This window comes from Acinetobacter higginsii, assembly GCF_000369525.1.
GTDB lineage: Bacteria > Pseudomonadota > Gammaproteobacteria > Pseudomonadales > Moraxellaceae > Acinetobacter > Acinetobacter higginsii.
Genome location: NZ_KB850072.1, coordinates 115,343 through 346,028, shown reverse-complemented (window position 1 = coordinate 346,028; position 230,686 = coordinate 115,343). Strand labels below are relative to the sequence as shown.

Sequence of the window (230,686 nt, the reverse complement as noted above, 5' to 3'; positions counted from 1 at the left end):
AAGGTGTGCAATTCCACCCTGAGTCTATTTTGAGTGAACACGGCCATCAAATTTTCAAAAACTTCTTGGATATTTATGCTTAATCTCAAGATTTAACAATACTAAGCATCTAAACAGCCTATTTTTATAAGTAGGCTGTTTTTATTTTGAACATATAAAAACAATATATAACTCATACATACTGCACAAATTTTCAGCATTAAAATTAATCTGAAAACTTACACTTAAAAACAAGTCATTCTTTTTCAATAATTAATCCACTTTTCACACGTTATAAAAAGTAAGTTCAATCCTCAATTTCTGTTTTGTCTGATTGCATTTTACTTTTTTAGATTAACTATAGTCATAGGAATGATTAAGTTTCAGGGCGGCTGGATGATAGAATCTAAGTCATTGTTCTTAGCATTCCCCCTGAATGATCTATCAGGATAACCTATTGTGAATACCTTGGTTTTATTGAATATTATTGTTTTCGTCCTGCTCATGGCAGGATTGTTTTTTAGCTACCGTAAAGATTGGAGTCTCTCCAAAAAAGTTCTGATCGGTATGATCGTAGGTATCTTTTTTGGTTTAGCCCTTAAAGCGGTCTATGGTGATAACCCTGTTATTGAACATTCAATTGCATGGATTAACCTTGTTGGTAATGGTTATGTACAACTATTACAAATGGTGATCATGCCACTGATTTTCATTTCAATTTTAAGTGCAGTGGTGAAACTACATCAAACCACGTCTCTTGGAAAAATCAGTGTACTCGTGATTGGTATCTTGTTAGTGACCACGGCTATTGCAGCACTTGTCGGTGCTGGAATCACCAATTTATTCGGCTTAACGGCTGAAGGACTGGTACAAGGCACCAAAGAAGCAGCACGTCTGGCAACCATCCAAAGTCAATACATTGGGCAAGTGACAGATTTAGATGTTCCAAAGCTCTTGCTTTCACTATTCCCTCAAAACCCATTTGCTGATTTAACCGGTGTTCGTCCAACAGCGATCATCAGTGTGGTGATTTTCTCTGCATTTTTAGGTGTGGCAGCACTTAAACTGATGGATAAAGACACCGTCAATGGCGAAAGAATCAGACACGGGATTGAAGCGCTGCAAGCCTTGGTGATTAGTCTTGTCCGCTTAGTGATGCAATTTACGCCTTATGGTGTATTAGCATTGATGACTAAAATGGTGGCAACAGCAAATGTAGCCGACATCGTTAAATTAGGTGAGTTCCTCGTTGCATCTTATCTTGGACTTGCAATCATGTTCCTCGTACATGCGCTGATTTTGCTGTTTGTACGTGTCAATCCAATCGACTTTTTCAAGAAAGTTTTTCCTGTTTTAACTTTTGCATTTACCAGTCGTTCAAGTGCCGCGAGTATTCCACTCAATATTGAAGCACAAACCAAACAATTGGGTGTGCCTGAAGGTATCGCCAGCTTCTCGGCTTCCTTTGGTGCAACCATTGGTCAAAATGGTTGTGCTGGTTTATACCCTGCGATGCTGGCGGTTATGGTTGCGCCAACAGTGGGTATCAATCCACTTGATCCGTTATGGATTGCCCAATTGGTTGTGGTGGTGACTCTCAGTTCGATTGGTGTAGCTGGCGTTGGTGGCGGTGCAACCTTCGCTGCTTTAATCGTCCTCCCAGCCATGGGCTTACCGATTACTTTAGTTGCGCTATTGATTTCAATTGAGCCATTGATTGATATGGGCCGTACTGCTTTAAACGTCAACGGTTCGATGACTGCAGGCACAGCGACCAGTCAATTACTCGGTGTCAGAAATCCACAGCCCGATAATGATGCTTAAAACACACTGAAAATAAAAAAGCCAACGCATCATCGTTGGCTTTTTTATAACTGAATAAATTACAACTTCAACTGTTGCACGAGCGAACCATCTTGTTTCGCCACTAAGGATTCACACAGTTGAATCCGTTCCTTGGTTTGATTTAAACCACGCTCGACTCCGACCAACTCTTTTGTTCTCGGTGCAAAGAAGGCATTCAACTGCGTCGCTTCTTGTTGTGTACAAGCTGCACCACTAAACAATGCAGGGAAGCGTCCAGCAGAAGACTTACCTAAACGATCAAACACAGCATCGTGATTGGCCTTAAACCATGACCAAAGTCCGCCTTGTTCACCGCTATAGCTATTGATTGAGTTAATCACGGTACGTACTTCACCAACTTTCACACGTGGGTCTAAAACTAACTGACGTGCCTGCTGACGTGTTTCCACCTGATTTGCTGAGCCTAAGGCAGTAAGCATCGCCAAACGTTGGGTCGGTTGCGTGATGTGTTGTAACTCCCCCGCTAAACGATCAAAGGTAGGCTGCCCTTTTTCTTGTACTCGTACAGCTAAAATCGTTGGTAAAAGCTCGGGGGGTAATGTTGCAAAATTCAATTGCTTTTGAGCGAATAGAGCGTCGGATTGTTTTAACAATTGCTCACGCACTTCTGGCACCTGAATTTCCAATGCAAGAAATTGGGCTAACTCACTACGCCACAAACTATCCTCAGCAGACTCACCTGCTTTGCTCGCATAACCCAATTGATTTAATTTGGGTAGATATAAATTCGTGAGCACTTTTCTAAAATGCTCACGTTCTGCCTCAGTCTTCAGCACATGGCGCTGGATTGTACTGAGCTGCTGAAACAATGCCGTACTAATCTGTCGGCTATTCGAGTTCGCAAACTTCTTCGCCACATCCACCACCGCCAACAGGTTAATATCACCATGGTTAAATGCCGCTGAAACAGCATAGGCATAGGCCAATTGTTCAGTATTAGAGAGTTTTTCTGTAGCGGCAGTCAGACGAGCAAGTTCTGGTTCAGGCAAACTAAATTGGTAATAGCCTGCTGCATCTGCATTTGGAATATACCAACTGTTAATACGTGCACCTTTGAGTTCAATTTTAGCTTCCGCTTGATCGATTAACTCACATTGAACTTTACTTGCTGCATTGGGAACTTCATAACGTACGCATAACGGTACCCCCCAAAGACTGTTGGCATCGCCTTTAGAACCAACAGGTAAGTAACGCGTTTGCTTCACATTTAAAAAGACTTTATTGCCTTGTTGCTGCAATGAGGTACTCAGCAAAGGTACGCCCGGTTGATCAATAAAACTTTTCACCGCTTTGCTAAAACGCTCAGCTTGACCAGACTGTTCTGCAAGGGAACTAATTAAATCATTGGCTGTGGCATTACCATATTGATGCTTGTGAATATAATTACGCACCCCTTGTTTGAATTTGTCTTCGCCTAGATAGCTCTCAAACATATTTAAAACAGCTGCACCTTTTTGGTAGGTAATGCCATCAAAAGCCGTTTGAATATCGGCATTGCTTAAAATTGGCTGACGGATACGGCGTACACTGACCAAGCTATCACTTTTCATCGCCCCTGCAGTATCAACGACACGTTCAAGATCAGCGTTAAATTCAGGATGTAATTGTTGGGTAATCTTACTTTGCATCCACGTGGCAAAAGATTCATTCAACCACAGGTCATCCCACCACGGCATGGTCACCACATCCCCAAACCATTGATGTGCCAATTCATGCGCATTGACATTAAAAGAGCTTTGTACAAATGACACGGGAGAGTCTTTATCCAGTAGCATTAGATAGTCTCTAAATGTAATCAGTCCGGGATTTTCCATCGCACCCGCCGCAAAGTCAGGTGCAGCAAGCAAATCTAGCTTGTCGAATGGATATCCGAATGCAAAATAATCTTCTAATGTTTTTAAAATTGCGGGAGTTTCAGACAAGGCATGCTGCATTTTTTCAGCCTTAGCATCGGGTGCAAGACCTCGTAATTTGATCGCCTGTTTACGCCACTCAGTCGCACCAATATCAGGACCTTGTTGTACTTGCCAAGGACCAACCGCCAATGCCAGTAGATAGGTTGGTAGTGGTTTGGTCGGGGCAAAGCTTAAAGTTTTCCAACCCGATTTTTCGGTCTGTTCAGAGACTTGATTTGTATTGGCAAAACCTGAATATTTACTTGGTATGGTTAATCGAATATTAAAGGGTGTTTTAAAACGTGGCTCATCAAATGATGGAAAGGATTGACGTGCACTGATCGCCTCCATTTGAGTCATGACATAAGGTTTACCCTCAAACTCAATTTTATAAATACCGTCCAGTTGCTGATCATAATCGGCATTGAAATCCAATACTAAGCTGTACTGACCTGCTGGTAATGTCTGGGCAAATTTAATCAGACTGACACCATCAACTTCTGAAGCTTGCTCATATTTGGCCGTGGTTTTCTGTCCAGCTGCGGATAGGATGTTGGCCTCTTTTACCGATAAAGATTTGCCATGAATCCAAACATGATCGGTTGCTTGGGTCAGTTTTAAATGAATGGTGGTTTTACCGGTATAACTTTTTTGTGCAGGATCAATTTTAAAATCTAAATCATAAGATTCGGGTATGGCCCATTCAGGCAATTTGCCGATTGGAATTTGTTCATTGCTATTTGATGCAAAAATCTGGGTTGCAGATAATGAAAGTAATGTTGTAAGTAGCAATTGTTTTTTAAATGAAGGTTTGACCAACATAGGAGATCTGTCCTCTGTAGTTTTTAAAATAAAAAGACGCAGCAAATGGTGTACCACTTCGCTGCGTCCACACATCATTGTTAGAATTTATAATTAAACTCCAACCAACCCTGACGGCCGATTGGTGAATATGATCCTACTGGATAATATGGCCATCCGCCTGTGTCATCGTGTTTCACTTTGTCAAATAGGTTATTCACAATGATTGATGCAGAGGCCTTGGGTGAAATTTGATAAGTTCCACTCCAATTGACCAAATAAGTCGGGCTTAAGTAAGCTGTTTGATTACCGTTTGGAATCTTGCCGTAGCGATTGACTAATACGGTTGATGCCCAATCACCGAGACTCCAACGGAGACTGGTATTAAAGCGGTCTCGCCAATCTGGAATGGTTAAGTCTTTTAAATAGTTATCTTTCTCGCCATCTTTTGATTGTTGATATTCACGTTCAAGCACACGGCTATAATTCACCGTCCACAGGAAGTTACCTAAATTTTCTGTTTTCCAACGCCATTTGCTGGTGAAATCAATCCCACGAGTATGATCTGAGGCAGCATTGATCGGAACAATATTGATATTGTTGATCACATTTGGATCAACCACTGCATTTGTAGGATTGCGCTCTACTCGTGCCAACGCATCAACACATTGTGCCGAATTGATATCTTGTGCACCCAAACGACAATCAGCTTCTAAACGTAAAATCTTATCTTCACTTAAATTGGTTACCAGATTATCAATTTTGATATCCCAATAATCGACGGAAATATCAAACTTATTGCTTGGAGACCAAACAAAACCTGCACCATAAGATTTGCCTTCTTCTGGCTTTAAATCTTTGTTGCCCGTTAGTGTGTAGTTCGCACCAGGCGAATAATCTTTAAAGCTACATTTATCTAATGCTTGTCCCGTTTGGCTACAACGTAAATAATCGGTGGTACTTGGGAAATACCCTCTTTGTTTATTCAAAAACAGATAGTTCATATCTGGTGCACGAAAACTGGTTGCGTAGTTGCCTCGCACCAATAAGGTTGGATGTGGTCTAAATTCTAAGCCTGAACCAAATGTGAATTTATCAATACTACTATCTGACAAAGCATAACGGTCATAGCGTCCAGACAAGGTGAGGTTGAGCGGTTTAGCTAAAGGTAAGAATAATTCCGTACCTAATGCCTGACGGGTACGTGCCCCACCATATTCACCACTGGAAGTGGCATTATAGAAGTCCCCATTTTCCACCGCCTTATCGGGTTTGATTTTAAAACCTTGGCGTCCAATTTCTGCCACAGCAGCAAGCTTGGCCGTTCCTGCAGGCAATTCAAACACATCACCATTTGCACTCAGGGTTAAACTCTGTGCCCAAGACTTGTCGTTTTCCTCAGTTGTGCCTGAAATGCTTCTAAACTCACTAGCGGTCAGTGGCCGACTGATACGATCTAAATGCGGGGAATAAATTGGAATACCATCTTGATCTGTCCCCAATTGCCGACCTAAGAAATATTCATCAACATTCGAACGTACCAGCCCTTGTTTACGTAATTGACTGGTATAAATCGAGCCATTATAGGCTGCTTCATAACGCCAGCTACTGTCTCCAATATCGCCACGGATACCAAAGTTCAAATTGGAGGAGAGTTCTTTCCATTTTTTATTGGCTTGCTCGACACCACCGAGTTCTTCTGGTGCAAAACGTCGTGTCCAGATTTCATAATTTCCTGTGTCTTGATTGAGGAAATAGCCACTACTTGCGCCTAAAGAAGTCCATGTCGGGCCACGAGTATTGTTTTCAATTTGATTGGCACCAATCAAAACATCCGCGAATAATTGAGTTTTCTCATTCAGCTCATAATCTAAACCGAGATAACCATTTTGGCTGCGATTCTTGGTTTGAACCGTCCAATAGGTCGGTCTGGCTAAACCACTGGCACAATTATCGGTCCCCGCTTTTCCAATATTTTTTACTGAGCCTTTAAATAGATCATCAAATGCCTCACAGCCATTAATTGAAAGATATTGGCCTGTCTTGGCATTTTTACGTCCAACGATCGTGTCTGGCTTTTCCCCTCGAAGCGTTCGGCTCGACATGAAATCTCGGTCAGCCGCCCAAATTGGTTCGCGCCCACTCAGTTCAACACCATAAACCAGATTGAGCTTGTCCAATGTTTTACTGCCACTCAATTGTAGACGTAAATTTTCACCACCTTCTTTAGTGCCACCTGCCTTGATATTGAATTGTGTCCCATCAGTTTTCTTTTTCAGGATGATATTGACTACACCCGCAATCGCATCTGAACCATAAATCGCGGAAGCTCCACCATTTAAGATTTCAATGCGGTCAATAATCGCAGTCGGAATATTGGCTAAATTGACAAAATTCACAGCGCCGTCATAAGGCACTGGATAATCTGCAACTCGGTGTCCATTAATTAAGGTTAAGGTATGGTTCGGCCCTAAACCGCGCAAACTAATCGCATTGGCTGCGGGAGTAAAAGTATTGCCATAATCCGCGCCTTGTACAAAACCTGTGTTTTGCGTCAGGTTATTCAAGGCATCAAAGGCATTACTAAAACCGTGTTTCTCGATATCGGCTGCGGTAATCACGGTCACACTGGTTGGGCCATCTTTCTGGGCTTTGGATATACGTGAACCTGTCACCGCAACATGCACCACTTTATCCGATGTTGTCGTTGTTTGTGGCTGTTCTACATTTGTCTCCGCATGGCTCTCTAATGGATGAAGACATGCAATAAAGACAAAAACAAAACAACCTTTGTTTTTAACAGCCCCAAGATATTTCAAGTAATTTAGATACATATTTATGAATGAGTAAAATGAAGACCGCCCTAATATATCTACTTTTATTTAGTTGATTTATACACATTTTTTATAGGGATATGTGTGAATAAGATATACCAAATGGTTGATTATTTATCATAAAAACTAAAATAACTCCCCCATAAAATAAAACCTTTTTCATTCAATCACTCCCAGTCACAAATTTACCAATGCGCCTAAACGGGTTAAATTTTAAAAACTCTCTAGCCACAACCCAAATCTTGAGTTATTTTCTGCTAACATAGCCCTTTAGCGGGTGGGACACACACCACATAAAGCTGAGCTATCCTTCATCATCAACCACTTTCATCCAAATTTTTTAATCATTAAATGCTGTAACTCATGACTATGAATATCCAACAGGCACTCAATAACATTACCAAGAACATCCATCTGACCCAGCCACAAATGGAAGATGTCATGCGCAGTATCATGCAAGGTGAAGCCACTGATGCTCAAATCGGTGCGCTAATGATGGGCTTGCGCATGAAGGGTGAAAGTATTGATGAAATTACAGCCGCTGCACGTATTATGCGTGAATTCGCGATTAAAATTGATGTCAGTGATATTCCTCATCTGGTAGATATCGTGGGTACAGGTGGTGATGGTCAAAACTTATTTAATGTTTCAACCGCTTCAAGTTTTGTGATCGCTGCTGCGGGAGCAACTATTGCGAAACATGGTAACCGCGGTGTATCAAGTAAATCAGGTTCTTCTGACGTGCTGGAACAGATTGGCATTCAACTTGATTTAGACATGCAGCAAACAGAACGTTGTATCCGTGAAATGGGCGTAGGTTTCCTGTTTGCGCCAAATCACCATAAAGCCATGAAATATGCGGTAGCGCCACGTCGTGAATTGGGCATTCGTAGTATCTTTAATTTACTTGGTCCACTCACCAACCCTGCTGGCGTAAATCGTTTTGTAATTGGCGTATTCTCAGATGAACTTTGCCGTCCCATTGCTGAAGTATTAAAACAGCTTGGTGCCGAGCATGTACTGGTGGTGCATTCTAAAGATGGTTTAGACGAGATCAGTCTAGCTGCGCCAACCGCTGTGGCTGAGCTTAAAGATGGCGAAGTTACAGAATGGACGTTGAACCCCGAAGACGTTGGTATCGCCTCTCAAACACTCACCGGTTTAGTCGTCAATAGTTCAGAAGAAAGCTTAAAGCTAATCAAAGATGCTTTGAGTCGTGACAAATCAGACGTAGGCGAAAAAGCAGCAAATATGATTGCACTCAATGCAGGTGCAGGCATTTACGTCGCAGGTATTACCAAAACCTATAAACAAGCCGTTGAGCTGGCTCAAGATATTCTTTACGGCGGACAAGCCTTAGAAAAAATGAGTATCTTGGCTGAATTTACCAAAACATTGAAACAATATCAGGCAGACTAAGGACTTCTCATGATCGATATTCAAAATACCATTTTAGGTAAAATTGTTGACCGCAAACATGAGGAGCTTGCAGCACGTTTAAAACAACGTAGCTTGCATGATGTTGAGCAGTGGGCAAATGAAGCAACGCCTGTGCGAGGTTTTGCCAATGCTTTACAGCATAAACGCCCTGCTGTAATTGCAGAAATTAAAAAAGCATCACCTTCTAAAGGTGTGATCCGTGCAGACTTTAATCCTGCGGAAATTGCACAACAATATGAACAAGCAGGTGCAGCCTGTTTATCGGTATTGACCGATGTGGATTTCTTCCAAGGTGCAGACGAAAATATTGCGATTGCACGTCAGCATTGTGCCCTACCTGCTTTGCGTAAAGATTTCTTGATTGATCCTTATAATGTGGTTGAAGCACGTGCGCTACATGCTGATTGTATTTTATTGATCGTGGCATGTTTATCAGATCAACAACTGGAAGAAATGTCGAAAACAGCATTTGAACAACAGTTGGATGTATTGGTTGAGGTGCATGATGAATATGAATTGGAACGTGCGCTAAAACTTTCTGAGCAATGTATTTTGGGTGTGAACAACCGTAATCTTAAAACCTTTGATGTGGATTTAAATACCTCATTGCGTTTAAAGAAATTATTGCCTGCTTCCCGTATCTTAGTTACTGAAAGTGGTATTGCCATGCCTACTGATGTAGAGATGATGCAAGCCAATGACATTCATACTTTCCTTGTGGGTGAAAGCTTTATGAAACAGCCTCGCCCTGATCAAGCATTTCATGCATTGTTTGGGCAACCTGAGCAGATCTAAGCAAATCAGGTTCAAGGTAAAATTCTACCTTGAACCTTTAAAAAAGTTGCTAGAACTAAATATAGACTCTAAATAAAGAATAAAAATTAGAGTTCAAAATACTAAAAGATAAAAATCGATGAAACAATATGAGTAATTTTTTATTAATCTTGGGGCTGATCTTTTTAGTTAGCTTTCCTATTTATAGTCATCTATTTTTCTACGAAAAAATTCAGAGTTTTAAAGATCCAAGAGTCGCCTATTTCTTTACTTTAATTCCTGGGCTTATTCTTATTGGCATTGCCATGTATTTGTCCCCCGCAAAGACCTACATTAAAACTGAAGAGTGTGGCATCGTAAAACAATATAAAATGTTCCCCAAGAAACGAAGTCAAATCGAGCGCCTGACGATTGTCATGGACCAATCTGGCTATATTCGTTATTTTGACTTTGATCATACTCTGCCGCGTGTTCAAGTAAATGAGCATATATGCTTTGAACTTTATGATCGCTTTAAGAATAGGGGTTTAAACCAATCACGCATTATCAAAATCATTACTCTTCCTTAAGTAATAAACGCCATTAAACATTTAGTTTTTTAATACAAAGATCACAGTAGAAGTAAAAACTAAATTAATTTCTCACCTACACATTCAATTCTGTCTAATGATTTAAATTGCATTCCTTTTCCCTATGAATGCAATTCAGTTCAAATCATCACGGTTTCGGACTATAATTTTATATCTCTCGTATCTTGCCTATTTTTCTAAACTTATGAGTAAACACGATTCATCGCTTTCTAAAGACCAGTTTAACTTACTGAAAGCCTTTAAAAAGCAAATCTCTAATCCTCAAGCGAGTGCTATTGCAAAACAAGCAGAGTCACAAAAAGCTCCAGCCGTTGCAGAAGAGTTGGAAGATACTGAGCTTTTTAAAAAAGCCCTGCTTGGGGTAAAACCAATCGACAATCAAAATATTGCCGATACTCGCGTTGCACGCAGTAAAAAAGTCGATGCTCAAACCTTGGCAAAACGTGCTGCGGCAGAAGGTGGCGCAGAGCAAGAGCTTACAGAAATTTCCGATACCCAAGCAATCTTAAATCCTGTTGCCAGCCAAGCAACTTTAAGCTATCGCATTGCGACTTTACAGCACAAAGTATTTGAAGACTTAAAAGCAGGCAAAATTCGCTGGTTCGAGGCGGTTGACCTACATGGCTGTACCGTTGAGCAAGCACGTGCTGCGGTCTTACAAGTACTTCAAATGGCAAAAGATGAAAATCAAAATGTCGTTAAAATTGTGCACGGTAAAGGGCCCGAAGCAATTTTAAAAACCTATGTCAATGGTTGGCTCAGACAGCATCGTGATGTGCTTGCTTTCGTTAGTGCGCCAGAAAATCAAGGCGGTACAGGAGCGGTTTTAGTCCTGCTCAAACGTGCCGAAAAGAACCCTAAGTACAAACAGTAATCGGCATTTTTATCAAAATTAAGATTTCCAATCGTTTTCTGATACAATTGCCGTTTTTGTTCAACCCACCTAAGTGAACATTGTTATGTCTATGCAGCAATCGTACGCAAATATCTTAACTGCCGTTGGTGAAGACCTAAATCGCCCGGGCTTAAAAGATACGCCAATGCGTGCGGCTAAAGCTTTCTCTTTTTTAACTTCTGGCTATAGCAAAACGCTTGAAGAAGTTACAAATAGCGCGCTCTTCCCTTCCGATAACCATGAAATGGTATTGGTCAAAAATATTGAATTTTATTCACTTTGTGAACATCATCTACTGCCATTCTATGGTCGTGTGCACATTGCATATTTACCTGAAGGTCAAGTTTTAGGTTTATCAAAATTTGCGCGTATTACAGAAATGTTTGCACGTCGTCTACAAGTTCAAGAAAACTTGACGCAGCAAATTGCAGAAGCAGTTGCAGAAGTGACTCAAGCACGTGGTGTTGCAGTTGTAATTGACTCTGCGCATATGTGTATGATGATGCGTGGTGTAGGTAAACAAGAATCAACCACACGTACGGTTTCTTTTGTTGGTGATTTTAAAACCGACAAAGATGTACGTCGTGAATTCTTAAGTGCTGTTCCTGAAAACTATTAAGCTTTCTGAATAATGATTCTAGCCATTGATGTTCATTATAAAGAAAATTCAGCTTTCATTGCAGGTGTAATTTTTCCCGTATGGGAAAGTACAACTCCAAAACAGATTTATACAAAACACATTCATCCAATTGCTGAATATGAATCAGGTAATTTTTATAAACGAGAATTACCTTGTATTCTTGCGTTACTACATGACATTCATGATCCAATTGATTACATTATAATTGATGGATATGTCACCTTGGGTCATGAAGGTAATGCTGGTTTAGGCAGTCATCTCTGGCAAAACTTGATCCCCAAAATCCCAGTGATTGGTGTGGCGAAGAATTATTTCAAAGATACGCCTAAAGCATGTGAAATTATACGTGGTAAAAGTCTTAAACCGTTATATATCACAAGCATTGGCATCGATTTAGAACAAGCGAAACAATATATTATGAGGATGTCAGGACAACATCGTATTCCCAACTTGCTCAAATTAGTCGATCAAGAAAGTAGAGCGTTTTTCTAATGCCATCTGTTCAGTTAGCAGGTTTCGGCGATTTAATCGCAAATGAAGCAAGTATTGATTATCCTCGTCCCGATCGTTTGGTTCAAGGTAATCCCGAACGTTTAACCTATAGTTTATATGAACATCCACATATGGACTGTGGCATCTGGCAATGTGAAGTCGGTGCTTGGAATATTCAATTTTCTGAAAACAAACAAGAGTTTTTTCAGATCATTGAAGGAATTGTGCGTATTCACGATGCAAAAACCAATTCTTTTATTGAAGTGACTGCTGGAAATGCAGGGATTATTCCACCCGCATTTGTCGGTACATTTGAAGTGATTGAAGCAGTTAAAAAATACTATGTGATTGTTGAGATTTGAACTTATCTTTTCTAAAAAACTGAATGTGGTTCACTATTAAAATATTGAGCAATTCTTGTTTTAAATTCACAGGCCACTTTTTCAGGCAAATAAATTTTACGCACCTGTTGCTCTGAATAAAAAGAGGGTATCAAGCTGAGTGTAATATGCCTTTCAAAGTCTTTCCATCCTAGCAAACTCTTTAACCTAGTTAATGTCAAAGCTGGCTGTATTTTATAATTCGTATATAAATTCATCATAATCTCAGTAATATCATCATTTTCTCTTATTTCATCGATAATTACCTCAAAACAACGTAATTGTATTCTTAGCCATTCAGCATACCATGCCATAAAGCTATCAGCTCTTTTTATAAAAAATGAATTTTCTTCAAACTCATATATCATTCCTTTATGCATTCCATTCGTAATAATACAATATTCACTAATATAGCTTCCCCAGCCAATGCGCATAAAGCTCCTCACATTAGCATCAAGCCATTCACCATATTCTGGTGTTAAATCCATAGAATACAACTCAAAATCATCTAAAGTCGTGATACCTGTATCAGGTCCACAACACCCCATACCCAACTGCAATAAGAAACTCCTAAACTGAGTTGGAATTTGAATATTTAGTTGCTCTTCTAATTGAAACAACTTTTCTTCATCAACTGAATTAATAATATATTGGTTCAGACTAGCACCATCTACAACAAAACATTGGTCAAACTGTTTAAGTTTTTTTATTTTTTGAGCCACTTCAGACCACATTTTTATTTTCCTATAAAACAATCAACTTTAAAAAAAGTGTACATAACCCACACCGATTTTATTCCAGTCTTTATGATCCTGCTGTTCAAAATCCCAGTTTAAACGTAAAGCATGATTTGTATTCAAACTATATTGAAGTTGCATACCGACTCTTAAATTCCACTGACTCCGATCTTGCCAATACGGTAACTCAATCTGTACCACGCTGTTAATATTGTCTGTCCACAGATTCATACATCCTACCGTTGGCCCTACTCCAACACGCCAGCCTTTATCTAAATTTTTGCCACCTTGAATATGACTTTGCAATTGGGCATAACACAAATTTCGACGATCATAATCTGCCACGCTATAGCCAACTTGCATATTTAGATTCATCACACCATGTTGCTGATCCTCACTAAACTGCCCTTTCTCAACTGACTCCTGTTTCCAACCTAAATTAAAACCCCAAGTGAGTGGTGATTTAAATGGTTGAATCGGGTTATAGGAATTTACCGACAGTAGATCTAAATGTTCTAACTTAAGCTTGTCGTCGCGGTATTGCAGACTGCCATCTAAAAACAAAAGTTGTGTGCCTGCACGATAGCCACCTTGTGGATCAATTAAATCGTGATAAGCCTGACGATGCCCAAGTTCAATAAACTTCTGTCCTTGTACTTCACCCACATTTACCGACAAGTTACGGGCATGGTGCCCTTCTACAGGCTGCTTTTTCGGACGTATCGGTTCTTGACGTTGTTTATCAATCTCGATTTGACTACGCTGAGCAAGTAACTGACGTAATTGAGGTTGGGCAAAATCCGCATCTACCTTATGGCTAATATATTGTAGATATAAATCGTCATAAGCCATTTCTAAAATCTTGGCCTGATCTTGTGGCTGATATGCTTTTAAAATGGGTTGAGTCTGATCTGTCTCGGTAAAAGCAACCTGATGAGCGACTTTGGCTAAAGCTGTGCCATGCTGCTTGGCTTGAGCAAGTAATTGGGTTTCCAAAGCTGGTCGATACACGACTTCTTTTACTAAATTTTGTTGATCGACAGCCTTCAAGGTTTCAATTGGAATGGCAGCATAGTTAAACTGCTGTTTTAAGTTTAAATTTGGACGTACTAAATCAATTAAGCCAAGTAAACGGTAGGCACAGTTATCGCTAACAAAATAATAAGGGAAACTCACATGCTGCATTTCCCAAATATGCTCAACTAGAAACCGAGTTTCCTCTGGGGTTAAATTCAGCTCATACTCCCACAGGTCACGACTTTCAAAATCACCGTATTCTTTTACTTTACGATAATACGGCATTAAAGAATATTCACCTGGATATTGCCCTGTTAAACCTTTCCATGCATAAGACCAGTTATCATCACCTTTCACTGTGGCAGCATAGTTCACTGCATAGGACACTAGATTGAGTTGCTTCTGATCCTTTGGATCTAAACGCAATAGCGTATGTCCAAACATCGAACTTGGATTACCCATAAAATCTGTTGCATAAATCAAAGTCGCTTTATACGGTTTGATTTGATTGATCCAGTCCTCAAATTCCGTACAATTTACTTTTGGCAGCTGTTGATCACTAAGGTTGAGCTGTTGCATCAACCAGCGGCTACGCGCGGGAAATTTACAACGGATGGATTGGTTATCTGGAGCTTCTACAAATAAGGCTTTAATGTCAGCTTGTAATTCATTCTTTAAATTTGTTTTACCATCTTTTGCGTAAAAATAACCCGCATAAGTAACTTCACTATTTTGTTTTTGGTCGGCATACATCAAGCGCTGCCATGTGATGTGCTGATCTAATTGTTTTTGTTTCGCGATGTCCAAATAAGTTTGAAAATCTGATTCAACCATCGCGTGGGCAAAGTGACACATCAAAGACGCAAGTACAAAAGTAGCTAATTTCATTCAATCGCAATTTTTAAGAATAATGATCGTAGGTATAAGAAAACCCTGTCATCAAGACAGGGTTTTAACATGTAGCAAATTAAACGTATGCTTTAAGCACTGCATCTTTTGCCATCACACTTTGTAAAGCGTCTAGCACTTGAAGCGAGTTTGCATTTTTACTTGAATAAATTTCAGCAAAATTTGCTTTAGACACAGCAAAGAAACGTGCTTTGTCATTGGCTTTAATTTGCATTAATTCAGCAAGTACATTTAAGCTTTCGCCTTGGCCAACGGCCATATCACGCGCTAAAGATTCAGCATTTTCATTGGTAAAAGTCACCACTTGAGCTGTGACAGTACCACCTTGACGGCATCCTAAAGTACCAAAAGTAATACCTAATAATTGGTTGGTAAAAATACCATTGGTTGTCGCAGCAAGAATTTTAGGTGCAACACCTTTTTTACCTGCCCAAATTTGTGTACCAGCACCACAACCGACATCATTATCAGCCATTGCAACTGTTGAACCAGCGGTCAATAGAGCAGCTAATGCAATTTTTTTTAACATAGGAACGATCTCCAGTATCAATTATTCTTCAGTATTTGTTATCACTATTGTGTTGTGTAATTCTTCCTACACAAAAGTTAAAATAGCGAGCTTAGCGCGCTTTAGCAAATAAATTTTGAAATATATCTGAAATATTCATAACAAAAGGAAATTAGATGCTCATTTTAAACGATTTTCGAATGGCCTAATTTAACCGCCAAGCCCCATTTTTATCTCGCGTCCCCAAGATTTTTAATACCAACACTAAGCTCAGCAATAATAATAAATACCATGAACCTAATTTACCCCACCCCACCATATGCCATGCATCGACTTGACTTGGGTACAACCAAATTTTATAGAAGGTACTGATGTTCTCTGCAATCCAGATCAAGAAGGCAAGCAACAATAAAATCGGCAACATCGGCACCCTAAAACGATGCTGTTGCAATTGAAAATAAAGTTTTGTTTTCCAGAAAATCAAAATACTCCAAATAAATAATGCAACACGAATATCAGGAATAAAAAACTTGGTCATAAAGTTGAGATAAGACAACACTGCCAAACACAGCATATTGCCAAAATTCGGCAAATTCTCGAATGAAACGTTATAGAGCCGCAATGAGCGAGCAAAAAAACTCCCCACTGCTGAATACATAAACCCCGCAAACAATGGCACAGTAAGTAATTTCAATACCGCTGGTTGTGGGTACTGCCATGAGGCAATCGCTGGATGGGTCAAAAATATTTCCATTCCCATCGCCATGATATGGAATAAAGCAATGACTTTTGCTTCTGCCCATGACTCGAGCTTTAAATAGATCAGACAGACTTGAATGATCAAGGCATAAAACAGCAAATAGTCATAACGAAAGAAGCCCCAATATTCATGACTTCCCATCGGTGCGGTGACTGCAAATGCAATCAAAAGCAACAATCCAAATAAGGCAGCCGAAGCTGCCTTAAAGATAAAGTTGAGCGGTAATACAATCAACGGCACAAAACTGATCCTAGCGTGTTTATCTTGAAATGCTTAAAAATATCAACCTAAATATTTAGCACTGTATTCATGTACAGTATCTACAAAAATCTTAGGTTGTGCTGGATCGACCCATTGGGTAATACCATGACCTAAGTTTGCGATATAGCCTGTTTTTTCACCATTGGCATAAGCATCATCAATCATGGCTTTCACTGATTTTTCAATTGAAGCGGCTGAACCATAAAGCACAGCTGGATCTAAATTACCTTGTAATGCAGCTCGTCCTGCAACCACATCACGTGCAGTATAAAGCGGTGTGGTCCAATCTAAACCAAACGCATCAGCCCCTGTGGTGAGCATCGTTTCCAACCACTGACCACCACCTTTGGTAAACACAATAATCGGAATACGTTGACCATCTTTTTCACGTTGAAGACCTGCAATAATTTTGGTCATGTAGTTCAATGAAAATTCAACATATTCTCTATGCGCGAGCGCACCGCCCCAGCTATCAAAAATCTGAATCGCTTGTGCACCTGCATCAATTTGCGCATTCAAATAATCAATCACTGAATCAGCTAAATGATCTAGCAAAGCATGTAACACTTCTGGCTGTGCGTACATCATATTTTTAATGAAGCGAAACTCTTTACTTGATCCACCTTCAACCATATAAGTTGCTAAAGTCCACGGACTGCCAGAGAAACCAATCAAAGGAACTTGGCCATTTAAAGCAGAACGAATGGTCGAAACAGCATTCATGACATAAGCCAGATCAGATTTGGCATTGAGTTTTGGCAAGTTTGCCACATCTTGTTCAGTACGTACTGTTTTATGAAACTTCGGCCCTTCACCTGTTTCAAAATACAGACCTAAACCTAGAGCATCAGGTACCGTTAAAATATCTGAAAATAAAATTGCAGCATCCAGTTCATAACGGCGTAATGGCTGCAAGGTCACTTCACAAGCAAAGTCAGTATTTTTACATAGAGATAAGAAATCCCCTGCCTGCGCACGAGTTTCACGATATTCTGGTAAATAACGTCCTGCTTGACGCATCATCCATACAGGTGTGGTGTCTACAGGTTCACGTAATAAAGCTCGTAAAAAACGATCATTTTTCAACGTTGTCATTACCCATCTCTAAATTGTTTCATATAGCGCGCATCATAACAAAGTTAGCTTGGAATTTATAATTTCAATCGTACTCAAATTTATGAGCTGAAATAAATTTCGCTTTTACACAAAACTGCTACTGCAAGCTGCATTATTTTCTGTAATACTTGCAATATCTTATATCTCAATATGAATAATTCTTAAGGTTGAATTACATGTTTGTTCGCTCATTACTCGCTATGAGTTTAAGTTGTATTCTTGCTAATGTTGCTTTTGCTGCGCCAACAACTGAGCAACCATTAAATCCAAAACAAATTACAGGTTCGGTCCAAGATCCGATTGATCCCTTAGCCATTGACCGTTCGGCATCAAGTGTTGTTGCTGATCCTGCGTCAAGTGTTGCAGCTCCAGCGGTATCTGAACCTCAAGTCAATACGGGTGCGGCATCAGTCGTATCGCAAAAATTAGAAAATACACCGGATACCACCACGGCAACAACCGCTGCTCCAGCTGCTAAAATTTCATGGACTTTAGACAGCATGAATAATGCTGAATATCCTGAAGCTTTGCCAAAAGGACAACTTCCTGCCTACGCACGCGCACATGTCATGTTGAACAATGCACATGCATCACCAGGTGCGATTGATGGTTCAAACGGTAAAAATACACTAAAAGCGATTGCATCATTCCAGCAAATGAATGGTTTAACACCAACAGGTCAGTTAACCAAGGAAACTTGGGATGCATTGGTTGCTAAGCAGACTAAGCCAGCTTATGTTGAGTACACCATTACCGACGCAGACTTAAAAGGTCCATATGCTGACTCAATCCCTTCTGATTATGCACTACAAGCAAAAATGAAAGGTTTGTATTACACCCGCGTAACAGAGATGTTAGGTGAAAAATTCCATATGGATGAGAATTTCTTAAAGAAACTGAATCCAACTGCAACATTTAAAAAAGCGGGTGAAAAAATTATTGTGGCCAATGTCCGCAATGACTTACCTGAAGATATTCATTTGATCGTTGCACACAAAGGCGCAAGACAGCTTTATTTGTTCAATAGCCGTAATCAAATGATTGCATCATTTCCTGCAACAATTGGCAGTACTGATACGCCTTCTCCAGCAGGTACCTATAAAGTAGTCGGTGTTGCCAAAAACCCTTGGTATAGTTATTCACCATCTAACTTTGTGCAAGGTAAAAACCTTAAACCACTTTCTCTACCACCTGGTCCAAATGCACCAGTCGGTAATATTTGGATTGGTTTAAGCAAAAAATCATTTGGTATTCATGGTACACCAAACCCATCTTTAATCTCTAAGACTGCATCACACGGCTGTATCCGTTTAACCAACTGGGATGCCAATGACTTAGGTGCTAAAGTACGTTCAGGTGTTACTGTAAAATTCTTAGAATAATCTAGGCATTTTCTACAAAAACCGAATATCAGTGCTTGATATTCGGTTTTTTATTTCAAAATACTTTCTTCTATATTCGGTAAGGGCTGATAATAAATCTGATTGCGCCCAAGTTGTTTTGCTCGATACAAAGCTTTATCTGCTGTATGAATCAACATCTCTTGACTAATTTTCGGATTGCCGTTAAATACCGTAATCCCCAAACTAATAGTTACATGATTAGATACCAATGATTTATCATGTGGAATCATTAAGCGGTCAATGGCACGATAGATATTGGTCGCAACTGCATAAGCACCTTGTGCAGAGGTCTCAGGCAACAGTACAACAAACTCCTCCCCTCCATAACGAGCAATAAAATCCATATGTCGAATCGAGCTTTTAATGGTTTTCGCAATAGCTGAGATCACCTGATCCCCCATTTGATGCCCATAAAAATCATTGTAGTTTTTAAAATAATCAATATCGATAAATAAGACCGAAAGCGATTTGCGCTCTTTACAGGCTAAATCATAGTAATAGGTACACATCTCTTCAAAGGTACGTCGATTTGACACATCGGTCAGTTCGTCATGCTGACTCAGATGTAATAACTCAGATGCTTGTATCCGTAAAATCTGCTCATCAATTTCTGAAATTTTGGACTTTATAAATATTTTTCTTTCTTTTGAAGTCAACATCACACTAATCGAAAAACCCAGCAGTAAGCTTCCTATTAGTGTGCGCCCAATCATGAGAAAATCACTAGGGTTATCAAACCAATATAAAAGAAACAAAATCGAAATTGCGGCAAAGGTACCAATCCATAACATATGTAGTGGTCGAATGCCACTCAGGATAAAACCCAACATATACAGAAATGCAATGAGGACCATGGCCTGATTTTGCAGTACCAGATTTGAAACACTCATCATCAAAAATGAGGTGAATACAATGGTCAGGAACACTATCAGGCAAGCGGCAGGGTAAAATAAAGGATTGAGTTTTTTAAAGCGTGAAAAAGCCCAGAATAAGAACAGTGCAATCCCCACAACAATTAAGCTGAGAATACTGTAGATAAAATCGAGGGCAAAATATGTACTGCCACGAATCACGAGAAAATTAGATGGCAGGATCAACAGCACAAATATAGTATAGGTAATCACCCCCTGACCAAAGAACTGAATCGCATTGAGACGTGTTCTGTCTACATTAAATTTCCAGAATTCATTTTCTAATTTTTGCGGTAAAGTTTGATGGGTATTCTTAGATTTAGAATGTTGGGCAACAAGCTGCTCGAGGTCTTCTTTCGACCTCCGCAATTGATCAAGATCATAGCCGTTGTCCATCCCAGATACTCTTTTTATGCTGCACTATTTTTGTGCCGCATAAAAAATAACATAAATTATCATTTTGTCATGCGCTTTGCTTAACCACTTATCCGTAATTCTAGTTACCATTTTCACACTTTATGCATTATTATTTGTATTATTTTTAAGTTTGAAGTAGACCTTGAATACTCTTACACTTTTGCAACCTGATGATTGGCACGCACACCTGCGTGATGGTTTAGCTTTAAAACGTACTGTTCCTGATTTAGCCAAACAATTTGCCCGCGCAATTTGTATGCCCAATCTTGTCCCACCCGTTAAAACGGTAGAAGAAGCTTTAGCTTATCGCGAGCGTATTCTTGCCCATGTGCCTGAAGGCTTAAATTTTGATCCGCGCATGGTACTTTATTTTACCGATTACACTTCTCCTGACGAAGTGCGTAAAATTAAAGAGTCTGAATTCGTCAATGCGATCAAACTTTATCCTGCGGGTGCGACCACCAACTCGGATAATGGTGTTAGTGATATTCGCAAAGTGTATGCCGTGATTGAACAACTGGAAGAACATCAGGTTCCATTGTTACTGCATGGGGAAGTGACGCATAATCACGTCGATATTTTTGATCGTGAAAAAAGATTTTTAGATGAAGTGCTATCGCCTTTACTCAAACAGTTCCCAAAATTAAAAGTCGTGTTAGAACACATTACAACAAGTGATGCGGCGAATTTTGTACTCGAACAAGATCGTAATGTTGCAGCAACCATTACTCCGCAACATCTATTATTTAACCGTAACGACATGTTGGTTGGCGGCGTAAAACCGCATTTCTATTGCTTACCGATTTTAAAGCGTCAAACCCATCAAACAACATTGTTGGAAGTCGCAACCAGTGGTAATCCGAAATTTTTCTTAGGTACTGACAGTGCACCCCATTCACAAGATGCCAAAGAAAATGCCTGTGGATGTGCGGGTTGTTATAGCGCACCAAATGCCATTGAGCTGTATGCACAAGCCTTTGATCAAGTCGGAAAGCTAGAACGCTTAGAAGGCTTCGCAAGCTTATTCGGTGCTGACTTCTATGGTTTGCCACGTAATACCTCAACCATTACCTTAGTCAAAGAAGATATTACTATCGCAGAATCTTTAGACTATCTCGATGACCAAAAAATTATCCCACTTCATGCAGGCAAAACCTTGCATTGGAGAAAAGTGTGACCCAAGAAGAAAATAAAGCCCCTGTCATCGGACAGCGTTTTCGTGGATTCTTACCTGTTGTTGTCGATGTGGAAACAGCAGGTTTTAATTCGCAAACCGATGCCCTACTCGAAATTGCGTGTATTCCGATCATCTATGATGAACACGGGCAATTTATACCTGGCCCTTCATTCCAAGCACATATCAACCCTTTTGAAGGCGCGAATCTTGACCGCCGTTCATTAGATTTTATTGGTATTGATCCTTTCAATCCAATGCGTGTTGCAATGGCTGAAGATGAGCGCACTGCCTTGCGTCGTATTTTCAAATCATTGACTGAAGTTCGTAAAGCTCAGCATTGTACTCATGCTGTATTGGTTGGTCACAATGCACACTTTGATTTAGGTTTCTTACAAGCAGCAATTGCACGTACCGGAACAAAAAATCAAAATCCATTTCACAGTTTTTCGGTATTTGATACCGTGACACTCAGTGCGGTCATGTTTGGCCAAACCGTGTTGGCACGTGCTTGTATTCAGGCGGGAATCGAGTTTGATGGTAAAGAAGCACACTCTGCTTTATACGATACTCAGAAGACTGCTGAACTGTTTTGCTATATTTTGAACAAACTGTCTCCACACCTTCTTGACAGTTTGGTGACAGAACCCTAATATACACCCACCTCAAGAAGTCCCTATCGTCTAGAGGCCTAGGACATCGCCCTTTCACGGCGGTAACCGGGGTTCGAATCCCCGTAGGGACGCCAAATTTGAAAAAGCCACTGCATCTTAAGACAGTGGCTTTTTTATTTGCTTAGAATAATAAAAAGGGCTCCGAAGAGCCCTAAAATATATTATGCAGACTTACGTGAATTGACCCGACCTTTTACAACCGCTTTGATATTCCCTTTCGCATAATTTAAGAATACCAACAATGGTGATAATTTTGGATTCGGCTTTTTACCTTGTCCAATGGCTTTAAACTGCGCTGCATACCAAATGATTTCCATAATTGCCATTTTATCGACAAATGGAATTCCTGTTTTAATTTGATTGACTGCATAACGGACATCATGCCCTGCAATTAAACGATCTGTTAAATCAACTTCAACCGCCAATGGACGTGCAATACCAATAAAATCACATGCACCACTTTCCAGTGCAGCATTCATTCCTTCTACAGTACGGAAACCACCTGTTACCATCAATTTACAGGCAACATGTTGGCGAATTTTTTCTGCAAATTCCAAGAAATAAGCTTCACGCGCAATGGTACTGGCTTTACGTTTTTCTGCCTTAGCACCTGCCATTGCAGGGGCTTCATAGGTTCCCCCAGAAATTTCAATAATATCGATTCCCGCAGCATCAATCGCTTTGAAAACGGTAATGACATCTTCTTCTGTGATCCCACCACGTTGGAAATCTGCTGAGTTCAGTTTGACCGAAATGATAAAGTTTTCAGAAGTTGCATCGCGTACCGCCTGATAAGCATCAATCAAGAAACGCATACGATTCTCAATCGAACCACCCCATTGATCCGTGCGCTTATTGGTCAAAGGTGATAGAAACTGGCTAATCAGATAACCGTGTGCGCCATGCAACTGTACACCTTCAAAACCTGCCTTCTCACATACTGCTGCAGCTGTCGCAAAACGCTGGATAATATCTAAAATTTCTTCATGTTTAAGCTCGCGTGGCGTACCGAACATTGCTGCAAGCATTGGGCTAAAAGGCACAGCTGAAGGTGCAACCGTTTCCTTATTTAGACCTTTTGGACATTGGCGACCAGGATGTGACAACTGAATCAATTGCACCATGCCATGTTTTTTCCCCACAGCAGCCCATTGCTTGAGTTTTTCCAGATCACGCTCGGTTTCAATTGCAACCACACCCGGTTCATTTTTAGCGCCTACATTCACCATTACGTTTCCCGTAATGGCACAGCCCAAACTACCTTTTGCCCACGCTTCGTATAAACCAATCAATAGATCATTGGGTTGTCCTGCATCATTCGCGAGTGCTTCGCTCATTGCCCCTTTGATAATACGGTTTTTAAATGTGGTGTTGCGAATCTGGATACTGTCTGCAATCTGACTCATGGTCATCCTCTGCTACAATTAGAGTATTTGCTCTAATTTAATCTGATTATTGTTACTGTCAAGCATTCTTCCGATGAACTGACAATAGCATATGTCAATTTAATTACAATGCTAATATTCGCTAGCAGAAATAAGCTGACGGGTATATTCAGTCTGAGGCTGGCTAAATAAAAGTGCTGTGGCTTGATATTCCAAGGCTTTGCCTTGATGCATCACTAGGACTTTTTGGCACAGTGCTTTAATGACTTGTAAGTCATGACTGATAAAGATATAGCTGATGTGCTCTTGCTGCTGCAAACGACGTAACAATTGAATGATGGCCAACTGCGTAGTCCGATCCAAGGCGGAGGTTGGTTCATCCAGAATCAGTAGCTTTGGTTTTAGCACCAATGCTCTTGCAAGTGCCACACGTTGCCGCTGCCCACCAGAAAGCTGATGCGGATACTTATCTTTGTCCGTTAAAGATAATTCGACTTTTGCCAAAACAGCGTCAACTTCAGTTTGGCACTGTTGCTTTGAAATGGGTTGAAGATGAAGCCCTTCGGCAATGATCTGTTCAACTGACATACGAGGATTCAGGCTACTAAATGGATCCTGAAACACAATCTGAAAATCACGTCGAAGTGGTCGAAGCTGTTTTTGAGTCAACAGGTTTAAATCTTGTGCCTGAAAATGAATAGAACCTTCGCTACTGATCAGCCTTGCAATTGCAAAAGCCAAAGATGATTTACCTGAACCACTCTCTCCAACGATGCCTAAAGCCTCTCCCTGAGACAGACTCAACTGGATGGATTCTGCTGCAACTTTATAAGCTTTAATCCAATGAAATAATCCCTGCTGAATCGGATATTTTACTGTGACGTTATTTAATTCAAGCAAGGTTTGCGTCGGCTGTATCGCCAAAGCTTGTCCAAAATTATGATTGAGCAAATGCTGTGTATAGCTCGTTTCAGGATAGGTAAATATCTTCTGAACTTCACCCTGCTCTTCAACTTGTCCTTGATTCAGTACCACAACCTGATCTGCATAATGCTTAACTAAATTAAGGTCATGGCTAATCAAAATAATCGCCATCTTTCGTTGCTGCTGTACGCGTTTTAACAACGTTAAAATCTGTGCTTGTAATACCACATCTAAAGCCGTGGTTGGTTCATCCGCAATTAAAATCTCAGGCTCTAAAGCCAAAGCCATTGCCAACATGACTCGTTGCCTCTGCCCACCAGACAACTCATGTGGATAGCACTTCAGTATATGTGCTGCATCGTGGATCTCGACATCCTGCAACAACGCCACACACCGTTTTCGAATCTCAGTCTTGGCAATACCGAGTCGCATTAGACTCTCGCCTAGCATCTGCTCTACTTTGTGCAAAGGATTTAAAGCGGTCATCGGCTCCTGAAAAATCATAGCTATGCGTTTGCCACGTATCTGCTGTAACTGACTCTTGCTCAAAGCCAGCACATTTTCTCCATCGAGTTCCACTTTGCCTTGTACTGTAAAATGTTCAGGCAACACACCCAGCACAGCCAACAAACTAATGGTTTTACCAGAGCCACTCTCTCCAACAATCGCAACCGTCTGCTCTGGATATAAATCAAAGCTCAAATTTTCAAGCAAGCTTTGTCCTGTTTCACTACGAATACTCAGTTGTTGAACCGTTAATAACGGGGATTGATCAAGCGGTTTATCGTCTTGGGTCAAATGCATCACGTGCAGCCTCCCCGATATAAATCAATAACGAAAGTACAATCGCCAATGTAAAAAAGCCAGACAGCACCAACCACGGCGCATCTAGATTATTTTTACCCTGTAATAATAATTCACCCAATGATGCAGCATCAGGCGGTAGACCATAACCTAAAAAATCCAATGCAGTTAAGGCAATAATATTGGCGGTCAACATAAACGGAATCTGTGACAAACTTGAACTCATTGCATTCGGTAAAATGTGCTTAAAGATAATTTTATGATCCGTTACGCCCAACGCTTGCGCTGCACGGACATAATCAAAATTTCGCGCACGCAAGAACTCTGCACGTACGAGCCCAACCAACTGAGTCCAACCAAATAGCAACATGATCAAAAATAGCCAATAAATGCTGGGACTAAACATACTGACCAAGATCATGACAATGAACAACATTGGTAGACCACCCCAGACCTCCAAAATCCGCTGCCCAACTAAATCAACCCAGCCGCCATAGTAGCCCTGTATTGCGCCAACCATGATGCCAATCACCGCAGAACATAGGGTTAAAGCAAACCCAAATAAAAGAGAAACACGCAGGCCATACAAAATTCGGGCAAATACATCACGGCCTTGGTCATCAGTTCCAAGCCAATTTTGCGAACTTGGCGCTGAAGGCACAGGTACTGCCAATGATAAATTTGGTGTTTGATAAGCAAAAGTAACCAGTGGAGAAATCATCCAGCCATGTTTTTGAATCAATTGTTTTACGGCTGGGTCTTGATAATCTGTAGCAGTTTCAAAGGTGCCGCCAAAGGTCGTTTCTGGATAATCTTTCAAAATCGGGAAATAAAAAGACTGCTGATAGCGAACCAACAATGGTTTATCATTGGCAATCAATTCAGCAAATAAGGACAATACAAAGATCGTTAAAAATAAAATCAGACAGCGAAATCCCAATTTATTTTGCCTAAATCGATCAAAACGTGCACGCATCAAAGGGGACATTATTTTCCACCTCTTGATTCAAAATCAATGCGTGGGTCAATCACTTGATAGAGTACATCACCGATTAAACGCAATATCATCCCGAATAAGGTAAATAAAAATAAAGTACCAAAAATCAGAGGATAATCACGCTGAGTAATCGCTTCAAAACCTAATAGACCAATTCCATCTAAATTAAAAATGATTTCGATAAATAAATTACCGACAAAGAAAATGCCGACCAAAGCTTCTGGTAAAGCGGCCACAACCACTAAAATTGCATTGCGAAACACATGCCCATAAAGAATCTGATTGTCATTCAGTCCTTTTGACCTTGCAGTCAGTACATAGGGCTTTTGCAGTTCTTCAACAAATGAATACTTCGTCAGATAAGTTAACGCCGCAAAACTACCGAGCACCATACTCAAGATGGGCAAATACATATGCCACAAATAATCTTGTACTTTTGCCCAGAGGCTCAATTGGGCAAAGCTCTCTGAAACCAGACCTTGTAATGGAAACCATTGCAAATAACTGCCACCCGCAAAGAAAACAATCAACACAATAGCAAATACAAAGGATGGAATGGCATAACTTACGGCTAATAATAAGGAAGTAGATTGATCAAACAGCAAGCCATTATTTTTGGCCTTTTTGATACCTAGCGGGATTGCGATCAGATAGATCAGAAAGGTGCTCCACAAGCCCAAAGACAGCGTAACAGGCAGCTTTTCGTATAACAGTTGGGTCACAGGTTTATCTTTAAAAAAACTGTTCCCAAAATCTAGGCTTAAATAGCCTTTCAACATCAGCCAAAAGCGTTCAGTAGCAGGACGATCAAAACCATACTGGGCTTTGATTATTTCAATCATTTCAGGGCTTAAACCACGCGCACCCTCGTATTGTGCCAAGGTGGTCAAACCTGAGGGCGCATTATTGCCTACCCCTAAGCCTTGCGCATTTTGGATTTGCTGAATCGCTTGTTCGACTGGTCCGCCTGGGGCAATTTGCACAATACAAAAATTAATCAATAAAATGAAAAATAATGTCGGGATCATCAATAACATTCTTTTTAGAATATAGTGAACCATTGAAGTCGAACCCTTATTAATTTATTTACTAAGTTTTTATGAAATCTAACATGAGATAAAATACACGGAAACGTCATCCACAACCTGCGTGTTTTAAACAAGATAATGTTTTGCGAAAGAATAAAAGAGGCCCAATAACTAAACAGGTTTTGTGGATGACAATGCCTTTGGTTACTTTGGGCGAAACAAAAGTAACTCCAGCTGAAAGCTTATCTTGAAATTAAGATGAGAACTCGGTAAGACTCCGTTATATTAATCTAACGACTTCATCAAACGCTAGTCCAAACCATTCTAATTAATGCTTTTGTATAGACTGCTCCTGTTTCTTAGCCTTATTTGCATCGACCCACCAATACTCCCATCCTACAGAAAGTTTTGGTTTAACCGAAGGCTGCTGATAGATATCCCAGTAGGAAAACCAACGCTCAGGCTTTCCATAAGTCAAAATTTGGTAATATCCTGCACGCAATAAACGATCAAGCACACGCGTATACAACACCACCTCATCGCGTGTTTTTGCCGCCACAATTTTCGCGATCATCTGATCAATCGCAGGATTCTTAATCCCTGAATAATTATAATTACCCGCCTCATCTGCTGCTGCACTCCCCCAGAATTGGGCCTGTTCTTTTCCTGGAGTTAAAGTCTGTGGCAGTTTCAGCACCATCATATCAAAATCTTGATGACGAATCCGTTCCATATATTGCGGTACATCCACCTGCCGTAGTTGAACCTGAATACCTAAACGCTTCAAATTGCGCACAAAAGGCATTAATTCACGCTGTGGATTTTCTTGTTGCATCAATAATTCAATTCGAATGGCTTTACCTGTTCGATCATATAACTGCCCATTGCGAATTTGATAACCAGCATCTTTTAAGATCTGTTGTGCAGTCAATAAATTCTGCCGATTGAAACCACTGCCATCGGAAACAGGATAGCGCCAATCAGCCAAAATACCTTGTCGCATCACTGGATTGAATTGGGCCAAATATGGCTTTAATAGGTTTAGTTCAGCAGCACTCGGGCGACCAGTTGCAGCCAAATCAGTATTATCAAAGTAACTTTGTAAACGCTGATTTTGATTAAAGAACAGTGCCTTATTTTGCCACTCAAAATCATAAGCGTAGGTTAATGCCTGACGTAGATAAATATCATTGAGTGGCGCACGGCGGATATTAAACACCAAACTTTGGATATCTAGAGGAGTACCTAACTGCGTTTTATACTTTTTGACTAAACCTGATTTCACTGCTGGAAACTGATAGGCTGTGACCCAATTACGGATATTTTTTTCTTCGTATAAATTAAATTGTCGAGATTTAAACCCTTCAAAACTCACATCTAAATTTCGATAATACACATATTTCAGTCGATCAAAATTATAGCGGCCTTTGTTTACTGGCAAATCTTTGCCCCAATAGTTTGGACTGCGCTTATAGGTAATACTACGCCCTGCATCAATACGATCTACCACATAAGGGCCTGAACCGATAATCGGTTGAAGGGTGACACGACCAAAGTTCTTATTTTTCCAATCCAATTTTGAGTAGATCGGCAGGCTCGCCACAATCAGTGGCATTTCCACATTGTTCTTAGACTTAAAAATAAATTTGATTTGATGTTTAGATAATATTTCAGTTTTAGCCAAATCTGACAAATACATTTGAAAGCCCAGATTGGCTTTGGTCTGATAAGTATCGAAGGTAAATTTCACATCTTCAGCAGTTACAGGCTGACCATTATTAAATCGTGCTTGTGGATTCAAGTGAAAGGTCACCGATTGCAGCTGATCAGGATCATAACTGACCTTTTCTGCAAGCAGCGGATACATCACACGCGGCTCGTCCAGCGAACGATCCATCAAACTATCAAACAGATAATTAACGCCTTCGGTTGAACTGCCCTTGCCATTCATGCTGTTTAAATTATCAAATGTCCCTAAACTCGATTGGCTCAGCGTACCACCCTTCGGTGCATTCGGATTAGCATAAGGCATCACCTTCAACTGTGCATATTTAGGCTGTACATGCATCGCCAAATACGGCGTGGTTTGCATTGCCGCAAATGGAGACTGAGCAAAAAGGCTTAGTCCAGCATATAGACTAAGCCTTTTGATTAAACGTAAATGAATCATTTACAATTACAGATTAGGCACTTTAATCACGTCACCAATACGTAACTGGGTACTTGGCGTTAAATCATTCATTTCTGCCAGCGCACCTGTATCTAAACCATAACGACTTGCTAAACCAATCAGCGTATCACCACGTTTTACTTTGTATTCACTCACTGTTTTAGGGACTGAAATACTTTGACCACGTTGCAGGCTTGCATTGGCTTTTAGATCATTTAACTCAGCCAGTTCACGACCAGACATCCCAAAACGATTAGCAATACTGTTCAAAGACTCACCTGCTTTGACACTATATCTTTCAGTATTACGGCTTGGTGCTGATGTTTTTGGTGTTGTTTTACTATTCTCTACCTTTGCGGTTTCAGCTTTCGGTAAATCACCTGTCAATTTTAGCTTTTGCCCAATACGAACATTACTGCCGCGTGTTAAACCATTTAAACCAGCAACATAATCGAGCTGTAAATTATGACGACTCGCGATATTGCCTAAAGTATCACCAGATTTAACCGTATAAATATCAGGTGTAGTTTCTTCTCTCGATTTGGTCGTATTGCTCGCAGTGGTTTTTGTAGGCACATCACCCGTCAGTTTCAAACGTTGACCAACACGTACACCCGACGTTCTTTCCAAGCCATTCAGATCGGCAACATAGCTCAGTTGAAGATTGTACTTGGCTGCAATCGCATTCAAACTATCACCCGACTGCACCACATACTGATCAGGTACAGTTGAACCCGCAGGAATCTTGATGCTTTGACCCAAACGCACGCCGCTATTTGACTTCAAATTATTTAGCTCAGCCAACTCACTCAAGCTAATTTTCGACTTGGTTGCAATACTTGATAAAGTGTCGCCACGCTGTACGGTATAGTTTTCAGTTTTATAGTTAGTCGATGCACTTACATTTTCGTATTTTACGTTCGTCTTCGTTGGCTCAGGTGTTTCCTGAGTCTGAGAAACTTCGTGTAACGGCACATTAATTTTTTGTCCAACGAACAAGCTACTGCTCGCAGTTAAACCAGAGGTCAAATCAGCCAATTCCTGATTCGATAATGCATAACGATCCGCAATCAGCTTTAAATATTCGCCACGCTTCACCGTATATGATTTGGTTGCAACTTTTTGAGTCGTTGTTGCCTTACTGTCAGTCACACGTGCTGCCTGTTGCGTTGTACGGGCATTATTTTTTGGCTCAATCAATGTTAATTTTTGCCCAACGAACAAACCATCAGTCACAGACAAATTATTATAATCCGCCAACTGTTTTAGAGTTAAATCAAAGCGTGAAGCCAAGTTAGTTAAGCTATCACCCGACTGCACTACATAGCTCTCTGGCTTTTCAGCAGCTTTAGGTGCTTCTGGTTTGGCATCATATAAATATAAGCTTGCACCAACAAATAAGGTACCGTTTGGATCAATCTGGTTCCACTTGGCAACATCACGCCAGTTCACGCCATTTTTTTGCGCAATCACAGCTAAGGTATCGCCAGGCTGTACCACATAGGTGCTGCGCTTGCCTTTTGGTGCAACGACAACAACATCCGTATCGGTTTTAATGTATGGCTTGCCTTGGTTGCGTTTGGCGTCTTCACTGTTTGCAGTGGCAGTATCTTCAACCAAGTTTTTTGGATAAGAGAAGCCTCGGCTCACCTCTTGACCTTTTTCATCAGCAACCGATTGACTGGTTTGAATCGCAGTTAATTTAATTTTGCCATCGAATGGATCAACAATTTCTGTGCCTTTTGGTGCAATTGCCTTAATTTCTGCAACAACTTGATCTTTCTCAGCTTGAGTCGCTTGTGGCTCTAAGACTTGTGCAACCGTTTCTTTTTTGCCTTCTTCTTTTATTGCGGCACTAATTTGCTCACGTTCTTTTAAAGAAATTGGTGGTTCAGTCACCACAGGCTTCACATTTGCGGCAGGCGTGATTGCGACAGGAATACGTGGTGCGCTTGGAACATCAGCCCCTGCAGCAAATGAAGCCAACGCATCCGAACCTCTAGGCGTATTAACTTTACTGGTACTGATTGAGGAAGTTGTTGGACGTGTTGTATTACTTGCCGTTAAATTGGGTGGCGTTGCTGTCGATGCAGTAATACTTTGCCCACTATTGGTCGTTGTACGAATCGTCGTTGAGCTGCTCAGTGGATTGGTATTCATTGGCGGTGGGTTTTTATTGCTAGCCCAGAATCCACCAGAACTTGCCTTACCAGAACGTAATTTCGCATCGATTGAGGGACTTAAATCTGCTGGAATTAAAATCCGCATTGGACTCATTGGGTCAACCATTTCGCCACGATAAGCTGGATTCAGTGCATAGAGTTCAGCTCGACTTAAGCCCGTAATCGATGCAATCTGATTGAGTTCCATTGGACCAGCCAGACTTACTTCACGGAAGTGAGGACGGTTTGCAATTGGTGGTAAGCTCACACCATATGCACCTGGGTTTTTAATAATTTGAGCAACAGCCAAAAACCGTGGAACATAGTTCATGGTTTCTTGTGGAAGCTTCAATGACCAATAATCGGTTGGTAAACCTGCAGCGCGGTTACGGTTAATCGCCTGTTGAATACGACCCGGTCCCGCATTATATGCAGCTAATGCCAGTTCCCACGAACCAAACTGATTGTATAAGCTACCAAAGAATTCATACGCAGCACGTGTCGATTCGACTACATCACGACGTCCATCATAGAGGCTGGTCTGTTGCAAACCATAAATACGCCCTGTACTTGGGATGAACTGCCATAGACCTGCTGCTGCTGCACTACTGGTTGCTGCTGGGTCATACGAACTTTCGATAATCGGCAGTAATGCCAATTCTGTCGGCATACCACGACGTTCAGCTTCTTTTACGGTGTGATATAAATAGCGGCTGGCACGCGCACTTAAACGATCTAAATATGGTTGACGAGAAATAAACCAGCTACGTTGTGCTTCAATTCGTGAATCCCAATGGTTCAAGTCCATCTTGAATCCAACCGTCATTCGTTTCCACACATCACCATGTTTCAGTACCAATAAACGGTCGCCTTCCACAGCACGCATGTCGGTTGCAGACAATAAGTCTTCAAGTGAATCTAAACTGCTTGCATCTAAATAACCTGAGCCAGCTTGCTTTGAAGACGAGCTTTTACTTGATTGAGGTGTTGAAGAACAACCTGTGGTGATTCCCAACGCAACGAGAGCAGAAGTGAGTACAGTAATTTTGAATAATGATGTTGCAGATGCTTGCGACACCAATGTGCTCGATTTATACATAAAAACTTCCAGTCAACTCACGCTAGTTTATTTCTTAATTAGGGGCTATTGATGTTTCAACCATGCATACGTTATAGGCTAAACCATTCAAACAAGGCATGGGACAAAGACAATCATCGCTCTTTGTCAAGTTTCACAACGAAGTTTGGAAAAGTTTTAGCCATGACTTGAGCAAGTACAAAGCACTGCTTTGGTCACAGCACAAGGCAAAACTCTTCTGTCATCTGTGAAACGTCAACAGACTTAGCCATTGTAGTAAAGCATGTCACTTAGACAAGGCAATAATTTAACGTGATTTGCATGGAAATGTTACAAGAAATTAAAAAAGATGAGTTTTGTAACGTTCAGAAGCCAAATTTAGCTTTACAATAGCTGTTATTGTTATGGGGATGCTAAAATTCCCTGCTTATTTTAGCTCAAGTAAAAGTCTTATTCTTTTGTTCTATGTTTAAGTAACACTTGAATATTGGCTAACTTTTTGTGCGATTAAAATATTCAACTTCTTATTCTGCTTATTGTTCAGGTTCAAATATGTCACAAACAATCACACTTTACGTTGATGGCGCATGCAAGGGTAACCCAGGTCTTGGGGGTTGGGGCGCGTATGTCATTACCGAACAAGGTGAACACAAGCTGTTTGGTGGCGAACCTGAAACAACCAATAACCGTATGGAGCTTCAAGCTGCGATCGAAGGCGTTTCTTTTTGCCCGACCGATGCCCGTTTAATTATTTGGACAGACTCCAATTATGTCAAACAAGGCATTACTGAATGGATTCATGGCTGGAAAAAGAAAAACTGGAAAGATGTTAAAAATCCTGATTTATGGCAGAAACTGGATGCGGTCTGTGCCAACCGAGAGATCGAATGGAACTGGATTAAAGGCCATGCTGGACATGCAGGTAATGAAATGGCAGACCAATTGGCAAATTTAGGTGCAGAACAAACCGCTCAACAACTAAAATCGCCAACACAGGCTAACGCTGATACAAAAAAGCCTGAATCCGATTGGCTCTTAAATGACCCTTTCGGATTAGATATTGATATGGATAGCGATGAAATGATCGAAGAATCAGAACTTGAAGAAGTCTTGGATAATATGGGTGACAATACAGCATCAGATGAAGTGGTCGTCGAAGCCGCTCCATTAAATCAGCATCCAAATATTGTCATTACAGAAGCCAAAGTTCATCTACAGGGCCCTCGCCAGCTCATTCTTGATACGGAAACCACAGGTTTTTACTATCAAGATGGCGACCGTATTATTGAAGTCGGTGCAATTGAAATGATCAACCGTAAACTCACGGGTAGTTCAATTCATATCTATATCAATCCAGAAAAACCCGTCGGTGACTCTGAAAATGTGCATGGTATCAGCGATGACTTTTTAAAAGACAAACCGAAATATGCTGAAATTTCCGATACGCTTTTTGCCTTCTTAAAAGGCGCCGAAATTATCGCGCATAACGCGACCTTCGATATGAACTTCTTAGATATGGAGTTCAAACGTGCTGGCTTACCTTTATTGTCTGAGGTTTGTGAGGTTACCGATACCTTGGCACTGGCCAAGAATAAGCACCCTGGTCAAAAGAACTCATTGGATGCTTTGGTACGCCGTTATGAAATTCCAGCACGAGATCGTACTTTCCACGGTGCCTTACTCGATGCTGAAATCTTAGCCGATGTTTATCTTGCCATGACGGGTGGGCAAGTCTCATTTGATATGGACGCCCTTTCTCAAACAGAACAAAATCAAAATAAATCCACCCGCCTACGTGTCCAAGTTGACTTACCTGTGATTCAACCGTCTGAACATGAATTAAATGAACATGAGACCTGGGTCAAACAATTTGAACAAAAACATGGAGAGCCTTGCCTTTTCGCAAAATAAATTTTCCAGTCAATGTAATTTTTTGTATTTCAAGCCTCTAAAGTTAAGTTATATTAACCTTTAAAGATTTAGGCCTCCTAAAAAAGGAGGTCCATGGATATAACAACTTAGGAAAGGTGTAGGTCATATGTCTTACCAAACCTCGATTCATTTCGACCCAACGGCATTATTAATAATAAAAAATGAAATCGACAATTCGATTAAATTGGTAGAAACAGCAGTCAATACCCTTGCCGAAGAACAAGCACTACCTTTCGGGATTGATGATGCGCTGAACCAGTTTGAACAATGTACGCAAGTTCTCGCGTTAATTGATATGCCACATTTATCACAAATTACTCAATACTCTGCCGAGCTGATGCGCAAAATTATGGCGCAACCACAGCAAATCCAAACCAATGATGTTATTGCGCTCAGTGAAGGTACTACCATGCTGAAGCGTTATATCGAATTCATTTGTTTACGTGAAGTAAAAGTTCCTCAATTCCTACTCGATACACTGAACCGTTTAGAAAAAGCCCTAGGTAAACCACTGACCAAAGAAGGTCAAACGGTACAACCATTGCTTGAGTTCATTACCCCGAGTTTTAATTTGCCTCAGGCACCAAGCTTGGAACAATCACAATATATTCATCAACTTTATAAATTGTGTTTAAACAAGCTCATTAAGCAATCTGAAACCCCCCTTGATCTACAAGGGATCAAATTGGTCGGCGTTTATCTTGCAGGTTTAGCGGCGGGTCAACCAAGCCAACAATACTGGCAGTTGGTCAATGTAGGGTTAAGCCATATTGATGAGCTTTCAATTACCGAAGCACGCTTACGTACGTTGATTCAAATTGAAACCAATATCGGTAAATTCCTCGCTCAATCGGCCAGCTTTAAAAACAGCATTGCTGATCTTGCAGACATCCTATGTATTTGTATTAGCCAAGAAGATGATGTGTCACAGCATATTCGAGATCAACTCAATATTGGTGATGAGTTACTTAGCGATACGCAGCTACAAGTACTAAGCCGTCATTTATACGGCCCTGACTATGAAACGGTACACACCATCAGTCAGTTAATGACAGATGAGATGGCTCAAATCCGTAATGAGATTGAATACAACCATCAAAATATGTCAGCTGAAAAAACCCAAGAACTGCAACAAAAACTACATCAGCTTTCGAATGTTTTCAAAGTACTGAATCTTAATGAAGCAGCACGAGAGTTAACTCAGCAAGCGGAAAAATTAAGCCAACCAAATACATTAACTGATGCAACTTCGGTACAACAGTTAATGAACAGTATTTTGGCTTCAATGAATTCGATTGGGATTTTGGAACGTAATTACACGTCTAGTCGTTTACAGTTACGTGTTAATAACATGCAAATCTCGCTTGATCGTTTAGATGAAGCACATAAAGCGTTATTGACTGAAACCAAAACCTTGATTGATACTTTAACGCAAACCTTAAGTCTCTATGTACAAGATCCTACAGCACATAGCTTAGAAGCGTTACCCGTGTATCTGAAGGAACTTTCAGGCGCTGCTCTGTTCTTAGGTAGTTCAGCTCAACAAACTGCTTTATTAGGTGCAGCGCACTTTGCCCAATATCGTTTAGCGCAAAATCAACCTCTCGATGCCGAACAAATTAATTGCGTCTTAAACGTTGTCGCAGGTCTAGATTTACTGGTTGAGAACTTAAAGAACAAGCAACCTGTATTGCAATCTATGTTTGATGTGGCATTATCAAACAGTCAGCAATTACAAACCATAGCCGCATAATGACTCAACTATCACTTGCTTATATTTTTCAACACCAAAAACTGTTAGTCGACCAAAATCTACAACTGCCCCAAGTTGAGAAATTAGCAAGTGACCTCCCCATCCATCATAATGATCACGTCATCGCACGTGATCTGCTTGAAAATGAATCTATTCCTGAAGGCTATCAATTAGTTCCGATTCGGGAACTGATTCAGTCTTGGTCAAGTAGTGATTTCCTGCAAGCCAGTCGAGCAGTTCAATTACTTGAATGGCGACGTAACCATAAATTCTGTAGCCACTGTGGTCATGCGACTGAAATTCACCCTAAAGAATATGCCATGGTTTGCCCAAGTTGTGCTTACCATCAATATCCTCGCGTACAGCCTTGTATCATTACCATTATCACCAAAGGTAACGATGAGATTTTGCTTGCCAAATCAGCGCATAACAAAAGTAATATGCATGGCTTAATTGCTGGTTTTGTTGAAGTGGGTGAAACTTTAGAAGAAGCCGTGCAACGTGAAGCATTTGAAGAAGTTGGACTCAAACTTAAAAATATTCGTTATATGTCGAGCCAGCCTTGGCCATTTCCTAGTAATTTAATGATTGCCTTCCATGCTGAATATGATTCAGGTGATATCCAATTGCAGCTCGAGGAAATCAGTGAAGCAGCGTTTTTTAAATTTGATCAACTTCCAGAAATTCCGTTTAAAGGCAGTATTGCCCATAGCATGATCATGCAAATCATCGACAATAAAAAAGCATCTTAAACGATGCTTTTTTATTGATTAGGGGTCTAAGGCTTCATCCAAAAAGTGCAGGATCGTCCGTTTGGTTTTGAAATAATGGCTCATCAAACTGGCCAGTGTCGCCACAATGGTAATATGCCCTGTCTTTGGAATCACGGCGATATGACTATGATTGCCTTTTTCTCTGAGTGCTTTATCTAGATCAAAACTATTTTCCTTGCCCACCAACTGATCTTGTTCAGCCATCAACAAATAATGCTTAATTTGATTCGGCTCAATAAAGTAATACGGCATCACTTGTTGATACGATACTTTCTGATCAAAAGCATGTTCAGCTAAAGGATCACCCTTGTAGTCAAAGTGATATGGCCCAGCCATCCCCACAATTGCTCTAATATTTTCTTTGTATTTAAAATTTTGTGAATAGGCAGAATACACCACAGACATGACATTAAACGCACCCGCAGAATGTCCCATTAAAATGATGTTATCTGTCGAAATATTTAGCTTGCTCTGATTCTGATTTAAATAATGAATGGCTTGAGCAATATCATCAATAAAGGTCGGGAAGATATGTTCTGGTGCAAGATGGTAGTTAATCACTGCAACATCATAACCTTCACGGGCAAAAGTTTCCCCAATAAACAGATACTCACGTTTGTTACCATGCTGCCAAGAGCCACCATGTACAAATACGATAAGTGGCCTTTGCTTTTTAGGATTTTTAGTTCGATACAGATCCAAACGCTGTCTTGCTTTCAATCCATAGGCAAGATGCTCTTCTTTTTCAAAGGTATCTTTGGGTGTCAGGTAATTGATCGAATAACTGGCAAAATCATAAAGGCGAAACTCCTGATAGAGGTTTTTCGCCTTTATTACATTTTCTTGTACTTGTTGAATAAGTTGCTTCATAAATTAAGGATTAGTTGGAGTAATGGTCGCAGGTTCCGCCTGATCAGGATCAATTGCAACAGGTGTCTCAACTAAAGGCTGTGTAGTCACAGTGCCCACCATTGGTGCTGCTGCTGTTGAACTAGCAACAGTGCCTGAAGGTTGATCCGTGTTGTCGATGAGTGTCACAATTTTAGTCACATTTCCAACTTTTTGTAAGACGTCATCTAAATCTCTTGATTCAGCAGTATTTAAACGTCCCATCACGTACAACACACCATTTTCAGTATGCACTAATACTTTGCTGTCAGATACTACAGGGGCTTTCATCAACAAACCGCGGGTATTTGCAGTCACCGTTGCATCTTGCATGATGGTGTTATAACCGACCTTGTCACCTACCGTAATATAGTTATGTACGGCTTTTACATCTGACATCGAACGTAAGTTATCTTCTGCCAATTGTTTTAAATATGGATCAGGGACTTGTCCAGTCAATAAAACATTGCTGTGGAAACTTTCAATGTTGATACGAGACTGTTTAAAGCGGTGATCTAATTTGTACAAATTAATATTTGCAGTACGCTTGATCGAAGAATCAATAAAAATCTGCCCAAGACTGCGTTCACCACTGTTCGTTCCAACGGGTGAACTTCCTGTGCCACCAGAAATAAAACTAGCACATCCCGATAAACTTGCAGCGCAAAGCAACGTAATCGATAAACGTTTTAACACTTGGCAAGACTCCCTATCTACAAACAAATTTGTTCAATTTTCAATATTTAGCTTTAAATTAGACTTCTTAATTAATCTAAAGTAAATGCGTGTTCAATCCATTGCTGATCATACTGCAATTTTGAAAAATCTGGTTGTACTGTTTTTGCAATTTTCTGTGGAAAATCAAAACAAATCACATCAAAACGACAATCAAAGTCCTCATAATGTGGAGATTTCTGTAAAAACAATTGAGCTGTCTTAATAATTTTACGTTGCTGGGCGAGTGAAACCACCTCATAGGCTTTCGCATAACTTGCTTTCGATCTGGCTTTGACTTCGACAAAAACGAGTTCCTTTTCCCGTTCAACGATTAAGTCAATTTCCCCATAACGTGAATGATAATTCCGCGCTACACATAGATATTGTTGGGACTGTAAAAGAGCAAGTGCTTTCTGTTCAGCCCATTGCCCTAAATCATGTACTGATTGTGACATACCTGCCCGATCTTATTTTAATGCTTGAATACCCTTTTTCTGCTGTTGATAGCAATAAGGTTGGCGATAAACTTTCCCGTCTTTCACATCAATTGCCCCAGTTCGACCTTCAAAGGAAAAGTGTCGATCTGGACTATTTAAAAATTGCTGACTAATACTCCATGCATCACCACCAAAGGCCAATAAGCGTTGAAATGCCATATTTTCTGGTTGTTCTTTATATGCAGCGACTAGGTCTGCCCATTGTCCGTTATATAAAGCTGGTGTATCACAAAAACTGAGTCCCATCGGAATGCTCTTGTCTTGCTCAATACTCAACGCAGTAGCATAAATATTTTTTTCAGGTAAAGGACCTAGTTGCTCTAACCACTGTTGATCGCCCAACAATAACAGCCCTTCTTTACGCGCAAGTTTTTTAGGACGTTCATTGACCACATGAATATCTGAGCCAAATTCAGACATGAGTGCCATCATAAATAGTTCTGTTGCAGATTCAGTTCCAGCTTGACGTAATACCAATAGATTTTTAATTTTGTCTTTCTTCAATAATTGAGTTAATGCAACAGCATCATGCTGTTTTGCCAAACTAAATTGCCATACATTGGTGGTCTGGTTATTCACATCATTTAATGCAATTACAGGAATTGCTGGATTCAGTTGCATCACAGTTTCAATTTCAGGCCGTGCCAATGGCCCAACAATCAGTCGAGTCTTACTGTTGACCCTTTTCTTAAAAATCGTATCGATGTTATTTTTCGCTGAATCTACAAAAATGATTTTTTCTTTGCTGCCAGATGCTGTATAAGCGCTCAAGAAACCACGTTTGATGCTTTGACCAGCTCGCGCCATCGTACCAGATTCGGGTAGAATCACCAGTACGTCCGCATAAACTGGACTCACACATGCCGCCAAACATAGTAGCAGCCAATATTTTTTGTAATACATTAGGGAGTTACCTTTTATGAGTGCTCAATTATTTGTTGTAGCAACCCCGATTGGGCACTTAGATGACATGACCTTTCGTGCAATTGATATTTTAAAATCTGTATCGGTAGTTGCCGCAGAAGACACTCGTCAATCTGCTCAATTATTCAAACATTATAATATCTCAACTCCACTCACAGCGTGTCATGATCACAACGAAAGTAACAAAATTGATCAACTTCTCCAAAGAATGTTAAAAGGAGAAAATGTTGCATTAATCAGTGATGCTGGTACTCCACTGATTAGCGACCCAGGTTTTAAGCTGGTTCGTGCCGCTCAAGAACATGGCATTCGTGTCATTCCAGTACCGGGTGCTTGTGCAGCAATTGCGGCATTAAGTGCAGTGGGTTTACCGAGTGACCGCTTTAGCTTTGAGGGTTTTTTACCATCGAAAGCATCGCAACGAATCAGCCAGCTTGAAAAGCTCAAGGATGAAACCCAGACCTTGATTTTCTACGAAGCACCTCATCGTATTTTGGACAGCATCAAAAATATGGTGCAAGTCTTTGGTGAAGAGCGACCTGTTGGTTTTGCCCGCGAAATTACCAAAACTTTTGAAACCATCAAGAAGATGACTTTAAAAGAATTGGTTACTTTTATCGAAAATGATCACAACCAAGAAAAGGGTGAAATTGTGGTTGTGGTCGGTGGAGCATCTGCGGAAAAAGATATGGAGCAGGATAAACTGGATGCGTTGTTGAAACGTTTATTACAGGATTTATCGGTAAAAGCGGCGTCACAATTGGCTGCTGATTTGACGGGTATAAAAAAGAAAGTGGCGTACCAACGTGCTTTGGAACTCACCCAACAAGATCAATAAAACCTAAGAGGGAGATTTTTTAAATCTCCCCTTATCATCTCAATATGAAATAACAACAATGTGTTTTAGGCCTTAGTCATGATATTAACCTGATCTCGTTTTCTTTCCATTCTCGCCTGCTTAATCACTGCCAAACCAGAAGAAACACCTAAATACGCAATAATAAAGGCTACAAATAAATCAGGGAACATGGTTCCTGTGCCGAATACACCAACAGCTGCGATGATAATGGCGATATTAGCAATCGCATCATTCCGACTACATAACCATACCGAGCGCATATTTGCATCGCCATCACGGAATGCATAGAGCATCAATGCAGAGATAACATTGACAACCAATGCCAGTACACCAATCGCCCCCATAAGCATTGGTTCAGGTGTTACACCTAGCCACCATGACCAGAATACTTTAACAATCACAAAAATACCAAAGGCAGCCATGGTGATTCCTTTGACTAAGGCTGCGGTCGCTCGCCAGTACAAGGTCATGGACAATACAGCTAAAGAAATGGCATAGTTTGCTGCATCACCCGCAAAGTCCAAGGCATCCGCCCAGAGCGACACAGAACGTGCATGTGATCCTCCGATAATTTCGACAAAGAACATCAATGCATTTAAAACTAAAGCAATCCATAAAGCCTTTCTAAACTTTGGACTAATTTTTTGTGTTGGCGAACACGTTGTGTTGCATCCACATCCTGCCATGACTTTTCTCACTGAATATTTTATAGTGATTTAAAACCCTAGAGTAACTCCAGAGTCAAGCATGATCAGTTTTAGCATTGGACAATTAGCAAAAAAGTCAGGTGTATCTGTAGATACGATTCGCTATTACGAAAAAATTGGGTTGCTGGACAAAGCCCAACGAACGGCGGGAAATTACCGTCATTATTCGGAACAAATGCTTTCAGAATTGTTATTTTTAAAACACTGCCGAGAACTGGGCATCACCATACAAGATATTCAAAAGCTTAAGGGTCTAGCCGAAGATCCAAATCAAACCTGCATGGAGGTCGATCATCTGATTGATCAATATCTTGCCGAGGTTTCACAGAAGATTAAGAATCTGGAACATCTCAAACAAGATCTAAGCCATTTAAAACAACAATGTTCACAACATCGTACCATTGAACAATGTGGCATTTTAAAAGAGTTACACCAACCACTTGAGTGTGAACATGAGTCACACCAACATAAAAAAGCACCACAACCGTGATGCTTTTTTATATCAATTCAGACTTAATCTTGATGCTCACCTGGCGGAACTTCAGTAATACGCCCACCACGTGCAAGAAACGCAGCCACTTCATCTTCTAAAGCTTGGCGTTGTTTCTGCTTCGCAGTCACGGTTAAAGTTTCCGCTTCAGCAAGATCAGCGTCATTGGCGCTCGATTCTTCACTCTCTGCACCACTTTCTGCCGCTTTCGCCTCTTCGTCGTCTACAGCAGAATCTTCTGTGTTTTCGTCGTAATCATTCATTTCCGTCATCTTCATCTCCCCACAATGACTCAACTCTCATCATCGCTATTTGGCCATCAGAACTAGGTGGAATTTAGCAAGCTCTTCAGATTTAGCAAAGCACAATATTTGTTAAAACGTACTTTTTATGACCAAATTCACTCTGATTTATAAATGATTGTTTAAAAAATATCTACTATTTTTTAACATGCATATTGTGTGTCTTTCAATGTCCCTAATCCATTGGCTTGTTGCATAAAACGATCCTTAAACCAATCGAACTGTTCAACCTGTTTCAAACCAAAATTTCTTGCCCAAACAAAGGGAAATAATTCTGAACTTTCAATCCATCCAATCGCAGACATACTATGCATCATGGCGTCGTTTTGACCCTTACGTTGGTGTTCATAACGCAATAAAGTCTGTTCGTTGGCCCACACACCACGTTTTAAATCGTGTAGTAACACATCACACAACACAGCGGCATCTAAACAACCAATATTCACACCCTGTCCAGCCAAAGGATGGATCACGTGCGCGGCATCACCAATCAGTGCTAAGCCTGATTTGATGTAGCGTTGCGCTGCACGTGCTTTTAATGGGAATTGTGCTCTAGAACGCACCTCAACCACCTCACCCAACATATGTAGGCTTTCTTGCGTCAATAGTTGCATAAATGCTTGATCGCTGAGTGCTGAATACTCATCAGCATAATCATCTGGTAAAGTCCAAACAATTGATTGCCAATAACCGTTTTCTTGAGGATCAAGACTTGCCATCGGTAAATAAGCCAATGGTCCTGTCGGTAGGAAAATCTGTCGAGCCACATATTGATTCGGGCGCGTGGTTTTAATCGCACAGCTGATCGCAGCCTGCTTATAATCCAGTACATCTAAATCAATATACGCCTGCTCACGTACAAAAGAATTCGCACCATCTGCACCAATCAGCAACTTGGTTTTTAATGTCGTGCCATCTGCCAATTGAATTGACCAGCCTTGCGGAATCTGTTCGATCCGAATGACTTTGACTTGGGTACGATAGTCTTTGAGCTGTTGCAGCATTTTTTGTTGAATCGCAACATTCAAAACACTTGGCTCAACCATTGAACCTAATGCCTGATCTGATTGAGGTTGCTGCTCCGAAGCATGACCAAAATTAATTTCACCATAGCCATTTTTATTCCAGACCTGCATGCCTGAATAGGGCATTTGGCGTGCTAAATCATCCCAGACATCCACTGTTTTGAGTAAATGAATGGTGGCTTGACTGAGTGCCAATACCCTTGGATTCATGACTGACAAAGTTTTATCCTGATCAAGTACAGGTGCAGCATCTAGCACCGTCGCCTGTACCCCACCTTGCGCGAGTAATAAAGCTGTTAAACCGCCAACTAAACCACCACCGACAATAACGACATCTAAGATTTCACTCATGCTTTTAGCCCCATTGCATAATTGGCAACCAAAGGCTTAACACCTGGAATCACATCAAAAGCAATCAATCCTGTATTGCGTAATAATTTGAGGATTGGATTCTGATTACTAAAACCACGCACCACCGAATCACAGAACTTGATTACACGTTGCTGATCTTTCAAACGTGATTGTTCATAGGCCAATAAATTTTCAGGCGCGCCAATATCATCTGATTTTGCTAACTGCTCCATCAGGAACCGAACCAGCACATCTGCATCACGCAAGCACAGGTTAAAACCTTGCCCTGCCACTGGGTGAATGGTATGTGCTGCATTCCCCATCAACACCACACGTCCAACCGCCTGCTTATCTGCTAACACTTGCGACAATGGATAGCTAAAACGTTTGCCTGTTTTTTCAAATTTCCCTGCTCGATCCCCATAGGTTTCCTGTAGAGCATCAAGGAAATGTTGATCATTTTCTTCACCTAACCATTCTGCTTCAGTACCTTTTTTCACAGGCCAAACTACTGAACGGCGGTATTCGCCTGGTAAAGGTAGAAGTGCCAATGGTCCCAACGCACTAAAACGTTCAAAGCCAACCTGCTGGTGCGGCTTAGAAGTCTGTACAGTGGTCACAATCGCGACTTGGTCATAATCATGTTCATCTACACCCACGCCAATGGCTTGGCGGCAGAAAGAATCGCGACCATCAGCAGCAATGACTAACTTGGACTTTAAGGAATGGATATATTCGCCATTACGCATGGCTTCGATTTGTACCTGATCTGCATCTTGCGTCAGTGAAGTTACTTGCACACCATCAATCAACTCAATCAACGGCTGTTGACGCACTTGGGTGAGTAATACTCGACCTAACCAAGCATTTTCAATCACTTGCCCAAAGCTTTCTACTTTTTCTTGCTCTGCAACGAGACGAGCCTTACCAAAACTGCCTTGCTCAGTAATATGCACTTGCAGAATTGGGGTAGCATGTTGTTGTAAGGCTTCCCACAAACCTAACTTTTGGTAAATCTGTACGCTGCGGCGTGATAATGCGGTATTACGCGCATCAAAACTGGAATGATAAGGCGCAACATTTTCATCATCAAAATTCGGATATTTCACAGCTTCTAATAACTTTACTGCGATATTAGATTTTGCCAACATTAAAGCAAGGCTGAGTCCAACCATACCTCCACCGACAATGATGACTTGTTGCTGCATAATATTATTCCTTATCAGTTTTTCATGACTTGATGTTTCGGGACTATCTTACTCTAACTCAAATCAGGATTGGAATTTGTACTTTGTTTGGTCTATGTTTTTAAAATATATTCAAAAGTTGTCTTGGTCATCAAACGAAATAAAAAAGGCCTATCGATCGATAAGCCTTTTCTCAATCTCAACTTAATGGCTTGCCATCAAGCTTTCAATCTCTTCAACAGTTTTCACTACATTCTTGGTCAAAACCAATGGACCATTTTCCGTAACGACAATATCATCTTCGATACGAATCCCGATACCCCGCCATTTTGCATCGACGGTTTCATCATCAGGTGCAACATATAAGCCGGGTTCAACAGTGACCACCATACCTGCTTCATAAACGCGCCAGTCTTCGCCAGTCTTGTATGCACCAACATCATGTACATCCATACCCAACCAATGACCTGTACCATGCATAAAGAACTGACGGAATGCTTCGCTTTCAATCAATTCATCAACATCGCCACTCATCAAACCAAGATCAACCAAACCTTGAGTTAAGATTTTCACTGCAACTTGATGTGGGTATTTATAATGATTGCCAATACGTGTCGCATCAATTGCAGCAAGCTGCGCTTCTAAAACAATATTATATAACGCCTTCTGTTCAGGACTAAACTTACCGTTGACAGGGAATGTACGCGTAATATCTGACGCATAGAATTCATATTCACACGCTGCATCAATAAGTACTAAATCACCATCTTTGAGTGGCTTGTTGTTTTCAACATAATGCAAAATACAGGCATTTTCACCGCCACCAACAATACTGTTATATGACGGTACGCAACCGTTTTTCCCAAAAATATAATTGAGTTCTGCTTCCAGTGCATACTCCATCATCGCAGGTTTAACAGTTTGCATAGCACGAGTATGTGCTTCGGCACTAATATTCGATGCGATCTGCATCAACTCAATTTCTTGGGCTGATTTTTTCAAACGCATTTCATCAACAATACGATCAAGCTGAATCAACTCAGCAGGTGCAGCACTACCTCGCCGCTGTTCTGCATCTGCCTTTTGAATCCACTGACTAACACGTGCATCAAACTCAGCTTGCTGACCAATACGATAGTAAAGACGCTGTTTATTTAGAATTTTTTCGATGATTTCTTCATCTAATAAGTCAATCGCATAAGCTTCATCTGCATCATAAATTTCAATCGCACCATCAATACCAGCACGATAGCCATGCCAGATTTCCATTTCACGATCACGTTCACGGCAGAACAAACTGTAGCTATACTCTTCACCTTCGGCAAAGGTTTCAATAACCGCAACCGCCTCGGGCTCGGCAAATCCAGTGAGATAATAAAAACTACTGTCGGCACGATATTTATAATCAGCATCGCGATTACGATACATTTCTGCTCGTGTCGCAATAATTGCAATGCTATTGCTGCCTATTTTTTTAGCGAGAATATCACGACGTTGTTTAAAATCGGCTTGACTTAATTTCATATAGTCCTTCTGATGAAGATGAATGATTGTAAGTATCTTTATTTATAAGGTGTTAAGGCACCGCCCGAGTTAACTCGGACGATGTGGGGTAAACATTTCTACTACTGTTTGTGGATCAGCTGGATTGTCTTGATTTCTGCTTTTGGCATGAAAGTTTTGCAATAAAGAACTTTCGGCTACAGGAATCTTGGTGCGACCAATCGATAAGCTCACAGGAATCAAGCGTACAAACTCATACAGTTCCTGATAGCTTTCTTCACCTTCTTCATCATTATCCGAGTCTTCGAACTCAACAGCTGCAACATCTTGTAAATGTTCAATCAGCTCTTGTTCCTCAGCACGGATATGACCAGAAGCCAAACCAAAACCCAGTACCACCCCTGCACACCAATCTGCCAAGGCTTGAACACGATCAGCTAGCAAATGGTTGTCATCTGGGAGCATCGGTAAATAATCTAATTCATCATCCGATAAAGCATGTGCCACATCTTCTGCTTCATCGGTTAAACTTTGCAGTGCTTCTGGCTGTAAAGCAGGCACATTCAGGGTGTTTAAGATTTGTGACCATTCATCTTCAGTCGGCGCTTGTGTCACACAAACTATACCAGTTAGTAAACCGTGTAACTCACTTGGGCTTGAAATTTCTTCAATCCCATCAAAATGAGCATTCCATTCTGTCCAACCTGAAATATCGTCTTGCATTCGTTTATCCAACCTCTATACTGCTGTATATATTACCTTTGATTGCAACTCTGTGCGACCTTCGTTATGTTAGAACAATTACAGCGTCTACAAGCGCATATTGGTGTTTTAAAAACACGCTTACATCACTTAGAGCGAGAAAATACTTCGCTCACCGAAGCTAAGCAATTAGCTGAAACGGACCAACATGCACAAATTGTGCAGAAAAATAGCATCATCACGCAAAAGCAGGAAGAAGTTGATAACTTAACTGAACAACTGACTCAGTTACAAGATCAATTTAAACAACTGAATCAAGATGCAACAACTTTAGCGGAACGTTATAGCCGTTTAGAGAAAAGCACCACTGATTTGAAAAATCGCTTTCAAGAAATCTTGGCTGAGCGTAATGACCTACGTGTCAATAAAGAAAAATTACAAGCACAACAACGCCATAGTCAGCAAGAGATTCAAGATTTACAACAAGATCGTGATCGCTTATTACAAAAAAATGAGCTAGCAAAATCTAAAGTCGAGGCTATTATTCAGCGCCTTTCAATTTTAGGCACAGCACAGGATCAGCATGCACAAGAAATTCAGCAGCTTGCTCACCCTAATGCTGAAACCCAAGAGGAGATCTGATCATGAGTGAACCAATCGTTGTCGAACTTCGCTTAATTGAACAGACTTTCCGTCTTAATACGACAGAAGAAAAACGTGAAGAGTTAGAGCGTGCCGCAGAGCTACTTAATCAAAAATTCCATGACATGCGTCGTAGTGCCCCACGAGTTGAACATAATAAGCTTGTGATTATGGTTGCGTTACAGATGGCACAAGAAGTGTTTAGCTTAAATAAATCTTTGCAACAGTACGCTCATTGCGAACGGCTTTTAGAAACTATTCTAGAAGATGTTGAACAAAATATCTGAATGAAAAAAGCCTGAAATGCAAATTTCAGGCTTTTTTATTAAACAAGCTTTCACACAAAAATAATTTTTCCTTTTTATCTTACTCCCATTGTAATTTTTATCACTTCTCTATCTTTTGACCTCAATCAAAGTATTAACATAGAGTCAATTCATATGTTTATTTTTTAAATGTTATTCAGGAAAAAATGAATAATCCTGCTCTTTTCTTGCATAAATGACCTAAACATAAGCTTACACATTGTTAAGCTATACTTACAAATAATATTAGTGGAGTCCTTGCAACATCGTCAGAGTTCACTATAATGCAATCCATCTCTGGAGTACTCGCCAGCCGGTCTGATTCCCCTGAGCCGTGATATCCTTCTTAATTGGAAAGCGTTTCTGAATATTTAGCGTGTATGCCTACCCTGAGTAGGAAACCCAGACAATATACAGCGCTCTCCACCTTGAACCTTAGTGTTCAAGGGTAAAGACATGCAGCGGTACTTCTGGAGATTATTTTTTAATTAAAAAATCGATTTATTTATTATATTTTTCAATTCAGTCACTTCTATTTAACATCTTAACTGTAAACTTAAACTTACAAATCTCTCTATTTTCTCCCCTTGCGACAGCCCCTAATTTCACTATAATTAAAAACATCTCTGAGGTGTACGCCAGCCGGTCTGATTCCCCTGAGCCGTGATATCCTTCTTAATCGGAAAGCGTTTCTGAATATTTAGCGTGTATGCCTACCCTGAGTAGGAAACCCAGATAATATACAGCGCTCTCCACCTTGAACCTTAGTGTTCAAGGGTAAAGACATGCAGCGGCATTTTGGAGACCCATATTTGATTTCAAATAACGATTTATCCTGTTTTTAGATTTTATAATCTTATTAAACTTAATTTTCTAATTGTTAGTAAAACATACAAATCACAATATTTAACTCTTGTGGTCGTTGTTGATTTAACTATAATAGGAAACATCTCTAGGGTGTTCGCCAGTACGTCTATTCCCCTGCCGATACTTAAATTTATGGATGTGTTCTGTGTATTTTGAGTGTATGCCTGCCTCGAGTAGGAAACCCATTAAGTATGCGTCACCTCCACCTTGAACTCATCGGGTTCAGGGTAACGACCATGCAGCGGCACCTCTGGAGTATCTTTTTTAAATATAATTAAAATAATAATTTAACTTCTAATTATATCTTTAATAAAGCATTTATCTCGAATGAACCTTATGCTTTTAACAGTCCCCATTAATTATTTTTATAATAATTCATCACTATCGATTAAATATTGATTTAAAAATGCTGTGAAAGAATCTGCAATTTTTACTTTTTCTACCCCTCCCACTTGATATACAACACCATCCAAACCAAGCTGATCGAGTTGTACCACATACCCCCAACACCAGACTAGATAGTCCGAAAATACAAAACAGTTCGGATATAAATACTTATCTTTATCATAGTAGCTTGAAATACTTTCGAATAATTGAAAGTCAGCCAGCGACAAAAATGTAAAATAGTTATCATCCATATCTCGGTTAGCTATACCATTAAACTCTAAGAAGTAAGTTCTTAAAATTGGCGATAATTTGACTTGATACTTGTATTCAAAAGCCAAAATTTCCTGCCATGTTGCCGGTGTATTCAAGCTTACATTCTGTTTTTGTAATTTACTTTTAATCTTATTAATCACATCCATGATTTACTCTAATAGATATCAATCTAAATAAAGTAAATCATTTCTGCAGACTCAATGATCAATTCTTTGGATATGACTTATCACTCATCTTTCAAAGCACATTCATAATTGCTTGGGTCTTGTGAACAACGTACCTGTTTCAACAACTTCATCATATCTTTGTCGTAAAAACCTTCTTTGGTCATTTGAATCCTCGCTTCACGCATCAATCGAACATAACCAGGTTTGTCGCTTTCATTCAATTTCAACCAAAATTTATCAGGAATTTTTGCTTCAATCTTGTCGACAAATTCAAATGCAGGATTTAACTGCTTAGAAATGACTTCACGTGCAATCGATCCCATACCTGCTGGAAACTTATTACGGTGCATAATCAGCGTCCCTGTCACTTGAATCACAGGAAATTTAATAATCCCACCGACGGCCTTGCCTGATTTATCAGTCATGCCTTTTTGCAATTCAAGTGGCTCAAATAAAATGGCTGGACCTGCCATAATATCGACTTCTTTATTATTAAATTTCCCACCCACAGTTACCAAATCAACAGAGACAGGTTGAGCACCAACGTTCTGTACCAATTTCTTTTGGGTCTCATCAAATTGGAACACGGCAACTTTCTTACCTGCGGCTTTTGCCAAGGTATTAATATTACGATCTGTGACCATGATATAGGCTGCACCTAACGGTACAATTCCAACCACTTCATAATCATTATTTGTCATCTTTTCATCAAATTTTGGATTAGCCAAAACCTGAATCACTGAACTGAGCTGCTTATAGGTTTGTAATGCACCTATCGCATCGACACTGCCCACAAACTTATTAAACTGTTTTGCACGTAAATTACTAATTCCAGCCCCATCACAACGTTTACTACGGAAATCTTCAGTTAATACAGCTTCATTGGTATAGACCTTGAGATTGACCACAGTCGATGCCTGTTTTTTCAATTTTGGGTAATCAAAGTCTAATTTGAATTGTAAATGCGAAGGACGTGTCACGTTCATGTTTACACCAAACTGTTTGGCTACACGGACGATACTTGGAATTTCTGTGATGTAACTGGTTGCTTGCTCAAATGCTTCACTATGCTCACCATTTGGAGAAAACACGCATAAAGTGACTTGTTTAGGAATCTGTTGCCAAGTTTTGGGATCGTTTAATAATTGCTTAACTTTATTTTGTGAATGCGGAGAAAGCGTTAAATCTAGTTTCCCTTCGGGCGCAGCATAACTTGGACTTATCACCCCAAATGATGATGCCAAGATACATGACACAGCGAAAGGCCTCAAAAATGTCGTGAATTTATTATTTTGCATCACCTGTTCCATCCTTAGCTATTTCCCAATAGTTTTATTCAAATTAAGGATAAAGCATAGAAATAGAATTGACTGCTTTTCTTTGGATGGTGTCAATTGAGTCAAAATACAAAAAAATATTGACTATACGAGAATAAACATCCAAATCACAGAATTGCACTATAAAAATAAACCATTGAATAATAAAATTTTATGACCAATTTTTCGACTCAGATGCGATTCTTCTCAGCTTAAATAAACGACCAAACGACATTTTCATCTTGTCGCTTTAATAGAAAATTGGTCTGATAATCATCTTCGACCACAATGTGTTGATTCGAGATCATCTTTACTTTTAGTAATGTGTCATTTTCATAAACTAAATCATTTTTGCCTTCTTTGGTGAGGACAAGTATCTGATCGAGTACAATAAGTTCTTTAGAATCCAACATTGTTTTTCCCTCTATAAAACTGCTTTAAAAAATTTGAATATTTTTATCAAGCCAAGAAGTGAAACCACTCTCGTTACTTACCCCACAAATATTCAATCTAATTATTTAGATACATGAAACTGACATCTGAAAATGTTATTTCATGCGGCGTATATTAGATCACTTTTTAAACAAAATTAAAGCAAATTGTCAGACAGTTCACAAAAATTATTATTTATGCAGAATAAAACCAGAAAATTAAAAACCGCATAAAATCAATAAATTAAAACAAAAAGGAAGATTAAAAAAATAGACAAATATTAATGCCACTTATAGCAAAGTACTGAACACCGTTCAAATTAAGGAGAGTTTTTTACCATCAGGTATTACACGGGAATAAAAAAGGCCACCCTTAAGCAGCCATTTCTTATTGAATAAATTTACCAGCTTATATTTACACGTCGATTTGGAGCTAAGCAGCCTACAAGTTGACTATTTGCCCTATGTCCAGCACATTGCTGGTATAGATCCGTTTGGCTATTAGCTTGAATTTGAATGCGATTCGCATCAACCCCTTCATTGACCAACAGCTTAGCAACGGTATTGGCACGTTGTGCTGATAATTGATGGTTATAGGCAAATTTACCTAAAGGATCTGCAAAGCCAGCAACAATTACAGGGCTATTCGCTGGCGCTTGTTTGATCCGTTGTGCAATTGCTGCCACTGAACTAGGTCCCTGTTCAATTGCATTGGCATTTGAACGATCAAATGCAAAAAATACACTTGATGAACGTAGACTATTTAAATTGGTATCTGCTGGAACTTGATTATTCGCTCCCCAAGCCATTAAACCTTCACAGGCCTCGCCTTTCCACGATAAGCGTTCTGATAATGCTTGCTTGTCAAAGTCTACACGCAACTGACAACGTAAATAATCTTGGCTATTCGGCTGACGAACATCTAATACGTAGTTCCAAGTTTTAACAAAGAACAGACCCTCACTAAATTGAGGATTTCCCAATACATGTCGGATTTGGTCTTTGGTTAAACCTGTTCCTAAACGAGCAACATTATCGTATTCATAACGCTGCACTTGTTTGAGATAGCTCTTTTCAACTGCTGGAAATTTGATTTCCTCTTGTTGAACAACAACTTCATCATCTGCTGCAAATGTCACCATTGCGAAAGAAGATGTGATCCCGATAACCAATGCTTTTATCATATTTTTCATATTTTAACTCTCTTTATCTATTGGAGATGAGGAGAGCCTAAGGGCTCTCCTACATAACGAGTCCCTTAGTCAATTACGCCACTGATACCGATACGTACGCTTGGATCACCTTGTGATGCAGCAGCTACACCACCCGTGATTGACCAACGACCATTATCTGCAGTCTTACGTAAGGTTACGCCGACTGCATTTTCACCACCATGATAAGAAGCACCTGCTGAGTAAGTATATTTGCCAGCGATATATGGTGCAGCTTCCAATGCCATTGCCGCGGCAATACCAGCATTGGCTTTTTTCTCTACGTCATCAATACGTTGATTGGTTGAGTAGAATGCTTGCTCAAGACGATTACTTACATTGTCAATTTTACTATTCAATGCTTGATCGGCTTTGTTTAAAGCATCAACTGCTCCGCCAACATTGTTGTAATCTTTGCCCCCAACATTGTAGGTTGGGTTGGTGAAACTATTGGTAATGTTGTCATAACCAGCTCCGCCGCCTAAGAATTCAACAACTTTTTTGTTTGTTGCATTCAACTGAGAGCCATTCACCGCATCTTTGGATGTCGCACTAATTGCACCATCTTTAACGCCAGTTACAACACGATCACCATCTTTACCAGCCACATTGACACTTGTACCACCAGTGTCTTTACCAACCGTAATTTCACCATTGGCAGTCTGCTGTTGAACCAGACCAGACTTACCGTTGTTAATGTTACTAATGTTGTTATTAATGTTCTGAATATCAGTTGAGTTTTGATCAACTTGCTTCTGAACATTCCACAACTGACCACCATTCACAGCATCTTTAGAACCCTGAGCAACAGTACCATCTTTCACATTGGTAATCGTGGTGCCATTGGCTCCACCACCCAATGTAACCTTGTCTTTGTTGGCATCGTCGTATTTCACTGCATTATTAGCAAGCTCATTCACAGTGTTATTCACATTGCTGATTGCGCTATCCAATTGACCTTTGTTTACTGCATCAGTTGCTTTCGTACCTGCTGCAACATTGATAACTTGCTTATTGCCTGCATCAATGCCTTTAGTCGTCACACTTGGACCACCATCAATGATTAATCCAGTGTTGTTTAACACAACCGTATTATTACCAATTGTGATACCAGCATTATTCAGAACAGTATCACCTGCTTTCACAGAATCAACAGTTAAGTCTTTTGCTGTTGCAACTTCATAGTTATCAGAGCCATCTGCATTTTTGCTCTTATTCACAACAATATTCTGACCATTGGTTACAGTCGTTTTCGATGTTGTTCCTACAGAGCCAATCGCTTTGTCAAGTGCCGTTAATGCATCGCCAACATTGGTTTGATTACCTTGGGCTACATTATAAGTCGGTCCTGTAATTGTACCGTCATTATTAACTTTAGCACCGCCACCCAAACTATCTACAAGCGCAGTTTGAGTCTTGACAACTTGGTTACCCACAGCTTTCAACTGAGCAACATTCACGGCATCGGCATCGTCACTACCTGCTGCAACACCCGTGATTTGACGATAAATACCACTCGCCGCATCACCCACTGCAACTGCACCAGTAGTTGAAGTTGTTTTATCAATTGCTGTCTTATCTGCACTTGTGATAGCAGATAATGCATAACCCGCAACACCCGCACCCGTTGTCGCTGCTGAACCATTACCCAACACAACTGATCCAGCTACTGTTTTGGTTACATTGTTACCAAGGACAAAAGTATCATTTGTAAGCACTTGATTATTGTTACCCACAGAATAACTGTTCGCACCATCAACAATTGTTGGATCACCGATTGCACCAGAGTGATCACCTTTCACTTTGTTACCAGTACCAATGCTGATTGATTGTAATCCAGATGCCTCGGCACCTTGACCAATTGCAATTGACTCTTTTCCTCCAGCCTTACTGTTATGACCTAAAGCAACTGCACTGTCTGCACCAGTTGAAACAATTGCATTTACACCAATCGCAGTAGAGTTGATACCACCTGCACTTGAGTCATTGGTTGCTCCTAAATCGCCTTTAGAAGTATCCGCATTGGTATGGAAGAATTTAATACCATCGGTATTCATCTTCTGTACCGTTTGACCAATCGTCAGGCGATCCGTCGTTTCTTGACCTTGCTTACCCAAGTCTTTCTTTGCATCGTCTAACTTGTTGTTGGTGTCCGTGATTTGGTTACCCAAGTCTTTCTTCGCATCATCCAACTTAGTATTGGTATCAGTAATCTTGCCATCTAAACCATCTTTAACTTTGGTTAACTGGTCAACATTGACTGCATCTTTACCATTCACACCATCTGCAACATTGCTAATGACCTTATTACCTGCATTGATGCCATCTTTAGTGATGCTTGGACCATCTTTAATGATCACACCCTTGTCGTTTAATACCGTGTCGCCAGTGGTGATGCTGTCGAACTTCGCATCTTTCAACAATTCAACTTTGATACCATCTGCTGTAGTACGGGTAATCACGTTTTCACCGCTGGTTTTGTCTTCTGCAGTCGCTGCATCAGCACCACCAACGATATTTAACTTCTCACCCAACTTACGATGTACATCTGCACCTGCATTACCTGCAAAGTTTAGACCTTTATTGGTCAGATCATTAACACCTGTAGTGACTTTGTCATCTACCGACTTGATTGCATCATTGATGTTGTCTTTACCAGTTCCGCCAATATTATTGGTGCTGATGCTACCGTCTTTATTAACAGTCGTGTTACCGCCAATGCTGTTCTTAATGCTGTCAGAAATATTCTGAATCTGACCACCGTTCACTGCATCTTTTGAACCTTTGGCAATTGAACCATCTGCAACATTGCTGATAACTTTATCACCCGCATTGATGCCATCTTTAGTGATGCTCGGACCATCTTTAATGGTTACACCCTTGTCGTTTAATACCGTGTCGCCAGTGGTGATGCTGTCAAATTTCGCATCTTTCAACAATTCAACTTTGATGCCATCTGCTGTGGTACGGGTAATCACGTTTTCACCGCTGGTCTTGTCTTCTGCTGTTGCAGCATCAGCACCACCAACGATATTTAACTTCTCACCCAACTTACGATGTACATCCGCACCAGCATTACCGGCAAAGTTCAGACCTTTGTTTTCCAACTCAGTCTTAGTGTTGTCAATTTTGGTGTTAAATTCAGTTTTGGTGTTATTGATCGTGTTGTTGAGCTCAGTCTTAGTATCTGTGATCTGATTGCTGAGGCACCATCACCCGTTGCTTGTGCAACAGCACCAAATGCAGAAGCACCTTTGCCCGCAGCATTTGACATCACACCAAAAGCAGATGAAGCATCACCTGTCGCCTTAGAGGTCATACCGAAAGCCGAAGCAAATGCTCCTGTTCCTACAGCTTGAACACCAACTGCAGTAGAGCCATGATTTGCTTCAGTTGTTGGGTATTTACCAGCTTGTAACTTTCCGCCTGTGATTTCGGTGTATTTTTGGCTTAATTCAGTATCACGAGCAATTTTATCAACATCATCACCACCAATTGCAACAGATGAGTTACCGCGTGCAATTACATCTGCGCCAATTGCAATGGATTGATCACCGATTGCTTTAGTTTGATCACCAATTGCAATCGACTGATTACTATATCTAGACGCGCTACCCGTCGCACCTTTTGTTGATGCATTACGACCGATCGATACATCACCACTACCAACTGTCTCGCTTGCACTACCTACAGCAATTGCACCAGTACCTACGCCTTTTGCATTTGAGCCAACCGCGACTGCCTCTATGCCATTAGAAGTTGTATTTACACCGACAGCAATTGAGTTACGACCTTTAGCGCCATCATTCTCATAATTGCTACCTTTCGTGCCATTATCATTAATACTAACGTAATGTGTTTTTGCTTCTGCTACGGCACTTTTAAGTTGAGATACATTCACCGCATCATTATCTTTGACACCTTCTGCGATATTTGTAACTCTTAAAAATCTATCGTCTTCCCAAGCACCTTGTTCTTTACCTTGATAGTACTTAGGATCACCTTTTTTATGCCCAAAAGACACTGTAAAGTCTTCTGTTGTACTCGCTTGACCACCAATTGCAACTGAATTATCCCCATAAGCAATTGCATCATTACCAATTGCGATAGCCCCTTTACCATCAAGATTCGGTTGTCTTGACTCAGCTCTTGAGCCACTACCAATCGCAATTGAACCTCTACCTGTTGACTGCACATCATTACCCACTGCAATAGCAAAATCACTATTTGCACAAGATTGGGTATTGCCCCCACCTACAATTACAGAGCCAGAATTATTACATTTATTCGGTGTGCTACTTCCATTCCCCAGTACTGTCCCTGCAAGTGCATTTGAAGAGAAAGTAACAGCCCCAACTAAAACTGCAGCAGATAAATTGAGAACTTTTGATTTGGTTTTTGTTTTGCTTTTTGCGAGTTCTGATGTTGCAACCCATGCGCCAATCGATGCATTCCAAACCACTTTATATACTTTATTCATAAAAATTCTCAGATAATTACTACAGTTATTGATGGTCTAAAAATGCCAATGAGCATTTTTAGTTCGGTGCTAAAAAAAGAGTCGCGGATGCTAATAAAACCAAGGAAATTGGTAAAGTATGAATAAACATTTTTATCTATAAAGTGAGATATATTTCTCATATTCACAAAACAAACAATTGATTAAATATTTGATTAAAATAATAAAAATAATTATTTGTTTCATTTTGTTTTTATTGTGTTTTATTTTATAAAGAACATGAAAAATAGAGTAATTACTCTTTAATGTATTAATAAATAATATTCAATACCTCAAACACCCATTAATTATTGGAATAAATAATTAAAACCATATTTGTTAGAATAAATACAGATTGATATATAAGTTGTTAATTTTACTTAAAAGTATAAAAAGCTTTGATTTTAGAATTCAGACAGTAAATCAGGTATGATTGCCTTTACCTCAAAACAGTTTTTTTAAACCTTATGAGTCAGACATTAAACACATTAAGAAAACAACTCCGTTCAAAAAGAAGACAACTCTCTCATTACGAACAAAAGAAAGCTGAACAACGTGTTTTGGTTCAACTTAGACAATTTACTCGATTTAAATCCGCATCAAAAATTGGACTTTATTTACATGCCTTTGGTGAAGTACATACCGATCAACTGTTAAAGCTTTGTTTTAGGCAAAATAAACAAGTTTATTTGCCCATGATTTGTAATATGAATCAGCATTTAGTTTGGGTAAAAGTGAGCTCGAGACAATATTTAAATAAGAGATTTTCCCATCACCCCCTGGGAATGAAAGAGCCGATGGCAAGTCGTGGCAAACATGTTTCATATTTAGACTTACTCATTATGCCTTTACTGGCTTGTGATCAGTTTGGAACACGTATTGGCATGGGCGGCGGCTATTATGATCGAACCTTGGCATCAGCCAAACATCGTCCTTACCGTCTTGGCCTTGCTCACACATTTCAATATGTTGACACCCCACTATTAAGGCAGAAATGGGACCAACCATTAAATGCCTTACTTTGCCCTAAAAAGTTTTATTATTTCATGCCTTAGCATGCTTTTTTTCTTATTTCCGCAATGAATCTTGAGTAATTTAGTCTTTTTTTTATATTTTCTAATCCTACCCCCTTGTATTTTTTCAAATGCACATCACTATAAAAAACATGGCAACACCGTTGTCACTCATTAGGAGTGCCCATGTCTGAATATATCTTAAACAATGAAACTAGCTTAGAGCCACAGGTTCCAAGTGTATTACCACTATTAGCGTTACGTGATGTTGTGGTGTATCCACACATGCAAATCGCGCTATTCGTGGGTCGTGAAAAATCGATCAATGCAGTGGATGTGGCTCGTAACAGTGACAATTTAGTATTTGTAGTTGCGCAAAAAGATTCGCTCACAGAAGAAATTGATCACGATAATCTCTATCAATATGGAACCGTGGCTAAGATCGTACAAGTAGTCAATCATGAAAATGATGAAAACTGCATTAAAGTACTTATTGAAGGTCTACATCGTTCTAAGTTAGAACGCATTATTGACGGAGAAGAATACTTAACAGCTGAACATCATTTAAGCCCAATGACATTACCTTTGGACGAAGAGACCCAAGAGACTCGCTTAAATGAATTACGTACCCTATTCGCTCAATATGCAGAAGCGAAACTACGTAATGCACGTGAACTCGTTGCAGCAGCAAACAAAATCGAAGACTTATTGCAATTGATGTTCTTCGTTGCAACTCGTGTACCTTTAAATATTGAAGTGAAACAAAAATTTTTAGAGCACGACGAGTTTGAAGATCACTTACAAGAGTTAATGAGCTATTTGATGAATCAATCTGCTGAACAGCAAATTGAGCAAACGCTGCATGACAGTGTAAAACGCCAAATGGAAAAGAACCAACGTGAATACTTTCTAAATGAAAAAATGAAGGTCATTCAACGTGAACTTTCCGATATGAATGGCGGTGCGGAAGATGACGTTGCAGAAATTGAAAAACGTCTTGCGGAAGCAGATTTACCTGAGCACGTACGTAAAAAAGCTGAAGCTGAGTTTCGTAAGCTGAAAGCGATGCAACCTGCTTCAAGCGAAGCTGCTGTTGTTCGCAACTATCTAGAAGTTATTTTAGATACGCCTTGGAATAAAGCCAGCAAGGTCAGTATTAACCTTGCGAAAGCACAGGAAATTCTTGATACAGATCATTACGGCTTAGATGACGTAAAAGATCGTATTGTTGAATACTTGGCAGTTCAGTCTCGTGTTAAAAAACTCAAAGGTCCGATCCTATGTTTGGTTGGTCCTCCAGGTGTTGGTAAGACTTCACTCGGTGAATCAGTTGCAAAAGCAACAGGTCGTGAGTTTGTCCGTATGGCACTCGGTGGTGTACGTGATGAAGCCGAGATTCGTGGTCACCGTCGTACTTATATTGGTGCGATGCCAGGTAAGATCGTGCAGTCATTGACGAAAGTCGGTGTCAAGAACCCATTGTTCTTACTCGATGAAATCGACAAGATGGCACAAGATTACCGTGGTGATCCTGCTTCAGCGTTGCTTGAAGTACTTGATCCATCACAAAACAGCAAGTTCAATGACCATTATTTAGATCTTGACCTTGACCTTTCAGAAGTGATGTTCATCTGTACTGCAAACAGCATGAATATTCCTGAGGCCTTGCTGGATCGTATGGAAGTCATTCGTCTTCCGGGTTATACCGAAGATGAAAAAGTGAATATTGCTGAACGTTACCTTGTTCCAAAAGCGATCAAGAACAATGGTTTACGTGCAAAAGAATTGACTGTTCACGAAGAGGCAATCCGCGACATCGTACAACGTTATACACGTGAAGCGGGTGTTCGTAGTTTAGAGCGTGAAGTGTCTAAAATTGCCCGTAAAGTCGTGAAAGAAGCGGTGAGCAAGAAGTCTAAAAACTTACAGATTGACGTGACTTCAGCCAATCTTCCTGAATACTTAGGTCCACATAAGTTTGACTTCGGTATTGCAGAAGATGAAGCACAAGTGGGTCGTGTTAATGGCTTGGCTTGGACCTCTGTCGGTGGTGAATTACTTACCATTGAAGTTGCAGCAGTCAAAGGTAAAGGTAAATTCATTACTACTGGTTCACTTGGTGATGTAATGAAGGAATCAATTACCGCTGCGATGACTGTAGTACGTACGCGTGCTGATGAATTGGGAATTGAAGCATCACGTTTTGAAGAAACAGATGTGCATGTTCACTTGCCTGAAGGCGCAACGCCAAAAGATGGTCCATCTGCTGGTTTAGCCCTGACCACTGCCCTTGTGTCGGCATTTACAGGTATTCCGATTCGTCCAGATATCGCGATGACAGGTGAAACCAGTTTAGGTGGTCGCGCGATGCGTATTGGTGGCTTAAAAGAGAAACTTCTTGCGGCTCACCGTGGTGGAATCAAACTGGTGTTTATTCCACAAGATAACGTCCGTGATTTGGCTGAAATTCCTGACAATGTCAAAGAAGGATTAGAAATCAAAGCAGTGAAAAGCATTGATGAAATTCTACCTTTAGCACTGACAGATACACCAAAGCCTTTGCCAAAGACACCGATTGTAAAACCAGTCGAAGAAGCAAAAGCAGCACGTCACTAATCAGTAAATGATTGGACATAAAAGAGAGCTTCGGCTCTCTTTTTTTGTTACACAATATGGTTGAAAAATAACCAACATGCGGCATAATAAAATAGAGTCGATAAAAACAAAGGCTAAATTTGACTCATGAACTCATTTTAGCGCCATCCGAACTCCAGACGGATGGCACTTTGATCGCAGCTCATACGCGTTTTGAGCTGCGTTTTTTATGACTATGCTACAACTGCTTTTTGTATTTTTTATGACTAGATAAACCATACTTACCTGCATGTAACAAAGAACAGCGTTTATAATAGGGCTCATTTCCTCAAGCACACACGCCTATGAAAATCCGCATTCTCACCATTGGTCAAAAAATGCCTGCTTGGGTGTTAACTGGATTTGAAGACTATTTCAAACGTATCCAGCCCTTTGTACAAACACAGGTGATTGAGCTTCCAATGGCAAAGCGTGGCAAAAATGACTCTGAGGCAGATATTTTGAAATACTGTCAAATTGAAGGTGAAAGTATTCTAAATGCACTCAAATCCAATGAAACCTTGATTGCTTTAGAAGTAAATGGTCGTGAGCTGAGTACGGAAAAGTTAGCTGATACGATGAAACAATGGATGCTTGAAGGCAATGATATTGCGATTGCAATTGGTGGTCCTGATGGGCATTCCGATGCTGTTCGTAAAGCTGCTGCTTGGCATTGGTCATTGTCAAAACTGACCATGCCGCACCCAATGGTACGTATTCTACTGATTGAGCAACTTTATCGTGCCATGAGTATTAATCATAACCACCCGTACCATCGTGCTTAAAACTGTTCTAATTTTAGAACAACATGTTGAAATTTAAGGGCTATCACTGCAGTACTGAATTTGTCAGGATAATGGTGTATTCCCTTTCAGGTGTTTATTTATGGATCTGCAAACTTTACCCGGATTATTTATTTCTCATGGTTCGCCCATGCTGGCACTTGATCCAGAGCAAGTGGGTCCTGCACTGCATCGTCTGGGCAGTAACTTGCCGAAACCACAGGCCATTGTGGTGATGTCAGCGCACTGGGAAAGCCAAGCCTTAGAAGTCAACACTTCAACACGCCCAGAAACGTGGCATGACTTCCGTGGCTTTCCGCCTGAATTATATGACATTCGTTACCCTGCGGCAGGCGCACCAAAACTGGCAGAAGAAATCCTCTCGCGCTTTGCAACAGCGGGTATTTCTGCACATGCCAATAGTACCCGTCCACGCGATCATGGCGTCTGGATGCCGCTTTTGCACATGTATCCAGATGCAGATATCCCAGTGATTGAGATTTCACTCCCCCTTTATATGAGTGCTGATGACATTTACCATGTTGGAGAAGTACTCTCACCTTTACGAGAGCAACAAATTCTGTTGATCGGTTCAGGTAGTATTACTCACAATCTGGCTGAATTGTCATGGCATGCTGATGCCGATGTACCCGCATGGGCCAGTACTTTCCGTAATACAGTGGTCAGTAAACTCAGTCATCAAGATTACGATGCGGTACTAGATTGGCCATCTTTGCCTTATATTGAGCGTAATCACCCGAGCCTTGAGCACCTTGCGCCACTATTCTTTGCAATGGGTACAGGTCATCGTTTCAATATTGTACATAGCAGCTTCTCGATGGGCTCGTTGGGTATGGATATTTATCGTTTTGATTAAATAACCAACTACATCACATAAAAATAAAATGGGCTTGCTCAAAATAACGGCAAGCCTATAAATCTGCTATATTTTTCCAAAATTTTACAAATAGAAACATTTAACAAACTTAATTGCTAAAAGGATGACATGTTCTCTTTTTAAGAATCCTTTAAGCTTATGTCTGTTATTTATTTATCGTTGTTTTGAATATGAAAATCAAATATTTAGTTCTTGCATTACTTCCGCTTTCTTTAATGGCGTGCCAAACTGTGCAAAATGTAACTGATAATGTAATTTCTCAAATTAATACAACTGCTGCAAAAAACCTAACTGAATATAATTGGACCTACCAAGGTTCTAAAGCATCTAAACCTTTAGTGTTATCTTTTAACGCTGACCAAAAACTTGCAATCCAAACTGGCTGTAACAACCAAGGCGGTACTTGGGCTGTTGAAAACAACAAGATTGTAACGTCCCCGCTTGTATCAACAATGATGGCTTGTGCTGATGATTTAATGCAGCAAGAGCGCTTATCTGCTGACATCTTCAGCGAGAAAAAAGTACCATTTGAAATCAGCACAGTAAATGGTCAAGCAATTTTGACTGTTACTGATGCCAAAGGTCAAAAGCATGTATTTACAGGTGCAAAAGTGGCAAATAGCAACGTATTAACTAACTACACTTGGTCATATCAACCTGCTAATACTAAACGTCCAATCGTATTAAGCTTCTTAGCCAATGATCGCTTATCTGTAGACACAGGTTGCAACCGTTTAAATACATCATGGAAAATTGAAAATGGTTTAATCGCTACAGGTGATGGTGCATCAACCATGATGGCATGTGAACCAGCATTGATGGCGCAAGAAAAATTCGCGGGTGATCTTCTACAAAAACGTCAAATCGCGTTTGAAGTAAATACAGCCAACCCAGAGCAACCAACATTGGTAATCGCGGATGCTAAAGGTCAAAAATATACTTTCGTTGGTAAAATGACCCCAGAAGCAAAATACCAGTCTGAAGGTAAAACAGTTTTCTTAGAAATTTCACCTGAAACTAAATCTTGCACAGGCGTGGCACCACAAACTTGTATGCAAGTTCGTGAAATCAAATATGATGACAAAGGTTTAAAAACTTACGCAGATAAAAACTGGTCATTGTACTACGGTCAAATCGAAGGTTTTGAACACAACCCACAACAACGTGTGATTGTACGTGTTAAACGTTTTGACATTAAAAACCCTGCTGCTGACCAATCAAGCATTGCAGACGTACTCGATATGGTTGTTGAGCAAGAGATTGTGAAAAAACCATAATTTCATTCAGAAATAAAAAAATCCGATGCTTTGTCATCGGATTTTTTATGGGAAGCCCCCTCTTTATTAAAGAGGGATTTCGTACGATTTTTAATAAATACCCTGCGCTAAAATTGCATCAGCAACTTTTACAAAACCTGCAATATTCGCCCCATCAACATAGTTAATTGAGCCATCTTCCTGAGTCCCGTATTTGACACAGTTACGATGGATCTCTTTCATAATCGCATGTAAGCGCTCATCAACCTGTTCAAATGACCAACCCAAGCGATTGGCATTCTGCGACATTTCCAAACCTGAAGTTGCTACCCCACCTGCATTCGATGCTTTACCTGGTGCATACAGGATTTTCGCTGCAATAAATTTTTCAACCGCTTCAAGTGTAGATGGCATATTCGCGCCTTCTGCTACGCAAATCACGCCATTCGACAATAACGTTACTGCATCTTCAGCATTCAGCTCATTTTGTGTTGCACAAGGTAGAGCAATATCGATTGGGATATGCCACGGCGTTTTGCCTTCGAAATATTCAAAACCATGCTTTGATGCAAATTCTGACATCCGACCACGTTGAACATTTTTCAATTCCATCACTTCATCGAGCAAAGCCTTAGTGAAGCCATTCTTTAAATAGACCGTACCATTTGAATCAGACAAAGTCACAACTTTAGCGCCTAAGAACATCGCTTTTTCTGCGGCATATTGCGCCACATTGCCTGAACCTGAAATCGATACGGTTTTATTGGAAAAACTATCGCCACGAGTTTTCAGCATTTCCTCTGCAAAATACACTGTGCCATAGCCTGTTGCTTCAGGGCGAGCCAATGAACCGCCAAATGAAATCCCTTTACCTGTAAATACGCAAGATGTGTCGTTACTTAACTTTTTCATCATGCCTGTCATATAGCCAACTTCTCGACCACCCACCCCAATATCCCCAGCAGGAATATCGGTATTTGAGCCTAGATGACGGTATAGCTCCAGCATCAAAGCTTGGCAGAAGCGCATGATTTCTGCTTCAGATTTACCTTTAGGGTCAAAATCCGAACCGCCTTTACCACCGCCCATTGGCAGAGTAGTTAGCGCATTTTTAAAGGTTTGCTCAAAGCCTAAAAACTTTAAAATGGACAAATTCACAGAAGGATGGAAACGCATTCCCCCTTTGTATGGACCAATTGCAGAGTTGTATTGAACGCGGAAACCACGATTGACATGGGTCTGACCTTGGTCATCCATCCACGATACACGGAATTGAATCGCTCGCTCAGGTTCAACCAGTCTTTCTAGCAAGCCATATTGAGCATATTTCGGATTTTTCTCAATGAATGGCCACAAGCTGGTCATCACTTCTTCGACCGCTTGCAAAAATTCAGGTTGATATGGATCTCTAGCTTTAACATAATCCAGAAAGTCATTTAAGCTATTGTATTTCAACATTCACCCCCGAGCTTGTGATTTATCTTGGTGCTAAAAATGCACCAAAATAGAGTTTCCATCTATTAAATACAGATTACTATTTCATCACAATATTATTTTTAAGCTTAACTATTTTTATTAATTAAAATCATTTACTTATGTTAATAAATATTCATTATTTATATAATAAATGAAGGTCAAAAATGTAGAAAAAGTCACATTCCAACAGGAAAGCAGATTTATCTGAAAACTTAATTGCACTAAAAAACATCAATAAAAGCACTATTTATAAGCACAACCTATTTTCAACGCTACGGATATTTTTCGATTGCTTCGCCGCGATAAATCATTATTTGCTATACTAAGCTCCCTGTTTTTTTGCTTCATCTTCGATACATGTCCCCAACTGCACAACATGCGCTTATTGTCCAAATTGACCAACTGTTACCACAAACACAATGTGGTTTATGCGGGCATCGTGATGGCTGCTTACCTTATGCAAAATCGATTGCAGAGGGTGAGGAAGCCAATAAATGTGTGCCTGGTGGACAACCTGTTGCAGATGCACTGGCAGCCTTGTTAGAACGCCCGCAACTCAAAGCTGAACCCAGCGTTTGGGATATTCAACTGGATGGTCGACCACAACGGATCAAAGCTGTGATTCGTGAAGATGAATGTATTGGCTGTACCAAATGTATTAGTGCCTGCCCTGTCGATGCGATTATTGGTAGTGGAAAATTAATGCACAGTATTTTGACTGACCTGTGTACGGGTTGTGAGTTATGCATTCCACCTTGTCCAGTCGACTGCATTGATCTGGTTGAAGATACCCAACCTTTACCCACCACAACGCAACGTACGGCTGAACAGGATGATTTAAGACATCGTTATTACGCGCATATCCAACGTGAAGAAAAACGTCGCTTGAGCCGTAAAGGGCCAATTGTACGTGCTGAAATTGATGTGGAGTTTTTCGCCCAATTTTCTCAGGCGCTCAATAATGTCCCCGTGATAACCTTGGCGGATAAGCCGAAAGAAAACACCACACTCGATGCGAAAACAACAATCGAACTTGCAAAAGTACGCACCCAGATTAAAAAACTTGAAAAACAACTCAGTGTTCGTGCTGATGAATCAAAGCAAGCCCAATTAATTGCTTTACAACAACGTCTAACTGAGTTGCAGGAGGTCTAAATGTCCGTAAAAAATATGACTAAAAAGCAGATCCAGACCTTTTTTGAACGTTTACGTGAACAGAGACCACATCCTCAGACCGAGCTGAACTATTCCTCTCCTTTTGAGCTACTGATTGCAGTATTGCTGTCTGCTCAAGCAACTGATGTCAGCGTCAACAAAGCCACGGATAAACTCTATCCTGATGCCAATACCGCTCAAGCCATTTTAGACCTCGGAATTGATGGTTTAAAATCATATATCAAGACCATTGGCTTATATAATTCTAAAGCTGAAAACGTGATTAAAACCTGCCGAATTTTGGTGGATCAATATCAAGGTCAAATTCCAGAAACACGTAAAGAATTGGAAGCCCTCCCCGGTGTAGGACGTAAAACGGCGAACGTGGTACTGAATACTGCTTTTGGTCAGCCGACCATGGCCGTTGATACGCACATTTTTCGTGTCGGTAACCGCACTGGTTTAGCTGTTGGAAAAAATGTTTTAGAAGTAGAAGATCGCTTGATTAAAGTAATTCCGAAAGAATTTATTATTGATGCCCATCACTGGCTGATCTTACATGGTCGTTATTGCTGTATCGCACGTAAACCGAAATGTGGTGAATGTATCGTTGCAGATGTCTGTAACTGGCCAGATCGGTTTGAATTTGGTGCAAGCAAACCAATCGCAATAAAAAACCTCAGTTAATCCTGAGGTTTTTTTTGCTGTTGCAGTTTTGGATGTAATTGGCGAGCTTTACCATTTTTTCTATTTTCCAAGGCTTGTTGCTGTTGCACATGACGCAGCATTTTCTGACTTTGGTACAAAAGAAATAACAGTAAAACGATGCTGAAAATGACCACTAAAATCAAAACAACTTTTAGCATGAGCTTCCTCCAAATAAAAAGAGCTCTGTATTCAGAGCTCTTTTAAAATCTGCAACTTAAATTATTTATCTAAGATTGCAAATAAATCAGCTTGAACGTTTTCGATGGCACGTAAACCATCTAGCTTGTCATAAGTTGGTGCATTTTCACCAGAAGCAGCACGACCTTGATAGAAACCAACCAATTGCTCAGTTTCGCTATGGTAAGACCCAAGACGCTTACGAATCGTTTCTTCTTGGTCATCTGGGCGTTGCACTAGGTCTTCACCTGTTTCATCATCTTTACCTTCCACTTTTGGTGGATTGTAAACAATGTGATAAACACGACCCGATGCAGGGTGCTGACGACGACCAGAAAGACGTTGCACGATTTCTTCGTCAGGTACAGCAATCTCAATCACGTGATCAATGCTAATTCCAGCTGTTTCTAATGCTTCAGCTTGTGGAATTGTGCGCGGGAAACCGTCAAAGATACAACCATTTTCACAGTCAGGCTGAGCAATACGTTCTTTAACCAAGCCAATAATCAGTTCATCAGAGACTAAACCGCCTGATTCCATGACGCTTTTCGCTTTTAAGCCAAGTTCAGTACCTTCACGAATTGCAGCACGGAGCATATCACCGGTTGAAATTTGTGGGATATTGTAGCGCTTACAGATCAACTGAGCTTGAGTACCTTTGCCTGCCCCAGGTGGTCCGAGTAAAATAATGCGCATAAAAGAACATCCTCATTTAAAAACAATAAATCTTAAATTGAGCAATATCATACAGACTTATCACTCAACCAACATCAAATTAATTATAAGAAAGCAACAAATAAGTGAATTAAACCAGCAAAGAAACCAGTCACCCCACCGAGTACAATTAAGATCCACTCATCTTCTTGGAACGCAGGACGCAATAAGTTTTGGAACTCTTTCGGTGTTAGTTCACGGATGCGGTCTCTAAACATTTGAAAGATCTTCTGCGCACGACTTGCATTCAAAGCTGGGTCACATACTGGTCCCATGGTAATTTCAATTGAGCGATCAATCAAGTCGGTCTTGAGTCTAGCATATTCTCTTGGCCCTAATGAAAGCTGCAATGAGGTTCTGACCAGTGGAGTTTCCATAATTTCATTGATATGACGCTTGACAATACGACGAGTTTTGTCTTTTCTACTACCATACATCATTTCAGTCATGATGGACTTTAAGGTAATTAAATCTTCAGTCACTACACTGGCAAATACATCGGAAACCTCTTCCTGACGCTTCATAAATGCGCCTTGAACGTTGTAAGTACCAATCTTTAACACAGGCACAATCCAAGGAAATTTGCGGTCTTTGGTCAGACGAAAAATCTGCGGATAACGAATATAGTGTGGTTCAATCGGATTGAAGACCATCCAGATCGCAATCCAGTTGGTTAAAAAGCCCCAGATTGCTGCCCAAAACGGAACCGTCCAGTGCCATGGCACTACAAACCAAACGATCATTTGGAATATACCAAAGAACATCCCTATTAATGCACTGATATGCCAAATAAAATTAATTTCTTTCTGACCCACTTTCAGGAACATGCGTACCATTAAACGGCGGTCACCTTCCATTTGGCTCACCACCATTTCACGCATGTCCACCAGTGACTCAACGTTCATGGTCAGCTCAGTCACAAGTTCCCTAAGTGTCGTGGGTAACTGTTTATGTGCTTGCGCGTAGATACGACGCTTAATCGAATAAGGTAGGTTTTCCCAAAGTACAGCATTACGATCAATCATCACTTCATCAATCAGATGCTCAAGCTCAAACCCTACCTGCTCACCGATGATCATCGCCATATCTTCTGGATCCATTGCTTCTAAAAACTCTCGCAATGAACCCAATTTAGATAGCGTGTTATCAGTGATGATGCCTGAAATACGTCCAGCTTTACGTGGCACAATTCCTTGCCAACCGACAGGTAATGGTCCTAAATGGAAGCCCCAAAAGTTGATTGGGTAAAATACCATTTTCAATGCCATCCATACGTGTGCCCATGTTACAAAGGCGGTCACAGGGATGATACTCAAGACTGCCAGATGGTCAGGTCGATTTAGGAAAATCTGCCACAATTCATTGACGTAATCAAACATGCATGACTCTCTGAATTATTGATACATGATGGCCTATAAAAGGATGAACGTTAATTTCCTCTTACAAACCAAAACTTAAGGTATAAGAAAACTGAAGGACAGGTTCTGATTTTTTCACAGTATTGCCATTCCCATCTTCTATTTTTTCGCGTACTCCTGCGCCTACACTGAATGTGCTGATACGCTCACTATTCAACCAGACATAAGCAAGATCGGCACCAACACCCAAGTTGCCCTTTTGTTTACCCCCATAGTTCTTACTGTCTAAATGTCCTGCATAGACACCAAGGTAATAACCATTTTTATCGGTACCAGTTAAGTAGTACGGGTAACGGAATCCAATTTGTCCACCGGGTTCATTGTCATCATTTAAAAATGCACCCGCTTTGGCGTAGGCAATCCCATACGGATTTACCCATTCAAGGTTGGCATGTAATAATTTCTTAGTAAAACCTGCACCTACATTCCACGTTGAAACGTTTGCATCTTTTAATTTAGGCTCAGGCTTAAACGGATTTTCGTCAGCATGGGCAAAACCAGTAAGTGTTAAAACCGATAATAAAAGGCAAATTTTTCTCATTATTTTCTCCATTTTCCCTAAGAGTGTATTGGAAAATCCTATTTCAAACTGTTTGTGACTTTAACAGAATTATTTTGCTTCTAATATACAAGACCATACAATTTTAATGTCTGCAAAGTCAAAAGCTGTCGCAGCATCATTTGCATGATTTGTTGAAAATTCTACAGTATGATCATGCAACTTACGTTAAAATGCGTAGCCTTTGTATTCTCTCCATCTTGTAATTAAGTCGACACCCTATGAAACAGCACTTTCCTTTAAAAAATATGCAACAAGAAAAGCGCATTTATAAGGGTCGAATCTTTTTTGCAATCTTTGTCGTGGCGATTTTTCTACTTTTATTGATCTGTCGTTATGCATATTTACAGATCGTTCATTACGATGATTTTACAACGGCATCAGATAAGAACCGTATTCGCTTACAGCCATTAGCACCCGCTCGTGGCTACATCTACGATCGTAACGGCGTGCTATTAGCAGATAACTATCCAGTTTTCACTGCAACACTGAGTCGTGCCGATGTCAGCGATATTGATGACACCATTACCCGTCTCATTCCAATTCTGGGCTTGACCCAAGATGATGTTGACCGCTTTAAAAGCCGTGTCAAAACTGCACGTAAAACTGAACGCCTTGCGATCAAATTGAATTTGACTGAAACCGATATTGCCAAATTCAGTGAAGTGAAATATGCCTTTCCTGGGGTCAAAATTGAAACCCAAATGACCCGCTACTATCCACATGGTGAATTGTTTGCGCATGTGATTGGTTATGTGGGGCGTATCAATGATAAAGAACTCAAGTCTATTGATAAGGATTTATATGCGGGTACCAACCTGATTGGTAAAATTGGGGTCGAAAAAAGCTATGAAGACCTGTTGCATGGTATTCCTGGCTATGAATCTGTTGAAGCCGATGCACACGGCAATGTACTACGTAATTTAGGTCGCCAAAATCCAGCGCGTGGTAATGATCTGTATTTATCACTTGATTACGGTTTACAAACTATTGCCGCAAAACAATTGGCAGATCGCCGTGGTGCAATTGTAGCCATGGACCCACGTACAGGTGAAATCCTCGCATTGGTCTCCAGCCCAAGTTTTAATCCAAACCTCTTCGTGACAGGAATTAGTTCCAAAGACTATAGTGGACTGCGTGACAACCTCGATCAACCGCTTTATAACCGTGCGGTTCAGGGGGCATATCCACCAGGTTCAACCATTAAACCAATGTTTGGTTTAGGTGGTATTCATTATGGTCTCGTCGATTGGAGCACTGCAATTTCCGATCCAGGTTATTTCTCATTGCCTGGTGACAGTCACCGCTTCCGTGACCATAAAAAAACGGGTCATGGTTCAGTGAACATGCATAAAGCTCAAATTGTGTCCTGCGATACCTATTTCTATGTCCTGTCCTATCGCATGGGCATTGAGAAAATGAATGACTGGATGCGCCAATTTGGCTTTGGTGAAAAAACTGGAGTTGATTTACCAAGTGAAAGCACAGGTCTCTACCCGAGTCCTGAATGGAAAATGCGAACGCGTAAATCCAAATGGCTAAAAGGTGAAACCATTTCAGTCAGTATCGGGCAAGGGGCATTTACCTCTACACCTTTACAACTTGCTATGGCAACTGCGATCACAGCCAATAAAGGTTCACATGTCACACCACATGTACTCAGAGAAACCAAAGGTGCCAAAAAATTTAGTGTCCATAACGCGCCTGATGGCAAAATTAATTTCAATGGTACAGAACAAGATTGGATCAACATGCATGATGCAATGGTGGATGTGATTCAATCTGGTACAGGTCGTGGTATTAAAGGTGGTTTGCAATATTCAATCGCAGGTAAAACAGGGACAGCCCAAGTCAAGAGTATTGCTCAAGGTAAACGTTATAACGAAGCAGCACTTTCATCTCGACAATGGGACCATGGCTTATTCGTTGGTTTTGCGCCTGCCGATAATCCTGAAATTGCCATTGCCGTGGTTTGGGAAAATGGTAAACATGGCGGTTCAGCTGCCCAACTAGCACGTCCAATCTTTGACTATTGGCTGGTGACACGTAAAAAGAATCCACTTCGTCCAGCTAGCCATCAAGTCAGTGGAGGCTTAATGACTGCGGGAATTAAACCAGGTGAACTACCAAGCAGCAGTGTTGCAACCACGGCAACACAGAATGGCCAAGCAGCATCTACACCCGTCGCTTCATCCGCTCCAGCTTCTACACCTGTTGCACCAGCAACAGGTGCTCAACCTACGGATGGAGTGACTGAATAATGAAAAATCAATTACGTATCATCGGTGGTAACTGGAAACGCCGTACTTTACCCTTTGCCAGTATTGATGGTTTACGTCCAACACCAGATCGTGTCCGTGAAACACTATTCAACTGGTTGATGTGGGATATTCAAAACGCACAGGTTTTAGACTTGTGCAGTGGCTCTGGTGCATTAGGTTTCGAAGCGCTTTCTCGTGGAGCTGCAAAAGTCGTAATGATTGAACCGAATCCAACACAAGCCAAAGTCTTAAAAGACAATATTCAACTGCTAAAAGCGGAAAATTGCCAACTGCATGTTGCAACGGCACAGCAAGCTTTAAAAAAATTAAACGCAAGTTTTGATGTGGTGTTTCTTGATCCGCCCTATAGTCTAGATTTATGGCAAGAGTTAGCTGAGCTGGCTAACCCAATGATTGCAAACCATGCTTATATTTATGTAGAAGCAGATCGAGATTTAGCTCAACTCACCCTACCGCCTACTTGGCAGAAAATAAAAGAAACCAAAGCAGGTATGGTCAGAGCCGGTTTATATCAAAAAGTCAGTTAAAAAATCCGTAACCAGAAAAATCGAATCAATTGCCCTCGGTCAAAGGGAAAACTGGAAAGATATTCATAGCCAATTCGATTGGTCTGGTTCAACTGATACATCATGCCATAACCGACTGAAATCGAAAAATCATCCAGTGACAGGCTAGTGGTATCGCCTGTCAACATCTTATGGTTAAACTGATTGGTTTGATAAGCCGTATAGTTATAGACACGCCAACGTTCATTTTGAAAAAATTGGTTATGCAAAACTGAATATGCTGTTTTCATTTCAGGATAAGCAGCATCAAACATATGTTCTGTATCTTCGCTCGGCTCTGCAAAAAAATCATAATCATCCGCATAAGCTCCAGCAGAGAGACCAATCAAAAAACAGAATAAAAAAGGGTGCTTAATGTACATAACAAGATGTGTTGATGACTTTCCTATTTAGCATACCGCTAAAAATCATTTTTTATCAATCAATTGAATGTTTTTATCTACTATTTACAAACTGCTGTTTAAAATAACCACTCCATACGGCGACCATCTGGAATTATATGGGGACTCCCCCTTCAAAGCTCGTTTCCTTGATTACCTGCAGCGCTATAAATTATAGGGTACACAGGCATCAACAATCACACAGCCGCGCTTTTCTTATTTTCATTTTACATCCAGTCTATTTAACTTTTGTACAATTAGATATGCAGAGTAAAAAAATATTAATTTTTATCGTGTTAGACATAAATAATTAATTTATAAAATTCACCTTATATACAATAATAGCACCTTTAAAATTCTACTCTATCGATCATGAAGCTTTTGTACTTGCTCATTGCCACCGTGAGCTTAACCGGTTGTATCTTTGGGAAATCAAGCGAAGTAAAACGCGCTGAAAAAGTCCTACAGAGTTTTCAATGTAACAATATTGAATCCAATGAGTTAGCAACTTCTTCTATTTCAAATTTTTATCAACAATCACTGGCGGCGAATAAAGACAAAGCAGCATCTTATATTGAACAATATAAGAATGGTGAAGATCTCTTTGACATTCCGCTCGATGAAGTTGTACAACAAAAATATCAATTATATAAGCAAGCATGTCAGGCACTCGGTGGCGTCTCTACAGCCAAAGGAACAATTGCAGTAAAGGCCACTGAGTAACAGCAATAAAACTTGCCTGACTGTATTTAGGATACAGTATGATCGAACAACAACTGAGTTTAAAACATTATATTGCACTGGCGATTGTGCTTCTGGTGGTTGCAATTGCAAGTATTCAACCGCTTGAGTTTGAGGCTTATCTACTACACCAAGCGGGTACCGTGTTGATGCTCATCGCCCTCATCGTCACGATGAAAAAGATTGGCATCAGTTTTTATAGTTTTTGCCTCTATCTGGGCTTTCTTTTGATCCATATCTTAGGGGCACACTACCTCTACTCTTATGTGCCTTATAATGAATGGATTGAAAGCCTTTTTCACTTTGACTTAAATCAAACCATGGGTTGGTCACGTAATATGTATGATCGACTGGTGCATTTTGCTTACGGTCTATTACTCTATCCTTTTTTCTATCGCTGTTTTCAAGTCTGGTTACCAACTGCCAAACCTTTGACCCTATTTCTGCTGGTTATCCAGTTTGTCATGGCATCGAGCATGTTTTATGAACTGATCGAATGGTGGATCGCCATTGGTTTATCACCTGAAGATGCTGAAAACTATAATGGCCAACAAGGCGACGTGTGGGATGCCCACAAAGATATGTTCCTTGCAACCATCGGAGCACTGCTAATCGGTATTATTCAACTGCTCAAACAAAAAACGCCTATTCAAAAATAGGCGCTATTCTCAATATGAATACCAATTAAATAATAGAATGTTGCAATACCGTAAGCTGGTCTAAAGGATCGGCTTTAATGGTCTGAGCATAATCCAGATTTGTTAAATCAGCGTTTGCTGAATGACTGATTGTAGGAGATGAGTTTTGCCCTGTAAGCAATTGGTTCAAAACCTCATCCAACTGATTTGATGTTGGTTCTGGAGAAGATAATAAGCTGCTTAAGCCCAATTTTTCAGTGTTGGTCGATTCAGAAACAGGTTCAGCTTGCTGGGTTTGCAAGGCTTCCAAATCAACCGTATCTGCCAAAGATGCTTTCGCTACAGCAGGTGCAAGCACATTAAAACTAAATGCATCACTCGTCTCACTAATATTCCCTGCTGCATCAGTCAGGGTTAAGGTGATTTTATGCGCCCCTACACTCAAATCCTGCTTAACTTCAAAACTCCATCTGCCATTATCCCCGACTGTTACCGTACCAATCGGTTGACCATTGTCATAAATCGTCAGGACGGCTTTTGCTTCGCCCACACCTGCCAAAGTCGGTTTGCTATCATCGGTATCACCTCCCGCAGCGATCGCCCCTTTTACTGCACCGACATCATCCATGACCGTTTGCAAAATAGGTTTATTGGGCGCAATGGTATCTTTTGTCCCGACCACATCGGAAGCTTCGGAACGGTTCCCTGCAGCATCAATGATATAGACTTTACCTACATTTTTATCGGTTAAAGCTGATGAAAGTGTAATGCTAAATTTTCCATCCGCACCAACAGTACCTGAACCATACAGCGTTTTCCCATCTGCACTTCTAATTTCAATTTTACTATTTGCTTCCGCTGTCCCTACCACCGAATCACCTGCTGCATTGATTTCAGCAACCGCTTTATCTGGCGCAATAGTGTCCTTTCCAGCAGTAATCTCAAGTGGCTTGGACTGGTTGCCAGCAGCATCTTCTACAATGATGGTTGCCTTTTTATCTGTGGCTAATGCGGGTGAAAGTGTAATCTGAAATTTACCCTGCGCATCTGTGACTCCACTGCCAATGATTTTTCCATCCGCATCTTTGATCTGTACCTTGCTATTCGCCTCTGCTCGACCTTGAATTGAGGAACCTTCCTTATTTACATCCACAAAAGGTTGATCAGGAGGCAAAGTATCTTTTCCGGCAATCACTTTAGAAGGTGTCGATTTGTTTCCTGCAGCATCTTCGGCAACCACTGTTCCGCCTTTGTCACTGGTTAATACAGGTGAAACTTTTATCGAATACAGTCCTTCTTTATTCGCAATCACGGTACCTAATAGTTTTCCATCAGCATCATAAATCGAGACTTTTGCATTGGCTTCTGCCTTGCCAGTAACAATTGTGCCATCTGCATTAAGTTGTGCTGTCGGCGCATCTGGTGCAATGGTATCTTTATTTCCCGTCACGACAGCTGCTTTAGAGGCATTGCCAGAACTATCGATCGCGGTCACGCTGACCTTGCCACCATTCACCAAAGGCTGATCCAGCTTAATCGTGTAATTTCCTTCGGCATCGGCTTGAGTCGTAGCAATCACTTTCCCCGCAGCATCCTTAATTTCGATTTTGGCCTTAGCTTCGGTTTTACCCGTAATGGTTTGTGTATCTGTACCCAAATTCGCTGTCGGTGTCCCTGGTGGTGTTATATCAATCGGTTGGTTACTACTTTTATTTTTATCGTCATCATCATCTTTTACTGCCCATAAATACACACCTTCTGCGACTAAAGCAGCCAAACCCACTTTCCATAATTGGGATTTACTAATCGCAGAATCATGATCAACATTTTGAGGCTGAGAAACTGGTGTAGTAACTGCATCAGTATATGCAAATTGGGTCAATGAGGTCGCTGGGGCATAACGAACAAATTTACCCGAATCATCAAACTCTGCGACCGCATAAGTACCATCCACTTTTGCGAGTGCTAGGCTGTGTTCGGTTAGATTTTCATTACTATAAAAACCACTAACAACAATCTTTTCACCATTTTTTAGTGTAATGACAAGATCATTACCTTGCTTGATAATTGATTTAATATCTGCTTGATTTACACCAATCTGTACGATCGAAGGCTGGTCTAAAACCACACTTTTTAGTTGTGCATCTTGTAGGATATTCGAGTTTTTCTTTGAAAAAACAACAACTCTTGTCATTATTATGCTCACTTATCAATTATATTTTTAAATAATTCTTCGATTAATGAATAATTAAGTAATTCATCTTGCAAATAAAATATCAAATGATTGATATGACTACAATCTCTTCGATCAGAAGTTTTGTCATGTTTGTTTAATTCACCAAATATTCAAATCTAGCCAAGTATTTTCATAGAAATCAGCAGTAAGGCACATAAAAAAACCAGCCCTATAGACTGGTTTTTCAAGATCATTTTACAGTTCCAATCATTAAAATTTTGGATCACGCATTTGTACCAATGTGCTATTTGCCTTTGCCAGACTATCGGTAATTTTACTGAGCACAGTCGGAATTAAACTCTCAGCCATTTGTGCAGCTTGCAAACCTAATTTCTCACCAAAAGTTGGACGTTTACGGGTATTAATCACATAAATATCATGCTTTGGTAATAGACTTAATAAATACTCATCTGAAGTTTGCAACTTATCTACCAAGTTCAGTTCACGGGCATCCTCACCATACCAGTGCTCGCCTGTTGCCACTTTTGTAATATCCAGTTGAGGACGATATTTCTCAACAAAATGTTTAAATAAAGAATGGGTTTGCTGCAATTCTTCTTCAAACTTCGCCTTACCTTCTGGTGTATTTTCACCAAACATAGTCACGGTACGCTTGTATTCACCTGCGGTATATAATTCAAAATCAACATTATGTTGTTTTAACAAACGATTGAAGTTTGGCACTTGTGCGACCACACCAATCGAACCAACCACAGCAAACGGCGCAGAGATAATTTCGCTGGCAATACATGCCATCATATAACCACCACTGGCTGCAACCTTATCTACACAGATGGTGACGTGAAAGCCTGCATCACGTAAACGCACCAATTGAGCTGCTGCAAGACCATAGCCATGCACCATTCCACCAGGACTTTCCAAGCGAACAACAACACGGTCATGCCCTGCTTTGGCAGTCGCTAAAATCAGGGTAATTTCTTCACGAATAGTATCTACGGCAGAAGCTTGGACATCCCCTTTAAAGTCGAGGACATAGATTTTTTGATCATTCTTTTTGCGGATCTTGGCTTCTTTGGAAAGTTGTTGAACAAGTTGTAATAACTCCAAACGAGATGCTGTCGTTTGCGCAATTCTTTTTCTTTGTTCATTCACACGCGCATTTAAATGACTAATACGAATTTCAGCAGGAAACTTAGGTAAATGGAATAACATGAAGTATGTGCTCTATAAGTTCGGCGTTATTGTTCTAAGATGTGGTCTGCTCAATAAAAATTCAATAGCGATTTTGCAAAATAGATTCATTTTCATTTATATATAAAAAAAGAGTCCGAAGACCCTTTTTTATATAACCCTAAAAAATTAACCAAAACGCCCTGTAATATAAGCTTCAGTCAATTGATGATCAGGCTGAGTAAACACTTTTTCAGTCGAGTTCACTTCAATCAGGTCACCCAAATGGAAGTAAGCTGTACGGTCAGAGACACGCGCCGCTTGTTGCATAGAGTGGGTGACGATCGCAATGGTGAATTGTTCTGACAATTCTGAGATCAATTCTTCAATTTTTGCGGTCGCAATTGGATCGAGTGCCGAACATGGTTCATCCATCAAAATCACTTCTGGACTCACCGCAATGGTACGTGCAATACATAAACGCTGTTGCTGACCACCTGATAAACCAGTGCCTGGCTGACTCAAACGATCTTTGACTTCATCCCATAAGCCCGCTTTACGTAAACTGTTTTCCACGATTTCTTCTAAATCATATTTATCACGTGCCAGACCATGTAGTTTCGGGCCATAAGCAACATTGTCAAAAATTGATTTTGGGAATGGGTTTGGCTTTTGGAACACCATGCCTACTTGCGCACGCAATAACACCACATCAAGGTTTGGATCATAGATATCTTGATCATCCAAAGTCACCTTACCTGTCACACGGCAGCTATCAATCGTGTCATTCATACGGTTTAAAGTCCGTAAGAACGTTGATTTACCACAACCCGATGGGCCAATAAATGCAATCACCTCATTCTGGTAAACATCAAGGTCGATGCCTTTGATCGCCTCAGCGTCACCATAATAAACATGAACATCTTTGGTACTGATTTTCACTTCGCTCGTTTTTGGCTTTTTATTTGAAGAAGCCGTTTCAAACTGAGAGACAAATGCAGTATTTGATTGCTGAACTTGCGCTTCAGGTGACGTAAATTCTTTTTGCTGTGGATTCACTGATTTATCCTTTTCTACGGCGTTCATAATATCAATCGTATTCATTGTACTCTCCTCAATTACCAACGCACTTCAAATTTCTTACGGAGCCAAATGGCAAGGCTATTCAAACCAATCATTAACGCTAGTAAAACAATAATCGCTGCTGCAGTACGTCCTTCGAAGAAGTTACGTAATTCATTACCTTGCCATAAATACACTTGTACTGGCAATGCGGTTGCTTGATCGAGTGGTGTTGTCGGCACGCTTGCAACGAAAGCACTCATTCCGATTAAAAGTAATGGCGCAGTTTCACCCAGTGCATGTGCAACCCCAATGATCGCACCTGTCATAATGCCCGGTAACGCCAGCGGCAATACGTGATGAAAAATGGTTTGTACTTTCGACGCGCCTAGACCCAACGCGGCTTGACGAATCGAAGGCGGCACTGCTTTTAACGATGCACGTGTCGTGATAATCACGGTTGGTAAAGTCATTAAGCTCAGAACCAAACCACCGACCAGTGGTGCTGATAATGGCAATTGCATCCAGCCAATAAAGATAGCTGCACCGAGTAAACCAAATACAATTGAAGGAACCGCAGCCAAGTTATTAATGTTGACTTCAATAATGTCCGTCATCATGTTCTTTGGTGCAAACTCTTCAAGATAAATTGCACTCGCAACACCAATTGGAATCGAGATCACAATCACGATCATCATCATGAATAATGAACCCATGAATGCGCCGGCTAAACCACTTGTTGCAGGTGAACTACGAGAATCTGGACTAAAGAACAAGTTAGTATTGAAGGTACTTTTAATAATTCCTTCTGCTTTTAACTGATCTGCCAGTTGACGAACTTCTGGTTCAAGTTGTTGCTGATCATCTGGCAAACTACGGTCAATATTACCTGCTAACCATACATCTATATTGGCATCCGCTAAGAATTTGATCTCTTCTTTGCTTCCAATCAGTGCAGGGTTTTTAAGCACCATATCACGCAAACGGTATGCTTCAGAACTGGTATATAAACTGCTTAGATAATCACGTTGAGACTCTAATGCTTTATTTTTGGCAACGATGCCATTTACGATCAAGGCATCCCAATCCACCATCCCCATTTCAGTTTGCCAAGCGACCATGCGCTCTTCAAAGTGAGCTGGGGCTTCACCAACTGTTTGTTTTGGCTTCGCCCCAACATTAATGATCGCTGGATCAAAATAAACAGGAACTGTAATACTGCTTTGCCAAAAAGCAGGCAGACCTTTCGCCAAGATGCTACCAAATAGTAAGGCAACAAATGCCAGCGCGATCACAACCGCCGAGATACCGGCAAAGCGAAAGGTTTTTTCTTTCCGATGACGCTTAGCCAAAGAACTTTGGATCTTTCTTTTACGCTGCTCACGTTGTTCAGCAGCTACTTGAGGATCCAATAGGTTCGGATCCAGAGGAGATGTATTTGATGAACTCATTCGTATTGCTCACGATATTTACGCACGATGTACAGTGCAATAATGTTTAGACCCAAAGTAATCACAAACAGCGTTAAACCAAGGGCAAATGCCACCAGTGCTTGCGGGCTGGCAAAGTCAGTATCCCCCGTTAATTGCTTCACAATCGTGACGGTTACGGTTGAAACTGCTTCAAATGGATTTGCATGCAACAATGGACTGTTTCCTGCTGCAAGCACCACAATCATGGTCTCACCCACGGCACGGGATACGGCAAGTAAAAATGCCCCTGTAATCCCTGGTAGGGCAGCTGGTAGAACGACTTGACGAATCGTTTCTGATTTCGTTGCACCTAAACCCAAAGAACCATCACGTAATGCGCGAGGTACCTGAGTAATGATGTCATCGGATAATGAGGAGACGAATGGGATAATCATAATCCCCATTACAAAACCTGCGGTGAGTGCGCTGGTCGCATTAATATTGATGCCAACACTCTCACCCACCATTTTGAAGAATGGGCCAATCACCATTAAAGCGAATACGCCATAAACGATGGTTGGAATCCCTGCCAAAACCTCAATCGCAGGTTTTGCCCAAGAACGCAACCTTGGCGATGCATATTCAGCCAGATAAATCGCAACCAACAAGCCAATCGGTACCGCAACCAATAATGCGATACCACTGACCATCAAGGTTCCCCAAATCAGCGGTAAGATACCGTAACTGCCTTCTGCATTTCCTGAGGTGCTAAAACCTGGATTCCATTCAGTACCAAAGAAGAAATCAACTGGACTCACAAAATGGAAAAAGTGTAACGCTTCTCTCAACATCGATAAAACAATACCGATTGTTGTCAGGATTGCGACACCAGAACACAGAATCAATGCAACATTAATGGTTTTTTCGACTTGGTTACGTGCACGGAATTGTTGGCTCACATGACGCTTTGCCCACACTAAACCAGCCAGTCCAGCACTAATCACCACTGCAAGTTTTGCAAATGAGCCAATGGTCTGGAATTTAGCAAGTTGTTGCGCTGCTGCAACTTCATATGCTGCTGGCTGATCTGTTACCCCGAAACCAGAAGCAATGGCTTGCACTCGACTGGTTAAAACATCACGACCTGCCGCATCTAAGGTCGAACTTACAGATGCAGGAATATTATTAAAAATAATATGCTGTAAAATACTTGGTTCAACCAAGTTCCAAATAATCAAAATTAAAAAAGCAGGAATACCACACCACAAAGCAACCAATGCCCCATAATATCCTGGACGAGAATGTAGTGTTGCTGAGTTATTTCCCTTACCTGCTAGGTTACGGCTTTTACTCAGCCCGATTTGATATGCAATTGCCACAAGGGCTAATAACACACCGATAAGTAGCAGATTCATGTAATCTCCACTGTTTTCTCAATTTTCATGATTTGAAAAAACTTAGCTAGACAAAAAGGCTGATGATCCAACGTCTCACCAGCCTCCCTTTTAACAATATTACTTAACTGATTTACCAGCTTTGAAATCAGCTAGGATTTTTGCGCGCTCTTTGTCGCTTAAAGGAATCAAGCCCGCTTTTTCTAATTTAGAACCTTTACCAGAAATTTTCTTGTTTAAGAAGAATTCTGTGTATTGCGGTAAGCCTTTGATTGATTTCAAGTGCTCGCCTTTCACGTAGAAGAACAATGGACGCGAAACAAGGTAGCTACCATCTAGTACAGTTTTCTCAGATGGAGTCACGCCATTTACAGTCGCTACACGTAATTTATCACGGTTTGAATCATAGAAACCTAGACCAAATACACCGACTGCATTTGGAGAAGTTTTCAAGCGAGCTAGAGTTTCAGTATAGTCACCCGCAATTTCAATCACACGACCATCTTTACGGAAGGTTGAACATGCTTTCTTTTGATCGTCTTTACTTAAAGCTTTGTAGTAATCAAATGCTTCACAACCAGCATCAACCATTTTCTCTTGGAAAACTTCACGCGTACCGTGGTTAGATGCAGGAATAACTAAAGTGATCGGCTCATTTGGTAATGATTTATCAATTTGGTTCCAAGTTGTATATGGGTTTGGAACTAATTTACCATTTGAAGGAAGCTGTGCAGATAATGCAGTGAATACATGGATTGGTTTTAATTTATACGCTGCTTTTTTAACATTTGATGCAAATACGATACCGTCGTAACCCACTTTAATTTCTTGTACTTGGTTTACACCAGATTTTTTACATGCATCAAGCTCTGTGTCTTTAATTTGACGAGAAGCATTTGCGATGTCGATGGTGTTATCACCTACACCTTGGCAGAATTGCTTCAAACCACCGCCCGTACCACCTGAACCAACAACCGGTGCTTTGAACTGTGGGAATGTGTTGCCAAACTCTTCAGCAACAATACTTGCAAACGGTAATACAGTAGATGAACCAGCAATTTGAATCGTATCACGAGCTGCATTCGCAGTCGTTGCTACAGTTGCCCCAGATACAGCTAATGCAATTGCGATGTGACGTGGATTTAAGCGCATTCTGTTTTCTCTCATTTATGCAATTTGGTTTACAACTCTTTTTAAGTTAAGTGTTGTACTTTGGTTAACTGCATTTTGAGCAGATAATATGACAATTAAGTGACAACTTTATGACGCTTTTGTGATAGCCATTTCTTAAGCTCAATTTTTAGAAAATTATTGGTCATAAAGTCATATTTTCTGCTTTATTTTTTGCAGCTCGGAACTCGATTACACTCAGAAAATAACGTTTAGATATTGAATTTTATCGGATTTAAAAGAACACTCGCGCATTCAGCTTAACAAAAAGCATCTTGGGCAGAGCAACCAGTTTATATATGTTTTATGACAATTCCCTATCAAAAAGAACAGATACAATGCTAAATCCTGTCATAATTGAAACACAAATGCTGATTCGTAAACCGGCCCACAGCGTTTTTGAAGCATTTATTGATCCAGAAATCACCTCAAAATTTTGGTTTAGTTCGGCAACAGCACCACTTGAACAAGGAAAAACGGTTGAATGGACTTGGGAAAAATACCAAGTTTCGGCAAACGTAAAGGTGACAAAAATCATTACCAATGAATTGATTCAGATTCAATGGGGCGAGCCGAGCAGTACGGTTGATTTTATCTTTGAAGCGATCAATGACGATCAAACCTATCTCAGAATTCAAAATTATAATATCCCCTTACAAGGTGATGAGCTGATTGCCTTTATTATTGATAATACGGGTGGCTTCACCACCGTCGTAGATAGCTTGAAAGCCTATTTAGAGCATGGAATTCAACTCAATCTGGTTCAGGACAAGTTTCCACCCTTCTAGATCAATACAACTTTGATGCAATAAAAAAAAAGGCACCTTACTGTGCCTTTTTTGATTTAAAGATTGGACTGTGCTTCGGGCAGAACCAGCATTTTTTTACGATATTTAAAGATATACATCGCCGCTAAAATCGCCAGCCAGATCGGTCCAAGAATAACAGCCAAACGCATATCAGGGGTCATCGCCATAATAATCAAAATAAAGCAGACAAAGCTGATGGTGAGATAATTACTCCATGGGCTCCAGATGCTTTTAAATTTGGTTTGATGTTGTTTCAGGCGCATTGCTTTATTAAATTTCAAATGGGTGACGGAAATCATTAACCAGTTAATCACCAATGCTGCAACCACCAGCATCATGAATAACTGAAAGGCTTCACCCGGAATTAAATAGTTGACCAACACACATATCGCCGTAACCGAAGCAGAGACAATCGCCGCAGGAACCGGAATTCCACGCGCATTCACTTTTTTCAATATCGCAGGTGCATTGCCCTGTTCGGCCAAGCCATGCAACATACGGCTATTACAATAAATACAACTGTTATAAACAGAAACCGCTGCAATCAACACCACAAAATTGAGGACATTGGCAACTCCATTACTATTCAAAGACTGGAAGATCAACACAAAAGGGCTGCCCCCTTCCGCCACCATATTCCATGGATAAAGACAGAGTAAAATCCCGATTGCACCAATATAGAAAATCAAAATACGGTACACAATCTGATTCACCGCCTTAGGAATAGTGGTTTCAGGATTTTTGGTTTCTGCTGCTGCAATCCCGATCAGTTCAAGTCCACCAAAGGCAAACATGATCACGGCAAGCGCCATAATAAAGCCATGCGTGCCATGTGGAAAAAAGCCACCGTGTTGCCATAAATTGGCAATACCCGCCTGTGGCCCCGCAGAACCTGAAAGCAATAAATAAGCACCAAAACCAATCATACTTAAAATCGCAACAATCTTAATGCAGGAGAACAGAAATTCGGACTCACCAAAGAATCTGACATTGACCAGATTAATGGCATTAATCAGTACAAAGAATACCAAGGCAGTCAGCCATGTGGGCACGTCTGGCCACCAAAATTGAATAAAAGTCCCGATGGCGCTCAGTTCAGCCATACTGACCAACACATACAGCACCCAATAATTCCAGCCCGACATAAAGCCTGCCATGCGGCCCCAGTATTTATTGGCAAAATAACTAAATGAACCACTCACGGGTTCTTCAACCACCATTTCTCCTAAATGGCGCATAATTAAAAACGCAATCACACCGGCAATCGCATAACCTAATAAAATAGAGGGCCCTGCCAGTTTGATGGTTTGCGAAAGACCCAAGAATAATCCTGTCCCAATTGCCCCGCCTAGCGCAATTAACTGAATATGCCGATTGGACAATCCTTGTTTTAACTCATGTTTATTGTTTACATCCATCATGTTATCTCCAATGTGTGTGTCACATCCTGTACACCTTTTATACAGCGTATGATTCGAAGCTCAGCATGAAGCTCCGAATCTGATTCGCTCTCTTATCAATTTATAAAGTTGAAGATTTTCCAATTTCCTTCTGATCAGAAGGAAATTGCTTTTTTACTGGGGAATGCTTGGGAACGTTGTTTTAAGATTTCATAGCCTCGATCGCCATAATCAAAGCGTGCAATCACTGACGCAAATTTTTTCAAACTGGATGGTGCATCCATGGCTGATAGCTTTAATTCGATAAAGGTCAAACCATCGAACTGATGCATATTCTCCAAAACCTGCTTTAACTGCCCTGCGGTTTCTACTACGCAGCTTTTATAGTCTTGGCTACCGTTAAAAACATGTGGAATCTCACTATATTTCCAGTCCTGAACATCGTTATAAGCAGCGTTCTCACCCATAATCAGACGTTCAATGGTATAGCCACCATTATTCAATAAGAAAATAATCGGCTTGAGACCTTGACGGATAATGGTCGAAAGCTCCTGTACGGTGAGCTGGAATGAACCATCACCAATAAACAGGATTTGGCGGCGTTCTGGTGCAGCCAACAAACTACCTAATAAAGCAGGCAAGGTATAACCAATCGAACCCCACAATGGTTGAGCAATATATTTCGCCGTTGCCGGTAGCTTGAGCCCTGCCAAGGCTGAGTTAGAAGTCCCGACTTCACCGATAATCACATCATCATCTTTAAGAAAGCCCGCAATATAACGCCACAAAACATCCTGACTAAGCTTTTGCTGTTCAGGCACCTCAAGTGTCTGTTGTGCTTGCTGCTCCAACATCGGCTGGCTTAACTTCCGTGGTGCAACCTTCTTATTCAGCTCCACCAGAAGTTGTCCAATTTCGATGCCGGGGAAATCCTGTCCAAAAATCGTCAAACCATAAGGTTTGATTTCAATGTAATTTTCAGTGGCAATTTGATGGGTAAACACCCCAGTTCCGACATCAGTAAAACGTACCCCGATGCCCATCAAGCAATCAGACTGCTCAATGGTCTGACGCACATGCGCTTGGCTTGCGCCACCAACATAGGTTCCCACATAACGCGGTGAACCCTCATCCATAATATTTTTAGCGGTCAGCATACTTGCAAAAGGAATCGAGCATTTTTTGGATAAATCATCCAGTAGTGAGGTAATCCCAAAAACAGAGGCTTCATTATCAATCAGCAACGCTGGTCGCTTGGCTTGCGCAATCACCTCACACAGTTTGGTGACTGCGCTTTGTAACAGCTCTGGCTCAACCCTTGGATAAGATAAATCGTGTGAACGATCTGTCACTTCAATTTTGACGTGAGTAATATCCGATGCCAACTGGATATGTACAGGTCGACGTTCAAGGAAACATTGACGTAACACACGGTCAATTTCAGAAGCGGCATTGGCTGGGGTTAGACGGGTCTGTGCAACAGTGAACTCTTTCATGCAATTCATGATGTTGTCGTAGTTACCATCCACCAGAGTGTGATGAACCAGAGTTCCTTTCTGCACCACATGTAAAGGCGGAATCCCTGAAATATGCACCACTGGCACATTCTCAGCATAAGCACCTGCAATACCATTAATCGCACTTAAATCACCGACCCCATAGGTCGTTGTCAAAGCAGCAAAACCATTGATGCGTGCATAACCGTCAGCAGCATATGCCGCATTTAATTCATTACAATTACCAATAAATTCGAGTTGGGCATCCGCCTCAACTTGTTCGAGATAAGAAAGGTTAAAATCACCAGGTACACCAAACAGATGTTGGATACCCATTTGTTTTAGACGAAGATTTAAAAAATCACCGATTTCTATGAACATTGCTCTACATCCTTTCAAGTCAATTTTTTATTCCATAGAAAAATAATATTTCATCTACCTGTTAAATTTCGTGCATAATAAAAACGCATTTTAATAAAAATACAATATTTGTGTATCATAAAAGGATTTTATGCAATGGATAAGTTCGACTGGCAAATCATTCAGGCCCTACAAAAGAATGGACGGCTCACCAATCAGGAAGTTGGAGATTTAATCGGTTTATCGGCTTCACAATGTTCCAGAAGAAGACAGTTACTGGAGCAAAAAGGCGTGATCTTGGGTTATGCCGCCCGCATCCACCAACAGGCTTTAGGCTTGGAGGTCACGGCGATGATCCACATTAACTTACGCATTCACGAGGCCAAGTCACAACAGGCTTTTCAGGACTTAATTGAAGCTGAGGACAATATTCAAGATGCTTTTTCAATTAGCGGCGATGCTGATTTTATTTTAAAAGTCGTCGCAGAAAATCTGGAACAGCTGTCCCAATTCGTGACAGAGCGACTACTGTCTTATGGTTTTATTGGCCATATAAAATCTTACATTGTGTTAAAAAAAATCAAAGAACAGAATCACTTTCTCAGCAAATCTAAGGGCCACAGCTACCATCCAGCCACTTAAACCCCGTTTTAAGCAGCCTCATGCATAAAAAGAAAAAGGCGGATATTAGATCCGCCTTAAAAATATGAAGGTTAAATTTTATTGATATGCACAGTTTGTCCTACTGTATTTTCTAGCAAACCTTCCAAACCGAACTCAGCGCCAACGCCAGACATTTTCCAGCCACCAAACGGCGCATGCGGGACAATTTCTGCATGGGTATTCACCCATGCTGTGCCGCATTGTAATTGTGAAGCGTAGAACTGTGCAGCTTTTAAATCAGAAGACCAGATTGAGCCACCTAATCCAAACTCACTGGCATTGGCTCGCGCAATTGCATCATCAATATCACGATATTTTAGAATCGGTAACACGGGGCCAAACTGCTCCTCTTGTACCACTCGGCAGCTTTCATCCAGTCCAGTTAAAATCGTTGGCGCAATAAAATAGCCTTGCTCAGGTATAGTCTGATCACCCGACAGCGCCTTGGCACCTTGCGCAAGTGCATCAGCAATTAAGGCTTTTACTTTTTGATATTGCAGTTGATTTTGCACAGGACCAAAAGTGGTCTCTGTAGCCATGCCATCTCCCACATTCTGAGCATTGGCAATATCAGCCAGTTTTTGTGCTAGCGCGTCATATTGGCTTTCGTGCACATACAAACGCTTTAAAGCAGCACAGGTTTGCCCAGCATTTAAGAATGCCACGTTAAAGATTCGCTTGGCTATTTGATCAAGATCGGCATCAGGTAAAACAATCCCCGCATCATTGCCACCCAGCTCTAGGGTCAGATGCTTTAAGGTTTTTACCGCACCTGACATAATGTGCTGACCCGTCTTGGTCGAACCTGTAAAAACCACTTTGGCGATATCAGGGTGGCTCGATAAAGCCTCACCAACGTCGCCCTTACCCAGCAAGATTGAGATCACACCCGCAGGTACTTCTTGTTGAATAATTTCACAGAGTTTTAAAGTCGCTAAAGGGGTAAATTCAGATGGTTTATTAATCACCACATTGCCTGCACGTAATGCAGGCATGATATGCCAAACGGCAATCATCAGCGGCCAGTTCCATGGTGTAATCGAAGCCACCACACCTAAGGGCTGATAATGACGTTCAATTCGTTTCTGTTCACTGTCTTCAATAATATCAACCGGCATGTCTAAACTTGCGGTATAACGTGTCCAGCCAATCGCACCCTGCACTTCCATTTGTGCCAATGCCAAGGGTTTGCCTTGCTCAACTACAATCAACTCTGCCAGAGTTTCGGCATGTTGTTCAATCCCATCCGCAATCTTATTCAGTATGCTTTTGCGCTCCTCATGAGAACTGCGTTGCCAGCTTCCAAAAGCTTGCTTTGCTGCCTCAATCGCTTGATTCACCTGTGCAATCGAAGCCTGCGCACACTTTGCTGCAACAGCAGCTGTTGCAGGATTGATAATCTCAAGTTCGCCTGCTTCACCGAGACAAGATTGACCGTTAATAATCAGTTTAAATTGGTTTTGCATATTTAAGTGTTGCATGCCTTGTTCCTTCTATTCATTGTAATCATGATGTTTTGCCTGATCCGACCTCAGCTCTAGGTCTCAAGTGCAAAAGTGATGACATCTATCCATCAAAATATTGAGCATCTCTCACTACAATATGGAATTTGTGCATCACAGTTTATGCATAATTATTTCTGATTTAGATTAAAGATGCACAGTTTGTGCAGAACAGTGACAATTTTCTACCTTGTCATCATAAAAAACCATCGTAGAGATGCTGGACAGAATGCAACTAAACAGCAAACCAACTACATGCCTTTATGTAATTTCATCTCAACTTCTGTGTTCTAAAAGTTACGACACTTCATTCAATTAATTGAAATTTCTTAGAACAGCTGGCTTCGCTATATTCAATACCAATGAACCAGAAGATAAGAAGATGAACAGCAAAGTGATTACAACGTTTAAGCATACGGATTTACCTATACAAATGACCTTTTCAGAGCATGATTGGCAGCTACTTGCTCAGCATTGGTATCCGATTGCCCTCGCCCGTGATATTTCAGAGCAACCAACAGCAGCCATGTTGCTGGATATGCCATTGGTGATTTACAAAATGGGAGATGAACTGATTGTTGCAAAAGATGTTTGCCCACATCGTGGAGTTCCTCTTAGCTTGGGCCGTCATGACGGGCAAGGTATTGTCTGTCGCTATCACGGATTACGCTTTGGGCATGCGGGCAAATGCAACCGTATTCCAGCACATCCGCAGCATAAAATCTCGGAGCGCTTTCATCTAAGCACTTATGCTGCCACTGAAAAGTATGGACTGATCTGGTGTTGCTTAGCAGCTCGCCAAGATGATAAACCTGTTATTCCTGACATGCCCTACTGGGATGATGCAGACTACCAGCAACTGGTATGTCCTTTTGTAGACTTAAATTGTTTTGCCGGTCGACAACTGGAAGGATTTATTGATGTCGCCCATTTTGCGTGGGTACATCCTGATACTTTTGGTGATCCTGATAATGTTGAAGTACCAGACTATATAACCACAGAAACCAGTTATGGCTTCACTGCAGATTATATCAGCAGTGTCGGACGCTATCCGATTGGGACAGCGCAACGTGGGCAAGACAATTTTAATTGGCTCAGACATTTTGAAATCAGCCTGCCTTTTACTGCAACACTGACCATTCATTTTCCCAATCAAAGCAAACAGGTGATCATGAATGCGGCCTCTCCTGTAAGCGCGCGACAAACTCGCCTGTTTGCACCAATCTGCCGTAATTATGATAAAGATTTACCTGTTGAGGATGCCTATGCATTCAATTTACAGATTTTTGAAGAAGATCGACTGATTGTTGAAACCCAAAAACCTGAATATCTCCCCCTGGATTTATCAATGGAAGCGCATTTTCCAGCAGACCGTAGCTCAAGTATGTATCGTCGACTTTTAAGAAAAATGGGATTCAATGCTATTTTTGCGGCCTAGCTGACGCATACATTCAGTTCCAAGACGCAATAAAAAAGAGGTCTATTCAGACCTCTTTTTTATTTTGATGGATGTGCCAGATTGAAATTAATCAATCGCTGGAACATAAGTTCCTGCAGCAATTGCATCTTTAATACGATCAGCTTCTGCCAACACAAGTGCAAGCAAGTTTTGAACGTTTTCAAGCGTTGCAACTGGGCTTAAAGTGGTCATCTTCAATGATTGAACATTACCTACTTTGGTTACACCAATATTCGCTTCACCACGAGCAAATAATTCATCTGCCACGTTTTGGTTTAAGCTATCGATAAATTCAGCAGGATAAGCTTCTGGTACGACACGGAACAGGACTGAAGCGAATTGTGGTTCAACCAACAATTCAAGACCTGCAGTTGCTTTAATATAATCTGCAACTTCACGTGTTAATTTCACACCATGATCAATCATCGAACCATAAAGCTCTTCGCCTAATGCTTCAACCGTCATCCATAATTTCAATGCATCAAAACGACGTGTCGTTTGTAATGATTTAGATACCAGGTTAGGTACACCGTGTTCTTCGTCATAAGCAGAGTTTAAATACTCTGCTTCATAATGCATAAAGCGATAGTTTGCTTCGTCTTTCAACAAGAAAGCGCCACAGCTAATGCTTTGGAAATAATGTTTATGGAAATCAAGCGTGATTGAGTCTGATAATTCAATTCCATCCAACATTGAACGATGGTCATTTGAAAGAATCAGTGCACCGCCCCAAGCTGCATCAATATGCATCCATGAACCATACTTCGTGGTAATTTCACGGATTTTCTTGAGTGGATCAATTGCACCAGCATCTGTCGTACCCGCTGTTGCAACAACGCAGGCTACGATTTTGCCTTCAGACTGAAGATGCGCCATGGTTTTTTCCAGTGCATCAACATCCATCTGTGCATTTTCATTCACAGGAACAGTGACAACAGACTGGAAGCCCATACCCATCATGGCCATGTTCTTTTGCACAGAGAAATGTGCATTTTCAGAACAGATGACTTTGACGTTTTTCATTGCTTCTGCTGGAATACCATCACGCTGAACCGACCATGGCTTACCATTTTCGTCTTTCCAGTTTTTCGAGATGCACCAGTCACGTGCCAGCAATACACCCATCAAGTTTGACTGTGTACCACCAGACGTGAACACACCTGCTTGACCTGCACCATAGCCCACTTTTTGGCGAAGCCAATCAATGAGTTGAACTTCCATCAAAGAACCCGCTGGGCTTTGATCCCAAGAGTCCATCGATTGGTTGGTTGCATTGATCAACACTTCCGCAATCTGGCTCATCACCATGGTTGGGCAGTGTAAGTGTGCAAGTGAATGTGGGTGATGTACTTTTAAGCTTTTGTTGAGGAAAAGCTCAACCATACGTTGTAATGATTGCTGTACACCTAAACCTTGTTTTGAAGGTGCAAAAGAGATTGCTTCACGCAAATCTTTAATGCTACCGCCAGTGTACATTTTATCATTTTGCAACCATGCTGAAACGGCAGTTACCGCCTCGCCCATTGCTGACTGATAGTCAGCAATGGATTGAGCATCATTGCAGAGTAACGCTTTACGATGTTCTGCAAAATCAACCATGAATTAGCCTCGTACTGCTTTTAATGCTTCAGCAACAGCTTTCTTGAAGCGAGCAACCGCCTCTACGCACTCTTCTTGATTGATAATCAACGGGCAAAGTAAACGGATGACAGTACCGTTACGGCCGCCTTTTTCAAGCAATAATTTATTGTTGAAACAAGCAGTCTGAATTGCAGCAGCCAATTGAGCATCGGCAGGTAATGAACCCATATGATCCGCAGGTTTACGCTCGTCAACGATCTCAACACCGATCATCAAACCACGGCCACGTACGTTACCAATACATGGGAATTCTTGAGCAAGTTTCTTGAACTCTGCTTGTAAGAAATCACCACGCTCTTGCGCATTTTGAGCAAGGTTTTGTTCTTTGATCACTTGAAGTGATGCTAAACCTGTACCCATCGCAAGTTGGTTACCACGGAAAGTCCCCGTGTGACCCGCAGGCTGCCAAGCATCAAACTTACGTTTAATACCCAATACTGCAAGTGGTAAGCTACCACCTACCGCTTTAGACATCACTACAACATCAGGCTCGATTCCAGCATGTTCAAAGGCAAACATTTTACCTGAACGTGCAAAACCAGCTTGAACTTCGTCCAAGATTAAAACGATGTTGTGCTTTTCAGTCACTTCACGGATTTTTTGCAACCATTTTACTGGCGCAGTAACAACACCACCTTCACCTTGAATCGCTTCAAGGATCACAGCTGCAGGCTTGGTTACACCACTTTCAACATCTTCAATGAAGTTTTCAAAGAAGTAAGTTAAAGCGTCAACACCTGCTTCCCCACCTAAACCAAGTGGGCAACGATATTCATGTGGGTATGGCATAAATTGCACGCCTGGCATTAAGCCATTCACCGCATTCTTCGCTGACAGGTTACCTGTCATTGCAAGCGCGCCGTGCGTCATACCATGGTAGCCACCAGAGAAACTAATCACTGTGCTACGACCCGTATAAGTTTTCGCTAATTTAATCGCTGCTTCTGTACCATCTGCACCAGATGGACCACAGAATTGTAGGCAATATTCTTCTTGACCGCCTGGCAAATAAGCCAAAAGCGCTTCAGTAAACGCATCTTTTAAAGGAGTCGTTAAGTCTAAAGTATGCAATGGCAAACCGCTTGCCAATGTGTCTTGAATACTTTGAATCACCGCAGGATGATTATGGCCCAAAGCCAATGTTCCTGCCCCAGCTAAACAATCAAGGTACTCTGTACCTTCAACATCAGTAACCCAACAGCCTTGTGCTTTTGCTATCGCTAACGGTAATTTACGTGGATAACTACGAACATTCGATTCCATCTGACTTTGGCGAGTCAGATAATATTCGTTAGTTGCATTAGCGGCAGGATTTACGGAAGTAACGCTCATATCGAATTACCATCTCTGATATGGGTAAAAGAAATAAGTCTGGTGACTTGCGGTCGTTTGACTCGGTGCTTTTTAGAATCTAGTGCAGACACTTGTTTATATCTTTCAACTAGGAGCGAGATGATACCTAATTTTGAAATAAAATAAACACTTTTTGTGTCTTACATGCATCTAAATTATTGAAAAAATATTTCATTCCAATAACTATGATGGATTATCATCATACTATGTGACAAGCTAAAGAAAGTAAGCTTTTTTTAATCCCGCCTGCGTTTTTAGATAAATGGTCAAATTACTCCACTTAATAAGCTGATTTTAAATATTTTTTGTTTTATTTTCCTGTTGCAAAACACTGCTAATCTCTTACAAAGTCACCACAAAATATGCAGAAGTTCGACATCAGTTCTTTTTAATATCGAACTGGTAAAAATAAATTTTCGATACCAAATTCTAAGGACATTTTTATGCGTACTTTAGCACTTGCTACATTAATGATCGGGGCTGCATTGAGCCCAAGCCTTTTTGCTCACGAGACTGAGAACTTGAACTACAACATTGTGAATATCCAAGCGGATGCATCACGTCAGGTTGCCAATGATGAAATGCGTGCCGTGCTTTATGTCGAGAAAAGCAATAAACAACCTGCAGAACTCTCAAATCAAATCAACCAACTGATGAATCAAGCACAAGCGATTGCGCGTAAATATTCACAGGTCAAAGTCGAAACTGGTGCACAAAGTACCTACCCTGTGTATGACAATGACAGCAATAAGTTGAAAGAATGGCGTGCTCGCGCAGAAATCCAACTGGAAAGTAAAGACTTTAAAGCTGCAAGCCAGCTCATTAGTGAATTACAGCAAAGCTTCCAGACCCAATCGATTAACTTTACCGTGTCGGATGAACAGCGTAAAAAAGTTGAAAATGAGCTGATGATTGAAGCATCGAAGAACTTCCAGCAACGTGCACAAGCCATTACCCAAGCATGGAATAAAGGCCAATACAACCTTGTGAGTTTAAACCTGAATACCAGCAATTACTTCCCACAACCGATGATGCGCGGTGGAATGGCCAAGTTTGCCATGGCTGAAGCGGCACCTGCACAGGACATGGCAGCAGGTGAATCAAAAATTACGGTCAGTGCCAATGGTTCAATCCAATTTAAATAATAGTTCTGACAACAAAAAGCCGTGCTTAAGCACGGTTTTTTGTTGTTTGAAATAGCCAAAAATATCTTGAGTAAAAAAACAATTAACTTAACTCATTCCATAGTTATAAGTGATAATCGTTCTTATTTCATTCGGTGCAATAACTGATTAATATTCGGGAAATTTATAGCATTCGCCTCCTGATATGAAAATTGCATCCTATACAGCGACATCATTGATCAAATTCCAGCCCTCTTCTCTGAGTCTAGCCATTGCTATTTTATTGGGTGGTATATCTCATGCGGCTTTTGCCGATGAAGCACAACCCACTGAAACGCAAACGCTTGCGACGATTTCAATTCAGGCGCAAGGCAATTGGCTGGACGATGCCAATGCTGAAAAAGTACAACAACATGCAGGCGCACGTAGCATTATTGACCGCAAACGTTTGGATGAGATTGCCACCACCTCAATTCGTGATGCTTTAAAACAAATTCCCGGCGTACAAGTTCAAGACAGCAACGGTACGGGTGGCAGTGATGTTTCTTTAAATATTGGGGTACGGGGTCTTACCTCACGCTTATCACCACGTTCTACTGTACTTATGGATGGTGTACCGCTCTCATTCGCTCCTTATGGTCAACCACAATTATCATTAGCACCTGTATCAATGGGTAATATTGAGTCGGTCGATGTGGTGCGTGGTGCAGGTTCAGTTCGCTTTGGGCCACAAAACGTCGGTGGCATCATCAACTTTGCAACACGGGCAATCCCCAAAGAATTTTCAGGTTCAGTTGGCTTAACCACTGAGTTTGCAACGGGAACAGACCAACTCAAGTACACACCGAATCTGTTTATTGGTGGCACACTCGACAATGGCTTGGGTATGGCTCTGCTTTATTCAGGCAGCAAAGGTGATGCTTATCGAGAAGCCAATAATAAAATTGATATTGATGATGTCATGTTAAAAACCGCCTACCAATGGACTGATCAGGATGCCATTGCATTCAATCTGCATCATTATGAAGGCCGTGGCGAGATGCCTGAAGGTTTAACAGCGGCACAATTTGCAGACAATGCCTATCAATCCAATCAAAGTCGCAACTATTTCGCAGGCCGTCGTTCTGATGTTTCTGTGAAATATAGCCATAAAGATGAATTGAATAACTTTGAAGTACTGGGTTATTACGTTGATTCTTTCCGGACCAGTGACTTAGAGTCCGTTGCCAATAATGGCACCAGTCGTATCAGTAACTCTCCTCGTGATTATAAATATTTTGGGATTGAGCCACGTTATTCACGCGCCTATAGTTGGGCAGGTATGGATAATGAAGTGACTGTTGGATATCGTTATTTACAGGAAGAAAGCTCTGAGTTCTCAGGGCGCACAGCTTCTTACAACACGCTCACAGGGACACCCGGTGAACGTATCGCAAATACCACCAGTGATGGCGGTACCAAAGCACATGCAGTTTATATCGACAACCGTTTTGGACTCGCAAATTGGGTGATTACACCTGGGGTTCGTTTTGAATCGATTGATACTCATAACGATTTTACTGCGTATCAAAATGGTGTCGCCACCAATACCGTTTATCCAAAAATCAAATCTGACGAGTTTTTACCAAGCTTATCGGTGCTGTATAAAGCCAATGAGAACTGGAATATTTTTGCCAATGCTGGTGTTTCATTTGGTCCACAGCAATACAACCAACTCGTTACGACTAAGTCTGTTGGTGGTGTGAATACTGCTGCAACGACGCTGGATGGATTACATCCTGAAAAATCTAAAAACTATGAAATCGGAACTAAATATTTAGGCAATGGTCTAAGCGCTGAATTAACAGTTTTCTATTTAGATTTTGATAAAGAATTGATGTTAGAACGTCCAGATAATATCGGTACAGGGATTTGGACCGATTTGGGTGCAACCAGTCATAAAGGCGTTGAAACAGGAATCAGCTATGATTTCGGTCAACTTGCTGATGCGCTAGAAGGTCTCAAAGTTTACGGGAATTACACCTTTACCAAAGCAACATCTGAAGCAGGTAAGTTTGAAGGCAAAGACCTCCCCTTTTACTCACGTCATGTAGGTAATCTAGGTCTGGCTTATCATGTAGATCAATGGTCTGTGAATGCGGACATGTTTGCGCAGTCCAAACAACATGCACCAGGTTCTGGGGATGTTTATCAGACTGAAGAAACAGCAGATGGCCGCACGGGTGACATTCCTGGATATTCAACCTTCGCTGTACGTACCGCCTATGACTTTAGCAATCAGCTCAAGGGCTTAAAGATCGCTGGTGGCGTAAAGAACGTGTTTGATAAGCAATACTATACCCGCTCTTCTGACTCCACAGGCGGTAAATATGTGGGCCAACCACGAACCTTTTTCTTGCAAACATCCTATGATTTTTAAATATAAAACGCCGAACCTTTAAGTTCGGCGTTTTATCTCTTTCACAACGAATATCGCCGATAAGCCACAATCTAAATGAAATCAAAACCTCGATTCTGTGTACCCTGCAACATTTCACCTCTTAACAAAAAAAATTATATATATTATGTGAAACTTTAATTAGTTTAGCTAAACAATAACTACAAATGAGAATTATAATCAATTAGAATAACAGCGCAAAATAACTCCTCTACCTCATTTCGTTCGGCAATCCACTTATGACATGCTCGATTTCTGCTCCTCTTGATTTCTCCAAATTTAAACCCTCTACCCTAAGCTGTGCCATCACAGCACTAATCAGCTGCGTTGCGACGACAACATTTGCAGATGACAGCCAAAGCAATACCACACAAACACTGGCAACCATTTCCATCCAAGCTGAGGGCAACTGGTTAGAACAAGCCAATGCCAAAAAAGTGCTTAACCATCCCGGCGCCCGTACTGTGGTTGATCAACAAAGTTTAGAAGCACGCGGCACAACCTCAGTGAAAGAAGCGTTGCGTACAGTTCCCGGTGTTCAAGTCTCTGAAAACTCAGGCACCTCTGGCAGCGATGCCTCTTTAAGTATCGGTGTTCGTGGCCTGACCTCAAGATTTTCACCTCGTTCGCAACTGATGATCGATGGTGTCCCTTTAGCTGTAGCGCCCTATGGACAGCCTCAACTTTCATTGGCCCCAACCACCTTGGGCAATATGGAATCGATTGATGTGGTTCGTGGTGCTGGCTCTGTCCGCTTTGGGCCACAAAACGTCGGTGGGATTATCAATTTTAATACGCGCAGCATTCCCGAAAATTTTGCAGCCAGTGTCGGTATGACCACGGAAGTGGCTGAAAATGGCAATTTAAAAGTCAATCCAAACCTGTTTGTCGGAACCACTTTAGACAATGGCCTCGGTCTGGCTTTACTCTATTCTGGGGTGAATGGCGATGGTTATCGTGATCAAAATGATTATTCAAACATCAATGATCTGCGTTTGAAAGCAAGCTATGCCCTAGATGATTATTCAAGCATTGAAGCGAATCTACATCGTTATGAAGCAAAGGTGGATATGCCTGGTGGTTTAACCCCTGCACAGTATGCACAAAACCCATATCAGTCTTTACGCAACCACGACTATATGGAAGGCAACCGTAATGATATCTCGCTCAAATATAATTATAAAAAAGACAACAATGCCTTTGAGGTGCTCGCTTACCACCTCGATAGTTATCGTGATGCAGGTGTAGAGCGCAGCGGTTCCAGCCTCTATCAGATTGCCCCACGTGATTATAAAGTGACTGCAATTGAACCACGTTATTCACATGCGTTTCAGCTCGGCGATACGCTGAATGAAGTGTCTGTCGGTTATCGTTATTTAAAGGAAACGAGCAGTGAATCCGTTGAGCGCGCCGATTATAACAGTGACACAGGCCCAAGTGATTTTTATGGCTGGACCAAAGCGGATGGCGACACTGAAGCGCATGCTGTCTATGTCGATAACCGTACTGATTTAGGCGCATGGTCCTTCACGCCTGGGATTCGTTTTGAGCGAATTAAAACCAATGAGAACATGTATAAGTTAAACCGTGATTATTCAGTTCTGAATGGCGTGAATGCCAGCAAGTCCTATGACGCTGTACTGCCAAGCTTTGCGGTGATGTACAAAGCCAATGATCAATGGAATATTTTTGCCAACTACGGTAAATCATTTGCTCCACTGCAATATAGTCAAATGGCCAATACCAATGCCAGAGGTGCTTATTTGACTATGGACGGTTTAAATCCTGAAAAAGCAGATAATTATGAAATCGGCACACATTATCTGGACGATTATTTATCGCTTGAATTTACCCTGTTCTATATTGATTTCGCCGATCAGCTCAAGCGTGATGATGCTACACAAACCTATTCAAATCTGGGGGCGACCAAGCATAAAGGCGCTGAACTCGGCTTTAAATATAATCTAGGTGCAATTAATGATGACCTAGCCAATGTCTCGATGTATGCCAATACCACCTATACCAAAGCAACAGCATCGGCAGGCCAAGACTCAGGCAATGAACTGGATTTCTATTCAAACTGGGTTGGTAATGCGGGTGTGGACTACAAACGTGATCAATGGACCTTCAACACCAATCTCTATGCACAGTCGCGTCAAACTGCCTCTGGAAATAACAATGATGGTACGGGTCGTTATGGCAATATTCCGGGTTACGGTATTGTTGGTGTTCGCGCCGCTTATGACTTTGCCGATACCTCCCTGTCAGGCTTAAAAGTTGGCTTAGGTGTGAAAAACCTATTCAATCATGACTATTACACCCGTTCCGCAGATCAGGTGGGTGGCATCTACGCAGGCCCTTCTCGTACCTACTATTTACAGACCTCGTTTGATTTCTAATACCCTAAAGCCGAATGTCCGCATTCGGCTTTTTATTGATTGATTTCAAAATAATGTGTCAACTCAATGCTATTAGGTAACTCATCAAATTCCGTAAGTTTTTGATGCGTCTCAGCCCAACTGGTTTTGGAGTTCGCACAAAAATTTAACTCAAGCTCTGCAATAAAATCCTCCTGAACCAGTCCCAAAGGAATCCACATCACCTTTGGGTTGATCGTTAGTGCATTCGGTACAGGTGATCCACATTGCCGACAGAAACTACTATTAAAACCGGTATCTTTAATATAAGTCTGAATCAACTGCTCGCCTTGCTGCCATTGAAATGATTCCATCTGCACAAAGGTGGAGGCATTCGATGCAGCTCCACTCTGCTTGCGGCATAGGCTGCAATAACAACGATACATCATTTTGATTTTTGTCAGATGGAACTGAAAGCTGATCGCCCCACACAAACAAGCCCCTGTAAATTGTATCTTCTGATGATTTGCTCTCATCAATAATGATCCTTATTGTTGTTATTTGATTAAGCTTGGCTCAAATGCTGTAATGAATCCCAAGCCGCTTGTGCCAGTATTTCCCGATAAGCCGTTGGACTGGTCAACACTTTTTCAGACAACCAAGCACGGCAATAACTTTCACTGGCACCGATCACCAAAGACATCATCAACTCTGCTGGCACTGATTTTAATAAACTGGCATCGGCATAGTTGGAAATATGCGCGATGATGTGTTGATTTCTGAGTTTATTTTTGTCATTTAAGACTTGTCGATATTCACCCTGTCGCACACTCAGATGAGCGAGCAAAAGAAATTGCGCAAATTTGGGCTGATCAGAAACCCAGTCGGTATAACTATAAATCAGCGCATAGAGCAATTCTTTGAGTGTTTTTGCTTGTTGTAAATACTGATCACGTAGCTGCGCCTGATCATCCAATGCAGCAAACACCAGTGCTGCAATCACGCCTTCTTTGTTTTTAAAATGATGATAAATCGCACCGACACTGCTCTCTGACTTCGCTCGAATCATGTCGATACTGGTCGTTTCCAGACCATATTCAAGAAAACAGGACAAGGCATCCGATAAAATCTGGCGTTTTAATAAGGATCTACGTTGTGGATATAAACGTTCTAATAATTGCTGAGCTGCCTGCATGCTTTCATCAAAATGACCAATAATCGGAACTATTGTGTATGACTTGACCACAGCTTGTAAACAGAATTATATTCTGTAAAAGAATTTAATTCTGTTAAAGGAAGCTTCATCATGACCTCAACGCTAGATCTATGGAACAAAGTCTCTGTCTTACCTGCAGGTAAATGGACATTCACCCGAATGTTGTGCCTTAAAGCGCCGTATTTCAGTAGTATTTCCCCGCTGTTTGAAGAACTTAAACCTAAGGCCTGCAAAATTAGTATCAAGAAAAAACGGAGCGTGTTGAATCATATTGGTACGGTACATGCAATCGCGATGTGTAACATGGCAGAACTTGCAGGTGGAACCATGACTGAAGTGACTGTACCCACAACCCATCGTTGGATTCCCAAAGGCATGGCGGTTGAATATTTAAAGAAGGCTGAAACTGATCTGATTGCGATTGCTAGCCCTGTTGATGAGCATTACGATTGGGACAAAGCAGGTGAATATCTGGTGAATGTTGATGTACTCGATCAACACCATGAAAAAGTATTCCATGCCACCATTACCATGTGGATTTCCAAAAAGAAGAAATAAAATAAAAAAGCCCTGAAGCATATGCATACAGGGCTTTTCTAGGTGTTACGGCTTACTTTTTAAAAGGCAGTGCATATTTAAAAATACGCCCAACCACTTCACCAAACTGCTTCACAAAGCTGGCATTGTTATAATGCAGGCCATATTTCTCACACACCGCCTGTACTTTCGGTGCAACTTGACGATAGCGACGTGCAGGAATATCAGGGAATAAATGATGCTCAATTTGATGACTCAAATGTCCCGTTAAGATATGAAAGGCTTCTGAACCAGTCAGATTGGATGAACCACGGATCTGACGCATATACCAGTGACCACGGCTTTCATCTTGCAATACGGCTTTTGGGAATACTTCAACATCTTTGGTAAAGTGACCACAGAAAATAATACTGAATGTCCAGACATTGCGAATCCCGTTCGCCACCAAGTTACCAGTAAATACCGGAATCGCTGCAGGTCCCGCAATCAATGGAAAGAACACATAGTCCTTAAACATTTGCTTGAGGATTTTCTTTTGCGCAGGCTGCCATTCGCGTTTGAATTGTGCCATGGTTTTACGCTTATACAGCACCTTACCCAATTCAAGATTTTGAACTGCGACCCCCCATTGGAATAACAGGCTAAATGGCACAATATAGATCGGCTGAATTAAAGTGAACTTTGACCAGCGCTGTTCAGGGAACAAACGGAATACGCCATAACCGACATCATCATCCATGCCTTTTACATTGGTATAGGTATGATGTTTATAGTTATGGGTTTGACGCCAGTTATCCGAGGTTCCCACCGTATCCCATTCATAGGTTTGACCATTAAACTTCGGATCATTCATCCAGTCATACTGACCGTGCATGACATTGTGGCCCAACTCCATATTTTCCATGATTTTGGCGAAACCGAGTAAGCCTGTTCCAAGTAACCATGCTGGAGGAAACCAGCCTAGAAATAAACAGGCACGTCCAGCCAAACTGCTATATCGAATGGTGGAATAGACACGGCGGATATATTTGGCATCTTTCTCGCCTAAATCGTCTAATACTTCTTGTTTGATTTGATCGAGTTCACGAGCAAAAGCATCTAATTCTGCAGCAGTTAAATCACGATTTTTGGGATTTTTAAAAAATTCCATCTTAACAGGCATGTTCATAATCAATTACTCTCTTATAGATCAATCACAAGATCAGACTGGGCTGAATTGACACAAATTTTTAATAGCTGTGTTGGTTCATTATTGGCGGCACCATTCAATAAATTTTTGGTTGCGCCTTGTGCTTTATTACAGGCACATTTATTACAAATCCCCATACGGCAACCATGATTTGGCTTGATGCCTTGATGTTCTAAGCTAGACAGAATCGATTGGCCTTTAGGAATGGCAATGGTCTTATTGGATTGCGTCAACGTGACATTCACAAAGCCCGTGTCCGTCGCATCTACATCAAATTGACTCAAGCTAAAAGCTTCTGTTTGTAAGGCTGCAGCGTCTTGGAACAAACGTTCTGCTGTTGCCGCAAAACCCGATGGTCCACAGGCATAGACTGTGGTTTCAGCTAAATCACGAATTTGATCAACATGACTTTGATTCAAACGTTGATCTTGTTCTTGGGTATAAAAAATTTGGGCACTAAAATTTGAAAAATTTTCAGATACTTCTTTCAAATATTCTGCATAAGCTGCATCAGCATAGGTTTTGACCCAATACATCAATTGGACGGATGTTGTATCCAATTGTTTTGACTGACATAACGCTTCAATCAAACTCAGCATCGGGGTGATACCACTCCCCGCTGCCAGCAATACTAAATGTGGTGTTGCAACGGTCTGCTGCATCTCACCATAAGGCTGTCCTAAACGTAAGATATCCCCGGTTTGGCTACCCTCAACCAACCAAGAACTGACTAGGCCTTGATCCACTTTTTTTACGGTTAAACAGAGATGATCGGCATCCACCTGCATCAAGCTATAGGTACGCTCGTAGTGGCGACCAGCAATATCAACCGTCACAGGATGATGCTGTCCAGCAACACCACGAGCAACATGTCGGTTGCATTGCAAAATAAGACTGACGGTGTCTTTTGCCACGATTTGTTTTTTTACGATTTTGGCTAGAGACTGATTAATGGACCACAATGGATTGATTTTCTGTAACCAAAAATTGGCATCATGGCTGTTCATCACACTGTGAGCCAACGAATTAAATAGAGAATTTCTCTTTTCAATTGCTTGCATGAGCAGGTTTACTCTGGTTGTTTGCTAATTATTATACATATGTATATATATTTGTATATACACTCGTATAAGAATTTACATTTCACAAGTCCACTGACAATCGCTATAATCCCGATTAGCTTACTTATATATTGAAAACAATGGTTCATTCTTCTTTTTTACCGCTCGGTCATGACAACTTAAACGAACAAGATGTCATTCCTATGAAATCTCCTGTGCGCTCAGTAGGTAGAAAAGCAACCATTACCAAAGAAGAGTTGTTTCAAGCCACACTCAACTTGATTGGCCCGCAAAAAAGTATCGCCTCGCTCAGCTTACGTGAAATTGCACGCGAAGCAGGTATTGCACCAAATAGTTTCTATCGTCATTTCAAAGATATTGATGAACTGGCAATTGCATTGATTGATCAATCGGGTTTGGTACTGCGCCGTATTATTCGTGAAGCACGTTTACAGGCCTCAAAGCAGCAAAGCATTATCCGCAGTTCGGTTGAAGTGTTTATTCAACAATTGAATACCGATGAAGGCAACCTGAGTTTGTTATTACGTGAAGGTTATACCGGCTCGACCTCATATAAGGCAGCAGTTGACCGTCAACTCAACTTCTTTCAGCAAGAGCTTCAAGAAGACCTGATTCGTTTAGAGCGTTTAAATAACAGTAAGCTCAGTCATGCTGATCTTGCAGCCAAAGCCATCACCCAATTGGTGTTCAATATGGGCGCAAAAGTGCTGGATCTGCCTGCGGAACAACGGACTGAAGTGGCAGAGCAAACCATGGTCATGATTCGTATGATTTTAGAAGGCGCGCGTCATATCAATGAAATGGAAATTGATTAATTGTTCGCAGCGCAATAGGATAGATGTCATCAAAATCATATGTTTGTTCTTTAACATAACAACAACTTAAACTAGGCATCTAGATCATGAATCTACTCAGTGACCGTCAAAGTATCATCGCCAGCTTTATCCTGATGGCTTTGTTTTTAATGATGGTCATTCCCCTGCATTTACTTCCGAGTTTTTTTGCAGGTTTTCTGGTCTTTGAAATTATTAACAGTTTAAGTTCGATTGTTGAAAAACATATTGATGGTCAACGCGCACGTATCTTTATCAGTATTATTCTGGGTATTCTAACCACGTTCCTGATTGGCTTTTTTATTACCAGTCTGATCAGCTTTGTGATCTATGATTTAAAAGGGACTGGACTAAATTCTTTTAACTTTAAGATCGATCAAACACTGATTAAATTCCAAGAGGAAATGAGTCATTACCTGCCAGGTTATTTGCCGCATAGCGTGGCAGATATCAAGAACCAGATCCTGTCTTTTATCAAAAATAATATTTCGATCGTCAAAAATACAGGGACCGATATTCTGCATAATTTGGCGACGATGGTGATTGGTCTGATTGTCGGGATTTTGGTGTCGATCCAGAATTTTAAACAACATGCGCCACAACCTGCGTTTAAAGCGGCTGTGCTGCATCGTATTCAGAAGCTTTCCGTTTCGTTTAAAAATGTGGTCTTTGCGCAAGTGAAAATTTCGCTGATCAATACCGCATTATTTATGATCTTTGTCTTTATCGTTCTGCCGATCTTTAATATCCATTTACCTTTTGCCAAGACCCTGACCATTCTGACCTTTATTTTTGGTCTACTGCCGATTATTGGTAATCTGATTTCAAATACCTTGATCATTATGGCGGGCTTGACCATATCCTTGTCTGTGGCGGCAATCGCATTGGCCTATCTCGTGATCATTCATAAGCTGGAATACTTCGTCAATGCTAAAATCATTGGCACCAAAATCAATGCCAGTGCATGGGAGGTATTATTGGCGATGCTCATTTTCGAGTCGATTTTTGGACTCAGCGGTCTGATTGTTGCGCCTATTTTCTATGCCTATATCAAACTGGAATGTAAAGATGCAGGGCTGATTTAAGCTATTTTTTAACAATTCGAAAAGAAGTCTAACAGATGGAAGCATCATTCCATCTGAATCAAAACCAATAAAATCAAAAACAAAATTGATGATAAGCAAACTTACAAAAGCCTAGAAAACAAAAACACTCAAGCCCCAATTCAAGCGATAAGCTAGCCAAGAAATGAATGGTTTTTATTTACGATGTTTCATCACATTATAATTGAATGAGGTAACTATGAATTCTTCAACAGCGAAAGCTTTAAAAGTATATACACGTAATAATTTAGATGACTCAATTAAAGAGTCCACGGTAAAAATCTTAAATCAAATCCTTGCCAACCTGATTGATCTGTCCTTATTAACCAAGCAGGCGCACTGGAACATGCGGGGTAGCAACTTTATTGCAGTGCATGAAATGTTAGATACCTTCCGCACTTCATTGATCACCCATTTGGACAATGTCGCAGAGCGTGCGGTACAGATCGGTGGAACCGCATTAGGAACAACGCAGACCGTTGCAGAAACATCACACCTCAAGCCATATCCTGTGGCGATTCACGCGGTACAAGACCACTTAAAAGAACTGGCAGATCGTTATGGTGTGGTTGCCAACCATTTGCGCGATACCATTGATGAAATTCAAGATCCGATTTCCGAAGATATTATCCATGCTGCACTCGAAGATCTGGATCAATATTTATGGTTCTTGGAAGCCAATATTGATCACTAAATCAATAGATAAAAAAAAGAGGACCTTCATTGTCCTCTTTTTTATTGTCGCTTAAATTAAGGCTTAACCACAACCAAGACCTGAATCGCTTCTGGTGTTACCGACAAACCATCTAAGAGGCCTAAACCTTCTTTCTGGAATTTCTGTAAGCGCTCGATTTCATCTTGGCGAATACTTGGATTGAATTGCTTGAGATAACTTAAACGGTCAATTTCATATTGCCATTTACCACTGTAGTGCTCTTTAGCCTGTTGCATTAATTCAGGCAATGATCCCTTGGCAATCTCTAAAGCTTGCACATAACGTGACTCAATCACTTCACGGCGTGCTTTCACCACTTGACGGCAACTATTGCCATCTAGGTGATGCAGATATGGACGTAAAATGCTTGGGTCAATCTTGGCAGACAAGTCCTGACCATTTTCACTGAGCAATACACGAATCAATTGTTTCGGCAAACTTGATGGCAAGTTCAATGCCTTCGGCGCAACTACATCAACCTTAAACCACACTTCCAACAAGACTGAACCTTGTTTCAAAGCATTCGACTTCAATAAGGCTACATTGGTACTACCGAATGATTGTGTGCGGATCATTTCCATCACACTTTCAATGAACGGATGTTCCAAAGTCAAATATTGTGCATCTTCACGGATTTGTGCCTGATCACGATAGAAGGTCGCAGTCATGCCTTCTTCATCCAAGGTGATTCCTTGAACTTGCATTTGATCAGTCGGCTTGATGATCACGGTACCATTGCTTTGCTCATCAAAATCAATATTGGTTGATGACATGAAACGCTTCACGAACATTGGCAAAGTGGTGTTGTCATCATAATCTTCAAGTGCTTGTACAATGCCTTGTGCAACCACTGGACGACAAGAGTTGTACTCAAGCAAACGATCACGACCAGCCTGTAATTCAGCTTCCAAGGCTTGACGCTGTACATTCACTTCTTCAAGTAAATCTTCAAACGTCTGACCTTGATCGGCCAATAAGCAATCTTTCAATTCAACAATAAAATTCTCTTGTAACGTTTGTGCCGTTGGAGAAATACTGCTGAAAATATTGAGCGCTTCGTTATACCAACGGAACATACGTTCTTGTGCTGTACCCATCAGATACGGCACATGGATTTGAATACGGTTTTCCTGACCAATACGGTCCAGACGACCAATACGTTGTTCCAATACGTCAGGATTTGCAGGCAGATCAAATAAGATCAAATCACTGGCAAACTGGAAGTTACGCCCTTCTGAACCAATTTCCGAACACAACAGGATTTGAGCGCCATAACTGTCTTCTGCAAAATATGCCGCAGCTTGGTCACGCTCTAATAGACTCATGCCCTCATGGAACATGGCAGTACGAATACCGGCATGTAAACGTAGAACATTTTCCAATGCTTCTACCACTGGCCCGCTACGCGCGATCAATAACACTTTTTTGTGCTTTAATTCTTTACGCAGCACTTCCATCAACCAAGGCACACGCGGATCATTTTCCATCCATGCGCCATCCAATTGACCTTCTTCAGGCCACATTTGCTCACGCATTTTGCCATCAAATGACCAGTCTTCTGGTGCTGGTAAAGGTGCTGGCTGGCAATCACGACCTGGGAAGCCTTGAATCGCTTCACGGGTGTTACGGAACAGGATACGACCTGTGCCGTGACGGTCTAATAATTCATGAATCGCACGCATACGCTGTTCAGGCTGATCATCAATACGATGACCCAATAAACCGTCCAGTGCAGCAAGATGCTCTTCTGTTAATGCTTGGTCAGACATCAACACTTCTGCAATTTTTGCAGTATGTTGATATTGTTCTTCTTCATCAAGAAAACGATCTAGACTGCTGAAACGTTGCGGATCGAGTAAACGAAGACGGGCAAAATGGCTTTCAACGCCTAATTGCTCAGGTGTTGCTGTGAGCAGTAACACACCTGCTGTTTGTTCAGCCAACTCTTCAACAAGATCATAACGATCATTGCCACCCTCTTCTTCACTCCACATCAAATGATGGGCTTCATCGACCACCAATAGATCAAAACCTGCTTCCATAGCCTGCTCACGCAAGTCATCGTGGTCAACCATCAGGTCGACGCTGGCAATAATGCATTGCTCAGTCAAGAATGGATTCAGATCAGGATCATGTTCTTTAATCGAAGCAGTACGAGTTAAGTCGAACAGAGAGAATTGCAAATTGAAACGGCGGCGCATTTCAATCATCCACTGATATTGCAATGAATCAGGGACTAAAATCAGGATGCGTTCTGAACGACCTGTTTTAAGTTGTTGATGAATGATTAAACCTGCTTCAATGGTTTTGCCCAAGCCAACTTCATCGGCCAATAAAACACGCGGAGCAAAACGCTTACCCACTTCATGTGCAATATAAAGCTGGTGTGGAATCAAGCCTACACGCGCACCAAGAAAACCACGTAAAGGGCTAGTGTGCATTTGCGCTTGCAACAACATCGCTTCAATACGTAGGTCATACCATTCTTTATAATCAACTTGACTGGCTAACAGACGCTCTAAAGGTTTTGACAACTGAATCTGCGCACCGATACGGGTTTCATTCAGTGACTTACGTTCTTGTTCGCCATTTTCAAGGCTACGGACCACATCATAACGCAGTACGCCATGACGATCTTCAATCGACTCAACAGTCCACTTAATGCCTTCTTGGTCTTGTACTTCATCATTAACATTAAAGATGATGCGAGATAAAGGCGCATTGTTACGTGCATAGACACGAGTTTCATCACTTTTAGGGAATAAAATGCTGATAGAACGTTCATCTACATCAATAAGAACCCCTAAACCGAGTTCAGTTTCAGTATCTGATAACCAACGTTGACCAATAGCAAACTGCTGCAATTTTTCCACCTTTATCTCAAGTTAGCCTACATATTTTATGCCCTGACCCAAATAAAAGTTAAGGCATTTTATGTAGTTTTCAACGATGTATTTTGACACAAAGCGCAATCAAATAGCGTGCATCACATCGTGTTTCATAAAAAAGTTTTTAGACTAAAACGGCACTGCACAATCAAAGCTGAGTTGTGCGCCTGTTTTAGGATGCGCAAAGCTCAATTGCGTTGCATGTAAACACAAACGCGCATAAAGCTGTTGCTGTTCTGGCGTGGCATATAAGGTATCGCCTAGAATCGGATGACCTAAATATTGCATATGCACACGAAGCTGATGTGAACGCCCTGTAATCGGAATCAATTGAACTCGAGTTACAGCTTGTCCTTGAATTTCTAAATGTTCGATCGCTTGCCATTCAGTTAATGCCGGCTTGTGATAAGAGGCATCCACAATATGCAAGGGTGGACGGCTTGGGTCATAGATCACAGGAATATCGACGGTGCCCTGACCTTCTAAATGTCCTGCAACCAAAGCCTGATAAATTTTTGAGGTTTGACGATCTTGAAATTGACGCGAAATATTGCTTTGTCCAAATTTGGATAAACCAAACACCAAGATGCCAGAGGTATCGCGATCTAAACGATGAATCAGTAAAGTTTTTGGTTCTAATTCTAATAAACGATTGATTAAACAATCTTGTAAATCAGGTGTTTTCCCCGGCACAGTAAGTAAGCCTGCAGGTTTATGGATGACCATAAAATCTTCATCACGATGAATCAAATGTTCACTTAGAAAATCATTCAAGGTAGCCTTCCAACGACTGGATGAAAACAAGCGGGCAATCATAAAAAGCTTGGCGCTGAATTACAATGCATGACACGTATTTTTACTATTTTTTTTCGTGTTTCTCTCGATATTTCATCCAGAATCGAAGTTAAATGATGATTTAGGTCTGTTGCTCTAGAAATTGTTGAATCGCATGTTGAGCAATTTCTGCATCTTGAAAAGATTGTACACCCGACACCCCCACAGCTCCAACAACCTGCCCTTGATAAACAATCGGCTCACCACCTTCTAACATGCCTTTTGCTGCATTGATCGTTAAAAAGCCGATCTTACCATCACGGATCATATCTTCGGATGCTTTGGTGGTTCTTCGGCTGACCGCAGCAGATTGTGCTTTTTCTTGGCAAATCTGTGTCGATAATACCGATGCGCCATCCATACGCTTCATCATTAATAAGGTTCCACCGTCATCGACAACTGCAATGCTGACATTAAAGCTGTGCGCTGTTGCATATTGCAATGCTGCGTCAACTAAAATTTCCACATCAGCGGACGTTAAATAATGTTTAGTTTTCATGTTTTACTCCATTCCTATGGGTTTCTTATAAAAAGCTTTTAGATATGATACAACTGCAATCCACAGCTTACGTAAGCCCAAAGCACAGCCTAAGACCAACGCAAATATAGTTTACTATTCAAGCATTATTTCACCTTGCGGTACAGTAAAGATTGTTTATCTTTGCGCTTCGTCGCTGCGGTTTATCATACGAACAGTTGGGAACTCGCTAAGATTCCGTTACGATCATCTATTATTTTTAAACCAGTTAAGCTCTCTATTTAGCTCAAGTAAAATGCGCCCATAAAAAAGCCCGAACAAATCGGGCTTCTGTATGCATCACAGCGTTATTTCATTTCTGCAAATGTTTCTTTTGCTGCCTGAATGGTCTCTGCAATATCTTGATCTGAATGCATAGACGAGATAAATCCGGCTTCAAATGCAGATGGAGCAAGATAGACACCACGCTTTAACATACCGTGGAAGAATTTCTTAAATGCTTCAACATCACAGGCTAACATTGAATCAAAGCTGGTAATGTCCTCTTGATCGGTGAAATACAAGCCGAACATGCCACCCACTTGCTGGGTTTTAAATGGAATACCCGCTTCATCTGCCGCAGCCTGTAAGCCCGCAAGTAATTTGGCGAGCTGTGCAGCCAGCTTGTCATAAAACTCTGGTTCACGCAGATGCTTGAACATCGCAATACCTGCACGCATTGCCAATGGATTCCCTGACAATGTCCCTGCTTGATAAACACCACCTAAAGGTGCGATGCATTCCATGATTTCACGTTTACCACCAAAAGCACCAACCGGTAAGCCCGCACCAATGATTTTACCCAACGTGGTCAAATCAGGTTTAACCTTATAGACCGATTGTGCACCGCCTAAAGCAACACGGAAACCTGTCATTACTTCATCAATGATAAAGACAGATTTGTATTCATCACAGACATCACGAATCGCTTGCAAGAAACCATCGATTGGCGTCACTAGATTCATGTTGCCGGCAACAGGTTCAATGATGACACCCGCAATCTCATGACCAAACTTGCTAAAGCATTCTTTCAATGCCTCAATATTGTTATACGGGAGCGTTAAGGTATGTTTAGCAAAATCAGCTGGTACACCTTTTGAAGTTGGCTCACCTTCACCAAGCGTCAATAACCCTGACCCAGCTTTTACCAATAATGAGTCTGAATGGCCGTGGTAGCAGCCTTCAAATTTCACAATCTTGTCACGACCGGTATAACCACGTGCCAGACGAATCGCGGTCATGGTTGCTTCTGTACCTGAGCTGGTCATACGTACCAATTCAATTGAAGGCATGATCTCGCAAATGGTGTCTGCCAAAGTGGTTTCATAGACCGTTGGCGCACCAAAACTTAGGCCATCTTCCGCAGCAGTCTGTACCGCTTGAATAATATCAGGATGTGCATGACCTAAAATCATTGGTCCCCATGAACCGACATAGTCCACATAACGCTTACCATCGACATCCCACAAGTACGCCCCTTTTGCCTTTTCGATAAAGACAGGCGTACCACCAACACCGTTAAATGCACGTACAGGTGAATTTACGCCACCTGGAATATGTTTATTTGCTTGTTTAAATAGCTGTTCTTGCTTTGGAGATAAGCTCATAAAAGACTCAACCTAGAATCGAGGACGAGGAACGCTGTGGTTCCGAGAAACAATAAAAGTTCCGCGAAGCGGATACATATAATTAGTCAAATAACGTTGCCCATGCATTTACACGAGCAGGAATTTCGGCTGTTGATCGTCCTAATATATCACTAATTACGGCACAAAGGCTCGCCCCAGCCTCAATCACCACTTGAGAATTTTCAACCGTCAGACCACCAATCGCACAAATCGGCACAGCAAACTTTTGTTTCGCCTGTTTGATGACTTCAATCCCAACATTACCCGCTTCAGGTTTAGTTGAGGTTGCATAGACTGCACCAAAGGCCACATAAGTTGCACCATCAGCAATCGCCTTTTCAGCCAATTCCAGTGAATTTAAGCAGGTACGACCAATAATCACACCTTGGGGTAAGCGTGCAGCCGCATCACTTATTTCACCATCAGATTGTCCAAGATGCACACCTAAACCAAATTGTTCCGCCAGTGCTAAATCATCATTAATGACAAATGGGACTTGATGCTTTTCACAGAGTGCTTTGATCTGCTCGACTTCACTTGGCTGATCTGCTTTTGCGACTTTCTTACGACGATATTGCAGAATCGCAACCTGTCCTGTTGCTAGAGCCACATCTAATTTTTCTAATAATAATTGGATTGGATCATCATTGGTGATGAGATAAAGACCGCGCATGAACGTTTCACTATTCACTATAATTACATTAGCCTCAGGGTATATTTTCTTGTTTGAAAATTAAAGATAGTGAGTGTATTTACATCATTAACCGATGCAAATCAGAGCAAATAAAAAAGCTGCTAAAGCAGCTTTTGAAGTATTAAACCAATTTTAAGAATCAATTTTATCAAACTGACGATCAATCAGACTTAAACGACCACGTGCAACGTCTGACAACATGCGCCAATCTGAGATAAAGCTATACAGCGGCTGTTTAAAGCTGGCAGGCTTATTATGTTCAAAGAAAAAATGCCCAACCCAAGCACAAGCATAGCCTGATACCAAACCATACAACGCATATTTTGCCTGACGTTTACGAATCGCTTTACTAAAGAAATATAAACCGACCGAGCTGCCTGCGACGTGCAAACGACGGCTGGCAATACTGCGATGTTCTGTTAAATAAAAGTGATAAAATTCATCATAGTTTTTAATAGGTAATGAAAATTCCACTGGCTTGGTAATATTCGCTGGTGCATTCATTTTTAGATCATCCTAATCGTGCAAGACTCTCCACACGTTAATGCATTTTCTGTACAAAATAAAGTCATTGCGTGCCATCCTTTCCAAGCTTAAAACAACTTTACAATGATTTTTGAGATCAACAAGTTATACTAAGTTTTGTCTATATCATTCTCGGTGGTCAGGAGTCATAACATCATGGAAATAGAGCTAAAATTTCAACTCCCTGAATCTAAGAAAAAAAGTGTGTTACAAGTTTTAAGCAAACAGAAAGCACAAAAAATTCAGCTACAAGCAAAATACTATGATACCGCTGACCGTTTACTGGCAAAAAATTATGTTGCGATTCGTCTGCGTCAAGAAGGTGAACATTGGGTGCAAACCTTTAAAGCTGCCAGTAAAAACCATTTACAACGCATCGAAGAAGATATTTATTTAGGCAAATGTGCTGAAGAACCTGAACTAGATTTATCTTTATACAAACATAATCAAACCGTCCAAACCGTACTCCGCGATGTTTTAGGTGAAGAGCCTGCTGAACTACAGTTGCAATTTCAAACTGACGTACAGCGTACTTTCCATGTATTCGAGTTTGAGGGGGCTCAAATTGAAGTCTGCTTAGACGATGGCGAAATCCGTACTCCAACCGATCAAGCCAAAATCTGCGAAGTTGAATTTGAATTAAAACAAGGATCAGCACAGTCTCTAATTAATTTTGCCAAAACGTGGGTAGATAAATATCAACTCTGGCTCGATGTGCGCAGTAAGGCTGAACGTGGTAATTTATTGGCTATTGGCAAAACGGTATCCCCTGCCACCAAAGCGAAATCACTAAGCCTAGAGAAAAATGTTAGTGCTGAACAAGCAATCAAACTGATTATCGAAAATACGCTTAATCATATCTTACCCAATGCAGCAGCAATTGCTGACGGTGTAGCCGAAGCGGATCATATTCACCAAGCTCGTGTTGGTTTACGTCGTTTACGTTCTGCTTTAAAGCATTTTTCTAACTGGTCTGCGCAAATTGATCCCACTTGGGAAAGTCAGTTAGCAGATATTTTTAGAGCATTAGGTCAATCACGCGATAATGATGCGATTCAAGATTCTATTATTCCTTTAGTAAAAGAAGTCTGTGATTTTGATTTCCCATTCCCTGAAAATGTTGACAGCAGTGTTTCTCAGTTATTAAGTCACACTAAAACCACACAGCTATTTTTAGCATTACTCAGCTTCACCTATAGTGAGCATGAGTCTAAGTCTAAACTTTCTAAACAAGCAGCTAAAAGCTTAACCAAGCTTTACCAACAGATTCTAAAAGATGCAGCTCAGTTTTCAACTTTAGAAGTTGAGCAACAACATCGTACTCGTAAGCGTGTCAAACAATTGCGTTATTGCATCGACTTTATTGCAGAGATTTATCCTGAAAAAGAGGTTCAACAATTCTTAAATAAGTTACAGCCAATTCAGGAATATTTAGGGTTTTATAATGACCTGTTTGTTGCTGAGCAAATCTTTGAGCAACAAACTGCTGAACACCCGCAGTTTTTATTTGCATTAGGTTGGGTTAAGGCTCAGCAACCACATGTGGCCAAAAAAGCGGATAAAAAGCTTCAAACCCTATCTGCTCAGGATGCTTTTTGGGATGAGAAGCGATAGCTCCACCAAAACAAATTTCCTTAAATCGCTATCGTGCTTGGCGGCATGAATACCGCCACAAATAATCTAAGTCCTACAAAAAGCGGATACTCGGAAACGTCATCAGCAACCTGAGCAAGTCAAAGCGACTAAAGCTTTGACTTAGTGCAAGACAAGCGAAGTGCGTAGTCTATACTCAAGCATAGCTTTCGCCTTGCGGTACGACAAAGATTATTAATCTTTGCGATTCGCACCTCAGGTTTTGCCTACTTTGTCCGAAAACAAAGTAGGAAATCGCCTACGCGAAAACATCCAAACTTTATACAGCTCTTGTGGCTGTGCTATTATTTTTTAATGAAAATTAGAGTGCTAAACTATTTATTCCAATTAAATCATTTACCGATACTTCCCAAAAATCTTCCACGTTCCATTATCCGCAATCGGATCACTATAACTATCATTACGCTGCTTACGTGGCTTATCCCGTGCATCGACTAATTTAAAATGCGGTTCAACACTGAGAATCACCCCATTCATATAAAACCGCGTACGGGTATAGTCATTTTGTCCGTGTTGGAAAACATAAGTTCGTAAATCAATAAACTCACGATGCGCCACCAAAGCAGCTGTATCGTCACTGCCCAACCATTCCTGCATTGCAAAAATCTGATCCGTCTCAAACTGCCCACATTTTTCTAACAAGGCAGCGACACCACGAAAAGTTTTAGATTCTTTAGCGCGTGTTTTATTAATCCGAATCCGATCGACATGCAAGAAAAATAGCGGCAGATTTAAATGACTTGGTAAATGAATTGCATCCACCACTTCATCTTCCATAAAAGGCTGGCATAACTGTTGTGCCCGTTCAATCAAGGGTTGCCATTGTCGATAATACTCATCTACATCTTGTTGCAGCCCATAATAAATCGGCAAGCCTTCAACATTTTCCAAATACTGAGGTGGATAAATATGTTGGCGCAGTAAGGCTATATCTGTTTTTAAGCTTTGAATCGCGATTGCATCTTGCATAGTGATTATTCTAATTGCTTAGGCTATTTTAGATTAAGGCAAAGGTTTAGTTTCGGCAAGGCTTTGTCTATAATGAGGTGTCTTAACTTGTCGCTGGAAAATATCATGTCTCAAAAAATTAACGCCACCGATGTGACGGATGAAGAAGCTTTAAATGCGGTGTTTTTTGAGCGTGCAGATGAATTTATTAAACTTGCCAATGATTTCTGCCGACCACCCAAAGGTCAGCAAGCCAAGCCAGAAGAGTTACGTGGCCAAGTAAGTGCAGCCATGTTATTTGCTACTGCCCGTTTTAATACATGGGTCGCAGCCAATAACTTTAAAGATGGCAATGAAATGCGTGATGCCAAAGAACAAGTCATGTCTTATCTACTGCAACAATTCCAAATGATGTTAGAAGATAATTTTGACGAATATTGTGAACAGTTTGAAAACTACTTACGATTCCGTAAGAACGAAGATTTTCATACCCACAAACATGATCATTAATCTTTGATGCAAAAATAAAGCCACCAGATCGGTGGCTTTATTTTTGATTGCTTATTTCAAGTCTTGTGCTTGACCATATTGATCTGCCATGACTTCTACAAACTGGTCCAGTTTGATGTATTTTTTGATGGCCGCATTGACATCCTCTTTGGTCAATTTCGCAAGCTCCTGATCGCGCTCTGCGCGATCCAACAGCGTTTTGTTACGCTCTAACTGGCCCGTCAACATGCCATGAATATTGCGCTCGTCTTCCAAAGCCGTCACACGTTTTTTCATGATATCTGCTTTGGCTGCTTCCACTTCCTGCTCAGTCACGCCTTTGCTCAGCAACTCATTCAATACCTTGTGTACCGATTGTGAAACTTGCTCAGAACGGCCAGAGGTATAATTTGCAGTAATGCTTAAAGTACCATCATCAATATCTGGATCAAGATCTAAGCCACTGCCAAAGCCATACACCAACGCATTTTTCTCACGTAGCTCCTGTGCTAATCGTGATGACAATTGCGAGTTACCCAAGATATGGCTAAGAATAATCAATGCAGGTGCATCTTTATGGTATGAACCCACAGGCAATGCCAATACACTTTGATAACTGCCGAACTCACGTTGTTCCGATAAAGCATGCACTTTCTGTGCTTTATACACCGTATATTGACCTGTTACTTTAGTGAAAGGCTGCTTCGCTTTCCAAGAACCAAAGGCTTTTTGCAAAGTTTTCTGCATTTTCTTGGCATCAAAGTCACCCGTCACAGCAATTTGAGCATGGTCTGTCACAAAGAACTGATCATAGAATTGTTTCACTTGCGGCTGGGTTACTTCACTAATCTGTTTCTTCGCAAGTTCTGGTTCAAAGTGATAACGGATATCGCCTGGTTGATAGATTTCCAGAATCTTAGACAGGGTCATCGATGATACAACCGCGGGTTCCGTATATGGGCGATCCAATACAGACAGACTTTGATTTTTTGCTAGATCAAACTCAGTTTGCGAGAATTTTGGCTGCTTAAGGACATCAACAATAAAGTTAAAGAAGTCTTCGAACTTGTCTTTCTTCGCTTGAACAACGATGGTAAAACCATTGCCATTTGAACTGACCGATGCGCCACCACTAGCCGCAATCGCCTTATCAGTAATTTCCTGCAAAGTATGCTTTTCAGAACCACGTAGCATTAAATAGCTGGCTAAATCTAAAGTAACCCCTTTACCAAATAATGCTTTTTCATCACCAAAATCCAAGCTAATCGTGGCATAAGTTTTATCATCACGTGTAGGCGTTGGGAAGAGTGCATAGCGAATACCATTCTTTAATTCACCACGTTGAATTTTCTGCTCATTTTTTTGCAATTGCTGAGCAGACTGTGCCATAAATTGGGTCACTTCCTGCTTATAAACATTTGCATCTTTTAATGGCTCAGGCTTTTCATCGCTTTGATCTAAAGTTTTTGGCTTCTCTTCAGCTTTCATGGTCATCGCTTTCTTTTGATCTTCAGGCGTCGGTAAAATATCGCCTGAAATACGATGTGAAGAGACTAAAAATTCTTTTAAGGTTTTATTCGCATCATTCAGCTTTAAGTCTTGAACGGCTTGTAAGTCCTTAAAATATTGATCCCATTGACCATGTGATGAAACTGCGTAATCGCTCAGGCGTGAACCTAAAGCGACAGCGTCATTGGCAATGGTATCTGCGGTATTTTGCGTAATATTTTTAATCCGCTGTAATTCAGCCTCGGTGAATGGCTGGCTATTTTCAACACCTGTTTTTAATGCGTCATCAACCTTTTTCGCATCATGATTTGGGGCATAAATTGCGCCCATAAAGACCACGTTAAAGTCTTGATCTAACCATGTTGTTGATTGCACTGCAGTGCTGATTCCCGTTTCTACCATACTCTTATACAAAGTACCACTTGGCTGCATGGTATATAACGCTGGCGCAAGTGCTAAAGTCGGTTGTAATGGGGTATTTTTTCCATTCATATAGACATGGAATTTAGCTAAATCACTACCCTTTTGTACCGTAAACTGACGCTGTTCAATTTTACTTGAATCGAGAACAGGCACTTGAACTTGCGCAGGTACTGGACGTGCTGGAATTGGACTAAAATACTGATCAATTTTAGATAAGACCTCAGTCTTATCAAATTTACCTGAAATCACCATCACTGCATTATTTGGCGCATACCAAGTTCTATAGAACTGGTTCAATTCATTCAGTTGAATCGACTTTAATTCAGGTAAATCGCCAATTGGTAAACGACCTAAATATTGATTGCCATAAGCCGCTTTCCACATTTGATCCATCAGTACAGCAAACGGCTGATCCATACGGATTTCTCGTTCACGTTTTACGATTTCAATTTCAGAAGGAACAAATTTTTCTTGTAGCACCAATTTATCCATACGCTCTGATTCAAGGTATAGGATTTCATTGAGTGCATTTTTTTCAGGACGAACAATATTTAAATATTTAGTCGCATAATAATCTGTGCTGGCGTTGGTCATCAACGTATATTGGTCTAGACGACGTTGAAACTCATCGCCCTTCACATTTTGAGTGCCTTTAAAGGCCAAATGTTCTAATAGATGTGCAAGTCCGCCTTTACCCTTAGGATCATTCAAAGAACCTGTTAAATAAACCGTATTTACATAGACTTTATTTTCTTTATCGTTTGGCGCAAGAATAACTCTGAAACCGTTATCTAATTTATATTCTTCGATATTTTTTTCACTTTTTACGAGTACCGTCTGAGACCAAGACGTTGCACTCAACCCAATCAAACAAAGAGAGAGAGTAAGTTGCTTAAACCGCATTAACATAATTTATCCAAGTGTTTTTGGTGATTTAAATAAAAACGTCAAGCTATAGTAGAGAACGATTCGCATTTTTAATAGTTATGTTTTGAAAAAAGCTGTTTATTTAAACAGCTTTTATCTTTATTTTTGCACAGTTTAAGCTAAAAATCAGATTGTCAGTTCGGCTTGCATATACAATTTGGCATAGCCTGAAATTTCAATACGATCTTCAGATGCAATGACACATTCTAAAATCCCACCGCGTTTAGATGCCTGAAAGGCTGTTAATCGAGTCTGATTCAATTTTTCAGCCCAAAGTGGAACGATTGCAGTATGGATTGAACCTGTTACTGGATCTTCATCAATACCAATCGCTGGTGCAAAATAACGAGAAACACAATCAAACTGCCCTTCACCTCTGGCGGTAATTGCAACATCGGGTTGAGAAGCAGTAATCGCTGTACGAACTTGTCCAAGTTGTTTTAGCTTTTCCAGATCAGGTTGTTCATCCAATACATCTTGCACCGTTTCATATTCAATAATATAGGCTTGGACATTGCGATAGACCGCTTTAAATGGCTTGGTGAGCCCTTCACGTAATACTTGAGGATAATCAGTAACTAACTCTGCTTTACGAATCGGGAAATTCATTTTAATTTTGCCATCGGCATCTTGGCTGACAATAAAAACACCCAGATCGCGTACATGGAACTGGATCGTTTCTACCTTGGTAAAGTCCTTAAATAAAACAAATGCACTGGCTAAAGTCGCATGCCCACAAAACGCAACCTCATTGAGTGGAGAAAACCAACGAATCTCATAATTGGTTTCATCAATCGTTTTCACAAAAGCCGTTTCAGACAGATTATTTTCCATGGCAATATTCTGCATCAAACGATCATCTAACCATTCATCGACGACGATCACAGCCGCGGGATTTCCTTTAAATAATTCTTTTGTAAAAGCATCAACTTGGTACATCTTCATGTCACAGCACTCTCTCTATTTTTCAATTATTTTGAACATTTGGTCTATAAAGTATAGATACAGATTTTTCTAAATTTACGATACACCGTGGCATTTCTGATTCAAGACAACTAAGTGCTTTAAAATTAAGCAAAAGCAACGCTCCGCTTGCTAACAGATCAGCCTGAAAGTCCAATGATTTAGCATAATTCAAAATAAGCCATACAGAATATTCACAATAAAAAATCTGAAGCTCACTATGGTATGACGCAGATTAAACAAGCGAGAAAAACCATGCGTATTCCTGTGAATGCTATCGTATTTGAAGATTTTGAAACCCTCGACATTATGGGTCCTGTTGAATTGTTTGGCTTGCTGCACGAACATTATCAAGTCCAGTTTTATAGCCTGAATGGCGGTCTGGTTTCCAATAAACATGGTGTTTGTATCCAGACCAAATCCTTTAGCGAAATGCACGTGAATGACCAAAGTATTCTGCTTGTTCCTGGCGGTATCGTGACTTTTGAATTAATCAAAAATCAACAGTTTCTTGACCAACTCAAAACTTTAGCGGCTCAAAGCAGACATGTTCTGACGATTTGTACTGGCAGCTCATTACTTGCAGCGACAGATCTTTTAAATGGCATTAAGGCAACATCGAATAAAATGGCGTTTGAATTTGTACAAAAACTCAATGACCAAGTGTTGTGGCAAGCCCAAGCCCGTTGGGTGATTGATGGGAAATTCTATACTTCATCGGGTGTGAGTGCAGGTATGGATATGACCCTTGCCTTCATCCATGACACACAGGGTGAAAAAGTTGCCCAGCTTTGTGCTGAAGAGGCCGAATATATCTGGAATAGCAATCCAAACGTTGATCCCTTTTGTAAAGTAAAAGCAGGCTGATCAACGCTGCATATGAAGATTTATTTTGTTATCACTTGTTGTAGGTATTTTATTTTTAAATCAGCCTTTAAATAACCACATCTTTAATAAGTTGCTATTTGTTTTCACAGCATGGGTAAATAGATGTGTACATAATATAGGCAATTAATGAAAGCTCATATTTCCGCAATAAATTCAATATAATCCAATTTACTATATTTAAACTCATCAAATACACACAAAAAATCTAATTTATAAACAAATTGGGCAATGCTTTGCATAAAAATTATAAAGGTGACAATCTTTATCCAATTATTTTTAAATTTTCTATTTATTTTAATAATCCTGGATATTCATAATATGCAAGCATTTATAACAAGAGGATGTTTTACTAACCACGGTGGCAAGATCATTGAAGGAGATGATTTTTGGCTGATAGATGGTAAAGCGGCTCATTTAGAGGGAATGAAACATTATTGTCCTAAATGTAATGTGATTTCAAAAGCCATAGCAACGCAACGAGGTTTTATGCAGGTTAATGGCCATAATTTAATTGTGGCTGGCGACCAAGCAACATGTGGCGCAAAGTACATGAAGATTTCAGATTTAGCTGTGCGAACTGGTGGCTCTGGTTCGGGTGCTAGCTCAGGGCAAGCAAGTAATGTTCAGAATATTATTGATCAATTAAATTTTGATGAGCGTGTTCAATTGATCGATAGAGATGATAATGAACCCTTGGCAAACATCCCCTATCACCTCAAAGACTCTACTGGTAGTGTCGTAGCTTCAGGAACCACAGATGAAAATGGATATACAGAAAGGTTTCATACGACCAAACCTGAAGATATTCACATTTTTATCGGAGAGCCGGAGTGACACAAGGAACCTGCAAAACCAATACAAAGGCTGAATCTGTACATAAACAGCCCATCAAGTTAAAAGAATATTTAATATGTGTTTATTACTACAAACCTTCAAAGAGCGATGACAAGGCTTTTCAACGAGCATCAAATCACTGGCTATCCCAACTGAAGCTAAAAAACTGCGGTGATAACTATGTATTTAAAGAGTACCAAGTTACGTCAGGCCAAGACTTTAAAAAAGTTTGGAAGGAAATCTATGACGAGATAAATAAGAATGTTGCTAAGGTCAAGGAAATGCATGTTTTTAGCCATTCTAGTAAAACAGACGGTGGTAATGATGGCCTAGAGTTTTTGAGCACCAGAAACGCTCGTAATGAAGTTTTAGAGGATGGTACAATTTCCTATAGTGAAATATCCCAGTTAGAGAAATTGCGCTGGTCTCCAAATGCTAATCTCGTTTTGCATGGCTGCAATACAGGACTAAGAGGGACTTCACCTCAATCCATTGCAGATATATTTGCAATTAGACAAGAAAAATGCAGAGTGCACGGTCAAAAAGGCTGGGCTTATTTTTCTAGAAAAGAAGCTGTTTATGAGCGAACTTCACCTACAGATAAAGAGATCTATCTATGGGCCTACAGTAGAGGGAATAACAGCTATGTAGGCAACGTAATCGGTGGGGAACGAATTCCAGCATTCATTGTTGAAAAGAAGAAGTGATATGAAAGTTAAAATCTTATTTTGGGTTGCTCTCCTAAACATTATTGGAGTTGTATTCATTTATACCCTATCTTTTATGACAAAGAACAATCACTATGCTGTTTCAATTGATACATTTTTCATTTCCACCTCAGCTTTAATATTAATTATTACATTAATTCTGAAGCAGAAAATAGAAATTCTAATTAGTATCATCGCGTTATTACTGAGTATAAGTATGAATGTATTTAATATCAGTATTAGCTATCAAAAATGGTTAGAGCGAGAGCAGCCAGAATTAGGTCATCGAGATGCAGATTTGAATAACGAAAAAATATAATCACAGAATAGCCTTAACCATTAAATTTGAGACTGTTTTAGCACGAAATGAATTTAATTAGTTCTCAATTTGGAGTATGTTACCTATTACATATCGGTCAATACTCATCTTTCCCATATTGTTTAATTTTCTATTTACCTTCTGCAAAGAAATAATACCTAAGTTCTTAAACTGTGGCGTGTCAAATATCACATATAGCCAATGTGCTATCTCCACAAACATAAGCAGTATTATCACATATAATCTCTACACGCATTGAATTCAAGTAACCGTTTAACGGGCTTCTTTAGATCACAATGAGTCCCTTTTATTCGACTCTATCTTTCTTAACAAGATAAGCTTTTTCCATCTCCCATAAAAATGAGTGGCATAAAACCACTCATTTTGATTAGAGCCTTTTATCCCTATTTCAATCAATTCTGACATCAAAGCCTAGATTTTCTGCAATCATCAGCGTTTGATCAAGATTAATAATCGCCTCTTTAATTTGAGTCTCTTTCGGATCTAAGGCACTCAAATCACTGCCTCTTAAATCACACTTGGTAAAATCTGCGCGGTGTAGCCATGCACCAGAGAGATCACTCTCTCGAATCGAACTTCCATGGCAACGCGCCGCAGTCAAATCAGCTTCCCTTAAACGGGTTCTCAAAAAAGAAGCTTTCTCTAAATCCGCGCCCGGTAATCCAACAAAAGCCCAATCACTGTCCTCAACCCGCATATGGTGAAACTGACAATCACTAAACATGCTACCAACCAACTTGCAGTCGGTGAATTTACTATCAAAGAAATTGCAGAAATAGAAAGTACAATTTAAAAATGCGCTACGCTGATGAACCGATGCATTAAAACGTGCTCGTCGAAAAGTACATTCATTAAAAATCGCACCTGTACTTTGAGCTTCTGACAGATCTAAGTCTACAAATAGCGTCCGCTCATATTTTTGATTATTGAGTACTTGTCCGTACCAATCCAAGCTAGTAATGGTTTCTGTTGTTTTCGGTGCTGCTGCACCATATTTTCTTTCCGCCATGATGTTCAATTTTTATTTTCGAATACATCAAAATATGTCATACATTCAATTTTGTACATGTTTTTCTCACGACTTATTTATCTCAATTTTAAATAAAAAAAGAGCGGTAAAACCGCTCTTTCATTTCATGCTTAGACTTTAATCTTCCATATGCTGGATTATGGCTTGTCCAAATTCAGAACAGCGTAGTAAGGTTGCATTTGGCATTAAACGCTCAAAGTCGTACGTCACGGTCTTGGCAGAAATTGCACCCGAAACACCTTGAATAATTAGATCCGCGGCTTCAACCCAGCCCATATCACGCAGCATCATTTCTGCAGAGAGAATAATCGAACCCGGGTTGACCTTATCTTGCCCCGCATACTTCGGTGCAGTGCCATGTGTTGCTTCATAAACTGCAATTGCACCGCCAATATTCGCGCCCGGTGCAATCCCAATGCCGCCCACCTCTGCTGCAAGTGCATCAGAAATATAGTCACCATTTAAGTTCAGTGTCGCAATCACGGAATAATCGGCTGGACGCATTAAAATTTGCTGTAAGAATGCATCGGCAATCACATCTTTAATAATAATGTCTTTACCCGTTTTCGGATTTTTAATTTTTACCCAAGGCCCACCATCTAGCAGCTGCCCACCAAAACGCTCCATCGCAAGTTCATAGCCCCACTCTTTAAACGCACCTTCGGTGTATTTCATGATGTTACCTTTGTGTACTAGCGTCACAGAAGGTTTGTCATTATCAATCGCAAACTGAATGGCTTTACGCACCAGACGTTGGGTTCCTTCTTTAGAAACAGGCTTAATGCCGATACCACAATCTTTAGGGAATCGGATTTTGGTCACCCCCATTTCTTCTTGCAAAAATTTAATAACTTTTTTCGCTTCTGGAGAATCGGCCTTCCATTCAATCCCCGCATAGATATCTTCTGAGTTTTCACGGAAAATCACCATATCCGTGAGTTCTGGATGTTGCACAGGTGAAGGCACACCTTCAAACCAACGTACTGGACGCACACAAACATATAGATCAAGTTCTTGGCGCAATGCAACATTCAAAGAACGAATACCGCCTCCGACAGGTGTAGTCAAAGGGCCTTTTATTGATATAATAAACTCGCGTAAAGCATCAAAAGTTTCTTCTGGCATATAATTGCCATAAATTTTATCTGCTTTTTCGCCGCAGTAGACTTCCATCCATTCGATCGAACGTTTGCCACCGTAAGCTTTTAACACGGCGGCATCTACTACTGCCTTCATTGCTGGTGTAATATCCACACCAATACCATCACCTTCAATAAAAGGGATGATTGGACGATTTGGAACATTCAATGACAGGTCTGCATTTACTGTGATTTTGTCTCCATCAGCAGGAACCACAATCTTCTGATAACCCATTTTGTAGGTTCTCCCTCATGTATTTAGCGATTATCTCTATGCCTTCTATGGCATACTTTCGTTTTTTATTGCATGAAACAGTTTAGTTCAAAACAGGTTTTTTTTGAGATTTATACGGGAAATAACAACATTTCTCCATTAAATAGAAACCTTTATTGTTATGATGCCGCCCATAGCCAAAGTAGTATATCCATATGAAAGTAGTCGTATTTAATAAACCTTTTGACGTTTTGTCACAGTTTCGCGAAGATGAAAAACATTTAACAGTTTCAAGTTTTATTAAAGATCCTGAACTTCGTATTGCAGGACGTCTAGATTTAGACTCTGAAGGTTTAATGTTTCTTACTGATCATGGTGGTTTAAATCAATTCATCACCCACCCTGATAATAAGAAATATAAAACTTATCTTGCTCAAGTTGATGGTGATGTCACAGAAGAAGCTATTGAAAAACTGCAAAAGGGTGTTGAACTTGCAGATGGTATGACTTTACCTGCCAAAGCGCGTAAAGTTGAACAACCGGAATGGCTATGGGAACGTAACCCACCTGTACGTTATCGTGCAAATATTCCAACGACTTGGATCGAACTACAAATCTGTGAAGGTCGTAATCGTCAAGTACGTCGTATGACAGCGGCTGTGGGTTTCCCGACTTTACGTCTGATCCGTACTCAAATTGGCAGCATTGATCTCGTCAAACTGGGTTTACAGCCTGGTGAACAACTCGAAATCGAACCTTTACTTTATCCAGACTTTAAAGACGTTCCGGCAGACAAGCCTTATGAAGGTCGTTCTTTCGCGAAAAAATCGAATAATAAACCGCATTTCTCTCGTGCCAAAGATAAAGCACGTGAAGAAAGAGGTGAAAAACCATTTAAAGGTAAGAAAAAAGCTGGCGGTGGTACAACCCGTATTTGGCAAACTGATGATGCAGATAAACCACGTCGTAAGACCAATGGTACAACGCGTCCAAATACCAAAGCACCACGCGGACGTAGCCGTAACGGTCGTTAAAATCTAAATTGAGCGCATAAAAAAGCCGATGTTTTCACATCGGCTTTTTTATATCACCGACAATATTGCCGGTGATATATCAACAATTACAGTGACGCAAGTGTGGTATTAAATGTTGCGCTTGGGCGCATTACTGCATTTACTTTCGCTGGATCGATTGCATAGTAACCACCGATATCAGCAGCTTGACCTTGTACTTGAGCAAGCTCAGCAACAATCTTCTGTTCGTTTTCAGCAAGTGACTTTGCAAGCGGAGCAAATTTCGCTTTCAACTCAGCATCTTCATCTTGAGCTGCTAATGCTTCAGCCCAGTACAATGCTAAATAGAAGTGGCTGCCACGGTTATCTAACTCACCTGTACGACGTGATGGCGATTTGTCGTTATCCAACAATTTTCCTGTCGCTTGATCAAGCGTCTTGGCAAGCAATTTCGCACGGTTATTGTCTTCTTTGATACCAAGCTCTTCTAAAGACACCGCCAATGCAAGGAACTCACCGAGTGAATCCCAACGTAAGTGGTTTTCTTCAACTAACTGCTGTACATGTTTCGGCGCTGAACCGCCTGCACCTGTTTCGTACATGCCACCGCCAGCCATTAACGGCACGATCGATAACATTTTCGCTGAAGTACCCAATTCCATAATCGGGAACAAGTCAGTTAAGTAGTCACGTAAGATGTTACCTGTTACCGAAATGGTATCTAAACCACGTGCTACGCGCTCAAGCGTATAACGCATTGCACGTACTTGTGACATGATTTGAATATCAAGACCTGTGGTGTCATGATCTTTCAAGTATTTTTCAACTTTTTTGATCAATTCATTTTCGTGTGGACGGTATGGGTCAAGCCAGAAGATCGCCGGCATGCCAGAGTTACGTGCACGTGTTACTGCAAGTTTCACCCAGTCACGGATTGGTGCATCTTTCACCTGACACATACGCCAGATATCGCCTTCTTCCACATTTTGTGACATCAACACTTCACCTGTGTCTAAATCAGTAATGTTGGCAATACCCGCTTCTGAAATTTCAAAAGTCTTATCGTGTGAACCGTATTCTTCTGCTTTTTGCGCCATCAAACCAACGTTAGGCACAGTACCCATAGTACGTGGGTCAAAGTTACCATTCCACTTACAGAAATTGATCATTTCTTGGTAGATACGTGCGAAAGTTGATTCAGGCATTACTGCTTTACAGTCATAGGGTTTGCCGTCAGCACCCCACATTTTACCGCCACCACGAATCATTGCAGGCATAGAAGCATCGACAATCACATCGTTTGGTGAATGGAAGTTGGTGATGCCTTTTGCAGAATCAACCATTGCAAGCGCAGGACGGTGTTCTTGGCAAGCATGTAAATCTTCGATGATTTCTTCACGTAAAGACGTCGGTAAAGTTGCAATCTTTTCATAAAGACCAGCCATACCGTTGTTTACGTTAATACCGAGTTCATCAAACAATTTACCGTGTTTTTCAAAAGCATCTTTGTAGTAAATTTTCACACAGTGACCGAATACGATCGGGTGTGACACTTTCATCATGGTTGCTTTCACGTGTAATGAGAACAAAATGCCTGCTTCACGACAATCTTCGAGTTCTTTCTCGTAGAAGTCACACAATGCTTTTTTGCTCATAAACATTGAGTCAATGATTTCACCATCTTGAAGTGCAACTTTTGGCTTAAGCACAATGGTTTCACCAGACTTAGTGATGAGTTCCATTTTCACATTACGTGCACGGTCTAAAGTCATTGATTTTTCGCCATGGTAGAAGTCGCCTTCATCCATGTGAGAAACATGAGTCTGTGACCACTGCTTCCACTCGCTCATTGAATGCGGGTGTTTTTTCGCATAATTTTTTACCGCAGCTGGTGCACGACGGTCAGAGTTACCTTCACGCAATACTGGGTTTACAGCTGAACCAAGGCATTTACCATAACGCGCCTTGATTTCTTTTTCTTCTTCAGTGGTTGGGTTTTCTGGATAATCAGGAATTGCATAGCCCTTCGACTGGAGCTCTTTAATACATGAAACAAGCTGAGCAACAGAAGCACTGATGTTCGGAAGTTTAATGATATTGGTATCTGGATCTTGCGTAAGACGACCTAACTCCGCAAGGTTATTGTTTACCTTTTGCTCATCTTTGAGGTAATCTGAAAATTCTGCGAGCACACGAACCGCAACTGAGATGTCACTTTTAACAATCTCAATGCCAGCAGGTTTTGTAAAGGTCTCAATGATCGGTAGTAATGAATAAGTCGCTAATAAAGGCGCCTCATCAGTCAGTGTGTAAATGATTTTTGACTTTCCACCAGCCATATATAGCCCCTTGTGTTGGATTGAGTTATGGAAAACTGCGCTTGTGGCCCAGCTCCTAGAACCGATTTGCTTGAACAAACTTGAGAGTATCAGCGTTCATCACATGCTAGTCAACGCAATATCCTGTGATAACGACATTTCGATAAAAAATACTACAAAATGATATAATAGTAGCGTTCTGGTATGTATATATGAGGTCAAGTTATGTCTTTTCAAATACAAACCACTGCCAACTTTAAATGAACGCACTGAGTTGATCATTTAGCAAACAAATATGCATATTGCTTATGCATGAACCCTATTTTGACAGAGCTTGATGAAGATTACGTTAATTCTTTAGTGGTAAGATCAATTTAAACGCCACCCCTTCAAATCGATTTTCGACCTCAGTTGAACCCGCATGTAACTGCATAATTGAGTTCACAATAGCCAAACCCAGACCACCTGTTTGTGCTTTTTGATGTCGACTTTCATCGACCTGATAAAACCGGTCGAATAAATAAGGCAAATGCTTTTCATCAATAAAAACGCCTTCTGTCACAATCGTCATGACACAGTTTAAATCACGTTGCTTTACCGCTACTGCAATCACACCATGTGCTCGACCATGTAAAATGGCATTACTGATTAAATTCGCAATCGCACGCTGAATTAATGCCTCATTCGCCATGATATTGAAATCATCCATGACATCCAGTTGGAGCGTCATCTGATGTTCTTCAATCAAACAATCAAAATAATCAATGACATTCCTCATCAGCTGTTTGACATTGACTGACTTTTTCTCAAGCACCTGTTCATCATGTTCAGAACGTGCAATAAACAGCATGCTTTCGATCATTTTGGTGAGTCGTTCATACTCTTCCAAATGCGAATATAATAAATTTTCTAATTCTTCTGTTTTACGGGGTTGTGACAATAGAATCTGAGTTTGTCCCATTAAATTATTCAGTGGTGTTCTCAGTTCATGTGCAATATCTTCTGAAAATTGCGCCAGTTTCTGATAATCCTGTTGAATTTTATCCAGCATTTCATTCATCGCCTGACTCAGTTGCTGAACTTCAATATTGGTGGATTCAACCTCAATACGATGGTTCAGTTTCTGCACATTAATTTTACTGGTCTCGGCAATCAAAGTACGCATGGAACGGAATAAATAATGTCCCACCATAAATCCCAGAAGACTGGACAATAGAATACCTAGCCCGCTATAAAACAAGACTTTCCAAAAATATTGACTCAGGATCTGATTCGCCCCATCCCATTGTTGTCCTGCAATCAATTGATACTGCTTATGATCATATTGGATGGATTGAAATGCAAAGCGTGTACTTGGATGCTCAACTGTATTATTACGATACTGAATTTTATTTGAATAATTCAGTTCAGGGATTTTGATCTGTAATGGATTAATCCTAATGAGATCGCGAGCTGATTCTTTGACAATAAAAATACTGTCCTCGTGCCCCACCATATTTTCATAAAGCTTAGGATATTTCCCCAATATCTGAACGGTATGTGCATCGGTCAAAAAAACTTCCATCCGTTTAATCCGAGCAGCCAAGGCCTTATCTTGCTGGGTATAGACCATTTCACGAAAATTTTGATAAGACAAACCGCCAATACTGATAAAAACTATGCAGGAAATTAAGCTAAAGGCAATACTTAAGCGGGATGCCAATGACAGTCTATTCATTATTGCCATCTTTTAAATCAACCTTATAGCCCATGCCCCTGACGGTATAAATTAGCTTAGGAACAAAATGATCATCAATCTTTGCCCTTAATCGGCGTATTGCAACATCCACCACATTGGTATCCGTTTCAAAATTAATATTCCAAACCATTGAAGCAATCTGCGTTCGTGTCAGTACTTCACCACGATGTTGAATCAACAACTGTAACAACACAAACTCTTTGGCAGTTAAATCAATTTTGGTATCAGCACGATACACTTCCCGACTGAGTCGGTTTAAACTTAAGTTTGAAATTTGATAAATTTCTTTTTCTACATTCGGTACACGGCGTAACAGGCTTTTGATCCTTGCCAAGAGTTCCACATAAGAAAATGGTTTAATTAAATAATCATCGGCTCCAAGCTCCAAACCTTTTACTCGATCCAGAACATGATCTTTTGCAGTTAGCATTAAAACTGGCATTTTCGAAAAAGTGCGTAATGTTTGTAAAACTTGCCAACCGTCCAATTGTGGCAGCATCACATCCAAAATCAGTAAATCAAAGAGGTCTTGTTGCAAACGTGACAATGCCTCTATGCCATCTTTTGCAATAGCACAGGTATAACCTGATTCATTTAATCCTTTCGCTAAAAACTGCGCGATTTTAGATTCATCTTCGACAATTAAAATATGCATCCCACATCTTAACCTTGTTTATTCATTGCCAAGATTACAAATCGGTAATCCAATTGTCATCACGCCAAGATTTTTTTCTTCCTACCATGTCCTGAGGAAATAAAGATTTTTATCACCAAACATTCCTCTACTGATTTTGGAAAATTGAATATGGACAAGCTACTCACCCGTTTCGCGGTTTCATCTGTTTTACTGACTGCTGTATCCCTAAGTTACGCTCAGGACGTCAATGATGCAGGTTATTATATCTCTGCAAAAGTTGCCGCTGCTAAGCTCCAAGCCGACAATATGGAAACCAGCTTACGCCCTGGCATTGGTCAATTTATCGCGGGTAAAGATAAAAAAGATTTAACCAATACCTCATTGGGCTTCGGCTATGACTTTGGCAATGGTTGGCGTACTGATGGTGAATATACCTTTAAAAATAATGCTGAATTTACCAGTGGCTCAAGCAACTTTCCAACCAGCCTCAATCATCATAAAGTCGATACACAACGTTTAATGTTGAATGCTTATCGTGATTTTGAAGTCATGCAAAATGTCGCTGTATACGGCAATCTTGGACTAGGTGTTGCACGTACGGAATCTTCAGGCTGGCAAGGTAATACCTCTCGCCAATATCTTTCAAATACCGAAACTCAACTGGTGTATAGCATAGGTGCAGGTGCTAGTTATAAAGCAATTGATAACCTTAACCTTGATTTGGGCTACCGTTATGTAGACTTGGGTAAAGCCGATAGCGGGTTAAACAACTTTGCCAATGCGCGTAGTTTGCAAGATGAGCAAATGAAAGCACATCTATACTTAAGCGAGTTCTATCTAGGCGCAAGATATTCATTCTAAAACAGCATTAAAAAAGCACTGATTAGCAGTGTTTTTTTGCGCTCCTATCCCATGCCTATGCATTGCCCTCACAACAACTGACGGCAATACATACGGAAACATTGATCAAGAAAGGTGGAATTTTGCTATGTATAAAAATCTATTCGCCATCGCTGCACTATCGGCTTCAAGCAGCTTATTCGCAGCAACAAACCCATTAAGTGTGCATGTTCTCAATCAGCAAAATGGTCTACCTGCTGCTGATGTCACCGTTGTGCTCGAAGTGCAACAAAAAAACCAGTGGATCGAAATCAATCAGGCCAAAACTGATCAGAATGGACGAATTACTGCCCTTTATCCGACGCAACAGCAATTAAAGTCGGGTATTTATAAAGTGACGTTTAAAACTGGTGACTGGTATAAAGCGCAAAAACAAAGCAGTTTTTTCCCTGAAATTCCTGTTATTTTTGAAGTTGATGGAACCTTGCCGCACTATCATATTCCATTACTGCTCAGCCCCTATGGTTATTCGACTTATCGAGGCAGCTAATAAAAAGGACGCTCATAGCGTCCTTTTTATCAAGTTCTAACCCTTCAACCAGCGGTCAACTTTTTGCTGATCTTCAACTTTGAGTTCAACTGTTGTGAGTGAGTTTTCACCCGCTTGCAGTTCCAGTTGTAATAACTCATCGCGGCGGAATGCATAAACTGCAAAGCGACCTTTTTGTTTCGCATATTTAGCTAAAAGTTTTTCTGATGCTTTGATACCATCAATCGCGATAATGACATCATTCGCCGACAAGCCCGCTTGAGCTGCCGCACTCTCTCGACGCACTTGCTGTACCACCACACCTTCCGCTTTATCAGCCACTTTTAAGCCAAAAGGTAAAGCCTTATCATCTTTGATGTTATAACTTAAACCAAATTCAGGGAATAATTGATCAAGTGGTAATTCATCTGTGGTATTAATCAGATGATTGATTTGCTCAATCCAGTTGTCCCCTGTCAATTCATTACATAATTCAAAAATAGTCCGATCATTAACCTGAATGCCATTTTGGGTATTTTCATACAAACGGCGCATCAAGGCATCTAAGTTAGAACCACGTAAGCGTAAGCCTAAGTCTAGGCAAAGTGCTACTAAACTCCCTTTGTTATAGTAACTGGTGCCTGCATTATTTGAGTTTTCATCCTGACGATAGAACTTAATCCATGCATCAAAACTCGACTCTGAAACCGATTGAATCAAGCGTCCTGGATTTTGTAAATAACGATCAATTTGCGCTTTCAGTAGATCTAGATAAGACTTCTGCGAAATCACACCACTACGCAATAAAATCAAATCATCGTAATAAGAAGTAAAACCTTCAAAAATCCAAAGTAAGCTGGTATAGGCTTCTTTATGCAAATCATAATTAGCAAAATTTTCAGGACGAATAAATTTCACTAACCATGAATGAAAATACTCATGGCTGCATAGACCTAAGAAGCGTTGATAATCTTTAGAAGGTTCTTCTGTTTCATCTGCCTTCGGTAAATCATCACGTGGTGTAATTAAACTGGTACTGTTGCAGTGTTCCAAACCGCCATAACTATTGCCTGTGGCCATGGTCATAAAGGTATAGTTTTGGAATGGTGCTGAACCAAACATGTTGATTTCAGTCTGGCAGATCTTTTGAATGTCTGCCTCTAAACGCGACAAATTGGTCGTGTGCTTCCCAGAGATTACAAACTCATGTGGAATACCGTTAGCTTCAAAACTAAAACGACTTTGCTCTGCCAATTCAAATGGACTATCAATCAGTTGATCATAATTTTCCGCTTTTAAGGTGAAACGCCCCTTCACCAAGCTTTTTGATGGCAAACCTGTTGCGATTTGAAAATGTTTTAATTCATCAGGTAAGAATATTTCAAGCTCACATGCTGCTTGTTCTTGATCTATCAGCCCTAAACAAACACATGCTGGATTAACATATAACCGTGTTTGATCGACATAGGCACCACGTACAGACAAATCATAGGCATAGACATCATATTCAACCGTAATCAGTTCGTGATCGGTATTGAATAAACGCCAACGATTTTTTTCTGTTTTTTTAATGCTTAACAAACGCCCTGCTTCATCAGACGCTTTAACCGATTCAATATGTTTGGAAAATTCTCGAATCAAATAACTACCGGGAATCCAAGTCGGTAGCCAAAGTTCTTGATTGGGATTTGCAAGAAAACGAAGTGTGACATGAATCAGGTGCTGGCGATAATCGTCGAACTCAATTTGGTAGTGCAACATAATTTTTAATCATGAAAATAGGAACAATTTCACACAGCTTAGCATTTTTTTACAAAGTCATGCGTAGATGTCGTAATTGTCAGCAAAAGTTTAGGGGCTATTGTCACTTTATCTATGGTTGCGACAGCGGATGTTTTTTAGGCGATACAAGGCATGTCTTGTGAAATTTAGTCATTCTAAATGAACAAGGCATAACGTAGTAGCGACAAAAAATGTTCCTGTCCCAAAGGGTTGTGGCTAAAATATCCTCATACTTCGTTATGAAACTTGGCAAGGGAATAGCCATTCCCTGCGTTCCATGCCTCGTCTGATGATTTTTTAGCCTACAACGCAATTCATATATAAATTGTCAATAGCCCCTAGATTCTTCAACAAAAAAGTCATAGCATTCTTGTCTCGCATTCTGGGCCATCGGATCGGCAATACAAGGTATTCACGTGAAATTTCTCCTCTCCCTCTTTACGTTGTTTAGTCTCGTCTGTGCAAACCTTGCACATGCAAATTTACTGAACATCGCACCTGAAACAGTTGAAGCACAAGCATGGTCGGTGATTGATGCTCAATCAGGGCAAATCATTGCTGAACACAATAGTCACGTTCAACGTGCGCCAGCGTCTTTAACCAAAATGATGGTTGCCTATATCGCATTAAAAGAGATCGAAGCGGGTAAATTACGTAAAGAAGAAGTGCTGACGGCTACACCTGTGGTCAGCACAGTGATGTGGGATGAGTCACAGATGTACCTGAAAGCTGGCGAACAGATTTCGGTGGATCAGCTTTTGGCAGGTTTAATTGTGATGTCTGCCAATGATGCAGCAGTCACCCTTGCTGAAAAAATTTCAGGCAGTGTGCCGCAGTTCGTTGCTCGTATGAATCAAGAAGCACAAGCATTGGGCATGAAAGATACACATTTCAGCAATCCTGCTGGGATTACCATGACCGATCATTATTCAACAGCAGCAGATTTAAGCCTACTTGCAAAAGCTATTGTGAAGCAAACCCCTGAATATTTATATTATTCAAAAATGCCAAGTTTTAGTTATAACCAACGCTTCCATCATGCAACCAATCTTGCTTTGAAAATGGATCCAACTGCAGATGGCTTAAAAACAGGTTTTACCAAAGCGGCGGGTTACAACTTAGCCCTCACTGCTGAGCGTCCGACCTTTAATCCACAAGTTGAAAAACGTCGTCTTATCGTTGTGGTTCTGGGCACACCAAGTGCCGTAAAGCGCGCTGAGGTTGCACATAAGTTAATGAACTTGGCTTATACCTATACCCGTGATGAGGAAGTGATTCCAAAACAACGACTCATTGCCGAATTGCCTGTGATTAAATCAACTTTAAAGATATTTAAAGTAGAAACACAGCAACCGACCATTGTGACCACTTCTTTATATGGTCAAACTGCACCCATTGATTTAAACACTTTTGACTTACTCACCCAACGTATTCATTTGACAGATGCCAACCAGCAAGTCACGACCGTTGAACCGCTTCAAACCACCAATACACATATCAATATTGAGCTCAATGAACAGCATTTAACTGCCCCTTTGACTCAAGTCATGAACTTGGCAACGGTATCGATTTATCAAAACAATCAATTGATACGTAGCTTACAAATTGAGAATGATGTACAGATTGAAGAAGCCAATATTTTTCAGAAAATTATGATCTGGTTTTCGAATTTGTTCAGTTTTTTCTCAACAAATGACACTAAAAACCCAAAACTTTACCCTTTAAACCAAGGTTAAAAAAAACCTACTATTTCTATCAAGATTACCAATACAATATAAAAAAAAGGATGGCATAATCCTGCCATCCTTTCACAAAAAAAATTAGGTTAATCATGAGTAAAACCTTACATCATATCGTGATTGTAGGCGGTGGCGCAGGTGGTTTAGAGCTTGCGACACAACTAGGAGAACGTTTTGGTCGACGCAAGAAAGCCCGAATTACCCTAGTTGACCAAAACCTCACTCACATATGGAAACCTCTCCTTCACGAAATCGCAGCAGGTTCACTTAATCCTCACGAAGAACAAACCAATTATTTTGCTCACGCAGAAAAACATCATTTTGAGTTCGTGCTTGGAACCTTAATAGATGTCAATAAAGATCAAAAACAAATTACACTTTCTCCCCCACAGCTTTCTAAAGAACATACTCCAGTCACCCAGAAACTTAGCTACGATACACTTGTGCTGGCGGTAGGTTCGGTATCGAACGACTTTGGCACAGAAGGTGTACGCGAACATTGTCATTTTCTGGATAGCCGTCAACAAGCGGACATCTTCCAACAAGATTTGTTTCATCTGTATATCGAAGCACAAAACCAACCAACTGAACGTGCTTTAAATATTGGCATTGTTGGTGCAGGTGCAACGGGGGTTGAACTTGCAGCGGAACTAATTGAAACCACGAAAAACTTTTATCGATATGGTTTAAAGAAAATTGATCCGAAGCAGGTCAAAATTACCCTAATTGAAGCCTCTGATCGCATTCTCCCTGCACTGACTGAAAAAACGGCTGCACACAGTGCCAAGCAACTGAAAAAAATGGGTATTGAAATTCTGACCCAACATAAAGTGCAAAAAGTCGATGAATCAAATGTCTATTTTAGTAATGGCAGTGTCTTGCACTCCGATATTACGGTTTGGGCAGCAGGCGTCAAAGCACCGAAAGTTCTAGAATCATTTACTGATTTTAAACGTGACAAGATTAATCGTTTAATGGTGTATGCAACACTACAGACTTATTCTGACCCAAATGTATTTGCCTTTGGTGATTGCGCCAACTGTCAATTAGATGCGCGTCAACCGCCATTAGGCCCACGTGCGCAAGTGGCAAGTCAGCAAGCAACATTCTTGGTCGATGCAATGGCCGCACGTTTGTCGGGTTCTCCGCAACCAATGTTTAGCTTTAATGAGAAAGGATCTCTGGTGTCATTAAGCCATAATCAAGCTGTAGGCGAGTTGTTAGGCGATGTCAGCGTACAGGGCTTTATTGCAAAAACCATGTATGTATCGTTATACCGATTGCATCAAGCCAATATTCATGGCTATACCCAAGCAGGTATGCTGACCATGAAGGATTTTCTAACGCGTCGTGTACGTCCAAAAATTAAGCTGTATTGAGTTGAAATTTCATATTTCGTCTCAATATTTAACTAAATCGTTTCAAAAAGTGGAAAATAGTCAACAAAATCTATTTTTCACTTTATGATATACAGCTAAAACTATTGATGACATGGATTCAAAACATGACTGCTATTGCACTTAACCACGTGGTTTCATTCCACTACACTTTAACAAACGCTGAGGGTGAAACACTTGATCAATCTCAAGGTGAACCACTTGCATATTTGCACGGCGCAGGCAACATCATTCCTGGTTTAGAAAATGCACTTACAGGTAAAACTGTAGGCGAAAAATTCACTGTAAACGTTCCAGCTGCTGAAGGTTATGGCGAATACAACCCAGACCTCGTTCAAGAAGTTCCAGCTCAAATGTTCCAAGGTGTGGACAACATCCAACCTGGTATGCAATTCCAAGCTCAAACTGATGATGGCGTTCAAATCGTAACTGTTAAAGCGATTGAAGGCGACAACATCATCGTTGATGCGAACTTCCCACTTGCTGGCCAAGATCTTACTTTTGAAGTTGAAATCGTTGAAATCCGTGATGCTTCTCAAGAAGAGTTAGATCATGGTCACGTTCACGGTGCAGGTGGTCACCACCACTAATTCATTTTGGATTAGATGGAAAAAGCAAAGCTTCGGCTTTGCTTTTTTATTACCAAGTGCTTTTCCAAAATCGGAAAATCGCTTAACGTTACTCAACTTTCGATTACAATCCACAGCTATGTCTCAGACCTATCAATTGATTTGGTTTCGCCAAGATTTAAGAATCCATGATCATGCAGCACTTTGGCATGCGACTCAGGTAGGCCCTACAATTGCACTTGTCGTATTGTCCCCTTCGCAATGGCAGCAACATGACGATGCAGCGATTAAAATCGAATTTTATCTACGTCAATTACAACAACTCAAACAGCAACTTGCAGACCTGAATATTCCCCTGCTGGTTCAAACAATTCCATTTTGGAAAGATATCCCTGATTTTTTCTCACGTTTAATTCAAAAACTTAATATTAAAAATATATATGCCAATATCGAACTTGGGATCAATGAACTCAAACGAGATCAGACTGTACAGCAGGAACTCAATCAATATAAAAAAGAATTGATCCTTTTCCATGATCGAACTCTATTTCCAGTGGCCTCTATCCGCAATCAATCTAACTCGCCCTATCAGGTTTTTGGTGCATTTAAGAAAACCTGCTATCAACGTTTACAGCACGGTTTACCCCAATGTTATCCCTCCCCAACGGAGCAGCAACCACTGTCGCTGGATATATCCGCCTTTCAACAAGATGACATCCAAACATTACAACGCGACTATATAAAACAAATCCAAGATACCAACTTTAGCAAATGGCAAGTTGGAGAAGCACATGCACTCATGCTCTTAGATCAATTTATTGATGAGCACTTAGCAGCTTATAAAACTGCACGTGATTTACCTGCGCTATCTGGCACCAGTCAGCTTTCTGCCTATTTAAATATTGGGATTATTTCGATTCGGCAATGCCTGCAAGCCCTGTTTAGACAGCAACACGGTCATTTTGAGATTCAATCTGAAGGCCAACAAACATGGTTAGATGAATTACTTTGGCGGGAGTTCTACCAACATATCTTGTTTGATTTTCCCAAAGTCTCCAAGCATCAGCCCTTTCAATCCCAGACCCAAAAGATCAACTGGCGAGATGATCCTATTTCTTTAGAAAAATGGCAACAAGGGCAAACAGGGATTCCGATTATTGATGCAGGTATGCGGCAAATGTTAGCCACGGGTTGGATGCATAATCGGGTGCGTATGATCTGTGCCATGTTCTTAAGCAAGAACCTCCTCATCGACTGGCGTAAAGGTGAACAATGGTTTATGCAGCACCTGATTGATGGTGACTTGGCTGCCAATAATGGGGGATGGCAATGGTGTGCTTCGACAGGCACGGATGCTGTTCCTTATTTCCGTGTGTTTAATCCGACGACGCAATCGCAAAAGTTTGATCCTGAAGGTGAATATATCCGTAAATGGATTCCAGAACTTGCCCATCTTGATAACAAAATGATTCATGAACCTTATGCAAAAAATCAGGCTTTAATACTGGATTATCCTAAGCCAATAGTGGATTTAAAGGCCAGTCGACTACGTGCAATCGATGCATTCAAATCACATTAACAGAGCTTACATAAGTTAAATAAACTTCTAAAATAGGATACTTTTTATTATTTTGAAATACAGACTATACTGTATGTTACTGTTTATAAAATTATTTTACAAAGCTAACAACAGAAAAACTGTCGTCAAAACTGTAAAATAATGCTAACTTCTTCACAAAAGACATTTATTAAAACTAAAATTATTATGCAAAAAAATCCGGCTCCAGCACTCGTCTTGTGGATTATCTCTGCCCAAATCTTTATGGGTATCGTTGCGTACGAGTGGCTGCCAGCAAGTTATCGCGGAAGCTGGGTGTTTTTACTTATTTTGTTAATTTCAGGGGCTTTTTTAAATGTTGGTATGGCCTTAGTTCTGGGGCTCGTCACATTTGTTGGGGTTGCTGTCTATTTTTTCCTTGACCTCGCCAATCAAACCTATGTCGAACGTCAACTGCTATTATTGTTTGTGCTACCAATTACCCCGATCTTTTTAAGTGCAATACGTCATAATATTCAAAATGCCTTAAAAAGCTTTCGTGCAATCCAAAGTTATGATCGTAATTATCAACACGATATCTTACCGCTGACCGCCTTAAAACATTTCCAAGGCGAATTAAAAAAGCTATTGCAGCTCACGCATAAAGATCACTATAAAATTATTACCACTCATATCAATAATACCGTACTAATTCGTGAAATGCTGGGCGAAGACATCTGGAAAGAAACCCAGAATAAAATTATGGCGATTCTTTCAAATGAAAGAGAGAGTGTGATTTACCATTTCATTAATGAAGAACTCAGTGAAATTAAAAGTATTGTCATTCACGAACCGAGCATTGATGAACATCACATCTATCCACACTTCATTCAAGACCTTCAGGAACTGACTGTACTCAAACTGCATATTGAGCAACATACTGAATACTTAGTACCTTCCAGTCGAGAGGTGCGCTGATGTCAGTATTACTCAATATCTGTGGTGTACTGGTTGCAACCAGCCATTTCCCAGATACAACCTTGCAGCAATTTTATCAGCAGTACTATCACTGTCAGATCGAAGCAGCAAAAACGGATCTAAGTACTCAAATTCAAACACCGCAAACGGTTGCTGAATTCTTTCCTCAGCCTGCGACATGGTGGCCTGTGTTCACATCTGATCAGTTGGACTCCGAAAGCTTTAAACAATTGGTTGAACAAGGCGTTAAACCAGGTGTGATTTTACCCAATGAATATTTTAGCGCGGTTAAATATTATAAAATTAAAAAAGCCGTCAATGAAGGTGCTATTCCTGTTGCCTTCTATCAAATGGCTCATGCAAAGTATTTTGCAGCTAAAGCAACTTTCTCAACTGCCATTGGCCTACGTCCCTTAGCGGCATTGATTGAAACGGGTTGGGATGAAAACCTGATTGCTCAACCCGCTGGTAGTTATATTATTCAATCAGACCTCCCTGATGAATTACGTATTCCAGCGCGAAAAATTCAACATCATCAGCACTATTTTTATCAAGCGATTACCGATCCTGCACAAAGCTCAGGTTATCAAGTGGTAATTAATCCACCACTTGGAATGCCCGTAAATACTATTGAGTATCCAAAACTGGGGATCTCATGGGATCTGAATCGCACACAATTTAGCAGCAGTACGGATGGAGTTGAAACCAGTTTATTTGGCTATATTTTGATTGGGCTAAGTACAGTGGTTATTCCACTGGATTATATCTATTCGGCACATTATCCGAGTTTACTCAGCACATTTGGGAGTTCTATCTCCTGGATTTCTTTATTACTTGGCGGCGGATTACTCCTGATCTTGATTATTTCTATCATTCGTAGGAGAAGAATAAATGCCCGCAATTGATATTCTTTTCTTATTTGGCTTTTTAGGCATTTGGATTCCACAAGCCTTTTGGGCATGGTTGAGCTTTCAGGCATGGAAATATTCTAAAAATGCAGCAAAAGAACTGGAAAATCTGCCTATTCCTGAACGATGGCCCGTATTAAGTGTCTTGATTCCAGCCTATAACGAAGGTGTGGTCATCGAAGACACTTTACATGCGATTGCACAACAGGATTATCCTGCACATGCCTATGAAGTACTACTGATTAATGATGGTTCAAAAGACAATACGCTAGAAATTGCTGAAAGAATGGCGGCCATTTATCCTTGCATTAAAATTGTTAATGTACCGAAAGGTATGGGTGGCAAAGGTAAATCTCGTACACTCAACAACGGTTTACCGCATGCCACGGGAGAACTGATCGTCGTCTACGATGCTGATAGTACCCCTGAACCCGACTGTGTCCGCCTATTAGCCCAGACCTTGCTGGCCGATAAAAAATTAGTCGCAGTGAATGGTAAAGTCCGTACCCGTAACTGGCGTGACAGTATTTTGACTCGTTTTATTGCGATCGAGTTTATTTTCTTCCAATGGATTTTCCAAGGTGGCCGTTGGCAGCGTTTTGAACTGTCGACCTTAATGGGCACCAATTACGTAATCTGGCGCGATGCTCTAGAAACGCTAGGTGGTTTTGATGAAAAATCTTTGGTCGATGATACCGAGATGAGCTTTAGAATTTTCCTCGGGCAAAGACGGATTAAGTGGGTACCCTACGCGGTTGGTTGGCAACAAGACCCTCCTTCTCTAAGTGTATTTGTAAAACAACGCTCACGTTGGACTCAAGGGAATTTCTACGTTACCAGTAAATATTTACCGATCGCACTTCGAAAACCATTCCCTATCGGCATCGAAATTTTTAACAACATCATGTGCTATGTGCTATTTGTACCTGCACTGATCTGGAGTCACATCACTTTAACGTTAGGCTTATTGGGTATTGCAGGGATTACTGTTCCTGGTCCATTTACGTTACTTTGGGGCCTATCCTTCTGTTTATATGTCGCACAAATGTGGTTCACTCTATCTTTAGAAAGAGCCAAACCTCAACTATATTTCTTCGCGGTTTTATCTTATGTCACGTATTCACAAGTATTCTTATTTATCGTGTTTAAAGCGGCTTATGACATGCTTAAAAATAAGATTCAGGGAAACTCGTTACAGTGGTATAAAACTGAGCGTAGCAAGGAGAAAAAATAAATGAAAAATAAAACCTTACATCATCCATTTTTAAAAGCTATGCTTGCAAGTGTAGTCCTCTCCTTGCCCGTATTCACATCTGCGGATACATTAAATACATGGACCTTTGACAACATCAACACGTCCAATAAATATACCATTGAACCGCACTTCTTTTATGTGGGCAAAGGCTCTGAATGGCAGAACATCCGTTTTACTAGCGATTACTCCACAGAGCATTTCACCACTTTACTCGTCAAATTTGATGACAAGCTGATCTACAACACCACCTTAAATGGCGACGGTACATTAAGCTTCGACATTCCTGCAACTCAAAACGGTTTTCATCGTTTAGATTTTATTTTACAGCAGTATTCGCCAAATACCTCGCCTGCTGCTGACCGAACTACCTTCTGTAGTGAGGATGTCGATCAGGTAACTTATTTAAGTAATTCTAAAATTGAATATACACGCCACCGCCCCGTTTATCGCTTAAAAGATTTGCCTGATGCTTTATTTAACCCACAGGTTGTCCGTCCAACGCCATTTGTTGGAGTCTTGAAATATAATCCCGCAAATGTCAATGAAGCTTCAATGCTAGGACGTTTGATCAGTGCATGGGGTTCAGTCACGCCTATCCAATGGTATGAACAAAACGCACCAACGGAGCAAACACCCAACTTTTATATTGAAATTTTAAAATCAGCCAGTCCTTTACCTAAAGGGACTTTAGTGCAAATTAGCACTGCCAATGATATTCCAACATTACAAATTCAATATGACCAACCAGAAAAACTAACCTCTGCAATTAACGGCTTACTCAATTCAGAATATTTACAACAACTGAATACCTCAGCAACCTTTCTTCCCAATAAGCTTGCAGCACCAAACTGGGCTAAAATCAAACAAATTCACACCCTTGCCGATTTAGGTATTAGTGATTTCCGCTTGAACCAAGCTGAAAAAAATCTCTTCCTCAACTTCCCCGCAGTTTGGCAGCCAACGGATATTTTACAAGGTCAAATTGCATTGCGTGTGCAGAGTGGTTTATTGGAAGGCTCTAACATTACCACTTGGATTGATGGCGGTTTTGCGGGGAGTTTGAAAACAGCCAATTTAGATTCGGACCCCGTTAACCGTCAATTTAACTATTTTGCCAAAACTATTTCGAACAATACGACCTTTAACTTAAAGCTTGAAAATTCGGTGATTGTAAATTCACAATGTTTACCAACCGCAAAAGGTTCTCTCTGGATTGATACACAAAAGTCGACGGTAAAACTCCCACATAAACTCAAAAATGGGGTTGCATCCTTATCAATGACTTTTGCAACCCATCCAACCATTGCGATTGATAGCAATGCGGGAAGCTTGGAAATCGCGATGATCGTCAGCCAAGTGGCTAAAAAAATGCTGATGACCAATGATCCAATCCCACTCAATCTAGTCAAACTTGATCCAGCAAAACCCGAACTTCTCAATGTACAGGTCAACCCCAATATCTATCGCCAACAGGTATTAATGCACCAAAGCACACTTTACCCACCTGCGACTGTGAATGGCTTCTTGGTCAGTTTCCATGATCAACGCTTTGATATTATTACTGACTCGATGCAAGGCGCTCAAAACTTCACCAAGCTTTGGGAAAAGGTTCAACAAAATATCCCCAATAATGCCAGCAAGATATTGGTAACTGAAAGTGGTCAGGTCTTCATTTTACAAAAGATTATGGTCGGTAACCAGAAAGCCCCTCTTGTTAAGCAATCATCATTCTTTATCTTGGTCGTTATAATCTCTGCTATCATGGTTCTTGCAATTTTGCTCTGGTACTGGCGAAAAAGACCAAATGCTAAAAATAAGGCTGACTAAATCCACAACGTTAATCACGCTTGCTTTATCAGCCCTGTTATTTTTAGGAGGTTGTATCCATCATCTCAAAACAGATGTACAACCTCCACAAATTGAAGGTATGTTCTGGCAACCTGACTTGGCTACAACGCCACCGTCAGGCAATTGGGACTTACTGGGTGTTTCTACTTTCGTGCCACAATGGTCGGTGGTGCAATCTAAATCATGGTTTGATCATGACATGGGTTTAGAAAAATGGGATAAAAACATTAATCTGAAACAGCTCCAGCAAAAAGCATGGGCTCAGCATATTTTACTTGGATTAGCAGGAGAATATGATGAGAAGCTAGCTCGTTCCAATGTATTACAACTTGCTGAAAATTCTAAAAAAATAATAGAGAATACCAAGTTCATTCCTCTTAAAGGTTATTACTTTCCTGTAGAAGCCGACCCAAGCTGGATCTGTGTTGATGATCTAGCCAAAGCGATCCGAACTTTACCTAAACCCCTGTGGATCAGTATCTATAGTGGAGAGCAGGCACCAGAGCATCTAGATTCTTGGTTAAAAAGTTGGTTGCCAAGCCATACGGGTGTGTTCTTCCAAGATGGTGTTGGCGTTGGAACACGTACACCACAACAAGCACGTATTGTATTAGAAGACCTTCAAAAAGAGTTTGGCAAAGACAAGATTGTGATTGTGTTAGAAGCGTTTCGTCCTATGAAAGGTGGAAAGTTTCGCTCCGCCTATCCTTGGGAGGTCATGCAGCAGTTGAAAGCCTACGAAGGGCAAACTGTCTATATTTTTGACGGTCCACATTATATGAACCGTATGACAGTTTATGTAGTCGCATTGTGGTATAAACTCAAATACAGCTAATCAATCATGAGACTAACCATCTGCAATTTGGTCTAAAATACGTTGTGAAGCCTTCCCATCTCCAAAAGGATTCGGGACATTGGCCATACGTGCATAATGAGCTTGGTCAGACAATAATTTTTCAGCTTCAGTGACAATCTTTGCTTGATCCGTTCCAACCAATATCCCTGCCCCCACTTGTACGACCTCAGGACGCTCCGTTGTCTCTCTTAAAATCAATACCGGTTTATGGAATGAAGGACTTTCCTCTTGTAGACCACCTGAATCCGTTAAAATAAAACTAGCCCGATCAATCACAGCAAGTAAACTTGGATAATCGAGTGGCTTAACCAAATGTACTTGTGCATGTCCATCAAATTGAGCATGAACGAGATCATGTACGGCTGGATTCAAATGCACAGGCCAAACAAAATGCACATCCTTATATTTTTGTGCTAAATGCTGTACAGCATGACAGATGTTCTGAATGCCCTCACCAAAATTTTCACGACGATGAGCCGTAATTAAGACCACGCGAGCATCGATGGGAAAATTCAAAGCATGTTGCTGTAAATAATTCTGTTCAGCACCTTTACGCTGAATCAACTCTCGACCTAAATAGACCGCATCAACTACTGTATTCCCTGTTACCGTAATTGTATTGGCCGCAATATGCTCCTGCAGTAAGTTTTGCTTCGACTGCTCTGTTGGTGCGAAATGCCACTGAGTAATTCGTGAAACCAGTTGGCGATTGCCCTCTTCGGGAAATGGATGCGCTAAATCATAAGAACGTAAACCTGCTTCAACATGAGCGACTGGAATTTTCATAGAAAACGCGACTAATCCAGCAGCTAAAACAGTTGTGGTATCACCTTGAATGATAATTGCATCACGCTGTTGCCCATCATTAAAAACACCTTCTAACTGACTTAGACCTTGTATCAATAATTGATTTAGGCTTTGGCCTGCATTCATCATTTTTAAACGATGATCAATTTTTATTTGAAAGAATTCAATCGCATCACGAACTAACTCATCATGCTGACCTGTGAAAATAACTTCGACCTGAAAACGAGGGTCTTGCCGGGCCTGCAGAATAACAGGTGCTAATTTAATCAGTTCAGGTCGTGTTCCGAACACAATCGATATCATTTTTTTCATAGTTAAAAACTCTTATAAAAAACCAGCTCAGTACGTGTGTTGTTATAGTTTTCAGTGCCATCAGCTAAAGCATCTTTAAAGTAATGTCCATACAGTCGTTCAACTCTTAATTTTACTGGAACATAGTTAAACGGCTGCCATGCAACGCCTGCACCATATTCAAATAAATTATTGTAATTTTCGCCTTTAGAATCTGCCAAAGTATGCAGTTTGCCATAGGCTTGTACGGTACCTGCTTCACCGCGATATACATTAAAGCCTGAACGCAAGCGTAAATCAGCAATTACATTATAGTCCTCGCGAGAGTAACTCGCGACATTGCCATACAGATCCGCAAAATAATCATTCCAAATCGTACGCTGCTCAATCGCTGGGTTTGCATACCACTCTTGATAGCCAGTGACCCCACCCACCACACTTTCCCGGAATTTATCCCGATTACGGTCAATTAGATCATAGCTGCCACCCACTTCTAAATAAGCACGGATCGGAATTGATTGCCACGGTTGATAGTTCGCTCCTACACCAATCGTCACTGCATTCTCATCAATAATTTCTGGACGTACGCCGCCTTTAGATTTTGTGTCACGGTTTAGATTCACAAAGCCATAGACTTGCGCCCGTCCATTATCAAGATTCTTCCCATAACGCATTTTTAAGGGAAAAATGAAATCGTCATAACGTGACTCATAAGACGGGGCAAAATACACATCTTTAAACGTCAAGGGAACAGATGCCCCGCTCAGGTTTTGCACTGCTTGCTGCGCTTTTGCAGCAATTTCAGCGTCGGATGAGGTCGATAAATTCTTAAAAATCACTAAGGCTTCTTTGTTCCTTTTTTGCTGATTCAACAAATAAGCTTCTTGTAATTTCAGTTGATCATCTTCGGGTGCAAGCTGTTCAGCCTTACGCACACTTTGAATAGCATCATTTTGTTTATTTAAGCGAATCTGCAAATAAGTCAGACTTTTCCAAACCTTGATATCTTGTGGCGTGAGTTGTCCTAATTCAAGCAAGATGTTCTCAGCTTCTACTGGCTGGCTTTGTTCAATTTTATAAAACTTGTCCCAACGATCATAAATTGGGTTACCTGGTTTATATGCTGCATCCCCTTCTTTGACAAAATCAGAATCAGCACTGAATGCATATTGAACTGGTAAGATAAGACCTAAAATTAATAGTGTATGACTCAGCAGCTTATTTTTGGAATTGTTCATCGCAGATCTCAACTAAAAATACTCAGAATATAGACAATAAAAAGTCAATGTAATCTAAAGTTAAAGTGTTAAATTATTCACATATTATAACCAAATCATGGTTATGCTATCGTTAAAATAAGTTATTTTATAATAGATTAAGTTTATGAATCATCAATAGAATTTTACAAATATTCGCTACATTCACTTTTATAAATAATGAAATTCACTCAATCTAAAAGAGCAAGATTATGTCCTATTCCCAACATGCAGAACCGCATGTGATACAACGTTCTGGCTGGCTGAGAGCCGCTGTTTTAGGTGCCAATGATGGCATTATTTCCGTCACCAGTTTAATTATGGGTATGGCTGCAAGCGGCGCAAGTTCTCATACCTTATTGATTACCTGTATCGCAGGACTCATTTCTGGTGCTACCTCAATGGCAGCTGGCGAATACATTTCGGTCAAATCTCAAGAAGACATTGAAAAATCTGATCTGCGATTTGAGGCTAGAGAACTAGAGAAAAACCCGCATGCTGAATTAAAAGAACTGACTCAGATTTATATTTCACGCGGTTTGAATCCAGAGCTTGCCCACGAGGTTGCCAAGCAACTGACTGAACACGATGCTCTCGGTGCACATGCACGAGATGAAATTGGGATTCACGAAAATACTGCTGCCAACCCAGTTCAAGCGGCTTTATCCTCAGCAGCGTCTTTCTCTTGTGGCGCAGCCCTCCCCATGCTCGCGATTTTACTCAGTCCAAGCACGTGGGTCGCACGCTCAGTCCTGATCACGGGTGTTATTTCATTGGCCTTATTAGGTACTTTATCCAGTTACTTCGCACGTACCTCTATGTTAAAAGGCAGTATACGTATTACGTTATGGGGCATCTTGGCAATGGCATTTTCTAGTTGGGTCGGCTCTCTGTTTAATGTCACGCCTATATAGAAAGCTAAGTTTTTTAATATAAAAATAACCTCTATATTCAACAAGTAAATAGCGATTATTATTTGCAAGCCTTTTTGTTTTTACGTTAAGGTGGTTAAAAATGGAATGAGTAAAGCATCATGTCAATTTTACAATTATTAGAAATAAAACATCCGATTTTACTTGCGCCAATGGCAGGCGTTTCGACACCAGAACTTGCTGCAGAAGTTTCTAATCAAGGTGCATTAGGTTCCTTAGGTCTTGGTGCAAATACGCCGGAAGCAGCTAAAGCCCAGATTTTAAAAACTCAAGCGTTAACAGATCAGCCCTTTCAGGTGAATTTCTTTTGTCATCAATCAGAACCTTTGAATCCTGAAACTGCACAACATTGGATTGATTATCTTCGTCCTCAATTTGAGAAGTTTAAAGCAGAACCACCCACACACCTGAATTGTATTTATCCCAGCTTTTTAGACAATGATGACTATCTACATGTAGTACTTGAAACTAGCCCCAAAGCGGTGAGTTTTCATTTTGGGATTCCACACCCCCATCAAATTCAAGCACTAAAAGATGCCAAGATTATCACGATGGTCTCTGCAACCAATTTGCTTGAAGCCCAAGCGATTGAGGCTGCTGGCATTGATATCATTATCGCACAAGGAATTGAGGCAGGAGGTCATCGTGGTATTTTCAATCAACAGTTTGATGCAGCCATCAAGACGTCTGATTTAGTATCCTTGATCACTCAACATTGTACGATCCCTGTGATTGCCGCAGGTGGGATTATGAATGGCGAACAGGCTAGAACCATGCTGAAACTAGGAGCTGCTGCGGTGCAATTAGGTACAGCATTTGTACAATGTAAAAGTTCAAGTGCAAATGCAGCCTACCGTAAAGCTCTATTTAACCAGAACATTACTCAAATCAGTGCCAGTCTTTCTGGCCGACCTGCACGGGGCTTACTCGGGACTTGGCATACACAGATTGATTCACCCAATCGCCCTAAAGTCCCTGCTTATCCATATACCTATGATTTAGCTAAACAGTTAATGAGTGTTGCTGGCGGACAGCATGATTTTAGTTATGGTGCCTTTTGGGCGGGCAGCAATGTTACACAAATCAGAGAATTGGAAGCAGCTGATCTGATCAATCAATTGGTTTTAGAGATGAAAACCAACTAAGCCTGTAAATAGAGAAAACCCACTCAAAATGAATGGGTTTTCTTTAAAGTTGCTTAAACTATTTTACCAACCGAAGCCAACACCGACGCCTCCCGAACTCTCCTCTTTTGTGAATGCACCACCGATGGTAAGTGAAGTGTTTTCGTTAATTATGCGTTGATAACCAATCGAAACGGCCTGTTCCTGCCCTTGAAAACCAGCCCCGACACCCACTCGATTAAGCCCCTTCACACTGGAAGCACTGCTTGCCATATTCATCATTGCAGCAGTCATGGCGCCCTGACGATTGAAACGTTCATCCACTTTTTGGAAACGTTGTTCCGTCTCGACTCTATAATCTTGGAATGCACTATTTAGGGCATTGACCCGTTCATTGGTATAGCTATTGGCTGATTTTTCTGATGCCTTTAATTGTTGGTAATTTACAGCATCTGTGTCTTCTGTTGCATTTGCAACATGAATTACCTGACGTTCTTTATCTTTAGCTCCCACTGAAACCGTATTGTCACGATTTGACTCCGAATCATTACCTAATACAACGGCATTTTTTGCCTCAGTATTCACATTATTACCTAACACAAAGGTTTTATCGCCTTTAATGGTATTGTCATTACCAACAGCATAACTCGCATTCCCAGATACAGTATTAGGGTCACCAAAAGCCCCAGAACCATTGCCTGAAACTTGATTGCCAACACCTACAGCAGTTGAACGATTACCTGTTACGACAGTATTGGCTCCTATTGCAACCGAGTTGTCGCCTGTCGCCGAAGCAGCTTGAGCATCCTTCATGCCATTCACTTGAATATACTGATTACTGGCTGTTAATTGAGTTTGTACATCTGCAATTTTACTATCGGTATATCCATTTGCTGTCTGAACCGCGGCTGTTGTTTGCTGGTCGGTATAGTCTTTCGCTCCATGCAAAGATGCAGCTGCTTTTTGATCTGTATAGCTTTTTGCATCATTCAGTACAGATGTAGTTTGCTGATCTGTATAGGCTTTACCATCAGCTGCTTTTTGGTCAGCATAGGTTTTGGCACTATTTAGAGCCGATACTGTTTGCTGATCTGTATAAGCTTTACCATCAGCCACTTTTTGATCAGCATAGATTTTTGCATCATTTAAGGTTGTAGTGGTCTGCTGATCGGTATAATTTTTTGCATTATTCAATGCTGTGGTAGTTTGTTGGTCTGTATAATTTTTTGCATCATTTAAGTTAGATACAGCTTGTTGCTCTGTATGTGTTTTTAAATCTGATACCGAGGTTTTAATTGTACCTAACTGTTGATCAACGGCGACAAAGGCATCACTCACGGTATTTTTTACTTGCCCTTGAATGCTAAAAGTTGGCGCTGTGAATACACCATTACTCCATAATGCACTGCCTCCCAATGTCTGGATAAATGCAGTATTGGTTGTGTCAACACGCGTATTTAAACTTGTCACTTCATTGCCAATTCGCGTATTTAAAGTGCTAACCTCATTTGTTATACGACCATCTACTGTATGTAGTTGTCTACCAGTCACAGCATCCGTTGATGTAGCTGATAAAGTTGCATCTTTCAGATTGGTAATTTTCGTCCCAGATGTGCCTTGCAAAGTAACTGTATCTTTAGCGGCACTGTCATAAATCACTGCGCTTGCAGAAACATTACCTAAGCCATTTTGTAAGGCTGCGATATCATTGGTATTGGTTGTGACTCGACCATCAATACTAGCAACTGTCGTATCTACACCATCAATACGCGTATTTAGAGTACCAACTTCAGTTGTAACTCGACTATCCAATGTACTGACTGCTGTAGCATTTTTTCCAATCGCCGTCGTATTTTGACCAATCTTACTATCTAGAGCCGCGACTTCTGTACCAATTCGAGTATCCACACCATCAATACGGGTATTTATCGTATTGGTATTGGTAATTATTTTGCCATCTAAACCCGAAACCTCATAACCAATCCGAGTGTTTAATGTATCAACTTCATTTGTTATACGACCATCTACTGTATGTAATTGCTTACCTGTAACAGCATCCGTTGATGTAGCTGATAAAGTTGCATCTTTCAGATTGGTAATTTTCGTCCCAGATGTGCCTTGCAAAGTAACCGTATCTTTAGCGGTACTGTCATAAATCACTGCACTTGCAGAAACATTGCCTAAACCATTTTGTAATGCTGCGATATCATTGGTATTGATTGTGACTCGACCATCTAGAGCACTAATGGCTGAGGCATTTTGACCAATGGCTGTTGTATTGGCTGTGATTTTACCATCTAAAGTCGCAACTTCCGTACCAATGCGAGTATCTACTCCATCAATACGTGTGTTGATGGTATTTGCACTGGTTGTAATCTTTCCATCCAGAATCACGGCTTGTTGATCTGTATAACCTTTCGACGTGGTTAAGCTCATCGTCGCTTGTTGATCAGCATAAGATTTAGCATCGGTTAATATATTAGATAAACCTGTGGTGAATGCTGCATTTAGATTCCCGACTTCTGTTGTCACACGCCCATCTAAAGTGCTAATAGCTGTAGTATTGGCTGTGATTTTACCATCTAAAGTCGCAACTTCCGTACCAATGCGGGTATCTACTCCATCAATACGTGTGTTGATGGTATTCGCACTGGTTGTAATCTTTCCATCCAGAATCACGGCCTGTTTATCTGTATAACCTTTCGACGTGGTTAAGCTCGTCGTCGCTTGCTGATCAGCATAAGATTTAGCATCGGTTAATGTATTGGATAAACCTGCGGTTAATGCTGTATTTAGATTCCCGACTTCCGTTGTAACTCTTCCATCCAATGCTGTAATGCTATTATTAGTTGCATGCAACTGTTTACCCGTCACAGCATCTTTAGAGTTTGCATCTAAAGTTGCATCTTTCAGATTGGTAATTTTCGTCCCAGATGTGCCTTGCAAAGTAATCGCATCTTTAGCCGCACTGTCATAAATCACTGCACTTGCAGAAACATGACCTAAACCATTTTGTAAGGCAACGATATCATTGGTATTGACTGTTACCCGCCCATCAATACCAGCTATCGTTGTATCAACACCATCAATCCGCGTATTGAGTGTCCCAACTTCATTGGTCACTCGGGTATTTAAGGTACCGACTTCGGTTGTGACACGACTATCAAGTATTGCAATATCATTAGTATTGGTGCTAACACGTCCGTCAATCCCTGCAATTGTGGTATCTACCCCATCAATACGGGTATTTAAGCCTGCTACTTCATTGCCAATACGCGTATTTAATGTACCGACTTCTGTTGTGACACGACCATCAAGTGTCGCAATATCATTAGTATTGGTGCTAACTCGTCCATCAATCCCTGCAATTGTGGTATCCACTCCATCAATACGGGTATTTAAAGTTCCCACTTCATTGGTCACTCGGGTATTTAATGTACCGACTTCTGTTGTGACACGACCATCAAGTGCCGCAATGTCATTGGTATTGGTGCTAACTCGTCCATCAATACCTGCAATCGTGGTATCTACCCCATCAATACGGGTATTTAAAGTTCCGACTTCGGTTGTGACACGACTATCAAGTGTCGCGATATCATTGCTATTGGTACTAACTCGTCCATCAATCCCTGCAATTGTAGTATCCACTCCATCAATACGAGTATTTAAGGTACCGACTTCCGTTGTGACACGACCATCAAGTGTCGCGATATCATTGCTATTGGTGCTAACTCGTCCATCAATCCCTGCAATTGTAGTATCTACTCCATCAATACGGGTATTCAGTGTTCCAACTTCATTGCCAATACGCGTATTTAATGTACCGACTTCGGTTGTGACACGACCATCAAGTGTCGCGATATCATTGCTATTGGTACTAACGCGTCCATCAATCCCTGCAATTGTAGTATCTACCCCATCAATACGGGTATTCAGTGTTCCAACTTCATTGCCAATTCGGGTATTTAATGTACCGACTTCCGTTGTGACACGACCATCAAGTGCCGCAATATCATTGGTATTGGTGCTAACACGTCCATCAATCCCTGCAATTGTGGTATCGACTCCATCAATACGGGTATTCAGTGTTCCAACTTCATTACCAATTCGGGTATTTAAAGTGCCAACCTCTGTCGTTAATCGACTATCAACACCTGAAATTGTGGTATCTACACCATCAATTCGAGTATTTAAAGTCCCAACTTCCGTTGTGACACGACCATCAAGTGTCGCGATATCATTGGTATTGGTACTAACTCGTCCATTAATCCCTGCAATTGTGGTATCGACTCCATCAATACGGGTATTCAGTGTTCCAACTTCATTACCAATTCGGGTATTTAAAGTGCCGACTTCCGTTGTGACACGACCATCAAGTGCCGAAATATCATTGGTATTCGCGCTAACTCGTCCATCAATCCCTGCAATCGTGGTATCAACGCCATCAATTCGGGTATTCAGTGTTCCCACTTCATTACCAATTCGGGTATTTAAGGTGCCGACCTCTGTGGTCAATCGACTATCAACACCTGAAATTGTGGTATCTACACCATCAATTCGAGTATTTAATGTACTGACTTCGGTTGTAACACGACCATCAAGTGTCGCAATATCATTGGTATTGACTGTTACTCGTCCATCAATCCCTGCAATTGTGGTATCCACGCCATCAATACGGGTATTTAAAGTTCCGACTTCGGTTGTGACACGATCGTCTAGGTTTGTCACATTATTATTTGTCGCATGTAGCTGTTTTCCAGTCACTGCATCAGTTGAATTACTATCTAAAGTCGCATCCTTTAGGTTCGTAATTTGGGTGCCTGTTGCGCCAGCAAGCGTAATTTTTTCTTTGTTGCTGCCCGCATCATAAAAAACAGCATCTGCAACAGTGGCTGTAAGAAGTTTCTTATTGACCGCATCATAATCATTTTGCGCATCTGCTACATTGGTGATACGTTTTTCTGCCCCAGCTTTACCTACAGAGATGGTATTGGCTTCATCAGCAATTGAGCCAGCGCCTAGAGCAACACTATTATCTGCATAAGCTTTACTTTCAGCACCAATTGCTGCCGCTTTATCTCCAAATGCAGTAGATCGAGATCCCGCTGCCAATGCTTGTTCACCAACTGCGATTGCACCACCTTTTTCAACCGCCTGCATCAAGGCATTCATTTCCTCTATCGTGAATGCTCTACCACCTAAAGTCACTGGATGTGTAGGATTACTAGAGTCAAGGGCAAAATCTAAACCATCAATTTTACCTGTCATCGTGGATGAATCCATCTCAATCACTCGACCACTCAAAACAGTTAAAGCTTGAGTCGGATCAAAACTTGATTGATCTTCCAACGCTCCACCCATCACCGAGCTACCATTACCTAAAGCTGCTCCGCCTACACCTGCCGCGCTACTACTTTTGCCAGTCACGCTATTGTAACTACCAACGGCACTACTTGATTGACCTTTTACCAAGTTATTCGAACCTAAGGCACTGCTCTTAAATCCTAAAGCTTGGTTTGTATTACCGACTGCATTACTCCCTATTCCACTTGCTAGGTTATCCGTACCTAAGGCAGCACTCTCCATGGCTTGTGCTTTATTTTCATGACCTAAAGCACTGCTATCCAGACCAGATGCTTCATTTTTATAGCCCAGAGCACTACTGCGTCCCCCCATTGTCGAGTTCTGCAAACCAATAGCTGAACTGTCTACACCTTGCGCGATATTAAAATATCCGACAGCATTACTATTGATACCCAATGCCTTATTACTTGTACCCACTGCAGTGCTATTTTGATGTGCAGCCTGATTATCAAAGCCTAAGGCATTTGAAAAAATACCCGTTGACTCATTGTCATATCCAATACTGGTACTGTTTACGCCTGATGCCTTATTTGCCTGGCCGATTGCCGTACTGGCAATTCCTGTTGCTGTATTGTTATGCCCCACCGCTGTAGCAATATCTCCAGCAATGTTTCTGACACCTACAGCGGTACTGTGTGTTCCTGCCGCAATATTCTGATTACCAACAGCAGTACTGTTTGTACCAAAGGCAATAGATCCGCCCTGATCAATCGAATTAAGGAAGTTTTGTACTTCTTGCTGACTCACCGCTAAGCCATTGATATGCGTAATTGATGCGGTTGAAAAATCCGATGCAGTGACTGGAATACCATTAATCGCTGTAAGCTTAGTTCCATCATTACTATAGAACGCATAGGTGAAACCTGTTGCGGCACCAATTGCAGTTGATCCTGTTTGTTGGCTTAAGTTATTGCTACCAACAGCAACACTACGTACACCATTTGCAGTATTTTGATATCCAAGCGCATTACTGCCAAAACCCGTTGCAGTATTTTGACGACCCAATGCATTACTGCTTGATGCTGATGCAACATTATAAGAACCGAAAGCATTACTATCCACGCCAGAGGAAGTATTGGCATGCCCAACGGCACTACTATAACCACCAGAGGCAATATTGGTCCGACCTAATGCATTACTGGTAGAACCAATCGCCTTATTATTTGAACCGATAGCATTACTGTTCACATCCAAAGTAATATTTTCATTACCGATTGCATTACTTGCCGCACCAATTGCAGCATTACTACCATAACGCAGCGCATTTACATAAGCTGATTTCTGTTCTTCACTCAATACCATCCCATTCACAGAAGTCAGTTTTGTTGGATTATCTCGTAAATCAGCCCAACTTGTTGCTGTACTGACCACAGTTATGCCATCAATAGCATCCACAGTTCCTGCTGTTACAACAACACCTGGAGGGGTTCGGCCTGCTGGACTCGTTGCGCTGCCAATTGCTGTTGAGGATTGCCCCACACTGGTATTCAAATAACCAAGCGCACTACTGTTTGCTCCCCTCGCCGTATTACCATAACCAACAGCGGTCGAGTTAGTACCTAAAGTAATACCACCAACACCAAGGACACTGCTATTCTCTGCTAATGCTAAATTTCCTCCCCATTGTAATCGCTCTAAAAAGGCTTGTCGTTGCGTATCATTAACAGCAGTACCATTCACATGCGTAATCGTTGCTGTTGTATTCCCTGTCGCCGTCACAGGAATTCCATTGATTCCTGTAATAATACCCAATCCATTTGTTGTTATAGATGTAGATCTTAAGGAGGAAATATTAGAACCAACGGCAACACTTGATTTATTCTGACTATAATTATTGACCCCAATCGAAGTTCCATAATCATTGACCGCAACGTTATCATGACCTATTGCACTACCGCCATGCATCAATGCGGTATTGTTATAACCAATTGCGACACTCGCATTCCCTCTCGCTTCGTTTGAATAACCTATCGCTGTACTCGAAGCACTCGTGACGATATTGGCAACACCAACTGCACTACTATTTGTACCGACAGCAATATTAGCGCCGTTTTTCGCTGCCTGAATAAAAGCAGCCACCTTATCTGGGGCAGCAGCTTTGGTCGTGGTAATACCGTTTATAGTAAATGAATCGATATCATCAAGACTGATACTGGTCGAAGTAACCGAAATCCCTGCAACTTTGGTTAGCGTCGTACCATTATTCTCCGTTGCGTGTGCAATACCTGATGTCGAGCCTAATGCTGTATCACTGCTGTTATGGGCATAGTTATCCGATACTCCAATAGCCGAAAACAGGCTTTGCACCTGTCCTAGATTAACGGCATCAGTTCCATTCGTACCTGCTGCGACATTCGTAATTTGTCGCTGTAATACCGTATTCCCAACTGAGAAACTATTCTCTCGATCTGCAATAGAATTTGCCCCTAGCGCAATACTATTTTTACCTAGCGCTTGAGCCTGATTACCCAGAGCAACATTATTAATCCTTCTCGCTAAAGCACCAGAGCCAATTGCAACTCCATTTGCTGAGGCAGCAGCACCACCAATTGCCACTGCATGATCCAAAGCCAGAGTTTGATTAGTACAATCTGCTCCAATCGATACAGCACCATCAACACTAGTACCAAAAAAACTATAACTCATCGCAGAATCAGTTTGAGTTATATATGTAATATCATTACCTCCGCTCATTTCTATTGTTTTGTTACTCAGGAAACTAGGGCAGGTTATGCCTTGAACAATATTTCCAGCCCAAACATGAATGCCTGTCACCATAGCAATGCTTAAAACTAGCGTTTGCAGACCAAATCCCCGATATGTAATAGATCGAGTAGTGACACCCTCCGAACTGACTAATACTCCAGTGGTATTATCTGTCTTACCTGCACTTTTGGCATTTTCAGACACAACAACCATACACCCCAGTGATTTATTCCAAATTTTTTTAAAAATGTGATTCATATCCGTACCTATATTTTTTAATCAATCGGTACAATTACAAAACATTACACTAAAGCCTGTATATCACTGAAAACTGGTATTTCGATGAAATCGTCACATTTTTAAAATAAGTAAGCTATTAATTTAAATCATCTTAATAATATTTTTTAATTCTAAAAATCCAAAAAAATGCCCACATGTGTGAGCATCTTAAAAACTATTAAATTAAGCTAGCTCAACAAGCTCTACAAAGTTTTCCTCTTTTTCTATTAATTTCTCAACATTCCCCAAATTAACGAGATTAGTAATATCCGAAATAATAATTTTAAAATCGAATTGCTGAGAATTATCCATCATTCCTTTATCTTCGATACCACGTACGGTAAATCTTTCACTATCATTTCCAGCTAATTTTTTTGCATTAATTTGTTGAAAGGCATGTCCAATAGAAGAGATCCAATGATAATGGTTATCCACCCGGCTTTCGAACCAAGTCCCTGTTGTACCCTTAAAAGCAATTAAAGCAGTGAATGGTATTAATAATCGCTGTTTAGTACAGACCAAAGAAGCTCTGTAAATCTTTCCTGCGGGTACAATGCATTTAATTGTTTGCTTGATGGTTTGAGAGCTAGATTCCGTTGTAGACTCTGTTTTTGAAGTCGCATACTGATATTCAAAATTAACTTTTATCGTCTCTTCTACATCCACAAAAACAATTCCAGCTTTTGCTTTTACTTCATAGCCAAGACCAAACTTGATTGTATGGCTCTTTGTTGTCGTATGGGTTTTTGCCAAAGTACAAGTATCCGATAACTCTGTTGAAAACTCAGTGCCAATGTTACTTTTAGAGTTGTCAAAATCGCTATGGATAATCGTAACCTGATTTTTTTCAAGTTTTGCCTGATCTTGATGAAAAATGATTTCAACATCATCAGCATCACTCACATCCCCATATAGTCCGCCATCATTTTGTGCCCCCTTTTCATACCACTTACCATTGGCTGGATCTTTATTGGTATTTAATTCTTTTTTCCAAAAATCTGTTAATAACGAACGTAAATATAATTTGTCTAGATGCTTAACTGACATGGTTTTTCTCCATTTATTCAAATAAGTTTTATTGAAAACACATAAGATCACATTAGAATAAATTCAAATATCACTGAAAACTGGTATTTTAAAAATAATTCTTGATTAAATTTATTTAATAATAAAAACATTTAATAGCCATATAAAATTTAAATAATAGTTAAAATAAAATATATGATCTAAAAATAAGTAATAGAATAAAAGAGGCCTGAAAAAATATTGTAGAAATAGACCTTACAATACCTAATTTCAGTGATAGTCAAAAAATCAAATCCCCCCTATGATGACAACTGAAAACAATAATGGTTAAGGATGATTTTTGTGTCTCAGAATGAACTCACTTTACCCGTGCCCGTATTTATTCTGGAAGATGATGCAATCATGCAACAGCGGCTAAAAAGAATCTTACTGGACATTGGTTATACACAAGAGGCTCTCATTTTTGCGCAAAGCCTCTATCAAGCGAAAGAGATACTTAAACAAAGCCCAATTTCATTTGCACTGGTTGATCTCGGATTACCCGATGGCAATGGCATTGATTTTATCGAAAGCCTAAGACAGCTCGATGAAAGCTCGCCCGTTCTGGTTATTTCGGCTTGGAGCACTCAGGAAACGATTTTAAAAGCAATCCAAATGGGTGCAACAGGCTATCTGTTAAAAGAACGAGATGATTTTGAAATTACCTTATCAATTCGGAGTATATTAAGAGGTGGTGCACCAATAGACCCGTTTATAGCCCAACAGATTCTGTCAAAAATTTCATTTGAACCGACAACAAAAGATATTGTAGCCGTAGAACAAAATCATTTACTTTCAGCGCGAGAATTTGAAATTTTAAAACTGGTTTCTCAAGGAATGAGTAATCGAGAAATCGCTGATTTTCTTCATTTATCAAAATATACAATCGAATGTCATATCAAACATATTTATCGAAAGCTTTCAGTGGGCAGTCGCTCCAAAGCCATCAATACAGCACGTTCATTAGGTCTTTTATAAAGTACCTTATACTGTGCTGGTCGCTTTGCTTAGCACAAGTAGTGCTGGCGAATTCATTGCCATCTATTGCAAATAGCCACTCAAGCTGTACAGCTCAAATCACCTCGATACAGGTTGCAAAAGCAAACCAAGAAAGTCAGACACAACGCCCTCAAACCGACTGGCAAACGATAACTTTGCCTGATCATTGGCATCAACGTTGGCCAGACTATACCGGTAGTGCATGGTATAAAATTGCTTGGGATTATCATTGTCCACAGCATCAATACGAACCGATTACCTTAGTGATTAATAGTATTAATATGGCTGGAGAGATTTATCTAAACGACGAACGCCTCTGGCAAGATAAATCTCTAGTTGAGCCACTGTCTCGTAGTTGGAATATGCCACGCTACTGGGATTTACTGCCCTCTACATTAAAACAAGGCTCAAATACTTTATGGATTCGGGTCGTTGGAGTTGCAACCCAAGATCCAGGCTTAGGACATGTTATCTTAGCAACACCAGAAATCGCAATTCCTCAATATGAAACCTTCATATATGAACAACGCGTTTTAAACTTTTTTAATCTTTCCTTCTCACTGATCTTGGGCCTGATTGCTTTTCTGGTCTGGCTCTTTCGTCGACAGGAAAAAGCTTTTGGTTGGTTTGCTCTAACCTCCTTCTGCTGGGTGATTATTATGAGCAACATTGCCATCATCAATCCCCCTTTTGGCTTAAATACCTTACAAATTGCACGCATCAATATCGTCATGATTTTTATGCATGCAATTTGTGGTTGTTTATATGCATGGCGTTTTGCGCATCAACGTTTTCCCCATATCGAAAGAACCTTTTTGATTGGCTTTATTGTTGTAGCTCTATCCGCTATTTTACTCCCAGATACAGCATTAACATGGTTTTTACTACTCACCTTTATCTGCGCTGTTTTTATTAATATCGCCAACTGTATTTCGTTCCCTTTTATTGCTTATAAAGTAAGACAAATCGAAGCCTATTTATTGGCGAGTGTTTTTGTTTTCTTCTTATTTATTGTACTGCATGACGCGTATCTGATTCTTAGCAAGTCCTCAACTAGAGCTGCTACTGTTGCTTATACAGCGCCTTTAATGACCTTATTTATTGCGATTATTCTTGCTTTAAGGCTTGCCAAAAATGTGAAGAAAATTGAAAAATTTAATCAAACATTGGCACAGAATATTGTTGAAGCAAGGGATGAATTGGCTGTTTCACTGAGCACCCAGCATCAACTTGAATTAGAAAATGCAAAGCTACAAGAACGCATACAACTTGCACATGATTTACATGATGGCTTAGGCGGTTCTCTGGTTCGTTCCATGGTGACTGTCGATCAAAGCCATGTAAATCTGAGCAATCAACAATTTTTATCCATGTTAAAGTTATTACGAGATGACTTGCGTCAGGTGATTGATAGTGGCTCAAGTACTGGGGCGAAAGTACCAGATACGCCTTTGCTCTGGGGAGCTCCATTGCGTTATCGCTTTAGTCAGTTATTTGATGAACTTGATATTGCATCAAAGTGGTCTTTTCCCGAGTCTTGGCAGGTCCAGCCGAGTCCGCTCATTTGTTTGACCTTACTGCGAGTCGCAGAAGAAGCTTTAACCAATATTTTAAAACATAGCCAAGCAAATTCAGTGCACTTTAGCTTATCTTTTTCAAATGATGCAAAATTAATTTTAGAAATTGAGGACAACGGAATTGGATTTAATGTTGAAGCGGTCCAAACTGCGGGAATGAGTGTCGGCCTGAGAAGTATGCAAACGCGTTTAGAACGTTTGGGAGGAACTTTAATTATTTACTCCAAGGTTGGGAAAACCACAATAAAAGCGTCTCTCCCGATTTAATTTAAATGTGTTCCAACAAGTACTATGCCTTGTTGGAACACTCAGGCATTTATTTAATTGCGTCCAATAAAGTATGCTGTGCATTGTGTGGCTCTTCACCTTCCACAGGTCGTGCACGATCCCATACACCATCACCCTGTAACAACCATGCTTGCTGATTATCTTTGAGATAATTCAATAAACCGAGTTGATAGATACGCTTCTTCAAGGCCGGATCTTCTATCGGGAAACAGGCTTCAACCCGGTTGAACAAGTTACGATCCATCCAGTCTGCACTTGAACCATAAATACGTGGATTACCATTATTGCTGAAATAATAAACTCGTGTATGTTCCAAGAAACGACCTACAATTGAACGGACACGAATGTTTTCCGACAGATTTGGCAGGCCTGGACGTAAGCAGCAAATTGAACGAATGATCAGGTCAACCTGTACACCTGCTTGCGATGCTTCATACAATTTATTGATTAACTGAACTTCAGTTAAAGCATTCACTTTAATAATAATTTGTGCAGGTTTACCTTCTTTGGCATTGGCAATTTCATCATCAATATAATTAATGAGTTGCGCATGTAAAGTAAATGGCGCATGCAGTAGCTTTTTCGGCTTCGCCATTTTACCCATACCGGTTAATTCTTGGAAAATACGGTGTACGTCTTCACACAAGTCTTTGTCAGTGGTCATCAAACCATAGTCGGTATAGATACGTGCATTGGTAGCATGGTAGTTACCCGTTCCCAAATGTACATAACGCACTAATTTATTATTTTCACGACGCACGACCAGAATCATTTTGGCATGGGTTTTATAACCTACGATGCCATATACCACCACAGCACCCGCTTCTTGCAGGACGTTGGCCACTTCAATATTGGATTCTTCATCAAAACGGGCACGCAGTTCGATCACCGCTGTGACTTCTTTACCATTTCGCGCTGCTTCGGCAAGCACTTGCACGATTTCTGAATCAGCACCACTACGATAGAGCGTTTGTTTAATTGCCAGCACTTGTGGATCGCGCGCAGCTTCACGCAATAATTGAATCACAGGCGCAAATGATTCAAACGGATGGTGCAATAAAATGTCCTGCTTCTGCATGGCAGCAAAAATACTTTCCGACTTTTTAAATGCTTTTGGAATGACTGGTGTATGTGAGTCATAACGTAAATGCGGGCGCTTAAAGTTCGACAATAAACGCGCCAAATTCACTGGTCCATCAACACGATAGAGCTGTTCTTCGTTTAGATCAAACTCATCCAGTAAATATTCATAAATATGCTTTGGACAGTTATGTGTCACTTCCAAACGAACTGCTCGACCAAAACGGCGTGAACTTAATTCACCTTTGAGCGCTTTGGCTAGATCTTCTACATCTTCATTCAAGGCTAAATCGGCATTCCGCGTGACACGGAATTGATAACAACCGGTTGCCGTCATGCCTGGGAATAAATCAGACACGTGCTCGTGAATGATTGCAGACAACATCACATGATGTTCTTTGCCGTCGGTGAGTTCATCTGGTAAACGTACCACACGCGGCAAGGAACGTGGTGCGGGTACAACGGCAAGATCGATCTGACGGCCAAACGCATCTTTCCCTTCCAAAGTCACAATGAAGTTTAAGCTTTTGTTGACTAAGCGTGGGAATGGATGCGCAGGATCAAGACTAATTGGAGTCAATACAGGTGCAACCTGCTCTTGGAAATACTTTTTAATCCATGCTGATTGGGCTGGCGTTAATTCACCACGGCGTAAGAAGCAAATATCTTCTTCACGCAGTTTCGGCAAAATTTGTTCGTTTAGAATACGGTATTGACGCTCAATCGCAGCATGCGTGGTTTTTGAAATTTGATCTAAAACTTGTTTAGGTGTCAAGCCATCTGGCGTGCGACTTTCATTGCCTAAAGTCAGTTGCTCCATCACTCCCGCAACGCGAATTTCAAAAAATTCGTCTAAATTGCGTGAAAAAATCAGCAGGAAGTTCATCCGTTCTAAAAGGGGGTGAAGTGGGTCGACAGCCTGTTCAAGTACACGAAGGTGAAAATCGAGAATCGAAATTTCACGATTAATATAACGATCGTTGTAACTGTATTCTATGGGTGCTGTTGTCGTCACTGCAGTATTCATACCGAACCTTGTCGCATTATCATTCATCAAGTGATGTTTTAAGTATGCTGCAAAATTATGTCAATTTGGTAAAAAAGCCCAAAAATATTGGGCTTTTTTAAATTTTTTTTGGATTATTGCGGAATTTGTATCGCATTCATATATTTTAAAATAACACGTTTGCGATATTGCAGCTTACGGTCATTGCGGTTGTCTTGATAGTACTTTGGATTAGGCAATAATGCCGCCAAGAAAGCCGCTTGTTCTCGGCTTAAACTTTTTGAACTTTTGCCATAATAGAATTGAGCCGCTGCCTCAACCCCATAGATGTTCTGACCAAACTCGACTGAGTTCATATACACTTCTAAAATGCGGCGTTTTGACCACATCCGCTCCATCATCCATGTGGCAATGGCTTCTTGCCCTTTACGGATGAATGAGCGCTGATTATAAAGAAATAAATTTTTAGCCAGCTGTTGCGAAACCGTTGATCCACCCGCAACTAACTCACCTTTTTCACTATTTCGTTCTAATGCAAATTGAATTCCAGCCCAGTCAAAACCATGATGATGGATAAACTTGGCATCTTCACCCGCTAATATTGCACGTTTGAAATTATCACTAATTTCATCGTAATCGCGCCATTCCTGTTTAATCGGTTTGAAGTCAGTCAAATAGTCTGCACGCATAAACATCGTCGTTTCGACCGGATGGGTACGCCACCAGACCAAACTACCAAAGATCCATAACTGAATCAGTAGAATGATGCCGATAATCAACATTACTGCGCGTGCTAAAAAGGCTTTCATTAAAGTGCATCACTCCATCGTGCAACAAATTCATGCTAAGCTATTTTTTATATCAATAACTAGCGTAAACACATGACTGAAACGACTCCACCACAAATCAATCAAAAATTGCAAATACAAACATGGTGGTTTACTGCGCTACTGATTGCAGTCAATGTCGGATTATTTGGCTGGCAGATTCTTTCAGGTGTGAATATTACCGACCCTGCCCCAGTAGATGCAATCGCTTGGGGTGCAGATTTTACCCCACTCACCTTCACAGGTGAACCTGAACGTTTATTCAGCAGCATGTTTTTCCACTTTGGCATGATTCATTTAATGCTGAATATGTGGGCACTTTATATTTTTGGTAGTGTTGCCGAACAACTCTTTGGACGAAGCTACTATATTGGTCTGTATTTTCTTGCGGGCTTAATGGGGAGTGTACTGTCAAGCTATTTAAGCATTCGTGATGGTTATGAACTATTACAGCAGTTTGATCCTAAACTGCTTCCTCACATCAGTGCTGGGGCCTCAGGCGCAGTGATGGGCATTGGTGCCGCGTTGACCGTGGTCTCATTATTTCCGCCTTTGCCACAACAGCGTTTTTGGCTCGATAAAAAGTCATTACTGATGATTATGGGAATTAACCTTGTCTTTGGTTTTACCGTTTCAGGCATTAATAATGCCGCTCATATCGGCGGTATGATCATGGGAGCTTTATTAGCTGCGACATGGTATTTCAGTCAAAAAATGCAAAACAAAGGCTTATTCCAGATCATTGCTTTAAGTCTTGGATTACTATTACTTGCCGCATTTTATTGGTATTGCACAGTGTTAAGCACAGGACTCAACCCCTTATGGCATGAAATCCTGCGCCAGAATCAGTCAACATTTTAAGACTGATTCATTTCTCTTAGACTTTGTAATGGTGGAATATCACATAAATAGCTCAGACGATAACGACCAATCAAAGTACAAATGAGCATCATGCTCAACGGTAGGATCAACCAAATTTCAGGATGCCATTGCACAGCCATTTGCATCCTGTGACTGGCGATTGCACTAATCACTTCGGCAAACAAACACGCCACCACACCTGACAATAATCCAATAAAACCAATCTCAAGACTGAGCATACGTTTTAACTTATTCTTGGCAACACCAAATGAACGTAATAAAGCGACTTCTTTACGACGCTCATCCATCAGCACATTCAAACAGGCAATCAATACCAATACACCGGAGAAGCCGACCAAGGCGGCCAGTACCGTGACAATCTGTACCAGCACATTCACCAAACGTTTAATTTCATCCAGAATCCGTCCGACATCAATAAATACTGTATTGGAAAATTGCTGAATCAATTGCACCATTTTCGGCTGATCGGCAGGTGGCAGATAGAAGCTGCCTAAATAACTGCCCGCGTTTTCATCCATGGTTTCCGGTGAGAAGATGAAGAAAAAATTCGGACTAAAACTTTCCCATTCGACGCTACGTAAGTTCACTACCGTGGCTTCCAATGCCCCTTCAGGCAAACTAAAACTGAGTTGATCACCAATTTGAATGCCAAGCTCGTGTGCGGTTTTTTCCTCAACCGACACTTGTCCTGCTTTGCTAAAATGAGCCACCCCTTGAGTAATCACATTGTCTTTAGGATAAACGCTGGCCTGAGTCAGATTGAGCTCACGGCGTAGTGAATTGTTTTGCTTAACCAACTCTGGTGCAAAGGCATGACCATTTTTAGCCAGTAAACGTCCGCGAATATTTGGATACAGTGGCGTTGATTGCCAACCATTTTGCTCAATCTGTTGCTTAAACTGAGGCATATCAAACGGCGGCAAACCATAAACAAATTGGTTCGGCGTACCCACAGGCAATTGCTGTTGCCAGCGTTGCAACAGATCCGTTCTCAATACACTCAATACCGTAATCAAACTCAGGCCTAAAGCCAGTGCAGTGATCTGCAAAGCGGTTTGATGTGGAATCCGTACATAAGCCGCTAGAGGATGTTTCAGTTTTTTAATCGCTTTGAGTAGCAGCCAAATCACAGCATACATCATCGCGCAAAGCAATAAGATTGCGCTGAGTACCAACAAGCTCAACTGTAGGTTATCACTCAACACCAAACTAAACAGAATCAAGCTGACAATACCAATCGCAAACATTGCCACATAAGACTTCCGTGAACGCTCCTGTTGGCGAATTACCCGAATCGGTGGTGTGTTTAATAATTCCCAAATGCTTGGCAAAATAAAGCCAATCAACACCATCACACTGGTAAAGATCGCAATCGGTAAGGCATAAAGTAGATCGACGACTGCGAAGCTCAATTGCAGTTGCGGTATCAATTGCAACATCAATTGCAATAAACCATAACCCAAAGCGATCCCAATCAAACTTCCTAACACAATCGACAAAGCACTGACGATTCCAAGCAAGGCAATATAGGCCAATAAAATTTGTCGCTTACTCGCCCCCAAACAACGCATCAATGCAATATGATCTTGATTCTGCTGTACATAACGCTGACTGGTTAAAGCAATCGCGATACCACAGAGTAAAATGGTCAATAGATTGGCCAGCTGTAAGAAAGTATCCAAATTTTCAATCGGCTTCATTAAGCGGGTATTGGATTGGCTGGCATCTCTAAGTTTCAGTGAGCTTTGTTCACCTTCAAGTTGTTGATCTGCCTGTTGTTCGGTGTCTTGTTCATTTTTTTGCGATTGCTTAAAAATCTTTTTATAGGCTTTGATTGGCTCAGGTTCACCCGCAAGCAGTAGTCGATATTCAATTCGGCTTCCGACCTGAACGGCATTGGTTTTGGCAATATCGGCTTGGTGAATAATCACCGTCGGAGAGAACCCTGAAAATCCAGTCTCTTGATTAGAATCACGTTCAATAATGCCCGTAACCATCAACTGAGCATCGGCAATTGCCAGTGGCTCCCCCATTTTTGCATGTAATAAATCCATCGCCCGCTGACTTAACCAGACTTCTCCTGGTTGTATCGCCTGTGCTTTGGGTTGAATCACCAACTGACCACGTAAGGGAAAATTTGCATCTACAGCTTTGACATTCACCATTACAAACTGATCTTGTGTATGTGCCATCGAACTAAACACAGTGACAGGAGCATGCTTTAACTTCAGTTCATCTGCCTGTTGCAACCAACTCGGCTGAATAGGATCCTTGTCTGATAGGACTAAATCACCACCCAGCATTTCGGCAGCTTGTAATGCCACCGCATTTTGGACTTGAGTATTACTAAACTTGAGTGCCGTAGTTGCACTGATTGCCAAAGACAAGGCAATAATCAGCAGATATAAGCCCCCAGTACGAAAACTTTGTAACAGTAAGGGTTTCAGGACTGAACTCATACCCCCTCCTGCAACTTGATGATTTCCTGAATCTGACCATCGGCGAGTTTGACATGGCGTTGGCAAAGTGCAGCCAAGTTTTGATCATGGGTGACTAGCACTAAGGTTGTACCGAGTTCTTTATTTAAATCAAATAACAGTTGTTCAACCTCTTCCGCAGTTTGCCCATCCAGATTGCCTGTGGGTTCATCTGCAAAAATGATTTTTGGTTCTGCAATTAACGCCCGTGCAATCGCAACACGTTGCTGCTCTCCCCCTGAAAGCACTTTCGGCGTTTGCTGCGCTTGTCGAATCAGTCCGACCCGTTCCAACCATGCCAAGGCTTTTTGTTCTGCCTGCTTGAAATTAAAATCGGGTTGTAAACGTAACGGCAGCATCACATTTTCCAAAGCACTTAACTGCGGCAACAACTGAAAAGATTGAAAGACAAAGCCAATATTCTCTAAACGAACACGGGCACGTTGTTCTTCAGTAAGCGTATGAACTGCTTCTCCACAGACCCATAACTCACCCAAACTCGGTCGATCCAATGTCGCGAGGATACCTAATAAGGTTGATTTTCCTGAGCCTGAACGTCCTGTAATGGCAATTTGTTCACCTTGATAGATATCTAAATTAATATCTTTTAAGATGCTGAGACTTTGCTGATTGATTTGAATATTTTGTGTAACTTTTTGGGCAGAGATAATCGGTTGTGGCATGATGTCACGTATCCTTTAGGACAAATTTGAAATACGATGCAAAAATCTAAAGTTATCTGGTCACTATCAAAAGCAGTTGGAATCATCGCCATTGGCTTGATCCCAACACTGGTTTCAGCAAAGACTATTTTAATTTTGGGTGATAGCCTGAGCGCAGGTTATGGCATCGATGTAAAACAAGGCTGGGTGCAATTATTACAACAACGCCTAGACCAACAGTATCCGAAACAACACAAAGTGGTCAATGCAAGTGTCAGCGGTGAAACCACCAGCGGTGCATTGGCAAGACTTCCGAAGTTATTACAAACTTACAAGCCTGAAATTGTGGTCATTGAGCTTGGCGGCAATGATGGCTTACGTGGTCAACCGCCACAAATGATTCAAAAGAATCTCGCTCAATTGGTACAGCTGAGCCAAAAACAGAAAGCCAATGTTTTACTGTTTGGTATGAAAATACCACCGAATTATGGGACAGCCTATAGCACGGCTTTTGAAAATAATTACAAAATTGTAAGTCAGCAATATAAAGTGAAACTGTTGCCGTTCTTCCTTGAAGGTGTGGCTGGGCAGAAACATTTAATCCAGAATGATCAAATCCATCCCAATGCCAAAGCACAACCAATTATGCTGAATGTGGCTTATCCCTATATCAAAGGCGCTTTATAAGCACCAGTTGAGTCGCTAAAGTCGCTTAGCCGATATTTTTCTTAAAATACACCACACGTTCAGTTTCATGAAAACCGAGTGCTCGATGCATTGCATGGCTAATATGATTGTCCAGCGCTGCATCTGAAGCGAACTCAGTACATGCAAATTGTTTCGCCCATTCCTCTACGAACTGAACCAACTGAGTCGCGATACCTGAACGTCGATATTCAGGTAATACATAAATCCCTTCAAGAAAAGCCACGGGTGAGGTTTGTGTACCATTCACATATTCATATCGAATCGAAGCTTCCAACATGCCAATTGCTTGTTGGGTGTCGGTATAAGCCAATAATTGTAAAGTATCAGTTTGTTTAAGTAGCTGACGCATTTCCAATAAATGCGCATCGTCATGATCAGGCCAGAGCAAACTTCTTAATGCTAGCCAATCTGATAATTGTGATTCAGATATCGGCATAATATTCATAGTGGAGCTGCTCTTTGAGTGAAACATCCAAATTTTATTAATGAAGGATAAAGCATGAATGATAAAATAATGGCGAGTCTCTCAACTCGCCATCTGCTTTAAAAATCGAAGAAACTGACTTCACCTGTTTCCAGCGAATACTCTGCGCCAACCACGATCATTTTGCCTTTCTCGATCAGACTTTCCAGCACGGCTGAACCATGACGTAATTGATTCACTGAAGCAAATACATTGGAACGAACCGCATGAGCCGACAGTTTTTTCAAATCATTTTTTAAATCTGTTTGCATTAAGATTTCAACCGAAGGACGTACACGATTGACAATCGACATCAAATTCGATGATGGCGGTTGCTGTGGATTCATTAAGGTATCAATCGTCGCTTGAATCGCGCCACAGTGACTATGACCTAACACCACCACAACAGCACAGTCATAACGTTCTGCCGCAAACTCAACACTCCCTACCTGTGACGGCGCAACGATATTGCCTGCTACACGAATCACGAACAGGTCACCTAAACCTTGGTCAAATACCATTTCCGCAGGTACTCGGGAATCAGAACAGCCTAAAACAATCGCAAAAGGATTTTGTTCACTTGCCATTTCGGCACGTTCTTGGTGAGATAATAATTTTTGTTGAACTGCCTCTCCCTTTACAAAACGGGCATTACCAGCTTTTAAACGTTCTAGGGCTTCTTGAGCAGTGAGCATGCTTAAATCCATCTATGGTTGACATGAGCAAATAGTGTAATGTGCGCCTGTTTGAAAGTCACTGACAAAAATAAAAACTCTCCGTCGCTCTGCTAATGTTTTAATCAGGAAAATAATGGAAAATTGATGATTTCATTGGCAAGAATTTCCATACAGCTGTAGATTATGCAAATGATTCCTTCAGCACTTTCCCCAATAATCAATGGGCGTAAAAATAGATCAAGGACAGAACAATGAATACAAAAAGCCAATTTGCAATGCCCTTCCGCAGGACACTCACTGCGGCGTTACTGGCATGCAGTTTAACCACAGTTGCAATCAGCACCACACAGGCTGCGGAAATTGAAATGAGTTTCCAAAACCTACTGCAACAAGAGCGTGCTTGGGCAGGCTTACAAAGTAAAACCTTAAAAGTAGGTGATATTACTTGGTCATATAGTGAAGGTGGCCAAGCAGGTAAACCAATTGTGATTTTGATTCATGGTTTAGCAGGCAGTCGCGATAACTGGAACCGTGTCGCACGTGCCTTAACTGCAAACTACCATGTGGTCATCCCTGACTTGCCTGCCAGTGGTGAAACTCAGGTTCCAAAAGATTTTGATTATTCTGTACCCAACGTGACTGAAAAACTGCGTCGTTTTGTTGAAGCAGCCAACCTCACCGGCCCAGCTCATGTGGCAGGTCATTCACTCGGTGGTTCAATTGCGATGCTATATGCAGGTCAATATCCATTTGAAACCAAGAGCCTGTTCTTGATTGATGCCGCAGGTGTTTATAAGTCTGCCACGACCCCCTACCTAAAAGATCCAACCCAAGTCAAAAACATGATTGTGAGCAAGAAAGGAGACTTTAATTTCTTGATGCAGCAAGCCATGCACACACCACCATTCATTCCTAAGGAAATTGCACAAGCGCAAGAGAAAATGATGATTGGTCAGGTAGAACAAACTCAAAAGATGGTTGATCAAATCATTGCCTTGAATAAGCTCTACACTCCAGATTCATTTGCCTTATTGGCGCGCTCAATTGATGCACCTACCCTGATTTTATGGGGTAAACAAGATAAAATTATTAATGTTGAAGTTGCACCTGAGTTAAAATCACTGCTGAAAAATGCACAAGCACCTGTAATCTTGGACAATGTTGGACATATGCCAATCTTGGAAGCAGATCAATTGGTGGTTCAGCAATATCTACCTTTCCTCAGTAAGATTCAGGCACAAAAGCCTGCAGCAACACCTTCACCCTAAATTTAATAAGCGATTTGAGATTTTATGTCGAAACAACCCATGATAGAACAACTGATTGATGCACAACTTGATTTTTTAGAGCAGGAGTTTGCACAGGCAGAAACCATTCAACACGAGTTTAAACAGTTCTATCATTGGTTACGCTTACAACAGTTACAGCATCTTTGGTCGTTTGAACAAATCTTTGAGCTGATTGAAAAGCAGATTTTGGCCACACCTGCCAGTCCATTTTTAATCGAACAAATTGCTGAACATATTCGTTTTGCCTTGATTCATCCGGTCAATGATCAAACCACAATTGAACAGGTCATTCCTGTCCTGACCATTGACACAATTGCACAATATGTAGCCAGCAAAAGCGGTCATCGGCAGCGTTTGATTAAAACAGTGGTAAACAACCCAGCTTTTTCTGCATTGATTACCCAACTGATTCAACACTCAATCCAAGATTATCTGGATAATTCCATGTCAAAACGTGTTCCTGGGGTTGGACATTTTATGAAAATGGGAAAATCGGTTTTAGAAACAGTGACCGATTCCAATCTGAATGACACCATTAACCACTACTTACAAAAGAACATTTTAAAAATCAGTCAAATGAGTGAAAAAGTGTTAAATCAACACTTTAATGATGACAAGCTCTACCATTTTCAGGCCAACCTCTGGCATAAAATTAAAGTCATGCCTTTATCGGTCTTGCGTAATTATGTCGAAGTACAAGATTTACCTAAAACAGTGGGTATGGGATATGAAATTTGGGAGCATATCCGTCAAACCCCTTACCTAAAACAGCAAGTGCATGATGGCGTCTATGCATGGTATGCCCGTAATCAGGAGCGCACTTTTGATCTTTTACTGCGTGACCTGAATATTGATGAAGCCTTGATTGAAAATGAACTGAGTCATCTACTCAGTCCTGTTTTACAGCAAGTGATTACAACGGGTTATTTAAGACAACGCGCGCGCGTGTATTTAGAGAAATTTTATTATTCTGAAGCAGTCAATCAGATCTTAAATAAACAAGGATAAGGCATTTGCTGCCCTATCCTTTCCTTACAGTCATTTAGAAGCTATAGGTCACGCCAAGATTGTAACGGCGACCATCTAATACATAATTATAGGTTGCTGTATCAATCTCTTTATCAAACAAGTTATAGATCCCCGCAGCCACTGCGATATTTTGTGTAGGCTTATAATTGACCCCAACATCCACCATGGTATATGCAGGTTTACCTTTCGCCATTGCAGTACGGCTCAAGTAATCTGAGGTTTTACTACGATAGTTGATACGTCCCCAACTTGAGAACTGATCATTAATTTCCCAATCAGCGGTGGTGTTAAACATATGTTTTGGCATTTCATTTAAAGGCTTGCCTTTATTCACACCACTCTTTTGTTCAGTATCCGTGAAGGTATAGTTCGCACTCAAATTTACATTAGGGAGGACTTTCCAACCAAAGGTTGCCTCTGCACCACGCATACTAGCCTTATCAACGTTCTCACGTAAGCTGACAAAATCGAACTTCTCGCCCAACCAATCACACTCTAAGGCGCCAACATTTTTACCCTGACAGGTTCTCACTTCTGTAATTTTGTCCTTAAACTCACTATTAAATAGCGTTAATCCTGCGGTCAAATTATCCAAATTATCCCAGTTGAAAGAAACTTCATAGTTAACACTTTTCTCGGGTTTTAGATCAGGATTCCCTACAATCACCCCTTTACTCTGACCACCACCCGTCGCTTGACCCCACTCTGCAACTGTGGCACGAAGTGCTGGTGTTTTATAACCTGTAGAAACACCGCCTTTAATCACCCAATTATCATTGAGTCCCCAAACCCCATATACTTTGGGACTCCAGTGATCACCAAATTTTTCATCTTTATCTAAACGAAGAGATGTAGTTAGAGTGAAATCATCCACAATGTTCCAAGCATTTTCGGCAAATAAGGCCCAACTATAACGATCAAGGTTTGAAACCGGTTTCGCTCCACCCACGCTTAACTGATTACCTTTATCATCTAATTCTTCTTTTAAATACATACCACCAAAGCTCAAGCTATGACGATCAAAATTAATTTTATTGATGGTATTAAAGGTGGTGTTGGTCGCTTCCATATTACGTGATGGATTTTCATTTTCCTCACGTTGAATATATGAGTGCGTTTCGACTGCACCAATCTTGCCACGATGGGTTAAGCTATATTCAGTACGATAATAATCAGTAAGCGAATTAGCAGGTTTGTTTCGTCCGGTTTGTACAGGAGAAATGCTCTTTCCAACCGTTGCATCTCGATTTTGAATTGAACGTTGATATTCTAAATCGATGGTGTGATCATCGTTCGGCGTCAGGCTAAATGCAGCCCCACCCGCACGAATTTTTTGCTTGCTATAACCACCATAGATTTTATCTTCATCACGCTGTGAATACAGGCCATTGGCTTTAAAAGACAAGAGATTGGCGATCAAAGGGCCTGCAATATAGGCATTGGTTTGGTATTGATTACCTGAGTCAGAATTTTCCTGCAATGTGGTATCAAGCTTGATTGATCCAGTCCACTCAGTAACATTTTTCTTGGTAATGATATTAATCACACCACCCATTGCGTCTGAGCCATATAAACCAGACATTGGACCACGAATCACTTCAATACGTTCAATCGCACCAATATTTGGCAACCAACCCTGCTCAATCCCCGAGTTATCACTATTTGGTCGTACAGAGCGGGTATTTACTTTTTTACCATCAACCATAATCACGGTATAAGCACTGCCCATACCACGGATACTAATATCGCTTGAACTGCCCCCACCTGTGACCACCACCCCTGGCACGTCTTTAAGTGCATCCGTCACATCACGATACGCTTTTTTATTGATTTGTTCTTGTGTCAGCACCGAAATCGAGGCTGCCGCTTTTTTAATATCTTGTTCAAAGCCGCTTGCAGTCACAACAATCTTGTCTAATTGCACTGCATCTTTATTGGTTTGAGTTTCTGCTGCATGTGCAACGGCCATCATACCGCTCAACACAGAAATTGTGAGTAGTGATTGACGTACGATTGTATTGGACATATTCCCACCTGATTCAGAAAAAATCTTAAGATTTGCTTAAAAATTCATGAGAATTCTAACAAAAAACAAATAAAACTCAATAAAAATGATAATTATTATTATTTATTAATTCACTTTGTTTTGCATACATCTATTTATAGAATAAGGAAAAATCATCTCAGTTTTGATTAAACAATAAAAAAAGCCCTCGAAAGGGCTTTTAAAAATACAGTAAATTTCCAGCGATTATTTAAAATAAGCGCCTTCTGCTTGTGTATGATCGGTTTGATCCACTACACGCTGTAATTCAGGCACATGCTGTCTTAAAGTGGTTTCTACACCTTGCTTCAAGGTAACATCAATCGCAGAACAACCTTGGCAACCACCACCGAATTTCAATACAGCAGTTAAACCATGTTCTGGATCATTATTCACTTCGACCAAACTACAATTACCGCCATGTCCTTCCAGACCTGGATTAATTTCAGATTGCAGTACATAGGTAATACGCTCTTCAATTGAAGCGTCTGGACCAACACGTGGCACTTTCGAGTTTGGTGCACGGAAGGTTAATTGACCACCAAAACGATCTTTGTTGTAGTCAATTACGGCGTCAACCAAATACGGAATTGATGGCGCATCAACATAAGCAGGAAAATTAGGATAATCCTGTTTATAGTCTGTCGGCACTACTTCTTCAGGTGCGCTATATGCCATACAACATTCAGCACGTGGAGTACCTGGATGCTCTACAAAAACACGAACGCCAATTCCTGGGGTATTTTGCTTTGCTAATAAATCACCTAAATACTCTTGTGCAGATGGAGTAATTAAAAGGTTTGGAATTTCTTCTGCGACAGCAGTGTTGGTGTTCTCAGTCGACATAACAATAATCCTCAAGCTGATGTCGTTATATTAACCGAAGATGGAGGGTAATAAAAAAAAATCAACCATTTTTGTAGGAATTCTATGCAAGAACATTGTTTATTAAGTTTTTAATGGCATTATTGCTTAGACACTGATCAATTTAAAACCTATATGTTACATCTACCCTTTGGTCACACTGTGACTCTCATCATTATTACTGTTGCAATCTCCTTATTGGCCTTCTCCAATCAGGCGGTGATGAACCGTTTGATCTTTTGGCCTCCCGCAATGCAACGTGGGCAATATGACCGTTTTATCACGCATGGTTTCATTCATGCTGATGGCACGCATCTATTGTTCAATATGATCACGCTGTTTTTCTTCGGCAATATTATCGAAAGCTTCTATCGTCAGTTTTTCTATGATATGGGCTTTGTCTTATTTTATCTAGGCGGATTGATTGTTGCCATTTTACCGAGCTATCTGAAACATCGTCATGATGCACGATGGGCGAGCCTAGGTGCTTCTGGTGCAGTTTCAGCGGTACTGTTTGCCTATATCCTGTTCCAGCCTTGGAACTTGATTTTTGTGTTCTTCATTCCAGTTCCTGCGATTATTTTTGCCATTTTATATGTGGCCTATAGCATCTGGTCAGGTAAACGCGGCAATAGCAATATCAACCACAGTGCGCATCTCTGGGGGGCTGCTTATGGTGTGGTGGTGACCATCATCTTGGAGCCACGGGTTGTTCCACATTTCTTAAATCAACTCACCAAAATTCCATTTTAAATTATCTTAGAAATAAGCCCTGCATTGGGGCTTTTCTTTTTTTTAGATTAACAATCAAATTTTAATTATTTTTATCATAAAAATCATCTCTCTAAACTCGCCCTAATTCTTTGATAAAATTAAGTCGATTCTCATGTCTCGTAACAGCCTTCTGAGCACACTTTCAATTGCATTATTTAGCCTTTCGATTTCAGCATGCAGCAATAATGATTCTGATGACTCCAATACCGTGGTTGAAACCAAGAAACAGCCCAACATTTTATTCATCATGGCAGATGACTTAGGCTATTCCGACTTAGGTGCTTTTGGTGGGGAAATTCATACCCCGAATATCGATGAACTGACCCGAGCAGGTCGTATTTTAACGGATTATCATACCGCTCCAACCTGTTCTCCAACACGCTCACAATTGATTTCGGGGACTGACCACCATTTAGCAGGCATTGGTGCAATGGCTGAGCTCACACCTGAGCATCTAAAAGGTCAACCGGGTTATGAGGGCTATTTAAATGAGCGTTCACTCTCCATTGCCGAAGTCCTGAAAGACAATGGCTACCGAACCTATATCAGTGGTAAATGGCACTTGGGTTTAACCGATGCAACCAACGCACATGCCAAAGGTTTTGATCATTCATTTACGTTATTGCAAGGCTTAGATCTACATTTTAAACAAGCACCAAGTGCCTATAAGCGTAATGCCACGTATACCGAAGACGGCAAACAAGTTCCGATTTCATCCTTACCTGATGATTTCTTCTCTACCAACTACTTCACCGACAAACTGATCAGCTATCTAGAATCAGGTAAAAACTCAGGTAAACCGTTCTTTGCCTATGCTGCTTACACCGCACCACATTGGCCTTTACAAGCACCTGCTGAATATCGTGATCGTTATCGTGGTGTTTATGATGCTGGCTATGATGTGATCCGCGATGCACGCATAGCCCGTCAAAAACAACTCGGATTAATTCCAGCAAATTTTAAAGCAGCTGAACCAATCGCCACGCAAAATGCACCACAAAAATATGGTAAGTGGAATGAGCTTTCAACCGAGCAAAAAGCGCTTGAAGCACGCAGAATGGAAATCTACGCAGGTATGGTGGAAAATCTGGATGCCAATATTGGTCGGGTGATTCAATATTTAAAACGTAATAACTTATATGACAACACTTTAATTTTCTTTGTTTCCGATAACGGCGCAGAAGGTTTTATTCGTGGCAATTATGGAGCCGAGTCAGGTTTTGATAACAGCGTTAATAATGTCGGGACTTCAAGCTCTTATCACTATGTTGGACCACGTTGGGCTGAAGTCAGCGCTGCGCCCTTCCATCTCTGGAAAGATACTGCCGGTGAAGGTGCAACCACCGCACCTGCCATTGTAAAACTGCCATACCAAACCAAGGCTCAAGCCACGCATCATGGTTTTGCCTCGGTCTTGGATGTGTTCCCAACCGTGCTCGACTACGCAAATATTGCCGTCCCACAAGGTCAATACAAAGGTCGTCAAATCAATACACCAAGCGGCTATTCATGGAAACCCGTACTCGACAATAAAGCCCAAGCCATTCGCCCAGTCAACTTTAGCTTTGCCGATGAATTACATGGCAGTAAATATGCCCGTCAAGGGGACTGGAAAATTGCATTACAAGGTAAATCAGAACTAGGAACAGGAACCTGGGAACTATACAACTTGAAAAATGATCGAGGTGAAACGCAAAACCTTGCTCAAGATAATCCTGCCAAGTTACAAGAGCTGGTAAATGTGTATAACCAATACACCCAGCAAAATGGTGTTAAGGAATACAACCTTAAATGAAGTGGGTATGCTTTTTAATTTCACTGAGCAGCCTGTCCCTTGTGACAGGCTGTAGCAAAGTTAAGCCTACTACCACTCATTCACATACTCAAAACAGCACCGAGGCTCAACTAGGTTCATTACAGCAATGCCAACAGTATTCTGGTTTACCCGAAGCATGGCAAAACAGTAAAACCGCTGGGATGGTATGGGTTCCTAAAGGTTCATTTCAATTGGGTTCAAACTTAGCCTACCCTGATGAGCTGAATTTTGGCAAACCACAACGTCAGGTGGCAGGTTTTTGGATCGATCAAACCGAAGTGACAGTTGCCCAGTTTTCCAGTTTTGTTAAAGCAACAGGCTATGTCACTGATGCGGAAAAACAGAAACAAGCTGCAGTATTTTCTCCTGATGTGAATAACCCAAATCAATGGTGGCAACTAAAAACAGATTACACATGGAAAACACCCAATGGTGCTCAAGGTCAGCCCCCATTGCCGTCTGAGCCAGTTCGCTATGTCACTAAAAATGATGCTGAACACTATGCCGTTTGGTTGGGTCGGGATTTACCTACAGAGCAAGAATGGGAATATGCAGCCAAGGCTGGTTCGAAAACAGATACCCCTTTACACCAAGCACCACAGGATGCCCATCAACATCCACAAGCCAATTATTGGCAAGGTGAATTTCCTTTCAATAATACAGTTGAAGATCATTTTCAAAGTGTCGCACCCGTCGGCTGCTACCCTGCCAATGCCTTTAAGCTGTTCGATATGATTGGCAATGTCTGGGAGTGGACCTCCTCTGTTTATCACGGCGCACATGATCAGCACATGGGCAATTATACAGAACTACGTCAACAAAACAGCACCGCAACGCAATATGTACTTAAAGGCGGTTCTTTTCTATGTGCCTCCAACTTTTGCGCCCGTTATCGAAATAGCAGCCGCTATCCACAAGAATTTGACTTGGCGGCAACGCATGTCGGATTTAGAACGGTTTTACGTACAGCTGAATGATACAAATCTCTGTTAAAAACCTGCATCCTTCTGCTAGCTGAAACCGACTGATCGATTTACAGTAGAAGGGAAAGCAATAACAATAGGATGCAAGGATGAAAATAATACTGCTCTGCTTCAGCACTTTACTTACATTCGGCTTATCAGCCTGTGCCGTACATACCCCACATGGCAGCGTCATTGTTGATCCAGACAACCATCATGATGGTCGTGGTGATTTCTGCCCTCCAGGACAAGCCAAAAAAGGACGCTGCTAAACCCCAATATGCCTAAACGTGCTAATGCGTTTAGGCATATTTCGTTCAAAGCTGATTTAACTTTAAATACTCATTTCATCTGATAATTGCATAAGAAGTCACATTTTTTTAATTTAATAATTTCATTTAGTTAAAATCCATATAAACTATATGGAATATATTCTATTTTCGATGGGATTTTAGATGACTCTAAGCCAACACAGCCCAGTCGTGGACATCTTGAATAAAGTTCAGCATGCTGATGATTGGATGATTTTCTTAGAGCAACTGAATCACTATTTTGATGTGCAAGCTTCGCAACTGTTGGCTGTTGACCTTGAAGTCCAAGCACTCTCCTTTAGCGTCCATCACGGTGTGAATTTTGACTCCAATCAACTTGAACAAGCCGCACTGACCCAAATCCGCTTGGCCATAGATGATGACCCGCGTTTAAAGAAAATGCTTTTGGGACCGATGACGGGATGGATGCATTGTTTTCAACATTTTCAAGAACATGAAATTATTCAAACCCAAGTATACCAACGTGTTTTACAACCCTTAGATCTACGTTTCTGTTCAGCCATCCAAATCATTTATGATCATAAAGTCTGTGTATTACTCGCTTTTCTCACCAGCCCTGAGCGTGGTGCATTAAGCTGTACTGAACTTCAGCCGATTTATGAAATTTTGCCGATCATACAGCAGAAAATTCAACAATATCGCCATCATTTTGAATATTCCACCATGACCCTACTTGGGTCACAGTTAATTCAAAAAATGAACCAACCGATTGCCATTATTAATCTCAATGGAGATATCTTAGAAATTAATGGTGAAGCTGAGCAATTACTGAAAAATAATCCTCATATCCACATCCAACAACGTCGCTTTATTTTCAGTGAGGACCGACAAATTCAGTTTGATCAAAACCTGATTGAGCTCGAACGCCATTATAAAAACAATCCAGAACAGACACATCATGAACGGTCTAAAATCATGTTGCTAGATCAACATTTATTCTTAACGCTGGATTTGCTTAGTCCTGATAAAACTCATAAGATTTTTGGCCTTCGTCCAGTCTTACTTGCCACCTTCTCTGGATTAAAACAGAAGCCAAAATATCAAAAAGACATTTGTACCCAGCTGTTTATGTTTACGCCTGTTGAACATAAAATATGTGAGCAACTTCTAGAAGGTAAAACCACCAAAGAAATTGCCCTTTCACATGAAATTCAAGCCGATACAGTGAAGAAGCATCTGCAATCAATTTTTAAAAAAACCCGAACCCATCGCCAAAGTGAGTTGATGCAGCTATTAATGCAACTTCTATAAGGATTGAAAATAAAAGTCCTAGGCAATCTCAGCAGGAAATGCAATCACTTGGTCAATTTTGACTTGATTCATGGCAACCATGAGTAAGCGGTCGATACCCAAAGCAATACCAGAACATTCAGGCATATGGGGTAAAGCTGCCAATAAATGCTGATCCGTTGGAATCACCACCAAACCCTGCTTTGCACGCTCTGCATTATCTGCCTCAAAACGAGATGCTAGAATTTCAGCATCTAATAACTCATCGTAGGCATTGGCCAGCTCTAAACCTTCAATATACACCTCAAAACGTGCGGCAACGGATTCACCATCCTCATCCTGTTTTACTTTTGCCAGTGATGCCATTTCAGGTGGAAAATCAGTCAAAAATACAGGTGCATCGAAGCCTAGACTAGGTTCGACAAAGTGCGAGAATAACAGGTCCATATAAGCTAGACGATCATCACCCAAATCAAGATTAAGCCCAACACGATTGGCTGTATCTTTGAGTTGTTTCAAGCTCGCTTGCAAAGGATTAATCTCCAAACGATCCTGAAAAGCATGCTTATAACTGAGAACGATAGGTCGAATATCGCCAAAACGATGTGCCAAACAGCTTTCTAACAGCTCCGCAGTTTCATGCATCAAGCCCTTTAAGTCTAATCCCGGTCGATACCATTCCAACATGGTAAATTCACTGTTGTGCTTACGCCCATGTTCATCATCACGAAATACTTTGCAAATTTGATAGATTGCCCCACTGCCACTGGCCAATAAACGTTTCATTGGAAATTCAGGCGAGGTCTGTAAATACTGAGTATTTAATTTACCGTGAATATGACGCTGTACTTGAACAGAAGCCAAATGTACATCCGTCACACCTGCCTGCGACAGAACTGGTGTTTCTACTTCCAGCACTTGCCGATGCGCAAAGAATTGACGAATCTTGCTGTACATCTCAGCACGCGCTTTTAAGGCCTCAAGTGAACAGGTCGGTTGGTAGCTTTTCATATCTTGACTCATGCTTTTGGCCCACCATGTGCAGCCCATTCACGGCGCAAAGGATAATTTTTACGAAGTAAATCAAATGCGGTTTGCTCAACCTTGCCGCCCTGAACACAAGCACGAAGTTGCTGATCATCAGCAGCAATATCATAAATCTGAGTGAGATGTTGTTTAAGCGCAGCTTTTAAATCCGGCTGTCCGAAATATTGTTCCACCTGAGGCAATTGACTCTCAAAACGCTTTGAGGCTTCATAAGAAAATTTATCGCAAAAAGCTTGATAGATCATCTGTGTGCCTCTGGCCTTCCCTTCCAGACTATAACCCGCAATATGTGGCGTTGCTAAGGCCAATAAATCCAACAGTTGCTCAGAAATTTCTGGTTCAAACTCAAATACATCCAGCACCACTTGACGTTTGGTTGTTGCAATATCCGTCATCAAGGCCGCTTGCTCAACCACTGGTCCACGCGCACTATTGATTAAAACAGCAGAGGGTTTCATTGCAGCCAAAGCAGTTGCATCAAATAAATGCTGCGTCGGGAAATCACCCGATAAGGTTAAAGGCACATGAATTGAAATTGCATCAGCACGTTTTAACAGCTCATCAAAAGAGACATTTTCAATACCGCCTAATTGCACATAAGGATCATATCCAATTACATTCCAACCGAGGAGTTGTGCCATCACGGCAAGTCGACTGCCGACATTCCCTAAACCAACAATGGCTAAGGTGAAGGCTTTATTTTTTTCTAAAAGATTAATATCTAAATGTAATAACGCGGTAATCACATATTCTGCAACAGCTTGTGCATTACAACCTGCGGCATTACTCCACGCAATATGTTGTTGCCCGAGTGCCTGAATGTCGAGATGATCCGTTCCAATGGTGGCACTGCCTACAAACTTAATTTTCGTTTGGTCAATTAAGGTGTGGTTCACTTTGGTCACAGAGCGAACTAAAAGTGCATCGGCATCCTGTACATCCGCATGAGTCAGGGTACGTCCTGCTCGGTGCTGTATTTCTGCAAATTCCGCAAAGAAATAATCGGTAAATGCCAAATTTTCATCTGCGATAATTTTCATGCAGAAATGTCCTTCTATAGATCTCAGCTTATTATCCTTAGCACGATCGCAATTGACAATTCATAAATACAACATGGCATCGATTAAATGACAGAAAAAGTCTGGTGTTCGTACATGCATGCGACATATTGCCAATTTACTGCAACATCTTTGCTCTTATAATAAGCCTTTCTCTCATTCCTCTATCGTAATGACGCAATACTCTCCCTATAAAGGCAAAAGTGGCATTAAGCGGATTTTAAATGCCACAGGCTATTCAATCGCAGGATTTAAAGCCGCTTTTAGCCATGAAGCTGCCTTCCGACAAATCCTATTACTGAATGCGATCTTGATCCCGATGAGCTTCTTGGTACATGTATCAGCCGTTGAACAAGCGTTGATGGTTGCTGTCTGTTTATTGGCAATTATTGTAGAGCTGTTTAATTCCGCCATTGAAGCCGTTGTTGATCGTGTATCCTTAGAAAAAAATCCATTGTCTAAGAATGCAAAAGATATGGGCAGTGCTGCGCAATTTGTATCTTTAGCGATTATTTTCTTTACGTGGATGATTATTTTATTTCGTTAAATCCTCCAAAATGGTCAATAAAAAAAATCCCTGCATATGCAGGGATTTTTTTGATCTAGACGTAGATGAATTACATCATGCCTAACGTGGTAATAACGTTCTATTACCTTGTATTACCTAAATTTTATTTTATCATCGGTTAAGTTTTTTTAATCTAACCTAGCCTAACCTAGTATTACATGACATTACTAAAATTTGTGAGTAAGATTGTGAGTAACGCCGCTTAAAAACACCCTTACTCACACATCATGCTAAACGATCTTAAAATCAAACAATTAAAGCCAAAAGAAAAAATTTACCGTGTTGCAGATCATTCAGGATTATGTTTGGAAATCCGCCCATCAGGTGGTAAGTTCTGGCGTTATCGTTATCGCTTCCTTACTAAAGCAAAAATGTTAACCATTGGTCAATACCCTGGTACAACTTTAGCTGAAGCACGCTTAAAAACTTTAGAATATCGTAAACAGTTAGCAGATGGTACAGATCCATCTAGCTTTCTTCAACACGAACGACTTGAAGCGATTAAAGCCAGCAACGGAACATTCTTTTTAGTAACTGCTGAATATATGGAATCCAAAAAAGGGCAGCAATCTGAGGAATGGTTTCAGCGTCGTAACAGCTACTTTAATAGAGATGTGTTCCCTATTATTGGTAGCAAACCAATTCATGAGATTGATTCAATCGATATTAAAACTGTTCTGGATAGTACTACGTCCAGAATCAGAAAGACTGGAAAAGGTACAGGAGAAACCAGAGGCATATTTGTACGTCAAATGATCGGTGAGGTCATGCGATATGCAATTATCACCAAACGCATTTCCATAGATCCAACATATGCTTTAAGGGGATATCTAAAAAAACCAGATATCATTCATGCTCGCCCACTCACTGAAATCGAAAAACGTGAGCTGCATACTAGATTGAGTAATTATGGTGGGCTTACCAGCACTAAAAATGCGATTACCGCTGCAGCTTACACATGGTTGAGAAGTATTGAGATTCGTAGAGGTCTAAAAGAATTTATTAATTTTGATGACCGCACATGGACGATTCCAGCAGTGTCGAGGGCTGATATTTTGGCAGGTAAGCGCAATATGAAAAAGAATCGCTTACACATAGTTCCTTTATCGGATCAGATGATCGATTTACTCAGGGAACAATATGCACTCTACCCAAACAGCGAGTATATTTTCCCTGGGGAGGATGGCGGCATGATGGGTAAAACAACACTGAATACTGCATTACAAAATATGAAGTTTGAATTTACTATGCATTCATTACGTGCAACTGCTTCAACAGTGGCCAATGAAAATGGCTTTAATCTTGATTGGGTAGAATTACAACTCGCCCATGCATCCGATAATAAAACACGAGCCTCATACAATCATGCCCAATGGCTCAATGATCGACGAACTATGATGCAATGGTGGTCTGATCATATTGATACTTGGGGGGAATAATGAAATATATATACTTCAAGAAAGATGGGAAGTATCTTCATATTGTTCAAAATGAGCATGAAGATTTTCAAGATTACAGCGACTTCAGCGCAATGTACACGAACAATACGTGCTTAAAGATGAACAGGACGGCGCTATTAAATTCGCTAATCAAGATGAGGTAAATAGATTTCTAGTTACGAAGGGCCGTAAGTTGAAAGGATTTAATCAGGTGAGAGAGTGAATTAATGCCGTTTGTCGGCGCAGGGAATATTCACTTGCAATAATCTCAATTTGAGATTAATATAAACCTATAGACAGCAATCGCGCAGTCTTACGCAATCCAGCGTTAAAATTTAGGAATACATCTCATGACTATTGAAGTTAAAAAAATTGAATCTGGCTATGCTGTAAAATTTCCTTTCGAGTTAAAAGATAACTTTAAATCCGTTTTTAAAACAGCTAAATGGAATCCAATAGCAAAGCAATGGGAAGTGGGTCCACGCTCATTTAAAAAACTAACTGAATGGACAGAATCTGCCGAACAGGTTGATGCTGAAATTGAAAAATCGAAGGAAGTTGAAGAAGCCGAGGCGGATCTATTCTCAGCAAAAGCTGAGTTAGAAACTATTAAAAATAGCATCACTGCAAAAAGAAAAACTCATCAGGAATGGCAAGTGATTCTTGATGAATTAAAAACTGTAAAAGAGAGCATTGAAATAGCTAAAGCTGATCGAAAAGCTGAAGAAGATGAGATTTTAAAAACCAGATCCCAAATTCAAAACTTTCTAAATGGGGTGATTGATTTTGATCGCATTCAAAAAGCTAAATCAGAAATGAGCAACTTACATCGAAAAGTTGGTGAGCGTGCAAAGTTTGATGCACAACGTAGCATCATTAAAGAAGAATGCGAAAAATTAAGAAATGTAGGCTTTATTAGTCCAGCATTAGAATATTTGGCTAGCATTAATTATAACCGCCCCGATCGTGACAGAATTTCTGACTGTCCAGATGTACTAAATATACGTCCACTTAAACAAGATGAATAGCTTGATTTTGGGGGCAGCAATGCCCCACACTTGAGGAGTATTTATTATGTTATTGATACTCATGACAGTAAAAAATTGGACCCCTCCTTCATCAGCTGATATTCAAACAATTATTGATGAACTGAATATCAGTATAAAAAAAGCAGCACATATGGCAAGAATCGGAGATCGTACTTTTAAGCAGTGGCTTGATCCCACTGATCTGAAAGCACCTAGTCAATCTGCATGGGCTATCTTTGAATATGAGGTCCGATCAATGAAGATGGGATATAAAAATATCGATCATCTTTTTGAAGTCCTGGAGAGCAATTATCGTGATCAAAAAAATTGAATTTGAGCCAGGCTATACACCTTCCAATTTGCGACTGGTTGTAGAAGAACTTCAATCTACTGGCATGACACAACAACAGATAGCGGAAAGTATTGGCGCTGCGCGTTATACAACGCTAGCAAATTGGATGTCAGAGCATGATCAACCTAGACATAGGAATATGCCTGCAGACAAATGGAAAAATATTTTAGAGTTGTTCCATTCAAAGCACTTACCGTAATCTCAATTTGAGATTGCAATAAACACATAGACAGCAATCGCGCAGTCTTACGCAATCCAGCGTTAAAATTTAGGAATACATCTAATGAAAGAAATGTCTTTTAGTCAATGTTTCTCTGCTTTTTTTGAAACTTATAGAAAGTCTGTAGAGAAGCAAACAGAAAATGCCGCCTTGGGTATTTTTCTTAATCATATTAATGGGGAAATTGGTCCTTTGAATATGCATCAAATCAAAGTTTCCAATTTGCAGCCAATTTTCAAAAAATTAGAAAATGAGGGTAAAACAAGTACTTTACGAACAACACACCAGTTGATTTGCAAAGTGTTTGATTATGGCATTGTTTATGAAACATGCTGTGAGTTTAACCCTGCACAGCCATTAAGCCGGTTCCTTGCAAAACATGTTGAGAAGAATCATCCTTTTTTAACTGAGGAGGAAATGCCATTATTTTTTAATGAGGTAAAAAAACATGGAAAACTTTCCACTCCTGCAAAAGTTGCTTTGCTGTTAATTATATACACAGCAGTTAGAGCAAATGAGGCTGTTCAAGCAAAGTGGGACGAGTTTGATCTAGACAAGCAGATATGGACAATACATGCGGAGAGAATGAAAAAAAGGTTATCTCACACTGTCCCGTTGTCTAATCAGATTGTTAACATACTCAAAAAATGGAAAAACAAAGCACCTGTTTCTGATTATGTATTTCCTGCTTTGAACAAATCTAATAAAAACCCTTATATGCAAAGCTGGTGTTTAAGTCGTGCAGTTAGTCACACCCTGTATTATCAGAAACAAAACATACATGGTTTCAGACATAGATTCTCTACAACGTGCTATGAATCAAACTTGTGGCGTGATGATGCTATTGAAATGTGTCTGGCGCATAGAATTGGAGGGGTAAAAGGCGTTTATAACAAGGCTAAATACATTGAGGAAAGAAAAAGAATAATGCAGTGGTACGCAGACAAGGTGCAAATTTGGGTTAAAGGTTTTATTACTGAACAAGAGTTGATTGCTTAAAATAACCGATAAAGGCCCTCATCAGAGGGCTTTTACACATATCCCAACATGAATATTGTTATTGATCGTATGTGCCGTGCAACCAGGTAAAATACACAAAACAAAAACGCTCAGAATCAATGAAGATAATGAGCGTTTACATTTAACTTTTTGGATCTGACTTTGCATAATCACCCATCCTCAATCGGTACCATATCAACTGTCTGGCCTGCCAATTCATGGTAGCAGTCAGATAAGAATTGAATCTTTCCGTCTGTTAAAAATAAGTGGCATCGGCTTTCTGGATGATGATCATTTACGAGTAATGACGGCGTGAATGCTGGTTTATTGACATCACCATTAAAATTCCATTTGCTGCCATTCGGATGTGCTTCAACATGAAATGGATGTAAATACTTGCAGCCAGGACACTTAAACAAGTACATCCCACTGCTCCAATATTCCAGATATGGAGTTAATTCAGTTACTGTGTCACTCATGTCATACAGCCTTCAAAAAAAGTTCACGCTCTGCAGCACGGCGGCGAACAAGCCCTTTCATTACTTTCCCACCGCCTTTATTCCATTGCGGAAACTGGTCAGCTGCACCAGCATAGTCTTTTGCATTTAGCTTTTTAACTAAGGTTGATTCTTTCAGTGCTGTTTCACCAATGTTGTATGTCAGGCTCACCAGTGCATCAAACTGATTTTGATTAATAACAACATTTACAGCTTGGTTTACTGCAGCCTCAAAGCGCCGCAAATCATGTTGAAAAAAGGACACTGCTTGCGCTTTGGTGCAGGTATCACCTCTTTTCACTTTAACGCCGTTTGGATAAACCGTTGTACCAAAACCAATAGTCCAAACACCCACACCATCATCATAGGCTGTAAGTACCAGGTCCTCAAAACTGGTGATTAAGTTGATGCCGACTTGACTGGTTTTCATACCACTAGATTGGTATTCATCTAAAATTTCACTAAATCGATCAACTTGATTTTGTGTAAGCTTGCCGCCTAGTAGTTTACGGGCAATATCAAAAAATGCCTTTCTATCCATTTTTACTGTCCTCTAAAAATCAGAAAACCGCCTATTTAGGCGGCTGTTTAGTGATTGAGTTTTTAACTGTCTTTATCTTTTTTCTTTTCCTGCTCTGAGCTACCGAAGTAGAAACCACAAGCAGTTGTCATTGCCCCTGCAATAAAACCCAAGGCCGTGTTTATTAAGTTGCTGTTTTCCCGTGGCATATCGACAAAGAATAATGCGATTACCAGGACAAACATTAAAGCAACCAAGGCGAAGGCTAGATAAGCCCGAGTTTGTTCACTTGTCATCTAAATCACCTTTTAACCGTTCTTTAGTTTGCTCGTATTGTTTCTTTCGCAATTCATGAATCTCTTCAGCTCGCTTGTCATCACGCCGTTTAAAATACAACGTCATGAAAAAAGTGATTACACCGATAAAGACAGAAAACCATACTGCCCAATCAATATTTGCTGCATACGCTGCCACTGATGCCACCCCTGATGCATAAGATACTTTTGGTGCCGCTGCTGCGATTGTGTTTGTAGCAGCTTCAACCGCGCTTGCTGCTTGTTCCTGCATTACCTTTCTCCAGATAATAAAAAGCCGCCATAAATGGCGGCATAGTTGTTATAAAATTTATTGGTTAGCTTCTAACCAAATCAAAATAGGATCTTCTTCTAATCCACATATCACTTGATATTCAGCTAAGCCGTCTGTAATCCAACATATCTTTTGTTTTCTAGTTCCTAAATCCTGTACGTACTCAGATAGAATTGTAAAATCTTCGTATTTCTTAAGTTCTTCAGTCATAGAATATTACCCTTAAGTAGAGTCGATATTGTGATAGCTCCCCCTGTCTGATTCGCAATATAAATATTGCCATCTGTGTGAGTTGAGACAATCAAATTACCTGGTGTTCCATTTGATCCATCCAATACACCTGTTGCGACAGAAAAGTTAGCATGTCCACTAATCTTGGAGGTTTGCGGACTGCTCCCAGCCCTAAAATATGCCTTACCTGAAACAGCAGTCATGGATGATCCAAAAACCTCTATTTCACCAAAAACATATCCGTATGCTGCATTCTTTTGATATGTAATGACACCTCCGTTCGTCAATGTTGTATAGGTAGTTGCAATTGCTCCTGTGACTTGCGCTGACTGTCCTGTACTAAATCCATTCGCACTACTTCCGGTAGCAATAACCACATTGTTTGGACCATAGTTACCTTCTACATATGAACCATTCGCAACAACACTTGAAAGATTTTGAATGTTTGCCCCATTGACTCCATTTTTAGACAGGTAATTATTACGCGCCGATACATTTGCCGAATCTAATGTGTATAAACCAACAACTGAATTGCCTGTAGCTGCAGCTGCAAACAGATAAGCTTGACTTGCACTCACAACAATTCCTGAGCGACCAGCTTTTGCGCCTGTAGCCCAAGCTTGTCCAGCCTCAACCATCGAACCAGTGAAAGACATTTGATGATGCTTATTGCATGCTGCAAGATTCCGCGAGTAACGTCCTCCACCACCGTTTTGTACATTGATACCATTGCCACCGTTCGACAATGTGAAACCGTCTGCGAACTGACCGCCTGATACATTTACAATCATCAAGCCATGACTTGCATTACCATAAACAAAACCTGAATCACCATAAAAGTTTCCACCCGCATCAGTGCGCATACCTTGAAGCTTGTTTCCAATTAATCTTACTTCTGATAATCGACAAAAGTTGCCGCTAATCAACAAGCCAATCCCCCCGCTTCCAGCAACTACAGCACCGCGAAGGTAAGCAGCACCGCCATCACCCAAATCAATAGCATTTGAAGTCGAACCAATAAAATGGGCGTAGGGTGCCTGCAATCTTGAACCACCAAAGCCCCAAACACATCGATTAAAGCCAGAAACAGCAAAGTTCTGTCCACACACAATATTTGATTGGATTGCCTCATAAGATGCATTTTGTCCTTTGAGCAAAAGCCCTGTCCCGCCAGCTCCACCTTCAACTATCAAATTATCAATAAATTTAATAGCTCCACTTTGCTCGCCAACAAATCCGCTTCCAGCATTATTTGCTTGTTTGAGTACGGTTTTTAAGACTTTTGCTGTAGCACCTACCCAACCTTTAACAGGCGGTGCGAAACCTTTGAAATAAGGACTTGTCACATTTCCAGCGTTATCACGAAGTTCAGTCTGGTACATGTTCCAATTTTTGATTTGAACAGTGACTTTATTCCCATCTTTTTGAGTTACTTTCCAAGTTCCTTCGTGTTGAATCATTGAAACTTTTAAAGCGGTAAATCGAATATTTGAGATATTGTGAATTGAAACATCTATAACCAATGATGTATCACTATTTACTGCGGTTACTTGGGCCATACATCCGTTGAAAAGTAAAATGTCACCAACATTTACATCATTCAGAAATGTTGTACCTACACCACTCACATTTGCACCCGAAATACTGATTGTCCCTACACTTGGCTTTGTGTAATACCACCATTGGAACCTATTTGCATCTGCATCAAAATCATCACCTCCTGATCCTGATTCAAATGCAGAAGCAATCGTGATTGTTCTTGCAGTGTCATCGACAGAAACAACGGCTCTTGATTGCCCTTTATAGTGAAAAAGATCACCAGGATCTAACCAATTACTTGGACGAGCATTAAGGCTAGTTCCACTCAATGTAACTGTAGAGCCTGAAACGGAGGCATTGCCCATTTTATTAAAACCAACCACCAATTCCCCAGGATTGGCTTTGCGTACTGGTAATGCTTCAAACCAAGTTGCACCACAAACAACTTTGTCAATTTTAAGAAAATCACCTACATTGACTTGTGATGCATCTGCTAAGGCATAAGTGACATCCCAAGATCCGTCGGCACCATTTGAACTAACAACAGAATCAATTGATATTCCTACTGAGTCAGCACCAATGATATTCAAAAGGGAATGATTCTTTGTATATTTAAAAATATATTCCGAATCAAAATTTAAAATAGCGGCTGGCAATTGGATTGTAGTTGGTGATTGAACACTTAAATTCTCCAATTTACTCAAAACTGATTTTGCTTTATTAGGATCACTAAATATAACGTTCAAAGGTTCACGAATTTCAATTAAGCGATTTGTAGCTAATGCATTAAATAGTTTTTCCGCATTATCAACACCTTCAAAATCTTTAATCGTTGCAAACTCGAAATTTTTATCACGCTGTGTTCGTCCAGAAGTAGCTGCTACAAGTAAATCTGTCCATCCGTTCTCACCTGCACCGCCAGCTGCAGCAATTTCGATTGCATCTTTTAACGATGCTACAGCACCATCAAACTCATCATTAATCCTGTCAATTACTTCACTAAAGATTCTGATCTGCGCATCAACATCATCTTTAAAACCTTGAATTTCGTTAATTGCCTCATCAATTGTCGTTAAATCAGCTTTGACATCCAGCGCAGCTAAGACTTTACGCAAAATCACTAAGATATCGACAAGGCTATTTGCGTTGCTTAAAACCGCATTCCAATTCGTTGCCATGCTTTTCTCCAGGCAATAAAAAACCCGCTTTCGCGGGCTTCATTTCAATTTTGATTATTTCGCTTTGATTACATACATAGCAGTTATATTTCGTGGTCGATTTTCCAGTGCTGTACGAACTACTTTTGAGGCATCGAATTTTACGCCCCAAGGTTGAGTGCTTCCAGTTCCAGCATCGCCCGTATAGGATTTTTGCCCTGGTATAACTTCAAAAGCACCGTCAGCTTGTAATTCATCTACAAACTGATTATTACCAGAACTAATTGGACCTGCTTTTAAGCTACCAGTAATATTTTGCATCGCATCATCCTGATGAGAACCAAGAGAGCGATCAACATCAACACCTCTACCATGGTCCCAACCTCGCACAAATTCACTGCGATAATCCGGAACAACAAACGTATTTGCGTCACCTCCATATTTGTTGCCTAATTTAGCTGCCAGTTTGGGGTAGTCTGCTTTGTTGTATGTCTGGCCATTGCACTCCAAATAATTCACTGGCACCGCTTCAAATGGGCAAATACTAATTAAGCCTATCGCATCATCATTGATACCAAACAAGCTATTAATGCGGTTTGTTAAAGATGAAACATCAAGATTGTGATCTAGAATTAACTGATTAATTCTCTGATTGATTGTGTTGACATCTAAAGCATGCGCCTGGGCAATTTGGTTAATTGAGTTGGTCAGATTGGTCACACTCAACTCATGGGCATCAATTAATTCATTTACTTTTTTGGTCACTTTATTAAACAACCAGTTGAACCACTGGCGTGCTGGCTGCAATTTTGATGGAAACCCTTTTTCTAGCTCCAACCCTTCTGTATTGCTTCCAGTAGAGTCAACATTTTTGGCAAACTCTGTTAATTTCTCAATACTCATCTTCGCCCTCAAAAATCAACCTTACCCCTGAGGGTAAAGGGAACATTAATTTAACTAGCTCTCGCTCAAAGACTTCATAACCAGCTAAAAATGAAAAGGTGATTGTCATGTCTTTGTTGTCTCTAAACTTGAACGGTTTATCGATTACGAGAGAAATAATTTCTTTCGCTGATAGCTCTGTACAGTCGCTTTTATTCAGCAAGATTTTTGCTTTAATCACTCGTTTAAAAAGCTGCGGAGTCATCTTTAACGCCGTGTAGCCGCTCATGCCCGACTCACGCCAATAACCAGACTTAAAACTCGGATCATCTGTCTCACGCCAGGGCAATGAGGCAGGCTGTCCTTGAAAGCCAAAATAAGGAACCGGCACTGAGTTGGGTATCGAGTTCGGTGCACCGAGCCAGTCTGCAATAATCTGCAGCTGATCACCCTTGGCCGTATCAAGATCAAACTTGTTGCCCAAGCTACTGAGACAATCAAGACAGTCAATCAGTGGATTAATTGAGGTCTCGACCGTCTGCCTAAATTTAGGCTTGTCTCGATGCTGGCTCGTTAGCAATGCGATATATTTACTTGCATCCACTAGAAACCTCCTGAGGTATTGATCTCAATGTTATCGGTATCGCAATAGGCCACGGCGTTAAATTCCAAATTGTAGTCACCCACAATGGGTACACTATTTGCGATGATCTCAATTGAATCAATTTGATAAGTTTCAGAGTCCAGATTGCCAAACAAACCTGCAGGGATATAAAGCTTGTTCATCATGATTCGATCACCAATATCGAGCTGATTCACATAGTCGGCCAAGTTCTGCTTGATATTGCTTTCAATCTCTTTGGTGTATTCCGAAGATCCAACAAGGTTTAATTTAAAGCCGATATTGATGATATTAGGTCGATACAATGAGACTGTTTCCTCATCACCAAATGAATTGATCACGGTAACGTTGACGTTACCAAACCAACCACAGCCCAAGCTTTTCTTGGCACGCATAATGCCCGCGATTGCCGCAGCATCACCGCCCGCAACAACAACACATAAACTATGAGAAGGAATACCGAGACTGTTTGTAGAGTCGGTGTCATTCTCATAAGTCTTACAGCGAGAAATGCCAGGTAAGCTAAAGATCGCCCCTTTTATGCTGTCCGTTTTGGATTGCGAAGGAATGGCCACAGAAAGTGCCTGACGTTGTCTTAGCTTTGCATCTGACTCAACTGGCATACCAAGGGTTGATGTCACGGGATTATTTACCCCTTTCCATCCACGTGTCGGCTTACCAATCGTTTTGATGGTGTTGCTCATGGCCAGAATTGCACCAGGCTTTTTGGCCGTGGCTGTAATAACAATTTGACCCGAGTTGGGAATTGTCACCAAATCTGGAAAGATCCATTGATTACCGTTGTCATCCAGTGCGTAGCCCTTTGTGATTTCAGTGGTGGCCACACCCGTAATTTCTAGATCTACAGTCGAGAATGTTGGTACCTGCCGAGCAATTCCATTTATGGCCACATTGCGAGACAGAGCATCTTTCTTTGCTGTCTTTGGTGAAAAGGTCGAGTAAGCATCCACAATGACCGCATTTACATCAGCGATCGCGCGGGAAAATACACCAATCCACTGCCCATCCTGACTATCATTTTCAAGATAGGCATCTTCACCATAGATGCTTTTGTATTGTGTCTTGAGATAATCAACTATCTCGTAATAGGTTGGTGCAACGGGACCACTGTCTGTAATGACCGGTGCAACAGTTGTTAAAGTCATGTTGTTAAGTCCCTATTAATGAATGCTTCGCCGTAAATGGTGTTTACCGTCATCGATACAGTTAAACGGCGTGTTTTTGTATCTAAAGAGCTTTGAAAATCGACAATGTTATTTACACCCGGTGTTTCTAAAACCCGTTGCCTAAGTGTGAGCTCATAAAGGTTCTTGGAGTGCTTACCAACAATCGACTGACTCCATCCTGTACCGTCTGATGTATCGGCAAACCATTCCCCAAGCCAAAGCTTAAGCCTGGATAAAATCGCCTGCGCCACTGTCTCTGGTGAGTTCACAAGAAAGTCATTCTTTCCAGATCCAAAAACATAGTCGCCATCACTTGAAAGTTTTCTATAGCGCATAAAAAAAGACGCTTTCGCGCCCCTCATATTGATTGATCTATTGTTCTGGTGGGCCTGATTTACCAGATCCAGATGCAACGCCCGTTGTGATGTGGCTGAATAAGCTCACAGTCTTAGCCACTACATCAGTTAAAGACTTAATCAGCCCTGTAACCGTTAAAGTTTTTTTCATTTCCACGTCACAATGAAAAACTGCTTTCTGGCCAATAAAATTGATGATTCCGCCTGGTGTAATCTGGATCTTTGTGGCGTTGTCATCACTGCGGATCTCGAGATTATCGGTCGATATATCTGAAATCTTTTCGCGTTGTGACTGCGGTCGGAAAAAAGCAAAACCATCCGATAGATCATGATGCCGAGTATCAAAGGGATTCTGAACACCACCAGATTGCCACCACAGGTCGATGTTGCGCGATGAGAAGCTGACAAGGCACTCATCCCCCACATTGATTGGATGTGTGATGGTGAAGCCACCAGCGCACGGAAACATGACCGGCACGTCCTGCAGTATTGGAATTTCCAACATCTCAATCCCGCCGTCTGGTGTACGGACTGGCACCATAATTAATGGCTTAACTTCTACAGTGACAGCATCAGGATCATAACTCACCACTTCACAGGGTAAGTTTGTCCAAATAGCCAAAATCTCTGCAGTAACAGCATCTTTGATAATACCGAGCAGATCTGGTGAACGTTCATTAATTGTCAGTGCCATCTATTCAGCCCTCGGTGGTGGTGTCCAACTTTCATCGACCGCATTAATTGAGATGCCAGTTTTTGGCACCACAGCGCCAAGCGCCGTACATACCATATTGCTGTACCACTCATCCCCGCGGGTATCACCACTGTGCTCAATCGCTTGGATCACAAAAATACCCTTGGCATTGGTTGCCAGTTTTGGGGTTTTATAGGGCTGATCCACTTGCTGGCCACTGTATGCAATATCGTAGTTTTCAGATTGCATATTCCGAGTATCAATCCTGATTCGGTCCATCCGTTTTAACTTTGGATTTAACAAGCATTTAACAATCAAACCCTCACTGGTGAGCTGTGGCATTCCAACCATGCCAGTTTCAGAACTTAGGTCAAAGATTGGTTGAATCGAGAATTTATCCAGTTCGGTTGAATTGAGTACCCCTTCCGAATAATCATAAGTGACGTTATTCTCGCGGCCGACACGCTCAATCAGACCATGAAAGCTCCCGAATAAGGTACGTCCACGTGGGTATTTTTGATCACTTAACTGGACCAGATCCCCTGCATCAATTCCATACTTCTTGGCTTCCTCAACAATTAGATCGCTTAGGCCTTGAATTGGCGTACCTGCAGGCACAGATCGATTAATTACAGCTTCATTTCGGACCTGATCACCGGCAATGGCTAGAACACAAAGATAGGTATCGACTGGACTATATCGACCACGGCGGTATTGAAAAACACGACCCTTAAAAATAACCTCAGGCTCATCATTGCCATAACTGCAGGCCAGGATAACTTGGGTATTTTTTTTATCGTCGTCGACACCGGCCAGCTTATTCATGGTCTCATGCGATAAATTATAGATATAGATCTCTGCAGCCTTAGGTTGTTCTGTCGTTGGCTGACTGACCACAAATGTCATTTTAAAATCAGTAAAATCCAATGCATCTGGGGCATTCTCATCTACCTGAATTGTCAGTCTGCAGTTGCGCATCCATTGCATCGTCATGTGTCACTCCAATACAGTTTTATGTTAGTTCCAAGATCACTAAAAGCCTGGCTCTCATCTTCACTTGTATTAAGCACATAAAGTGAACCTTTAATAATGTGCTGATGCTGAGCCAGTAAATTGTCACCCACCAACATTGGCAGGCCAGCAATCAGTGGATTCTCTGCAGTATCAAAAATATCTAAATACCACTGCTCAGCTCGATAGATAAGTTGCAACTTATACTGTGTGGTACCGAGCTTGATATTAAATTTTTGATTACCGAAATTAAGCGGGATTTCGTAGTTCATAAATCACCAAATTGATTTCCATGTTCCACCAACTTGAGCGCCACCCACAACTTGACCCAGTACTGATGCACTCACCTCCTTGGCTTGAACGGTGCCGCCATCTGCAACGCCTGCCGTTGCCTCTGGACTTGCCTGATTCTCGATTGCAATAAAGGTTGTTTGTGTACTCACGATAATCACTTTTTTAAACGTGATATCGATCATCAATACGTTTTCAGTTTGTAGATCCGTGGTGCATGCAAGGGACTTAATCAACATATTGGTATAAAGCCGCTTACCAGTTGAAATGATCAGAGGTAAAGCTTGTTCTTGTAGCTGTAGCAATGTTTGATAAACAATAGTCAAACTCGTATTACCACCTAGAACAGTGTCTCCAAGAAAACCATTTAATGTGCCTGCACTCTCTGACCAACCGACTTTCATCGTCACTTCTGGTGGCTCTTTGAATGCATGATCTGAAATAGCTGCACCAACTTCCGTTGGATGCTCTGTAACTTTCAACTCATCCTTATGCTTTTCTTCTACTGTGACATCGGCGAAAAGTCCCATGATCGTTCGACCACGGCCAGACAATAAAAGAGAACCAAGGATCTCAGAATTTTGATATGACGTGACAGCGCCTAGGCCACTATCTATTAAAGTACCTATTGCCATAATTTCACCTATAAATAAACCGACCTAATGAGGTCGGTTATGATTCCCGTTAAATTTTATGACCAACAATTAAATTCATAATGATCTATACCGCGATGTTTTCGCTCCACTAAACTTAAGCACTCTCCTTGAAAGACTATTGGCAATTGCTTTTGAAGCTTAGTTTTGAACCCTGATGTAGATTCCCTCATTTCATCAAGCAACTTATCTAATAAAGATTGAGAATCTTCACGATCTCGAAGTAAACGTTTGATTAACGCTTCTTCACAGGCATAGCGAGCTTTTAGATATGGCTCAATAATATTGAGGATGCGATTAAATTCTTGTGCCAAGACTGGCAAATGCTCGACCTCAAACTTAGCAGGGCTTGGTACACCAGTCACATTACGAAGCGAATACCAAATCGCTGAGCTTACAGATTGTTTTTGGTCTAAATTACCTGCACAGCACCAAATCAGACGCTTGATATTCAACATGTCATTATTGTTGATGTAGTTGCGTGGGGTAATTGGTTTAGGCGCTTCGTACTTTCCTGTTTTGCGGATGGCAGGAAGGACCTCGGATGTTACCCATTTCTTGAATTTCTTCGCCTCAGGTTTACGGCTTTTAAGGATTGCTGAGTAAAGTCCAGATTCATTAATGATAGATAAATTCTGGTCTCCAGAGGGGGTACTCATATTGTGAGTACCCCTTTCATCATCATCTAAATTGCGAACCATGTTACCAGCATCACGGTAATCTAAAGCATTTGCCACATCGGAAGCCACAAACCAAAGCTCGCCATTTATATCAATAATCCTAACATTGTATTCATTATGGAATGTAAATTGTGCTAAACTAGCCATCGTTAACTTACCTCAAAGTTGTTGACATCAATTAAGCCCGTCGCCTGCAAGTGTTGGGCTTTTTTGTTGTCTATTAATTTCATGCTTTCACACTCTTTTGATTTAGAAATTGCTCAACTGCTTTATTAATCAAATAATTCATTGATCGCTCCTCTCTTGCCGCATTCTCTTTTAGCTGCTTGTGCAATTCAGGTGGAATGCGAATTGCTACCTGTGTATCTGTACGTGCCATTTTCACCTCCAATATAAAGCACCATGATCACATTAAAGCACAGTGATTTATTGATGTAAAGCACTGTGATGCAATACTATCTAATATATATTAGTTTTAGGATTCATCATGGCGCGCAATGACCCACAAATGAACCTTCGTGTTCCAATGGAACTAAAAGAAAATATAGAAAAAGCTGCTTTTGAGAATGGTCGAACCATTACTGCTGAAGCTGTATATCGCCTAGAACAAAGTTTTGAAAAAAGTCAATCACAAGAAAGTGAAATTGAAAATCTTAGAAAAGAGATTAAAAACATGAACATGACTATTCACACACTCGCTGAGGCTTTGGTTGGTAAAGGGAAGTAATTTAATGAGTCATATCCGTTGTACACAAGGTTCATAAATCCGACAATCTAACCATTGTAGAAACCACCAGAGGTTCTGAATAATGAAACGACTATTTTTTTTAACACTGTTTTTAACTGGCAGCGCATATGCGGATATGTATAAGTCGAACTCCTTTGGGATGATGCCCCATAAGGACATAATGCGCATGGTTGCTGATCGCTGCAACACCGAGGCAAATGCCATGGGTGATAAAGATGCTGCAACAGAATGTATTGATAGTCAAAAAATAGCATTTAATAAATTAGTTGAAATTTAGGGACTGTTCTAAATTTTGTGTAAGTACTTAATTTTCATTTATCCTTCAGAGGATAATTACAAAAGGTACTTCACATGGATGAAGCAACAATCAAAAGTATGGCTGCCGAATTGGCTAAAGGTCTAAAAACACCAGAAGACTTAAACCAAATGACAGCAGTCTTTAAAAAATTCATGATTGAAACTGCACTCAATACTGAACTTTCAGACCATCTCGGTTATGAAAAGCATCAGTCCAGGAAAGGCTCAAATAGCCGTAATGGGTTTAGTTCTAAAACCATTACAACTCAAGATGGACAACTGGCTTTAGATATTCCCCGTGATCGAGAAGGTTCATTTGAGCCACAAATTATCAAAAAGCACCAAACACGCATCACCAGTATGGATGACCAAATCCTCTCACTGTATGCAAAAGGAATGACTAATAGGGAAATTGTAGCCTTCTTCAAAGAAATGTACGATGCCGATGTCTCAGCATCTCTCATCAGCAAAGTTACCGATGCTGTGATTGAGCAAGTGACTGAGTGGCAAAATAGAGCCTTAGATAGCCTTTATCCTGTTGTCTATCTTGACTGTATTGTTGTCAAAGTCCGTCAGCACTCCAATGTGATTAACAAGTCCGTATACCTTGCTTTAGGCATCAATATGGATGGACAAAAAGAATTACTGGGTATGTGGATTGCTCAGACAGAAGGTGCCAAATTCTGGCTGTCAGTCATGACAGAGCTAAAAAATCGAGGAGTACAGGACATTCTTGTTGCTTGTGTAGATGGATTAAAAGGCTTTCCTGACGCGATAGCCTCCGTTTACCCTCATACTGATATTCAACTGTGTATCGTGCATGTTGTACGCAATAGCCTGAGATTTGTAAGCTGGAAAGACTACAAGGCTGTTACCTCGGGTCTGAAAGCGATTTATCAGGCAAGTACAGAGGAAAATGCTTTAAAGTCCCTAGACATCTTCTGTGATCAATGGAATCACCAGTATCCCAAAATTGGAGAATCCTGGCGGGCCAATTGGGAAAATATCCGAACGATCTTTAGCTATCCAGCCGAAATACGTCATGCAATTTATACAACAAATGCGATTGAGTCGTTGAATAGCGTAATACGCCATTCAACGAAGAAGAGGAAAATCTTTTCATCTGATGACTCAGTAAAGAAGGTCATTTACTTAGCAACATCAAATGCTGCGAAGAAATGGACGATGCCAATTCAAAATTGGCGTTTAGCAATGAATTGGTTTACGATTCAGTTCGATGATCGATTAAAAGATCATTTATAAAAAATGGAACTTACACAAAATAATTTACAGGCTCGAAATTTATAACGATAAGTCAATTACCGCTCCATCTTGGAGTTTGTGTATTGGTCAAGCCAAATACGGGCACATATACAATTACATAACGATGTATGGATGTATGAAGGTTGTTAAGGATATATGCAAAGAAAAACCTGATGGAAACTGGGAGAATCCAAACCTCTGCATCAAAAGTATTGAATCAGGGGCTTGGATCAATAACCCAAAAGTTTATCAACCTTACAAAAAAAGCTAAGCTAAAATTCCCTTAGCACTCCTTGCCATAAATACTAAACCATTCTCTTGTTGACGCTTCACGGCATTAGCCGAATCCATTGGGTTAGCAGCACCATTAATCGTCATATCAGTTTGATAAGTCTGGTTAATCGTGATGTTGCTAGCCGAAAAATCATTAGAACTATTGACCTGAGACTTATGTGGATTACCGTACGGCGGGGCAAAAGAAAGTACATTTACAACCGGATTAGCTTTAGCAAAGTCTAATGTCCCTTCTCCATACTTAGCATAATCAGATGTTCTTGTTCCATTCCCATCTTTACTATCCTGTCCTTTTGAATACCACTTTCTGGCATTTCCTGCACCCTTTAAATGTGCAGCCATTGCAAATCCGAGCATTTTAGCTCTGTCACCATTATGGACATTTTTTCCATAACCAATATTCAACTCCGTAAGTTTTCGGAAGGATTCATCCTGCATTGAGGCATTAGATTTATAATCATTCCAATTGCCTTTAATCCAATTTCTATCATCTGCCAAAAAAGCTCTATGTGCTGCAGGATTAAAAACATTACGCTTACGTTTGAAATCCCATTTATTAATAAATCTATCTTTAGGGAGTTTAGATCTATCAATAAACCCTGTTTCCGCTAAAGCCTCTGCCCCAAATTGATATTTACCTGTATATCCTGCCCAATTCACAGTATCAAGTTTTCCTGATCTATTTTCTCTGGACATAACACGATTAGCAAAAGCTAAAGTTTCATCTGCACTGAACCCTGGTATATTCCCCCCTTTAAACTCTGACATTGGGTTAAATCCTTTCGGATAAGTAGGCGATGCTGTCACAGCATTTTTAACTGCACTTACTGCAGCAATTGCTGCACCAGTTGCAACGGACTGATATCCAATTTCACCACGCTCACGTTGTTCTACACGAGTTTGAGCATCAGCATTACCAAACATCGCCAGGCCCTTATCAACCATGGAGAATGCAAAATCTGTAATACTGGCCACTTTATCTTGAGTCGGTGTCACTTTTTTTGGATCTGTTGGATTAATGTACTTATTAACTGCATCATTTACTTTCTCTGCAGTCTTGGCTACACCTTCTTGAACCTCGGTCGCTACCTCTTTTAATGCACCTGCAGGATCTTTAATAATTTTCTGAATAAACTCGATTGTCTTGTCTTTGATCTTGTCGAGAATATCTAAAAAATCTTTGATCTTATTGATAATGGTATCAATACCATTGGTCCACTTAGACCAGTCAAACAATGACTTACCACCTTCCTTCCACGTTTTGTAATCGTCATAAAGCAAGGCCAATGCTGCACCCAATGCCAGGATAATCCCGATCGGTGATGCAAGGAATGCGAGTCGGAATAACTTTAGCAATCCGATAAAGGTTTTAAACGCCGGTATGAACTTAAGCAGTAATCCAAGTGACTTGGCCAATGCACCAAACATCAGAGCCAACATAGCAAAGCGCAGGCCAACGGCGAGCCCTTCTTTGATTTGTGGATTCAATTGTGAAAAGGCATGAATACCTGCCTGAATCAACTGATTCAACATTCTCAAAATAGGAATTAAAGCTTTACCCGCTTGCATGACGATGACCTGAAACCCTGTTTTGGTCATCATGGTCAAATCACGGTATTCGGTCATGAACTCATTGCCAGACTTGGCCAAGTCATTATTCATGCCGAGTTCTTTCTGGATCTTCTGGTATTTATCCATGTTGGCCATGAATTTACCGTCACGCATGGCCATCAATGTATTTTGATCAATACCAAGGGAATTGGCATAAGCATTTGCTTGATACGATGGCATCTTGGCTAAAACACCGCTCAGATCCTTCATCACCTCCACGCGGTCACGCATTGCGCCGTTTGCGTCTCTGGTATTTACACCAAGACTTTTAATCTGCCCTTCATATCCTGGTGAATTACGAATCTTTTCAGCCAAAGCCTCCAAGGTGCCGACTGCACCCTCAGCACTACCACCCAACTGAGCAATAGCATTCCCATAGGCATTAATGTTTGTAACACTGGCACCAATACGCTGAGATGAGAAATACAACTTATCCAACTCACTAGCCGTTTGTTTTACTGCAAGTACTGCACCAGTGGCCAAAGCCAATAAAGCGCCGTTAAGTGCCTTAGCTTTCCATTCAATGCCATCCATGGCACTTTTCATATTGGCTAAGCCTGAATTGTCTGTATCAAATCCAAGCGAAACCAAGAAATCACGAATTACACCATCTGCCATGGGAACCACCTATTTATTTTTTCTTTTGTGCTCTTCATTTAGCAAATATTCATTATCTGCTACGACATCGAGCGCATCATTCATGTCTGCTATATCTGCTAGATCCAGCACACCATTTTTTAAGGATTCGAATTTACACATGCCTTTAATCACTGGCCGCATGAGCCAATCCGACTCATCCGGCATAGATCTAAAGCTTATGGTTGCTTCATGCTCGATGCCTTCATAAGCAACCCTTGAATAAAATTTCCCAAGTTGATCCGGATTGTGGCAATCACCAGCGGTAATACCTGCGTCATATCGATGTCATCAAACATGATCGAGTTATTACGACAGACCACCGCACCACCACGTTTGGCAACGCCAAGGCATTTAAAAATGATGTAATTCACATCATCCTCAGGCATCTGAGCAATAGCATCCATCAACGGCGATAATGCATCGGCCAATGGCTGCAGATCGCTAAGATCACCGCTTTCGCCCTGGTCAATTGAATCAATTGCTTTTGCTAAATCGCCTTTGGCCACTTCCGCAATGATTGGCATAAGCTTAGGCACAATCGGTGCAATTTTTCGGGATACATGAAACTGATCGACCGCATTTAAGCGGCCGATCGTGTATTCAATTCCATTAATTTCCATAACCTAAAACCTTACTCGTATGTGCCTAATTTCATATCGACTTTGATTGAGTCGAATACCCATTCCACGATGCCGCCGTCTTTTGCATTCACATAGTCTGGGACTTTCTTAAATGCACATTTGGTGGCTGTGTGGTTGTCCCCTGAACCTTCATGATTCAGCGTGATCGTGTTTTTGCCCCATTTCACAGAACTGTTTTTCTGCAAGTTATAAAGATTCATTAACTTGGCATTAGTCGGTGAAGTTTTAAGAAAGCGAATTGTGATCTGACCTGAATTGTCGGCATGCAATGAATGCATCCCCTCACCATCTGCCCCAATGGTCATGGTGTTTTTATCACCTGCCATGGCAAAGGTAATACCCTCATCCGAAATAGCAGCGCCATAACCTAGATCAATCACCGCGTCTGCACTAGTTAAAGTGCAATGGGTATCCATAAAAGAATATGTACTCACGAATTACTCCTTAGCGGTTTACGGCGACAAGAACATCAGCAAAGTGTGTTGCACCTGCTAACTTGGCCGCGATTTGAAATACTGGCGCTTTACGTGCTTCTCGTTCAGCCTGAGGTTGATCATCAAGACTATTGGCAAACACATAGTAAGCTTTGGGTAGGTAGTCGCCTGTTTCAAGCACACCAAAGCTGTCGCCGTTCCATCGCCCAGGGCCAAGCAAGCCATTGGTCACACCCTGTTCACAAGCAGCTTCAAGTACACCACACTGGCGATTCACCCCTGCGCCTGTCTGCGGGATCTTGGTTGTATTGGTGTAGTAGAGATTCCACAAAGATGTCTCAAGATGGTTTTGGAACCAGTCTAGGCCGTGGATCTCGTCAAAGAAGGTACCGTCTGTCATGACACCTTCTTGCAAGATCGCTGTGTCATTGTTATATCCAGCAAAAACATTGCAGTTTTTCGCCACCAATGCTTTGGCCTCATCTGTATCCAGATCCTCTGCGGAAATACCTGGAAGTTGCTTAAACTTCAATGTGATTGTGGTATTCGTACCCATGAAATTCACAGTGAATGCACGTCCGAACATAGACGCAGCCGCATAAGGGTTATCACTGGAAAAGATTGAGAAGGTACGGCGATATTTTTTTTGCTTAAGCTTGTATGGGATGCTTGTGACATCAGTAGTACTTAAGCAATTTTCATCCTGAGATGTATAGCCGAATAAACGCGAAGGATCTGCAGCTTCAATCAAAGCTGCTACATCCAAAGCCTGTTGCTCAGTCAAATCGGCGGCAATCAATAAACCATACCATTTAAGTGATTTTAAGCAGGCTTGAACCACTTGCTGCGCTGTCTCAGCATCAGTACCTTCTTTGTGCCAGTAGCCGATATACAGAATACGTGGCTTAGGCGACTGACTAAAATATGCTAGGGCAGCTTTATATTCTGGATCGTCAACGCCGTAGTCCTCACCAACTTCGGTGATATTTGAATACTGGCGCATACGCTCAATGGTATCGATCACACCGCTGGTGGTACCGAGAATTAACAAAGAGCCAAACGAGCGCGGTCCTGCCGCCAATGCAGCAAGGCTAATGCTGACATTTACGACATTAGAAACGGGCAATGTCATGGATTACTCCTGATTTAATTTTATTTTTCCAGCATCTACGAACGACTTAACTGCATACGTGCGTGACGTTTTCCGCTTAAAGACAGCGGTTAGGTCATATCGGCGTACATACTGATTATTGAGAAAGTCAGGCGCGGTGATGATCTCACCGGTACTGATAAATTTGATTTTCTGCGCATTGAGCTGCGCGATATTTTGCGGAATTGCTAGACCATCCTTAAGGACGTTTGAGATCGATTGGCCATGATCACCATAAAACGATAAAAACAGCGTCAATTCTTCATGTCGAATTGAATCCATTGTTTCGTCTTTCTGGTCGAAGTATGGCCCATCGTCAGGAATTATTGACTTTACAGCGAAGGCGCACCAATCCTCACCAATGGCAGGGAATGGCGGTGGATCTCTCTGGAATCGTGGCCGAACCATTGCACCTGGTAAAGATGTAATCCCAACAATGAAAGCTTGGAAAAAGTCCTCAAGTTCCTGGTCATAAGCAGATCCGCCACTGGGGGTAATATATCCCCCTGTTGCAGAATCACCCATGATTTAACCCAGTGGCTTAAGCTCACAAATTGCTTTTACGAAACCTTGGCCATAATGCAAATTGTCCAGTACCTGAGACACGATGTAGGTTTTACCCCGCCATACGATCTCATCTGCTTTGTTATTGGCATCACCCTGTATCAAAGCAAATTTGGTATGAATATTGATTGCACCTTTAATTAAGGTACCATCTGGACGGCGGTCCATGTTTAGGCCGTTATTGGTGGTGACCACACCAGCAAATGTGGTTGATGTTTTAGTTTCTTGTGATCGACCGTTATCACCCACGACTACTGCAGTACGATTACAGACAATCCCTGAATCCATAAAATCAGGATCTAGAAGTACATCTGAGACATCAAGACGAGCCACGTTTTACCTCCTTATCCTTTTTCATAATGATGTAAGTAACGGACTTGCGCAGCTCACCGGTATCGATCAACGGCCGAACTAGACCTGTTTCCGCTGGTCCTGATTCAAGCTGCTTAAGATACTTTTTGGCACCTTTACGCCCACGCCGTGCACGTGCCCGGATAGTGGCCAAAGACAACGGCGCAAATTCACCATTAACGAAATAGGCCCGAACAGAGTTCATTGCCTTCATCCCTGCGGATTCAAGCAACATCATCATGCGCTTATGGTTGCCAGAAAATGCCGCATCAACAGCCTTGACCAGCGTATCACCGACCTCGTCTTGAACTTCCTCAACACCTGGCACAAGAAAAGCACGTTCGGGAATGTTCATCGCAGGTGAGCCATTTTCCTGCAGATAGCCAATCTGGGCATTGGTGAGGCCATCACCATCAGTTCTGGCCTCTCCGTGTGGAATACCCACAAGCACGTCAACCTTCGATAATTCAGCAACGGCTTGTAAAATATCTAACAGACCATTACCAGTTGCTTGGACATTGCTACTCATAACTGAATACCTCCCGCACCTGCCATCATTAACAGTTGATAAAACTGAACGCCCCATGTTGTTTGGTTCCAATGGCCAGCATCCGTAATGATTACCCCAGATACATCCATGGACTTAGAAACACTGTCCACGGCCTTAGAGGTCTCATTGCCTACAATCTTGCCTGCATCACCACCAACACTGGCCGCATCCATCCCACGCTTATACAGCGTGAGATAGTGAGCGATAAAGAGTGTCAAACCATAATCGAGCAGATCCTCCCATCGATCCTCATTCAGTAATTTTTTCCCAAGGTTTAAGTAAAAATTAAACTGGAATGATGGATATTGTGCAGCATCTGCAAAGAATGGCATTTGTTCACGAAAGGAGGATTCACTGATCATGGGTTAAGCTTCCTTTGGTTGCTCTTTGTCCTTAGCCTTTGCATCAGCAATAGTTTTTTCTGCTTTGGCCAATTTGGTTTTAAGACCATTGATTTCAGTGTCACGCAAACCAATCTCATTAGTAAGATTCTGAATCGTTTCAGCATCTTTCAGTGATTGTTCTTGCTGCGCTTTAACCAATTGGATTTTAAGATCACTGATCTCTTGATCTTTATCCTGGACATCACCTTTCAGCTTTCCAATCGTTACAGTGGCCTCGTCCGATTGTTCTTGCAATGCCTGTAGATCACCTTGCAATTGTTCAACCTGCTTTTGTAGTTCACCATTTTCAACATCTTCTTGGGTGAGCTCTTGGCAATGGGCTTTTACGAACCAGTTATCTGCAACCTCTTGGTCTACTAATTGCAGGCCAGGATTAAGTTTTACTGTAATTGCTTGGCCATGTTCATTGGTACCAAGGTTTACCGTTAATGGGCGTGTAAGAAGGATTTGTACTTGCTTCGTCATGTTGCTCTCCTTACAGACCATCGGCATAAAATGCTGTTTCAGGGTAAACCCATTCCACCGCACCCAAACGACCGTAGTAAGTGGTTAATTGGCGTAAATCGCGGTATTCCACTGGTGTACGTTGTAACGGCACCATCGGGAAGCGAACACGGTTTTCATTTTGCTCATAACACATCATGCGGTCAGTGCCTCCAGTACCACGACCAACTAACCATTTAGATGGCTGGATATCTAACGGCTTACCATTCTTAGCCATAGAGATACAGTTGATTTTGATATATTCCAGAATTGAGATGTTGCCCGCTTCTGAAACTTTACGGGTAACGATCAAACCGAACTGCTCAGGCGGTAATAACAATTTAGAAGGACAAACGGCGAAAGCTGATGCAACCCAAGCGTTATACAGAATCATGTTTACGTCAGCGAGAATTTCGTCTGCAGTTGCAACTGACCATTCCTTGTTAACGTTGGTCGCCCCAACCTTATCCGAGTTAAGCAAACCCTTAACACCCACGATGTCGTCACCGATATAAATCTGCTCATCAGTGTCCATGTTGTGCTTAAGGATTAAGCCGCTATGTTTAAGGGCATCCACAGGGCGACCAACTTGGCGAGCTGATTCTAGCTCTGGAAGTGTCCAGCCAATCTGATTAGCCCACAAGGTCAATGGTTGAGCTGTTTTACCGATATCCAACGCAATCCCCTGGATTGCATCAGCGTTCTTGCCTACCCAAGATTTACCCTGAGGAGATGCACCACCAGCTGCAGCAAATGTGGCATTTGAGAAACTCGAAATTTCATCGGCAATGGATACGTCTGAGCGTAGATCGATGTCACGGGACCAAGTAACATCAGCCAAAGGTTCATGCATGGTTTGATCTAGGCGTTCTAATTCACCAACCAGAAACGCACCCGTGCTATCCACAGTTTGAGCATCAAAGGTCATCATGTGGTCACGTGTACGCGCACGTACAGGGGTTGCAGTACCCATGGCCACAGCTTGGGCAAGAGTAGTTGCAATTAATAACTTACTCATATTGTGTTTTCTCCAGGCACAAAAAAACCACCTCATTGGTGGCCGTGCGAATCAATATTGTTTTAGATGTTGAATGAGATTTCTACGTTGCCCTTTGCATCCGCATCATGCATGAAAAAGGCATTCGGCAATGCAATACTGTTTGCACCATCTGCTGCGGCTTCGATTCCACCAACTGGCTTGGCTTCTGTACCTGCAGTGACACGCACATAAACAGTTCCTGCTTTTTTGGCATTACCGGCATTACATTTCACCGTCATATAACCACGGCGTAAAACGTCTTGAATGCCGTTCGGTTGCGGTACCGCTTTACCTAATTCATTTTGAGCTGATTGTGTTGGGTAAGCACGAACGAATAAACCGTAAATCACTGCCGCCGTATCAGCTGCAGCCAGTGGTACAAATTTACCTGTCGTACCATCGATCTTACCGAATAGACCAAATGCAGCGAACTGCGCACCTACAGGATGCGATTCAATTGTTGATTGGCTTTTACGAGAGACATCACCAGGGATGCCGCTTGGCATGCGATATAAAAATGCGTTAGACATATTTCCTATCCTTATTTATTCCAAAATTCACGGTTTTTTGCATTAATTTCGGCAGGCGTTGGTGCAGATCGACCGAAATCACTGGTTCTAATTCCAGAACGAACACCACGGGCATTGTTCTGCTGCTTGATCAATTCCGATGCCCCTGCGAAAGCAGCATCAATCGTATAAGTTGGTAACTTGTCAAAATCAGGATCTCCCCCAACAAACGGCGCGATTGCCTTTTGCCCATCCTGAGTTGCGTATGAGGCTTTAAGCACTTGACGTTTAACATTCAGCACAGCTTTACCATTTTTGGCGCTGTCTAATGTTGGCATGCGATAACCTGGCGAGAGGATCTCCGCACGGGAAATGACTTCTTTTAACGAATCACCCGTGTAACTCTGGACACCTTCATCAGAAAGCTTTTCGGCTTTCTCGGCCTCAGTTAGATCACCGCCGTCCTTTGTTTCTTCCTCAGGCTCGTCATCGTCCTCGGTTTCTTCTTTTTCAGAATCCTTGGTTTTTTTCTTTTCAATGGCTGACATGCGCTTATCCATGGTTTTCATGAATTTACGCATTTCAGCTTGAAACGCCGAATCACCTGTTTTGGTTTTTCCCTCCTCAGGTTCGTCATCATCTTTGGTTTCTTCTTCCTCAGAATCAGACGTTTTTTCTGCCTCCTCAACAGCCTGATCGACGGTACGTTTAAGCCCCATCAAACTTTGATACCAAGGCGCTTTATTTTTAGTCGTCTTTTTAGACATAAAACTATCTCCAATTGAGCAGCGAGAACCGCATCGCCCTTTTTCAACTAATGCAATATGGTTCACCCGAATATTGCTCTGTAACCCTTTGCCCTTGCTGGTCTCTGTATAGTCAGCATCGTAGCCCAGGGAAATTTCTACTTTTCCATCGAGAACCTTTTGGATGGTCTCTTTGTCCATGACCAACAGATCAGCCATGAGATAATCAGAATCGACACCATCACCTCGGCGGACATCTTTACCCACACCCTTAGATAATTCTTTCCAATTATCTGGTGTTACCCAATCGTCAGGATGGTCATCTGTAATGGGCTTGCTTTCAGCACTCGCAATGGTGATGGGATCGAATAGGACATCTTCACCACGGTAGATAATGATCAAGCCGGTATTGTCTGCAGTGACTGGGACCTCGCCGTCTGCATACATCAAGGTCCCAATACGTGCGATCGGAACATCACGGCAAAGTAGATAACCCTCGGGGGTAATTTCCCGTGTGCGTCCCAACTGGCCAGTCGTATAGATCTCTGATCGATCAACCGTTTTTTGGTCTTTGGTCTTTTTAGGTTTAAACATAGTTCACCATTGAGCGGGCATAAAAAAACCACTCAAATGAGTGGCTTTATGTTGTCTATTAAAAATGTTCTTTCCCATCGCATTGGATATCTCCAATCAACCCAAACAATCCAATTATCGCTACAGTCTTTACGATAATATCTAAAGTTTCCTGCCTTATTTATCCTGTAATGCGTTGCCCCTATGGGCGCATTTACCAATATAGTTGCACTAACCATAGCTACCTCTATGCACAAATTAAATCTCTGGTATGACTGGCTCGGCATAACACCTGCAATTAGGTAAACATCCTGCATGTCCACGCAATCGATCTAAGACAGGTGGGCTACTCCACAATACGAATTTCCCATTCATTTCCTTATGGGATGGCCTAACATCTCCATCCTCACTGGTGCGCCATATATACCCCTCAGATCCAAGATTCTCGGCTCTGGCCTGCGTAAATAGACATGATGCTCGGCTGACCTCAGTGCGGGCAATTGTGTTTGCTCTAGATCTTGTCACTTGACCAGTGGCCATAATCAGACCAGCCACCTCACTGGCGCGGCTTCCATCAATCAAGGATCTGGTAGATAGATCCTGAACACGCTGAGCTGCTTCCAGTGGTAGCGATCTAATCAAGCGAACTTGCTCATTTAGCAACTCTTGATAGACCGCACCTGTATCAGTGTCGCGGATCTGTTCACGCACACCACGGGATAGATCTTGTGCATAAATGAGCCAAGTTTTCTCATCACGTAAAGCAACATCTGTGAGGATTCTCCCCGCTGTGTTCTGTGCCCAAAAATTCAATGTATCTGCATATTGGCTTAATGCATTCACAATGATGGGGTACTTACTTGGATCATGAACATCGAAACCCTTAACAATGGTGTCGACATAATGGGCAATCTTTCTAAGCTGCTGACTGTACCGGATCTCCATCTTTCTTGCCCGGTTCGGCGATATCCGATTGATTTGATTCTTCATCGTCTAAACGTTCCCCTGGCGGTGGTGGATCTTCATCATCAGCATCTTTAATTTCCTCATCAGTGATATGAGAGAAAATGCCAGTGACTTCGCTTGATTGGCGTAACTCTTTAAGGGCGGTAGACCGTTTGATCAATCCAGAATCCTCGGCTGCAGATACAGCATCGACCACATTCTTGGCCACCTCAGCTTTTTTATCGTCCCCAAGTTGCCACAATGAGGCGAATTGAAAATCGAATGAATCAGGCAAAGGCTTACCAACTACAGACATAGATAAAACGGCGTAAAGGATCTGCAACGGCGTACGCAATCGCCCCTCTTGCTGTTGATTGATATTGTCGTAATAGTTTGCCAAATCAGATTCACCAGTAGCATTTAGCCCTGCAGGTGACTGCCCGAATAAGCGCACTAAAGGGATACCAGTTGCACCAGAGATCTGTTGCCCAAACTGCAGTAGTAAATTATCCAATCCCGTAAAGCTGTATTGGTGAGTCTCAAATTCATCCTCGGAATCCATCAAGGTCATACCCTCGTTGGATTGCCAAAGTCTGATTTGCTCTATCTGCTTTACTAATGCATCAAAAAACTGACCGCCCTTTGCAATGATTGTTCGTAACCCTTTGACCTTATAGGTGCGTAAATGAGCCTTATAGACCAACTGGCCAGCACCTAAGGTAGCACTATCAAAAATCGTTAAACGATCCAATAAACGCTCAATGACTGATTGGCCCCAAAGGTTTTCTGTAATTGATTGGTTATAAGGCAGCTCAACGCCATCCATGCGGATTACACGGGAATAGTGGATCTTCTGATTGCACAAACCAACTGAATCATGGATCACATCGTAATACTTAGGCATCCCATAATGTGGACCATATTCAGTGACGAGATCTTGCATAGTTGGCTGAACCATCCAACGGTCTAAAACTAATAGCCCTTTGAATTGACCTTTACCAACGGTGTTAGTATTTAACGGCGTAGAAACGTTCTGGCCATCGATCAGCATTACAGCAATGGTTCCACCATAGAGACGGGACCACTTAATTGTCTTATTAAGTCGATCCCAAACTTGTAGGCGGTCCATCTCCTGGTCAATCATCTCCCCATCTTTGGGTGAACTAAATCCTTTAATGTTGCAGCCTTTGCGCGTCATATCATCAGCGACAACATCAACGACTTGGCCAACAACCCAAGAGGTGCGATACATTGCTTCGAGTTTTAATCGGTTGCGGCTTAAGTAATTGAACCCATAACCGGACTGGTCATGTTGGTTTCCTGAACCCAAGCCAACGCGAGCGGCGAAGTTTTGGAAACTGTCCGCCGTAAATTTTAAGATTCCCATAATTTTCTCGTATTAAAGCTTGCCCCAAACACTTAAGGCTGCAATCTGCGGGTTAAAACAAATCATGACGCTATCAGCTCGGTTCGGTGATGCCGTACCGTCTGGTTGCTTGTTGACTAAGATCTTACCCACACCGTTCTTTGTATATGTAGGCTGTGATAACTCGGTAGTGAGCAATGCCAGCTCCTTAGGGTCGATATGCTCACTAGATAATGAAATGATCATGTCGGGATCATATTCACGCCCTTCCAGTGCTCTAAATGTTTCCTGGAAGCGCAAACGCAATGACCACCATGACTGTGCTTTGAGATTTGCGAAATAGTCTTTGTTAAAGCGACCATCAACCATTTGCTCATCAGGTTCATGTACGCCACCAGATCCTCGGAATGACTGAACATCAACCTCAGACAATCCTTGCTCTCTCCGTAGCTCATTGATCACTCGTGCATCACCACGGCATCCAGCGCCCAGACCATCGGCATCATAGAACAACGTGTCTATTGATTGATCAACACATAAGTCCATAGCTTTCTGTGTGGTACCGAAAATGTCATCGCCTTTGCCCGACCATGTATCGAGATACGTCATAACAACACCGTGACGGGCTGCATAAGAGTTCTTATCCTTACCCTCGTCCGCAACGTCCAAACCACTGATACGATCACCTGTAGGCTCAATTCCAAGCTTCACATGTGCATCTAATGCAAGCTGCACCCATGTGGATGGGATTAAGACACCTTCAACAGATGCGGCATAGTTGATATCGACTTCCTGAGCAAGGACCACATCATCCAGTGTGGCCAGTTGCTTTTCATACCACGGGTGGATCTGCTTTCCGTTATATTCAACGGTCCAATTCTTATCAGGATTGGCTCGCCATGGCATAGAAAAAACGGCGTAACGGCCGCTGAATCGATCTTGATGGAATCTGTCGCCAATACCGTTAGGGGTAGATCCTTTGATATGAACGTTCGTGTTTTGCGATATAGCGGCATCAACTGCCTCTTGTCGCTCCACGAATGCCCACTCATCAAGAAAGTACATTGTGGTACGTCCACCACGGCCAATATTGTCGCCTGCCTCTCCAGTAATGGTTGCGCCGTTGTCGGGGTTAATAATCCGCATGTAGTTATCATGCACTTTCTCGACAAAGCCTTTAGGCTTCATCCAGTCAGGCATTTTGCTGAACATATCCCGGAATTTATGGAAGAGCGTTTTAGGATCGCCCTTTTTATCGACCAGTTCCTCTTTACGGCTACCTACACCACCAGCAAAGCCATCAATGAATAACCAACGATGCAGGAAATATCCCAGTACAACGTAGCTCATCCCTTCATCACGGGATTTTTCAATCAAGCCATGCGTCTGAGTGTTCTCACGCTCTAACAGCCATTCGACCAATTCAACTTGCTTAGGCCGTAATACAAAAGGAATATTGGCAGGCAGGCCAAATGACATACCGCGCGGATCGTATGTCCATATCCAATGATTGAACCAGTGAACTGGATCTGTACGGCATTTATATAGCTCGGCCTGTATGCTTAGTTCGTTCTGCTCAGCTACAGCTTTATAGTAGTAACGCCGTGACATTTCGACCACAACGTCAGGCAAACGAGTATTTACAGTCCATTCTTTGATTAATGGTGCAATCTCATCAAGTGCATAAGTCATTTCTTACCTGTCAGGACTAAACGAGAAAGTTCTAACGGCGACATCGCTGCAAGTTCTTCCGGTGTAAGAATTGGCGGTGGCGGGATTTGAGTATTTTCAGTTTTAATCGCCCCGCCACCTGCGCCAGTAATTTCGACACGCTTCTCATAAAAACCTTTCATGATCTTTTGCATTTGGTCCACGATTTTAATTGTCATCGTCACGTTATTTTTTTTAGACCAAAGCAGATCGCTTAAAATTTTGAGCTGAACAATATCGTTTGCCCCACTAATGTTGTGGATTGGTTGCTTAAGATATTCATCCCGTGTTGTTTCAAATACGTCCTTGTATTCCTGCCGTAGATCTCTGCCTGCAACCTTAGTGGGGTCATAGGCTTCTACTTGCTGCGGTGACACATCGATGTTGAATTTTTCCTTGATGTCCTTAACAACTTCCGTGGGTGTCATGAATTGCGCAAGTGACCGAACTATATAGAGTTGCTCGGCTTTTTTTAGCTTTGCCATAATTCAAAATCCATCAAGGCCCATCAAGGAAACAGGCCAAAAAAAAGAGCCATACGGCTCAACTTACAAGGCAGGTTCCACAGCACTTGGAAATATTTACATCAGATACAAACGGCGCTTGCTTCGCCACTTCTACAAGTCGCTTCACATTCTCGCTCGCTCCCCATCGTTTAACGACACCCACGAACTCCTCAACATCATGGCCAGTCAAATAATGTTTCGGCAGACCGGTCATATCACTATAAAGTGGTTCATCATTTTCATCACGCTCCACACCTATGTGATATAGCTCATGTTCAATCAGTGCACAAAAATCTCGGTCTGTAGCTTGCTCGCAAAAACTGGCATCAATGGTGATGAGATATATAGGCACATAACCAAACCAGTCGCGCATCTGTTGCTCTTGTCGAGCCTTGCGCCATCCGCCCTGGTTAAACATCACTTTTTCGCACTGGCCAAGGACCATGCGCTTTTTTGCAGTACATGCTGATGATGCCCATGCAAATGCTATAAAGTCCTCACAATCATGAATGAGCTCAGCGATATGGTCATGATCAGGATTGTGTAATGGTCCACCAATAGTTAAAAAGTTTTTAACCACCCAATCCATAAGATCTGGTGCCGGTGCAAGACGTATTGCTTCTTCCTCGTCTGCTTTATCCATCAATTCCGTTGGTGGAAATGGTCGAATCTGGCTCATTAAATCTCTGCCTTTTTATACTTTTAAGCCACTGGTCAGCGTAGCTTGCTTCAATTTGTGTTGGACCAGATTCATCAATCTTGTATCGGCTGGATGATTCAATCCTTACAACCGTATAACCCTTTTCCCAGGCCTGATCATATTTATCCAAGCTCCAGGCTTTATTTGCCAATTTACCTTTACGCCCACCAGACCAAGGACCGCCAGAAATCTCAATTAAGATCCTGTCCTCAATTAGGTGAAAGTCATAACGCCAGTGTTTTGTTGATTTGAATTGGAAAAGCTTTTCGAATTTTATATCCAGAATGTTTAAGGCTCGCTCCAATTCATCGAACGCATCCAAGTATTTGTCTTTGGCTTTCGGCAGCGGTCTGCTTTTAGGCTTGGTTTTCGGTTCACGTTTTCTGGTGAGTTTAAAATACTTGTCGATTTCCATTCTTTCACCTTTACATCACAGCGACCTTTAAGCCAGGATAACTTTTCAACGGCCAAAAAAAATCGCTCATCTAATTGAGCGATTTGATCGGCTGTTAGCCCCTTGGTTGTACAACTACCTACATGCTTTAATTCTTGCTCGGTTTCCCGAATTTCTTTATCAATATTTTGGCTCATGGTTTCTCCAAACAAGAAAAGAAAAGCCCCGCCAGTAACATGTATGTCAGCGGGGCTTCATGTGCCGTAATCCGTTCGGCTAGTTGACTCGCATTGCGCCAATGCGAGTGAGGGTCAGAAATAAAAAAAGCCCACCTTTCGATGAGCCTTGGAAATCTTTCAGGGCGACCAATTCATAAAACGCCCATTTTAGAAATACTTATACTGAACCGTTCTGTTTATGTCAAGCAAAGGAAATTTCTTCTGGTTCAAAATGAAACGATCTTGCAAGACTGTTTCTAATGCAATTTTCCCAATTTTCAATACATGCCTCTGCAATCAGCTCATACGGCGCATATCGCTCAGAATAGCCTGATTTAGAAACCTTTAACTTTGCGATCGTTATTTTCTCATGCAGCGTGTATGGGCGCTTACCAGTGCCTTCACACTTATCACAAAACTTAGATCCATCAGGAAAGCCTTTCTCATTGAATAGTTCAAGCTTTCCCAACCCCTGACAATGGCCACACATTGCCTTTGTGAATAAACGGCCACGCAAAACAACCTCAGCTACACCTTTGGCCACATTGGTTAAATCGCCCTGACAATTGTTAGGCTTAAAATTCTTCTTGATCATTTCTTTATGGATCTTAGCTGCCAGAACATTTCGAACACGGAAAAAATCTGCCGAGTTAATTTCCCCTTTCTTAAACTCAACCTTGCCAGGTATTTCATCAATACGTTTTTTTACTTCTTTGCCGTTAATGATATTTGTCTCATAAATTTTCTTGGTTTCAGTCACTAGGGCAATACGCTCAAAATCAACTCGCTCAATAAGCAGCTCTGCCCATTTCTTTGCCTGAGCTGGCATTAATGCTATTTCACCTAAAACCACATCCTTAGTTATTTTTCCCTTACCGTTAGATTGAGCGATCGCAAGCCGTAATAATTCTAAAAAATCAAATTTTTCAATTAACATTTCTGTCTACCTATATTTCTGTGATGCTTATCCCATGAACCGTATTCATGAGATGTTTTTTGGTGCGATAGCTCGCTAACTTTCGAGTTGCTGCAGACTTAACATCCTCGACAATGCGTTCGCCTGTGATGATGTAGTAAGTGAAATCAGCGAAATAACGTAATGCTGGCTTTGCTCTCTTTTCCCCTTCAATTTTGGTCTTTGGTGCAAGTTCAAATTTTGTGTGATGTTCTAACCCGAATATCTCCCCTTTTTGCTGTAACGCTTTGAGCTCGATGTATCGCTTATGTTCTTTCTTGCTGTCGAAAGTCATTCCATCCAGTTCAACTTTTTGGGCATTGAATTTGTTTCGATTTACTTTTTTAGCCTTAGGTTTTTTGAGGATCTCACAGCGATATTGATCAAGGCTCATTGAGTTCATGTATTACCCCGCCATTTGATGTTCAAGCGAGCCTGAAAGACATGCGAAATAATATGAAAGCCATCCCTCAATACCGTGTTTGGCTTTGAACTCTTTTGCTTGAAAGCGAATTACACTGAGTGAAAGCACAAAGCAAACATAGGTGCACCAGATTAAATAGAACTTCATTGGAGCCAACCTTTCACCAATTCGGGTGACGGCAAAAAGATTGTTCCAATTAGCCCAATGATGAATAAAGCCGCAATTAACAAGATTCCGTAATACTGCTTTTGCCCTTTGTGTGGATCGTCTCTATCTAATGTGATAAGTACACCAACCCCTATACAAGTACCCACTACATAAAACACCCAACCCCATAAAAACAACGAATGAAAAACCTCATAACGCTCAACGATATAACCCAACATAGTCCACCTGCTATTTTAATTTAATGAGTTTTTCCAGTTCAGGAATACATACCTCGGTGTCTGTCCTCAAGTAATTTGACCAATTATTATTTCCGTAATAGATCAGATCCTCTTTGGCACCACCGATAATAAAGTTCGCTTTTTCAATTGCTTTTTCATCACCAAAGCTATCGATCAGTTTTTTCATAAATTCTTTCGCGTTCATGCTGCAGCTCCTTTGGTTGGTTTAAAGCCCAACTCGAATAGAAACGGGATATATGGTTTTTGTTTGATTGGATCTGATAACAGCTTGGCCATGCGTTTAGCTGCGCCCTGCCAGTCCTCACCACGGCCACAAAATGAATCTTTGAACTCGGGATGAAAAACCAATTGTCTTGCGAATGTGTACAACTGCTTGTCTGATGCAAAGGTAATCACGTCCGGGATGGTGTTTTCAGATTGAGACTGTTGACCAACAGAATTTTGATTGTTTGAAAAACGTTGTACCGGTGTTTTCATCTTCGCGTATTTAACACGCGCTTTAAGCATCCACTCAGCAAAGAATTTTGCCATCATGTCATCAGAATGATTTCTATCCTGATTGAATCCATTAAACGCATTTAGCTCACGCTCAAACCAAGATGCATTAAAAATCTCGTTGGTATCGAATGAGCTGTCGATAGAAACAATTTCAAACTTCAAAGTTTCCAAAACAAACCACGTATCTTTTTTATTTTGATTAGTGTGTTTTGATAGTGTGTTTTGTGTGTTAAACGCTTTAACTAGTAAAGGTAAAACGCTTTTACTAGCAAGGGTTAAACGGTTTAACTGGCAAGGGTTATCTAGGTAGTTAAACGCTTTTACTAGCAAGTTAGATTTATGCGGAAAATTTAAGCGTGGTTTTTTGCTTTTTCTTCCTCGGTTTGATTTTTTTGGAACAAGCCTCTGGTAGTTAAACGTTTTAACTAGCTGGCCATTAAATAAGCTGAATGCCTGAACCAATAAGCCACTTTTACCAGGGAAATTAATTAAGGTCCCAACGTTATAATTATCGGTTAATGAGTAGGCATTTCCATAAACTGATTTCTTATGTAACTTCACTAATCCAACTTTAATCAGTTCCTTTGTACACTTCACTACAGTTGGGTGACTTTTGCCTGAGAGTTTCTCCAATTGCGAAATAGATAGCTCATCTACCTCCTTATTCCAACCGCGCGTTTTTCGGTTAATGATTAGATAAATCTTAACCGCAGGATCTGAGATCTTGTTCATTGCCTCATCAACAAACGCATTTGTTACTTGAAATGAATTCGGGGTGTATTTACTCATGCTGCGACCTCCAGCACTGGGATATATTTACGTTTTTTAGCGACATAAAGAAATCGAGCTAAAAGCTCTGCATGCTTTCCTAGCAATGAATAATCTGGTTGTATACCTGTGATTTTCGGCAATGATTCCATGCTCATGTGCATGGTATAACCAGTTATTTCCTCTATCTTGCAATACAAGGCGTATAGTTCTGGTCTACTGGTTGCACCATGAATCAAATCACCTTCACTGGAAAAGATGCAAAAAACACAACTCAAACGATCATTTTTGGTATATGCCCAGTGTGTTTGCTGTCCTGCTTGTGCAATCGTTTCAAAAACGTCATTGGTATTTAATGAATGGATCGGCAACCAGTTATTCCAGGAACGACCTGCTCGACCATGTTCACTCTTATTGATTTCCCAAACTGCTTTCTTTGCACGCTTTAATGATTCTTGCGCACGCATCCCCATACAATTAACAATTCTGGTAAATCCATTTGCTTTAGCATAACGGCGCACTTCTCGTGTAATTGGTCCGCGTTTTAAATCACTGGTACATTGACGGTTTGCAGAAGAAGGCCAAGATGGTACATACACTCGTGTAGTAAATTTATGCAGAACCATTTCAAGAAATGATTTGATTGCACAAGCTACAATAAAAGGGACACCAGCCTCATCAGCCTGTTTTTTTGCATGTTCAAGTGCACCATGCCATTCCATTTCGCCTAATGATGCGTGAACTACTAGAATTTGCTCCTTTGGAACAATTTCTAATAATTTAATCATCATTGCCTGACTATCCTTGCCACCAGAATGATTAATAACAAATAATGCACCTTGCTGTATTTCATATAGTGCTGATTCATGGATCATGATTCACCGCCCTGGTCTTTCAATTGAATGAATCGACCGAACATAAGGATTTTGTCAGCACGATGCAGACTGGTGATAACCAAACTGGCATCGCCATAGCTCATACGGTGATGCTGATGTAATGCCTCCATAAGCTCATCTCGCGTTACTGCAGCATTAGCTTCATCACGATTGATTTTGCGTAAATTGGCCCTTCTTACATTCAGATAACTGTTTAAAGTTTCCATTGCTGGCTCATGCCAGGATTGGATTGTTTGGGCATGTTTTAGTTGCGCCATCTGTTGCTTGTTTGAAATGCTACTGTTTGATATATTGGTCATGTTCTTGAACTCATCGGTTAGTGAACACTGCTCAAAGCTCGAATTGCAACTTCGGGCTTTTTGCTTATCTGGAATACAGAAATAATTGTTTTGAATACATTCATGTATTCATTTGAATACGTTGTATTCTTTGCCTTTTTGAACATTTCAACTGATGATTGGCCTAAATCAATTTGTAGTTTTAAATCTATGGCCTCTCTCAACCATTTCGCTCGATTACCTTCCGCCAAATCATCTACAAGCTGTTTAACTTCAACTGGTACCCGTGTGGTCATCGGTTCAAGTAGTTTTTCACCTGGCTTAATTTGTGCATTTACGTTTTGCATATGCTTATCCAAAATCAAATATAGATATTTATGGGGTAGATGGCTTTTTGATTACATGTGGGATACTTGGATTGAGAATCAAAAGCCCTCTAGCCGAAATTTCTGGAATATACTCACCCCACTGACTGACAGCCGCCCTCGACACACCAAGGTTTCTAGCGAGATTTGCTGCATCAGTAAAAGCAGTGATTGCATCCGAAGTTTTAATGAGAACTTCCATACCAAGACTCAAAATAAGAAAATGTTAACCACAGTTAACCATACTTTATTTTTAATATCAAGCTCACTTAACTTTCAAATTGTTAAGCTGACTTTACTTTGTAAGGTTGGCACACTATGAGTACTCTTCAAGAACGATTTGCTTTAGCTATAAAGCACTATGAGGCAACAACTAATAAACGATTCGTTAAGGCTCATCTGGCCGAATTTTGTGGGGTGAGTAGACCGGCTGTTTCTGGATGGATTGAGGAGAACATTCAAACACTTGAACAAAACAATGCTGAAAAAGCAGCAAGATTTTTAGGTGTTAATCATAGGTGGTTAAATGGGCTTGGCTCATCGATGCTGGATGATGTCGATAGCACTGTTCCAGATAAGCCTAGCCAATATATGCCAGTAATGGTATGGGAAGCCCCTGAGGATTTAGACCCAAACACCTACGTAATCATCCCACATGTGGATGTAAAGTTTTCTGCAGGTGATGGCCGTGTTGTTGAGCTTGAACCAACAACTAAAGGCTATGGAACAGCTCAATTATGGGAATGGGTACAGAAAAAACGTATTTCTCCAAAAAATTTAATTACCGTTGATATTGATGGTGACAGCATGGAACCCAAGATTCCAAATGGGAGTGTTGTTACATTAGACAAATCAATTAATACTCTAGATCAAGTACAAAGTGGGAAAGTTTACGCGATTCGATATGGTAATGAGCTAAAAATCAAGCGCTTATCAAAAAGATTTGATGGAGCCTTAATTATTGATAGTGACAACCCTGATTATGATCGTGAAATAGTTGAAGTGGACCAACTTGAGCATATAAGCATCATTGGGAAATACGTATCTCATAGTTATGATGGCGAGATTTGAGGAAATATAATGATCGCAACACTAAATAAATCCAAAACCACCCTATCTATTAACAAGCAGGAATTTAAGGCAGCCTTGTCCAAAATTGGTGATGGTATTGACAAACAAATAGCCTCACTTAAAAAAGCCAAGCAAAGCTATGATGCTGCGGAAATGGCACGCGAAGTTATTAACGAAGCAAATATTTTTGAGGCCATAATTGAGGGATTTAATGAAGCTGAAGGTACCAATCTAAAGCTGGCGGATATAAGTAATCTGGAGCAGGCACAGGGCTGGATTGATGAATTTTTAGAAAAATATTCAAAGGTATAAACAGACCATCAATTTTGGCGTGATGAGTAATAAATCTGTGAACCCGACACAGTCCTTAGAATGATCGGGTGGAGAGAAATATGCAAATTGGTTTAATTGATTTAAGTCGAAAAGATAAGCCTCTTTTAGGTGAATTTAATTTCTCAAAGCTTCCACGCAAAGGCGAATGGATTGAAGTACTTCTTGAAGATGATGCTTACATTTTTGAAGTTTTGACTGTCGTTTATTCGACCGATGATCATGTAGAAATTTATGTGAAACGTCTTGGAGAACTTGATGATCTTTTAGAAAATCAATTTGGTGATCTTTCACAAGATGGCTTAGATGTGTGGACAAAACTTTAGTCTCATCTTGCTCCAAAATTATCGCAGCAAATCTTTTACCAGTAACTGGTGTATGCTTATTTAAAGTTATTTTCTGACCATCTATGGTTATACCAATCATGTTAATAAACTCCTATCAACCCACCCCAACGGTGGGTTTTCTTTTGTCTATTAAAACACAATATTAATTACAGTTAACATTTATTTTGTTAATCCTACTTTACAAGATTAATATTGTTAAGTATGCTTTATTCCATAGATAGCAAAAAGCCCTGATCAACTCTCACACCGAACAGGGCCTCTTACTCACATGAGGTAGATTATGGAACAAAATGTTTTAAATCACAATCGCAGCTTTGCAATTCGCAAGAGTCTGTTAAAAAAATGCGCAGCAGCTACTTTTGGCGTAGGTGTTTTAACTGGTGCGTATGCACTCGTTACCAAGCCAGTAGAAATCGCCCCTTCATACAATTATGCAAATACGCAATCTACATACGGCGTTTTAGCAGTCCAAATCACATCAGCAACCACAGGCCAAGCAGTAGTAAACCTTGATGGATTCCGTGTCTACACAAGCTTTGACTTTGAACTGGTTGAAGAATGGAACGGTGCAATTGGCGGAGAACAACCAACAATCCATATCACCAACTTGGCTGTTGACCAGATATTCACACCAAATGATGGTAATTACGGCGACTTCACAAATGCTGATGATATTAGAAACATGATTTCGATCATCACCGCCCACATCGAAAAAAATAAAATGGTACGGGGGTGATCATGATTAGTAAATTCACCACCCCTTTTAGCCAGTACCTTTGCAAAGATGAAGATGGTTTTTACAACGTTCGCCTTGGTCCAAAAATCTACTTGGCCAAGCTTTCATTGAACTATACGCCTGACTTCGACAAAGAGTTCTTTGGCGGTGCCCAGGACCAAAAGTTCGATTGGTACTCAATCCGTGTTCGTGATTCTCAAGATGGAGAATTACGCCCGATCACTACCGATGATTTATCTAAGACGTGGTTTAAGCGTGAGTTTAAAAAGGCTGTAAATAAGCAACGTGCAATAGAACGCAAAGCACTTAACAGCCAAGTTTCACGTTATAGCGCCAACCAACGTACTGCATACCACAACGCACAATCTAATTAAGGGGATCTGTCATGACACAACAACAATCAAAATCTGCTGAATTAGATGTGTTACGCACCATTCAACAGGAATTAAAGGCACCAAAAAGTAAATTCAATAAATTTGGTAATTTCCATTACCGCAGCCTTGAGGACATTTTGGAAGGTGTGAAACCATTTTTACTACAACATAACGCAACCCTTGTCCTTACTGATGAGGTACAAGAAATTGGATCTGTAGTAGTGCTTACTGCTAAAGCTGTGTTTACCGATGCAAATGGAAAACAAACTGTAGTAACTGCTCATGCTGGCGTAGACATTAATAAGAAAGGTATGGACGTTGCTCAAACCTTTGGTGCTTCAAGCTCATACGCCCGTAAATATGCATTAAATGGCTTATTTCTGATTGATGATACTCAAGATGCCGATACGGATGCGTACCAACAACAAGCTGGATCACAGGGTCAAAATAACCAGCAAAGTAGAGGCCAAAACCAACAATGTGCGAATGGTCAGAACAACCAGCGTGGGAATTACCAGCAAAACCAAAACATATCTCAGCAACAGAATCAGCCTGTTCAAAAGTCTCTTGGCCAACGCTTTCAGGATGCCTTGGTATCAATCAGCAAGGCAAATAATCCTGCAACTTTAGAAAAGGCATTGAGTACGTTTAACGGCACTAATTTTTATGCCGGTATCAGAAAAGCATGCCAGGCGCGTGCCGACCAACAAGGCTGGGAATTACCAATGCCTTCACAAGTTCAAAATCAACAAAATAATCAGATACATCACTAGGACACGGCTATGAATAATATTTTAAATGCCCAAGAGGCTTTCGCTGCCCTTCAAAAGGGTAAAACAGTACTGTGCCGTTATGCTGGTGATGGCGTTCTTCATGCAGATAAAGATTTCAGCACTCTGGACCAAATGCCTGCGACCGTTTTTGGCCAACCTAATTATGAATTTTGCATTCAATTAGAAATGTTGGAATTAGCTGGTATTAAATTTACAAAGCCACTTACGGTTGATGAATATCAAGAAGGGCAAGATGTATTTGTTATTTGTACTTATGCCCCTTCAATCTATGTCATGAACTTCAAAACCAGTGCGCTTATTGAATCTATTAATAGTGGTTTTGTTCAACGTGACGCTGAAAATGCTGAGCTTCAATTAAAGGCCATATCAAAAGCGTTAGGTCGTGAGTTTAATAACGATGTAACTGTTACTCGTCTTGGTAAAGAGCCTAGTAAAATAAAACGCAAAAAAGAGCCGCAAGAAAATATCACAACTGCTGATGCTCAAAAGGAAAAAATCAACCAGATTGAATCGAACAAGGATCTTGTTATTGATGCGATCGGTACGTGCTTGACTGCAGAGGAAGTTGAAACCACTTGCTATGGTTTAGATGGAAACGGTTTTAATGAAGCGCAACAGGAACAAATAACAGCCGCTAAGCAAGCAAAACTGGAACAGTTGGCGCAAGAAAAGGTTGCAGCTGAAAGTGAAGATCATGAGCTATTTAAGGATAAATCAGATCCTGAATTATCGGTACTTTGTGAGGCTTTTATTGGTGAAATCACAGAAGCTCACTCCCCCGCTCAGCTAGATGTAATTCATGGCCGTATAAATACAAGCACAGGATTGGAAAGTTTTGAGCATGAGATTCTGGCCAAAGAACTAGAATTAAAATACACCTCATTTACAGCACAAGAACCGCCTGTTGATATTGAAGTAGTAGCCGCCGCCGCAGTTGCTAAAGCTCAAAATATAGATGTTGAAACTGTGCAAAAAAACAATGAGCGCAAGCCAATCGAAGAAGAAGAGGAAAAATACAAGGAGGTTCTATCAACACTAATGAAGCGTGTCGATGAATCTAAAACTCCAATTGAAGTAAATGCTGTTGTTAGGTACACAAATTCTTGGTCAGCAAAACAGCGCGAGCCATTGATCAAGTATATGCATAAACGTCTGGAAGTACTTCAAGACGAGAAAGCAGCTAAACAACCATCATTAATGGTTCAGATCCAAAATGCACCAGATTTAACAACACTGGACGCTATTGAGATTGATGTATCAAGCATGGACCCAATAGCTCAGCCTGAAATGATGCGCTATATCCGTTCTCGCAGAGTCGAATTAGAAGCTCCTGCAGTCGAGTCCTCTATTGATGAGGATCTGCCATGAAATTCAATTACTCCACCCAAACCCGAATACTTTATGTATTCGGGGGAAATATGACGCACATTTTCCAAAATGTGAATGAATCAGAAATTACGGATCTGGTGGCCAACGCCAAGTTTAAAGAATCGATTTGGAGAAAGTAATGTCAGAGCAAGAAAAGTTGATATTAATGCCAGCTGAATTGAGCTTAGAAGCGGCAACCAAACGAGCGTCAGAGCAATATGAAGAATGCTCAGAAAATTTCAAAAACCTGCATCGTGACTGTCGTGAACCTGAATATACACGATTAAAAACACGATGGATTGAACACCGTGCCGTGCAACTTCAAGAACAATATCGCGCCCTGGTTAAAGTAGTTGGGAGAACATCATGCTAAATATCAAAGTTGAGCAAACATACTTTACGGACCATGTTAAAGCCTTGGGTGTGCTGAAAATTGATTGGGATCAGAAAGGCAGTATCCATTCTATCCAGCGTAACACAAACTGCATTTTTAGATTCGATCAAATTGCAGTTCTTTGGGATACCTGGCTAAAAGCTAAAAATACAGGGATTGTTCTTTGTGAGAATGATATTGAATGTGCAATTGAGGTCGAAGGTACGGCGGTTAAAAGAATCCTTTCTTATATTGAAATGGCCATCATTCAAAAAGCCCTAATTTATAGCAAAGGCAATCAACGCTTAGCTGCAGATCAGATCGGCATGAGTCGTACTAAACTCGGGTACCGTGTTAGAGGGGTTAAAACTAATTCAAGCGTGAGGGCTGCAGCATGAATATTGAAAAAGATTTTGATGAGTTTTTCACCAAACGACATGGCGAACTTCCTGCTGATACGTCATCAGTCGAATATGCTGATAAATCTTATTTAAAGCATGAGATGAAAAAGGCTTGGGAAATGGCGACTGATAAGCTCGAGGGCTGCGTGGTGGTGCCAGAAGCTGAATTTGTACTTTTACCTAAAACAATCACACCTGTAATAGATGAAATTTTAGGTATGCCATGTTTTAAGTTTATTAAAGCAGCGCAAATTTATCGTCAATTAGGTTTTGACATTCCACCTAAGGCAGAAAAAGAGCAATCATTTTTTATGTTCAAATTTTTGCATTTAGCTTCGGTACATGGCGATAAATGTTTTGATGTTTTTGAGTCTGAAACCAAAGCAATGGTAGAAGCAGCACGGGGCGGAAATGATTAAACGTGAAGTAACTGAATTCGATCTGCGCTGCCCTGAATTTCAAAATAGAGATTTAAAGCCAGAGCACTTCGAATTTAGAGATGATGGCAAGATTGTTCGGAAAGATCGTTGGGAACGTGGAATTTATAAAATACATGGGCATTTATGCGGTTTATTCGATTTTAGTTCCCGAAAAGATTTTGAGCTCGATGACATTGTAAAAGCCATTGAAAAATTAACAGATGAAGCGAAAGAAGCAACAGCGGATGCGGAGGAAACTTGAATGGCGGTTGCAATTGATTTAACAAACACTGAGCGTTTAGTTTCTACAGCTGAATTTGCTTTCCGATTAAACATTACTGAAAAAGAACTTTATGCTCGTATTCAGGATGGTCGAGTAAAACCACCTGCTAAGGATGGTCGAAAGAATGTCTGGCTTAATAGTTATGTGCTGTCTTGTATTTTAAAGAAAGTTCAGGATAGTGAAGCTAATGATTTATCTGCTTAAATTTAAGCAATAAAAAAGGCCGCATTTAGCGGCCTTTATACTTACAGTAAAACCATATGTGAGTAATACTGTGAGTAATCATTCTGATTTAATTTAAATAAAATATAAATTTCAATCAGTTATGATTTAATTGAGCGGTTTACATCATGCCGCCCATACCACCCATACCGCCCATATCTGGAGCAGCAGGTTTATCTTCTGGGATATCAGTAATCATACATTCTGTGGTCAACATCAAACCAGCAACAGAAGCTGCGTGTTCAAGTGCAGAACGCGTTACTTTAGCAGGGTCAAGAATACCCATCTCTAACATATCGCCATATTCGCCAGTTGCAGCGTTGTAACCAAAGTTACCTTCACCCGCTTTAACTGCATTGATTACAACTGAAGGCTCATCACCAGCGTTTGAAACGATTTGACGAAGTGGCGCTTCAATCGCACGACGTAAAATGTTGATACCTGCAGTTTGATCTTCATTCGCGCCTTTTAAGCCATCTAATACGTTTACAGCACGTACCAGTGCAACACCACCACCTGCAACAACACCTTCTTCTACTGCTGCACGAGTTGCGTGAAGTGCATCGTCAACACGATCTTTTTTCTCTTTCATTTCAACTTCAGTTGCCGCACCAATTTTGATGACTGCAACACCGCCAGCTAATTTAGCAACGCGTTCTTGAAGTTTTTCTTTGTCGTATTCAGAAGTAGATTCTTCGATTTGCGCACGGATCTGTTGAACACGTTCAGCGATTTGTGCAGCATTACCAGCACCATCAACAATCACAGTGTTTTCTTTAGAAACAGTGATTTTGTGTGCAGTACCTAAATCTTGAAGAGAAGCTTGCTCTAAAGACATGCCTACTTCTTCAGAAATGACAGTTGCGCCAGTCAAGATCGCGATGTCTTGAAGCATTGCTTTACGACGGTCACCAAAACCAGGGGCTTTAACCGCACATACTTTGATAATACCGCGCATGTTGTTTACAACAAGTGTTGCAAGTGCTTCGCCTTCAACATCTTCAGCGATGATAAGAAGTGGTTTACCAGTTTTAGCAACAGCTTCTAATACAGCGATCAATTCACGGATATTGCCGATTTTTTTATCAACAAGAAGGATGAACGGATTTTCAAGTTCAGCAGTTAAGGTATCTTGCTTGTTCGCGAAGTATGGAGAGATATAACCACGGTCGAACTGCATACCTTCTACAACGTCTAATGCGTCTTCAAAGCCAGAACCTTCTTCTACAGTAATAACACCTTCTTTACCAACTTTTTCCATCGCTTGAGCGATAAGTTTACCAACAGTCGTATCAGAGTTCGCAGAGATTGAACCTACTTGTTCAATTGCTTTGAAATCATCTGCAGGTTTTGCATTGGTACGGATATTTTCAACGACAGTTTTCACTGCGATGTCGATACCACGTTTTAAATCCATTGGGTTCATACCTGCAGTTACAGATTTGATCCCTTCATTTAAGATTGCTTGAGCAAGTACAGTTGCCGTTGTGGTACCGTCACCCGCGATGTCATTTGTTTTAGAAGAAACTTCGCGAACAAGTTGAGCACCCATGTTTTCAAACTTGTCTTTTAATGAAATTTCTTTCGCAACTGTTACACCATCTTTAGTGATGTGCGGTGCACCGAAAGAACGGTCAATCACAACGTTACGGCCTTTAGGACCTAAAGTTACTTTTACTGCATCTGCAAGTACGTTTACGCCTGCAATCATTTTTGAGCGAGCTGAATCACCAAATTTTACGTCTTTAGCTGACATGTGAAACTCCGAATCTTTTTTAAATACTGTATCTGATTAATTTGTGAGTTATGTATCGATTAGCCTTCAAGTACAGCTAAGATATCTGACTCTTTCATGATCAAGAGCTCTTCACCGCTTACTTTTACTGTTGTACCAGCATAAGTACCGAACAATA

General features: G+C 40.9%; 219 protein-coding genes, 1 tRNA gene, 3 other RNA genes and 1 pseudogene (2 of these 224 cut by a window edge). 96 read left to right on the top strand and 128 right to left on the bottom strand.

Annotation, left to right across the window (positions count from 1 at the left end; genetic code table 11):
- A protein-coding gene (locus tag F902_RS07615; protein ID WP_005202428.1) for an anthranilate synthase component II crosses the window boundary here: on the top strand, positions 1-83 show its 3' portion. Its footprint begins 502 nt before the window's first position; 83 of the gene's 585 nt are visible here — the last part of the coding sequence; its start codon lies off the left edge, out of view; its stop codon occupies positions 81-83.
- 355 nt (positions 84-438) lie between these two features.
- Complete coding sequence (locus F902_RS07610; protein ID WP_005202416.1) at positions 439-1,803, top strand: L-cystine transporter; 1,365 nt, start codon at positions 439-441, stop codon at positions 1,801-1,803.
- A gap of 59 nt (positions 1,804-1,862) precedes the next feature.
- Here the strand turns inward: F902_RS07610 and F902_RS07605 are convergent.
- Positions 1,863-4,635: pseudogene (locus F902_RS07605) on the bottom strand (M1 family metallopeptidase).
- A 7-nt stretch (positions 4,636-4,642) separates the two neighbouring features.
- Positions 4,643-7,375 carry a TonB-dependent receptor plug domain-containing protein gene (locus tag F902_RS07600; protein ID WP_005202411.1) on the bottom strand — a complete coding sequence of 911 codons (2,733 nt, stop codon included), beginning with the start codon at positions 7,373-7,375 and terminating at the stop codon, positions 4,643-4,645.
- Between the two features lie 369 nt (positions 7,376-7,744).
- Between F902_RS07600 and trpD the strand changes: the two genes are divergently transcribed.
- From trpD to F902_RS07565, 7 genes are all read left to right on the top strand, one after another.
- The gene (trpD, locus tag F902_RS07595) at positions 7,745-8,794 is read left to right on the top strand and encodes an anthranilate phosphoribosyltransferase (RefSeq protein WP_032812186.1); all 1,050 of its coding nucleotides are present in this window, start codon (positions 7,745-7,747) and stop codon (positions 8,792-8,794) included.
- 9 nt (positions 8,795-8,803) lie between these two features.
- The gene (trpC, locus tag F902_RS07590; protein ID WP_005202409.1) at positions 8,804-9,610 is read left to right on the top strand and encodes an indole-3-glycerol phosphate synthase TrpC; all 807 of its coding nucleotides are present in this window, start codon (positions 8,804-8,806) and stop codon (positions 9,608-9,610) included.
- Positions 9,611-9,738: 128 nt separating this feature from the next.
- A complete protein-coding gene (locus tag F902_RS07585; RefSeq protein WP_005202407.1) occupies positions 9,739-10,158 on the top strand; it encodes a hypothetical protein in 420 nt (139 codons plus the stop codon).
- A gap of 205 nt (positions 10,159-10,363) precedes the next feature.
- Positions 10,364-11,053 carry a Smr/MutS family protein gene (locus tag F902_RS07580; RefSeq protein ID WP_017402419.1) on the top strand — a complete coding sequence of 230 codons (690 nt, stop codon included), beginning with the start codon at positions 10,364-10,366 and terminating at the stop codon, positions 11,051-11,053.
- Positions 11,054-11,144: 91 nt separating this feature from the next.
- Positions 11,145-11,693: a GTP cyclohydrolase I FolE gene (gene folE, locus F902_RS07575; RefSeq protein WP_005202404.1), complete on the top strand. Its 549-nt coding sequence runs from the start codon at positions 11,145-11,147 to the stop codon at positions 11,691-11,693.
- Between the two features lie 12 nt (positions 11,694-11,705).
- Positions 11,706-12,206, top strand: coding sequence for an endonuclease V (locus F902_RS07570; RefSeq protein ID WP_005202402.1), 501 nt, complete (start codon positions 11,706-11,708; stop codon positions 12,204-12,206).
- On the top strand, positions 12,206-12,568 hold the full coding sequence (locus F902_RS07565; protein WP_005202400.1) for a cupin domain-containing protein: 363 nt from the start codon (positions 12,206-12,208) through the stop codon (positions 12,566-12,568). The genes F902_RS07570 and F902_RS07565 overlap by 1 nt, the downstream gene beginning before the upstream one ends.
- 11 nt (positions 12,569-12,579) lie before the next feature.
- Here the strand turns inward: F902_RS07565 and F902_RS07560 are convergent, their stop codons facing one another.
- The 5 genes from F902_RS07560 to hemE all read right to left on the bottom strand — a co-directional run bounded on the left by F902_RS07560 (position 12,580) and on the right by hemE (position 17,873).
- On the bottom strand, positions 12,580-13,320 hold the full coding sequence (locus tag F902_RS07560; RefSeq protein ID WP_005202399.1) for an SMI1/KNR4 family protein: 741 nt from the start codon (positions 13,318-13,320) through the stop codon (positions 12,580-12,582).
- A 27-nt stretch (positions 13,321-13,347) separates the two neighbouring features.
- On the bottom strand, positions 13,348-15,228 hold the full coding sequence (locus F902_RS07555; protein ID WP_005202398.1) for an Lnb N-terminal periplasmic domain-containing protein: 1,881 nt from the start codon (positions 15,226-15,228) through the stop codon (positions 13,348-13,350).
- A 79-nt stretch (positions 15,229-15,307) separates the two neighbouring features.
- A complete protein-coding gene (locus F902_RS07550) occupies positions 15,308-15,778 on the bottom strand; it encodes a DUF3015 family protein (RefSeq protein WP_005202397.1) in 471 nt (156 codons plus the stop codon).
- A gap of 184 nt (positions 15,779-15,962) precedes the next feature.
- Positions 15,963-16,757 carry a DUF817 family protein gene (locus F902_RS07545; RefSeq protein WP_005202396.1) on the bottom strand — a complete coding sequence of 265 codons (795 nt, stop codon included), beginning with the start codon at positions 16,755-16,757 and terminating at the stop codon, positions 15,963-15,965.
- Between the two features lie 42 nt (positions 16,758-16,799).
- Positions 16,800-17,873 (bottom strand): uroporphyrinogen decarboxylase, encoded by a 1,074-nt coding sequence (gene hemE, locus F902_RS07540; protein WP_005202395.1) that lies wholly within the window; start codon positions 17,871-17,873, stop codon positions 16,800-16,802.
- Positions 17,874-18,070: 197 nt separating this feature from the next.
- Between hemE and F902_RS07535 the strand changes: the two genes are divergently transcribed.
- Complete coding sequence (locus F902_RS07535; RefSeq protein ID WP_004808556.1) at positions 18,071-19,276, top strand: L,D-transpeptidase family protein; 1,206 nt, start codon at positions 18,071-18,073, stop codon at positions 19,274-19,276.
- A 50-nt stretch (positions 19,277-19,326) separates the two neighbouring features.
- Here the strand turns inward: F902_RS07535 and F902_RS07530 are convergent, their stop codons facing one another.
- Entirely contained in the window at positions 19,327-20,604 is a 1,278-nt protein-coding gene (locus F902_RS07530; protein WP_005202394.1) for a diguanylate cyclase, read from the bottom strand.
- A 163-nt stretch (positions 20,605-20,767) separates the two neighbouring features.
- Between F902_RS07530 and pyrC the strand changes: the two genes are divergently transcribed.
- The 3 genes from pyrC (at position 20,768) to F902_RS07515 (ending at position 22,547) form a co-directional block, all read left to right on the top strand.
- On the top strand, positions 20,768-21,802 hold the full coding sequence (gene pyrC, locus F902_RS07525) for a dihydroorotase (protein ID WP_005202392.1): 1,035 nt from the start codon (positions 20,768-20,770) through the stop codon (positions 21,800-21,802).
- Positions 21,787-22,452, top strand: a complete 666-nt coding sequence (gene rnt, locus F902_RS07520) for a ribonuclease T (RefSeq protein WP_026057574.1) — start codon at positions 21,787-21,789, stop codon at positions 22,450-22,452. Before pyrC ends, rnt begins: the two co-directional genes overlap by 16 nt.
- 19 nt (positions 22,453-22,471) lie before the next feature.
- Positions 22,472-22,547: transfer RNA gene (locus F902_RS07515), tRNA-Glu, on the top strand.
- An 87-nt stretch (positions 22,548-22,634) separates the two neighbouring features.
- Here F902_RS07515 and F902_RS07510 read toward each other — a convergent pair.
- The 6 genes from F902_RS07510 to F902_RS07485 all read right to left on the bottom strand — a co-directional run bounded on the left by F902_RS07510 (position 22,635) and on the right by F902_RS07485 (position 33,042).
- Entirely contained in the window at positions 22,635-23,879 is a 1,245-nt protein-coding gene (locus tag F902_RS07510; protein WP_005202390.1) for an NADH:flavin oxidoreductase/NADH oxidase family protein, read from the bottom strand.
- Positions 23,880-23,990: 111 nt separating this feature from the next.
- A complete protein-coding gene (locus F902_RS07505; protein ID WP_005202388.1) occupies positions 23,991-25,586 on the bottom strand; it encodes an ABC transporter ATP-binding protein in 1,596 nt (531 codons plus the stop codon).
- Positions 25,564-26,574 carry an ABC transporter permease gene (locus F902_RS07500; RefSeq protein ID WP_005202386.1) on the bottom strand — a complete coding sequence of 337 codons (1,011 nt, stop codon included), beginning with the start codon at positions 26,572-26,574 and terminating at the stop codon, positions 25,564-25,566. The genes F902_RS07505 and F902_RS07500 overlap by 23 nt, the downstream gene beginning before the upstream one ends.
- Positions 26,574-27,644, bottom strand: coding sequence for a microcin C ABC transporter permease YejB (gene yejB, locus F902_RS07495; protein WP_005202384.1), 1,071 nt, complete (start codon positions 27,642-27,644; stop codon positions 26,574-26,576). The genes F902_RS07500 and yejB overlap by 1 nt, the downstream gene beginning before the upstream one ends.
- A gap of 295 nt (positions 27,645-27,939) precedes the next feature.
- Positions 27,940-29,781, bottom strand: a complete 1,842-nt coding sequence (locus tag F902_RS07490; RefSeq protein ID WP_005202380.1) for an extracellular solute-binding protein — start codon at positions 29,779-29,781, stop codon at positions 27,940-27,942.
- Between the two features lie 6 nt (positions 29,782-29,787).
- Positions 29,788-33,042: a LysM peptidoglycan-binding domain-containing protein gene (locus tag F902_RS07485; RefSeq protein ID WP_005202376.1), complete on the bottom strand. Its 3,255-nt coding sequence runs from the start codon at positions 33,040-33,042 to the stop codon at positions 29,788-29,790.
- Positions 33,043-33,573: 531 nt separating this feature from the next.
- On the opposite strand from F902_RS07485, the gene dnaQ reads away from it, so the two are divergent.
- From dnaQ to nudC, 3 genes are all read left to right on the top strand, one after another.
- Positions 33,574-34,932, top strand: coding sequence for a DNA polymerase III subunit epsilon (dnaQ, locus tag F902_RS07480; RefSeq protein ID WP_005202374.1), 1,359 nt, complete (start codon positions 33,574-33,576; stop codon positions 34,930-34,932).
- A 127-nt stretch (positions 34,933-35,059) separates the two neighbouring features.
- A complete protein-coding gene (locus F902_RS07475) occupies positions 35,060-36,706 on the top strand; it encodes a hypothetical protein (RefSeq protein WP_005202373.1) in 1,647 nt (548 codons plus the stop codon).
- Positions 36,706-37,458 (top strand): NAD(+) diphosphatase, encoded by a 753-nt coding sequence (gene nudC / locus F902_RS07470; RefSeq protein WP_004808578.1) that lies wholly within the window; start codon positions 36,706-36,708, stop codon positions 37,456-37,458. The genes F902_RS07475 and nudC overlap by 1 nt, the downstream gene beginning before the upstream one ends.
- Positions 37,459-37,476: 18 nt before the next feature.
- On the opposite strand, the gene F902_RS07465 is transcribed toward nudC, so the two are convergent.
- The 4 genes from F902_RS07465 to F902_RS07450 all read right to left on the bottom strand — a co-directional run bounded on the left by F902_RS07465 (position 37,477) and on the right by F902_RS07450 (position 40,484).
- Positions 37,477-38,349, bottom strand: a complete 873-nt coding sequence (locus tag F902_RS07465) for an alpha/beta hydrolase (RefSeq protein WP_005202371.1) — start codon at positions 38,347-38,349, stop codon at positions 37,477-37,479.
- A 3-nt stretch (positions 38,350-38,352) separates the two neighbouring features.
- Positions 38,353-39,063, bottom strand: coding sequence for a BON domain-containing protein (locus tag F902_RS07460; RefSeq protein ID WP_004808582.1), 711 nt, complete (start codon positions 39,061-39,063; stop codon positions 38,353-38,355).
- A gap of 71 nt (positions 39,064-39,134) precedes the next feature.
- The gene (locus F902_RS07455; RefSeq protein WP_005202369.1) at positions 39,135-39,539 is read right to left on the bottom strand and encodes a YraN family protein; all 405 of its coding nucleotides are present in this window, start codon (positions 39,537-39,539) and stop codon (positions 39,135-39,137) included.
- Between the two features lie 12 nt (positions 39,540-39,551).
- A complete protein-coding gene (locus tag F902_RS07450; RefSeq protein ID WP_005202366.1) occupies positions 39,552-40,484 on the bottom strand; it encodes a penicillin-binding protein activator in 933 nt (310 codons plus the stop codon).
- A 16-nt stretch (positions 40,485-40,500) separates the two neighbouring features.
- On the opposite strand from F902_RS07450, the gene rsmI reads away from it, so the two are divergent.
- Positions 40,501-41,343, top strand: coding sequence for a 16S rRNA (cytidine(1402)-2'-O)-methyltransferase (rsmI, locus tag F902_RS07445; protein WP_005202365.1), 843 nt, complete (start codon positions 40,501-40,503; stop codon positions 41,341-41,343).
- 65 nt (positions 41,344-41,408) lie between these two features.
- On the opposite strand, the gene F902_RS07440 is transcribed toward rsmI, so the two are convergent.
- On the bottom strand, positions 41,409-42,050 hold the full coding sequence (locus F902_RS07440) for a cation efflux transmembrane domain-containing protein (protein ID WP_005202363.1): 642 nt from the start codon (positions 42,048-42,050) through the stop codon (positions 41,409-41,411).
- A gap of 61 nt (positions 42,051-42,111) precedes the next feature.
- Here F902_RS07440 and F902_RS07435 point away from each other — a divergent pair, with 61 nt between their 5' ends.
- Complete coding sequence (locus F902_RS07435) at positions 42,112-42,561, top strand: MerR family transcriptional regulator (protein ID WP_005202360.1); 450 nt, start codon at positions 42,112-42,114, stop codon at positions 42,559-42,561.
- Positions 42,562-42,584: 23 nt separating this feature from the next.
- Here F902_RS07435 and F902_RS07430 read toward each other — a convergent pair whose 3' ends face one another.
- The 5 genes from F902_RS07430 to F902_RS07410 form a co-directional block, all read right to left on the bottom strand.
- Positions 42,585-42,833 (bottom strand): hypothetical protein, encoded by a 249-nt coding sequence (locus tag F902_RS07430; RefSeq protein ID WP_005202358.1) that lies wholly within the window; start codon positions 42,831-42,833, stop codon positions 42,585-42,587.
- A 173-nt stretch (positions 42,834-43,006) separates the two neighbouring features.
- Positions 43,007-44,239, bottom strand: coding sequence for an FAD-dependent monooxygenase (locus tag F902_RS07425; RefSeq protein ID WP_005202356.1), 1,233 nt, complete (start codon positions 44,237-44,239; stop codon positions 43,007-43,009).
- Positions 44,236-45,447, bottom strand: coding sequence for a 2-octaprenyl-6-methoxyphenyl hydroxylase (ubiH, locus tag F902_RS07420; protein WP_005202354.1), 1,212 nt, complete (start codon positions 45,445-45,447; stop codon positions 44,236-44,238). The genes F902_RS07425 and ubiH overlap by 4 nt, the downstream gene beginning before the upstream one ends.
- A 183-nt stretch (positions 45,448-45,630) precedes the next feature.
- On the bottom strand, positions 45,631-46,950 hold the full coding sequence (gene pepP, locus F902_RS07415) for a Xaa-Pro aminopeptidase (protein ID WP_005202353.1): 1,320 nt from the start codon (positions 46,948-46,950) through the stop codon (positions 45,631-45,633).
- A 69-nt stretch (positions 46,951-47,019) separates the two neighbouring features.
- Entirely contained in the window at positions 47,020-47,652 is a 633-nt protein-coding gene (locus tag F902_RS07410; RefSeq protein ID WP_005202352.1) for a UPF0149 family protein, read from the bottom strand.
- Positions 47,653-47,718: 66 nt separating this feature from the next.
- Here F902_RS07410 and F902_RS07405 point away from each other — a divergent pair, with 66 nt between their 5' ends.
- The 5 genes from F902_RS07405 to ssrS (F902_RS22065) all read left to right on the top strand — a co-directional run bounded on the left by F902_RS07405 (position 47,719) and on the right by ssrS (F902_RS22065) (position 49,706).
- On the top strand, positions 47,719-48,273 hold the full coding sequence (locus F902_RS07405) for a hypothetical protein (RefSeq protein WP_004808598.1): 555 nt from the start codon (positions 47,719-47,721) through the stop codon (positions 48,271-48,273).
- A gap of 2 nt (positions 48,274-48,275) precedes the next feature.
- Positions 48,276-48,560, top strand: a complete 285-nt coding sequence (locus tag F902_RS07400) for a cell division protein ZapA (RefSeq protein ID WP_005202351.1) — start codon at positions 48,276-48,278, stop codon at positions 48,558-48,560.
- A 309-nt stretch (positions 48,561-48,869) separates the two neighbouring features.
- A non-coding RNA gene (gene ssrS / locus F902_RS22075) (6S RNA) lies at positions 48,870-49,059 on the top strand.
- 139 nt (positions 49,060-49,198) lie between these two features.
- Positions 49,199-49,387, top strand: a non-coding RNA gene (gene ssrS, locus F902_RS22070) — 6S RNA.
- A gap of 137 nt (positions 49,388-49,524) precedes the next feature.
- A non-coding RNA gene (gene ssrS, locus F902_RS22065) (6S RNA) lies at positions 49,525-49,706 on the top strand.
- Positions 49,707-49,810: 104 nt separating this feature from the next.
- Here ssrS (F902_RS22065) and F902_RS07395 read toward each other — a convergent pair.
- From F902_RS07395 to F902_RS23105, 6 genes are all read right to left on the bottom strand, one after another.
- Positions 49,811-50,251: an SMI1/KNR4 family protein gene (locus tag F902_RS07395; RefSeq protein WP_005202350.1), complete on the bottom strand. Its 441-nt coding sequence runs from the start codon at positions 50,249-50,251 to the stop codon at positions 49,811-49,813.
- An 80-nt stretch (positions 50,252-50,331) separates the two neighbouring features.
- Positions 50,332-51,570 (bottom strand): putative solute-binding protein, encoded by a 1,239-nt coding sequence (locus F902_RS07390; protein ID WP_005202349.1) that lies wholly within the window; start codon positions 51,568-51,570, stop codon positions 50,332-50,334.
- Positions 51,571-51,800: 230 nt separating this feature from the next.
- Positions 51,801-52,001 (bottom strand): hypothetical protein, encoded by a 201-nt coding sequence (locus tag F902_RS07385; protein ID WP_004808602.1) that lies wholly within the window; start codon positions 51,999-52,001, stop codon positions 51,801-51,803.
- A gap of 419 nt (positions 52,002-52,420) precedes the next feature.
- A complete protein-coding gene (gene tpgA, locus F902_RS07380; RefSeq protein ID WP_005202348.1) occupies positions 52,421-53,212 on the bottom strand; it encodes a trimeric autotransporter adhesin/peptidogylcan-associated protein TpgA in 792 nt (263 codons plus the stop codon).
- A gap of 65 nt (positions 53,213-53,277) precedes the next feature.
- On the bottom strand, positions 53,278-56,337 hold the full coding sequence (locus F902_RS07375) for a YadA-like family protein (protein WP_005202347.1): 3,060 nt from the start codon (positions 56,335-56,337) through the stop codon (positions 53,278-53,280).
- Complete coding sequence (locus F902_RS23105; RefSeq protein ID WP_005202346.1) at positions 56,319-57,710, bottom strand: ESPR-type extended signal peptide-containing protein; 1,392 nt, start codon at positions 57,708-57,710, stop codon at positions 56,319-56,321. Before F902_RS23105 ends, F902_RS07375 begins: the two co-directional genes overlap by 19 nt.
- 485 nt (positions 57,711-58,195) lie before the next feature.
- Between F902_RS23105 and F902_RS07365 the strand changes: the two genes are divergently transcribed.
- The 5 genes from F902_RS07365 (at position 58,196) to F902_RS07345 (ending at position 64,332) form a co-directional block, all read left to right on the top strand.
- On the top strand, positions 58,196-58,783 hold the full coding sequence (locus F902_RS07365; RefSeq protein ID WP_005202345.1) for a 5-formyltetrahydrofolate cyclo-ligase: 588 nt from the start codon (positions 58,196-58,198) through the stop codon (positions 58,781-58,783).
- 144 nt (positions 58,784-58,927) lie between these two features.
- A complete protein-coding gene (gene lon / locus F902_RS07360; RefSeq protein WP_005202342.1) occupies positions 58,928-61,357 on the top strand; it encodes an endopeptidase La in 2,430 nt (809 codons plus the stop codon).
- 323 nt (positions 61,358-61,680) lie between these two features.
- Positions 61,681-62,160 carry a 23S rRNA (pseudouridine(1915)-N(3))-methyltransferase RlmH gene (gene rlmH, locus F902_RS07355; protein ID WP_004801239.1) on the top strand — a complete coding sequence of 160 codons (480 nt, stop codon included), beginning with the start codon at positions 61,681-61,683 and terminating at the stop codon, positions 62,158-62,160.
- Between the two features lie 100 nt (positions 62,161-62,260).
- Positions 62,261-63,034, top strand: coding sequence for a DODA-type extradiol aromatic ring-opening family dioxygenase (locus F902_RS07350; RefSeq protein ID WP_005202340.1), 774 nt, complete (start codon positions 62,261-62,263; stop codon positions 63,032-63,034).
- 191 nt (positions 63,035-63,225) lie between these two features.
- Positions 63,226-64,332: an META and DUF4377 domain-containing protein gene (locus tag F902_RS07345; protein ID WP_005202338.1), complete on the top strand. Its 1,107-nt coding sequence runs from the start codon at positions 63,226-63,228 to the stop codon at positions 64,330-64,332.
- Positions 64,333-64,422: 90 nt separating this feature from the next.
- Here F902_RS07345 and gdhA read toward each other — a convergent pair whose 3' ends face one another.
- Positions 64,423-65,769, bottom strand: a complete 1,347-nt coding sequence (gdhA, locus tag F902_RS07340) for an NADP-specific glutamate dehydrogenase (protein WP_005202337.1) — start codon at positions 65,767-65,769, stop codon at positions 64,423-64,425.
- Between the two features lie 357 nt (positions 65,770-66,126).
- On the opposite strand from gdhA, the gene F902_RS07335 reads away from it, so the two are divergent.
- Both F902_RS07335 and nth read left to right on the top strand, forming a co-directional pair.
- Positions 66,127-66,942 (top strand): RnfABCDGE type electron transport complex subunit B, encoded by an 816-nt coding sequence (locus tag F902_RS07335; RefSeq protein WP_225761804.1) that lies wholly within the window; start codon positions 66,127-66,129, stop codon positions 66,940-66,942.
- The gene (nth, locus tag F902_RS07330) at positions 66,943-67,629 is read left to right on the top strand and encodes an endonuclease III (RefSeq protein WP_005202335.1); all 687 of its coding nucleotides are present in this window, start codon (positions 66,943-66,945) and stop codon (positions 67,627-67,629) included. It abuts the gene before it with no gap.
- Here the strand turns inward: nth and F902_RS07325 are convergent.
- The 4 genes from F902_RS07325 to F902_RS07310 all read right to left on the bottom strand — a co-directional run bounded on the left by F902_RS07325 (position 67,626) and on the right by F902_RS07310 (position 70,500).
- Positions 67,626-67,808: a hypothetical protein gene (locus tag F902_RS07325; RefSeq protein ID WP_004801249.1), complete on the bottom strand. Its 183-nt coding sequence runs from the start codon at positions 67,806-67,808 to the stop codon at positions 67,626-67,628. The two genes, nth and F902_RS07325, sit on opposite strands and share 4 nt — an antisense overlap.
- Positions 67,809-67,869: 61 nt before the next feature.
- The gene (adk, locus tag F902_RS07320) at positions 67,870-68,523 is read right to left on the bottom strand and encodes an adenylate kinase (protein ID WP_004801251.1); all 654 of its coding nucleotides are present in this window, start codon (positions 68,521-68,523) and stop codon (positions 67,870-67,872) included.
- A gap of 83 nt (positions 68,524-68,606) precedes the next feature.
- A complete protein-coding gene (locus F902_RS07315; protein WP_005202334.1) occupies positions 68,607-69,920 on the bottom strand; it encodes a DUF445 domain-containing protein in 1,314 nt (437 codons plus the stop codon).
- 61 nt (positions 69,921-69,981) lie between these two features.
- Positions 69,982-70,500 (bottom strand): hypothetical protein, encoded by a 519-nt coding sequence (locus tag F902_RS07310; RefSeq protein ID WP_004801255.1) that lies wholly within the window; start codon positions 70,498-70,500, stop codon positions 69,982-69,984.
- 239 nt (positions 70,501-70,739) lie between these two features.
- Here F902_RS07310 and mrdA point away from each other — a divergent pair, with 239 nt between their 5' ends.
- Together mrdA and rsmD are read left to right on the top strand one after the other, a co-directional pair.
- A complete protein-coding gene (mrdA, locus tag F902_RS07305) occupies positions 70,740-72,779 on the top strand; it encodes a penicillin-binding protein 2 (RefSeq protein ID WP_005202332.1) in 2,040 nt (679 codons plus the stop codon).
- On the top strand, positions 72,779-73,327 hold the full coding sequence (gene rsmD / locus F902_RS07300) for a 16S rRNA (guanine(966)-N(2))-methyltransferase RsmD (RefSeq protein ID WP_005202330.1): 549 nt from the start codon (positions 72,779-72,781) through the stop codon (positions 73,325-73,327). Before mrdA ends, rsmD begins: the two co-directional genes overlap by 1 nt.
- Here rsmD and F902_RS07295 read toward each other — a convergent pair.
- Complete coding sequence (locus tag F902_RS07295) at positions 73,324-73,728, bottom strand: hypothetical protein (protein WP_005202329.1); 405 nt, start codon at positions 73,726-73,728, stop codon at positions 73,324-73,326. The genes rsmD and F902_RS07295 overlap by 4 nt on opposite strands.
- A gap of 390 nt (positions 73,729-74,118) precedes the next feature.
- Here F902_RS07295 and F902_RS07290 point away from each other — a divergent pair, with 390 nt between their 5' ends.
- Together F902_RS07290 and F902_RS07285 are read left to right on the top strand one after the other, a co-directional pair.
- Complete coding sequence (locus tag F902_RS07290) at positions 74,119-74,469, top strand: hypothetical protein (RefSeq protein ID WP_004801268.1); 351 nt, start codon at positions 74,119-74,121, stop codon at positions 74,467-74,469.
- Between the two features lie 38 nt (positions 74,470-74,507).
- Entirely contained in the window at positions 74,508-75,146 is a 639-nt protein-coding gene (locus tag F902_RS07285) for a DUF2238 domain-containing protein (RefSeq protein WP_005202327.1), read from the top strand.
- Between the two features lie 25 nt (positions 75,147-75,171).
- Here F902_RS07285 and blp2 read toward each other — a convergent pair whose 3' ends face one another.
- The 6 genes from blp2 to F902_RS07255 form a co-directional block, all read right to left on the bottom strand.
- A complete protein-coding gene (gene blp2 / locus F902_RS07280; protein WP_005202326.1) occupies positions 75,172-77,319 on the bottom strand; it encodes an Ig-like repeat protein Blp2 in 2,148 nt (715 codons plus the stop codon).
- Between the two features lie 252 nt (positions 77,320-77,571).
- Complete coding sequence (gene sohB / locus F902_RS07275; RefSeq protein ID WP_005202324.1) at positions 77,572-78,534, bottom strand: protease SohB; 963 nt, start codon at positions 78,532-78,534, stop codon at positions 77,572-77,574.
- Between the two features lie 147 nt (positions 78,535-78,681).
- Positions 78,682-79,596, bottom strand: a complete 915-nt coding sequence (pstB, locus tag F902_RS07270) for a phosphate ABC transporter ATP-binding protein PstB (protein WP_005202323.1) — start codon at positions 79,594-79,596, stop codon at positions 78,682-78,684.
- 14 nt (positions 79,597-79,610) lie between these two features.
- Positions 79,611-81,005, bottom strand: a complete 1,395-nt coding sequence (gene pstA, locus F902_RS07265) for a phosphate ABC transporter permease PstA (protein ID WP_005202321.1) — start codon at positions 81,003-81,005, stop codon at positions 79,611-79,613.
- Positions 81,002-82,381 (bottom strand): phosphate ABC transporter permease subunit PstC, encoded by a 1,380-nt coding sequence (gene pstC / locus F902_RS07260; RefSeq protein ID WP_004652128.1) that lies wholly within the window; start codon positions 82,379-82,381, stop codon positions 81,002-81,004. Before pstC ends, pstA begins: the two co-directional genes overlap by 4 nt.
- 99 nt (positions 82,382-82,480) lie before the next feature.
- The gene (locus tag F902_RS07255; protein WP_004801282.1) at positions 82,481-83,512 is read right to left on the bottom strand and encodes a substrate-binding domain-containing protein; all 1,032 of its coding nucleotides are present in this window, start codon (positions 83,510-83,512) and stop codon (positions 82,481-82,483) included.
- 356 nt (positions 83,513-83,868) lie between these two features.
- Between F902_RS07255 and F902_RS07250 the strand changes: the two genes are divergently transcribed.
- Positions 83,869-84,318 carry an SRPBCC family protein gene (locus F902_RS07250; protein WP_005202319.1) on the top strand — a complete coding sequence of 150 codons (450 nt, stop codon included), beginning with the start codon at positions 83,869-83,871 and terminating at the stop codon, positions 84,316-84,318.
- A gap of 56 nt (positions 84,319-84,374) precedes the next feature.
- Here F902_RS07250 and F902_RS07245 read toward each other — a convergent pair whose 3' ends face one another.
- Entirely contained in the window at positions 84,375-85,757 is a 1,383-nt protein-coding gene (locus F902_RS07245; protein ID WP_017402412.1) for an amino acid permease, read from the bottom strand.
- 137 nt (positions 85,758-85,894) lie between these two features.
- A complete protein-coding gene (locus F902_RS07240; RefSeq protein WP_005202317.1) occupies positions 85,895-87,616 on the bottom strand; it encodes an alpha-keto acid decarboxylase family protein in 1,722 nt (573 codons plus the stop codon).
- Positions 87,617-87,751: 135 nt separating this feature from the next.
- Here F902_RS07240 and F902_RS07235 point away from each other — a divergent pair, with 135 nt between their 5' ends.
- Positions 87,752-88,237, top strand: coding sequence for an Lrp/AsnC family transcriptional regulator (locus F902_RS07235; protein WP_004652123.1), 486 nt, complete (start codon positions 87,752-87,754; stop codon positions 88,235-88,237).
- A gap of 71 nt (positions 88,238-88,308) precedes the next feature.
- On the opposite strand, the gene F902_RS07230 is transcribed toward F902_RS07235, so the two are convergent.
- Positions 88,309-89,739, bottom strand: coding sequence for an aldehyde dehydrogenase family protein (locus tag F902_RS07230; protein ID WP_005202316.1), 1,431 nt, complete (start codon positions 89,737-89,739; stop codon positions 88,309-88,311).
- Between the two features lie 403 nt (positions 89,740-90,142).
- Here F902_RS07230 and F902_RS07225 point away from each other — a divergent pair, with 403 nt between their 5' ends.
- Complete coding sequence (locus tag F902_RS07225; protein ID WP_005202315.1) at positions 90,143-91,198, top strand: aromatic ring-hydroxylating oxygenase subunit alpha; 1,056 nt, start codon at positions 90,143-90,145, stop codon at positions 91,196-91,198.
- Between the two features lie 87 nt (positions 91,199-91,285).
- Here the strand turns inward: F902_RS07225 and F902_RS07220 are convergent, their stop codons facing one another.
- Both F902_RS07220 and F902_RS07215 read right to left on the bottom strand, forming a co-directional pair.
- Positions 91,286-92,818 carry a pyridoxal phosphate-dependent decarboxylase family protein gene (locus F902_RS07220; protein WP_005202314.1) on the bottom strand — a complete coding sequence of 511 codons (1,533 nt, stop codon included), beginning with the start codon at positions 92,816-92,818 and terminating at the stop codon, positions 91,286-91,288.
- Positions 92,819-92,821: 3 nt separating this feature from the next.
- Complete coding sequence (locus F902_RS07215; RefSeq protein ID WP_004652118.1) at positions 92,822-94,192, bottom strand: diaminobutyrate--2-oxoglutarate transaminase; 1,371 nt, start codon at positions 94,190-94,192, stop codon at positions 92,822-92,824.
- A gap of 464 nt (positions 94,193-94,656) precedes the next feature.
- Here F902_RS07215 and F902_RS07210 point away from each other — a divergent pair, with 464 nt between their 5' ends.
- The 3 genes from F902_RS07210 (at position 94,657) to F902_RS07200 (ending at position 100,173) form a co-directional block, all read left to right on the top strand.
- Entirely contained in the window at positions 94,657-95,358 is a 702-nt protein-coding gene (locus tag F902_RS07210; RefSeq protein WP_004801297.1) for an SIMPL domain-containing protein, read from the top strand.
- Between the two features lie 184 nt (positions 95,359-95,542).
- Positions 95,543-97,756 carry a TonB-dependent receptor family protein gene (locus F902_RS07205; protein ID WP_005202313.1) on the top strand — a complete coding sequence of 738 codons (2,214 nt, stop codon included), beginning with the start codon at positions 95,543-95,545 and terminating at the stop codon, positions 97,754-97,756.
- 257 nt (positions 97,757-98,013) lie between these two features.
- On the top strand, positions 98,014-100,173 hold the full coding sequence (locus F902_RS07200) for a TonB-dependent receptor family protein (RefSeq protein WP_005202311.1): 2,160 nt from the start codon (positions 98,014-98,016) through the stop codon (positions 100,171-100,173).
- A 32-nt stretch (positions 100,174-100,205) separates the two neighbouring features.
- Here the strand turns inward: F902_RS07200 and F902_RS07195 are convergent, their stop codons facing one another.
- Both F902_RS07195 and F902_RS07190 read right to left on the bottom strand, forming a co-directional pair.
- Positions 100,206-100,667 carry a GFA family protein gene (locus F902_RS07195; RefSeq protein WP_005202309.1) on the bottom strand — a complete coding sequence of 154 codons (462 nt, stop codon included), beginning with the start codon at positions 100,665-100,667 and terminating at the stop codon, positions 100,206-100,208.
- 29 nt (positions 100,668-100,696) lie between these two features.
- Positions 100,697-101,326: a TetR/AcrR family transcriptional regulator gene (locus F902_RS07190; protein ID WP_017402411.1), complete on the bottom strand. Its 630-nt coding sequence runs from the start codon at positions 101,324-101,326 to the stop codon at positions 100,697-100,699.
- 111 nt (positions 101,327-101,437) lie between these two features.
- Between F902_RS07190 and F902_RS07185 the strand changes: the two genes are divergently transcribed.
- The gene (locus tag F902_RS07185; protein WP_005202306.1) at positions 101,438-101,905 is read left to right on the top strand and encodes a hotdog fold domain-containing protein; all 468 of its coding nucleotides are present in this window, start codon (positions 101,438-101,440) and stop codon (positions 101,903-101,905) included.
- A 52-nt stretch (positions 101,906-101,957) separates the two neighbouring features.
- Here the strand turns inward: F902_RS07185 and F902_RS07180 are convergent, their stop codons facing one another.
- Together F902_RS07180 and F902_RS07175 are read right to left on the bottom strand one after the other, a co-directional pair.
- Complete coding sequence (locus tag F902_RS07180) at positions 101,958-103,052, bottom strand: fatty acid desaturase family protein (RefSeq protein WP_004801310.1); 1,095 nt, start codon at positions 103,050-103,052, stop codon at positions 101,958-101,960.
- A gap of 14 nt (positions 103,053-103,066) precedes the next feature.
- On the bottom strand, positions 103,067-104,134 hold the full coding sequence (locus tag F902_RS07175; protein ID WP_005202304.1) for a ferredoxin reductase: 1,068 nt from the start codon (positions 104,132-104,134) through the stop codon (positions 103,067-103,069).
- Between the two features lie 140 nt (positions 104,135-104,274).
- On the opposite strand from F902_RS07175, the gene fabR reads away from it, so the two are divergent.
- The 3 genes from fabR (at position 104,275) to dps (ending at position 106,785) form a co-directional block, all read left to right on the top strand.
- A complete protein-coding gene (gene fabR, locus F902_RS07170; RefSeq protein ID WP_005202301.1) occupies positions 104,275-104,970 on the top strand; it encodes an HTH-type transcriptional repressor FabR in 696 nt (231 codons plus the stop codon).
- A gap of 86 nt (positions 104,971-105,056) precedes the next feature.
- Complete coding sequence (locus tag F902_RS07165) at positions 105,057-106,073, top strand: AI-2E family transporter (RefSeq protein WP_005202300.1); 1,017 nt, start codon at positions 105,057-105,059, stop codon at positions 106,071-106,073.
- A gap of 217 nt (positions 106,074-106,290) precedes the next feature.
- Positions 106,291-106,785 carry a DNA starvation/stationary phase protection protein Dps gene (dps, locus tag F902_RS07160; RefSeq protein WP_004801316.1) on the top strand — a complete coding sequence of 165 codons (495 nt, stop codon included), beginning with the start codon at positions 106,291-106,293 and terminating at the stop codon, positions 106,783-106,785.
- A gap of 56 nt (positions 106,786-106,841) precedes the next feature.
- Here dps and rapA read toward each other — a convergent pair whose 3' ends face one another.
- From rapA to F902_RS07130, 6 genes are all read right to left on the bottom strand, one after another.
- Complete coding sequence (rapA, locus tag F902_RS07155; protein ID WP_005202297.1) at positions 106,842-109,679, bottom strand: RNA polymerase-associated protein RapA; 2,838 nt, start codon at positions 109,677-109,679, stop codon at positions 106,842-106,844.
- A 144-nt stretch (positions 109,680-109,823) separates the two neighbouring features.
- Positions 109,824-110,468, bottom strand: coding sequence for an RluA family pseudouridine synthase (locus tag F902_RS07150; protein WP_171061135.1), 645 nt, complete (start codon positions 110,466-110,468; stop codon positions 109,824-109,826).
- Between the two features lie 142 nt (positions 110,469-110,610).
- Positions 110,611-111,027 (bottom strand): GlcG/HbpS family heme-binding protein, encoded by a 417-nt coding sequence (locus F902_RS07145; RefSeq protein WP_005202294.1) that lies wholly within the window; start codon positions 111,025-111,027, stop codon positions 110,611-110,613.
- Positions 111,028-111,353: 326 nt separating this feature from the next.
- A complete protein-coding gene (gene hemL / locus F902_RS07140; protein ID WP_005202293.1) occupies positions 111,354-112,652 on the bottom strand; it encodes a glutamate-1-semialdehyde 2,1-aminomutase in 1,299 nt (432 codons plus the stop codon).
- An 82-nt stretch (positions 112,653-112,734) separates the two neighbouring features.
- Complete coding sequence (gene thiE, locus F902_RS07135; RefSeq protein WP_017402408.1) at positions 112,735-113,346, bottom strand: thiamine phosphate synthase; 612 nt, start codon at positions 113,344-113,346, stop codon at positions 112,735-112,737.
- Positions 113,347-113,499: 153 nt separating this feature from the next.
- The gene (locus F902_RS07130) at positions 113,500-113,871 is read right to left on the bottom strand and encodes an Mpo1-like protein (RefSeq protein ID WP_005184094.1); all 372 of its coding nucleotides are present in this window, start codon (positions 113,869-113,871) and stop codon (positions 113,500-113,502) included.
- 177 nt (positions 113,872-114,048) lie between these two features.
- Here F902_RS07130 and F902_RS07125 point away from each other — a divergent pair, with 177 nt between their 5' ends.
- Complete coding sequence (locus tag F902_RS07125; RefSeq protein ID WP_005202291.1) at positions 114,049-115,506, top strand: CYTH and CHAD domain-containing protein; 1,458 nt, start codon at positions 114,049-114,051, stop codon at positions 115,504-115,506.
- Between the two features lie 375 nt (positions 115,507-115,881).
- Here F902_RS07125 and F902_RS07120 read toward each other — a convergent pair whose 3' ends face one another.
- Entirely contained in the window at positions 115,882-116,514 is a 633-nt protein-coding gene (locus tag F902_RS07120; RefSeq protein WP_005202290.1) for a hypothetical protein, read from the bottom strand.
- A gap of 105 nt (positions 116,515-116,619) precedes the next feature.
- Here F902_RS07120 and F902_RS07115 point away from each other — a divergent pair, with 105 nt between their 5' ends.
- Positions 116,620-117,003, top strand: coding sequence for a DUF3144 domain-containing protein (locus F902_RS07115; RefSeq protein ID WP_005202289.1), 384 nt, complete (start codon positions 116,620-116,622; stop codon positions 117,001-117,003).
- A 51-nt stretch (positions 117,004-117,054) separates the two neighbouring features.
- Here the strand turns inward: F902_RS07115 and F902_RS07110 are convergent, their stop codons facing one another.
- Both F902_RS07110 and F902_RS07105 read right to left on the bottom strand, forming a co-directional pair.
- On the bottom strand, positions 117,055-119,823 hold the full coding sequence (locus F902_RS07110; RefSeq protein WP_005202288.1) for a M16 family metallopeptidase: 2,769 nt from the start codon (positions 119,821-119,823) through the stop codon (positions 117,055-117,057).
- A gap of 144 nt (positions 119,824-119,967) precedes the next feature.
- Positions 119,968-120,786, bottom strand: a complete 819-nt coding sequence (locus tag F902_RS07105; protein ID WP_005202287.1) for a PhzF family phenazine biosynthesis protein — start codon at positions 120,784-120,786, stop codon at positions 119,968-119,970.
- Positions 120,787-121,059: 273 nt separating this feature from the next.
- Between F902_RS07105 and F902_RS07100 the strand changes: the two genes are divergently transcribed.
- The 4 genes from F902_RS07100 (at position 121,060) to F902_RS07085 (ending at position 123,552) form a co-directional block, all read left to right on the top strand.
- The gene (locus F902_RS07100; RefSeq protein WP_005202286.1) at positions 121,060-121,671 is read left to right on the top strand and encodes a DJ-1/PfpI family protein; all 612 of its coding nucleotides are present in this window, start codon (positions 121,060-121,062) and stop codon (positions 121,669-121,671) included.
- Between the two features lie 339 nt (positions 121,672-122,010).
- Positions 122,011-122,526, top strand: a complete 516-nt coding sequence (locus tag F902_RS07095; RefSeq protein ID WP_005202285.1) for a PAAR domain-containing protein — start codon at positions 122,011-122,013, stop codon at positions 122,524-122,526.
- The gene (locus tag F902_RS07090) at positions 122,523-123,233 is read left to right on the top strand and encodes a hypothetical protein (RefSeq protein WP_005202283.1); all 711 of its coding nucleotides are present in this window, start codon (positions 122,523-122,525) and stop codon (positions 123,231-123,233) included. The genes F902_RS07095 and F902_RS07090 overlap by 4 nt, the downstream gene beginning before the upstream one ends.
- Position 123,234: 1 nt before the next feature.
- Positions 123,235-123,552, top strand: a complete 318-nt coding sequence (locus F902_RS07085) for a hypothetical protein (RefSeq protein WP_005202282.1) — start codon at positions 123,235-123,237, stop codon at positions 123,550-123,552.
- A gap of 409 nt (positions 123,553-123,961) precedes the next feature.
- On the opposite strand, the gene F902_RS07075 is transcribed toward F902_RS07085, so the two are convergent.
- Both F902_RS07075 and icd read right to left on the bottom strand, forming a co-directional pair.
- The gene (locus F902_RS07075; protein ID WP_005202281.1) at positions 123,962-124,582 is read right to left on the bottom strand and encodes a pentapeptide repeat-containing protein; all 621 of its coding nucleotides are present in this window, start codon (positions 124,580-124,582) and stop codon (positions 123,962-123,964) included.
- A gap of 138 nt (positions 124,583-124,720) precedes the next feature.
- Positions 124,721-125,977 carry an NADP-dependent isocitrate dehydrogenase gene (icd, locus tag F902_RS07070; protein WP_005202280.1) on the bottom strand — a complete coding sequence of 419 codons (1,257 nt, stop codon included), beginning with the start codon at positions 125,975-125,977 and terminating at the stop codon, positions 124,721-124,723.
- 194 nt (positions 125,978-126,171) lie between these two features.
- On the opposite strand from icd, the gene F902_RS07065 reads away from it, so the two are divergent.
- On the top strand, positions 126,172-126,990 hold the full coding sequence (locus tag F902_RS07065) for an rRNA large subunit pseudouridine synthase E (protein WP_005202279.1): 819 nt from the start codon (positions 126,172-126,174) through the stop codon (positions 126,988-126,990).
- Between the two features lie 86 nt (positions 126,991-127,076).
- Here the strand turns inward: F902_RS07065 and F902_RS07060 are convergent, their stop codons facing one another.
- The 3 genes from F902_RS07060 to F902_RS07050 all read right to left on the bottom strand — a co-directional run bounded on the left by F902_RS07060 (position 127,077) and on the right by F902_RS07050 (position 131,680).
- On the bottom strand, positions 127,077-129,308 hold the full coding sequence (locus tag F902_RS07060) for an NADP-dependent isocitrate dehydrogenase (RefSeq protein ID WP_005202278.1): 2,232 nt from the start codon (positions 129,306-129,308) through the stop codon (positions 127,077-127,079).
- A 328-nt stretch (positions 129,309-129,636) separates the two neighbouring features.
- A complete protein-coding gene (locus F902_RS07055) occupies positions 129,637-131,013 on the bottom strand; it encodes a heavy metal sensor histidine kinase (RefSeq protein WP_005202277.1) in 1,377 nt (458 codons plus the stop codon).
- Positions 130,997-131,680 (bottom strand): heavy metal response regulator transcription factor, encoded by a 684-nt coding sequence (locus tag F902_RS07050; RefSeq protein WP_005202276.1) that lies wholly within the window; start codon positions 131,678-131,680, stop codon positions 130,997-130,999. The genes F902_RS07055 and F902_RS07050 overlap by 17 nt, the downstream gene beginning before the upstream one ends.
- 150 nt (positions 131,681-131,830) lie before the next feature.
- Between F902_RS07050 and F902_RS07045 the strand changes: the two genes are divergently transcribed.
- Positions 131,831-132,523, top strand: a complete 693-nt coding sequence (locus F902_RS07045; RefSeq protein ID WP_005202275.1) for an outer membrane protein — start codon at positions 131,831-131,833, stop codon at positions 132,521-132,523.
- A gap of 127 nt (positions 132,524-132,650) precedes the next feature.
- Complete coding sequence (uraH, locus tag F902_RS07040; RefSeq protein ID WP_005202274.1) at positions 132,651-133,052, top strand: hydroxyisourate hydrolase; 402 nt, start codon at positions 132,651-132,653, stop codon at positions 133,050-133,052.
- A 36-nt stretch (positions 133,053-133,088) separates the two neighbouring features.
- Here uraH and F902_RS07035 read toward each other — a convergent pair whose 3' ends face one another.
- Positions 133,089-134,792 (bottom strand): M61 family metallopeptidase, encoded by a 1,704-nt coding sequence (locus F902_RS07035; RefSeq protein WP_005202273.1) that lies wholly within the window; start codon positions 134,790-134,792, stop codon positions 133,089-133,091.
- 437 nt (positions 134,793-135,229) lie between these two features.
- On the opposite strand from F902_RS07035, the gene F902_RS07030 reads away from it, so the two are divergent.
- The 9 genes from F902_RS07030 (at position 135,230) to F902_RS06990 (ending at position 145,879) form a co-directional block, all read left to right on the top strand.
- Positions 135,230-136,549 (top strand): D-alanyl-D-alanine carboxypeptidase PBP6B, encoded by a 1,320-nt coding sequence (locus F902_RS07030; protein WP_005202272.1) that lies wholly within the window; start codon positions 135,230-135,232, stop codon positions 136,547-136,549.
- Between the two features lie 95 nt (positions 136,550-136,644).
- Complete coding sequence (locus F902_RS07025; RefSeq protein WP_005202271.1) at positions 136,645-137,931, top strand: NAD(P)/FAD-dependent oxidoreductase; 1,287 nt, start codon at positions 136,645-136,647, stop codon at positions 137,929-137,931.
- 125 nt (positions 137,932-138,056) lie between these two features.
- Positions 138,057-138,539, top strand: a complete 483-nt coding sequence (locus F902_RS07020) for an FKBP-type peptidyl-prolyl cis-trans isomerase (RefSeq protein WP_004801387.1) — start codon at positions 138,057-138,059, stop codon at positions 138,537-138,539.
- A 118-nt stretch (positions 138,540-138,657) separates the two neighbouring features.
- Positions 138,658-140,097 carry a deoxyribodipyrimidine photo-lyase gene (gene phrB / locus F902_RS07015; RefSeq protein WP_026057573.1) on the top strand — a complete coding sequence of 480 codons (1,440 nt, stop codon included), beginning with the start codon at positions 138,658-138,660 and terminating at the stop codon, positions 140,095-140,097.
- 186 nt (positions 140,098-140,283) lie between these two features.
- A complete protein-coding gene (locus tag F902_RS07010; protein WP_032812185.1) occupies positions 140,284-141,033 on the top strand; it encodes a hypothetical protein in 750 nt (249 codons plus the stop codon).
- Entirely contained in the window at positions 141,033-141,938 is a 906-nt protein-coding gene (locus F902_RS07005) for a hypothetical protein (protein ID WP_005202266.1), read from the top strand. The genes F902_RS07010 and F902_RS07005 overlap by 1 nt, the downstream gene beginning before the upstream one ends.
- Positions 141,925-143,175 carry a glycosyltransferase family 2 protein gene (locus F902_RS07000; RefSeq protein ID WP_004801394.1) on the top strand — a complete coding sequence of 417 codons (1,251 nt, stop codon included), beginning with the start codon at positions 141,925-141,927 and terminating at the stop codon, positions 143,173-143,175. Before F902_RS07005 ends, F902_RS07000 begins: the two co-directional genes overlap by 14 nt.
- The gene (locus F902_RS06995; RefSeq protein ID WP_005202264.1) at positions 143,176-145,023 is read left to right on the top strand and encodes a hypothetical protein; all 1,848 of its coding nucleotides are present in this window, start codon (positions 143,176-143,178) and stop codon (positions 145,021-145,023) included.
- Positions 145,001-145,879: an alpha-amylase family protein gene (locus F902_RS06990; RefSeq protein WP_005202258.1), complete on the top strand. Its 879-nt coding sequence runs from the start codon at positions 145,001-145,003 to the stop codon at positions 145,877-145,879. The genes F902_RS06995 and F902_RS06990 overlap by 23 nt, the downstream gene beginning before the upstream one ends.
- Positions 145,880-145,891: 12 nt before the next feature.
- Here F902_RS06990 and wecB read toward each other — a convergent pair whose 3' ends face one another.
- Together wecB and F902_RS06980 are read right to left on the bottom strand one after the other, a co-directional pair.
- Entirely contained in the window at positions 145,892-147,019 is a 1,128-nt protein-coding gene (gene wecB, locus F902_RS06985; RefSeq protein WP_005202257.1) for a non-hydrolyzing UDP-N-acetylglucosamine 2-epimerase, read from the bottom strand.
- A 2-nt stretch (positions 147,020-147,021) separates the two neighbouring features.
- Complete coding sequence (locus F902_RS06980; RefSeq protein WP_005202256.1) at positions 147,022-148,236, bottom strand: tetratricopeptide repeat protein; 1,215 nt, start codon at positions 148,234-148,236, stop codon at positions 147,022-147,024.
- A 230-nt stretch (positions 148,237-148,466) separates the two neighbouring features.
- Here F902_RS06980 and F902_RS06975 point away from each other — a divergent pair, with 230 nt between their 5' ends.
- Positions 148,467-149,168, top strand: coding sequence for a VIT1/CCC1 transporter family protein (locus F902_RS06975; RefSeq protein ID WP_005202255.1), 702 nt, complete (start codon positions 148,467-148,469; stop codon positions 149,166-149,168).
- Between the two features lie 119 nt (positions 149,169-149,287).
- Positions 149,288-150,331 carry an NAD(P)H-dependent flavin oxidoreductase gene (locus tag F902_RS06970; RefSeq protein WP_005202254.1) on the top strand — a complete coding sequence of 348 codons (1,044 nt, stop codon included), beginning with the start codon at positions 149,288-149,290 and terminating at the stop codon, positions 150,329-150,331.
- Positions 150,332-150,394: 63 nt separating this feature from the next.
- On the opposite strand, the gene F902_RS22060 is transcribed toward F902_RS06970, so the two are convergent.
- Together F902_RS22060 and F902_RS06960 are read right to left on the bottom strand one after the other, a co-directional pair.
- Entirely contained in the window at positions 150,395-158,638 is an 8,244-nt protein-coding gene (locus F902_RS22060; protein WP_005202253.1) for an ESPR-type extended signal peptide-containing protein, read from the bottom strand.
- 204 nt (positions 158,639-158,842) lie between these two features.
- Positions 158,843-159,706 (bottom strand): ETX/MTX2 family pore-forming toxin, encoded by an 864-nt coding sequence (locus F902_RS06960; RefSeq protein WP_005202252.1) that lies wholly within the window; start codon positions 159,704-159,706, stop codon positions 158,843-158,845.
- Between the two features lie 312 nt (positions 159,707-160,018).
- Here F902_RS06960 and F902_RS06955 point away from each other — a divergent pair, with 312 nt between their 5' ends.
- Positions 160,019-160,702 carry a response regulator transcription factor gene (locus F902_RS06955; protein ID WP_017402398.1) on the top strand — a complete coding sequence of 228 codons (684 nt, stop codon included), beginning with the start codon at positions 160,019-160,021 and terminating at the stop codon, positions 160,700-160,702.
- A 41-nt stretch (positions 160,703-160,743) separates the two neighbouring features.
- Complete coding sequence (locus tag F902_RS06950) at positions 160,744-162,567, top strand: sensor histidine kinase (protein WP_005202250.1); 1,824 nt, start codon at positions 160,744-160,746, stop codon at positions 162,565-162,567.
- A 49-nt stretch (positions 162,568-162,616) separates the two neighbouring features.
- On the opposite strand, the gene ppk1 is transcribed toward F902_RS06950, so the two are convergent.
- The gene (gene ppk1, locus F902_RS06945; RefSeq protein ID WP_005202248.1) at positions 162,617-164,695 is read right to left on the bottom strand and encodes a polyphosphate kinase 1; all 2,079 of its coding nucleotides are present in this window, start codon (positions 164,693-164,695) and stop codon (positions 162,617-162,619) included.
- Positions 164,696-164,808: 113 nt separating this feature from the next.
- Positions 164,809-165,483, bottom strand: coding sequence for a monofunctional biosynthetic peptidoglycan transglycosylase (gene mtgA, locus F902_RS06940; RefSeq protein ID WP_005202246.1), 675 nt, complete (start codon positions 165,481-165,483; stop codon positions 164,809-164,811).
- 72 nt (positions 165,484-165,555) lie between these two features.
- On the opposite strand from mtgA, the gene F902_RS06935 reads away from it, so the two are divergent.
- On the top strand, positions 165,556-166,362 hold the full coding sequence (locus tag F902_RS06935) for a rhomboid family intramembrane serine protease (RefSeq protein ID WP_005202243.1): 807 nt from the start codon (positions 165,556-165,558) through the stop codon (positions 166,360-166,362).
- Here F902_RS06935 and F902_RS06930 read toward each other — a convergent pair.
- Together F902_RS06930 and F902_RS06925 are read right to left on the bottom strand one after the other, a co-directional pair.
- Positions 166,359-168,842, bottom strand: a complete 2,484-nt coding sequence (locus F902_RS06930; RefSeq protein ID WP_005202241.1) for an ABC transporter permease — start codon at positions 168,840-168,842, stop codon at positions 166,359-166,361. The two genes, F902_RS06935 and F902_RS06930, sit on opposite strands and share 4 nt — an antisense overlap.
- Positions 168,839-169,543 carry an ABC transporter ATP-binding protein gene (locus F902_RS06925; protein ID WP_005202240.1) on the bottom strand — a complete coding sequence of 235 codons (705 nt, stop codon included), beginning with the start codon at positions 169,541-169,543 and terminating at the stop codon, positions 168,839-168,841. Before F902_RS06925 ends, F902_RS06930 begins: the two co-directional genes overlap by 4 nt.
- Before the next feature lie 36 nt (positions 169,544-169,579).
- Here F902_RS06925 and F902_RS06920 point away from each other — a divergent pair, with 36 nt between their 5' ends.
- Complete coding sequence (locus F902_RS06920) at positions 169,580-170,209, top strand: arylesterase (RefSeq protein WP_005202239.1); 630 nt, start codon at positions 169,580-169,582, stop codon at positions 170,207-170,209.
- Between the two features lie 25 nt (positions 170,210-170,234).
- Here F902_RS06920 and aac(6')-I read toward each other — a convergent pair whose 3' ends face one another.
- Together aac(6')-I and F902_RS06910 are read right to left on the bottom strand one after the other, a co-directional pair.
- Positions 170,235-170,675, bottom strand: a complete 441-nt coding sequence (gene aac(6')-I / locus F902_RS06915) for an AAC(6')-Ighjkrstuvwx family aminoglycoside N-acetyltransferase (protein WP_005202238.1) — start codon at positions 170,673-170,675, stop codon at positions 170,235-170,237.
- A 98-nt stretch (positions 170,676-170,773) separates the two neighbouring features.
- Positions 170,774-171,388: a carbonic anhydrase gene (locus F902_RS06910; RefSeq protein ID WP_004652048.1), complete on the bottom strand. Its 615-nt coding sequence runs from the start codon at positions 171,386-171,388 to the stop codon at positions 170,774-170,776.
- Between the two features lie 233 nt (positions 171,389-171,621).
- Here F902_RS06910 and F902_RS06905 point away from each other — a divergent pair, with 233 nt between their 5' ends.
- Positions 171,622-172,638 (top strand): alpha/beta fold hydrolase, encoded by a 1,017-nt coding sequence (locus F902_RS06905; RefSeq protein ID WP_005202237.1) that lies wholly within the window; start codon positions 171,622-171,624, stop codon positions 172,636-172,638.
- A 24-nt stretch (positions 172,639-172,662) separates the two neighbouring features.
- Positions 172,663-173,667, top strand: coding sequence for a hypothetical protein (locus F902_RS06900; protein WP_005202236.1), 1,005 nt, complete (start codon positions 172,663-172,665; stop codon positions 173,665-173,667).
- A gap of 34 nt (positions 173,668-173,701) precedes the next feature.
- Here the strand turns inward: F902_RS06900 and F902_RS06895 are convergent, their stop codons facing one another.
- Complete coding sequence (locus F902_RS06895) at positions 173,702-175,714, bottom strand: ligand-gated channel protein (RefSeq protein WP_005202235.1); 2,013 nt, start codon at positions 175,712-175,714, stop codon at positions 173,702-173,704.
- Between the two features lie 225 nt (positions 175,715-175,939).
- A complete protein-coding gene (gene nfuA, locus F902_RS06890; protein ID WP_004652044.1) occupies positions 175,940-176,578 on the bottom strand; it encodes a Fe-S biogenesis protein NfuA in 639 nt (212 codons plus the stop codon).
- Positions 176,579-176,731: 153 nt separating this feature from the next.
- Here nfuA and F902_RS06885 point away from each other — a divergent pair, with 153 nt between their 5' ends.
- The 5 genes from F902_RS06885 to F902_RS06865 all read left to right on the top strand — a co-directional run bounded on the left by F902_RS06885 (position 176,732) and on the right by F902_RS06865 (position 181,731).
- Positions 176,732-177,349, top strand: coding sequence for a rhomboid family intramembrane serine protease (locus F902_RS06885; protein ID WP_005145015.1), 618 nt, complete (start codon positions 176,732-176,734; stop codon positions 177,347-177,349).
- A gap of 133 nt (positions 177,350-177,482) precedes the next feature.
- Positions 177,483-179,165, top strand: coding sequence for an arylsulfatase (locus F902_RS06880; protein ID WP_005202232.1), 1,683 nt, complete (start codon positions 177,483-177,485; stop codon positions 179,163-179,165).
- Positions 179,162-180,163 carry an SUMF1/EgtB/PvdO family nonheme iron enzyme gene (locus tag F902_RS06875; RefSeq protein ID WP_005202230.1) on the top strand — a complete coding sequence of 334 codons (1,002 nt, stop codon included), beginning with the start codon at positions 179,162-179,164 and terminating at the stop codon, positions 180,161-180,163. Before F902_RS06880 ends, F902_RS06875 begins: the two co-directional genes overlap by 4 nt.
- Before the next feature lie 95 nt (positions 180,164-180,258).
- Positions 180,259-180,420 carry a hypothetical protein gene (locus F902_RS22625; protein WP_005184220.1) on the top strand — a complete coding sequence of 54 codons (162 nt, stop codon included), beginning with the start codon at positions 180,259-180,261 and terminating at the stop codon, positions 180,418-180,420.
- A 183-nt stretch (positions 180,421-180,603) separates the two neighbouring features.
- Positions 180,604-181,731: a helix-turn-helix transcriptional regulator gene (locus F902_RS06865; RefSeq protein WP_005202228.1), complete on the top strand. Its 1,128-nt coding sequence runs from the start codon at positions 180,604-180,606 to the stop codon at positions 181,729-181,731.
- Positions 181,732-181,749: 18 nt separating this feature from the next.
- On the opposite strand, the gene epmA is transcribed toward F902_RS06865, so the two are convergent.
- On the bottom strand, positions 181,750-182,733 hold the full coding sequence (gene epmA, locus F902_RS06860; RefSeq protein ID WP_017402397.1) for an EF-P lysine aminoacylase EpmA: 984 nt from the start codon (positions 182,731-182,733) through the stop codon (positions 181,750-181,752).
- Complete coding sequence (locus F902_RS06855; RefSeq protein ID WP_005202225.1) at positions 182,730-183,797, bottom strand: 4-phosphoerythronate dehydrogenase; 1,068 nt, start codon at positions 183,795-183,797, stop codon at positions 182,730-182,732. The genes epmA and F902_RS06855 overlap by 4 nt, the downstream gene beginning before the upstream one ends.
- 190 nt (positions 183,798-183,987) lie before the next feature.
- Between F902_RS06855 and F902_RS06850 the strand changes: the two genes are divergently transcribed.
- The 6 genes from F902_RS06850 to F902_RS06820 all read left to right on the top strand — a co-directional run bounded on the left by F902_RS06850 (position 183,988) and on the right by F902_RS06820 (position 188,421).
- Positions 183,988-184,362: a diacylglycerol kinase gene (locus F902_RS06850; protein WP_026057572.1), complete on the top strand. Its 375-nt coding sequence runs from the start codon at positions 183,988-183,990 to the stop codon at positions 184,360-184,362.
- A 248-nt stretch (positions 184,363-184,610) separates the two neighbouring features.
- On the top strand, positions 184,611-185,822 hold the full coding sequence (locus tag F902_RS06845) for a tyrosine-type recombinase/integrase (protein ID WP_005202223.1): 1,212 nt from the start codon (positions 184,611-184,613) through the stop codon (positions 185,820-185,822).
- 350 nt (positions 185,823-186,172) lie between these two features.
- Complete coding sequence (locus F902_RS06835) at positions 186,173-186,850, top strand: hypothetical protein (RefSeq protein ID WP_005202222.1); 678 nt, start codon at positions 186,173-186,175, stop codon at positions 186,848-186,850.
- 46 nt (positions 186,851-186,896) lie between these two features.
- A complete protein-coding gene (locus F902_RS06830; protein ID WP_005202221.1) occupies positions 186,897-187,181 on the top strand; it encodes a hypothetical protein in 285 nt (94 codons plus the stop codon).
- A complete protein-coding gene (locus F902_RS06825) occupies positions 187,165-187,401 on the top strand; it encodes a hypothetical protein (protein ID WP_005202220.1) in 237 nt (78 codons plus the stop codon). The genes F902_RS06830 and F902_RS06825 overlap by 17 nt, the downstream gene beginning before the upstream one ends.
- Before the next feature lie 84 nt (positions 187,402-187,485).
- The gene (locus F902_RS06820; RefSeq protein ID WP_005202219.1) at positions 187,486-188,421 is read left to right on the top strand and encodes a tyrosine-type recombinase/integrase; all 936 of its coding nucleotides are present in this window, start codon (positions 187,486-187,488) and stop codon (positions 188,419-188,421) included.
- Between the two features lie 170 nt (positions 188,422-188,591).
- Here F902_RS06820 and F902_RS06815 read toward each other — a convergent pair whose 3' ends face one another.
- The 16 genes from F902_RS06815 to F902_RS22055 all read right to left on the bottom strand — a co-directional run bounded on the left by F902_RS06815 (position 188,592) and on the right by F902_RS22055 (position 199,708).
- Positions 188,592-188,900, bottom strand: coding sequence for a ubiquitination-like system serine protease family protein (locus F902_RS06815; RefSeq protein WP_005202212.1), 309 nt, complete (start codon positions 188,898-188,900; stop codon positions 188,592-188,594).
- A gap of 1 nt (position 188,901) precedes the next feature.
- A complete protein-coding gene (locus F902_RS06810) occupies positions 188,902-189,459 on the bottom strand; it encodes a lysozyme (protein ID WP_005202210.1) in 558 nt (185 codons plus the stop codon).
- Between the two features lie 62 nt (positions 189,460-189,521).
- Entirely contained in the window at positions 189,522-189,734 is a 213-nt protein-coding gene (locus tag F902_RS06805; RefSeq protein WP_005202208.1) for a hypothetical protein, read from the bottom strand.
- Positions 189,724-190,005, bottom strand: coding sequence for a phage holin (locus tag F902_RS06800; RefSeq protein ID WP_005202207.1), 282 nt, complete (start codon positions 190,003-190,005; stop codon positions 189,724-189,726). The genes F902_RS06805 and F902_RS06800 overlap by 11 nt, the downstream gene beginning before the upstream one ends.
- 57 nt (positions 190,006-190,062) lie before the next feature.
- Positions 190,063-190,236: a hypothetical protein gene (locus F902_RS22620; protein WP_005202206.1), complete on the bottom strand. Its 174-nt coding sequence runs from the start codon at positions 190,234-190,236 to the stop codon at positions 190,063-190,065.
- A complete protein-coding gene (locus F902_RS06795; protein ID WP_005202205.1) occupies positions 190,233-192,974 on the bottom strand; it encodes an autotransporter outer membrane beta-barrel domain-containing protein in 2,742 nt (913 codons plus the stop codon). The genes F902_RS22620 and F902_RS06795 overlap by 4 nt, the downstream gene beginning before the upstream one ends.
- A gap of 54 nt (positions 192,975-193,028) precedes the next feature.
- Entirely contained in the window at positions 193,029-193,856 is an 828-nt protein-coding gene (locus tag F902_RS06790) for a phage tail protein (protein WP_005202204.1), read from the bottom strand.
- A complete protein-coding gene (locus F902_RS06785) occupies positions 193,846-194,439 on the bottom strand; it encodes a baseplate wedge 1 family protein (RefSeq protein WP_005202203.1) in 594 nt (197 codons plus the stop codon). The genes F902_RS06790 and F902_RS06785 overlap by 11 nt, the downstream gene beginning before the upstream one ends.
- Positions 194,439-195,623, bottom strand: coding sequence for a baseplate J/gp47 family protein (locus F902_RS06780; protein ID WP_005202202.1), 1,185 nt, complete (start codon positions 195,621-195,623; stop codon positions 194,439-194,441). The genes F902_RS06785 and F902_RS06780 overlap by 1 nt, the downstream gene beginning before the upstream one ends.
- The gene (locus F902_RS06775) at positions 195,620-196,006 is read right to left on the bottom strand and encodes a contractile injection system sheath initiator (RefSeq protein WP_005202201.1); all 387 of its coding nucleotides are present in this window, start codon (positions 196,004-196,006) and stop codon (positions 195,620-195,622) included. The genes F902_RS06780 and F902_RS06775 overlap by 4 nt, the downstream gene beginning before the upstream one ends.
- Positions 196,007-196,016: 10 nt before the next feature.
- Positions 196,017-196,694, bottom strand: coding sequence for a Gp138 family membrane-puncturing spike protein (locus F902_RS06770; RefSeq protein ID WP_005202200.1), 678 nt, complete (start codon positions 196,692-196,694; stop codon positions 196,017-196,019).
- Entirely contained in the window at positions 196,695-197,687 is a 993-nt protein-coding gene (locus tag F902_RS06765; RefSeq protein ID WP_005202198.1) for a hypothetical protein, read from the bottom strand.
- Positions 197,684-197,977: a phage baseplate plug family protein gene (locus F902_RS06760; RefSeq protein WP_005202197.1), complete on the bottom strand. Its 294-nt coding sequence runs from the start codon at positions 197,975-197,977 to the stop codon at positions 197,684-197,686. The genes F902_RS06765 and F902_RS06760 overlap by 4 nt, the downstream gene beginning before the upstream one ends.
- A gap of 3 nt (positions 197,978-197,980) precedes the next feature.
- Positions 197,981-198,631, bottom strand: a complete 651-nt coding sequence (locus F902_RS06755; RefSeq protein WP_005202195.1) for a phage baseplate protein — start codon at positions 198,629-198,631, stop codon at positions 197,981-197,983.
- Between the two features lie 56 nt (positions 198,632-198,687).
- Positions 198,688-199,476 carry a BRO-N domain-containing protein gene (locus tag F902_RS06750; protein WP_005202192.1) on the bottom strand — a complete coding sequence of 263 codons (789 nt, stop codon included), beginning with the start codon at positions 199,474-199,476 and terminating at the stop codon, positions 198,688-198,690.
- Between the two features lie 79 nt (positions 199,477-199,555).
- Positions 199,556-199,708, bottom strand: coding sequence for a toxin-antitoxin system HicB family antitoxin (locus tag F902_RS22055; RefSeq protein ID WP_005202191.1), 153 nt, complete (start codon positions 199,706-199,708; stop codon positions 199,556-199,558).
- Between the two features lie 108 nt (positions 199,709-199,816).
- Here F902_RS22055 and F902_RS06745 point away from each other — a divergent pair, with 108 nt between their 5' ends.
- The 3 genes from F902_RS06745 to F902_RS06740 all read left to right on the top strand — a co-directional run bounded on the left by F902_RS06745 (position 199,817) and on the right by F902_RS06740 (position 201,637).
- Entirely contained in the window at positions 199,817-200,056 is a 240-nt protein-coding gene (locus F902_RS06745) for an Arc family DNA-binding protein (protein ID WP_005202190.1), read from the top strand.
- Between the two features lie 82 nt (positions 200,057-200,138).
- Entirely contained in the window at positions 200,139-200,354 is a 216-nt protein-coding gene (locus F902_RS22450; protein ID WP_005202189.1) for a hypothetical protein, read from the top strand.
- A 74-nt stretch (positions 200,355-200,428) separates the two neighbouring features.
- Positions 200,429-201,637 carry an IS256-like element ISAba26 family transposase gene (locus F902_RS06740; RefSeq protein ID WP_005202188.1) on the top strand — a complete coding sequence of 403 codons (1,209 nt, stop codon included), beginning with the start codon at positions 200,429-200,431 and terminating at the stop codon, positions 201,635-201,637.
- 267 nt (positions 201,638-201,904) lie between these two features.
- Here F902_RS06740 and F902_RS06735 read toward each other — a convergent pair whose 3' ends face one another.
- The 30 genes from F902_RS06735 to F902_RS06600 all read right to left on the bottom strand — a co-directional run bounded on the left by F902_RS06735 (position 201,905) and on the right by F902_RS06600 (position 222,257).
- Positions 201,905-204,160 (bottom strand): phage tail tape measure protein, encoded by a 2,256-nt coding sequence (locus tag F902_RS06735; protein WP_005202187.1) that lies wholly within the window; start codon positions 204,158-204,160, stop codon positions 201,905-201,907.
- 9 nt (positions 204,161-204,169) lie between these two features.
- Positions 204,170-204,322 (bottom strand): DUF6889 family protein, encoded by a 153-nt coding sequence (locus F902_RS22445; RefSeq protein WP_005090226.1) that lies wholly within the window; start codon positions 204,320-204,322, stop codon positions 204,170-204,172.
- Positions 204,323-204,357: 35 nt separating this feature from the next.
- Positions 204,358-204,801 (bottom strand): phage tail assembly chaperone, encoded by a 444-nt coding sequence (locus F902_RS06730; RefSeq protein ID WP_005202185.1) that lies wholly within the window; start codon positions 204,799-204,801, stop codon positions 204,358-204,360.
- Positions 204,802-204,812: 11 nt separating this feature from the next.
- Positions 204,813-205,256, bottom strand: a complete 444-nt coding sequence (locus F902_RS06725) for a phage structural protein (protein ID WP_005202184.1) — start codon at positions 205,254-205,256, stop codon at positions 204,813-204,815.
- 10 nt (positions 205,257-205,266) lie between these two features.
- Positions 205,267-206,388: a DUF3383 family protein gene (locus F902_RS06720; RefSeq protein WP_005202182.1), complete on the bottom strand. Its 1,122-nt coding sequence runs from the start codon at positions 206,386-206,388 to the stop codon at positions 205,267-205,269.
- 3 nt (positions 206,389-206,391) lie between these two features.
- On the bottom strand, positions 206,392-206,931 hold the full coding sequence (locus tag F902_RS06715) for a phage neck terminator protein (RefSeq protein ID WP_005202180.1): 540 nt from the start codon (positions 206,929-206,931) through the stop codon (positions 206,392-206,394).
- 3 nt (positions 206,932-206,934) lie between these two features.
- Positions 206,935-207,303, bottom strand: coding sequence for a hypothetical protein (locus F902_RS06710; protein WP_005202178.1), 369 nt, complete (start codon positions 207,301-207,303; stop codon positions 206,935-206,937).
- Positions 207,290-207,850: a hypothetical protein gene (locus tag F902_RS06705; RefSeq protein ID WP_005202176.1), complete on the bottom strand. Its 561-nt coding sequence runs from the start codon at positions 207,848-207,850 to the stop codon at positions 207,290-207,292. The genes F902_RS06710 and F902_RS06705 overlap by 14 nt, the downstream gene beginning before the upstream one ends.
- A complete protein-coding gene (locus F902_RS06700) occupies positions 207,847-208,233 on the bottom strand; it encodes a DUF4054 domain-containing protein (protein ID WP_005202175.1) in 387 nt (128 codons plus the stop codon). Before F902_RS06700 ends, F902_RS06705 begins: the two co-directional genes overlap by 4 nt.
- 3 nt (positions 208,234-208,236) lie before the next feature.
- Positions 208,237-208,740 (bottom strand): STY1053 family phage-associated protein, encoded by a 504-nt coding sequence (locus F902_RS06695; protein WP_005202174.1) that lies wholly within the window; start codon positions 208,738-208,740, stop codon positions 208,237-208,239.
- Positions 208,741-208,750: 10 nt separating this feature from the next.
- Positions 208,751-209,776, bottom strand: a complete 1,026-nt coding sequence (locus F902_RS06690; RefSeq protein WP_005202173.1) for a DUF2184 domain-containing protein — start codon at positions 209,774-209,776, stop codon at positions 208,751-208,753.
- 62 nt (positions 209,777-209,838) lie between these two features.
- Positions 209,839-210,327 (bottom strand): structural cement protein Gp24, encoded by a 489-nt coding sequence (locus tag F902_RS06685; protein WP_005202171.1) that lies wholly within the window; start codon positions 210,325-210,327, stop codon positions 209,839-209,841.
- Positions 210,328-210,338: 11 nt separating this feature from the next.
- Positions 210,339-211,646 (bottom strand): DUF2213 domain-containing protein, encoded by a 1,308-nt coding sequence (locus F902_RS06680; protein ID WP_005202168.1) that lies wholly within the window; start codon positions 211,644-211,646, stop codon positions 210,339-210,341.
- A 237-nt stretch (positions 211,647-211,883) separates the two neighbouring features.
- Entirely contained in the window at positions 211,884-212,570 is a 687-nt protein-coding gene (locus tag F902_RS06670; RefSeq protein WP_005202166.1) for a phage head morphogenesis protein, read from the bottom strand.
- Positions 212,542-213,957: a DUF1073 domain-containing protein gene (locus F902_RS06665; RefSeq protein ID WP_005202160.1), complete on the bottom strand. Its 1,416-nt coding sequence runs from the start codon at positions 213,955-213,957 to the stop codon at positions 212,542-212,544. The genes F902_RS06670 and F902_RS06665 overlap by 29 nt, the downstream gene beginning before the upstream one ends.
- A gap of 12 nt (positions 213,958-213,969) precedes the next feature.
- Positions 213,970-215,628, bottom strand: coding sequence for a terminase large subunit (locus tag F902_RS06660; RefSeq protein WP_005202158.1), 1,659 nt, complete (start codon positions 215,626-215,628; stop codon positions 213,970-213,972).
- Positions 215,625-216,131, bottom strand: coding sequence for a DUF2280 domain-containing protein (locus F902_RS06655; protein ID WP_005202153.1), 507 nt, complete (start codon positions 216,129-216,131; stop codon positions 215,625-215,627). Before F902_RS06655 ends, F902_RS06660 begins: the two co-directional genes overlap by 4 nt.
- 58 nt (positions 216,132-216,189) lie before the next feature.
- A complete protein-coding gene (locus tag F902_RS06650) occupies positions 216,190-216,831 on the bottom strand; it encodes a putative metallopeptidase (RefSeq protein ID WP_005202151.1) in 642 nt (213 codons plus the stop codon).
- Entirely contained in the window at positions 216,788-217,174 is a 387-nt protein-coding gene (locus F902_RS06645; RefSeq protein WP_228129733.1) for a hypothetical protein, read from the bottom strand. The genes F902_RS06650 and F902_RS06645 overlap by 44 nt, the downstream gene beginning before the upstream one ends.
- On the bottom strand, positions 217,141-217,443 hold the full coding sequence (locus F902_RS22860) for a hypothetical protein (protein ID WP_228129732.1): 303 nt from the start codon (positions 217,441-217,443) through the stop codon (positions 217,141-217,143). Before F902_RS22860 ends, F902_RS06645 begins: the two co-directional genes overlap by 34 nt.
- 223 nt (positions 217,444-217,666) lie before the next feature.
- Positions 217,667-218,401, bottom strand: coding sequence for a hypothetical protein (locus F902_RS06640; RefSeq protein WP_005202148.1), 735 nt, complete (start codon positions 218,399-218,401; stop codon positions 217,667-217,669).
- Between the two features lie 10 nt (positions 218,402-218,411).
- Positions 218,412-218,822, bottom strand: coding sequence for a DUF1064 domain-containing protein (locus tag F902_RS06635; protein WP_005202147.1), 411 nt, complete (start codon positions 218,820-218,822; stop codon positions 218,412-218,414).
- 3 nt (positions 218,823-218,825) lie between these two features.
- Positions 218,826-218,990, bottom strand: a complete 165-nt coding sequence (locus tag F902_RS22440) for a hypothetical protein (RefSeq protein WP_005202146.1) — start codon at positions 218,988-218,990, stop codon at positions 218,826-218,828.
- Complete coding sequence (locus tag F902_RS06630) at positions 218,987-219,229, bottom strand: hypothetical protein (protein ID WP_005202145.1); 243 nt, start codon at positions 219,227-219,229, stop codon at positions 218,987-218,989. The genes F902_RS22440 and F902_RS06630 overlap by 4 nt, the downstream gene beginning before the upstream one ends.
- Positions 219,230-219,239: 10 nt before the next feature.
- Positions 219,240-219,434 carry a hypothetical protein gene (locus tag F902_RS06625; RefSeq protein WP_005202144.1) on the bottom strand — a complete coding sequence of 65 codons (195 nt, stop codon included), beginning with the start codon at positions 219,432-219,434 and terminating at the stop codon, positions 219,240-219,242.
- Positions 219,431-220,537: a replication protein gene (locus F902_RS06620; protein WP_005202134.1), complete on the bottom strand. Its 1,107-nt coding sequence runs from the start codon at positions 220,535-220,537 to the stop codon at positions 219,431-219,433. The genes F902_RS06625 and F902_RS06620 overlap by 4 nt, the downstream gene beginning before the upstream one ends.
- Positions 220,534-221,391, bottom strand: a complete 858-nt coding sequence (locus tag F902_RS06615) for a phosphoadenosine phosphosulfate reductase domain-containing protein (protein ID WP_005202132.1) — start codon at positions 221,389-221,391, stop codon at positions 220,534-220,536. The genes F902_RS06620 and F902_RS06615 overlap by 4 nt, the downstream gene beginning before the upstream one ends.
- On the bottom strand, positions 221,388-221,711 hold the full coding sequence (locus F902_RS06610) for a hypothetical protein (protein WP_005202131.1): 324 nt from the start codon (positions 221,709-221,711) through the stop codon (positions 221,388-221,390). Before F902_RS06610 ends, F902_RS06615 begins: the two co-directional genes overlap by 4 nt.
- A 17-nt stretch (positions 221,712-221,728) precedes the next feature.
- Positions 221,729-222,037: a hypothetical protein gene (locus F902_RS06605; protein ID WP_005202130.1), complete on the bottom strand. Its 309-nt coding sequence runs from the start codon at positions 222,035-222,037 to the stop codon at positions 221,729-221,731.
- 28 nt (positions 222,038-222,065) lie between these two features.
- Complete coding sequence (locus F902_RS06600; RefSeq protein ID WP_005202129.1) at positions 222,066-222,257, bottom strand: Cro/CI family transcriptional regulator; 192 nt, start codon at positions 222,255-222,257, stop codon at positions 222,066-222,068.
- 116 nt (positions 222,258-222,373) lie between these two features.
- Here F902_RS06600 and F902_RS06595 point away from each other — a divergent pair, with 116 nt between their 5' ends.
- The 12 genes from F902_RS06595 to F902_RS06540 all read left to right on the top strand — a co-directional run bounded on the left by F902_RS06595 (position 222,374) and on the right by F902_RS06540 (position 228,755).
- Positions 222,374-223,126, top strand: a complete 753-nt coding sequence (locus tag F902_RS06595; RefSeq protein ID WP_005202128.1) for a S24 family peptidase — start codon at positions 222,374-222,376, stop codon at positions 223,124-223,126.
- Between the two features lie 9 nt (positions 223,127-223,135).
- Positions 223,136-223,438, top strand: a complete 303-nt coding sequence (locus F902_RS06590) for a hypothetical protein (protein WP_005202127.1) — start codon at positions 223,136-223,138, stop codon at positions 223,436-223,438.
- A gap of 80 nt (positions 223,439-223,518) precedes the next feature.
- Positions 223,519-223,782 (top strand): hypothetical protein, encoded by a 264-nt coding sequence (locus tag F902_RS06585; protein ID WP_005202126.1) that lies wholly within the window; start codon positions 223,519-223,521, stop codon positions 223,780-223,782.
- Between the two features lie 301 nt (positions 223,783-224,083).
- Complete coding sequence (locus tag F902_RS06580; protein WP_005202125.1) at positions 224,084-224,539, top strand: hypothetical protein; 456 nt, start codon at positions 224,084-224,086, stop codon at positions 224,537-224,539.
- 2 nt (positions 224,540-224,541) lie between these two features.
- On the top strand, positions 224,542-224,913 hold the full coding sequence (locus F902_RS06575) for a hypothetical protein (protein WP_005202124.1): 372 nt from the start codon (positions 224,542-224,544) through the stop codon (positions 224,911-224,913).
- An 11-nt stretch (positions 224,914-224,924) separates the two neighbouring features.
- Positions 224,925-225,686, top strand: a complete 762-nt coding sequence (locus F902_RS06570; protein ID WP_005202122.1) for an ERF family protein — start codon at positions 224,925-224,927, stop codon at positions 225,684-225,686.
- 9 nt (positions 225,687-225,695) lie between these two features.
- Complete coding sequence (locus tag F902_RS06565) at positions 225,696-227,075, top strand: hypothetical protein (RefSeq protein ID WP_005202107.1); 1,380 nt, start codon at positions 225,696-225,698, stop codon at positions 227,073-227,075.
- Positions 227,076-227,214: 139 nt separating this feature from the next.
- On the top strand, positions 227,215-227,448 hold the full coding sequence (locus tag F902_RS06560; RefSeq protein ID WP_005202104.1) for a hypothetical protein: 234 nt from the start codon (positions 227,215-227,217) through the stop codon (positions 227,446-227,448).
- Entirely contained in the window at positions 227,442-227,846 is a 405-nt protein-coding gene (locus F902_RS06555) for a helix-turn-helix domain-containing protein (RefSeq protein ID WP_005202103.1), read from the top strand. The genes F902_RS06560 and F902_RS06555 overlap by 7 nt, the downstream gene beginning before the upstream one ends.
- Positions 227,843-228,268 (top strand): hypothetical protein, encoded by a 426-nt coding sequence (locus tag F902_RS06550; protein ID WP_005202101.1) that lies wholly within the window; start codon positions 227,843-227,845, stop codon positions 228,266-228,268. Before F902_RS06555 ends, F902_RS06550 begins: the two co-directional genes overlap by 4 nt.
- Positions 228,261-228,530: a hypothetical protein gene (locus F902_RS06545; protein ID WP_005202100.1), complete on the top strand. Its 270-nt coding sequence runs from the start codon at positions 228,261-228,263 to the stop codon at positions 228,528-228,530. The genes F902_RS06550 and F902_RS06545 overlap by 8 nt, the downstream gene beginning before the upstream one ends.
- On the top strand, positions 228,531-228,755 hold the full coding sequence (locus F902_RS06540) for a hypothetical protein (RefSeq protein WP_005202098.1): 225 nt from the start codon (positions 228,531-228,533) through the stop codon (positions 228,753-228,755).
- 139 nt (positions 228,756-228,894) lie between these two features.
- Here F902_RS06540 and groL read toward each other — a convergent pair whose 3' ends face one another.
- Together groL and F902_RS06530 are read right to left on the bottom strand one after the other, a co-directional pair.
- The gene (gene groL / locus F902_RS06535; protein ID WP_005202097.1) at positions 228,895-230,529 is read right to left on the bottom strand and encodes a chaperonin GroEL; all 1,635 of its coding nucleotides are present in this window, start codon (positions 230,527-230,529) and stop codon (positions 228,895-228,897) included.
- A gap of 59 nt (positions 230,530-230,588) precedes the next feature.
- Positions 230,589-230,686, bottom strand: the end of a protein-coding gene (locus F902_RS06530; RefSeq protein WP_004652030.1) for a co-chaperone GroES. The gene runs 193 nt beyond the window's last position; only the last 98 of its 291 coding nucleotides appear in the window; its start codon lies off the right edge, out of view — the gene reads right to left on this strand; it ends in the stop codon at positions 230,589-230,591.

Excerpts from the sequence above, each read along its gene's own strand:
- F902_RS07290 (WP_004801268.1), top strand. The coding sequence starts at position 74,119 with ATGAAGCTTTTGTACTTGCTCATTGCCACCGTGAGCTTAACCGGTTGT.
- F902_RS06695 (WP_005202174.1), bottom strand. The coding sequence starts at position 208,740 with ATGACGAAGCAAGTACAAATCCTTCTTACACGCCCATTAACGGTAAAC.
- F902_RS07405 (WP_004808598.1), top strand. The coding sequence starts at position 47,719 with ATGTTAGAACAATTACAGCGTCTACAAGCGCATATTGGTGTTTTAAAA.
- wecB (WP_005202257.1), bottom strand. The coding sequence starts at position 147,019 with ATGAAAAAAATGATATCGATTGTGTTCGGAACACGACCTGAACTGATT.
- groL (WP_005202097.1), bottom strand. The coding sequence starts at position 230,529 with ATGTCAGCTAAAGACGTAAAATTTGGTGATTCAGCTCGCTCAAAAATG.
- F902_RS06875 (WP_005202230.1), top strand. The coding sequence starts at position 179,162 with ATGAAGTGGGTATGCTTTTTAATTTCACTGAGCAGCCTGTCCCTTGTG.
- F902_RS06955 (WP_017402398.1), top strand. The coding sequence starts at position 160,019 with ATGATTTTTGTGTCTCAGAATGAACTCACTTTACCCGTGCCCGTATTT.
- F902_RS07165 (WP_005202300.1), top strand. The coding sequence starts at position 105,057 with ATGAATCTACTCAGTGACCGTCAAAGTATCATCGCCAGCTTTATCCTG.
- F902_RS06885 (WP_005145015.1), top strand. The coding sequence starts at position 176,732 with ATGTTACATCTACCCTTTGGTCACACTGTGACTCTCATCATTATTACT.
- F902_RS07075 (WP_005202281.1), bottom strand. The coding sequence starts at position 124,582 with ATGGCGGAAAGAAAATATGGTGCAGCAGCACCGAAAACAACAGAAACC.
- F902_RS06830 (WP_005202221.1), top strand. The coding sequence starts at position 186,897 with ATGTTATTGATACTCATGACAGTAAAAAATTGGACCCCTCCTTCATCA.
- F902_RS07560 (WP_005202399.1), bottom strand. The coding sequence starts at position 13,320 with ATGTGGTCTGAAGTGGCTCAAAAAATAAAAAAACTTAAACAGTTTGAC.
- nudC (WP_004808578.1), top strand. The coding sequence starts at position 36,706 with ATGACTCAACTATCACTTGCTTATATTTTTCAACACCAAAAACTGTTA.
- F902_RS06790 (WP_005202204.1), bottom strand. The coding sequence starts at position 193,856 with ATGAGTATTGAGAAATTAACAGAGTTTGCCAAAAATGTTGACTCTACT.
- F902_RS07490 (WP_005202380.1), bottom strand. The coding sequence starts at position 29,781 with ATGATTCATTTACGTTTAATCAAAAGGCTTAGTCTATATGCTGGACTA.
- F902_RS06780 (WP_005202202.1), bottom strand. The coding sequence starts at position 195,623 with ATGACTTTAACAACTGTTGCACCGGTCATTACAGACAGTGGTCCCGTT.
- folE (WP_005202404.1), top strand. The coding sequence starts at position 11,145 with ATGCAGCAATCGTACGCAAATATCTTAACTGCCGTTGGTGAAGACCTA.
- F902_RS06730 (WP_005202185.1), bottom strand. The coding sequence starts at position 204,801 with ATGGAAATTAATGGAATTGAATACACGATCGGCCGCTTAAATGCGGTC.
- F902_RS07085 (WP_005202282.1), top strand. The coding sequence starts at position 123,235 with ATGAAAGTTAAAATCTTATTTTGGGTTGCTCTCCTAAACATTATTGGA.
- F902_RS06660 (WP_005202158.1), bottom strand. The coding sequence starts at position 215,628 with ATGACTTATGCACTTGATGAGATTGCACCATTAATCAAAGAATGGACT.
- F902_RS06905 (WP_005202237.1), top strand. The coding sequence starts at position 171,622 with ATGAATACAAAAAGCCAATTTGCAATGCCCTTCCGCAGGACACTCACT.
- uraH (WP_005202274.1), top strand. The coding sequence starts at position 132,651 with ATGTATAAAAATCTATTCGCCATCGCTGCACTATCGGCTTCAAGCAGC.
- F902_RS07500 (WP_005202386.1), bottom strand. The coding sequence starts at position 26,574 with ATGTCCCCTTTGATGCGTGCACGTTTTGATCGATTTAGGCAAAATAAA.
- F902_RS07065 (WP_005202279.1), top strand. The coding sequence starts at position 126,172 with ATGAAAGTAGTCGTATTTAATAAACCTTTTGACGTTTTGTCACAGTTT.
- F902_RS22440 (WP_005202146.1), bottom strand. The coding sequence starts at position 218,990 with ATGAAGTTCTATTTAATCTGGTGCACCTATGTTTGCTTTGTGCTTTCA.
- F902_RS07175 (WP_005202304.1), bottom strand. The coding sequence starts at position 104,134 with ATGCAAGCAATTGAAAAGAGAAATTCTCTATTTAATTCGTTGGCTCAC.
- F902_RS07105 (WP_005202287.1), bottom strand. The coding sequence starts at position 120,786 with ATGAAGATGTACCAAGTTGATGCTTTTACAAAAGAATTATTTAAAGGA.
- rsmD (WP_005202330.1), top strand. The coding sequence starts at position 72,779 with ATGAAAAATCAATTACGTATCATCGGTGGTAACTGGAAACGCCGTACT.
- F902_RS07535 (WP_004808556.1), top strand. The coding sequence starts at position 18,071 with ATGTTTGTTCGCTCATTACTCGCTATGAGTTTAAGTTGTATTCTTGCT.
- F902_RS07095 (WP_005202285.1), top strand. The coding sequence starts at position 122,011 with ATGCAAGCATTTATAACAAGAGGATGTTTTACTAACCACGGTGGCAAG.
- F902_RS06655 (WP_005202153.1), bottom strand. The coding sequence starts at position 216,131 with ATGGCAAAGCTAAAAAAAGCCGAGCAACTCTATATAGTTCGGTCACTT.
- F902_RS06930 (WP_005202241.1), bottom strand. The coding sequence starts at position 168,842 with ATGAGTTCAGTCCTGAAACCCTTACTGTTACAAAGTTTTCGTACTGGG.
- F902_RS07110 (WP_005202288.1), bottom strand. The coding sequence starts at position 119,823 with ATGTTAATGCGGTTTAAGCAACTTACTCTCTCTCTTTGTTTGATTGGG.
- F902_RS06630 (WP_005202145.1), bottom strand. The coding sequence starts at position 219,229 with ATGTTGGGTTATATCGTTGAGCGTTATGAGGTTTTTCATTCGTTGTTT.
- dps (WP_004801316.1), top strand. The coding sequence starts at position 106,291 with ATGAATTCTTCAACAGCGAAAGCTTTAAAAGTATATACACGTAATAAT.
- F902_RS06585 (WP_005202126.1), top strand. The coding sequence starts at position 223,519 with ATGCAAATTGGTTTAATTGATTTAAGTCGAAAAGATAAGCCTCTTTTA.
- F902_RS07185 (WP_005202306.1), top strand. The coding sequence starts at position 101,438 with ATGACCTCAACGCTAGATCTATGGAACAAAGTCTCTGTCTTACCTGCA.
- F902_RS06800 (WP_005202207.1), bottom strand. The coding sequence starts at position 190,005 with ATGCAGGAACAAGCAGCAAGCGCGGTTGAAGCTGCTACAAACACAATC.
- F902_RS07020 (WP_004801387.1), top strand. The coding sequence starts at position 138,057 with ATGACTGCTATTGCACTTAACCACGTGGTTTCATTCCACTACACTTTA.
- F902_RS22060 (WP_005202253.1), bottom strand. The coding sequence starts at position 158,638 with ATGAATCACATTTTTAAAAAAATTTGGAATAAATCACTGGGGTGTATG.
- F902_RS07510 (WP_005202390.1), bottom strand. The coding sequence starts at position 23,879 with ATGAGTCAGATTGCAGACAGTATCCAGATTCGCAACACCACATTTAAA.
- F902_RS07530 (WP_005202394.1), bottom strand. The coding sequence starts at position 20,604 with ATGGACAACGGCTATGATCTTGATCAATTGCGGAGGTCGAAAGAAGAC.
- F902_RS06935 (WP_005202243.1), top strand. The coding sequence starts at position 165,556 with ATGACTGAAACGACTCCACCACAAATCAATCAAAAATTGCAAATACAA.
- F902_RS06960 (WP_005202252.1), bottom strand. The coding sequence starts at position 159,706 with ATGTCAGTTAAGCATCTAGACAAATTATATTTACGTTCGTTATTAACA.
- F902_RS06620 (WP_005202134.1), bottom strand. The coding sequence starts at position 220,537 with ATGAGTAAATACACCCCGAATTCATTTCAAGTAACAAATGCGTTTGTT.
- F902_RS07435 (WP_005202360.1), top strand. The coding sequence starts at position 42,112 with ATGATCAGTTTTAGCATTGGACAATTAGCAAAAAAGTCAGGTGTATCT.
- mtgA (WP_005202246.1), bottom strand. The coding sequence starts at position 165,483 with ATGAAAGCCTTTTTAGCACGCGCAGTAATGTTGATTATCGGCATCATT.
- F902_RS06610 (WP_005202131.1), bottom strand. The coding sequence starts at position 221,711 with ATGACCAATATATCAAACAGTAGCATTTCAAACAAGCAACAGATGGCG.
- icd (WP_005202280.1), bottom strand. The coding sequence starts at position 125,977 with ATGGGTTATCAGAAGATTGTGGTTCCTGCTGATGGAGACAAAATCACA.
- nfuA (WP_004652044.1), bottom strand. The coding sequence starts at position 176,578 with ATGTCGACTGAGAACACCAACACTGCTGTCGCAGAAGAAATTCCAAAC.
- fabR (WP_005202301.1), top strand. The coding sequence starts at position 104,275 with ATGGTTCATTCTTCTTTTTTACCGCTCGGTCATGACAACTTAAACGAA.
- F902_RS07385 (WP_004808602.1), bottom strand. The coding sequence starts at position 52,001 with ATGTTGGATTCTAAAGAACTTATTGTACTCGATCAGATACTTGTCCTC.
- F902_RS06700 (WP_005202175.1), bottom strand. The coding sequence starts at position 208,233 with ATGATCAGTGAATCCTCCTTTCGTGAACAAATGCCATTCTTTGCAGAT.
- F902_RS06990 (WP_005202258.1), top strand. The coding sequence starts at position 145,001 with ATGCTAAAAATAAGGCTGACTAAATCCACAACGTTAATCACGCTTGCT.
- F902_RS06605 (WP_005202130.1), bottom strand. The coding sequence starts at position 222,037 with ATGCAAAACGTAAATGCACAAATTAAGCCAGGTGAAAAACTACTTGAA.
- ppk1 (WP_005202248.1), bottom strand. The coding sequence starts at position 164,695 with ATGAATACTGCAGTGACGACAACAGCACCCATAGAATACAGTTACAAC.
- F902_RS06850 (WP_026057572.1), top strand. The coding sequence starts at position 183,988 with ATGACGCAATACTCTCCCTATAAAGGCAAAAGTGGCATTAAGCGGATT.
- F902_RS07425 (WP_005202356.1), bottom strand. The coding sequence starts at position 44,239 with ATGAGTGAAATCTTAGATGTCGTTATTGTCGGTGGTGGTTTAGTTGGC.
- F902_RS07395 (WP_005202350.1), bottom strand. The coding sequence starts at position 50,251 with ATGGATGTGATTAATAAGATTAAAAGTAAATTACAAAAACAGAATGTA.
- F902_RS06590 (WP_005202127.1), top strand. The coding sequence starts at position 223,136 with ATGATCGCAACACTAAATAAATCCAAAACCACCCTATCTATTAACAAG.
- lon (WP_005202342.1), top strand. The coding sequence starts at position 58,928 with ATGTCTGAATATATCTTAAACAATGAAACTAGCTTAGAGCCACAGGTT.
- F902_RS06640 (WP_005202148.1), bottom strand. The coding sequence starts at position 218,401 with ATGTTAATTGAAAAATTTGATTTTTTAGAATTATTACGGCTTGCGATC.
- phrB (WP_026057573.1), top strand. The coding sequence starts at position 138,658 with ATGTCTCAGACCTATCAATTGATTTGGTTTCGCCAAGATTTAAGAATC.
- F902_RS07585 (WP_005202407.1), top strand. The coding sequence starts at position 9,739 with ATGAGTAATTTTTTATTAATCTTGGGGCTGATCTTTTTAGTTAGCTTT.
- F902_RS06925 (WP_005202240.1), bottom strand. The coding sequence starts at position 169,543 with ATGCCACAACCGATTATCTCTGCCCAAAAAGTTACACAAAATATTCAA.
- F902_RS07345 (WP_005202338.1), top strand. The coding sequence starts at position 63,226 with ATGAAAATCAAATATTTAGTTCTTGCATTACTTCCGCTTTCTTTAATG.
- F902_RS07045 (WP_005202275.1), top strand. The coding sequence starts at position 131,831 with ATGGACAAGCTACTCACCCGTTTCGCGGTTTCATCTGTTTTACTGACT.
- rsmI (WP_005202365.1), top strand. The coding sequence starts at position 40,501 with ATGAGTGCTCAATTATTTGTTGTAGCAACCCCGATTGGGCACTTAGAT.
- mrdA (WP_005202332.1), top strand. The coding sequence starts at position 70,740 with ATGAAACAGCACTTTCCTTTAAAAAATATGCAACAAGAAAAGCGCATT.
- F902_RS07240 (WP_005202317.1), bottom strand. The coding sequence starts at position 87,616 with ATGTTCATAGAAATCGGTGATTTTTTAAATCTTCGTCTAAAACAAATG.
- F902_RS22055 (WP_005202191.1), bottom strand. The coding sequence starts at position 199,708 with ATGGCACGTACAGATACACAGGTAGCAATTCGCATTCCACCTGAATTG.
- F902_RS06560 (WP_005202104.1), top strand. The coding sequence starts at position 227,215 with ATGTCAGAGCAAGAAAAGTTGATATTAATGCCAGCTGAATTGAGCTTA.
- F902_RS07565 (WP_005202400.1), top strand. The coding sequence starts at position 12,206 with ATGCCATCTGTTCAGTTAGCAGGTTTCGGCGATTTAATCGCAAATGAA.
- F902_RS06760 (WP_005202197.1), bottom strand. The coding sequence starts at position 197,977 with ATGAACTACGAAATCCCGCTTAATTTCGGTAATCAAAAATTTAATATC.
- F902_RS07450 (WP_005202366.1), bottom strand. The coding sequence starts at position 40,484 with ATGTATTACAAAAAATATTGGCTGCTACTATGTTTGGCGGCATGTGTG.
- F902_RS06815 (WP_005202212.1), bottom strand. The coding sequence starts at position 188,900 with ATGAGTGACACAGTAACTGAATTAACTCCATATCTGGAATATTGGAGC.
- F902_RS07465 (WP_005202371.1), bottom strand. The coding sequence starts at position 38,349 with ATGAAGCAACTTATTCAACAAGTACAAGAAAATGTAATAAAGGCGAAA.
- F902_RS06635 (WP_005202147.1), bottom strand. The coding sequence starts at position 218,822 with ATGAACTCAATGAGCCTTGATCAATATCGCTGTGAGATCCTCAAAAAA.
- F902_RS06980 (WP_005202256.1), bottom strand. The coding sequence starts at position 148,236 with ATGAACAATTCCAAAAATAAGCTGCTGAGTCATACACTATTAATTTTA.
- F902_RS06910 (WP_004652048.1), bottom strand. The coding sequence starts at position 171,388 with ATGCTCACTGCTCAAGAAGCCCTAGAACGTTTAAAAGCTGGTAATGCC.
- F902_RS06835 (WP_005202222.1), top strand. The coding sequence starts at position 186,173 with ATGACTATTGAAGTTAAAAAAATTGAATCTGGCTATGCTGTAAAATTT.
- pstB (WP_005202323.1), bottom strand. The coding sequence starts at position 79,596 with ATGAATACGATTGATATTATGAACGCCGTAGAAAAGGATAAATCAGTG.
- F902_RS07410 (WP_005202352.1), bottom strand. The coding sequence starts at position 47,652 with ATGCAAGACGATATTTCAGGTTGGACAGAATGGAATGCTCATTTTGAT.
- F902_RS07060 (WP_005202278.1), bottom strand. The coding sequence starts at position 129,308 with ATGGCTGGTGGAAAGTCAAAAATCATTTACACACTGACTGATGAGGCG.
- epmA (WP_017402397.1), bottom strand. The coding sequence starts at position 182,733 with ATGAGTCAAGATATGAAAAGCTACCAACCGACCTGTTCACTTGAGGCC.
- F902_RS06550 (WP_005202101.1), top strand. The coding sequence starts at position 227,843 with ATGAATATTGAAAAAGATTTTGATGAGTTTTTCACCAAACGACATGGC.
- F902_RS07580 (WP_017402419.1), top strand. The coding sequence starts at position 10,364 with ATGAGTAAACACGATTCATCGCTTTCTAAAGACCAGTTTAACTTACTG.
- F902_RS07145 (WP_005202294.1), bottom strand. The coding sequence starts at position 111,027 with ATGAAAACTAAACATTATTTAACGTCCGCTGATGTGGAAATTTTAGTT.
- gdhA (WP_005202337.1), bottom strand. The coding sequence starts at position 65,769 with ATGTTGAAATACAATAGCTTAAATGACTTTCTGGATTATGTTAAAGCT.
- F902_RS07195 (WP_005202309.1), bottom strand. The coding sequence starts at position 100,667 with ATGAGAGCAAATCATCAGAAGATACAATTTACAGGGGCTTGTTTGTGT.
- F902_RS06615 (WP_005202132.1), bottom strand. The coding sequence starts at position 221,391 with ATGATCCATGAATCAGCACTATATGAAATACAGCAAGGTGCATTATTT.
- F902_RS22620 (WP_005202206.1), bottom strand. The coding sequence starts at position 190,236 with ATGACTGAAGAACTTAAGAAATACGAAGATTTTACAATTCTATCTGAG.
- F902_RS07130 (WP_005184094.1), bottom strand. The coding sequence starts at position 113,871 with ATGAATGCACCAGCGAATATTACCAAGCCAGTGGAATTTTCATTACCT.
- F902_RS07055 (WP_005202277.1), bottom strand. The coding sequence starts at position 131,013 with ATGGCAATAATGAATAGACTGTCATTGGCATCCCGCTTAAGTATTGCC.
- pepP (WP_005202353.1), bottom strand. The coding sequence starts at position 46,950 with ATGAAATTAAGTCAAGCCGATTTTAAACAACGTCGTGATATTCTCGCT.
- F902_RS06970 (WP_005202254.1), top strand. The coding sequence starts at position 149,288 with ATGTCAATTTTACAATTATTAGAAATAAAACATCCGATTTTACTTGCG.
- F902_RS06735 (WP_005202187.1), bottom strand. The coding sequence starts at position 204,160 with ATGGCAGATGGTGTAATTCGTGATTTCTTGGTTTCGCTTGGATTTGAT.
- F902_RS07035 (WP_005202273.1), bottom strand. The coding sequence starts at position 134,792 with ATGTTGCACTACCAAATTGAGTTCGACGATTATCGCCAGCACCTGATT.
- thiE (WP_017402408.1), bottom strand. The coding sequence starts at position 113,346 with ATGCGCGGTCTTTATCTCATCACCAATGATGATCCAATCCAATTATTA.
- F902_RS07315 (WP_005202334.1), bottom strand. The coding sequence starts at position 69,920 with ATGTTTGATTACGTCAATGAATTGTGGCAGATTTTCCTAAATCGACCT.
- F902_RS07100 (WP_005202286.1), top strand. The coding sequence starts at position 121,060 with ATGCGTATTCCTGTGAATGCTATCGTATTTGAAGATTTTGAAACCCTC.
- F902_RS06770 (WP_005202200.1), bottom strand. The coding sequence starts at position 196,694 with ATGGCACTGACAATTAATGAACGTTCACCAGATCTGCTCGGTATTATC.
- yejB (WP_005202384.1), bottom strand. The coding sequence starts at position 27,644 with ATGGTTCACTATATTCTAAAAAGAATGTTATTGATGATCCCGACATTA.
- F902_RS23105 (WP_005202346.1), bottom strand. The coding sequence starts at position 57,710 with ATGAATAAAGTATATAAAGTGGTTTGGAATGCATCGATTGGCGCATGG.
- F902_RS07430 (WP_005202358.1), bottom strand. The coding sequence starts at position 42,833 with ATGACGGAAATGAATGATTACGACGAAAACACAGAAGATTCTGCTGTA.
- F902_RS06740 (WP_005202188.1), top strand. The coding sequence starts at position 200,429 with ATGGATGAAGCAACAATCAAAAGTATGGCTGCCGAATTGGCTAAAGGT.
- F902_RS07230 (WP_005202316.1), bottom strand. The coding sequence starts at position 89,739 with ATGCAACACTTAAATATGCAAAACCAATTTAAACTGATTATTAACGGT.
- F902_RS07115 (WP_005202289.1), top strand. The coding sequence starts at position 116,620 with ATGTCTCAAAAAATTAACGCCACCGATGTGACGGATGAAGAAGCTTTA.
- F902_RS07225 (WP_005202315.1), top strand. The coding sequence starts at position 90,143 with ATGAACAGCAAAGTGATTACAACGTTTAAGCATACGGATTTACCTATA.
- F902_RS07000 (WP_004801394.1), top strand. The coding sequence starts at position 141,925 with ATGCCCGCAATTGATATTCTTTTCTTATTTGGCTTTTTAGGCATTTGG.
- F902_RS06975 (WP_005202255.1), top strand. The coding sequence starts at position 148,467 with ATGTCCTATTCCCAACATGCAGAACCGCATGTGATACAACGTTCTGGC.
- F902_RS06745 (WP_005202190.1), top strand. The coding sequence starts at position 199,817 with ATGGCGCGCAATGACCCACAAATGAACCTTCGTGTTCCAATGGAACTA.
- F902_RS06775 (WP_005202201.1), bottom strand. The coding sequence starts at position 196,006 with ATGAGGGGCGCGAAAGCGTCTTTTTTTATGCGCTATAGAAAACTTTCA.
- F902_RS22860 (WP_228129732.1), bottom strand. The coding sequence starts at position 217,443 with ATGAGCCAAAATATTGATAAAGAAATTCGGGAAACCGAGCAAGAATTA.
- F902_RS06715 (WP_005202180.1), bottom strand. The coding sequence starts at position 206,931 with ATGGGTGATTCTGCAACAGGGGGATATATTACCCCCAGTGGCGGATCT.
- F902_RS07025 (WP_005202271.1), top strand. The coding sequence starts at position 136,645 with ATGAGTAAAACCTTACATCATATCGTGATTGTAGGCGGTGGCGCAGGT.
- F902_RS06555 (WP_005202103.1), top strand. The coding sequence starts at position 227,442 with ATGCTAAATATCAAAGTTGAGCAAACATACTTTACGGACCATGTTAAA.
- F902_RS07485 (WP_005202376.1), bottom strand. The coding sequence starts at position 33,042 with ATGTATAAATCGAGCACATTGGTGTCGCAAGCATCTGCAACATCATTA.
- F902_RS07555 (WP_005202398.1), bottom strand. The coding sequence starts at position 15,228 with ATGAAATTAGCTACTTTTGTACTTGCGTCTTTGATGTGTCACTTTGCC.
- pstA (WP_005202321.1), bottom strand. The coding sequence starts at position 81,005 with ATGAGTTCATCAAATACATCTCCTCTGGATCCGAACCTATTGGATCCT.
- F902_RS06570 (WP_005202122.1), top strand. The coding sequence starts at position 224,925 with ATGACACAACAACAATCAAAATCTGCTGAATTAGATGTGTTACGCACC.
- F902_RS06540 (WP_005202098.1), top strand. The coding sequence starts at position 228,531 with ATGGCGGTTGCAATTGATTTAACAAACACTGAGCGTTTAGTTTCTACA.
- F902_RS06995 (WP_005202264.1), top strand. The coding sequence starts at position 143,176 with ATGAAAAATAAAACCTTACATCATCCATTTTTAAAAGCTATGCTTGCA.
- F902_RS06690 (WP_005202173.1), bottom strand. The coding sequence starts at position 209,776 with ATGAGTAAGTTATTAATTGCAACTACTCTTGCCCAAGCTGTGGCCATG.
- F902_RS07255 (WP_004801282.1), bottom strand. The coding sequence starts at position 83,512 with ATGCGCTTAAATCCACGTCACATCGCAATTGCATTAGCTGTATCTGGG.
- F902_RS07455 (WP_005202369.1), bottom strand. The coding sequence starts at position 39,539 with ATGTCACAATCAGTACATGATTTAGGGCAATGGGCTGAACAGAAAGCA.
- sohB (WP_005202324.1), bottom strand. The coding sequence starts at position 78,534 with ATGTTATTCCATTTACCTAAGTTTCCTGCTGAAATTCGTATTAGTCAT.
- F902_RS06650 (WP_005202151.1), bottom strand. The coding sequence starts at position 216,831 with ATGAGCCAGATTCGACCATTTCCACCAACGGAATTGATGGATAAAGCA.
- F902_RS07210 (WP_004801297.1), top strand. The coding sequence starts at position 94,657 with ATGCGTACTTTAGCACTTGCTACATTAATGATCGGGGCTGCATTGAGC.
- F902_RS07050 (WP_005202276.1), bottom strand. The coding sequence starts at position 131,680 with ATGCATATTTTAATTGTCGAAGATGAATCTAAAATCGCGCAGTTTTTA.
- F902_RS07010 (WP_032812185.1), top strand. The coding sequence starts at position 140,284 with ATGCAAAAAAATCCGGCTCCAGCACTCGTCTTGTGGATTATCTCTGCC.
- F902_RS07505 (WP_005202388.1), bottom strand. The coding sequence starts at position 25,586 with ATGCATTTGACCCAAGACGATAAACCGCTTGATCAATCCCCGTTATTA.
- F902_RS07215 (WP_004652118.1), bottom strand. The coding sequence starts at position 94,192 with ATGAGCGTTACTTCCGTAAATCCTGCCGCTAATGCAACTAACGAATAT.
- F902_RS06810 (WP_005202210.1), bottom strand. The coding sequence starts at position 189,459 with ATGGATAGAAAGGCATTTTTTGATATTGCCCGTAAACTACTAGGCGGC.
- F902_RS07205 (WP_005202313.1), top strand. The coding sequence starts at position 95,543 with ATGAAAATTGCATCCTATACAGCGACATCATTGATCAAATTCCAGCCC.
- F902_RS06580 (WP_005202125.1), top strand. The coding sequence starts at position 224,084 with ATGGAACAAAATGTTTTAAATCACAATCGCAGCTTTGCAATTCGCAAG.
- F902_RS06900 (WP_005202236.1), top strand. The coding sequence starts at position 172,663 with ATGTCGAAACAACCCATGATAGAACAACTGATTGATGCACAACTTGAT.
- F902_RS07180 (WP_004801310.1), bottom strand. The coding sequence starts at position 103,052 with ATGAACATGCCTGTTAAGATGGAATTTTTTAAAAATCCCAAAAATCGT.
- F902_RS07125 (WP_005202291.1), top strand. The coding sequence starts at position 114,049 with ATGGAAATAGAGCTAAAATTTCAACTCCCTGAATCTAAGAAAAAAAGT.
- F902_RS06880 (WP_005202232.1), top strand. The coding sequence starts at position 177,483 with ATGTCTCGTAACAGCCTTCTGAGCACACTTTCAATTGCATTATTTAGC.
- F902_RS07350 (WP_005202340.1), top strand. The coding sequence starts at position 62,261 with ATGGATCTGCAAACTTTACCCGGATTATTTATTTCTCATGGTTCGCCC.
- F902_RS06680 (WP_005202168.1), bottom strand. The coding sequence starts at position 211,646 with ATGTTTAAACCTAAAAAGACCAAAGACCAAAAAACGGTTGATCGATCA.
- trpD (WP_032812186.1), top strand. The coding sequence starts at position 7,745 with ATGAATATCCAACAGGCACTCAATAACATTACCAAGAACATCCATCTG.
- F902_RS06545 (WP_005202100.1), top strand. The coding sequence starts at position 228,261 with ATGATTAAACGTGAAGTAACTGAATTCGATCTGCGCTGCCCTGAATTT.
- F902_RS07295 (WP_005202329.1), bottom strand. The coding sequence starts at position 73,728 with ATGTACATTAAGCACCCTTTTTTATTCTGTTTTTTGATTGGTCTCTCT.
- F902_RS22450 (WP_005202189.1), top strand. The coding sequence starts at position 200,139 with ATGAAACGACTATTTTTTTTAACACTGTTTTTAACTGGCAGCGCATAT.
- F902_RS07200 (WP_005202311.1), top strand. The coding sequence starts at position 98,014 with ATGACATGCTCGATTTCTGCTCCTCTTGATTTCTCCAAATTTAAACCC.
- F902_RS06820 (WP_005202219.1), top strand. The coding sequence starts at position 187,486 with ATGAAAGAAATGTCTTTTAGTCAATGTTTCTCTGCTTTTTTTGAAACT.
- F902_RS07235 (WP_004652123.1), top strand. The coding sequence starts at position 87,752 with ATGGATAAGTTCGACTGGCAAATCATTCAGGCCCTACAAAAGAATGGA.
- F902_RS06845 (WP_005202223.1), top strand. The coding sequence starts at position 184,611 with ATGCTAAACGATCTTAAAATCAAACAATTAAAGCCAAAAGAAAAAATT.
- F902_RS06765 (WP_005202198.1), bottom strand. The coding sequence starts at position 197,687 with ATGACGATGCAATGGATGCGCAACTGCAGACTGACAATTCAGGTAGAT.
- nth (WP_005202335.1), top strand. The coding sequence starts at position 66,943 with ATGTCCGTAAAAAATATGACTAAAAAGCAGATCCAGACCTTTTTTGAA.
- ubiH (WP_005202354.1), bottom strand. The coding sequence starts at position 45,447 with ATGCAGCAACAAGTCATCATTGTCGGTGGAGGTATGGTTGGACTCAGC.
- F902_RS07365 (WP_005202345.1), top strand. The coding sequence starts at position 58,196 with ATGAGTCAGACATTAAACACATTAAGAAAACAACTCCGTTCAAAAAGA.
- F902_RS06895 (WP_005202235.1), bottom strand. The coding sequence starts at position 175,714 with ATGTCCAATACAATCGTACGTCAATCACTACTCACAATTTCTGTGTTG.
- F902_RS07475 (WP_005202373.1), top strand. The coding sequence starts at position 35,060 with ATGTCTTACCAAACCTCGATTCATTTCGACCCAACGGCATTATTAATA.
- F902_RS07250 (WP_005202319.1), top strand. The coding sequence starts at position 83,869 with ATGCTAAATCCTGTCATAATTGAAACACAAATGCTGATTCGTAAACCG.
- F902_RS07400 (WP_005202351.1), top strand. The coding sequence starts at position 48,276 with ATGAGTGAACCAATCGTTGTCGAACTTCGCTTAATTGAACAGACTTTC.
- tpgA (WP_005202348.1), bottom strand. The coding sequence starts at position 53,212 with ATGAAAAATATGATAAAAGCATTGGTTATCGGGATCACATCTTCTTTC.
- F902_RS06600 (WP_005202129.1), bottom strand. The coding sequence starts at position 222,257 with ATGGAAGTTCTCATTAAAACTTCGGATGCAATCACTGCTTTTACTGAT.
- F902_RS22445 (WP_005090226.1), bottom strand. The coding sequence starts at position 204,322 with ATGCGGCCAGTGATTAAAGGCATGTGTAAATTCGAATCCTTAAAAAAT.
- F902_RS07005 (WP_005202266.1), top strand. The coding sequence starts at position 141,033 with ATGTCAGTATTACTCAATATCTGTGGTGTACTGGTTGCAACCAGCCAT.
- F902_RS07220 (WP_005202314.1), bottom strand. The coding sequence starts at position 92,818 with ATGGTTGATTTTGCAGAACATCGTAAAGCGTTACTCTGCAATGATGCT.
- F902_RS07600 (WP_005202411.1), bottom strand. The coding sequence starts at position 7,375 with ATGTATCTAAATTACTTGAAATATCTTGGGGCTGTTAAAAACAAAGGT.
- F902_RS06920 (WP_005202239.1), top strand. The coding sequence starts at position 169,580 with ATGCAAAAATCTAAAGTTATCTGGTCACTATCAAAAGCAGTTGGAATC.
- blp2 (WP_005202326.1), bottom strand. The coding sequence starts at position 77,319 with ATGACAAGAGTTGTTGTTTTTTCAAAGAAAAACTCGAATATCCTACAA.
- hemL (WP_005202293.1), bottom strand. The coding sequence starts at position 112,652 with ATGAGCTTATCTCCAAAGCAAGAACAGCTATTTAAACAAGCAAATAAA.
- F902_RS07440 (WP_005202363.1), bottom strand. The coding sequence starts at position 42,050 with ATGGCAGGATGTGGATGCAACACAACGTGTTCGCCAACACAAAAAATT.
- adk (WP_004801251.1), bottom strand. The coding sequence starts at position 68,523 with ATGCGCATTATTTTACTCGGACCACCTGGGGCAGGCAAAGGTACTCAA.
- F902_RS06685 (WP_005202171.1), bottom strand. The coding sequence starts at position 210,327 with ATGTCTAACGCATTTTTATATCGCATGCCAAGCGGCATCCCTGGTGAT.
- F902_RS07285 (WP_005202327.1), top strand. The coding sequence starts at position 74,508 with ATGATCGAACAACAACTGAGTTTAAAACATTATATTGCACTGGCGATT.
- F902_RS07550 (WP_005202397.1), bottom strand. The coding sequence starts at position 15,778 with ATGTTAAAAAAAATTGCATTAGCTGCTCTATTGACCGCTGGTTCAACA.
- F902_RS07325 (WP_004801249.1), bottom strand. The coding sequence starts at position 67,808 with ATGCTAAAAGTTGTTTTGATTTTAGTGGTCATTTTCAGCATCGTTTTA.
- dnaQ (WP_005202374.1), top strand. The coding sequence starts at position 33,574 with ATGTCACAAACAATCACACTTTACGTTGATGGCGCATGCAAGGGTAAC.
- F902_RS06720 (WP_005202182.1), bottom strand. The coding sequence starts at position 206,388 with ATGACATTGCCCGTTTCTAATGTCGTAAATGTCAGCATTAGCCTTGCT.
- F902_RS07245 (WP_017402412.1), bottom strand. The coding sequence starts at position 85,757 with ATGGATGTAAACAATAAACATGAGTTAAAACAAGGATTGTCCAATCGG.
- F902_RS06565 (WP_005202107.1), top strand. The coding sequence starts at position 225,696 with ATGAATAATATTTTAAATGCCCAAGAGGCTTTCGCTGCCCTTCAAAAG.
- F902_RS06805 (WP_005202208.1), bottom strand. The coding sequence starts at position 189,734 with ATGACAAGTGAACAAACTCGGGCTTATCTAGCCTTCGCCTTGGTTGCT.
- F902_RS07570 (WP_005202402.1), top strand. The coding sequence starts at position 11,706 with ATGATTCTAGCCATTGATGTTCATTATAAAGAAAATTCAGCTTTCATT.
- trpC (WP_005202409.1), top strand. The coding sequence starts at position 8,804 with ATGATCGATATTCAAAATACCATTTTAGGTAAAATTGTTGACCGCAAA.
- F902_RS22625 (WP_005184220.1), top strand. The coding sequence starts at position 180,259 with ATGAAAATAATACTGCTCTGCTTCAGCACTTTACTTACATTCGGCTTA.
- F902_RS06670 (WP_005202166.1), bottom strand. The coding sequence starts at position 212,570 with ATGGAGATCCGGTACAGTCAGCAGCTTAGAAAGATTGCCCATTATGTC.
- hemE (WP_005202395.1), bottom strand. The coding sequence starts at position 17,873 with ATGACAACGTTGAAAAATGATCGTTTTTTACGAGCTTTATTACGTGAA.
- F902_RS07310 (WP_004801255.1), bottom strand. The coding sequence starts at position 70,500 with ATGAGAAAAATTTGCCTTTTATTATCGGTTTTAACACTTACTGGTTTT.
- F902_RS06665 (WP_005202160.1), bottom strand. The coding sequence starts at position 213,957 with ATGGGAATCTTAAAATTTACGGCGGACAGTTTCCAAAACTTCGCCGCT.
- F902_RS06855 (WP_005202225.1), bottom strand. The coding sequence starts at position 183,797 with ATGAAAATTATCGCAGATGAAAATTTGGCATTTACCGATTATTTCTTT.
- F902_RS07190 (WP_017402411.1), bottom strand. The coding sequence starts at position 101,326 with ATGCAGGCAGCTCAGCAATTATTAGAACGTTTATATCCACAACGTAGA.
- F902_RS06595 (WP_005202128.1), top strand. The coding sequence starts at position 222,374 with ATGAGTACTCTTCAAGAACGATTTGCTTTAGCTATAAAGCACTATGAG.
- F902_RS07120 (WP_005202290.1), bottom strand. The coding sequence starts at position 116,514 with ATGCAAGATGCAATCGCGATTCAAAGCTTAAAAACAGATATAGCCTTA.
- F902_RS06755 (WP_005202195.1), bottom strand. The coding sequence starts at position 198,631 with ATGGCAATAGGTACTTTAATAGATAGTGGCCTAGGCGCTGTCACGTCA.
- pstC (WP_004652128.1), bottom strand. The coding sequence starts at position 82,381 with ATGAATCTGCTACTTATCGGTGTGTTATTAGCCCTTGTGGCAATTGCA.
- F902_RS06865 (WP_005202228.1), top strand. The coding sequence starts at position 180,604 with ATGACTCTAAGCCAACACAGCCCAGTCGTGGACATCTTGAATAAAGTT.
- F902_RS06575 (WP_005202124.1), top strand. The coding sequence starts at position 224,542 with ATGATTAGTAAATTCACCACCCCTTTTAGCCAGTACCTTTGCAAAGAT.
- F902_RS07390 (WP_005202349.1), bottom strand. The coding sequence starts at position 51,570 with ATGCAAAATAATAAATTCACGACATTTTTGAGGCCTTTCGCTGTGTCA.
- F902_RS06625 (WP_005202144.1), bottom strand. The coding sequence starts at position 219,434 with ATGAACGCGAAAGAATTTATGAAAAAACTGATCGATAGCTTTGGTGAT.
- rlmH (WP_004801239.1), top strand. The coding sequence starts at position 61,681 with ATGAAAATCCGCATTCTCACCATTGGTCAAAAAATGCCTGCTTGGGTG.
- F902_RS06750 (WP_005202192.1), bottom strand. The coding sequence starts at position 199,476 with ATGGCTAGTTTAGCACAATTTACATTCCATAATGAATACAATGTTAGG.
- F902_RS06705 (WP_005202176.1), bottom strand. The coding sequence starts at position 207,850 with ATGAGTAGCAATGTCCAAGCAACTGGTAATGGTCTGTTAGATATTTTA.
- F902_RS06795 (WP_005202205.1), bottom strand. The coding sequence starts at position 192,974 with ATGGCAACGAATTGGAATGCGGTTTTAAGCAACGCAAATAGCCTTGTC.